Origin of the sequence: Rhodoligotrophos appendicifer, assembly GCF_007474605.1 — a bacterium.
In the GTDB taxonomy this organism is placed as follows: domain Bacteria; phylum Pseudomonadota; class Alphaproteobacteria; order Rhizobiales; family Im1; genus Rhodoligotrophos; species Rhodoligotrophos appendicifer.
Genome location: NZ_VHKL01000004.1, coordinates 112,402 through 343,087, shown reverse-complemented (window position 1 = coordinate 343,087; position 230,686 = coordinate 112,402). Strand labels below are relative to the sequence as shown.

Annotated in this window: 201 protein-coding genes and 3 pseudogenes (2 of these 204 running past the window's edge); 102 read left to right on the top strand and 102 right to left on the bottom strand. The window is 59.2% G+C overall.

Annotation, left to right across the window (positions count from 1 at the left end):
• The 5 genes from FKM97_RS11060 to FKM97_RS11040 form a co-directional block, all read left to right on the top strand.
• Positions 1 to 998, top strand: the 3' portion of a protein-coding gene (locus FKM97_RS11060) for a hypothetical protein (protein ID WP_144292473.1). It extends 202 nt beyond the left edge of the window; the window shows 998 of its 1,200 coding nt (coding positions 203-1,200); its start codon lies beyond the left edge, outside the window; its stop codon occupies positions 996 to 998.
• A complete protein-coding gene (locus tag FKM97_RS11055) occupies positions 995 to 1,630 on the top strand; it encodes a hypothetical protein (protein WP_144292472.1) in 636 nt (211 codons plus the stop codon). The genes FKM97_RS11060 and FKM97_RS11055 overlap by 4 nt, the downstream gene beginning before the upstream one ends.
• Positions 1,631 to 1,675: 45 nt before the next feature.
• Positions 1,676 to 2,071: a phage holin family protein gene (locus FKM97_RS11050; protein WP_144292471.1), complete on the top strand. Its 396-nt coding sequence runs from the start codon at positions 1,676 to 1,678 to the stop codon at positions 2,069 to 2,071.
• Positions 2,068 to 3,000: a hypothetical protein gene (locus FKM97_RS11045; protein ID WP_144292470.1), complete on the top strand. Its 933-nt coding sequence runs from the start codon at positions 2,068 to 2,070 to the stop codon at positions 2,998 to 3,000. The genes FKM97_RS11050 and FKM97_RS11045 overlap by 4 nt, the downstream gene beginning before the upstream one ends.
• 190 nt (positions 3,001 to 3,190) lie before the next feature.
• Positions 3,191 to 4,120, top strand: a complete 930-nt coding sequence (locus FKM97_RS11040) for an adenylate/guanylate cyclase domain-containing protein (RefSeq protein ID WP_144292469.1) — start codon at positions 3,191 to 3,193, stop codon at positions 4,118 to 4,120.
• Positions 4,121 to 4,133: 13 nt separating this feature from the next.
• Here the strand turns inward: FKM97_RS11040 and FKM97_RS11035 are convergent, their stop codons facing one another.
• Together FKM97_RS11035 and xth are read right to left on the bottom strand one after the other, a co-directional pair.
• Entirely contained in the window at positions 4,134 to 5,210 is a 1,077-nt protein-coding gene (locus FKM97_RS11035) for a fatty acid desaturase (protein ID WP_144292468.1), read from the bottom strand.
• Positions 5,211 to 5,407: 197 nt separating this feature from the next.
• On the bottom strand, positions 5,408 to 6,187 hold the full coding sequence (gene xth, locus FKM97_RS11030; RefSeq protein ID WP_144292617.1) for an exodeoxyribonuclease III: 780 nt from the start codon (positions 6,185 to 6,187) through the stop codon (positions 5,408 to 5,410).
• A 233-nt stretch (positions 6,188 to 6,420) separates the two neighbouring features.
• On the opposite strand from xth, the gene FKM97_RS11025 reads away from it, so the two are divergent.
• Positions 6,421 to 7,596 (top strand): GGDEF domain-containing protein, encoded by a 1,176-nt coding sequence (locus FKM97_RS11025; protein ID WP_144292467.1) that lies wholly within the window; start codon positions 6,421 to 6,423, stop codon positions 7,594 to 7,596.
• Positions 7,597 to 7,611: 15 nt separating this feature from the next.
• Here FKM97_RS11025 and FKM97_RS11020 read toward each other — a convergent pair whose 3' ends face one another.
• Positions 7,612 to 7,896 (bottom strand): DUF2934 domain-containing protein, encoded by a 285-nt coding sequence (locus tag FKM97_RS11020; protein ID WP_144292466.1) that lies wholly within the window; start codon positions 7,894 to 7,896, stop codon positions 7,612 to 7,614.
• Positions 7,897 to 8,256: 360 nt separating this feature from the next.
• Here FKM97_RS11020 and FKM97_RS11015 point away from each other — a divergent pair, with 360 nt between their 5' ends.
• A complete protein-coding gene (locus FKM97_RS11015) occupies positions 8,257 to 8,469 on the top strand; it encodes a hypothetical protein (protein WP_144292465.1) in 213 nt (70 codons plus the stop codon).
• Positions 8,470 to 8,566: 97 nt separating this feature from the next.
• On the opposite strand, the gene FKM97_RS11010 is transcribed toward FKM97_RS11015, so the two are convergent.
• The 4 genes from FKM97_RS11010 to cysQ all read right to left on the bottom strand — a co-directional run bounded on the left by FKM97_RS11010 (position 8,567) and on the right by cysQ (position 12,723).
• Positions 8,567 to 9,643, bottom strand: coding sequence for an ROK family protein (locus FKM97_RS11010; RefSeq protein WP_205014903.1), 1,077 nt, complete (start codon positions 9,641 to 9,643; stop codon positions 8,567 to 8,569).
• Between the two features lie 78 nt (positions 9,644 to 9,721).
• Positions 9,722 to 10,822 carry a coiled-coil domain-containing protein gene (locus FKM97_RS11005; protein ID WP_144292464.1) on the bottom strand — a complete coding sequence of 367 codons (1,101 nt, stop codon included), beginning with the start codon at positions 10,820 to 10,822 and terminating at the stop codon, positions 9,722 to 9,724.
• A gap of 172 nt (positions 10,823 to 10,994) precedes the next feature.
• Positions 10,995 to 11,621, bottom strand: a complete 627-nt coding sequence (locus FKM97_RS11000) for a DUF1134 domain-containing protein (protein ID WP_246105035.1) — start codon at positions 11,619 to 11,621, stop codon at positions 10,995 to 10,997.
• Positions 11,622 to 11,907: 286 nt separating this feature from the next.
• A complete protein-coding gene (cysQ, locus tag FKM97_RS10995) occupies positions 11,908 to 12,723 on the bottom strand; it encodes a 3'(2'),5'-bisphosphate nucleotidase CysQ (RefSeq protein WP_144292463.1) in 816 nt (271 codons plus the stop codon).
• 162 nt (positions 12,724 to 12,885) lie between these two features.
• Between cysQ and chpT the strand changes: the two genes are divergently transcribed.
• Positions 12,886 to 13,557, top strand: a complete 672-nt coding sequence (gene chpT, locus FKM97_RS10990) for a histidine phosphotransferase ChpT (RefSeq protein ID WP_144292462.1) — start codon at positions 12,886 to 12,888, stop codon at positions 13,555 to 13,557.
• 61 nt (positions 13,558 to 13,618) lie between these two features.
• Here the strand turns inward: chpT and ctrA are convergent, their stop codons facing one another.
• Positions 13,619 to 14,326 (bottom strand): response regulator transcription factor CtrA, encoded by a 708-nt coding sequence (gene ctrA / locus FKM97_RS10985; RefSeq protein WP_144292461.1) that lies wholly within the window; start codon positions 14,324 to 14,326, stop codon positions 13,619 to 13,621.
• A 516-nt stretch (positions 14,327 to 14,842) separates the two neighbouring features.
• Between ctrA and FKM97_RS10980 the strand changes: the two genes are divergently transcribed.
• Positions 14,843 to 15,151 carry a flagellar export protein FliJ gene (locus FKM97_RS10980; RefSeq protein WP_246105034.1) on the top strand — a complete coding sequence of 103 codons (309 nt, stop codon included), beginning with the start codon at positions 14,843 to 14,845 and terminating at the stop codon, positions 15,149 to 15,151.
• Between the two features lie 231 nt (positions 15,152 to 15,382).
• On the opposite strand, the gene FKM97_RS10975 is transcribed toward FKM97_RS10980, so the two are convergent.
• A complete protein-coding gene (locus FKM97_RS10975) occupies positions 15,383 to 17,122 on the bottom strand; it encodes a tetratricopeptide repeat-containing sulfotransferase family protein (protein ID WP_144292459.1) in 1,740 nt (579 codons plus the stop codon).
• Positions 17,123 to 17,241: 119 nt separating this feature from the next.
• Entirely contained in the window at positions 17,242 to 17,517 is a 276-nt protein-coding gene (sciP, locus tag FKM97_RS10970; protein ID WP_144292458.1) for a CtrA inhibitor SciP, read from the bottom strand.
• Positions 17,518 to 17,872: 355 nt separating this feature from the next.
• Between sciP and mnmA the strand changes: the two genes are divergently transcribed.
• Together mnmA and FKM97_RS10960 are read left to right on the top strand one after the other, a co-directional pair.
• Positions 17,873 to 19,099 (top strand): tRNA 2-thiouridine(34) synthase MnmA, encoded by a 1,227-nt coding sequence (gene mnmA, locus FKM97_RS10965; protein ID WP_144292457.1) that lies wholly within the window; start codon positions 17,873 to 17,875, stop codon positions 19,097 to 19,099.
• Positions 19,100 to 19,113: 14 nt separating this feature from the next.
• Complete coding sequence (locus FKM97_RS10960; RefSeq protein ID WP_205014902.1) at positions 19,114 to 19,863, top strand: class I SAM-dependent methyltransferase; 750 nt, start codon at positions 19,114 to 19,116, stop codon at positions 19,861 to 19,863.
• A gap of 47 nt (positions 19,864 to 19,910) precedes the next feature.
• Here FKM97_RS10960 and arsK read toward each other — a convergent pair whose 3' ends face one another.
• The 3 genes from arsK to FKM97_RS10945 are packed head-to-tail and all read right to left on the bottom strand — an operon-like array spanning position 19,911 to position 22,973.
• Positions 19,911 to 21,149: an arsenite efflux MFS transporter ArsK gene (arsK, locus tag FKM97_RS10955; protein ID WP_144292456.1), complete on the bottom strand. Its 1,239-nt coding sequence runs from the start codon at positions 21,147 to 21,149 to the stop codon at positions 19,911 to 19,913.
• Positions 21,146 to 22,609, bottom strand: a complete 1,464-nt coding sequence (locus FKM97_RS10950; protein WP_144292455.1) for an FAD-dependent oxidoreductase — start codon at positions 22,607 to 22,609, stop codon at positions 21,146 to 21,148. Before FKM97_RS10950 ends, arsK begins: the two co-directional genes overlap by 4 nt.
• 43 nt (positions 22,610 to 22,652) lie before the next feature.
• On the bottom strand, positions 22,653 to 22,973 hold the full coding sequence (locus tag FKM97_RS10945) for an ArsR/SmtB family transcription factor (RefSeq protein WP_144292454.1): 321 nt from the start codon (positions 22,971 to 22,973) through the stop codon (positions 22,653 to 22,655).
• 222 nt (positions 22,974 to 23,195) lie between these two features.
• On the opposite strand from FKM97_RS10945, the gene FKM97_RS10940 reads away from it, so the two are divergent.
• A complete protein-coding gene (locus tag FKM97_RS10940; protein WP_205014900.1) occupies positions 23,196 to 24,473 on the top strand; it encodes an NAD(P)/FAD-dependent oxidoreductase in 1,278 nt (425 codons plus the stop codon).
• 34 nt (positions 24,474 to 24,507) lie between these two features.
• Here FKM97_RS10940 and FKM97_RS10935 read toward each other — a convergent pair whose 3' ends face one another.
• Positions 24,508 to 25,587: an Ldh family oxidoreductase gene (locus FKM97_RS10935; RefSeq protein ID WP_144292452.1), complete on the bottom strand. Its 1,080-nt coding sequence runs from the start codon at positions 25,585 to 25,587 to the stop codon at positions 24,508 to 24,510.
• A 153-nt stretch (positions 25,588 to 25,740) separates the two neighbouring features.
• On the opposite strand from FKM97_RS10935, the gene FKM97_RS10930 reads away from it, so the two are divergent.
• The 5 genes from FKM97_RS10930 (at position 25,741) to FKM97_RS10910 (ending at position 31,182) form a co-directional block, all read left to right on the top strand.
• Positions 25,741 to 27,036 (top strand): NAD(P)/FAD-dependent oxidoreductase, encoded by a 1,296-nt coding sequence (locus tag FKM97_RS10930; protein ID WP_205014893.1) that lies wholly within the window; start codon positions 25,741 to 25,743, stop codon positions 27,034 to 27,036.
• 94 nt (positions 27,037 to 27,130) lie between these two features.
• A complete protein-coding gene (locus FKM97_RS10925) occupies positions 27,131 to 28,111 on the top strand; it encodes a thiamine pyrophosphate-dependent dehydrogenase E1 component subunit alpha (RefSeq protein WP_144292450.1) in 981 nt (326 codons plus the stop codon).
• A complete protein-coding gene (locus FKM97_RS10920; RefSeq protein ID WP_144292449.1) occupies positions 28,102 to 29,076 on the top strand; it encodes an alpha-ketoacid dehydrogenase subunit beta in 975 nt (324 codons plus the stop codon). Before FKM97_RS10925 ends, FKM97_RS10920 begins: the two co-directional genes overlap by 10 nt.
• Positions 29,073 to 30,308: an alpha/beta fold hydrolase gene (locus tag FKM97_RS10915; protein ID WP_144292448.1), complete on the top strand. Its 1,236-nt coding sequence runs from the start codon at positions 29,073 to 29,075 to the stop codon at positions 30,306 to 30,308. The genes FKM97_RS10920 and FKM97_RS10915 overlap by 4 nt, the downstream gene beginning before the upstream one ends.
• A 25-nt stretch (positions 30,309 to 30,333) precedes the next feature.
• Positions 30,334 to 31,182 carry a hypothetical protein gene (locus tag FKM97_RS10910; protein ID WP_144292447.1) on the top strand — a complete coding sequence of 283 codons (849 nt, stop codon included), beginning with the start codon at positions 30,334 to 30,336 and terminating at the stop codon, positions 31,180 to 31,182.
• Here the strand turns inward: FKM97_RS10910 and FKM97_RS10905 are convergent.
• Entirely contained in the window at positions 31,166 to 32,158 is a 993-nt protein-coding gene (locus FKM97_RS10905; RefSeq protein ID WP_144292446.1) for a ribonuclease Z, read from the bottom strand. The two genes, FKM97_RS10910 and FKM97_RS10905, sit on opposite strands and share 17 nt — an antisense overlap.
• Positions 32,159 to 32,179: 21 nt before the next feature.
• Complete coding sequence (locus tag FKM97_RS10900; RefSeq protein ID WP_144292445.1) at positions 32,180 to 33,139, bottom strand: TIGR03885 family FMN-dependent LLM class oxidoreductase; 960 nt, start codon at positions 33,137 to 33,139, stop codon at positions 32,180 to 32,182.
• A gap of 127 nt (positions 33,140 to 33,266) precedes the next feature.
• Between FKM97_RS10900 and FKM97_RS10895 the strand changes: the two genes are divergently transcribed.
• The 4 genes from FKM97_RS10895 (at position 33,267) to FKM97_RS10880 (ending at position 38,851) form a co-directional block, all read left to right on the top strand.
• The gene (locus FKM97_RS10895) at positions 33,267 to 34,931 is read left to right on the top strand and encodes an alpha-amylase family protein (protein ID WP_144292444.1); all 1,665 of its coding nucleotides are present in this window, start codon (positions 33,267 to 33,269) and stop codon (positions 34,929 to 34,931) included.
• 1 nt (position 34,932) lies between these two features.
• A complete protein-coding gene (locus FKM97_RS10890) occupies positions 34,933 to 36,567 on the top strand; it encodes an alpha-amylase family glycosyl hydrolase (protein WP_246105033.1) in 1,635 nt (544 codons plus the stop codon).
• Between the two features lie 276 nt (positions 36,568 to 36,843).
• Positions 36,844 to 38,109, top strand: a complete 1,266-nt coding sequence (gene tviB, locus FKM97_RS10885) for a Vi polysaccharide biosynthesis UDP-N-acetylglucosamine C-6 dehydrogenase TviB (RefSeq protein ID WP_144292612.1) — start codon at positions 36,844 to 36,846, stop codon at positions 38,107 to 38,109.
• Positions 38,110 to 38,254: 145 nt separating this feature from the next.
• Positions 38,255 to 38,851: a HupE/UreJ family protein gene (locus FKM97_RS10880; protein WP_428977902.1), complete on the top strand. Its 597-nt coding sequence runs from the start codon at positions 38,255 to 38,257 to the stop codon at positions 38,849 to 38,851.
• 14 nt (positions 38,852 to 38,865) lie between these two features.
• On the opposite strand, the gene FKM97_RS10875 is transcribed toward FKM97_RS10880, so the two are convergent.
• The gene (locus tag FKM97_RS10875) at positions 38,866 to 39,414 is read right to left on the bottom strand and encodes a hypothetical protein (protein WP_144292442.1); all 549 of its coding nucleotides are present in this window, start codon (positions 39,412 to 39,414) and stop codon (positions 38,866 to 38,868) included.
• A 129-nt stretch (positions 39,415 to 39,543) separates the two neighbouring features.
• Between FKM97_RS10875 and FKM97_RS10870 the strand changes: the two genes are divergently transcribed.
• Both FKM97_RS10870 and FKM97_RS10865 read left to right on the top strand, forming a co-directional pair.
• Positions 39,544 to 40,626, top strand: a complete 1,083-nt coding sequence (locus FKM97_RS10870; RefSeq protein ID WP_144292441.1) for a molybdopterin-dependent oxidoreductase — start codon at positions 39,544 to 39,546, stop codon at positions 40,624 to 40,626.
• Positions 40,627 to 40,670: 44 nt separating this feature from the next.
• Positions 40,671 to 40,928: a hypothetical protein gene (locus FKM97_RS10865; RefSeq protein ID WP_144292440.1), complete on the top strand. Its 258-nt coding sequence runs from the start codon at positions 40,671 to 40,673 to the stop codon at positions 40,926 to 40,928.
• A gap of 8 nt (positions 40,929 to 40,936) precedes the next feature.
• Here the strand turns inward: FKM97_RS10865 and greA are convergent.
• Positions 40,937 to 41,417: pseudogene (gene greA, locus FKM97_RS10860) on the bottom strand (transcription elongation factor GreA).
• 81 nt (positions 41,418 to 41,498) lie between these two features.
• Between greA and FKM97_RS10855 the strand changes: the two are divergent.
• The 4 genes from FKM97_RS10855 to FKM97_RS10840 all read left to right on the top strand — a co-directional run bounded on the left by FKM97_RS10855 (position 41,499) and on the right by FKM97_RS10840 (position 44,862).
• On the top strand, positions 41,499 to 41,669 hold the full coding sequence (locus tag FKM97_RS10855; protein WP_144292439.1) for a CsbD family protein: 171 nt from the start codon (positions 41,499 to 41,501) through the stop codon (positions 41,667 to 41,669).
• A gap of 119 nt (positions 41,670 to 41,788) precedes the next feature.
• Positions 41,789 to 43,105, top strand: coding sequence for an aspartate aminotransferase family protein (locus FKM97_RS10850; protein WP_144292438.1), 1,317 nt, complete (start codon positions 41,789 to 41,791; stop codon positions 43,103 to 43,105).
• 31 nt (positions 43,106 to 43,136) lie between these two features.
• On the top strand, positions 43,137 to 44,330 hold the full coding sequence (locus tag FKM97_RS10845; protein WP_144292437.1) for a serine hydrolase domain-containing protein: 1,194 nt from the start codon (positions 43,137 to 43,139) through the stop codon (positions 44,328 to 44,330).
• Position 44,331: 1 nt separating this feature from the next.
• Positions 44,332 to 44,862: an isochorismatase family protein gene (locus tag FKM97_RS10840; RefSeq protein ID WP_144292436.1), complete on the top strand. Its 531-nt coding sequence runs from the start codon at positions 44,332 to 44,334 to the stop codon at positions 44,860 to 44,862.
• A 32-nt stretch (positions 44,863 to 44,894) separates the two neighbouring features.
• Here the strand turns inward: FKM97_RS10840 and FKM97_RS10835 are convergent, their stop codons facing one another.
• From FKM97_RS10835 to FKM97_RS10815, 5 genes and pseudogenes are all read right to left on the bottom strand, one after another.
• Positions 44,895 to 46,340, bottom strand: coding sequence for a homospermidine synthase (locus FKM97_RS10835; RefSeq protein WP_144292435.1), 1,446 nt, complete (start codon positions 46,338 to 46,340; stop codon positions 44,895 to 44,897).
• A gap of 89 nt (positions 46,341 to 46,429) precedes the next feature.
• Positions 46,430 to 47,563: a type III PLP-dependent enzyme gene (locus tag FKM97_RS10830; protein ID WP_144292434.1), complete on the bottom strand. Its 1,134-nt coding sequence runs from the start codon at positions 47,561 to 47,563 to the stop codon at positions 46,430 to 46,432.
• A 434-nt stretch (positions 47,564 to 47,997) separates the two neighbouring features.
• Positions 47,998 to 49,320, bottom strand: coding sequence for a TRAP transporter large permease (locus FKM97_RS10825; protein ID WP_144292433.1), 1,323 nt, complete (start codon positions 49,318 to 49,320; stop codon positions 47,998 to 48,000).
• Positions 49,317 to 49,910 carry a TRAP transporter small permease subunit gene (locus FKM97_RS10820; RefSeq protein WP_144292432.1) on the bottom strand — a complete coding sequence of 198 codons (594 nt, stop codon included), beginning with the start codon at positions 49,908 to 49,910 and terminating at the stop codon, positions 49,317 to 49,319. The genes FKM97_RS10825 and FKM97_RS10820 overlap by 4 nt, the downstream gene beginning before the upstream one ends.
• 78 nt (positions 49,911 to 49,988) lie before the next feature.
• Positions 49,989 to 51,140 (bottom strand): annotated as a pseudogene (locus FKM97_RS10815) (TRAP transporter substrate-binding protein).
• Between the two features lie 281 nt (positions 51,141 to 51,421).
• Between FKM97_RS10815 and FKM97_RS10810 the strand changes: the two are divergent.
• Positions 51,422 to 53,005: an FAD-dependent monooxygenase gene (locus FKM97_RS10810; protein WP_246105032.1), complete on the top strand. Its 1,584-nt coding sequence runs from the start codon at positions 51,422 to 51,424 to the stop codon at positions 53,003 to 53,005.
• Here FKM97_RS10810 and FKM97_RS10805 read toward each other — a convergent pair.
• The 3 genes from FKM97_RS10805 to FKM97_RS10795 all read right to left on the bottom strand — a co-directional run bounded on the left by FKM97_RS10805 (position 53,002) and on the right by FKM97_RS10795 (position 56,479).
• Entirely contained in the window at positions 53,002 to 55,065 is a 2,064-nt protein-coding gene (locus FKM97_RS10805; RefSeq protein ID WP_144292431.1) for a hybrid sensor histidine kinase/response regulator, read from the bottom strand. The two genes, FKM97_RS10810 and FKM97_RS10805, sit on opposite strands and share 4 nt — an antisense overlap.
• Positions 55,062 to 55,820: a response regulator gene (locus FKM97_RS10800; protein ID WP_246105031.1), complete on the bottom strand. Its 759-nt coding sequence runs from the start codon at positions 55,818 to 55,820 to the stop codon at positions 55,062 to 55,064. Before FKM97_RS10800 ends, FKM97_RS10805 begins: the two co-directional genes overlap by 4 nt.
• A 383-nt stretch (positions 55,821 to 56,203) precedes the next feature.
• On the bottom strand, positions 56,204 to 56,479 hold the full coding sequence (locus FKM97_RS10795; RefSeq protein ID WP_144292430.1) for a hypothetical protein: 276 nt from the start codon (positions 56,477 to 56,479) through the stop codon (positions 56,204 to 56,206).
• Between the two features lie 250 nt (positions 56,480 to 56,729).
• On the opposite strand from FKM97_RS10795, the gene FKM97_RS10790 reads away from it, so the two are divergent.
• From FKM97_RS10790 to FKM97_RS10775, 4 genes are all read left to right on the top strand, one after another.
• Positions 56,730 to 57,704: a tripartite tricarboxylate transporter substrate binding protein BugD gene (locus FKM97_RS10790; RefSeq protein WP_144292429.1), complete on the top strand. Its 975-nt coding sequence runs from the start codon at positions 56,730 to 56,732 to the stop codon at positions 57,702 to 57,704.
• Between the two features lie 49 nt (positions 57,705 to 57,753).
• Positions 57,754 to 58,209 carry a tripartite tricarboxylate transporter TctB family protein gene (locus FKM97_RS10785; protein ID WP_144292428.1) on the top strand — a complete coding sequence of 152 codons (456 nt, stop codon included), beginning with the start codon at positions 57,754 to 57,756 and terminating at the stop codon, positions 58,207 to 58,209.
• Positions 58,210 to 58,220: 11 nt separating this feature from the next.
• Positions 58,221 to 59,726 (top strand): tripartite tricarboxylate transporter permease, encoded by a 1,506-nt coding sequence (locus FKM97_RS10780; RefSeq protein ID WP_144292427.1) that lies wholly within the window; start codon positions 58,221 to 58,223, stop codon positions 59,724 to 59,726.
• 200 nt (positions 59,727 to 59,926) lie between these two features.
• Positions 59,927 to 61,183, top strand: coding sequence for an MFS transporter (locus tag FKM97_RS10775; protein ID WP_205014891.1), 1,257 nt, complete (start codon positions 59,927 to 59,929; stop codon positions 61,181 to 61,183).
• An 89-nt stretch (positions 61,184 to 61,272) separates the two neighbouring features.
• On the opposite strand, the gene FKM97_RS10770 is transcribed toward FKM97_RS10775, so the two are convergent.
• From FKM97_RS10770 to FKM97_RS26265, 3 genes are read right to left on the bottom strand one after another with little or no spacing between them, the layout of a single operon-like run.
• Complete coding sequence (locus FKM97_RS10770; protein WP_144292425.1) at positions 61,273 to 64,581, bottom strand: error-prone DNA polymerase; 3,309 nt, start codon at positions 64,579 to 64,581, stop codon at positions 61,273 to 61,275.
• A 9-nt stretch (positions 64,582 to 64,590) separates the two neighbouring features.
• The gene (locus FKM97_RS10765) at positions 64,591 to 66,102 is read right to left on the bottom strand and encodes a DUF6504 family protein (RefSeq protein WP_170240862.1); all 1,512 of its coding nucleotides are present in this window, start codon (positions 66,100 to 66,102) and stop codon (positions 64,591 to 64,593) included.
• A complete protein-coding gene (locus FKM97_RS26265) occupies positions 66,083 to 66,874 on the bottom strand; it encodes an ImuA family protein (RefSeq protein ID WP_170240861.1) in 792 nt (263 codons plus the stop codon). The genes FKM97_RS10765 and FKM97_RS26265 overlap by 20 nt, the downstream gene beginning before the upstream one ends.
• 286 nt (positions 66,875 to 67,160) lie before the next feature.
• Between FKM97_RS26265 and exbB the strand changes: the two genes are divergently transcribed.
• From exbB to FKM97_RS10720, 8 genes are all read left to right on the top strand, one after another.
• Positions 67,161 to 68,147: a tonB-system energizer ExbB gene (gene exbB / locus FKM97_RS10755; RefSeq protein ID WP_144292422.1), complete on the top strand. Its 987-nt coding sequence runs from the start codon at positions 67,161 to 67,163 to the stop codon at positions 68,145 to 68,147.
• Positions 68,148 to 68,152: 5 nt separating this feature from the next.
• Complete coding sequence (gene exbD, locus FKM97_RS10750; protein ID WP_144292421.1) at positions 68,153 to 68,602, top strand: TonB system transport protein ExbD; 450 nt, start codon at positions 68,153 to 68,155, stop codon at positions 68,600 to 68,602.
• A 325-nt stretch (positions 68,603 to 68,927) separates the two neighbouring features.
• On the top strand, positions 68,928 to 69,527 hold the full coding sequence (locus FKM97_RS10745; protein WP_144292420.1) for a polysaccharide biosynthesis/export family protein: 600 nt from the start codon (positions 68,928 to 68,930) through the stop codon (positions 69,525 to 69,527).
• 471 nt (positions 69,528 to 69,998) lie between these two features.
• On the top strand, positions 69,999 to 70,331 hold the full coding sequence (locus FKM97_RS10740) for a hypothetical protein (protein WP_144292419.1): 333 nt from the start codon (positions 69,999 to 70,001) through the stop codon (positions 70,329 to 70,331).
• 46 nt (positions 70,332 to 70,377) lie between these two features.
• Positions 70,378 to 71,715 (top strand): outer membrane beta-barrel protein, encoded by a 1,338-nt coding sequence (locus FKM97_RS10735; protein WP_144292418.1) that lies wholly within the window; start codon positions 70,378 to 70,380, stop codon positions 71,713 to 71,715.
• A 57-nt stretch (positions 71,716 to 71,772) separates the two neighbouring features.
• On the top strand, positions 71,773 to 73,992 hold the full coding sequence (locus FKM97_RS10730) for a GumC family protein (RefSeq protein ID WP_170240860.1): 2,220 nt from the start codon (positions 71,773 to 71,775) through the stop codon (positions 73,990 to 73,992).
• A 151-nt stretch (positions 73,993 to 74,143) separates the two neighbouring features.
• Complete coding sequence (locus FKM97_RS10725; RefSeq protein WP_144292416.1) at positions 74,144 to 74,722, top strand: hypothetical protein; 579 nt, start codon at positions 74,144 to 74,146, stop codon at positions 74,720 to 74,722.
• A 47-nt stretch (positions 74,723 to 74,769) separates the two neighbouring features.
• Positions 74,770 to 76,233 carry an undecaprenyl-phosphate glucose phosphotransferase gene (locus FKM97_RS10720; RefSeq protein WP_144292415.1) on the top strand — a complete coding sequence of 488 codons (1,464 nt, stop codon included), beginning with the start codon at positions 74,770 to 74,772 and terminating at the stop codon, positions 76,231 to 76,233.
• A 61-nt stretch (positions 76,234 to 76,294) separates the two neighbouring features.
• On the opposite strand, the gene FKM97_RS10715 is transcribed toward FKM97_RS10720, so the two are convergent.
• A complete protein-coding gene (locus tag FKM97_RS10715) occupies positions 76,295 to 77,653 on the bottom strand; it encodes a UDP-glucose dehydrogenase family protein (RefSeq protein WP_144292414.1) in 1,359 nt (452 codons plus the stop codon).
• Positions 77,654 to 77,835: 182 nt separating this feature from the next.
• Here FKM97_RS10715 and FKM97_RS10710 point away from each other — a divergent pair, with 182 nt between their 5' ends.
• The 4 genes from FKM97_RS10710 (at position 77,836) to FKM97_RS10695 (ending at position 81,510) form a co-directional block, all read left to right on the top strand.
• A complete protein-coding gene (locus FKM97_RS10710; RefSeq protein ID WP_144292413.1) occupies positions 77,836 to 78,873 on the top strand; it encodes an NAD-dependent epimerase/dehydratase family protein in 1,038 nt (345 codons plus the stop codon).
• A gap of 48 nt (positions 78,874 to 78,921) precedes the next feature.
• The gene (locus FKM97_RS10705; RefSeq protein WP_342783548.1) at positions 78,922 to 79,332 is read left to right on the top strand and encodes an ectoine synthase; all 411 of its coding nucleotides are present in this window, start codon (positions 78,922 to 78,924) and stop codon (positions 79,330 to 79,332) included.
• Positions 79,333 to 79,844: 512 nt separating this feature from the next.
• Positions 79,845 to 80,513: a MarR family winged helix-turn-helix transcriptional regulator gene (locus tag FKM97_RS10700; protein ID WP_144292411.1), complete on the top strand. Its 669-nt coding sequence runs from the start codon at positions 79,845 to 79,847 to the stop codon at positions 80,511 to 80,513.
• Between the two features lie 208 nt (positions 80,514 to 80,721).
• Entirely contained in the window at positions 80,722 to 81,510 is a 789-nt protein-coding gene (locus tag FKM97_RS10695) for a SapC family protein (RefSeq protein WP_170240859.1), read from the top strand.
• 30 nt (positions 81,511 to 81,540) lie between these two features.
• Here FKM97_RS10695 and FKM97_RS10690 read toward each other — a convergent pair whose 3' ends face one another.
• The 5 genes from FKM97_RS10690 to FKM97_RS10670 all read right to left on the bottom strand — a co-directional run bounded on the left by FKM97_RS10690 (position 81,541) and on the right by FKM97_RS10670 (position 88,880).
• Positions 81,541 to 83,097 carry a glycerol-3-phosphate dehydrogenase gene (locus FKM97_RS10690; protein ID WP_246105029.1) on the bottom strand — a complete coding sequence of 519 codons (1,557 nt, stop codon included), beginning with the start codon at positions 83,095 to 83,097 and terminating at the stop codon, positions 81,541 to 81,543.
• Between the two features lie 103 nt (positions 83,098 to 83,200).
• Entirely contained in the window at positions 83,201 to 84,676 is a 1,476-nt protein-coding gene (gene zwf, locus FKM97_RS10685) for a glucose-6-phosphate dehydrogenase (RefSeq protein ID WP_144292609.1), read from the bottom strand.
• Complete coding sequence (locus FKM97_RS10680; RefSeq protein WP_144292408.1) at positions 84,676 to 86,103, bottom strand: amidase; 1,428 nt, start codon at positions 86,101 to 86,103, stop codon at positions 84,676 to 84,678. Before FKM97_RS10680 ends, zwf begins: the two co-directional genes overlap by 1 nt.
• Before the next feature lie 176 nt (positions 86,104 to 86,279).
• Positions 86,280 to 87,638 (bottom strand): aspartate aminotransferase family protein, encoded by a 1,359-nt coding sequence (locus FKM97_RS10675; RefSeq protein ID WP_170240858.1) that lies wholly within the window; start codon positions 87,636 to 87,638, stop codon positions 86,280 to 86,282.
• Positions 87,639 to 87,680: 42 nt separating this feature from the next.
• The gene (locus FKM97_RS10670; protein ID WP_144292406.1) at positions 87,681 to 88,880 is read right to left on the bottom strand and encodes a pyridoxal phosphate-dependent aminotransferase; all 1,200 of its coding nucleotides are present in this window, start codon (positions 88,878 to 88,880) and stop codon (positions 87,681 to 87,683) included.
• Positions 88,881 to 88,985: 105 nt separating this feature from the next.
• Here FKM97_RS10670 and FKM97_RS10665 point away from each other — a divergent pair, with 105 nt between their 5' ends.
• The 4 genes from FKM97_RS10665 (at position 88,986) to FKM97_RS10650 (ending at position 92,808) form a co-directional block, all read left to right on the top strand.
• Positions 88,986 to 89,600 (top strand): TetR family transcriptional regulator C-terminal domain-containing protein, encoded by a 615-nt coding sequence (locus FKM97_RS10665; protein ID WP_144292405.1) that lies wholly within the window; start codon positions 88,986 to 88,988, stop codon positions 89,598 to 89,600.
• A gap of 67 nt (positions 89,601 to 89,667) precedes the next feature.
• A complete protein-coding gene (locus tag FKM97_RS10660; protein WP_144292404.1) occupies positions 89,668 to 90,066 on the top strand; it encodes a PRC-barrel domain-containing protein in 399 nt (132 codons plus the stop codon).
• A 179-nt stretch (positions 90,067 to 90,245) separates the two neighbouring features.
• Positions 90,246 to 91,409, top strand: a complete 1,164-nt coding sequence (locus tag FKM97_RS10655; RefSeq protein WP_144292403.1) for a M20 aminoacylase family protein — start codon at positions 90,246 to 90,248, stop codon at positions 91,407 to 91,409.
• Positions 91,410 to 91,554: 145 nt separating this feature from the next.
• Positions 91,555 to 92,808: an MFS transporter gene (locus FKM97_RS10650; RefSeq protein ID WP_144292402.1), complete on the top strand. Its 1,254-nt coding sequence runs from the start codon at positions 91,555 to 91,557 to the stop codon at positions 92,806 to 92,808.
• Here the strand turns inward: FKM97_RS10650 and FKM97_RS10645 are convergent.
• The 4 genes from FKM97_RS10645 to FKM97_RS10630 form a co-directional block, all read right to left on the bottom strand.
• Entirely contained in the window at positions 92,795 to 93,658 is an 864-nt protein-coding gene (locus FKM97_RS10645) for a lytic transglycosylase domain-containing protein (protein ID WP_205014889.1), read from the bottom strand. The two genes, FKM97_RS10650 and FKM97_RS10645, sit on opposite strands and share 14 nt — an antisense overlap.
• Positions 93,659 to 93,890: 232 nt before the next feature.
• Positions 93,891 to 95,738, bottom strand: coding sequence for a glycoside hydrolase family 15 protein (locus FKM97_RS10640; protein ID WP_144292400.1), 1,848 nt, complete (start codon positions 95,736 to 95,738; stop codon positions 93,891 to 93,893).
• A gap of 39 nt (positions 95,739 to 95,777) precedes the next feature.
• Positions 95,778 to 97,343 (bottom strand): TerC family protein, encoded by a 1,566-nt coding sequence (locus tag FKM97_RS10635; RefSeq protein WP_144292399.1) that lies wholly within the window; start codon positions 97,341 to 97,343, stop codon positions 95,778 to 95,780.
• A gap of 22 nt (positions 97,344 to 97,365) precedes the next feature.
• Positions 97,366 to 98,031 (bottom strand): exopolysaccharide biosynthesis protein, encoded by a 666-nt coding sequence (locus FKM97_RS10630; protein WP_144292608.1) that lies wholly within the window; start codon positions 98,029 to 98,031, stop codon positions 97,366 to 97,368.
• Between the two features lie 530 nt (positions 98,032 to 98,561).
• Here FKM97_RS10630 and FKM97_RS10625 point away from each other — a divergent pair.
• Genes FKM97_RS10625 through FKM97_RS10615 form a run of 3 tightly spaced genes read left to right on the top strand, consistent with a single transcriptional unit; the run spans position 98,562 to position 100,797 of the window.
• Entirely contained in the window at positions 98,562 to 99,062 is a 501-nt protein-coding gene (locus tag FKM97_RS10625; RefSeq protein ID WP_170240857.1) for a cupin domain-containing protein, read from the top strand.
• Positions 99,063 to 99,064: 2 nt separating this feature from the next.
• Positions 99,065 to 99,874, top strand: coding sequence for an alpha/beta fold hydrolase (locus FKM97_RS10620; protein ID WP_144292397.1), 810 nt, complete (start codon positions 99,065 to 99,067; stop codon positions 99,872 to 99,874).
• Positions 99,871 to 100,797, top strand: a complete 927-nt coding sequence (locus FKM97_RS10615; protein WP_144292396.1) for a 3-hydroxyacyl-CoA dehydrogenase NAD-binding domain-containing protein — start codon at positions 99,871 to 99,873, stop codon at positions 100,795 to 100,797. The genes FKM97_RS10620 and FKM97_RS10615 overlap by 4 nt, the downstream gene beginning before the upstream one ends.
• A 3-nt stretch (positions 100,798 to 100,800) precedes the next feature.
• On the opposite strand, the gene FKM97_RS10610 is transcribed toward FKM97_RS10615, so the two are convergent.
• Entirely contained in the window at positions 100,801 to 101,259 is a 459-nt protein-coding gene (locus tag FKM97_RS10610; RefSeq protein ID WP_144292395.1) for a DUF3237 domain-containing protein, read from the bottom strand.
• A 185-nt stretch (positions 101,260 to 101,444) separates the two neighbouring features.
• Between FKM97_RS10610 and FKM97_RS10605 the strand changes: the two genes are divergently transcribed.
• Positions 101,445 to 102,185, top strand: coding sequence for a GntR family transcriptional regulator (locus tag FKM97_RS10605; RefSeq protein WP_144292394.1), 741 nt, complete (start codon positions 101,445 to 101,447; stop codon positions 102,183 to 102,185).
• A gap of 54 nt (positions 102,186 to 102,239) precedes the next feature.
• Here FKM97_RS10605 and FKM97_RS10600 read toward each other — a convergent pair whose 3' ends face one another.
• On the bottom strand, positions 102,240 to 103,346 hold the full coding sequence (locus FKM97_RS10600; RefSeq protein WP_144292393.1) for a cis-3-hydroxy-L-proline dehydratase: 1,107 nt from the start codon (positions 103,344 to 103,346) through the stop codon (positions 102,240 to 102,242).
• 91 nt (positions 103,347 to 103,437) lie between these two features.
• A pseudogene (locus tag FKM97_RS10595) lies at positions 103,438 to 104,496 on the bottom strand (DNA topoisomerase IB); the annotation flags it as partial.
• A gap of 136 nt (positions 104,497 to 104,632) precedes the next feature.
• On the opposite strand from FKM97_RS10595, the gene FKM97_RS26895 reads away from it, so the two are divergent.
• Complete coding sequence (locus tag FKM97_RS26895; protein WP_144292392.1) at positions 104,633 to 105,808, top strand: glycosyltransferase; 1,176 nt, start codon at positions 104,633 to 104,635, stop codon at positions 105,806 to 105,808.
• A gap of 20 nt (positions 105,809 to 105,828) precedes the next feature.
• On the opposite strand, the gene FKM97_RS10585 is transcribed toward FKM97_RS26895, so the two are convergent.
• The 5 genes from FKM97_RS10585 to FKM97_RS10565 form a co-directional block, all read right to left on the bottom strand.
• On the bottom strand, positions 105,829 to 107,154 hold the full coding sequence (locus FKM97_RS10585; protein WP_205014926.1) for a DEAD/DEAH box helicase: 1,326 nt from the start codon (positions 107,152 to 107,154) through the stop codon (positions 105,829 to 105,831).
• 222 nt (positions 107,155 to 107,376) lie between these two features.
• Positions 107,377 to 108,570: a YbfB/YjiJ family MFS transporter gene (locus tag FKM97_RS10580; protein ID WP_170240855.1), complete on the bottom strand. Its 1,194-nt coding sequence runs from the start codon at positions 108,568 to 108,570 to the stop codon at positions 107,377 to 107,379.
• On the bottom strand, positions 108,567 to 109,124 hold the full coding sequence (locus tag FKM97_RS10575; protein ID WP_144292389.1) for a biotin transporter BioY: 558 nt from the start codon (positions 109,122 to 109,124) through the stop codon (positions 108,567 to 108,569). Before FKM97_RS10575 ends, FKM97_RS10580 begins: the two co-directional genes overlap by 4 nt.
• On the bottom strand, positions 109,121 to 109,738 hold the full coding sequence (locus FKM97_RS10570) for an energy-coupling factor transporter transmembrane component T family protein (RefSeq protein ID WP_170240854.1): 618 nt from the start codon (positions 109,736 to 109,738) through the stop codon (positions 109,121 to 109,123). Before FKM97_RS10570 ends, FKM97_RS10575 begins: the two co-directional genes overlap by 4 nt.
• A complete protein-coding gene (locus tag FKM97_RS10565) occupies positions 109,735 to 110,415 on the bottom strand; it encodes an energy-coupling factor ABC transporter ATP-binding protein (RefSeq protein WP_144292387.1) in 681 nt (226 codons plus the stop codon). The genes FKM97_RS10570 and FKM97_RS10565 overlap by 4 nt, the downstream gene beginning before the upstream one ends.
• 194 nt (positions 110,416 to 110,609) lie before the next feature.
• Here FKM97_RS10565 and FKM97_RS10560 point away from each other — a divergent pair, with 194 nt between their 5' ends.
• Positions 110,610 to 111,584, top strand: a complete 975-nt coding sequence (locus tag FKM97_RS10560; protein ID WP_246105025.1) for an AI-2E family transporter — start codon at positions 110,610 to 110,612, stop codon at positions 111,582 to 111,584.
• A gap of 363 nt (positions 111,585 to 111,947) precedes the next feature.
• On the opposite strand, the gene pbpC is transcribed toward FKM97_RS10560, so the two are convergent.
• The 8 genes from pbpC to FKM97_RS10520 form a co-directional block, all read right to left on the bottom strand.
• A complete protein-coding gene (gene pbpC / locus FKM97_RS10555; RefSeq protein WP_246105024.1) occupies positions 111,948 to 114,104 on the bottom strand; it encodes a penicillin-binding protein 1C in 2,157 nt (718 codons plus the stop codon).
• Complete coding sequence (locus tag FKM97_RS10550) at positions 114,064 to 119,559, bottom strand: alpha-2-macroglobulin family protein (protein ID WP_170240853.1); 5,496 nt, start codon at positions 119,557 to 119,559, stop codon at positions 114,064 to 114,066. The genes pbpC and FKM97_RS10550 overlap by 41 nt, the downstream gene beginning before the upstream one ends.
• Before the next feature lie 116 nt (positions 119,560 to 119,675).
• A complete protein-coding gene (locus tag FKM97_RS10545; RefSeq protein WP_144292384.1) occupies positions 119,676 to 120,605 on the bottom strand; it encodes a DMT family transporter in 930 nt (309 codons plus the stop codon).
• A gap of 69 nt (positions 120,606 to 120,674) precedes the next feature.
• Entirely contained in the window at positions 120,675 to 121,598 is a 924-nt protein-coding gene (locus tag FKM97_RS10540) for a branched-chain amino acid ABC transporter permease (RefSeq protein ID WP_246105049.1), read from the bottom strand.
• A gap of 59 nt (positions 121,599 to 121,657) precedes the next feature.
• Entirely contained in the window at positions 121,658 to 122,545 is an 888-nt protein-coding gene (locus FKM97_RS10535) for a branched-chain amino acid ABC transporter permease (RefSeq protein ID WP_144292382.1), read from the bottom strand.
• Between the two features lie 66 nt (positions 122,546 to 122,611).
• Positions 122,612 to 123,805 carry an ABC transporter substrate-binding protein gene (locus FKM97_RS10530; RefSeq protein ID WP_144292605.1) on the bottom strand — a complete coding sequence of 398 codons (1,194 nt, stop codon included), beginning with the start codon at positions 123,803 to 123,805 and terminating at the stop codon, positions 122,612 to 122,614.
• A 78-nt stretch (positions 123,806 to 123,883) separates the two neighbouring features.
• Positions 123,884 to 124,621 (bottom strand): ABC transporter ATP-binding protein, encoded by a 738-nt coding sequence (locus tag FKM97_RS10525; protein WP_144292381.1) that lies wholly within the window; start codon positions 124,619 to 124,621, stop codon positions 123,884 to 123,886.
• Positions 124,614 to 125,366, bottom strand: a complete 753-nt coding sequence (locus FKM97_RS10520; RefSeq protein WP_144292380.1) for an ABC transporter ATP-binding protein — start codon at positions 125,364 to 125,366, stop codon at positions 124,614 to 124,616. Before FKM97_RS10520 ends, FKM97_RS10525 begins: the two co-directional genes overlap by 8 nt.
• 259 nt (positions 125,367 to 125,625) lie before the next feature.
• Between FKM97_RS10520 and FKM97_RS10515 the strand changes: the two genes are divergently transcribed.
• Positions 125,626 to 126,852 (top strand): HlyD family secretion protein, encoded by a 1,227-nt coding sequence (locus FKM97_RS10515; protein ID WP_144292379.1) that lies wholly within the window; start codon positions 125,626 to 125,628, stop codon positions 126,850 to 126,852.
• On the top strand, positions 126,849 to 128,396 hold the full coding sequence (locus tag FKM97_RS10510) for a DHA2 family efflux MFS transporter permease subunit (protein WP_144292378.1): 1,548 nt from the start codon (positions 126,849 to 126,851) through the stop codon (positions 128,394 to 128,396). Before FKM97_RS10515 ends, FKM97_RS10510 begins: the two co-directional genes overlap by 4 nt.
• 1 nt (position 128,397) lies before the next feature.
• On the opposite strand, the gene FKM97_RS10505 is transcribed toward FKM97_RS10510, so the two are convergent.
• Positions 128,398 to 130,095 carry an adenylate/guanylate cyclase domain-containing protein gene (locus FKM97_RS10505; protein WP_144292377.1) on the bottom strand — a complete coding sequence of 566 codons (1,698 nt, stop codon included), beginning with the start codon at positions 130,093 to 130,095 and terminating at the stop codon, positions 128,398 to 128,400.
• A 371-nt stretch (positions 130,096 to 130,466) separates the two neighbouring features.
• Here FKM97_RS10505 and FKM97_RS10500 point away from each other — a divergent pair, with 371 nt between their 5' ends.
• The 15 genes from FKM97_RS10500 (at position 130,467) to cysN (ending at position 154,662) form a co-directional block, all read left to right on the top strand.
• On the top strand, positions 130,467 to 132,668 hold the full coding sequence (locus FKM97_RS10500; RefSeq protein WP_144292376.1) for a tetratricopeptide repeat-containing sulfotransferase family protein: 2,202 nt from the start codon (positions 130,467 to 130,469) through the stop codon (positions 132,666 to 132,668).
• A gap of 61 nt (positions 132,669 to 132,729) precedes the next feature.
• Positions 132,730 to 133,311 carry an invasion associated locus B family protein gene (locus FKM97_RS10495; protein ID WP_144292375.1) on the top strand — a complete coding sequence of 194 codons (582 nt, stop codon included), beginning with the start codon at positions 132,730 to 132,732 and terminating at the stop codon, positions 133,309 to 133,311.
• 82 nt (positions 133,312 to 133,393) lie between these two features.
• Positions 133,394 to 134,164, top strand: coding sequence for a hypothetical protein (locus tag FKM97_RS10490; protein ID WP_144292374.1), 771 nt, complete (start codon positions 133,394 to 133,396; stop codon positions 134,162 to 134,164).
• A gap of 510 nt (positions 134,165 to 134,674) precedes the next feature.
• Entirely contained in the window at positions 134,675 to 140,794 is a 6,120-nt protein-coding gene (locus tag FKM97_RS10485; protein WP_144292373.1) for an autotransporter outer membrane beta-barrel domain-containing protein, read from the top strand.
• A 103-nt stretch (positions 140,795 to 140,897) separates the two neighbouring features.
• The gene (locus tag FKM97_RS10480; protein ID WP_144292372.1) at positions 140,898 to 142,436 is read left to right on the top strand and encodes an acyl--CoA ligase; all 1,539 of its coding nucleotides are present in this window, start codon (positions 140,898 to 140,900) and stop codon (positions 142,434 to 142,436) included.
• Positions 142,436 to 143,410 (top strand): 2-dehydropantoate 2-reductase, encoded by a 975-nt coding sequence (locus FKM97_RS10475; RefSeq protein ID WP_144292371.1) that lies wholly within the window; start codon positions 142,436 to 142,438, stop codon positions 143,408 to 143,410. The genes FKM97_RS10480 and FKM97_RS10475 overlap by 1 nt, the downstream gene beginning before the upstream one ends.
• A gap of 531 nt (positions 143,411 to 143,941) precedes the next feature.
• Positions 143,942 to 144,520, top strand: coding sequence for a transcription termination/antitermination protein NusG (nusG, locus tag FKM97_RS10470; protein ID WP_170240852.1), 579 nt, complete (start codon positions 143,942 to 143,944; stop codon positions 144,518 to 144,520).
• A 281-nt stretch (positions 144,521 to 144,801) separates the two neighbouring features.
• A complete protein-coding gene (locus FKM97_RS10465; protein ID WP_144292369.1) occupies positions 144,802 to 146,250 on the top strand; it encodes a mannose-1-phosphate guanylyltransferase/mannose-6-phosphate isomerase in 1,449 nt (482 codons plus the stop codon).
• Positions 146,251 to 146,412: 162 nt separating this feature from the next.
• Complete coding sequence (locus FKM97_RS10460; protein ID WP_144292368.1) at positions 146,413 to 147,681, top strand: lipopolysaccharide biosynthesis protein; 1,269 nt, start codon at positions 146,413 to 146,415, stop codon at positions 147,679 to 147,681.
• Positions 147,682 to 147,709: 28 nt separating this feature from the next.
• A complete protein-coding gene (locus tag FKM97_RS10455; RefSeq protein ID WP_144292367.1) occupies positions 147,710 to 148,657 on the top strand; it encodes a sulfotransferase family protein in 948 nt (315 codons plus the stop codon).
• Positions 148,658 to 148,687: 30 nt separating this feature from the next.
• Positions 148,688 to 150,058, top strand: a complete 1,371-nt coding sequence (locus tag FKM97_RS10450; protein WP_144292366.1) for an O-antigen ligase family protein — start codon at positions 148,688 to 148,690, stop codon at positions 150,056 to 150,058.
• The gene (locus tag FKM97_RS10445) at positions 150,009 to 150,896 is read left to right on the top strand and encodes a glycosyltransferase family 2 protein (protein ID WP_246105022.1); all 888 of its coding nucleotides are present in this window, start codon (positions 150,009 to 150,011) and stop codon (positions 150,894 to 150,896) included. Before FKM97_RS10450 ends, FKM97_RS10445 begins: the two co-directional genes overlap by 50 nt.
• A 15-nt stretch (positions 150,897 to 150,911) precedes the next feature.
• On the top strand, positions 150,912 to 151,739 hold the full coding sequence (locus FKM97_RS10440; protein WP_144292364.1) for a WecB/TagA/CpsF family glycosyltransferase: 828 nt from the start codon (positions 150,912 to 150,914) through the stop codon (positions 151,737 to 151,739).
• Positions 151,740 to 151,825: 86 nt separating this feature from the next.
• Positions 151,826 to 152,731 carry a sulfate adenylyltransferase subunit CysD gene (gene cysD, locus FKM97_RS10435; RefSeq protein WP_144292363.1) on the top strand — a complete coding sequence of 302 codons (906 nt, stop codon included), beginning with the start codon at positions 151,826 to 151,828 and terminating at the stop codon, positions 152,729 to 152,731.
• Positions 152,731 to 154,662, top strand: coding sequence for a sulfate adenylyltransferase subunit CysN (gene cysN, locus FKM97_RS10430; RefSeq protein WP_144292362.1), 1,932 nt, complete (start codon positions 152,731 to 152,733; stop codon positions 154,660 to 154,662). Before cysD ends, cysN begins: the two co-directional genes overlap by 1 nt.
• Before the next feature lie 38 nt (positions 154,663 to 154,700).
• On the opposite strand, the gene FKM97_RS10425 is transcribed toward cysN, so the two are convergent.
• The gene (locus tag FKM97_RS10425) at positions 154,701 to 155,471 is read right to left on the bottom strand and encodes a metallophosphoesterase family protein (protein ID WP_144292361.1); all 771 of its coding nucleotides are present in this window, start codon (positions 155,469 to 155,471) and stop codon (positions 154,701 to 154,703) included.
• 259 nt (positions 155,472 to 155,730) lie between these two features.
• On the opposite strand from FKM97_RS10425, the gene FKM97_RS10420 reads away from it, so the two are divergent.
• Positions 155,731 to 157,173 carry a DcaP family trimeric outer membrane transporter gene (locus FKM97_RS10420; protein ID WP_144292360.1) on the top strand — a complete coding sequence of 481 codons (1,443 nt, stop codon included), beginning with the start codon at positions 155,731 to 155,733 and terminating at the stop codon, positions 157,171 to 157,173.
• A gap of 213 nt (positions 157,174 to 157,386) precedes the next feature.
• On the opposite strand, the gene FKM97_RS26650 is transcribed toward FKM97_RS10420, so the two are convergent.
• Complete coding sequence (locus FKM97_RS26650) at positions 157,387 to 157,752, bottom strand: septal ring lytic transglycosylase RlpA family protein (RefSeq protein WP_428977901.1); 366 nt, start codon at positions 157,750 to 157,752, stop codon at positions 157,387 to 157,389.
• Between the two features lie 357 nt (positions 157,753 to 158,109).
• Between FKM97_RS26650 and FKM97_RS10410 the strand changes: the two genes are divergently transcribed.
• On the top strand, positions 158,110 to 160,509 hold the full coding sequence (locus FKM97_RS10410) for a glycogen/starch/alpha-glucan phosphorylase (protein ID WP_246105021.1): 2,400 nt from the start codon (positions 158,110 to 158,112) through the stop codon (positions 160,507 to 160,509).
• A gap of 9 nt (positions 160,510 to 160,518) precedes the next feature.
• Positions 160,519 to 161,598 (top strand): AbrB family transcriptional regulator, encoded by a 1,080-nt coding sequence (locus FKM97_RS10405; protein ID WP_144292357.1) that lies wholly within the window; start codon positions 160,519 to 160,521, stop codon positions 161,596 to 161,598.
• Between the two features lie 8 nt (positions 161,599 to 161,606).
• Here FKM97_RS10405 and rnd read toward each other — a convergent pair whose 3' ends face one another.
• Entirely contained in the window at positions 161,607 to 162,800 is a 1,194-nt protein-coding gene (gene rnd / locus FKM97_RS10400; protein ID WP_144292356.1) for a ribonuclease D, read from the bottom strand.
• Positions 162,801 to 162,988: 188 nt separating this feature from the next.
• On the opposite strand from rnd, the gene aspS reads away from it, so the two are divergent.
• The gene (aspS, locus tag FKM97_RS10395; RefSeq protein WP_144292355.1) at positions 162,989 to 164,776 is read left to right on the top strand and encodes an aspartate--tRNA ligase; all 1,788 of its coding nucleotides are present in this window, start codon (positions 162,989 to 162,991) and stop codon (positions 164,774 to 164,776) included.
• A gap of 102 nt (positions 164,777 to 164,878) precedes the next feature.
• Entirely contained in the window at positions 164,879 to 165,958 is a 1,080-nt protein-coding gene (locus tag FKM97_RS10390) for a glycosyltransferase family 2 protein (RefSeq protein WP_205014888.1), read from the top strand.
• 11 nt (positions 165,959 to 165,969) lie between these two features.
• Here FKM97_RS10390 and bcsS read toward each other — a convergent pair whose 3' ends face one another.
• Positions 165,970 to 166,782, bottom strand: a complete 813-nt coding sequence (bcsS, locus tag FKM97_RS10385) for a cellulose biosynthesis protein BcsS (protein WP_144292353.1) — start codon at positions 166,780 to 166,782, stop codon at positions 165,970 to 165,972.
• A 373-nt stretch (positions 166,783 to 167,155) separates the two neighbouring features.
• Here bcsS and FKM97_RS10380 point away from each other — a divergent pair, with 373 nt between their 5' ends.
• From FKM97_RS10380 to spt, 5 genes are all read left to right on the top strand, one after another.
• Positions 167,156 to 167,683 carry a hypothetical protein gene (locus FKM97_RS10380; RefSeq protein ID WP_144292352.1) on the top strand — a complete coding sequence of 176 codons (528 nt, stop codon included), beginning with the start codon at positions 167,156 to 167,158 and terminating at the stop codon, positions 167,681 to 167,683.
• 277 nt (positions 167,684 to 167,960) lie between these two features.
• Positions 167,961 to 169,835, top strand: coding sequence for a fatty acyl-AMP ligase (locus FKM97_RS10375; protein ID WP_205014886.1), 1,875 nt, complete (start codon positions 167,961 to 167,963; stop codon positions 169,833 to 169,835).
• A 36-nt stretch (positions 169,836 to 169,871) separates the two neighbouring features.
• Positions 169,872 to 170,801 carry an NAD-dependent epimerase/dehydratase family protein gene (locus tag FKM97_RS10370; RefSeq protein ID WP_144292351.1) on the top strand — a complete coding sequence of 310 codons (930 nt, stop codon included), beginning with the start codon at positions 169,872 to 169,874 and terminating at the stop codon, positions 170,799 to 170,801.
• A gap of 57 nt (positions 170,802 to 170,858) precedes the next feature.
• Positions 170,859 to 171,113, top strand: a complete 255-nt coding sequence (locus tag FKM97_RS10365) for an acyl carrier protein (protein WP_205014884.1) — start codon at positions 170,859 to 170,861, stop codon at positions 171,111 to 171,113.
• A gap of 1 nt (position 171,114) precedes the next feature.
• Complete coding sequence (gene spt / locus FKM97_RS10360) at positions 171,115 to 172,338, top strand: serine palmitoyltransferase (protein WP_144292349.1); 1,224 nt, start codon at positions 171,115 to 171,117, stop codon at positions 172,336 to 172,338.
• A gap of 2 nt (positions 172,339 to 172,340) precedes the next feature.
• Here the strand turns inward: spt and FKM97_RS10355 are convergent, their stop codons facing one another.
• From FKM97_RS10355 to FKM97_RS10325, 7 genes are all read right to left on the bottom strand, one after another.
• Positions 172,341 to 173,237 (bottom strand): hypothetical protein, encoded by an 897-nt coding sequence (locus FKM97_RS10355; protein ID WP_144292348.1) that lies wholly within the window; start codon positions 173,235 to 173,237, stop codon positions 172,341 to 172,343.
• Positions 173,238 to 173,277: 40 nt separating this feature from the next.
• Positions 173,278 to 174,243: a diacylglycerol kinase family protein gene (locus FKM97_RS10350; RefSeq protein WP_144292347.1), complete on the bottom strand. Its 966-nt coding sequence runs from the start codon at positions 174,241 to 174,243 to the stop codon at positions 173,278 to 173,280.
• The gene (locus FKM97_RS10345; RefSeq protein WP_144292346.1) at positions 174,240 to 175,424 is read right to left on the bottom strand and encodes a CDP-alcohol phosphatidyltransferase family protein; all 1,185 of its coding nucleotides are present in this window, start codon (positions 175,422 to 175,424) and stop codon (positions 174,240 to 174,242) included. Before FKM97_RS10345 ends, FKM97_RS10350 begins: the two co-directional genes overlap by 4 nt.
• A gap of 123 nt (positions 175,425 to 175,547) precedes the next feature.
• Entirely contained in the window at positions 175,548 to 176,624 is a 1,077-nt protein-coding gene (locus tag FKM97_RS10340) for an LptF/LptG family permease (RefSeq protein WP_144292345.1), read from the bottom strand.
• A complete protein-coding gene (locus FKM97_RS10335) occupies positions 176,621 to 177,826 on the bottom strand; it encodes an LptF/LptG family permease (protein WP_144292344.1) in 1,206 nt (401 codons plus the stop codon). Before FKM97_RS10335 ends, FKM97_RS10340 begins: the two co-directional genes overlap by 4 nt.
• A gap of 27 nt (positions 177,827 to 177,853) precedes the next feature.
• Positions 177,854 to 178,303, bottom strand: coding sequence for an HIT family protein (locus FKM97_RS10330; protein ID WP_144292343.1), 450 nt, complete (start codon positions 178,301 to 178,303; stop codon positions 177,854 to 177,856).
• 88 nt (positions 178,304 to 178,391) lie between these two features.
• Positions 178,392 to 179,348, bottom strand: a complete 957-nt coding sequence (locus FKM97_RS10325) for a metallophosphoesterase family protein (RefSeq protein ID WP_144292342.1) — start codon at positions 179,346 to 179,348, stop codon at positions 178,392 to 178,394.
• Between the two features lie 93 nt (positions 179,349 to 179,441).
• Between FKM97_RS10325 and FKM97_RS10320 the strand changes: the two genes are divergently transcribed.
• Positions 179,442 to 180,170 (top strand): phosphocholine cytidylyltransferase family protein, encoded by a 729-nt coding sequence (locus tag FKM97_RS10320; RefSeq protein ID WP_144292341.1) that lies wholly within the window; start codon positions 179,442 to 179,444, stop codon positions 180,168 to 180,170.
• Here FKM97_RS10320 and FKM97_RS10315 read toward each other — a convergent pair.
• From FKM97_RS10315 to FKM97_RS10300, 4 genes are all read right to left on the bottom strand, one after another.
• Entirely contained in the window at positions 180,136 to 180,954 is an 819-nt protein-coding gene (locus tag FKM97_RS10315; protein WP_144292340.1) for a nucleotidyltransferase family protein, read from the bottom strand. The two genes, FKM97_RS10320 and FKM97_RS10315, sit on opposite strands and share 35 nt — an antisense overlap.
• Positions 180,951 to 182,084 (bottom strand): hypothetical protein, encoded by a 1,134-nt coding sequence (locus tag FKM97_RS10310; protein WP_144292339.1) that lies wholly within the window; start codon positions 182,082 to 182,084, stop codon positions 180,951 to 180,953. The genes FKM97_RS10315 and FKM97_RS10310 overlap by 4 nt, the downstream gene beginning before the upstream one ends.
• Positions 182,085 to 182,138: 54 nt before the next feature.
• A complete protein-coding gene (locus FKM97_RS10305) occupies positions 182,139 to 183,857 on the bottom strand; it encodes an ABC transporter ATP-binding protein (protein WP_144292338.1) in 1,719 nt (572 codons plus the stop codon).
• A gap of 64 nt (positions 183,858 to 183,921) precedes the next feature.
• Entirely contained in the window at positions 183,922 to 184,716 is a 795-nt protein-coding gene (locus FKM97_RS10300; protein WP_170240850.1) for an aspartyl/asparaginyl beta-hydroxylase domain-containing protein, read from the bottom strand.
• A gap of 127 nt (positions 184,717 to 184,843) precedes the next feature.
• Between FKM97_RS10300 and FKM97_RS10295 the strand changes: the two genes are divergently transcribed.
• The gene (locus FKM97_RS10295; RefSeq protein WP_144292336.1) at positions 184,844 to 186,082 is read left to right on the top strand and encodes an aminotransferase class V-fold PLP-dependent enzyme; all 1,239 of its coding nucleotides are present in this window, start codon (positions 184,844 to 184,846) and stop codon (positions 186,080 to 186,082) included.
• Here FKM97_RS10295 and FKM97_RS10290 read toward each other — a convergent pair whose 3' ends face one another.
• Entirely contained in the window at positions 186,083 to 187,018 is a 936-nt protein-coding gene (locus tag FKM97_RS10290) for a DMT family transporter (RefSeq protein ID WP_144292335.1), read from the bottom strand.
• 217 nt (positions 187,019 to 187,235) lie between these two features.
• Between FKM97_RS10290 and FKM97_RS10285 the strand changes: the two genes are divergently transcribed.
• Positions 187,236 to 187,616: an NUDIX domain-containing protein gene (locus FKM97_RS10285; protein WP_246105020.1), complete on the top strand. Its 381-nt coding sequence runs from the start codon at positions 187,236 to 187,238 to the stop codon at positions 187,614 to 187,616.
• A 9-nt stretch (positions 187,617 to 187,625) separates the two neighbouring features.
• Here FKM97_RS10285 and FKM97_RS10280 read toward each other — a convergent pair whose 3' ends face one another.
• Positions 187,626 to 188,576 (bottom strand): glutathione S-transferase family protein, encoded by a 951-nt coding sequence (locus tag FKM97_RS10280; protein ID WP_144292333.1) that lies wholly within the window; start codon positions 188,574 to 188,576, stop codon positions 187,626 to 187,628.
• Between the two features lie 254 nt (positions 188,577 to 188,830).
• On the opposite strand from FKM97_RS10280, the gene FKM97_RS10275 reads away from it, so the two are divergent.
• Positions 188,831 to 189,424: a GNAT family N-acetyltransferase gene (locus FKM97_RS10275; RefSeq protein WP_144292332.1), complete on the top strand. Its 594-nt coding sequence runs from the start codon at positions 188,831 to 188,833 to the stop codon at positions 189,422 to 189,424.
• On the opposite strand, the gene FKM97_RS10270 is transcribed toward FKM97_RS10275, so the two are convergent.
• From FKM97_RS10270 to FKM97_RS10255, 4 genes are read right to left on the bottom strand one after another with little or no spacing between them, the layout of a single operon-like run.
• Entirely contained in the window at positions 189,356 to 191,461 is a 2,106-nt protein-coding gene (locus FKM97_RS10270; RefSeq protein ID WP_144292331.1) for a hypothetical protein, read from the bottom strand. The genes FKM97_RS10275 and FKM97_RS10270 overlap by 69 nt on opposite strands.
• Positions 191,458 to 194,286: a DUF4159 domain-containing protein gene (locus FKM97_RS10265; protein WP_144292330.1), complete on the bottom strand. Its 2,829-nt coding sequence runs from the start codon at positions 194,284 to 194,286 to the stop codon at positions 191,458 to 191,460. Before FKM97_RS10265 ends, FKM97_RS10270 begins: the two co-directional genes overlap by 4 nt.
• Before the next feature lie 2 nt (positions 194,287 to 194,288).
• Positions 194,289 to 195,212: a DUF58 domain-containing protein gene (locus tag FKM97_RS10260; protein WP_144292329.1), complete on the bottom strand. Its 924-nt coding sequence runs from the start codon at positions 195,210 to 195,212 to the stop codon at positions 194,289 to 194,291.
• Positions 195,213 to 195,218: 6 nt separating this feature from the next.
• Positions 195,219 to 196,217 carry an AAA family ATPase gene (locus FKM97_RS10255; RefSeq protein WP_144292328.1) on the bottom strand — a complete coding sequence of 333 codons (999 nt, stop codon included), beginning with the start codon at positions 196,215 to 196,217 and terminating at the stop codon, positions 195,219 to 195,221.
• 218 nt (positions 196,218 to 196,435) lie between these two features.
• Here FKM97_RS10255 and FKM97_RS10250 point away from each other — a divergent pair, with 218 nt between their 5' ends.
• From FKM97_RS10250 to FKM97_RS10230, 5 genes are all read left to right on the top strand, one after another.
• Positions 196,436 to 197,002 (top strand): DUF1285 domain-containing protein, encoded by a 567-nt coding sequence (locus tag FKM97_RS10250; protein ID WP_246105047.1) that lies wholly within the window; start codon positions 196,436 to 196,438, stop codon positions 197,000 to 197,002.
• A gap of 1 nt (position 197,003) precedes the next feature.
• On the top strand, positions 197,004 to 197,651 hold the full coding sequence (locus FKM97_RS10245) for a CoA pyrophosphatase (protein ID WP_246105019.1): 648 nt from the start codon (positions 197,004 to 197,006) through the stop codon (positions 197,649 to 197,651).
• A complete protein-coding gene (locus FKM97_RS10240) occupies positions 197,641 to 198,909 on the top strand; it encodes a CCA tRNA nucleotidyltransferase (RefSeq protein WP_144292326.1) in 1,269 nt (422 codons plus the stop codon). The genes FKM97_RS10245 and FKM97_RS10240 overlap by 11 nt, the downstream gene beginning before the upstream one ends.
• Before the next feature lie 84 nt (positions 198,910 to 198,993).
• Positions 198,994 to 201,312: a xanthine dehydrogenase family protein molybdopterin-binding subunit gene (locus FKM97_RS10235; protein ID WP_144292325.1), complete on the top strand. Its 2,319-nt coding sequence runs from the start codon at positions 198,994 to 198,996 to the stop codon at positions 201,310 to 201,312.
• A gap of 11 nt (positions 201,313 to 201,323) precedes the next feature.
• The gene (locus FKM97_RS10230; RefSeq protein ID WP_144292324.1) at positions 201,324 to 201,677 is read left to right on the top strand and encodes a cupin domain-containing protein; all 354 of its coding nucleotides are present in this window, start codon (positions 201,324 to 201,326) and stop codon (positions 201,675 to 201,677) included.
• A 31-nt stretch (positions 201,678 to 201,708) separates the two neighbouring features.
• Here FKM97_RS10230 and FKM97_RS26535 read toward each other — a convergent pair whose 3' ends face one another.
• The 9 genes from FKM97_RS26535 to FKM97_RS10185 all read right to left on the bottom strand — a co-directional run bounded on the left by FKM97_RS26535 (position 201,709) and on the right by FKM97_RS10185 (position 211,138).
• The gene (locus FKM97_RS26535) at positions 201,709 to 202,623 is read right to left on the bottom strand and encodes a lytic transglycosylase domain-containing protein (RefSeq protein WP_246105046.1); all 915 of its coding nucleotides are present in this window, start codon (positions 202,621 to 202,623) and stop codon (positions 201,709 to 201,711) included.
• Positions 202,624 to 202,902: 279 nt separating this feature from the next.
• The gene (locus FKM97_RS10220) at positions 202,903 to 203,835 is read right to left on the bottom strand and encodes a ribose-phosphate diphosphokinase (protein ID WP_144292322.1); all 933 of its coding nucleotides are present in this window, start codon (positions 203,833 to 203,835) and stop codon (positions 202,903 to 202,905) included.
• A gap of 127 nt (positions 203,836 to 203,962) precedes the next feature.
• Complete coding sequence (locus tag FKM97_RS10215) at positions 203,963 to 205,057, bottom strand: hypothetical protein (RefSeq protein ID WP_144292321.1); 1,095 nt, start codon at positions 205,055 to 205,057, stop codon at positions 203,963 to 203,965.
• A 207-nt stretch (positions 205,058 to 205,264) separates the two neighbouring features.
• Positions 205,265 to 206,056 (bottom strand): peptidoglycan editing factor PgeF, encoded by a 792-nt coding sequence (gene pgeF, locus FKM97_RS10210; protein ID WP_144292320.1) that lies wholly within the window; start codon positions 206,054 to 206,056, stop codon positions 205,265 to 205,267.
• Positions 206,053 to 207,156 carry a class I SAM-dependent methyltransferase gene (locus FKM97_RS10205; RefSeq protein WP_144292319.1) on the bottom strand — a complete coding sequence of 368 codons (1,104 nt, stop codon included), beginning with the start codon at positions 207,154 to 207,156 and terminating at the stop codon, positions 206,053 to 206,055. The genes pgeF and FKM97_RS10205 overlap by 4 nt, the downstream gene beginning before the upstream one ends.
• Entirely contained in the window at positions 207,153 to 207,986 is an 834-nt protein-coding gene (lgt, locus tag FKM97_RS10200) for a prolipoprotein diacylglyceryl transferase (RefSeq protein WP_144292318.1), read from the bottom strand. Before lgt ends, FKM97_RS10205 begins: the two co-directional genes overlap by 4 nt.
• A gap of 45 nt (positions 207,987 to 208,031) precedes the next feature.
• Complete coding sequence (locus tag FKM97_RS10195) at positions 208,032 to 208,445, bottom strand: DUF1489 family protein (RefSeq protein WP_144292317.1); 414 nt, start codon at positions 208,443 to 208,445, stop codon at positions 208,032 to 208,034.
• Positions 208,446 to 208,451: 6 nt separating this feature from the next.
• Positions 208,452 to 210,095 (bottom strand): L,D-transpeptidase family protein, encoded by a 1,644-nt coding sequence (locus tag FKM97_RS10190; protein ID WP_144292316.1) that lies wholly within the window; start codon positions 210,093 to 210,095, stop codon positions 208,452 to 208,454.
• A 140-nt stretch (positions 210,096 to 210,235) separates the two neighbouring features.
• Positions 210,236 to 211,138, bottom strand: a complete 903-nt coding sequence (locus FKM97_RS10185) for a branched-chain amino acid aminotransferase (protein WP_144292315.1) — start codon at positions 211,136 to 211,138, stop codon at positions 210,236 to 210,238.
• A gap of 355 nt (positions 211,139 to 211,493) precedes the next feature.
• Here FKM97_RS10185 and FKM97_RS10180 point away from each other — a divergent pair, with 355 nt between their 5' ends.
• The 3 genes from FKM97_RS10180 to FKM97_RS10170 are packed head-to-tail and all read left to right on the top strand — an operon-like array spanning position 211,494 to position 214,058.
• On the top strand, positions 211,494 to 211,937 hold the full coding sequence (locus tag FKM97_RS10180) for a MarR family winged helix-turn-helix transcriptional regulator (protein WP_342783550.1): 444 nt from the start codon (positions 211,494 to 211,496) through the stop codon (positions 211,935 to 211,937).
• A gap of 21 nt (positions 211,938 to 211,958) precedes the next feature.
• The gene (locus FKM97_RS10175) at positions 211,959 to 212,645 is read left to right on the top strand and encodes a response regulator (protein WP_144292314.1); all 687 of its coding nucleotides are present in this window, start codon (positions 211,959 to 211,961) and stop codon (positions 212,643 to 212,645) included.
• A gap of 27 nt (positions 212,646 to 212,672) precedes the next feature.
• Positions 212,673 to 214,058, top strand: a complete 1,386-nt coding sequence (locus FKM97_RS10170; protein ID WP_144292313.1) for an ATP-binding protein — start codon at positions 212,673 to 212,675, stop codon at positions 214,056 to 214,058.
• A 1-nt stretch (position 214,059) separates the two neighbouring features.
• On the opposite strand, the gene FKM97_RS10165 is transcribed toward FKM97_RS10170, so the two are convergent.
• The 7 genes from FKM97_RS10165 to FKM97_RS10135 form a co-directional block, all read right to left on the bottom strand.
• On the bottom strand, positions 214,060 to 214,413 hold the full coding sequence (locus FKM97_RS10165) for a tRNA-binding protein (RefSeq protein ID WP_144292312.1): 354 nt from the start codon (positions 214,411 to 214,413) through the stop codon (positions 214,060 to 214,062).
• A gap of 10 nt (positions 214,414 to 214,423) precedes the next feature.
• Complete coding sequence (locus FKM97_RS10160; protein WP_170240847.1) at positions 214,424 to 215,149, bottom strand: TetR/AcrR family transcriptional regulator; 726 nt, start codon at positions 215,147 to 215,149, stop codon at positions 214,424 to 214,426.
• A gap of 147 nt (positions 215,150 to 215,296) precedes the next feature.
• Positions 215,297 to 216,112, bottom strand: coding sequence for a pyrroline-5-carboxylate reductase (gene proC / locus FKM97_RS10155; protein ID WP_144292310.1), 816 nt, complete (start codon positions 216,110 to 216,112; stop codon positions 215,297 to 215,299).
• A 15-nt stretch (positions 216,113 to 216,127) separates the two neighbouring features.
• On the bottom strand, positions 216,128 to 216,628 hold the full coding sequence (locus FKM97_RS10150) for a type III secretion system chaperone family protein (protein ID WP_144292309.1): 501 nt from the start codon (positions 216,626 to 216,628) through the stop codon (positions 216,128 to 216,130).
• Between the two features lie 217 nt (positions 216,629 to 216,845).
• The gene (locus FKM97_RS10145) at positions 216,846 to 217,205 is read right to left on the bottom strand and encodes an accessory factor UbiK family protein (protein WP_144292308.1); all 360 of its coding nucleotides are present in this window, start codon (positions 217,203 to 217,205) and stop codon (positions 216,846 to 216,848) included.
• 94 nt (positions 217,206 to 217,299) lie between these two features.
• Complete coding sequence (locus FKM97_RS10140) at positions 217,300 to 217,869, bottom strand: GNAT family N-acetyltransferase (RefSeq protein WP_170240846.1); 570 nt, start codon at positions 217,867 to 217,869, stop codon at positions 217,300 to 217,302.
• Complete coding sequence (locus FKM97_RS10135; RefSeq protein ID WP_144292306.1) at positions 217,856 to 218,104, bottom strand: zinc-finger domain-containing protein; 249 nt, start codon at positions 218,102 to 218,104, stop codon at positions 217,856 to 217,858. Before FKM97_RS10135 ends, FKM97_RS10140 begins: the two co-directional genes overlap by 14 nt.
• Before the next feature lie 95 nt (positions 218,105 to 218,199).
• Here FKM97_RS10135 and FKM97_RS10130 point away from each other — a divergent pair, with 95 nt between their 5' ends.
• Positions 218,200 to 219,000 carry an alpha/beta fold hydrolase gene (locus FKM97_RS10130; RefSeq protein WP_246105018.1) on the top strand — a complete coding sequence of 267 codons (801 nt, stop codon included), beginning with the start codon at positions 218,200 to 218,202 and terminating at the stop codon, positions 218,998 to 219,000.
• 25 nt (positions 219,001 to 219,025) lie between these two features.
• Here FKM97_RS10130 and FKM97_RS10125 read toward each other — a convergent pair whose 3' ends face one another.
• Entirely contained in the window at positions 219,026 to 219,838 is an 813-nt protein-coding gene (locus FKM97_RS10125) for a PRC-barrel domain-containing protein (RefSeq protein ID WP_144292304.1), read from the bottom strand.
• A gap of 15 nt (positions 219,839 to 219,853) precedes the next feature.
• On the bottom strand, positions 219,854 to 220,675 hold the full coding sequence (locus FKM97_RS10120) for an enoyl-CoA hydratase (RefSeq protein WP_144292303.1): 822 nt from the start codon (positions 220,673 to 220,675) through the stop codon (positions 219,854 to 219,856).
• Positions 220,676 to 220,832: 157 nt separating this feature from the next.
• On the opposite strand from FKM97_RS10120, the gene cysE reads away from it, so the two are divergent.
• Positions 220,833 to 221,666, top strand: coding sequence for a serine O-acetyltransferase (gene cysE / locus FKM97_RS10115; protein WP_144292302.1), 834 nt, complete (start codon positions 220,833 to 220,835; stop codon positions 221,664 to 221,666).
• A gap of 77 nt (positions 221,667 to 221,743) precedes the next feature.
• The gene (locus FKM97_RS10110; protein WP_144292301.1) at positions 221,744 to 221,956 is read left to right on the top strand and encodes a DUF3126 family protein; all 213 of its coding nucleotides are present in this window, start codon (positions 221,744 to 221,746) and stop codon (positions 221,954 to 221,956) included.
• Between the two features lie 6 nt (positions 221,957 to 221,962).
• On the opposite strand, the gene FKM97_RS10105 is transcribed toward FKM97_RS10110, so the two are convergent.
• Positions 221,963 to 222,616: a hypothetical protein gene (locus tag FKM97_RS10105; RefSeq protein WP_144292300.1), complete on the bottom strand. Its 654-nt coding sequence runs from the start codon at positions 222,614 to 222,616 to the stop codon at positions 221,963 to 221,965.
• A 178-nt stretch (positions 222,617 to 222,794) separates the two neighbouring features.
• Here FKM97_RS10105 and FKM97_RS10100 point away from each other — a divergent pair, with 178 nt between their 5' ends.
• Positions 222,795 to 223,367 carry a gamma carbonic anhydrase family protein gene (locus FKM97_RS10100; protein WP_144292299.1) on the top strand — a complete coding sequence of 191 codons (573 nt, stop codon included), beginning with the start codon at positions 222,795 to 222,797 and terminating at the stop codon, positions 223,365 to 223,367.
• A gap of 3 nt (positions 223,368 to 223,370) precedes the next feature.
• Here the strand turns inward: FKM97_RS10100 and FKM97_RS10095 are convergent, their stop codons facing one another.
• Together FKM97_RS10095 and FKM97_RS10090 are read right to left on the bottom strand one after the other, a co-directional pair.
• A complete protein-coding gene (locus FKM97_RS10095; RefSeq protein ID WP_144292298.1) occupies positions 223,371 to 224,003 on the bottom strand; it encodes a transglutaminase-like cysteine peptidase in 633 nt (210 codons plus the stop codon).
• A 179-nt stretch (positions 224,004 to 224,182) separates the two neighbouring features.
• The gene (locus tag FKM97_RS10090; protein WP_144292297.1) at positions 224,183 to 224,749 is read right to left on the bottom strand and encodes a PAS domain-containing protein; all 567 of its coding nucleotides are present in this window, start codon (positions 224,747 to 224,749) and stop codon (positions 224,183 to 224,185) included.
• 240 nt (positions 224,750 to 224,989) lie between these two features.
• Here FKM97_RS10090 and FKM97_RS10085 point away from each other — a divergent pair, with 240 nt between their 5' ends.
• Together FKM97_RS10085 and FKM97_RS10080 are read left to right on the top strand one after the other, a co-directional pair.
• Complete coding sequence (locus FKM97_RS10085; protein ID WP_144292296.1) at positions 224,990 to 225,715, top strand: rhomboid family intramembrane serine protease; 726 nt, start codon at positions 224,990 to 224,992, stop codon at positions 225,713 to 225,715.
• A gap of 89 nt (positions 225,716 to 225,804) precedes the next feature.
• Positions 225,805 to 226,233: a CBS domain-containing protein gene (locus FKM97_RS10080; RefSeq protein ID WP_144292295.1), complete on the top strand. Its 429-nt coding sequence runs from the start codon at positions 225,805 to 225,807 to the stop codon at positions 226,231 to 226,233.
• A gap of 7 nt (positions 226,234 to 226,240) precedes the next feature.
• Here FKM97_RS10080 and FKM97_RS10075 read toward each other — a convergent pair whose 3' ends face one another.
• The 3 genes from FKM97_RS10075 to folE all read right to left on the bottom strand — a co-directional run bounded on the left by FKM97_RS10075 (position 226,241) and on the right by folE (position 228,445).
• Positions 226,241 to 227,197: a patatin-like phospholipase family protein gene (locus FKM97_RS10075; protein ID WP_144292294.1), complete on the bottom strand. Its 957-nt coding sequence runs from the start codon at positions 227,195 to 227,197 to the stop codon at positions 226,241 to 226,243.
• Between the two features lie 103 nt (positions 227,198 to 227,300).
• Positions 227,301 to 227,780 carry a phosphoribosyl-AMP cyclohydrolase gene (gene hisI, locus FKM97_RS10070; protein ID WP_144292293.1) on the bottom strand — a complete coding sequence of 160 codons (480 nt, stop codon included), beginning with the start codon at positions 227,778 to 227,780 and terminating at the stop codon, positions 227,301 to 227,303.
• A gap of 32 nt (positions 227,781 to 227,812) precedes the next feature.
• On the bottom strand, positions 227,813 to 228,445 hold the full coding sequence (folE, locus tag FKM97_RS10065) for a GTP cyclohydrolase I FolE (RefSeq protein ID WP_144292292.1): 633 nt from the start codon (positions 228,443 to 228,445) through the stop codon (positions 227,813 to 227,815).
• Between the two features lie 225 nt (positions 228,446 to 228,670).
• On the opposite strand from folE, the gene FKM97_RS10060 reads away from it, so the two are divergent.
• Together FKM97_RS10060 and yidD are read left to right on the top strand one after the other, a co-directional pair.
• Complete coding sequence (locus FKM97_RS10060) at positions 228,671 to 229,135, top strand: iron-sulfur cluster assembly scaffold protein (RefSeq protein ID WP_144292291.1); 465 nt, start codon at positions 228,671 to 228,673, stop codon at positions 229,133 to 229,135.
• Complete coding sequence (yidD, locus tag FKM97_RS10055; protein WP_144292290.1) at positions 229,132 to 229,440, top strand: membrane protein insertion efficiency factor YidD; 309 nt, start codon at positions 229,132 to 229,134, stop codon at positions 229,438 to 229,440. The genes FKM97_RS10060 and yidD overlap by 4 nt, the downstream gene beginning before the upstream one ends.
• A 114-nt stretch (positions 229,441 to 229,554) precedes the next feature.
• Here the strand turns inward: yidD and FKM97_RS10050 are convergent, their stop codons facing one another.
• Positions 229,555 to 230,250: an outer membrane protein gene (locus FKM97_RS10050; RefSeq protein ID WP_144292289.1), complete on the bottom strand. Its 696-nt coding sequence runs from the start codon at positions 230,248 to 230,250 to the stop codon at positions 229,555 to 229,557.
• Positions 230,251 to 230,601: 351 nt separating this feature from the next.
• Here FKM97_RS10050 and thrS point away from each other — a divergent pair, with 351 nt between their 5' ends.
• A protein-coding gene (thrS, locus tag FKM97_RS10045; protein WP_144292288.1) for a threonine--tRNA ligase crosses the window boundary here: on the top strand, positions 230,602 to 230,686 show its 5' portion. The gene runs 1,871 nt beyond the window's last position; the window shows 85 of its 1,956 coding nt (coding positions 1-85); its start codon is at positions 230,602 to 230,604; the stop codon falls past the right edge of the window.

The window sequence follows — 230,686 nt, the reverse complement described above, 5'->3', positions numbered from 1 at the left end:
TGACGGACATTGAGCGCGCGGCGCGGGAGAACCCGCTTCAGGCCCTGGCTGTCGGCGCCGGATTGGCCTACCCGGCGTTCCGCCTGCTGCAGAGCATACCCATTCCAATTCTGCTGATGGGGGCCGGCATTGCCTTGGCCGGCGCGGGCAGCGGCTCGCGGCAACCCGGAGCGACGGGGTCGTGGACGGGCCTTGATCAGGCCAAAAAGCGGATAACATCCGGCCTGTCGGACGCCTCAGAGGCGGCGCAAGATAAGATTTCCGGTGCGGCCGACATGGCCGGTCAACGGATCGCGGGCGCGGCCGAAACGGTCCGTTCCGAGGTCGCTGCACGGGTAGAGACAGGAACTTCGGCCGTTTGGCACGCCTATGACGACGCAACCGATCTGGCTCAGAGCTCGATCGACGCTGCGAAAGGTGTGGCTTCATCCGCGGCGGATAGAGCGTCCTCAGCCGTGGCTGCGGCGTCCGACATGGCGTCTTCGCTCGCTCATCAAACTTCCGACATGGCCTCCTCGCTGGCTCATCAGACCGCTGAACAGCTGGCTTATGGCCGTGAACGCGTCGCGATGGCGGGGCGACGTGCAAGTGCAAATCTTGGCGACGCGTTTGAAAGACATCCGCTGCTGGTTGGCACACTTGGTTTAGCGGTCGGCGCGATCCTCGCGGCCTCTCTGCCGGTCACCAGGGCCGAGTCCCGGGCATTGGGGGACGCGAGCCGTAAGGTGAAGCGGACCGTAACCAATATGGCCTCCGACACGTACCAGGACGCAGTGGATGCCGGCGGCCGGATCCTGGATGCGACGCTCGACGTTGCAGAGGAGGAAGGGCTCACCCTCGATGATGCGCGTGCTGAAGCCCGGAAGGTGGGCGACAAGGTTAAAGCCGTGGCCGCGAAGGTGGGCGAGCGGATGGAGCCAAACGATGAAGAGGATCGTCCTCGCACGACCTCGAAGGGCCAAGGCCAGGTGAACCGGAAAAGTGGAGAGCTTTCATGAATAGTTTGCCAAACCAGTCGGGAGGCAAGATTGCCTCGACGGGGGCCAATGAGGCCTCCATGAAGGATGAGACCCTCAAGGCTGCGTCGGACGTGAAGAATGAGACCCGCAAGGCGGCCTCGGATGTGAAGAATGATCTCGCGGGAATGGGAGAAGATTTAAAAGCCCAGGCCGGCAGCCTCGGTGCCGGGGCGAAACAGATGATGTCAAACGTCCAGGAGCAGCTAACCAACACGGTTGAAGAAGGAAAGAATCTTGGGGCCGAGCGGGTAAGAGGCGTGGCCGAAGCTGTTCGCCGGGCTGCCAAAGAGCTGGAAAGCGAGATCCCGCAGGCAGCGCATTATGTGAGATACGCGGCTGACCACATCGAGAGTGTCTCGGATGCTGTTGCCGATCGCAACATCGGCGATTTGTTTGAGACGGTGCAGGATTTCGCACGGCGCCAGCCCACGGCATTCCTGGGCATCGCGGCGCTGTCCGGGTTCGCCCTCGTCCGCTTCTTGAAGACGTCGGCACCCTCGCCGCGGCATCGGGAAGACACCGCTCGTCCCTATGATGGTCAAGAGACGCGGATGAGCTCGATGCCCGGTTCGCAACCAGCGTCGCCAAGTCGTACCAACATGCCCTCGTAAGTTTTTGCGTGGCCACGACAGGAATTGGATTCAAGGAAATGCGCAATGGCTATGCCTGTTGAAAATCGGTCTTTTACAGACCTTCTTTCCGATACTTTTAGCCAGCTGGGCGACCTTGTTCGCAGTGAAATCCAGCTCGCTCGAACCGAAATGCTTCTGCAGGTCAGCAAGGCAGCCAATGCCGTTGGCTTCCTGGCTGCCGCCGCCGTTCTTGCGATCCCTGCCTTGGTCATGCTGCTTCTTACGATCAGCGCGGCCCTAGTGGAGGCTGGCCTTGACGAGTGGTTGGGAAATCTGATCGCGACGGTCATAGGCATGGCTGCAAGCGCGATATTGGCGTGGATCGGACTCAATCGGATTAAGGCGGCGAGCTTCGTACCGAAGCGGACCTTGGAACAACTTCACCTTGATGCGGTTGCAGCAAAGGAACAGGTGAGATGACAGAGTTACATAGCCACAAAGATCGTTACCTCCCGGCGCCCCGGACGCCCACCTCATCTGCCAGTTTCCAGGACACTCTGGTCGCAGCAGTTCGGGACAATCCCGTATCTGCCGCATTGATTGCCATGGGCGCCGTTTGGCTATTTGCAGGAGGGTCCAAGGTTTCCCTTCTGGGAGGCTCAAAGTCGCGCAAGCACCGTGGCGAGAAACACAAGAGGGAGCGCGGATTCCATATCGAGGAGGAACGAGTTCACCACTATTCGCCCTCAGGATCCTCCAGAGGAGCGATGAGCGGGGTGGGATCGGCGGTATCATCGGGCGCGGCGAGTGTTCGAGATGGGTTGAGCGCTGTCGGGTCGAACATTGGGGAAGGCGCAGGCTACCTCGGGGACAAGGTGAGTGAAGCTGCTGAGAGCGGCTATTCATCCGTCTCGGGCACGCTCTCCGCTGCCGCTGAGGGACTGGCGTCCATGTCCCACCGCACCTCGTCCATGGCTTCGAGCGCAGCAAATTCGATCGGTGAACGATCCCAGAATGCGGCGACGAGCGTTCTTCACATGCTCTCCGAGGGCCAGGACGACTTGAAGGATGCATTAGAGCGTTACCCACTGCTCGTCGGCGCGGCCGGATTGGCGATCGGGGCGGGAATTGCTGCTGCCTTGCCCACGACGGAAACGGAGAACCGCCTGTTGGGTGAGGAAAGCGACGCCATGAAGGCGCAAGCGCAGAGTGTGGTCTCCGAACAGCTGCGAAGCGCCAGGGACCTTGCCCATGACACGTTTGAGGATCTAAAGCGGGAAGCGCAGGCTCAAGGTCTAAGCGAGGAAGCAGCGCTGGCGGCAATTAAGCGATTTAGGGAAAAGCTGGCCCATGTTTCCGCCACGGCGCGTGAAGAATTCGCCGAGTTGGGCGCGAAGCACTCCACATAAAAAGATTCCTGTAAGACAGGAAAGGCCCCGCGCACTGCGTCGGGGCCTTTTCCTTTGATGAGAAGCCAGGAACATATGGTATTTAGCGCACGGTTAGAGCGTTTCCACCTGCAGGGGCGGGACTCCGGCAACCAAATGCGGCCAGGGCGCTTATCGCCTGAGAAGCCCTAATTTCACTCGGAGAACATCGTTGGAAGCCCCACGCCTAGAGCGAAAGCTTGTTGCCATCCTCGCGGCGGATATCGAGGGCTATAGTCGCTATATGTCCCAAGACGAGGTTTCAACCCTTGAAGTCCTGTCCAGTCACCAGGCCATCGTCGACGAACTGGTGGTGAGCCACAATGGCCGGATCACTGGAACAGCGGGCGACAGCTTTTTGGCGGAGTTCACCAGCATCATCGATGCTCTTGATTGCGCCATCAAGATTCAAGGCACGATTGAGGATCGTCTTGCCACCGAACCGTCCCACCGTCAGCTGAGATATCGCATCGGTCTGAATGTCGGTGATGTCATGGTCAAGAACGGCGATATTTTCGGTGACGGCGTCAATGTCGCCGCCCGGCTTGAAACGCTGGCCCAGCCGGGAGGCATCTGTGTCTCGCGAGGCGTTCGCGATCACGTTCGCCACAATGCGCAATTCAGTTTCGATGATCTGGGCGAGCAGAAGGTCAAGAACATAGAGCAGCCGATCCGGGCCTTCAGGGTCCTTCTGGACGATGCGGATCGGGATGCGCCGGTCACGGGGGCGACAACTGAGATCAGGCTCGCTCAGGATGCCGCCGAGGGACACGGTCGGACGGCCAATGATGCAGCCTTTGAGATTTCGTTCTGGGACTCGATAAAGGAAAGTACCGATCCCTCTGAATTCGAGGCCTATCTCGAAAAATACCCTGAAGGCGAATTTTCGGCACTGGCGAAGTCAAGGCTCGCGATCGCGGAAGAACCGCACGATGAGGCCATTAGCTCTACGGATGCCGTCGCCGTCGAGCTGGCTTTCTGGGACACTGTGAAGGAAAGCGGTAGTCCCGCGATGTTCGGCGCCTACCTGGCGCAATATCCCGATGGAGCCTTCGCCGTTTTGGCGAAGGTGATGTTGGCGGAAACATCCGGATCCACCTAGGGTCGAGGCATATTCAGGCCGCGGCCTCGTTTTGCACGAGTAAGCGGTCCCTCTGGATCTCCGTTTCCCGTTGTTTCGCCTCTCGGAAGGAGATGAGCTTACGGTGATTCTCATCCCAGAGAACCAAGCGGACACATCTCAGACTTTCAAGAAGCGACAGCCGACCGATTTCACCCAGCTCCGGATGCTCTCTAAGCACGCTGGGCAATCGGTAGAACGGGATGCGACTGCTCAGGTGGTGAACGTGGTGTACGCCGATGTTGGCTGTAAACCAACGCAGCACCGGCGGCAGGTCGTAGTGGGAAGAGCCATGAAGGGCGGCCTCATGGAAAGTCCAACCATTGCTCTCGCTCCAAAACGTGTCTTCGAACTGATGCTGGACGAAGAACAGCCAGACCCCCGCCGATGACGCCAGCAGCATGATGGGGAGATGGACGAGGAGGAAAGCCTCGATCCCGATAAACCAGATGAGCGCGGCGGCAATGATGCCCATTGCAGCATTCGTCGCCTGAGTACTGACCCAGGGCTGGAGACCCTTGCGCATGAACCCGAAGGGCAGACGGTGGTGAAGGATGAACAGATAGGCTGGCCCGAAGCCGAAAAGGATCAACGGATGTCGATAGAGGCGGTATTTCAGCCGGCCCCAGCGCGATCGTTCGAGATACTCCACGAGCGTCAGCGTATCGACGTCGCCGATTCCGCGTTGGTCCAAATTTCCGCAGGTGGAATGATGAACGGCGTGTGAGTGGCGCCAGAAATCATAGGGGGTCATCGTCAGCACCCCGATGATCCGTCCCGTCCAGTCATTGGCCCGCCGATGGCGAAAGAACGCGCCATGTCCGCAATCATGTTGAATCATGAACAGCCGCACGAGAAATCCTGCGGCTGGCACCGTGAGCAGAAGACTGGTCCACCAGTAACCCTGTGCGAACGTATACCAGGCCAAAACCCAGAGAGCCACGAGGGGAATGGCGGTCACGGCCAGTTCGACGAGGCTGCGGCGATGATCAGGTTCACGATATTTTGCCAAGATCTTTACGAATGAACGAGCCTGAGCAGCCTGCTCACCTGTAGAAATTTCGATTGTCAAAATGGCTAATCCACATTGCTCGAGCGCTTTTACGTCGAGAGTTGAGGCATGGTGGCAAAATCACACTATCAGATAGTCTGTTCTGTCGATCTCCGCCACATCGCCTATTAAACAAATTTCTTGAGGACTATTTTGTGTCTCAACAGCAGAAAGTCCATGCCGTGGCACTATTGAAAGCGACGGTGCGGCATCCTAACTCAATCGGCTTCGCTGAGCTGGATCCAGACGGGTGCGTGATCACTCGCCTTTTCCCATCCTCGAACCTGTCGGTCCACGCCCGCGGCGAGAATGTTGCCGGCGAGGTGGGGACTGACCAGGAGGTGGTCGATGCGCAAGCCCGCGTCACGGCTCCAAGCATTTCTGAAATAGTCCCAGAATGTATAGATGCGCTCACCGGGATGGAGGTCCCGCAGGGCATCGATCCAGCCTTGGTCCAGCAGCGAGTGAAACGCCTTCCGTACCTCCATCCGAAAGAGAGCGTCATCCCGCCACCGTTCGGGTTTGTAGACATCGATGTCGGAAGGGATGATGTTGTAGTCCCCAGCCAGGATCACCGGCACGTCCAGGCTCAGCAGTTCGTTGGCGTGATGGGTCAAGCGATGCAGCCAGCGCAGTTTGTAATCGAATTTGGGGCCGGGGGCGGGATTGCCATTGGGGACATAGAGACAGCCGATGAGGATTCCGTTGACGATGCCCTCGATATATCGGCTCTGAAGGTCATCATCGGCTCCTCCAAGCCCTCTGCCGGTCTCCAATGGCGTAACGCCACGCGCCAGGATAGCAACCCCGTTCCAACTCTTTTGACCGAGCCAGATCGCACCGTATCCGGCTCTTTCAAGTTCGCGTCGCGGAAATTTTTCATGGGCGCTCTTCAACTCCTGAAGGCACACCACATCGGCCTTCGTCTCCTCCAGCCAGCGGATCAGGACAGGCAACCGACCATTGATCCCATTGACGTTGAAGCTGGCGATTTTCATGCGCGAGGAGACCTGAGGAGGGGGCAAGCTTCAAGCCTCCTCAACATCATAGTGTTGATGGCTCTCGCCAAGATGAACACACCTCAGATTGTGTTTGTTCCCTCCACACCTGAAGTCTTGATTCCCCTTGCAATTTTACTCTGCAGCATTCATTCACGATCGACCGCATAAAATTCAGTTTCTGGCGCATGCACCAAAACTGTTAACGATTGCAGAAGGCAACAGAAAAACGCGTGTCCATCGACGTCTCGACCCTAATCGGCTACAGCGCCTCGATCTTCGGGATGATTGCTGTCCTGCTTCTGATCTTTTGGGTTCGTGAGGGATATCCAGCGAAGTTTCTTTGGTTCACGCTTCCGTTCTTGCTGGGCTGCGCTGGGGGCTTTCTTCTCCTCAAACCATCGATTTTTCCTGGCCTGTGGGGTTACCGCATGGCGGCGGGTTTAATCCTTCTGGCATACGGTTTTGCATGGCAGGCGGTGCGTGCCGTGTATGGGCGCAGTCCACGCGTTGTCTACATCATACTGCCGGTCACCTTATGGGTGGGATTGTCCGCTCTCGTCTTTTCTCCCTATGAACTCTACAATCTCGGTGCGGGGACCCGAGCGAGCCTGGTCTGCCTGTTTAACGGGCTAGCGGCATGGGAGTTCTGGCGCAGCCGGGAAGAGGATCTCCCGTCTCGGTCCATGTTGTTCTGGATCTTTGCCGTATTTGCCTGCTTCGCCTTCATCCGGATTCCCCTGGCCGATCTGATTCCGGCTCCCTACGGTGCAGCGCCGGCTGAGCCCTGGACGGTGGTGGGATTCAACATTCTGGCGGTCGGTCAAGCCCTCCTCGTCTGCGCTTTCATGATCGCATTAACGCGCGAGCGAACCTCACTCCAGAATTACCATATGGCGCTCATGGATCCCCTCACGGGTGTGCAGAACCGACGGGGTTTCACCAGTTACGTTGCAGCCTTGAAGACCTCACCCGAAGACGAGCGGGCGTCCTGGGCGCTGTTGCTCGTAGACCTGGATCATTTCAAGCAGATCAATGATCTCTTCGGTCACGGGGTCGGTGATCGAGTGATCACGATGGCTGCTCAAACCGCTGAGGAAGTTCTCCGCCGGGACGACCTTGTCTTCAGATTCGGGGGCGAGGAATTCGTCTGTCTGCTCCGATCAGCGACGGCGAAAGACGCCATGATCGTCGCCGAGAGGCTGCGGATGGCCTTCCAGCTGAAGGCGAGGCGGGTCGGTGATCACGTCGTCAATGCAACCGTAAGCATAGGCGTCGCGGCGGCCCGTGAGGGGAGTTTGGACGTCGAGGCCATGCTCCTGGAGGCTGATCGCGCACTTTACGATGCGAAGCGCTCGGGCCGGAATCAGACCCTTCTGGCAGCCCTGCCCAAGAGCGCGGCACCTTAGCGCCGACCTCCCTGGCTATTTTGAAGCTGCGCCTCTGGTTTTCGCCTTAGGACGACCGGTCGCTTTTCCGGAGCTCGTCTTTGTCGGTTCTGCCTTGGATTTCCCCTTTGCGGCGGGAGCGTCCTGAGGAACCGGCTTATCAGCCTTCTTCGCCGAGCCTTTTCCGGCCTTCTCGACGGGCCCCTTTTCCAGCTCCTGCGTCGCCTGTTCCCAATGATGATGATGTCGATTGTCGGGTCGACCCTCCGCCTCCCACAGCTCGTAAGCCCGCTTTCGGATCTTCGATTCTTTGTCGACCATGAAGCGTCCTTTCCTCTCCTGGCCAAGAAACTCGTCAGATGCTCCGAATGTTCCGACGGAATCCGCTCTCTGTCATGTGGAAAAGTGATGCACGCGCGCTACGGCTGGAAACGATGTGAATGCGACTTGTGCACCGCATCAGAGCGGAGTGCCTTAAACCTGAGCGGTCTCCCGTCAACTTCGCTGAAAAACTATGCAAAACGATGAAATTTAACGACTTTTCTACAGTGACATGTTCTTGGTGCATGGCACCATTGCGCTCTAAGGTCTATTGCATCGCAACATTATTATTATATTGGAACCAACGATAAATGGAACGCCTGTGGCGGCTTAATGCCAACCCACATGAGGACGAGAACAGTGAAGACCGCAACTTACACAGATCTGCCCCTCCAAGCCGACAAACCCCGCTCCAGCGGCGCGGGCTTCTTCCGTCGCCTGATCGACGGGATCATCGTTGCGCGGCAGCGGCAAGCTGATGCCGAAATCGCACGCATGCTGCAGCTCAACGGCGGGACGATGACCGACAATGCCGAGCGGGAAATCGGCCGCCGCCTGGGCGCTGGGCTCTGATCCCTGCCTCAGCAGTAGGAAATTTGGCGAGCCGCGGATCCTAACCGACTGGCGCGGCTCGCGTTCCACTGCGAGCAAAAGAACGGCTGGATCGAAACTACTTTGTCTTCTCGACATCCTTGTTCGTGAAGACGGCATTGCCGAGGCCGGTTCCCATGGTGAGCACGGCCCAATGCCGATGGTCTCGCATGAACGGGACTTGACTGAGGCCCTGCACCACCGCGTCATTGTGCATGACCACAAAGGTCTCATGCTCGCCGATGGTCGGAATCTTCTCTTCTATGATGTCGGGAAGATTGAACCGGGAGCTCTCCCAGTTGCCAGGGAGGTTTTGCCCTCCTTTTTGGATCTGACCGTCTGGAGTGATGGCTCCGGGACATCCGACCCCGATCATCGGGGCGAGCTTGCGCTTGGCCCGCTTCGATTTCCGGATCAGGTTTTTCAGCATATCAACGAGTCGATCGATCGCTTCCTGTCTGTTTGGATCGTCCTCTGCGTGTCGCCAGTGCTCGAACTCGGTGACCTCCGCTGCAGAAAAATCAGGGGCCTTTTTCCCATTCAGCGCGATGATCCCGGCGCGGATGTTTGATCCGCCCACGTCTACCGCAAGGATTTCGTCAAACCCCGACAGCATCCAGGGTGGGGTGAGCTGGACCGCACCAATCAGGCCAGCCTGGTCGGGATGATGCTGGATGGGGAACATATCGATATCAACCCCGTCGCTCTGCAGGATCGTGGCTGCGCGGCCGATGATCAGTTCGCCGATGCGGCTCTGACGAAGGCCGCCTCCCACCGTGATGGACGACACGTCGTTCCAGTCTTTGGTCTTGCGGAAACGTCGAATGACGTCGGCCAATGTTTCTCCAAAATCTGCAACAACCCCGATGATGACGCTTGCCGCCTTGGGATCACCGTCGAGGAGGATCTTATCGAGTTTCTTTTTGCTGACCTCGGCACTGGACTGCTCCCCGAGAGGATCTGGACCGTGCTTGGCGAGAGCCTTTCTTCTTTCATCCAGAAGCCTGCGGAACGCCCGTCCGCTGACACGGTCCCCAATGAACTCGCCGTCATCCTTGGTTTCGATGTTGTATTTGTCGACGAAAACAGCCGGAAGCTCCACGGCGGCGTGGATTCCTGTCGCCAGGCTGTTCTTGGAAGGCGCTGATTTTGCCACTGATGATCACTCCCGCGGTGACGGGTAACGTGCGGCCATTCGAAAAGTTGCTTGGCAACTGGACGCCGGCAAGGCGGTCTATTGCGCCGGCTCGGCTGAATCAGGCGATGCGTCTTCGTCGTCCCGCTTGGGGGTGCGTCGCTTACGAGACTTGGCCTTCAATCGGGTCAGCGTAGACCTTTGGCCCGGCTGAACGGCGGCATCGACTTCATCCCCCGGATCCGCGGTGTCCCGACTGTCGCTGGCCGGATCGGCTGCTTCCTCTGGAGGAGACTTGGCCCAGCCCGCGACGACGTCTTCCGCATTTGGCTCGGCCTCGGTTTCACTCCGTTGCTCTTCAGGGCTTACGGGCGGGGTATTTTCAGGAGGGGGAGCCTGCTCGACTTGGGACCGGAGTTCCCCGTAACCTCGGATCAGATGCCGCGACATGCGCTCGGCTTCATCGAGGGTGCCGGCGAGACGGCGCCTTTCGGCCTCGGTGTGAGCCTGTCCCGCGTCCGGGTTTTGGATCGGTAGTGCCTGCGCATCCGCGCGTCGAGTGGACAGGTCTCGGGTCAAGGCGTCGATCGTCGCAATTTTCTCGCGGAGGTGCTCCTCTGTCGCGAGCAGCGCGTTGGGGATTTCCGGGGCATGTCCCCGGGCAGCGGGGGCATCGTTCCGACGCGGCGATCCACGCTTCAGGTCGGAGATCAACCTTTCGCGGTCTTTGATCGTGGCGTGGGCCGCCTCGACCTCCCGCGTCAGGCGTTGGATCTGATCGAGATAATCCCGGGCCGTCCTTTGCAGGCTTTGCAGGGCAGAGCTGCGCTCGGCCAGTTCCTCTTCGAGCGGCAGCCGTCCTCCGCGCAGCTTCCCGAGCTGATCGTCGCGTTGTGACAGCTCCTGCCCGATCTCCTCCATCCTGGCCCGCGTGAGGGCGATCTCGCGGTCGCGTTCGATCAGCTGGAGTTTGAAATCTTCGATCCTGAGCTCGGTTTTGCGAACCAGCATCGCCAGTTCTGCCCGCAGCCGAGCCCTGTCCGCGCGCAATTCCTCGCTGGTCGTGGGGAATTGGGACTGCACGCGACGGCGCCCCGTCCGCTCGCCGTGATGCCAGACGATTCGCAGTAGAAAGAGAGCGAACAGGCTTGCCAGGACAAAGCCTAGAGCGATCAACATGATCGTCTCGAGATAGACCATTCGACCCTACGCTCTCTTTCTCGAAGGTAGAGCAATCCGCGCAACGGTCGATTGAATAAACCTATAATTGCGTAGCTTGCCGCAAGTCATGATACCAGCAATTAAACCTGTCAACATTGCTAGGCAAGTCTCAGCCTGAAGCCTGTAGGACGGAACGTGCGGGTAGCGAAACTTAAAAGGGATTCCAAGTCGCCTCAGGGGTGTATTTCAGATAGCCGACATTGGCCCCCAGCCGGGCCCCGACTCCGGTCCGGATAGGGGCAAGTTTCAGCTGGTTGTTCTGTTGGTAGTTTACCCCGAACCCACCGACGATATAGGCCGAGCCTTCAACACCGATGAAGCGCTCGAAGATCTGGTTCGGGGAACTGAGATTATACACGAGGGTCATGACCCGCGATCCATTGCCACCGAAGTCGAAGCCGATCGAGGGGCCCTGCCAGTAGACTTTGTAGCTGCCGCCATTCTTCAGATACATGGTGCCTTCACCGTAGCGGAGGCCGCCGAAGAAAGCGCCGGCACCTTCCTGGCCGACGATGTAAGCGTTTGGCTGACCGGCGTCGGAAAAGGTCCGCTCGATGGCTTCCGCAAATCCCGCGGTTGTCGTTCCGAAGAAGCCATGCCCCGCGGCGACGATTTCTTGGGAGGTATAGTTCTCGCCCGCCGGGTTCTGATGAATGGCACCCGTTGTCTGGGATATGGCAGGGGCTGGGCTGAGAGCGGCAGCGCCAATACCGACAGCGATCCCACCAATGATGGCTAGGCTATTGGCTCGGACAGACTTCATTAGCGACTTCGTCATAGCATTCTTCCACTCGGGCGTTGCGCCGCCGCATTGGCGGCATCCCCGGAGGCAACGAGCCTCCTCACCACGCTCCTGTCATGCTCTTTCGAGCTCTTCCGTTGACGCCCTTTAACGGTCGGTGCCCCGCCTGCTTCCGCCGAGTGCTTGTCATCCCCATGGCTAAACCTGAATCCGACGCTGGAATCGTCACGAATCGGCGTCGGAACAGCAGCCGGGGACGCGCACTGACAATAATTTACAGCCGGGGGCCTTCCAAACCGTTAACGCCTTGGAAAGGCTGTTCTCACTCTCTCCACCCGCGGGCGATGAAGCCGGGATTATCAAAGTTTCGCTCTCGTTTGCCGTAAAGAAAGGGCGAGCCGTCGATGGCGACCATGCTGCCGCCGGCTGCGTTGAGAATCGCGTGACCCGCTGCCACGTCCCATTCCATGGTGCGGCCGAACCGCGGATAGATATCCGCTTCACCTGCGGCGATGAGGCAGAATTTGAGGGATGAGCCGGCGGACACCACGGTGTCGACCGCTATGGTTTCGAGATACGCATCCGTGGGCGCATCACGATGGCTGCGGCTGGCGACGACAACAAGGCCTCCATCCGGCTGGGGCCGTGTGTGCATCGGTAAGAGTTCAACGACGTCCGTACTGTCGGCGTCAGTTTTGCAATGCCACGCCCCAAGGCCTCGTTCGCCATAGCAGAACCGGTTGATGGCCGGAGCAAAGATGACCCCTGCGATAGGAACCTGGTCCTCGATGAGCGCGATATTCACCGTGAACTCACCGTTGCGGCTGATGAATTCTTTGGTACCGTCCAGCGGATCGACGAGGATGAACCGCTCCCCCGTGGGCGGAAAATATCCAGACGAGCACGCCTCTTCGGCAACCACGGCGATATTGGGCAGGCAGCGGCCGAGCCCCTCGAGAATCAGGGCCTCGGCAAGCCCGTCCGCTTCAGTGACGGGAGACGCGTCGGCCTTCAACGTGACCGAAGGGCCCCGGTCATAGACCCCCATGATCGCCCGACCGGCCTCGAAGGCCAGCGGCGTGAAACTCTGGAAGATTTCCGACTGAGCGAGGTATGGAGGGGCCTTCAGAGGCGGCATGGTCTGATCCTTGGCGTCTGAGTATCGCATTTCTTGCCGCTGAGGTGAGGGGGTCAAGGAGAATCTCGGTTGGGGTGGCACGCTTGGCATCCGAAGACCCCGAGTGTACAGAGGAAAAGGCTGCTATGCCGTCGATTCCCGATGTCAGGAGATGGGATTTTCATGAGCCGGACGACATTGCTGAGTGATCTGGATCTAGCCGCTCTCCTGTGCAGCAGAGTGTGTCATGATGTTATTTCGCCCGTAGGGGCGATTACAAACGGCCTGGAGGTTCTCGACGACGAGGACGACGAGGCGATGAAGGAGATTGCCCTGGACTTGATCCGCCGCTCGGCGCGGACGGCCAGCGCGAAGCTGCAGTTCTGTCGAATGGCTTTCGGCGCCTCCGGGTCGGCGGGTGCCTATCTTGACCTGACGGAGGCCGAGCAGATTGCACGAGGGTTCATCGGTGATGAGAAGGTCAAGCTGAGCTGGGATGCCCCAATCGAGACGAGGCCCAAGGCCGAGGTCAAGCTTCTCCTGAATCTGTTACTGATCGCTGTCTCCACGATTCCCCGAGGGGGCCAGGTCGCTGTTCTTCTGAAGAATGGCGAATTCAGCGTGACCGCGACGGGGGAGGGGGCGAAGATCCCTGAGAAGACGGCTCGGATCATTGATGGTGAATTGCTCGCCGAGGATCTGGATCCGCGGCACGTGCAAACCTATTACACCGTCCGCATCGCCGAAGACCTTGGCTATGTCGTCAAGCTTGCCATGGACGGAAACACAGCGGTCGCCAGCGCGATGGCAGCTCCTCCCGCTGCCGCTGAAGACCTCAGTGAGAGCGAGGACTGAGAAAGCTACGGCCCGGACTGTGCCGGGCCGTTTTTTATCAGGGGTAGACCGCGAGATGCGATCAGGCTGAGGCCCGCATCTCGTGATCTTCATGAATGGGATCACGTAAAACATACCCGCGACCCCACACCGTCTCGATGTGATGCCGTCCGCCTGTGGCCGTCGCCAGTTTCTTGCGCAGCTTGCAGACGAAGACGTCGATGATTTTGAGCTCGGGCTCGTCCATGCCGCCATAGAGATGATTCAGGAACATCTCCTTGGTGAGCGTCGTGCCCTTCCTGAGGCTCAGGAGCTCCAGCATCTGGTACTCCTTGCCGGTCAGATGGACACGCTGTCCATTCACCTCCACCGTCTTCGTGTCGAGATTGACCCGAAGATCGCCAGTTTGGATGACCGACTGGGCGTGACCTTTAGACCGCCGCACGACCGCATGGATGCGTGCGACCAGCTCGTCCTTGTGGAACGGTTTGGTCATATAGTCGTCAGCACCGACGCCGAGTCCCTTCACCTTATCCTCGATGCCGGCAAGGCCAGACAGGATGAGGATGGGCGTATTGACCCGGCTGACCCGCAGTGACTTAAGCACTTCGTAGCCGCTCATATCCGGCAGATTTAAATCCAGCAGGATAATGTCGTAATCGTATAATTTGCCGAGATCGACACCTTCTTCGCCGAGATCGGTCGTATAGACGTTGAAGCCTTCCGACTTCAACATAAGCTCGATGCTCTGCGCCGTTGCAGTATCGTCCTCGATCAGAAGGACTCTCATCCGATTCCCCTCTCAACCTGGCCCGAGACGGGTCGCCACCCCGGGACGGGTTCATCCCGAAGCGTTTCTGACCTTCCGGTTAACGCCGATGGTTAAGTTACGCGGTAAGTGGTTAACAAAATCTATCGAAGGCGGAATTGAACGGGCGGGACCAAAAAAATTCCGCAAATACATCACGCTCTCCGAGAAACTGGCCATTTCGCATGAAGTCGAATTACGAGGTTGCCGATGCGCCGATCACCTCATCTGTCATCGATTTACCGAGCTTTAAGCGCTGCTGGATCAAGATCGAAATCGACCTGACTCTTTTGCATACGCGATTCGTGAATCCTGTTGAAGAGTCGAGGTGGGGAGACGTGAAGTTTCAACAGTGATGTGGAGCCGTCGGGGGCTGGCGGCATCGTCCACACCAACAGGTATGTGGCGGGGTATGAGATGCGTTCACGGGAAAGTATTGTACGACTGCAAAGGTTCAGGGTCGAAGAAAAGCGGATGCAGGCGGCAGACCTGGAGTCGATGATCGCCGACTTCAATCGCAAGCAGGGCGAGCTGTCGGTGCAGATCCGGGCCGAAGAAGAACGCACCGGTGTCACCGACCCAAATCATTTCAGCTATCCAAGCGCCGCTCGCGCCGCTGTAGCGCGTCGGGAGAACCTGACCAAGTCCATTGAGGAACTCAAGGGACAGCTGGAGGAGGCCCGGGCGCATTTCGACACCGAGCTCGGAGAACTCCGCAAACTCGAACTGATGGTCGAGAAGGACACTGACATGCGACGTCAGGTCATGGAGCGCGAAGATGGCCGCCGAATGGAGCTGCGCCGCTGAGATCGAGGCCGCCATTCCGAGGCGTCGTTGGCCGCTCGCAATGGAGGCGGGGCCCCTGTCCGCGGCAGTGTGGACGTTGTCAGGGTGATCGGTTGAGCCTCCCGGTGGGATAGGTCCGCGGATCGGTTCGGGAGTGCCGGGGCCCGCGGATCGATCGCCTGTTCGCAGGTGCTGGTTCCCCGCGTCTGAGCTTCTGGTCAAGGCTTGCCAAACTTCACCTTGGAAGGGTTTCTAAGTCTGTGGAGGCTCTGAAACCAGCGGGCCGAGCCCTTTGAGAAGCGGCGAGAGATACCGCTCATAGCGCTTCCACTTGGCGACGGACGATGTGTAGATGGGTTGTCGCACCTGTCGAAGGCTTGCCGTCGCCACCGTCCGCTTGGTCTCGTGGAACGCGAGGCAGGCATCGTCCCACGGGAGATCAACGAAGGTGAGAAGCTCCCGTGTCCAGCGTTCCGGTTCGGCGATCAGCCGCTCATAGTGAAGCTCGAACAGCGGCACTGGCAGCACGTCATTCCAATGATCCATATAGCCGCGATAGATGCGATATTCGTGGGCCAGATCTTCGAGATCGAAGCTGAAGGTGACATTGTTCAGCGCAAAATTCTGTTGGAAGCAGGAAAGGCAGGTGTCGACCGGATCTCGTCGGCAATGGATGAAGCGTGCCTGTGGGAACAGCAGGGCGAGAAGTCCCAGATACTTGAAATAGATCGGTGTCTTTTCCGTCGTCCGCGAGCGGCTGCGAGCCTCTGCCGGAAGAAAATCGATAAAGGTGCGGGCGAGTTGACGCGTCTCCTCGGCGCCCATGAGAGATAAAACTTCCGGCATTGTCTCTGGTGTGACGGCGATCCGTGCGGGGCCAACGCGGAGATGGTTGAAAGCCCCCGACTCGCCTGCAGCGGCCACGGAGGGATGGCTCGCCAGGATCTGTTCGGTCAAAGTGGTGCCCGATCGCGGCATTCCGACGATGAAGATCATCCGCCTGTCCGGGTCGCCGAACGCCTGTCGCTCGACGAACAGGTCGCGAGTGAATGTCTTCCGCACAAGGTCGAGCCTCTCGGCGGAGATGGCCCGATCATAGGTTTCATACGGCCGCCTGAGACGATTGGCTTCCAGCAGATGGGTGAACATGCGCTCGTCCTCGGAGGTCTGCGCAAGCAGGCCCGCGGCCGCAAAATGCAGGCTCGACTTCTGTAGGTCTGCAATCGAGGCTGTCTTCACGGCATCCTCGATCAGCGTCACGGATTTGCCGACATCGTCGCTGCCATTCACCAGATCCTGGTTGATGGCGAGGTCGCGATCGTTTGGATGGTGGCGTCGACCCTCGGCCAGCACGGCTCGGGCAGCATCGAAGTCCCCCGTGATCTGGAGTAGACTGCTCAACTGCAGAAAGAGGTTGGCATCCCGGTAGCCGAGCGTCTGTGCCTTCCGGTAGTCTTCGATGGCCTCGTGAAACTGGGAGGTCTCGGTCAAGGCGCGGCCGCGGATGAAGAACAGTTCGGCTGCTCGGGGATTGATCTCGATGGCGCGGGTGAGGGCGCGTGCAGCCTTCGCGTGCTGCTGCTTCAGCATATGGGCGCGGGCAAGCGCGTAATGCGTATTCCACAGGCCGGGAGCCAATTGGCTCGCCGCCAACCCCGACTTGACTGCCGCGTCGGCGCGCTCCTTGCCGCACTCAGTGAGTGCGAGGGTGAGATTGAGCCAGGCAGGGGCAAGATTGGGATTAAGACGAACGGCGGTCTGATAGGCGACGATTGCCTCTTCGCCGCGCTTGAGTTCATCCAGGGCGGACCCATGGACGAACTGGATGTCGGCAATTTTCGGAGCCGTCCTCACGAGACGTGTGGTCACGGCCAGCGCTTTGTCGGCTTGTCCGACCCTCAGAAACGATATCGCGTGCTGAAGCTCGGCCTGCAGCCGCTTGGGATCACCAGCGCCGAACACGGAAGGGATTGAGGAACGCCCAGCTCTCATGAGCTCCGATTAACACCGAAAACGAAACGGGACCAGAGGCACCGAAGGCGAACGGGACCCGAAGCAACGGAATCGAATTGGTGTAGGCGCCATCGGAGGCTGGCTGGGAGACGGGTTGATCAGGCGCGGTAGTGCTGGACGCGTGTCGCGCGAAGCCCTGGTAGGCCATGACGATCGATGGATCGCTGCCAGCTCAGGAACTCCTCGACGGTAAGCCGATATCGGCTGCAGGCATCCTCGATGCTGAGCAGACCGCCGCGAACGGCGGCGACGACTTCCGCTTTTCGGCGGATCACCCAACGCCGAGTATTCGGCGGCGGGAGGTCGGCAACCGTGAGCGGACTACCGTCGGGTCCGATGACATATGAGACCCGTGAACGCATATGACTTACCATTATTAGTATCCGTACTCGCACTACCGCATCACAGGCAAAAATCCGCTAAACATCAGCTGACTGCCTGCTTGCTATAGACAGACCCTAGATTGTCCCATTTAAGAAATGGCTAAAGACAAGCAAACAAATCCATAACAGGGTCCATTGGACTGTCGTGGTGGGGGGAGATGACTTTGTTTGTTAACAAATCCCCAACTTATGCTTGCTTCGTCATGGCGGTGCGAGTCCCCGTCGCCCATTCCGCGGGACATGATAAAGGTTGCCCTGCGGTTAACACACGCCATATAACGCGGTGGCTGAGCGCCGTTTTTTGGGTATGTTTCGAAGGTTTAAGGACGGGATGGCGTCCACTCTCATGGATATTGATCGCGTCCTGGCACTAGGCACCGCGGCCTTCGACCTTGCTGATCCGCCCTCTAAGCGGGTGGTGGTGGCGATGTCCGGCGGCGTGGACAGCTCGGTTGTGGCTGCGCTTGCCAAGCGCGCTGGCTTCGATGTGATCGGGATCACTCTTCAGCTTTATGATCACGGGGCAGCCCTCGGCCGGAGCAAGACCTGCTGCGCCGGCCGCGATATCCATGATGCTCGGACTGTTGCCAGTCGTTTGGACATTCCGCATTACGTGCTCGACTACGAGGCGCGCTTCCGTGGCAGCGTCATGGAGGAGTTCGCCGACAGCTATCTGGCGGGTGAGACGCCGGTTCCCTGTATTCGGTGTAACCAGCAGGTCAAGTTCGGTGATCTTCTGCAGTTCGCCAAGGATCTTGGTGCCTCGGCCCTGGCCACGGGCCATTACATCTCCAGTGCTGCTCGCGCCGATGCTTCAGGGCATCGCGATCTGCTCACGGCGGCTGATCCGGACCGCGACCAGAGTTATTTCCTGTTTACGACCCTTCAGGAGCAGCTGGATTTCCTTCGGTTTCCGTTAGGGGGCCTCACGAAACCTCGTGTCCGTGCGTTGGCTGATTATTTCGGCCTCGTCGTCGCCGAAAAGCCCGACAGCCAGGATATCTGCTTCGTGCCGGACGGTCGTTATGTCTCGTTGATCGAACGTCTGCGGCCACAGGCACTGGCGTCCGGCGACATTGTTCACACGGACGGCCGCGTGCTTGGCCGCCATGATGGCATCGTAAACTATACGATCGGACAAAGACGGGGTCTGAACATCTCTAGCCCTGAGCCCCTCTATGTTCTAAGCATGGAGCCCACGACGAGGACAGTTGTGGTGGGGCCGAGAGAAGCGCTGGCCTGCAATCGATTGGTGTTGCGAGACGTGAACTGGTTAGGCGACGAATCGTTCGAAGACGCGGTGGCGGAGGCTCGGCCTTTGCACGTACGAGTGCGTTCGACGCGCCCTCCCGTGTCCGCGAGATTGGCCGGAAGCTGCGATCGACCGGAGATTTTGTTGGCCGAGGATGAATTCGGAGTTTCCCCGGGTCAGGCTTGTGTATTCTACGAAGCCGCATCTTCGGGTAAGAGAATTCTCGGTGGTGGGTGGATCGACGCGACCTCTGGGGCGTTTTCGATGCATCGGTCTTCCGAGGAGACGGCGGGCGTGCGCAGCAATGCGGCGTCAATGTGAGGTGGAACGTCCGCATGGGTGGGACAAAGAAGGAGCAACCTTTGGTCACGAACAAGCTCGTTGACATGAAGGAGGATGCCGTTCGTCGCGCCTATGCGCGCTGGGCGCCCGTCTACGACTTAACGTTCGGAGTCATTGCCGATTACGGCCGGACCCGGACTGTCGACGCCATCAACCGTAGAGGAGGTCGCGTTCTTGAGGTCGGAGTCGGCACGGGAATTTCATTGCCTCGCTACAAGCGTGATCTCAAGGTCACGGGCATTGACTTGTCGCCGGAGATGCTCGCCAAGGCGCATTCCCGTGTCCAGGATCTAGGGCTCGGCAATGTTGAGGGGCTCCATGAGATGGACGCCTCCAACCTGGAATTTGAGAGTGGCACCTTCGACGTGGTCGTCGCCATGTATGTCATGACGGTGGTGCCCAATCCGGAGAAGGTGATGCGGGAGCTGTCCCGCGTTTGTCGACCCGGCGGCGAGGTGATCATCGTCAATCATTTCAGCCAGGACCATGGCATAAGGGGCAATGTCGAGCGCGGCATGGCACGTTTCGCCGAAGCCCTGGGTTGGCGTCCCGAGTTTCCGGTCGATACCATCCTTGTTTGTGATGATTTGCGTCTGGTGGCCGAGCGCCCGCTGCAGCCCTTCGGCCTGTTCACGATGCTGCGCTTTGCCAAGACGGAGCCTGGCGCTGGCACGCTTGTCAAGAAGCCCGGCATGGCGGTTCCGGCCGGTGGACGCGTGCAGGTCCAAGACGTCCTGGCCTGAGGCCACGTGTCTGGCATAAACGATCGTCAAGTGGACTGATCGTCGGCTTATAGAGCCGGCGAGCTGAGCGCGACGGCGATCGTTCTCCTGCGAAGTCGAGCGACTTCGATGAATGCGGCCAAGCCCAGTGCAGCGAAGATCATGAGGAAGATGAGGGCCGAACCCGTCCCCATTTCCTCGCTGACGAGAGCGAACGAAAAGGGTGCGATGGCAGCAAGGAACTGCCGGACAAGTGCCATTGTGCCGAGCCGGGCGCCATAGGATGCGCTTCCGAAGAGCGCGAGCGGCAGGGTTCCTTGCACGATACTTTTGAGGCCTGAGCCGAATCCCAGGAGAACGGCAAAAATCACGGCTCCCCCGATCAGGGGCGAGGTCCCCAAGAGAATGGCGACTGCCAGCGGCAGGACCGCAACCGCCAAGATCGTGATGGACAGCGGGTGGCGTCGAACACCGAAGACCATGCTGACGAAGCGAACCAGCACCTGTGACGGGCCGAACAGGGTTGAGACCAGCAAAGCCGAGGTGCCGAGCCCCAAGGCTTGCAGCATGGGGACCATCTGCGCGAGGATTGCCGACAGGAGAAAGCCGGCAAGCGCAAAGCCCAAAGTGATCAAAATGAGAGCCTGCCGATGGGAGGCTTCGGGCAGGAGCGGGCCGTCCGGGAGCTCAGCAGAAGAAGTCTCCTCAGTCTCCGATCGATCCGTCCGTGCGACCGTAAGCAGCATATGGAGAGGGAGGCAGATCAGGAAGTTTGCAGCCGCGAACAACAGAAGCGTGCTGCGCCAATCCACGACTCCATGGAGCCAGCTCGTGAAGGGCCAGAACAAGGTCGAGGCAAAGCCGGCGATGAGGGTGAGATGCGTTATGCGCCGACGAGCACCGGTGCCCGCCATTTGCACGATTGAGGCGAATGCCGCGTCATAAAGCACCAAGCTGGCGGACGCCTGGAGGGCGATGAGACACAATACGAAGCTCACCGGCCCCATGGCCAATGCAGTACCGGCCAGCGCAACCGCGGAAGTGACGGAGCCGACCGCCATCACAAGCGGAGCGCCGTGGCTGTCGACATATTTTCCGACGATGGGCGCGATCAGGCCGCCGCACAGCAGCGCGATGGAAAAGGCTCCATAAACCCATGAGATCGGCCAATGAAAGTCGGCTGCGATATCGCCGGCCAGAATTGCGAAGCTGTAATAGATCGTGCCGTAGCCGATGATCTGCGTGACGCCGAGCATCCAGACGACGATGGATTGCGACAGGTAGATGGATCTGACGCGATGGATCATTCCGCCGGCTCGACGGGAAGCTCGATGGCGGCAGCACAGCAAGCGCTTTCCTGCCGTCCCCGTGTCGCAACGGAGGACCGGTGCAGATCGAAGCCGGTTTTTCCGGAGGCTATGGCCTTGTCCTCAGCCGCACAGCACGACTCTTCCTTGACCTCCGGACTACCGCAGCAGGCGGCAGTCCCCCGATCATCTGCGGGGATGATCGTGGTGCAGACGCCCGTCTCGGGAAGCGTGAGCTGAACATCGTCAGCCGCCGCCATGTCACCGGCGAGCGCCGCTGCTACTGAGCGAACCTGTTCATATCCGGTCAACAGGAGGAATGTCGGTGCACGACCATAGCTCTTGATCCCCACCGTGTAGTAACCCGGCTCGGGATGCGCGAGCTCGCGGTGTCCGTGCGGGGGCACCGAGCCACATGAATGTTCGTTCGGATCGATGAGCGGGCCCAAGGCTTTTGTGCATTCGAGCGCAGGGTCGAGGTCGAGGCGCAATTCACGCGTCATGGAGAGATCAGGGCGCTGACCTGTCGCCACGATGATCCGGTCAACCGGTCCCACCGTCCGCGCACCTTGGCTCGTTTCGCCGTCGACGATGATCCTGCCGTCTTGCTCGCGCAGAGCAAGGATCGCGAAGCCGGACACGAGCGGGACGCGCCCGCTTTCGACCAGGTCCCTCGTGTCGCTCCCCAGTTCACCGCGGGCGGGAAGTTGATCTGCGTCGCCGCCTCCATAGATGCGGATGAGATTTGTACTGCGGGTTGCCCACATCGCAGCGGTGCCGGGGGCCGTCAATGCCAAATGCGCGAGATCGAGCAGGGAGTTGGCTGCCGAGTGGCCGGCACCGACCACCAGGGTCGTACGGCCGGCATAGAGGCTCCGCTGCTGCCCCAGGATATCGGGAATGCCATAGGCGATGTGCCCCGCAAACTCAGCCTCGCCGTCAGCGGGCAAACCGCTGGCCCCCAGCGGGTTCGGATTGCTCCAGGTGCCGGAGGCGTCGATGACGGCGCGGGCGAGGTCGCGGCGGGGTCCTGCCGGTGTCTTGATCGACAGGACGAAGGGCCTTGCATCGCGTCCGCGGCTGACGACCTTGTCGAGGCCGAGACGGGAAATGGCGAGGACCTGAGCGCGGGTCTCAATCGCCTCAGAAAGCTCCGGCGTCGCGGCGAGCGGATTGAGGTAGTGCGAGACGATCTCGGCTCCCGTTGGAAAGGCGTCGCCATCCGGCAGGCGCCACCCCTGACGTTCCAGAAGCTCGGCCGCGACCGGATCGACGCAATAGCGCCAGGGGGTGAACAGCCGGACATGGCCCCAGTCCCGCAGATTGGCGCCGATGCCAGGATCGGCTTCGTACACTTTGACGGGCAGCCCTCGGGTGATGAGATGGGCCGCAGCAGCCAGGCCGACGGGTCCCGCTCCGATGACTGCAACGGGGTGGCTGCCGAAGGCTCGACCTGACATATTCAATCCTCCCAAAACTATAGAAATAATGGTCAAAGAAAGTCTAAGCTGCTGCCTCACCCTCGCCGAGGGCGCAGGAGGCATCGACGCAGCATTCGTCCACAAGATAGCCGACGAGTTCCGTCATGGCCGGATAGTTGGCGCGGCAGATCAGCGTCGTCGACTGCCGTTCCTGCGTCACCAGACCCGTGAGGATCAGACGGTGCAGATGGTGCGAGAGCGTTGAGGCTGCGATCCCGAGTTTCTCCTGCAGGCTGCCGACAGGCAGTCCGCTGTCGCCAGCCCTTACCAGCGTTCGATAGACTTGCAGTCGTGTAGGGCTGCCGAGAGCTTCGAGCTGCTTCGCCGCTTTTGTGATGTCCATGATCTCATGATGCCGGACTGGAAAGCGGCGGTCAACCCGTATTTCCGAAATAATGGAAATATCAGGTTTGAACGTGCTCCTCCACGGGTTGTATGCTCATGACAAGCCTGATCTCTTCAAGCGAAATTCAGGGAACGTTGGCAAGCCGAACATGTTGGTTCATTCGGCAGGTCGATCACTGCCCCAGGTGGAAAAAAAACTTTGCAGCGGTGCGAGGCGGGCTTGAGGCGACCTAAGGTTTTGATCATCGGTGCGGGTTTTGGGGGGCTGGAGGTGGCGAGGGGCCTCAGCCGCAGCGAGGCGGAGCTCACGATCCTGGATCGTGAGAATCATCATTGCTTTCAGCCGCTTCTTTACCAGGTTGCGACAGCGGCGCTTTCGCCGGCCGATATCGCTTGGCCCATCAGGGGGCTCCTGGGAAAGGCCGCGAACACCACGGTCCTCATGACCGAAGCGACGCGGATCGATGCCGAGAATGGGCGCGTTTTTGCAGGGAAGAGAGAGTTCCCGTACGATTTTCTTGTTCTGGCGACGGGTGTTACGCACTCATATTTTGGCAATGACCATTGGGCGAACTGGGCCCCTGGGCTGAAGCATATCGAGGATGCCACGGAGATCCGCCGCCGTTTGCTCACCTCCTTTGAGCTGGCAGAAATCACCTCCTGCGATGATGAGAGGCGTCGTCTGACGACCTTCGTGGTCATCGGCGGGGGTCCTACCGGAGTGGAGATGGCAGGAGCGATTTCCGAGCTGGCACGTCACGCCCTGCCCAGGGATTTTCGTCACGTCGATCCGGAGAAATCCCGCATCATCCTCATTGAGGCGGGGCCTCGCATTTTGTCGGGATACCCCGAGGATCTGTCGAGATATGCGCAGAACTCCCTGGAAAAGATGGGCGTCGAAATCATAACGGGAGCTCCCGTCTCCGACTGCAACGAAGCAGGCGTCAGCATCGGATCCCGTCATATAGGAGCGGGTGCTGTGGTCTGGGCGGCCGGTGTCAGGGCGTCATCCCTGGCTGGGACAATGGGAGCCAAATGTGACAAATCGGGTCGCGTAAAAGTCGAATCCGACCTCTCCGTCCCAGGATATCCCAATGTTTTCGCCATAGGCGATGTCGCCGCTGTCCAGCAGGACGGCAAGCCGGTTCCTGGCATCGCTCCGGCAGCGAAGCAGATGGGGCAGCACGTGACCGCTGTCATCAAGCGCAGGCTTGCTGGCGACGATCGACGGCAGTCATTTCATTATCGACATCAAGGTGATCTGGCCACCATCGGCCGCAAGGCTGCCGTGGTGAAGCTGAAGAACATCGAGCTTCGCGGCTTCATCGGCTGGATCTTCTGGGGCGTCGTGCATGTCTACTTTCTCATGGGCGGACGAAACCGTGCCGTAGTGGGCCTGAACTGGCTGTGGAACTACATGACCTTCCAACGAAGTGCCCGGCTGATTACGATGGAACCGACCCCTCGGGAAACGAAGACGGATCAGGAGGTTGCTTAGAACGGCATCAAGGTTGTCCTCACTCAGCTGCAGTTCAGGAATTAGCGCTGTCTCTGAGGTCGAGTCCATGCCGCTGCACTAGGGCTCTGATCATCTCCCATTCCTCGTCGCGGAGCAGGATGCCCTTGTCGCGATACTCGCTCTCTTTGGCCCGGGCGCCGGCGCCGTGCAGGCGAACCGCGGAGAAGCCTTCGGCGGGAGTCATGCTGCTCAAGGTTCGGATCATGCGGTCGGCCGTTGCGGCGAAGGTTTCGGTATCCTGGAAACAGGCGACATCGATGGCAATGCAGGTCTGTGAGTAGAAGGCGGCTCGTCCACGGGTACTGTCGCTGACGGTTGCGTCACCCCAGTCGCGCTCACCGCTGAGCAGGGCGGACAGGATCTCGACGAACAGCACCATGCCGAACATCTTTGGGCCGGCGGGAAGCAACGCACCCGACATGCGCGATTCCCGGTCCATGACATTGAGAATCACGCGCAGCGGATCATTGGTGTACCGGCCGTCCGCATCGACCACATCGAGGCCCGGCAACATTCTGCCATCCCGCGCGGCGAGCACGACGGCGCCCATGGAGCCGGCGCTTGTGGCCATGTCGATGACGATCGGCTCCTCTGTACCGGCGGGCACGGCAAGGGCCAGCGGATTGGTGCAGAACTGAGCCTCGCGGCCGCCCCAGGGCGCGACGAGGATGGGCCCGGTGCTCATCGCGATGCCGATCATGCCGTGGTCGAGCGCCTGTAGGGCGTAGTTTGCCGCCATGCCGCAATCGCTCGACCGCTTGGCCGTCACGAAGCCGATGCCGCTGTCTCGTGCCTTGGAGATGGCGATATCCATGGCGCGAGCGGCCACGACATGCCCGGCACCGCCATGGCCGTCGAGCAATGCTGTTGCCGAGGTTTCTCGTACGATTGCAGTCGGTCGGCCAAAATGCATGATCCCTTCATCGAACAGCCCATCAAGATACGGAAGCAGACCGGCGCCCTGCGTATGATGTCCCCTGAGATCCGCGCGCAGCAGGCCGTCGGCAAACAGCGCGGTCTCAGCCTCGTCTGCGCCGCGCGAACGCGCAAAGGCTTTGTAGATCTGGTGGAGGTCTTCGACGGGAACACGCATGGCGACTCCTTCTACGGTCGTTTTCGTTGGCCCAGCTCAGCCGAAAAATTGACAGGAAGACCTGGCAGGTGACGGGATGGGCTTGCCATGCTGCTTCTAATGAAAAGAATGGCGCAGGACCATCGGTTGCCGCCGATGTCCATGGAGCCTGCCATGTTTCCCATCGATACGCGTACACCCCATCTCTGGCGGAAGACCTCCCAGGAGCCCGACCCATCATGCCTGGCCTTGCAGGACCACCGGGACGTGGACATAGCCGTGATCGGGGGAGGCTTCACGGGACTGTCTACGGGGTATCACGCAGCAGTGAAGGGCTTGGACGTAGCGATACTGGAAGCTGCGCACATTGGCGGAGCCGCGTCGGGTCGCAATAACGGTCTGATCGTGCCTCATCATTCGAAAGCCGCGGCGGAAGACGTTGTCCAGGCCTATGGCCCAGCCTGCGGCGAAAATTACAATAGGCTGGTGGCGAGTGTCGGAGAAGTGTCCTTCGAACTGATCCGGCGCCATGCGATCGCCTGCCACCCGGTGCAGACGGGCTGGATCCAACCGGCCCATTCCGAGGCCACCCTTCAGCGAGCGCGCCAATTCTACGAGGGTTGGCGCAACCGTGGCATTGACGTCGCGTGGATAGACCGCACGGAGATGAACGATCGACTCGGGACCCGAAGCTACACGGGCGGATGGATCGCTCGGGGCGGCGGCCATATCAATCCCCTGGCCTTCGCGAGGGGCTTGGCCCGGATCGCCAAGTCTGCGGGTGCGACTGTTTTCGAGAACTCCGCTGTCATCGCCATTGAGCCCAAGGGTGAACGATGGCAGCTGCGCACATCCGGTGGCAGCCTCACGGCGCGCCAAGTGATTGTCGCGACCAACGCCTTGACAGGAGCCTTCTGGCCCGGCTTGGCGCAGTCCTTGATCCCCGTGCAGGTCTACCAGGTTGCGACCGATCCCGTCCCGGCATCGCTCCGTTCCCAAATCCTGAAGGACAATCCCGCAGTGTCCGACATGCGCCGCGACATCCGCGCCTTCCATTACGACGTGGATTTCCGCATCGTGACCGGTGGCACCCACACGGTCTGGTCGCGAGCCCGCGAGCGTGCGCTGCCAAAGGCAAGGCGCATGCTGCAGGACACCTTTCCGGAGCTTGGGGCCGGGACCACGGTGACGGAGTATTGGGAAGGCGTTCTCGCAGTCGTCCCCGATCGCTTGCCGCGTCTCATGCGGCTGGCACCGAATATCCACTTTGCAGGAGTATATTCCGGCCGCGGTGTCGGCTTGGCTGTCGCCCTCGGTGAACGCCTGAGCGGCTGGCTCGCCGGCGAGATCGGCGAGGCGGATCTGCCCATTCCGGTCACTCAGATGCGCCCTGTTCCAAGCCACGCCGTTGCGGTTCAACTCGCCAGGCGCATTCATCCCTGGCATCGACTGCAGGATCGCTTTGCGTGAGTTCGACGGACAAACGAAAGTGAAGACACTTGCGTATGCAGTTTCGCTCACTTAGGATTTTTAGGTCATTTGGTCGACCTGTAGAGGGGTGTCAATGCGCAATGACGTGCCGATCGATCGTCTGATCGAGATGTACCGCAAGATGGTGGCGACACGCCGTCTTGAGGAGCGGCTGGGTGAGTTGCACAAGGCGGGTCGGACGCGAGGGCCGATTCACCGCTGTGACGGGCAGGAGGCAGTCGGTATAGGCGCAACGGCGATGCTGCGCGACACGGATTACGTGACCAGCACGCATCGGGGCCATGCCCATTATATCGGCAAGGGGCTGGATATGCGTCGGGTAACCGCGGAGATCTTTGGCCGCGAAACCGGTTATTGCCAAGGGCGGGCAGGGCACATGCTGGTAGCGGACGAGACCCATGGTGTGCTTGGAGGCAATGCGATCGTCGGCGCCAGCATTCCCGCAGCGACCGGCATGGCGGCGTCGCTGAAGCTCACGGGCCGGGACGATGTCGCCCTATGTTTCTTCGGCGATGGAGCCTCGCAGACCGGCATCTGGCACGAGTCCATGAACATCGCGGTGTTGTGGAAGCTCCCCGTGGTCTACGTTCTCGAGCACAATTTTTATGGCTTAACCGTGCACAGCAGCGCGCAGTCCTCTACGGCGGATCTCTGCAACCGTGCAGCAGGCTATGGCATGCCGGCGGAGATTGTCGACGGAAACGACGTCGTGGCAGTCTATCGGGCCACCTCGGCGGCAGTGGATCGAGCTCGACTGGGGGGCGGTCCGAGCTTCATCGAGGCCAAGACCTACCGGATGTCAGGATTTTCGACCAGCGACATGGGCGGCTATCAGGTCCCGGAGGAGCTCGAGAGCTGGAGATCCCGGGATCCGATCACGCGCACGGGTGAGGAACTCGCAGCGGAGCTCGGGGCGGAAAAGCTGGAGGCGCTCACCCGCGAAATCATCGCTGAGACCGAAGCCGCGATCGAGCAGGCCCTTGCCGATCCGCTTCCATCCTTTGTTTATCCCGAAAGCGGTGCGCCTTATTCCGGAGCCCGGCCATGGCAATGATGCGCTATGCCGAGGCGCTGAACGCGGCGCTGCGGGAAGAGATGCAGCGGGACCCGACCGTCTGGCTCCTGGGCGAGGACATCGCCACCTATGGCGGCGTCTTCAAGGTCACCCGTGATCTCTTGGGCGAATTCGGTCCTGAGCGGGTTCGGGATACGCCGATTGCCGAACAGACCCTGACCGCCATGGCGATTGCTGCGGCCATGTCGGGCACGCGGCCGGTCCTCGAGATCATGTATGCCGACTTCCTGCCGCTGTCCCTAGATGCCCTCGTCAATCAGGCGGGCATCTACGAGTATATCTGGGCAGGCCAGGTGAAGATCCCCTTCGTGTTGCGAACCCAAGGGGGTGGAGGCGCGGGCGCGGGAGCACAGCATTCGAAGAGCCTGGATGCGCTCATCGCCCATCTCCCCGGCATCAAGCTCCTCGCCCCGGCGACGCCGGCGGACGCCAAGGGACTCTTGAAGGCAGCCATCCGCGACGATCACCCCGTCGTCTTCTTGGAGCACAAGCTGCTCTACAACATGCGTGACGAGGTTCCCGATGGGGACCATCTCGTCGAGATCGGCAAAGCACGTATTGCGCGCGCCGGTCGGCATGTGTCGCTCATCGCCTCGTCCCGTATGGTGCACGAGGCCCTGAAGGCGGCCGACCGCCTTGCCGGCGAGGGCATCGATGCCGAGGTGGTCGACTTGCGGACGCTGCGTCCGCTGGACCGCGACACCGTTCTGAATTCTGTCCGCAAGACGGGTCATGCGGTCGTCATCAACGAGGGATGGCGGTTTTGCGGTTATGCCGCCGAACTCAGCGCCACGATCATGGAAGGTGCCTTCGATGATCTTGATGCGCCGGTCGAGCGCATCGGCACGATCGACATGCCCATTCCCTATAGTGAACCGCTGGAGATGGCCGTCCTGCCAAATGCCGGCACCATCTATGACGCAGCTAAACGGGCCTTGGCATGAGCGCGGCCGACATCATCCTGACCGGTGCCGGCGGTGAATATATGGAGACGGCAACGCTGGTCGAGTGGTCCGTGGCCCGCGGCGATAGCGTCAAGGCCGGGGACGTCGTGGCCATTGTCGAGACCGCTAAAGCGGCGACGGAGATTTTCGCACCCATTGACGGTGTCGTCTCCGAGATATTTGTCGAAAAAGGCACTGAGATTGCCGTGGGATCCGTACTGGGCCGGATCGGTGACGCTGCGGCAAAGGCCCCCTCCAAGCCGGAGGCAGTGGATGATCCCGCCACACCAGCGCCGGCACGTGAGCTAACACCTGATCGGAGGGAGGGACGGGTGGCGGCCAGCCCCCTTGCCCGCCGCCTGGCTGCGGCACGCGGGCTCGACCTGCGAACGGTAAAGGGCAGCGGTCCGGCGGGCCGTATCAAGCGCCGGGATGTGGAAGCCGCAGCACAAGCCGCGCCGACACAGATACAATCGCCCTCCTCGCATCGTCATGGCGAGACGGAGCGCGACGTGCCTCTCGTTCTCCTGCATGGCTTCGCCTCCGACAGGCGAAGCTGGAATCCGCTCCGCTCCGGATGGTCCGGACCGGAGCTGATCGCCTTGGACCTGGCGGGCCACGGCCGCTGTGCGGCTGTGGAAGCAGACTCTCTCGACGATCTGGTCGCGCATGTGGCGGCAGGACTGGCTGAGAGGAGCCTTGATGAGGTGCACTTGGCCGGCCACTCGCTGGGCGGGGCGGTTGCGCTCGCACTCGCGACATCAGGCATAGTGGCCGTGCGGTCTCTTGCACTGATCGCTCCCGCGGGCTTCGGCCCCTCAATCGATCGGGCGTTTCTCGATGGCATCCTTTCAGCCGCGACCGCTGAGACGCTGGCGCCTTGGCTGCGCCATATGGTGGGCGATCCGGCGTTGATCAGCGACGGCTATGTGCGTGCAGCCATTGAGCAGCGGCAGGATGGCCGTCTCATCGCGACCCAACGACGGATGGGCGACAGTCTCTTTCCAGGCGGCACCCAGACGTTCGATGTGCTGCCCCTTCTCGCAAGGCTGAATATGCCGATGAAGCTCATCTGGGGACTTGCCGACAGGGTGCTGCCGCCAGCTCCCATCGACGGATTGCCGGGCTTCGTGGCTCACCACCGGTTGGCCGGCATTGGCCACGTGCCACAACTTGAGGACATCACTCTGGTTCGCCGCCTCCTGGGCGAGCTTGTCCAATCGGCTGGCTGATGCGCCCTTGTTCAGGAAAGCACTCATGAAGCTCGAATTGATCATCGGCGATACTCGCCTTCCGATTGCTTGCGAGGGGGCTCGCGCGCCGAAAACGCTCGCTCTGCTCGAGCGGGAGCTGCCCATGCCCGTACAGTTGCACACGCCAAAAATAGCGGGCAGCCATATTTATTGGCATGCGCCGATCGTGGCTGATCTGGAAGCCGCCTCCAGCGTCATGGATGCGCCGCCGGGCGCCTTTCTCTATTGGCCCGAGCGGCAGTTTCTTGAGCTGATTTTTGCGCCGCTTCAGGCGGAGACAGCTTCCGTCACCCAATTGGGCCACATGGAAAGTGGCCTCGACGAACTGAAGGTTCTTGGCGCGATACTGCGCGAGAAGCATGGGCAGCAGCTCTTTGAAGGCGAGCTGCGCCTCGTCGAAGGCAATGCCACGCCCTCTGTCAGGAGAGAAGGCAGGTTGGCGGGCCTGCGCCGCAAGGTTTGGGAGGCCGCCCCTACGGACATCGATCGGCTCATGGCCTCTCGCTCTCTGATGCATCCGGCGGGGCCGCTCTTTGTCGCGGAGGCGGAAGCCCGCTGTCTGCACGAGCTGCTTTGGAGCTGCCGCCAGGAGGCGCGCGATCCCAGACATTCCGAGCAGTCACGCTTCGCTGCAGCCCTTGCCTGCGGCAGGGCGGCGACGCGTCTGCGGGGTTTCTGCCATCTCGATGAATGCGCCGATGTCGTGGAGACATTTGCGGTCGCCTTCCGGGACTCCGATCCAACCCCTGATCTCTTCGACGAGGCGATCATGTCGGTAGGCCGGATCGCTGCTTGGCTCGATCTTCGGATTCCGTGGAATCAAGTCAACGAGGCCATCAGATCTCGCCCTTGAACGCGCTCTCGGCTTCGAGGCGCAAGGCGTCCGGTCGCTCCGAATAGCGCGGGGAGTGGTGAAACACGGTCAGACGCCGGACCCCGGCCTGCCGCGCAAGGCTGCCCGCCTGACGCGCGGTCAGGTGCTTGCGCTCCGCGGCGAGCTGGGCGTCCTCCTCGAGGAAATGTGCTTCGATGTAGAGATGGTTGGCCTCTGCGGCGAGGCACAGGATGCGCTCCACATTGGCAGGAGTGTAGGAGGCGTCCGTGACATAGGCGATGCGCTGGCCGCGCCCGATGCGGAAGGCTTCAGCCTTCAAGAAGCCGAGCGGCAGAGTGCGGCCGTCGGAAACTGGGATTCGCAGATCATCCGGGCTTCCTTGGCGGACGGCGGTCTTGGCGTCGTTGAGCCAGGCTCCCGGTGCCAAGTTCAAGGCGCTCAAACCATCACTTCGGACATTCACGCGCAGCCTTTCCTGCAGGACGAAACCGAGGCAGGGAAGACCGTGATCCAGGGTGGCCGCATCAATGTGAAAATCGGCCTCCGTCAGGACCCGGTTTGGGGGAAGGGAAGGAGGCCCCTGCTCGACAGGCCGGAAGGCACGTCGAGCTGAGAACACTGTGGATGTCGTAAGGCGACAATCTTCGAATTCTTGCACGGTGATGGCGAAGTCCGTGGCCTCCTCATCCAGCAGGTTCCAGCTGTAGGACTGCAGCTTGTGATGGACGCCTGCGGCAAGTCCTGACGGGCCGATCAGCGTCAGCATTCCCGCACGCGAGAGTTTGATGCGGAGCAGCCGGTCGAATCCGGAAAAATGATCAAGATGCCGATGCGAGACGAACACATGGCTCACGCGCAGCAGCTCCCGTGCCGCCAGTGCAACGATATCGCCGAGATCGAAGAGCATGGCCTGACGACCGAAGCGGAAATCGATGAATAGGCCGGGATCGAGAAAGGGATCGTTGATCAGTCGGCTGTGCACCAGTTCGCTCACGGACGCCCGCCTTCGCGCGCGTTATCGGAGCTCTGGGAGCAATTGGCCTCCAAAAAGATCGATGAAGGCTTTCTGGTTGCGCCCCACCTGATGCAACAGGATTTCCTCGAAACCGAGCTCCACAAACGCGGCCAGCCACGCCTGATGACGTTGCGGATCGGACGAGACCAGGACGCCCCGCCGGATATCCTCTCCCCGGACGAAGCGGGTCGCGACATCGAAATCGGAGGGCCTTCGCAGGTCCCAATTGACTTCGCCACCTGCAGCAAGCGGTCCCCACTGGTCGAGAGCCGATGCCTCTGCTTCTGTATCCGTCTGGCCCCAGGAGAGCGCGACCTGCAGCAACAAGGGTTTCCCGTCCCCGCCATTGCTTCGAAAGGCATCGATGATGCGGCGCAGCTTGTCCGTTTCGGCCTGTATCGTGATGAGCCCATCAGCCCAATGCCCCAACCATGCAGCTGTTTCTTCCGTGACGGCGCCGCCGAAAAGCAGCGGTGGACGCTTTGGCAATGAATAGAGCTTCGCCTCGACGACGTCGATCCGGCCGCGATGGGTAACGGTCTCGCCGGCAAACAGCGCGCGGATCACCTCCACACATTCGCCGAGCCGGGCATTCCGCTCCTGCTTGTCGGGCCAGGCCATGCCGGTAATGGCTTCGTTGATGGCCTGCCCGCTTCCCAGCGCCCACCACAGCCGATCCTCATACATCTGGCACAGCGTTGCTGCGGCCTGCGCAACGATCGCCGGATGATAGCGATATCCCGGCGCCGTGATGAGTCCGAAGGGCAGCGTGGTGGCTTGCATTGCAGCGCCCATCCACGACCAGGCAAAACCGGACTGGCCCTGGCGCTCGCTCCAAGGGTGGAAGTGGTCAGACGACATGATGCAGTCGAAGCCTGCCGCCTCCGCCAGCACCGCATAATCGAGCAGGGCCCGAGGACTGAATTGCTCATGGGAGGCATGATAGCCGAAGCGCGCCACGTTCCGCTCCTTTCCATAGTGCTGCCTCAACGCTCCAGAACGCCGAGGGTTGCGGCAGGAAGGATCGATTGCGGCCGCCGATCGTTATCGAAAGGCTGCCTGGACTTCTCCCTTTCTTGGACGCCTGATGATAAATGACCTCTGGTACAAGAATGCCCTGATCTATTGTCTGTCCGTTGAGACCTTCATGGACGCCAACGGCGATGGCGTCGGTGATTTCCAGGGATTGGCAAGGCGTGTGGAATATCTCCATGGCCTCGGAGTGACCGCCATCTGGCTGATGCCCTTCCAGCCCTCTCCAGGCAAGGATGATGGCTATGACGTGATCGATTATTACAATGTCGATCCGCGCTTCGGCACCCTGGGCGATTTCGTCGAATTCACCCATCGATGCAAGCAATATGGCGTGCGCGTCATCATCGACCTCGTGGTCAATCACACCTCGGACCAGCATCCATGGTTCCAGGACGCCCGAAGCGATCCACAGTCCAAATATCGGGATTGGTACGTCTGGTCGAAGAAGAAGCCGGACAATGCTCATAAGGGAATGGTCTTCCCGGGGGTTCAGGACGCGACCTGGACCTACGACAAGGCAGCGCGCTCCTGGTACTTTCATCGCTTCTATAAATTTCAGCCGGACCTGAACACGGCCAACCCCGCCGTCCAGGCCGAGATCTTCAAGATCATGGGTTTCTGGATTCAGCTCGGTGTATCCGGGTTCCGGATGGATGCGGTTCCCTTCGTCATTGCCGAGAAGGGCCCCAATCTCGAAAAGCCGAAAGAGCAGTTCGATATGCTCAGGGCGTTTCGTCAGTTCCTGCAATGGCGACAGGGAGACGCCATCATCCTCGCCGAGGCGAACGTGCCGCCGGAGGCCACTTTGCCCTATGTCGGCGAAGACGGTGACCGGTTGCAGATGATGTTCAACTTCCATGTCAATCAGCATCTCTTCTACGCCCTTGCGGCGGCCGACACACGTCCGTTGGCTAAGGCCCTGGAGGAAACCCGCGTTCTTCCACCAACCGCTCAATGGGCTCATTTTTTGCGCAATCATGACGAGCTGGATCTGGGTCGGCTGACCGAAGAGCAACGCCAATCCGTGTTCGCAGCCTTCGGTCCCGAACCGGACATGCAGCTCTATGATCGCGGCATTCGCAGGCGACTGGCCCCGATGCTCGATGGCGATATCCGGCGTCTGCGACTTGCCTACAGTCTGATGTTGACCCTTCCCGGCACCCCGGTGCTGCGCTACGGCGATGAGCTGGGCATGGGGGACGACCTGACGCTCCCCGAGCGGTATTGCGCTCGCACCCCGATGCAATGGTCCTCGGAACCGCAGGGAGGGTTCTCGAAATCGGCGACCACCGTGTCACCGGTGATCTCGGGAGGCCCCTACGGTTATGAGCATCTGAATGCGGCCGAGCAGCGACGCGAGCCCGAATCGCTGCAGAATTGGCTGGAGCGCGCCGTTCGAATGCGGGCCGAGATCCCCGAGATCGGATGGGGGGAGTTCCACGTCATCGACGTGGGGGATCCAGCGATCCTCGCATTGCGCTATGACTGGCGTAACAACTCGGCGCTGTTTCTCCACAATTTTGATGGCCGAGCCCACGAGGTTGTTTTCGAAACGGGTCTCGAGGGAGAAGAGGGAAGCCACTTGATCAATCTGTTGAGTGACGATCACAGCCAGGCCGATGACGGTCGTCGGCATTGTGTCTTGCTCGACGCTTATGAGTATCGCTGGTACCGCGTTGGCGGCCTCGATTATCTGCTCGTCCGGAGCGAATTCTAGGATGAAGCTGCAAATGGACTCCAGCGCGACAATCACCGAACTGAATCAGGCCACCTGGTGGCAGCGCGGAATCATTTATCAGATCTATCCGCGGTCGTTCCAGGACAGCGATGGCGATGGCGTCGGTGATCTCGAGGGCATTCGCCGCCGACTGGATTATCTGTCCTGGCTCGGCATCGACGCGGTGTGGGTGTCGCCGATTTTTCCCTCGCCCATGGCCGATTTCGGCTACGACGTCTCGGATTATTGCGACATCCACCCGTTATTCGGTTCTCTCGCGGATTTCGATCGGCTCGTCGACGAAGTCCACCGGCGCGGGATGAAACTCATCCTCGATTTTGTCCCCAACCACACCTCCATCGAACATCCTTGGTTCGCCGAAAGTCGTTCGAGCCGCATCAACCCCAAGCGGGACTGGTACATCTGGCGTCCGCCGAAGCCTGATGGCTCGCCACCGAACAACTGGACCGCCAATTTCGGTGGTGCCGCCTGGACCCTGGATGAGATGACCGGCGAATACTACCTGCACATGTTCCTGCCTGAGCAGCCCGATCTGAACTGGCGCAATCCTGAGGTGCGGCAGGCGATGTTCGATGTCTTGCGCTTTTGGTTGAGGCGCGGGGTCGATGGTTTCCGTGTCGACGTGATCTGGCTGATGATCAAGGACCAGCATCTGAGAGACAACCCGCCAAACCCTGCCTATCAGGCGGGTCAACCCGAGATCACTCGTTTCCTCCAGTTGTATAATGGCGATCAGCCCGGGGTGCATGAAATCGTCGCGAAGATGCGGTCCGTGCTGGATGAATTCAATGATCGGGTGCTGATCGGTGAGATCTATTTGCCCCTTGAAAGACTGGTTGCCTATTACGGCAAGCAGCTGGAGGGGGCCCACCTGCCATTCAACTTCCAGCTCATCCACGCCCGGTGGCGGGCGGAGGATATTGCGTCCCTGATCGTGGAATATGAGCGCGCACTGCCAGCGGGTGGTTGGCCCAACTGGGTACTGGGCAACCACGACCAACGGCGGATCGCCGATCGCGTGGGAGAAGCCCAGGCGCGGGTTGCCGCAGTCCTGTTGCTGACTTTGCGGGGCACGCCGACGCTCTATTACGGCGACGAGCTTGGGATTGGCCATATCGAGATTCCACTCGAGGCGGTGCGTGATCCCTGGTCTCTGAAGGAGCCGGGATTGGGTGTCGGGCGCGATCCCGCTCGCACGCCGATGCAGTGGGACGGGTCTCCTGCGGCCGGCTTCAGCTCGGGCAGGCCATGGCTTCCCTTGTCTCCCGATGCGCATCGCCAGAATGTCGAGGGGGAAGCCGAGGATCCTCGCTCATTTCTCAGCCTCTACAGGACACTGATCGCGCTGCGCCGGAAGCACCAGGCGCTGAGCATCGGATATCTCGGAACGGTCGAAGTTTCAGGCAGCGTTCTCATGTACCGCCGTTCGGCCGGCGCTGAGCACATCCTGGTTGCACTGAATTTCGGCGATGCGGAGGCAAGTGTGGCCGTCTCCGGTGGTGTAGAGATCCTGGCGTCCACTCACATGGATCGCGAAGGCGAGAGCGACGATCTTCGCCTGCGCCCCAATGAAGGGCTTGTGGTGAAGGAGCGATCCTCAACGCAGGACATCTAGGGCATCTCCCAAGTAAAGAAAGCCATCACAATTTGTCGTGTATCGAGATTTGCATATGTTCTGAGAGAGTTTAATAGAACTGAGTTGTATTTGTGCTCATTGGAACAAGTGTAGGAATTCCATCGATTGCGCCCCGCTGATCCTTATGTATTGATGCTTTCCGAAATGCCATCTCAGAATCATAATGGAGGGCTGTAATCGGTGACAGGCGCGGACATCATCCTGAACTCACAGACGGGTGTCGTGGAGGGATCGGATTGGCATCCCGATTGGCAGCTGGACACCGTGCATGTCGGAATTATCGGTCTCGGCTATGTGGGCTTGCCGCTGGCAGTCGCGTTCGGCGCGCGCCTTCGAACCACCGGCTTTGATATCAGCGCCAACCGGATCAGCGAATTGAAGCGTGGCTATGACCGAACGCTTGAGGTCGATGCCGTTGATCTTTCGCCAAAGGAGAGCCTGACCTTCACCGATGATCTGGCAGACCTCGAGCAATGCTCCGTCTATATTGTTACCGTCCCAACGCCGATCGACGAGCACAAGCGTCCAGATCTCACATTCCTCATTCAGGCGAGCGAAACGGTTGGCAAAGTCATCAGGCGCGGGGACATTGTCATCTATGAGTCCACGGTCTACCCCGGGGCGACGGAGGAAGAGTGCATTCCAATTGTGGAGCGCGTCTCCGGGCTTGCCTGTAACAGGGACTTCTTTGCCGGCTACAGCCCCGAACGGATCAATCCTGGTGACAAACAGCATCGCCTGACCTCCATTCGTAAGGTCACTTCGGGTTCAACGCCGCAGACGGCAGATTTTATCGATCAGCTCTATGGCTCCATCATCGAGGCCGGCACCTTCAAGGCAGCCTCGATCAAGGTGGCTGAGGCCGCGAAAGTCATCGAGAACACACAACGCGATTTGAACATCGCTCTGGTGAACGAATTGGCTGTCATCTTCAATCGGCTGGGCATCGATACCCGCGACGTTCTTGAAGCCGCTGGCACCAAATGGAACTTTCTCCCGTTCAGGCCGGGATTGGTGGGGGGCCACTGCATCGGGGTCGATCCTTACTATCTCACCCATAAGGCCCAAAGCGTCGGCTATCATCCCGAGATCATCCTCGCAGGGCGGAGGATCAACGACGGCATGGGTCGATATGTCGTCCAGCAGCTGATCAAGGCGATGATCCGAAGCAAGATGGCCGTGGACAAGTCACGGGTGCTGATCCTGGGACTGGCCTTCAAGGAGAATTGCCCAGATCTTCGCAACACGCGCATCGTCGACATGATCGCCGAGTTGGTGGAGTACCAAGTGACGGTCGACGTCCACGACCCCTGGGTGGATGCCGCCGAGGCGGCTGAGGTTTACGACTTGGGCTTGATCGCTGAACCCGAGCGGGGGCTCTATGACGCCGTCATTGTCGCGGTGGCGCATGATCAGTTCAAGGCCATGGGGGCAGGGATAGCCGAATTCGGCAAGCCCGATGCCTTGATCTATGACTTGAAGGCCATCCTCCCGGATGAGGTGGGGGCGCTCCGGCTGTGACCTCGCACGCCCTTGAATGACTGGCGACCAACTGTGCGGGCAGTGGAACAGTGACGACCGATTGATCGCGCTTTGCTGCACATGCTAAAAATGCCAGCATGGTGCTGCGGCCTCGGGGGAGGCTGCAGGCGGGATGAGGGGTTCGATGCGAAAATTTTGGCTTGGCGCGACGTCAGCTGCGCTTCTTGTGCTGCCCACGGCGGCATCGGCGCACACGGGCGCCGGTATGGTTGGTGGATTCGGGGCTGGTATCCTGCATCCGCTCACCGGCTTCGATCATTTACTGGCCATGGTCCTGGTCGGTGTCCTCGCCTACCAGCTTGGTGGTCGGGCCCTTTGGCTCGTGCCCTTGGCTTTCGTGGCGACTATGGCTTTGGGTGGCGGCGTGGCCTTCTCCGGTATGGCGCTGACCTCGGTTGAGCTTGGCATCGCGCTCTCAATCATCTGCCTCGGCATGATGGTGTGCGCGGCCGTTCAGATCCCGCTGGCAATGGTCATTGGCTTGGTTGCGATGTTTGCGGTTTTCCACGGCCATGCCCATGGTGCGGAAATGCCTTCGAACATGTCGGCGGCTGCTTATGCATCCGGCTTCATGGTGGCGACCGCCATGTTGCATGCGGTGGGAATAGCCCTTGGCTATGGCATCGGTGCAGTGGCCGAAAGGCAGGGTGTGACCGTCCTTCGTGTGGCCGGCGGTGCGGCCTCTGTGACAGGCTTGGCGCTTTTGATCGGGTACATCTAAGCAGGACATCCGAATCAGGCCGGAACGTCGAGCTCCTGAAGCGTTGTCGTGGCGGTTCCAAGTTGCCACCCCTCCGGCGGTTGCCAATCGGGGACGAGGATTCTTGGGACGAACAACGCGTTCGTCATCTCGACGGCAATGGCCTGTCCCCGGAGGATTGCCCGCCACAGGGACTTGCCGGTGCCCAGCAGGTGATCGGCGTCGCGGACGCAGGCGAGCGAATGCGTGAGGACGACCATTCCCGCGCCCACTAGGAGGATGCGGGACACTTCCTCGCCCTTCAGCTGCTTGCGCACGAGATCGAGTTGGCGGATGTATTCGGAGAGAATGGTCCTGTCCTCTGCGGAGCGGGCGAGGGCTTCACCAGAGAGATAGGTTTCGGGAAAAGGCAGATCGATCGCCTCTGACGATTGGAGCCATTGCGCTGCAGCGGCGGTGGCAACGAGCGCCTGTGCACATTCCTCGTCCGAGGCATTCTGCATCAGCACGACAAAGCTGCTCAAATCGCGTGAGGCATGACCGATGGCCCAACCATATAAGACTTGCCTGACCAGACTGGCCATGATCACTCCCGTCGACGCTGTCACCTCGTGTCGTCATAAACCAACTGAATTGCCAATCGCTAAACGAGACGCTGACCCGGTCAAATCTATGACGGGCCGAAAAGCGGGCTCGCCCAACGGAGAATCGGAATGGATCGGGAGAGTGGCTTGGAGCATCCAGTGATCGTGCAACGGAGCGATCCATTGAACGTGGAGACGAAGCCGGCTGCGCTCGTCGAGAATTTTCTGACGCCTCAGAGCCGGTTCTACATCCGCAATCATGGCACCACCCCGCAGCGCGACGATGACCATCGGATCCGCTTCCATGGTTTGCTCTCAATGCCCATCGAGCTTTCGGTCGCGGAGCTGAAACGGAGATTTCCCCCCCATAATGTTGTCGCCGTGATGCAATGCGCCGGAAATCGCCGCGCCGACCTGCAGAAGTTCAAGCCCACTTCAGGCGATCCCTGGGGCGTCGGTGCGATCGGCAATGCAGAGTGGACGGGGGTCCTGTTGTCGGATGTGCTTGACGTGCTCAAGCCCTCGGCAATGGCGCAGCACGTCGCCTTTACGGCCCTCGACGATGCAGAGCACCCGGGCGGACGGCTGCCTTACGGGGCCTCCATTCCACTGTCCAAGGCAGTGAAGGATCCTGTCCTGCTGGCTTATGCCATGAATGGTGAGGCCCTGACGCCGGATCACGGCGCCCCGCTTCGGGTCGTCGTCCCAGGATATGCCGGCGCGAGGAGCGTCAAATGGGTTGCTGACGTCGAAGTGAGGGAGACGCCGAGCGACCTCCCCATCCAGTCGAAGGACTACAAATTTTTCCCCGGCTCCGTATCCCGGGAAGAGGCAGATTGGAGCAAGGGCGTGACGATCAACGCACTGCCGATCAATTCTGCAATCTGTGAACCCGCCGACGGCAGCGAGCTGACCGCGGGAGTGACCACCTTGCGCGGCTATGCGGTGGCGTATGGTCGCGCGGTGGCCCGCGTTGATGTCTCGGTTGATGGCGGCCGGAGCTGGCTCCAGGCGGAGCTTGAGCGAGACGAAAGCCCCTGGAGCTGGGTTCTTTGGAAATGCCAGGCGACCCTCGCAAGCGGCACAGCGGAAGTAATCGTCAGGGCCTGGGACGAAGCCGGACAGACCCAGCCGGAGACCGTCGAAACCATGTGGAACTTTGCAGGCTATCTTGGAACCATGTGGCACCGGGTCTATATAACTGTGAAGTAGAGCTGCTCGCGAACGCGCCACAAGCAGCATCGCTGGAGCGTCCCATGAAAAACGCGATCATCATTGCCGCGGCTGTACTGACAGTTCTCGCGACCGGCTGGCTCTCCAGCCAAGCCATGACGTTGTCCGTCGGAACCTCTATGAGCCTAGATGGCTATGCGGCGATGATTGGCGGGACGGTGCTGACGCTCGCCGTCGGAGTGGTACTCATGGTCCTGGTCTTCTACTCCTCGCGCCGAGGCTATGATGAGCCCGCGGTGCTGGATCAAGCCGAGCGGAAACAAGACAATCGCAAGCCCTGACGTGACCGTTAGGCTTCCTCCGAGGCATCGATGGCGAGGATTTCGGCTTGCCCCGGACCGAAAGTGACGACGTCTCCCACCCGCCGGCCGAGGAGTGCGACCGCGAGGGGAGACACGAAGGAGATCAACCCCTTGGCCGGATCGGCTTCATCCTGGCCAACGATGCGGAAGCTCTGTTGGCGTCCATCATCCCGTTCGATCGTGACCCGCATGCCGAAGCGGACGTCCCCAGTGTCAGCCTGCATCGGGACGAGCTGAGCGCTGCTGCGCCGCGCGGTCCAATAACGAAGATCCCGAGAGGTTTCGGCAATGGCCGACCTTTGGCCTGCTGCGTGAACTCGAGCGGCGTCCGCGCGCAATCGAGATCTCCGCCTCAATCAGGCCGAGACCTCGCGCGGTCACAAGATTGGGATGCGGGCTGACGGGGCGATCGGGCAGCTCCTGGAAGACGTCTTCGCCGTCAGGCTCTTTCACGAAGGCGCGGCTCATGAGGCACCCCTCAAGCCAGCAACGGAACGATACGACCCTGAGTGTTGTTCTTGTCTCATAACAGAGAAATAGGAGCTTTCCATGGACAAGCAACACCTGAAGGGCGCAGCGGACAAGGCAAAGGGCGCTGTGAAGGATGCAGCGGGCAAGCTGACTGGCGACAAATCTCTTCAGGCCGAAGGGAAGATGGACAAGGCAAAAGGAGAGGCCCGCGGGGCTGTTGGGGACGTCAAAGATAGTTTGAAGAAATAAATCCCCTTCGAGCAGGTTTTCTGAGCGGCGGTTCTTTGGACCGCCGCTTTTCTTTTGAGCACTGGCCATGGTAATGATCCGATCGATCTGCCGATCGCCTCATCGAAAGGTGCAGCCTTATGCTCAATCCCAAAGCAAACCTTGCTCTCGCCTCCGCCCTGGACGATGTGATCGCCCGCTTTAGCGCAGCCAATCCAAAGAGCATGGAGCGCCACGAGCGGGCTAAGGCGGTTCTGCCCGGAGGAAATACCCGGGCCGTTATGTATTATCCGCCCTTTCCCGTTTCGATTGTGCAGGGCGAGGGATGCCATGTGACCGACATGGATGGCCATGTCTATGTCGACTTTGTCACTGAATATACGGCGGGTCTCTATGGCCATTCGAACCCTTCGATCGCGGCCGCGCTGAAAGGCGCCATCGACGATGGCATCATGCTGGGGGGCCCCAATCGCCACGAGGCGCAGTTGGCGGCGGCCCTGGTGGAGCGTTTTCCAGCCTATGAACGGGTTCGGTTCTGCAATTCCGGGACAGAGGCCAATATCATGGCCCTTTCGACGGCGCGGGCGACGACCGGCCGCAAGACCATCATGATCTTTCGCGAGGGCTATCACGGCGGGGTTCTCAGCTTCTCCAAGAATGGCTCGCCGTTGAACGTCCCCTATCCCTATGTCACGGCGACCTATAACGACATGGAGGGCACCCGCGCCCTGATCCGCCAGCATGCCGCGGATCTGGCGGCCGTCATTTTGGAGCCGATGCTGGGCGGCGGTGGCTGCATTCTGGCAACCCCCGAATTTTTGACCATGTTGCGTGAGGAGACGAGCACCGCAGGGGCCTTGATGATCCTTGACGAAGTCATGACGTCGCGGCTGGCCTATGACGCTCTCCATGGAGCGCTGGGGCTTGATCCCGACCTCGTCACCATGGGCAAGTATCTCGGAGGCGGCGCGAGCTTCGGCGTGTTCGGCGGGCGAGCCTCCATCATGGACCGGTTCGATCCCTCGAGCCCGGACGCCTTTCCCCATGGCGGCACGTTCAACAACAACGTGCTCAGCATGGCCGCAGGCACAGCCGGATTGACCCAGGTGCTGACGGAACCGGTTGTCACCCGCATGAACGACCTGGGCGACCAGATGCGCGAGGCCTTGAATCGGTCCTTGCAGCGCGCGAGGGTCGGCGCCTGTGTGACGGGGCGCGGCTCGATGATGGCGCTGCATTTCGTACCGGGACCGGTCACAACGCCGGCCGATCGCCTGGCCGGAAATCCGCAATTCCATCAGCTGTGGCAGCTGGAAATGTTGTTGCGCGGATGCTACGTGACGCCACGCGGGATGCTTTCCTTGTCCATTGAGGTTGGGCAGGCGGAAGTGGATCGATTCATCGAGTGCTTCGAGGACTTCCTCCAGGTCAATGCCTCGGTCTTGCCGTCGGCGTGACGCGACTATCATTCGGGAAGGCTGAGAAGATATGTTGTCTCGCAATGTGATGACGCCCATTCCGCCCGCGGAAGAGGATCAGGTCACGCTCGCAAACTGGCGGTCGCCGCGCTTCAACCGGTGGGGCTTTCGCAATGTAAGACAAATTCTCCCGACAGCCGATGTTCCGCGCTCGGGTCCCGCCTCCGAATTGCGGCGCAATCCCATGGATCTCACTGCCCTGGCCTTCGAACGGCCCGAGGGCGGCGAGACCACCCTTGGAGAGTTTCTTCGCGAAACGCGAACCGATGGATTTCTGGTCCTTCATCAGGGCAGGGTGGTCGCCGAATGGTATGATGGAGGGCTCCAATCCCATCATCAGCACATCATTTTTTCAATGACCAAATCGGTGACGGGTGCGGCTGCTGGAATTCTCGTGGAGCGGGGCCAGCTGGATCCCGACTTTCCCGTTACGCATTATATCCCTGAGGCGGATAGCTCCGTTTACGGCAATGCCACCGTGCGCAATGTCTTGGACATGGCGATCTCGGTGAACTTCGAGGAGGTCTATGACGATCCGACCAGCGACTTCGCACGCTATCGCGTCGCCATGGGCTGGAATCCCCCCACACCTGGCATGACGATCAGCGACACGAGGAGCTTTCTGCTGACGCTCACTCAGGCCGATCATGCGCATGGCGAGCGGTTTCATTATGTCTCGCCGAATTCCGACATGCTGGGCTGGATCCTTGAACGCGCATCCGGCGTGCCATTCCCCGATCTTCTGGCAAGGGAAATCTGGGGTCCGATGGGAGCCGAGCATGATGCCTACATCGCTGTGGATCGGCTGGGATTTCCGAGGACTGCAGGAGGGCTCTGCGCGACACTGCGGGATTTAGGGCGCTTCGGCGAAATGATGCGACTGCGAGGGTTTGCCAATGGGCGCCAGATCGTGCCCGGATTCTGGATCGACGACATCACTGAGGCGGGCGACCCCGACCTTTGGGCCAGAGGCGAGTGGGCGGATATCAACCCGAGCGGCGATTATCGAGCCAAATGGTATAACACGGGGAACGGTCGAGGGGCCTTCTATGCTGTAGGGATCCACGGTCAATGGATTTATATTGATGCAGCCTCCGACGCAGTGATTGTGAAACTGTCGTCTCAGCCCATCGCCAGCGACCAGCCCATGGACCGTCTCTGCACGACCGCCTTCGATGCTTTAGCTCGAGCTTTGGAGGGTTAGGATGCCGCTTCTCGATCGCGACCGCTCCACCCTGGCCATCATCGATTTCCAGTCGAGCATCATGCCCGTGATCCATGAATGCGGTCCCATGCTGGAAAACGCCCGACGGCTTGTCGCGGCGGCGGAAATGCTGGAGGTGCCCATGGTAACGACGGAGCAGAATCCGGACCGCCTGGGCGCTACTGTTTCCGAGGTTGGCCGCCATGGCACCCTCGTCGCGAAGATGAGCTTCGGATCCTGTGACGCACCCGAGTTCATGATGGCGATCGGTGACGAGTCGAACATCCTCGTCATGGGGGTGGAGGCTCACGTCTGCGTCCAGCAGACGGTGCTGGGCCTGCTGGCCAAAGGCCGATCGGTCACAGTTGTGCGCGACGCCGTGGGATCGCGCCGGAGCGAGTCGAAGGAAACGGCGATCACCCGCATGGCCGGACATGGCGCGGAGATCGTGACGACCGAGATGGTGATCTTCGAGTGGCTGCGAACCGCAGACCACCCTCAGTTCAGGCCGGTCTCTAAGCTCATCCGTTAGCGCGCTCAGGCCCCGCAGGTGCAGGTTGCGCCTTACCGGCCCTCATGCACCAGGATGTTGCGGAACTGCCAAGGATCACTGGTGTCGAGATCCTCGGGGAACAGGCCGGGGCGGTTATCGAGCGGCGTCCAATCGGTGTAATAACCCGTTACCGTTCCAAGATAGGGCGACTGCACCTCGAGACAGCGCACATGGTCCATATCGTCGGTCTCGACGATCCCGGCGGCGGGGTTCTCGAGTGCCCAGACCATGCCGGCGAGGACGGCCGACGTCACTTGCAACGTCGTTGCCCCCTGCTGGGCCAGTTCGCGAGCCTCCTCGATGGTGAGCTGGGAGCCGAACCAGTAGGCGTTCTTGTCGTGTCCATAGAGCAGAACGCCGAGCTCGTCGCGCCCCGACAGGATCTCACTCTCCGTCAGCACATGCTGCTCGGGCTGAGGCTGGGCGGCGGCGCCGAACATCTCGTTCAGCGACAGGAGCGCATCGTTGCAGGGATGATAGGCATAGTGGCAGGTGGGCCGGAATTCCGCGCCGCCGCGCCCGTGGACAGTGAAGTAATCCGCAATTGAGATCGATTCATTGTGCGTGACGAGAAGGCCGAATTGCGGCCCCGGCGTGGGGCACCAGCTGCGGACACGGGTGAAGGCCCCCGGCTGCTCAAGAAAGATCGCACATCCGGAGCCGACCTCATGGGTGCGGGCATTGCTGGGCATCCATGTCTCATGGGTTCCCCAGCCGAGCTCGGCCGGCTGCAGGCCTTCCGACAGGAAACCCTCCACGGACCAGGTGTTCCAAAACACGTTGAGCGGCTTGGGACGAAGAGTGACCTGGGTGTCGCGCTCGGCAATGTGGACACCCTTTACGCCCAGCTCCCGCATGAGCAGTGCCCACCCCTCCCGCGATGTTGGCTCGGCGACTGCCCGACCAGTATCGCGCGCGATATCAAGGAGCGCTCTCTTGACGAACCAGGAGACCATGCCGGGATTGGCGCCGCAGCAGGAGACGGCGGTGGAGCCGCCCGGCGACCGTTGGCGCTCTTCCTTTACCGTCTCGCGTAAGGCGTAATTTGTCCTCTCCGCATTGTCTTTGGTCTTGTCGAAATAGAACCCGAGCCAGGGTTCGACCACGGTGTCGATGTAAAGGACGTCGAGTTCACGGCACAGACGCATGATGTCGAGCGAGGAGGTGTCGACCGAGAGGTTGACGCAGAAACCTTGCCCGTCGCCCTCCGTGAGCAGCGGGGCCAGGAGCGCCCTGTAATTGTCGCGAGTGACCGCCTCATTGACGAAACGATACCCGCGGGCCTCGATGTCGCGGCCATGGGCGCTGTCGGGATCGATGACGACGAGCCTCTTCGGGTCGAAGCGGAAGTGACGCTCGATCAGAGGCAGCGTCCCCTGGCCGATGGAGCCGAAGCCGACGATCACCACGGGCCCGGTGATTTCACCATGGATGGGCCAGGAGGAGGATGAAGTCATGAAACGGCCTTTCGCATGCAGAGGCTCAAAGAGATTGGCTCGGCGCAGCGAGCGCCGAGCCGCTTCAGCGGATCATGGGGAAGCGACGATCAGATCACATAGGACTGCAGCGGCGGAAAGCCGTTGAAGCCCACGCTGGAATAGGTGGTGGTGTAGGCACCGGTTTTATCGATCAGCACTTCGTCGCCGACCGTCAACGAAATCGGCAGCAGATAGGGTGTCTTCTCATACAAGACATCTGCCGAATCGCAGGTTGGGCCGGCGATCACGCAAGGTGCGACCGCATCCCCATCCCTGGGTGTCAGCAGCGGATAGCGGATCGCCTCTTCCATCGTCTCGGCGAGACCGCCGAATTTCCCGATATCGAGATAGACCCAGCGGACCTCATCGTCCTTGTGCTTGCGTGAGACGAGGACGACCTCGGCCTTGATCACGCCAGCATCGCCGACCATGCCGCGACCGGGCTCGATGATGGTCTCTGGGATGGCATTGCCGAAATGCTTTGCGATGGCGCGATTGATGCCCTGCCCATACTCGGTCATGGCCGGCACATCCTTGAGATAGCGGGTCGGGAAGCCACCTCCGAGATTCACCATACCAAGATGGATCCCTTGCTCCGCCAGGGTCCGGAAAATCTCCGCCGACTGCGACAGGGCTTCGTCCCAGCCGTCGACATTGCCCTGCTGCGAACCGACATGGAATGATACGCCATAGGCGCGAAGGCCGAGGGCATGAGCATGGAGTAGGACGTCGATCGCCATCTCGGGTGCACAGCCAAATTTGCGCGACAAAGGCCAGTCTGCACCGGCACCGTCGGTCAGGATACGGCAGAACACGCGCGCGCCTGGAGCGGCCCGGGAAACCTTTTCGACTTCTTCGACGCAGTCCACGGCAAACAAGCTGACGCCCAGCTGATGGGCTCGCGCGATGTCGCGCTCCTTCTTGATCGTATTGCCAAACGACAGGCGCTCGGGGCCGGCCCCGGCGGCCAGCGCCATTTCGATTTCGACGACGGAAGCGGTGTCGAAATTCGATCCGAGCTCGGCCAGCAGGGACAGGATCTGCGGATCCGGATTGGCCTTGACGGCATAATAGACGGCGGCATCGGGCAGGGCCCGACGGAAGGAGAGATAATTATCGCGCACAACGTCGAGATCGAGCACGAGGCAGGGTCCCTCGGGTCGTCGCGTGGCAAGGAAATCGAGAATGCGAGCAGTTGCCATCGGGGAGCTCCCAAATCCAGAATGGTTACAAGGGGCAGGATCCCGTTGCGTGGGCTGCAGCGATGGAAACCGCAGCACGCGCTAAAAGATCAAGCTTTTGGGACGCGCCACGCCTGTTACGGCGCGCATGTCGACCCTGTGAACTGCCTTGGATTGGTGGGGTGAACCGACCGCACTGCAGGCAAAGATGGTGTGCCTCTTCAGTAACGCTGACCTATGGACAGTCAGACCGAGACCAAAAAAGCCCGCACCGTCGTTGCTTCAAGGCGCCCCACGGACCCGAGGATCCATGTCCGGTTCCGAAGAACCGTGTACCTAACCGGTGACTCCCTGACGAATGTCGGAAGGCCGGCGGGCGCCCACAGGCACGTGCGACTCTGGGCAAAATCGATATGGAGAATTCGATCGTCACAATCAAGGGGAAATTTTCGTCCTCAATTATAGATGACGCTTGGCAGCCACAATCCGATCTGCGGGAAGGTGTAGAAAAGGACCATGGAGAAGATCACGATGAACAAGAAGGGCATCACGCCTTTGAAGATATCGTTGATGCTGACCCATTTGGGCGCGACGCCCTTCAGGTAGAACGGAGCCATGGCGACCGGAGGCGACAGGAACGACGTCTGGATGTTGAGGGCGACGAGGACCCCGAAGAAGATGGGATCGATTCCGAAATGGTCCAGCATGGGCAGGAAGATGGGGAGGAAGATGACGATGATCTCAGTCCACTCCAGCGGCCAGCCCAGCACGAAGATGATGGCCTGGGTCAGCAAAAGGAACTGGATGGGAGACAGATCAAGTCCGATGATGAAGTTCTCGACGACGGCCTGTCCGCCCAGATAGGCGAAGACCGATGAGAACACGAAGGACCCGACGAAAAGCCAGCACACCATCGCTGCTGCACGGGCCGTGAGATAGACGGATTCCTGAAGCTTCTGAAAGCTGAACTGCCGATAGAGGATGGAGAGAAGAACTGCTCCCAGCGCGCCGATCGCGGCCGCTTCGGACGGTGTGGCGAGTCCGAAAATGATGGCCCCAAGCACCCCGACGATCAAGGCGGCCAGCGGCACGAATGATGTCAGCAGCGCCCAGAGCACCACACCATAGGATTGCGCCTGTTCCTCCTTGGGGAGCTTTGGCGCCAGCGATGGGGTGATCATCACCCGGACGACCACATAGACGATGTAGAGGCCCGCCAGCATCAGACCCGGAAAGAATGCGGCCGCATAGAGCTGGACGACCGAGACGCCTGCCGTGGCACCGTAAAGGATCAGCATGACGCTGGGCGGAATGAGGATTCCGAGACAGCCGCCTGCGCAGATCACCCCCGAGGACAGCCTTACATCATATCCCGCTCGCAGCATGGCGGGAAAGGCCAGCAGCCCCATCAGCGTCACGACGGCCCCGACGATGCCTGTGGCGGTGGCGAAGAGCGCGCAGGTAATCAGCGTGGCGATTGCCAGGGCGCCCGGAACCCCCCCGGCCGCGAGCTGGATCGACTTGAACAGCCGGTCGAGGATATTGGCGCGCTCGACCATATATCCCATGAACAGGAACAACGGGACCGCAATGAGCACATCGCTGGACATGACGCTGAACGTGCGTTGGACGAACAGGCTGAAGATGTTGGATCCCATGGCGTAGTAGCCAAAGCCCACGCCGAGAGCCATCAAGGTGAAGGCGATGGGAAATCCGAGCATCAGCACGAAGATGAACAGCGCCAGCATGGTGACGCCCATGGCGGGATCGGAAATCATCGGGTGGCCTCGTCCACTTCGTCTTGCTGGCCGGACATCCCCTCGATGGCGAGGGCTTCAGTTTCCTGGACGTCATGCAGCCTGGGCGGCCATTCGCCGGTTTTGAGGCAGGTCATGCACCGAATGACCTCCGCGAGGCCCTGCAGGGCCATCATCACCCCGACAATGGGAATGACGGCTTTGAACGGCCACAAGATCAGTCCGAACGGCGAGAATGAGCTGGTTTCATTGAGCTGGAAGGACAGCCAGAAATACGAGCTCCCCGCATAGATGAGCGCGCATATGCCGGGAAAGAAAAACAGGAAATAAAGGACCAGATCCGTTGCGGCCTGCCGGCGAGGTCGCCAGGTCCGATACAGGAAGTCGCCTCTCACATGGCCATTTCGGGCAAGCGTATACGGGCCGGCCATCATGAAAAGGAGGCCATAGAGCATATAGCTCGCATCGAAGGCCCAACTGGTCGGGCGCCCGAGCAGATAACGCGAGAAGACCTCGTAGGAAATCACCAGCGTGAGAAAGACGATCGCCCAGCCGAAGAGCTTGCCGAGCGACGTGTTCAGCCTGTCGATGATCTGGACGAAACTGTTCATGGTTGGCTCCGCCGCGGAGAGGAAGGAAGGCAGAGGCGGGGGACGACCCCTCACCTCTGCTGGGACGCGGGGAAGAACTCAGGCTGTGCCGAAGAAATGGTCATAAGCCAGCTTGACCGGCGCTTCGTAATCAAGCGAGAAGGTGATGACGCGCTTTGCCCACTCCTTCTGGCTGTCGACGACCTTCTTGAAGAACGGATCTTTGGAACCGTTTTCGATCACGACGTCCCAGGCGGCGAGTTGTGCCTGCAGCACGGCTTCCGGCGCCCTTATAACCTTCACGCCTTTCGACCGCAGCGTCTGTAGGTCCTTTTCATACCGGTCCTGCGCCTTCCAGGACATGTCGGCGGAAGCGGCTTCTGCCGCATATTTGAGGATCGCCTTGGCTTCCTCGGGCAAGCCGTCGAACTTGGCCTTGTTGAACAGCACTTCGAAGCATTCGAGCGCCTGATGATAACTTCCGACCATATAGATCTTTGAGACGTCGGCGAAGCCGAGCACCAAGTCAGAGGAGGGGTTGTTGAACTCGGCGCCATCGATCAGGCCGCGATCGATCGCCGGAACGATTTCGCCGCCGGGGAGGATGGTGACGGCGGTGCCGAGCTGCGTGAACAGATCGGCGGCAAGTCCCACCGTACGGTATTTGATGTTCTTGAGATCATCCGCCGTGACGATTTCTTTTTTGAACCAACCCAAGGGTTGGGAGGGCATGGGGCCGGTGAGAAAGCCAACGACCTGAAGCTTGAGGATGTCGTTGACGAGTTCGTTATAGAGCTGTTGTCCGCCGCCGTAATTGATCCATCCCAGCATCTGATTGGCGTTCCAGCCGAAAGCCGGTGCCGTGCCGAAGAGCGAAAAGGCTTTGTTCTTGCCGTACCAATAGGCCGCCACGCCGTGGCCGCCATCCAGAATTCCGGAATTGACAGCATCCAGCATCTGAAAGGCCGGAACGACGGAGCCGGCCTCGAGCAGCTGGATCTCGACCCGGCCGCCCGACATGGCATTCACGCGCTTGACGTAATCGCCTGCAAATTCGTGAAAGATGTCGCGGTTCGGCTAGGTGGACTGAAAACGCAACCTGACCGGTGCCTGCGCGCGGACGACCGCGGGAGCGGCAAGGGTTGCAGCGGCGGCCGTGGCCGCGCCGGCACCAACGATGAAATTCCGACGGCTTGCAGTTTTGGTGTCGGCGGCTTCAGGGCAATCGTGTAGATCCTCGTGCTTCGTCATGACCCTTCCCTCGTATGATTACGAAAGGGTGGACGGCGCGTAGCGGGACCACGATTGTTATTTTCCGCAACATAACCGGCTCACCCATCCCGGATTTTCCTCTTGTCTTGTCTCTTAGGCTTTTGCTTGGTGAGATTGCCACCATCCCTGGACAAGTACAAAACTAGCTTAGACGAGAAGAAGACGCCGCATCAATTGGCCTTTCGAGGTATCGCAACTTTCGGTGTGCTGATCCTGGGTGAGGGTGGATTCATGCGCGGGCGCAGGTCTGGAGGCAGTACTTGACGGCGAAGATACTGGTGGTTGGGGCAGGACCCGTCGGGCTGACCATGGCAGCCGAGCTGGCGCGGCATGGCGTCGATGCCCGAATCATCGACAAGGCCCTGAGTCCGTTGCCCTATTGCCGCGCGATCGGCATCACCCCCAGGACCCTAGAGGTGTGGGACGACATGGGAATGGTGCTTGATGCCATCGATGCCGGCCTCTGGCTGACTGGTCTGCGGACGATCATCGACGGCAAGCGCATGCCCGACCAGCATCGGGACTTGGGCGACCAACCCTATGCCGAGCTGGGTCTGCCGCAATATGAAACCGAACGCGTGCTGACCCGGCATCTGAAGCTCTTTGGGATCGTGTCGGAACGGGGCGTAGGGCTGGACTCCATAACTGACAAGGGAATGGGAGCCGCAGTACGACTGAGGCATGCTGACGGCCTTGTCGAAGACGCGGAATTCGATTTCGTCATCGGCTGTGACGGGGCTCACAGTACCGTTCGTCATCTTGCTGGAATAGATTTCGACGGCGACGCCTTCGCCAGCGAATTCATGCTGGGGGATGTTTTCATTGATTGGGACGTGCCCCCTGGGACGGCCGTGTTCTCCATCAATCCCAAGCAGGACGCAGCACCCGATCTTTTCGTGGCCATTCCTTTGCCGGAGCGCGGTCGTTACCGCGTCTCCATGGTGGCACCGGACGACGGGCTTCATGATGCCAGCAGCGGTCTCGAGCACGGCATACAGTCGGAGCGCGAACCGCCATCGCTGCAGGCCCTGCAAGCGGTCGCAGATCGCCTGCTGCCTGGAGCGCCTGGACTGAGCGATCTGCGCTGGTCATCGATCTTCAGGATCAGCATGCGCCTGGCGAGAGAATATCGTCGCGGTTGCTTGTTCCTGGCGGGGGATGCTGCCCATATCCATCCGCCGACCGGCGGCCAGGGCATGAATACCGGTATCCAGGACGCCTACAATCTGGCCTGGAAACTGGCGCTCGTGGTTCGCGGTAAGGCGCCGCTTGACCTTCTTGACAGCTACGAAGCGGAGCGCCGGCCTATTGGTGCCGACGTCGTGGCGCGGACCAAGGCGGCAAGCCAGGGGCTGGGGCGGACGGAGCACAAGGACCGCTTGGCGGACACCCAGCTGCTGGTCACCTATCGGGACACGGCCTGGGTAAGGGACGATACCTCCGGATCGAGTGGACCCGCGGCGGGCGATCGGGCGCCGGATGTGGGCGGACTGACACGCTTTGGCGTGGCAGCGCCCCTTCGGCTGTTCGACATCCTGCGGGGGCCAAGCCACGTGCTGCTGATCCGCCTCCTTGATTGGGGCCAGCAGGCAGAAATTGAAGCCTTCGCCAACCGCCTCTCAGAGCAACGGGGCGATCTTTTGCGTGCAGCAGTCATTGCACCCAAGGGAGACGGCCCCGCGAACTTCTTCGGAATTCCCCTTCTCTGCGATGCCAACGGCGCCTTTGCCGCGACCTATGGAGCGTCCAGCTATCTCATTCGCCCTGATGGCTATGTCGGATGGAAGGGAGCTGTCTGGGCGGGGGAGGGACTCCAGACATATTTGAGGAAGATCTTCCTCTAATGCGCCTGTTGGCCGGGCGTCGCGTGCTTCACTGAAATGGACTGCACGAAAGCGGAGACGGCCTTGGTGTGGAAAGGCTTCTCGATCACCGGACAACCATCGATCGTCCCGGTGTTGCCGACACCAAGCAGATCGCCGGTGACGAACGCCATCCGATCAAGATAATGCGGCCGGTTCTCGGCGATCCAGCGGCGTAAGGCATGGCCATCCATATGCGGCATGCGAAGATCGCAGAACAACGCATCATAGGTTTTGTCGGCCAGCAGCGACATGGCCTCACGCCCATTCAGGGCATGATCCACCGAATGTCCTTCCCGCAGCAGGATATCCTCGAGGAGCGAGGCGACTTCGGGCTCGTCATCGACCACCAGGATCTTCAGGTGCGTCGAGGAAACAGGTGAGGTTGAAGCCGATTCGCTGAGGATCTCGCTCCTGGCTTGCGACGGCAGAGCAAGCTTGAACTGAGCACCACGCGCGCGCTCGGGAACGATGCTCAGCGTTCCTCCATGCGCCGTGACCATGCCAAAGCTGACGGCGAGCCCAAGTCCGGTGCCGAGCCCCACCGGTTTGGTAGTGAAGAATGGCTCGAAGATGCGCGGGGCCACATCAGCAGCAATTCCAGGTCCGGTGTCGCCAACCAGACAGACGGCAAGCCCGTTCTGAGGATCGGCCAGGGTCTCAATTGTGAGCCTGCGTTCACCATCAACCAACTGCATGGCCTGGTCGGCATTGACGAAGAGATTGACGAAGACTTGCACCATCTGATCGAAATCGGCCAGAACCGGGGGAAGACGGGGATCGAGAATCTGCTGAATTTCGACCCCGCTGGAACGCAGCGAATAGGACACGAGGTCGAGCGCTGATTGGATGGCGTCGTTCAGGGAAATCAGTTTGCGCGCCGCAGGAGTCTGCCGCGCCATGATCAGAAACGTTTTGGAGACCTTGGCGCACCGTTCTGCGGCTTCTCTCAACTTGCGCAGCCGCTCGCGTTGCACCGGATCCGTAGCATCCTCCTCCAGCATGATCGCACGGCCGACGACGACGGAAAGCGGATTGTTGAGTTCGTGGGCAACGCCCGCCAGCAGCGATCCCAGCGCGGTCATCTTCTCGCTCTGATGAAGGGCCTCGCGCTGCCGCGCAACTTCCGCTTCGGCCTGCTTCCGCTCGGTGAGATCGCGCAAATAGGCAGCGAAAAGACGACGGTTCTCGACTTTGATTTCGGTCACGGTCAATTCGATGGGGATCAGCCTGCCATCGGCTGATTTCGCCATGATCTCGACTCTGCGCCCCAAGATACCGCTGTCTTCGCCGATATACTCGCGCAAGCCTTGATCGGAACCGTCATCTGTTGGAGGCAGCAGGGTCTCCGTGAGCAGCTTCCCCTGCACCTCCGCCCGTTGAAAGCCGAAGATGGCCTCCGCGGCGGGACTGAAATCGAGGATGCAGCCGCCCTCGTCGACGATGACGATGCCATCGAGGGCCGCGCGCATCATGGCGACCCGTGTGGCTTCGCTCATGACGAGGCTGCTCGACGAGAGTTCGATCGCATCCCCAAGCAGGTAGGCGATGGTCTTCAGCACCGAAACGTCCGCAGCGCTCCAGTCTCGTTCCCGCTCGCAATCGTCGAAGCCGATATGGCCCCACCAATGACCGTTCGCCCAGATGGGAAACGACATGAACGATTTGATCTGCTGATGCTCGAAATCCTGCCGCAGATAACCTGTCAGATCGCGCGTATGGCCCGAAATGAGCTCGCCTCTCCTTCGACGTTCGGCCCAATCCAGCATGGTCTCGTCGTTTTCGGAGATCTGCTCATCGATGTTTCGGGAATCCTCCGTCAGGGGAAGCAGGCCCGGCGCTGCCCAATCGAAGAGGCAGGTCTGACCAAGGCCGCTCGCACCGATATCGTGAACCTGGAACAGATAGACCCTGCTGAGGGACAAGGTCTCGCCGAGACGGGCGAAGATCTGATCGATATGCCGGCTCCAGTCGCGATCCGACCGCAACAGTCGCGCGGCATCCGCGATGACGCTGGCATGATCGGCGATGGCCGGTGTCATGCCGACAGCCCCAGATCTCGGACGCGGTCTGCGGTCACGAACATATAACCCAGACCTCTGACCGTGCGCAGGACGCGCGGGCGACCAGGATCTTCTTCGATCTTCCGGCGGATCCGCATGATGCGGATGTCGATCGAACGGTCGAAAGCGTCCATGTCTCGGTGATGGGCACAGTCGAGCAGCTGATCGCGACTGAGCACCCGGTTCGGTCGCTCGACGAAGACTTTCAAGAGATCGAACTCCATGGCGGTGAGCGGCACTTCTCGCCCATCCACCGTGAACAGCTTGGCTGTCGCGACGTTGAACATGCACCGACCCATCCGGATCTCCTGGCCCATGACCCCGGCCGGTTGGGTCTCACCGCGTGTCGATGCATTCACCCGTCGCAGAACGCTCCTGACCCTGGCCAGAAGCTCGCGGGGATCGAAGGGTTTGGCGATGTAATCATCCGCACCAAGCTCGAGCCCGACGATCTGATCGACTTTCTCACTGCTCGCCGTCACCATGATGATACCGATGGGACCTTGATCGCGAAGGTGTTTGGCAAGCGCGAATCCGTCCTCGCCTGGCATCCGCAGATCGAGGGTGACGAGATGGGCGGGTCGATCCCGAAGGATGGCGCGCATCTCCTCGCCATTGCTGGCGACGGAAACCGCAAAACCGTGGCGGGCCAGATACTCGCTCAGCATGTCGCGCAGATCGGCCTCGTCGTCGACGACGATGATATGTTCCTGGCCCATGTCGCGATCGCCCATCCCCAGTCACCACTCCGACCCTAGGCAACGGATATGGTATGAGACGAGCGGGTCAATTGCACCAGGATTCGACGATAATCAAGCCTCAGACGCGACGAATCCGTGTTCCGAAAGCTGCCACCGGCAAGACTCTGCGCGGTCTTCGAGCCACTTGCTTCCCTTTTCATTTCGCCTTGCGAGATGCGAAGCCGCCGTCTCGAACATACTGGCGAGCCACAGAAGATTTTGCGGGTTAGGCGAAAGGGCTCGGACCAATGTTCGATATCGGCAGTCCGCCTGTTGGTATTCCTCCCAGGCGGCCAGAGCAATGATCCGAGCCGCATCGTTCTCTTGGCGCTCGGAGAAGCCGGGTTTGGCGTCCGTGGCTGCTTGGGTCTGCATGCTCAGCTCGAAACCGAAGAATTGTACCGGACTGCCTTGCGTGTGGTCAGCACATAGAGAACTGGCTGGCCATTCTGATCCGTGACCAGGGTTCCGGGTGCATGGGGGCCTGTGTATCGAACCACTTCCGGAAGGCCGCAGCTGCTTGTGCGGCATGTCTTGGTCTCGAGGACGGGCGAGAATACGGCCGATGTCGTCCCCGCGAGAACGTCTGTGCCAATATGGCCGGCGCAGAGAAGACCAAGGGCGGATGCAGCGACGATCGTTGCGGGTGACATGATGGGGTCCGTATGTTTGAGACGATGGGCTCGGCCTCGGCGAGCGCGCTTTCTCTAGCCCTCCAATGTTTCAACTCTCATGCAGGAGGCGGTGAAAAGTGTTTCAATTGTTTCCAGACGGCGGCCTTGGCCGCGGATCTTGCGCGCCCACGACCTTTGTCGACTTGCATTCGCCTCCGTTAGACCGCAGTCTTTTCCGAAATGATGCAATGCCCGCACTGGCAAACGGTGGGGAAACAGGGAGAGACTGATGAGCCTTGCAAAATGGTTGGCCGTATCGATTGTCGCGGCGAGTGTGGCGACAGCCTCAGCTCAAGAGACCTATCCCACCGGCCCTGTGACGGTCATCGTGCCCTTCTCGGCAGGCGGCCCGACGGATACGGTGACGCGACTGATTGCCGAGCCGATGGGCAAGGAACTGGGACAGCAGGTGGTGGTGCAGAACGTCGGTGGCGCCGGCGGAACCCTTGGCGCCGGACAGGCGGCGAAGGCTGCGCCCGATGGCCAGACGCTGTTGCTTCATCACATCGGCATGTCGACCGCCCCGACCCTCTATCGCAATTTGGCCTACAATCCGGTGACGGATTTTGAACCGATTGGCATGGTCACTGACGTCCCCATGGTGATCGTGGCGCGCAAGGATTTCCCGGCCAACAACCTGAAGGAACTCATCGAATACGTGAAGGCCAACAAGGACAAGGTGACCTACGCCAATGCTGGGATCGGGGCCGCGTCGCATCTTTGCGGCATGCTGTTCATGGAGGCTATTGGGACGGAACTGACCACCGTGCCATATCAGGGTACCGGACCTGCGCTGACGGATCTCGTAGGGGGCCAGGTCGATCTCATGTGCGATCAAACCACCAACACGACGGGTCAGATCAAGGGCGGCGAGATCAAGGCCTATGCGGTGACCACAAAGGAGCGACTGGCCTCCTTGCCGGATCTGCCGACCGCGGCTGAAGCCGGCCTTCCCGACTTTACGGTGGGCGTCTGGCACGGCCTTTACGCGCCTGCGGGCACTCCGAAGCCGGTCATCGACAAGCTGTCAGCGTCACTTCAGACGGCCTTGAAGGATCCCAACGTCGTCAAACGCTTTGGGGAGCTGGGCACGGTGCCCTCCACCAGCGAACAGGCGACGCCCCAGGCCTTGAAGGATCAGCTCAGCAGCCAGATCGCACTCTGGAAGCCGATCATCGACAAAGCCGGCGTCTACGCCCAGTGACATGAGGCCGTCGCCGGCGGGGGCTCGGGTGGCGGCAGTAGGACAGAGCATGCAGAAATCAGCCCGTGATGTTCTGGCCGGTGTGATCTTCATCGGCTTCGGGGCAGCCTTTGCCATCGCCTCCCTGGGCTATGATTTGGGAACGCCCGTCAGAATGGGGCCAGGATATTTCCCACTCGTCCTGGCGGGCGTCCTTGTGCTTCTCGGCTTGGCGATCGTTGGCAAATCCTTTCTGGATGCGGGCGCCGAGGCCATAGGAGCCGTGCCCTGGCGGGCCATGGCGTTGCTGATCTCGGCACCGATCGTCTTTGGCCTGATGGTCAAGGGAGCCGGACTCGCGCCGTCGCTTTTCGTCACCGTGCTGATGAGTGCCTTTGCAAGTCGCGCCATGACGGTGATGACGGCTCTCACGATCGCCGCTGTGCTGACTGTCTCTTGTGTCGCAATCTTCATCTATGGCCTTGGCATCACCGTGCCGGCCATTGGCCCCTGGCTGAAGTTCTGAGCAGCTGAGACATGGAAATACTCGCCAATCTTGAACTGGGGTTCAGCACCGCTTTAACTCCGGTAAATCTGCTCTACTGCTTCATCGGCGTGTTGCTCGGCACGCTTGTGGGGGTGCTCCCGGGAATTGGCCCCACGGCGACGGTCGCCATGCTCTTGCCGATCACCTTCAGCCTTTCTCCAGTCACCGCGCTGATCATGCTCGCTGGCATCTATTATGGCGCCCAATATGGTGGATCCACCACGGCCATTCTGATCAATCTGCCCGGGGAATCCTCATCCGCCGTCACGGCAATCGACGGCTACAAGATGGCCCGGCAGGGCAGGGCCGGGGCGGCACTTGCGGTAGCGGCTCTCGGATCTTTCTTTGCGGGCACAGTCGCCACCTTGGCGGTCGCCCTATTCGCCCCCCCTCTAGCGCGGATGGCCCTGCAATTCGGTCCCGCAGAATATTTCTCGCTGATCGTGCTCGGCCTCGTGGCCTCAATAGCGCTGGCGCATGGCTCGATGCTGAAGGCGCTGGCGATGATCGTGCTCGGGCTGCTGCTGGGTCTCGTCGGTCAGGATATCTACACCGGCACGCCGCGCTTCACCTTCGGGCTTTTCGAGCTCTATTCCGGCATCAATTTCGTCTCCGTTGCCGTGGGTGTCTTCGGCGTGGCGGAGATCCTGCGCAACCTTGAAAACGAGCATAATCGAGAGGTCGGTATTAAGAAGGTGACGGGCCTCTGGCTCTCGAAAGAGGATTTCAAGCGGGCGGCGGCACCCGTCCTGCGAGGAACCCTCTTGGGCTCGATCCTCGGCATCCTGCCTGGCGGAGGACACATCCTGTCATCCTTCGCCTCCTATGCCATCGAAAAGCGAATATCCAAGCACCCCGAGGAATTCGGCCAAGGCGCCATCGAAGGTGTGGCCGCTCCCGAATCCGCTAACAATGCTGCAGCCCAGACCTCGTTCATCCCCCTATTGACCTTGGGCTTACCGGCCCATCCGGTCATGGCGCTGATGATTGGCGCCTTTATCGTTCAAGGCATAACACCTGGCCCCAACGTCATCCGCGATGAACCGGCACTGTTCTGGGGAGTGATAACCTCCATGTGGATCGGCAACCTCATGCTGGTCCTGCTGAACTTGCCCTTGATCGGCATCTGGGTGCGGATGCTGACCATTCCCTACAATTACCTGTTTCCGGCGATCATCGCCTTCGCCTGCATTGGCGCCTATTCCTTGGACTTGAACGTCTTCGACATCTACATGATCGCCGTCTTCGGCATTGTCGGCTACGTCTTGGTCAAGCTCGGCTGCGAGCCGGCGCCTTTGCTGCTGGGATTTGTTCTCGGTCCGCTGCTCGAGGAGCACATGCGCCGGGCGATGATCATCTCGCGCGGCGATCCCATGGTCTTTCTTGAACGGCCGATCAGCGCCGGCTTGCTGGCAGCCGCCCTTGCTGCCTTGGCCCTGACCTTCCTGCCTTCGATCGGCAAGAAGCGAAAGGAAGTCTTCGTCGAAGAGGATTGACGCCGGACAGGCTGTTGCTGAGTGTCCACACCGCCGCCGTCTTCCGGCGTCAGACTGCGGCGACAAATGGTAATGCGCCCCGAGGATGGTTATTTTCGGGGGCTCCCGTCGGTTGCGAGACGGTACCGATCGATTCGTGGACAAGATCATCAATGGTCAATGCCGGGAAACGCCAAGCGAGCCGCTCAGCATTCCGTTGGGTGATTGTAGCGCTTCTGTTTCTGGTGGTGATCATCTCCAATATTGATCGTGCCGCCATGGCCTTTGCCATTGATGCCATCTCCTTCGAAATCGATCTGGCTCAAGACGAGGTCGGGATCATACTCGGTGCCTTCGGTCTGGGTTATGCGATCACGACCTTGCTCGGTGGAGTGGCCGTCGACGCTTTTGGGGCTCGATTCGTGATGTTCATCGCCATGCTGGTCATGGTCGCCGCGATGTCCATGGCTGCTCTCGCGACGTCGGCAACGACACTGATCCTTTCGCAAGGTCTTCTCGGTTTGGCCGCCGGACCTCTGTTTCCCGCCCTGACACGGGCGATCGCAGACTGGCTTTCGCCGCATGAGCGGGGAACTGCTTTGGCTTATTCCCTGGTTGCCTTGCCGATCGCCTTGGCAGTCAGCGGACCGCTTCTCACCGTCATCATGGCGCTTGCCGGCTGGCGGCCGATGTTTTGGGCATTGGCCATCGGCATAGGCCTGTGGATACCGGTGTGGATGTTGTTTTTTCGCGACGATCCGCAACGGTCGCCATTTGTAAGCCAATCCGAGCTCGAGCATATTGGCCGAGATCGGGCTTCCCATCGCTTCGTTGGCGTACTGGCTCCCGGTCGCCACGATTGGCTCTTCGTCCTCACCAACCGAACATTGCTCGCCAATGCCTGGGCTTTCTTCGTGTTCGGCTATTTCCTCTTCTTTTTCCTGACCTGGTTGCCGACCTACCTTCGCGCGGCGCATGGCCTAAGCCTTGATCAGGTAGGGTTGTTCTCCATCTTGCCGTGGCTCTGCGCGGCAGTGCTGCTTTGGGTGTTCGGGCTCTTGTCGGACTTTCTGCTGCGTCGGACGGGGCGGCTTCGCATTGCTCGATCCCTGTTGATCGGCTCAACCCAAGCCGTGGCGGCCCTTGCAGTATTGCCGATCGTCCTGGCCAGCGACATATACTGGACCATTGGCCTGATTTCGGTTGCTGTCGGCTTCAGCTTGGCCGCGAACACCGCTTTCTATGCGACTGTGATCGACATTGCCTCGAGGCGTGCCGGGGCGGCTCTCGGCGTGATGTACACGGCTTTCGCCCTGGCGGGCGCGATAGCGCCCTATCTCACGGGGCGGATCGTCGCCATGACCGGCCGTTTCGACGGCGCTTTCTGGTTGTTGGCAGCACTGTCCCTGTCTTCGGTCATCATCGTCATGGTGTTTCATCAACCCGACGACACCTTGCATCGGGCCCGGCACCGCTGACCTCACCAGACGAAGCTCTCGGCCATAGGCGCCAATGCAATTCCCCGCTGGACACAAGTGATTGATTACAAGTCTTTTAGGAGGCCACTTCAGTGGAAGTTGCGTCCCTTTGGCATCGCTTGCCTGGCTGTGATCTGCCGTGGAGCGGGGGGCGAGAGGTCCGGGGTATTGGAATGTCCTGGACGTTTCTCGCGGGAGTAGACCGGCCTCTTCGATTCATCGGGCGGCATGCGGGAATCGAGAGTGGCGGCGCCGGCGACGACGGTGTCGAGGAGAGGGCTCAGGTCCTCGAGCCGTTCGGCAATGAGGTGAATGACGCCGCTGGCGCTTTGGAGCCTCCCCGTGACGCCGACGAGGCGGCTGCCGAGAACCATGGGCCGGAATTCCTCGAATATTTTCGGCCAGACAATGACATTCGCCCAGGCCCCCTCGTCTTCGATCGTCATGAAGATGACCCCCTTGGAGGTGCCTGGACGCTGACGGACGAGGACCAGCCCCGCGATCGCCATTCGCCGGCCATTGGCGAGATGCGGTAACATCTCGCAGGGGGTGATCTTGCGCCGATGGAGCTCTGACCTCACGAAGCTTACGGGATGAGCCTTCAGAGAGAGCTTGAGATGCCGGTAATCCTCAATGACCTGCTCTCCGAGCCGCATGGGCGGAAGGTTGACGTCGGGTTCGATCTCACGGCCTTTGGCAGCCCGGAATAAGGGCAAGTCATCCTTATCGCCCGCCCGGTTGAGGCCTCGGATGGCCCAAAGGGCTGCGCGCCGGTCGAGGCCGAGGGAACGGAAGGCATCGGCATCGGCGAGCTTTTCGAGTGTTGCTGGGGAGAGACCCGTCCGGAGCCAGAGATCGCGAAGGGAATCATAGCCTTCCCCGCGAAGCTCCACGATCTTCTGACCCTCGTCCCAGGAGAGACCATGGACTTGGCGCAAACCCAGCCGGACGGCATGGGAGGAGAGGATGTCACCCTTCATGTCGCCATGTCGGGGGTGGAGCATGATGGGCGCCTCGGACACTTCGAGATCATGATCCCAGGATGAGGTGAGGATATCGACGGGACGGATTTCGATGCCGTGTTCTTGCGCATCCCGGATCAGTTGGGCGGGAGCGTAGAAGCCCATGGGCCAGGAATTCAGGAGGCCGACGGCAAAGACATCCGGATAGTGGCATTTAATCCATGCCGAGCAATAGACGATAAGGGCGAAACTCTCCGCATGGGAGCGAGGAAAACCGTAGGAGCCAAATCCCTCGATCTGCTTCCAGAGACTGTCGATGAAGACGGGGTCGTAATTCTTCTCCTTCATCCGGTTGACGAGCTTGTCGTGAAAGCGTCCGATCGTGCCGACATTGCGGAAGGTTGCCATGGCACGTCTCAACTGGTCGGCCTCTGTGGCTGTAAAATCGGCGGCGACCATGGCGATTTGCATGGCCTGCTCCTGGAACAGCGGCACGCCCAAGGTCGGCTTTAGGACCTCCTCCAGCTCTTTGGAGGGATAGACAGGCTGCTCCCCGCTCTGCTTCCGTTGGAGATAGGGATGCACCATGCCGCCCTGAATGGGACCAGGGCGGACAATGGCGACCTCGATCACCAGATCTTCGAATTTATCAGGCTTGAGCCGCGGCAGCATGGATTGCTGGGCGCGGCTCTCAACCTGGAAGACGCCGATCGAATCCGCGCGCTGCAGCATGGCATAGACGCGTTCATCATCCCCATCCGGCTCACTGATCTTGCTGAACGAGCGACCATAATGCTCATTCAGAAGGGTGAAGCATTTCTTGATGGCAGTGAGCATTCCCAGGGCAAGAATGTCGACCTTGAGCAGTTTCAGCGTATCCAGATCGTCCTTGTTCCATTCGACGATGGGCCTGTCTTCCATGGCTGAGCGGGTAACCGGCACCAGTTCATCAAGGCGGCTATGGGTGATGACCATCCCCCCGACATGTTGGGAGAGATGGCGGGGAAAACCGATCAATTCACGGGCCAATCGGAGAACCTGAGCCAGCCGCCAGTCGCTTGGATCCAGCCCGAGCTCCCTGACCCGTTCCTCCGCCACGCCCTCGGCAGACCAGCCCCACACGGTTCCTGCCAGCGCGGCGGTGGTGTCTTCGGAAAGGCCGAACACCTTGCCCACTTCCCGCAGGGCGCTGCGGGTCCGATAGGTGATGGTGGTCGCTGCCAAGCCGGCCCGCGCACGCCCATATTTACTGTAAACATATTCGAGAATTTCGGGCCGCCTTTCATGCTCGAAATCCACATCGATATCCGGGGGTTCGTTGCGGCTTTCCGAAATGAAGCGGGCAAACAGGAGCTTGCTGGTGGCCGGGTCGACTTCCGTGATTCCAAGACAGAAGCACACGGCGGAATTGGCGGCCGACCCTCGACCTTGGCAGAGGATCTCCCGTCTCTTGGCCTCGCGGACAATGTCGTAGACCGTCAGGAAATAGGGCGCGTAATTCAGATCGGCGATGATGCTGAGCTCATCTTCGATGGACTGGCGGACGCTCTCGGGAATTCCATCTCTATAGCGCCGGGCAGCACCTTCCCATGTGAAAGCGATGAGGGCGTCCTGTGGCGTGGCGAAACCTTCCCGGGTCTCGAGGGGATAGTCATATTTGAGTTGATCCATCGAGAAGTCGAGGCGCGAGAGAAAGCTGATCGTTTCAGCCACCGCCTCGGGGAAGGCGCGAAACAATCGCCCCATTTCTTGGGGATATTTGAGATGTCTTTCCGCATTGGCCTCAAGCCGCCGCCCGGCCTGTTCCAGGGTCACATGGTCCCGGATGCAGGTAACGATGTCCTGCAGGGGGCGCCGGTCGGGATGATGATAGATGACATCGCCAATGGCGATCAGCGGGATCTTGTGACGGTGTCCGATGTCTCTAAGCCGCGACAATCGCCGGGAATCGTCTCCCCGATACAGCATGGAGGCTCCGAGCCAGAGATGGCGGGGAGCGGCCTCCGTCAGCGTCTGGGCAAGAGTTTCGAAGGAGCTCCCAATCCGCCGAGGGGGGATGAGGATTAAGCAGAGGCCTTCGACCCAGTCCAGGAGATCGGGCAGAGTGAGCCAGCACTGCCCCTTGACCGCCTCCTCCCGAAGATTGCCATGGCTGAGCAGTCGGCATAGGCGTCCATAAGCAGCTCTGTCTCGGGGATAGGCGAGAATGTCGGGTGTCCCGTCGACGAAGACCAGCCGGCAACCCACGGCCACGTGCCCCCCATGCTCTTGGGCAGCGCCATAGGCGCGGACCGCACCGGCAAGGGTGTTGCGGTCCGCGATGCCAATGGCGGCAAGTCCAAGATGATTGGCCTGGACGACATATTCCTCTGGATGCGAGCCGCCGCGGAGGAAGGAGAAATTCGTGGTGACGGCAAATTCCGCATAGGCACTCATGGGCGCGGCTTAGGCGAAAAATCCATGCAGAAACCAGCGTGGTGTCGGTGTTCCTCGTTCATAAAGTCCTTCTCGGAACAACCAGAAGCGGCGGCCATCAATCGTCTCGATACGAAAGTAATCGCGGCTGGGTGGTGGAGGGCCGGAACTCGCCCACCATTCCAGCGAGATCCTCTCCGGCCCCTCGACCTGCGCGATTCGATGCGTGACGTGCCGCCATCGAAACTGCGCGGGCGGCCCGTCGGGCACCGTGGCGACAACATCGATTGCTTCAGGCTTTTCCAGGAGACGGATCGGTCTGAGAGGCGCGTTGCTGTCCTGCCAGAAACCATCACCCCCCACGTGAGATGCAGGCGACGCTTTGTTCTGCACCGGCACCATGGCGACGGCCCGTTCCGGGATATGGCTGTCCTGGGCGATGAATTCCGTGAGGTGATCGGATCCAAACCGGCTGTTGAGGCGATCGATCAAGCCTGCAAGGTCGGCCTCGGCCATGCTGGCCTCGTCGAGCCCTGGTTGCACGGGCCAGAGCGCCTCCGCAACGGGAGCCGCAAGGCGGATGCCATCGAAGCCATAACCGATGTCGAGATGCTGCAGCGTGTTGATTTTCTCAGCCAGCAACTGCTTCATCAGAGCCGGGTCGCGAAGCGGCCGACTGGTTCCGATACTGATGCGCTTGACGACGCCATCCACACGAAACAAGGACAATTCGAGTCTGCGGGCACCGCATTGGTCCTCCTCGAGGCTTCTCGACAACCGTTGCGCCAAGGCACCGGCGGTTGCGAGCGCTGCGGCCTCCTGCGTGATCGGCTCGGCAAAGACCTGCTCTTCCCAATAGCGGGGAGGCAGGCGGCGGAATGCGATCACTTCCTCGCGCTGGCCCAAGGCCTGATCGAGACGCTCCATGAGCAAAGAGCCGAAGCGGGCAGTCAGCGGTGGCCGCGGCAGATCGATGATGTCGCCGATCCTGAGGAATCCCATCCGCCGAAGAGCGTCGAGCATCGGCGAGGGCAACTGCAGTCCCGCAAGCGGCAGCGGGCTTAGAGCAGCCCTGATCTTGCCCTCTGTGACAATGCCGCCTTTGCTGAACTTGGCCACCGCCCTGGCACAGGCAGCACTCCCGGCGACGGCGGCGACCGCGGTGAGTCCTGTCCGTTTGAAGCGGCCCAGAATATTGCGCCCGAGGGCGGCCTCTCCACGAAAAAGATGCGCACAGCCGGTAATGTCGAGCAATAACTCGTCCGGCGGGTAAAGGGCGACCATGGGGGTAAAGCGATCGCAGGCATCCGCCAAGGCTTCCAGCAGGGCAAGATCCTCTTGGCGATGGGGTTGGGCAACCTGAATGTCTGGATACATCGCCCGCGCATCGGCGAGCGTCATGCCCGGCTTTAAGCCGGAGGCTTCTGCGGCTTCATTCACGGCTGTTACGCGCAACGCCTGTCTCGACAACTCGGCGACAACGGTTTTTGTCGCGGAGAGGACCTCGCCCGTCTCGCCTGGCTCAGGCGGCACCGCGAGCATAAGACGGTCCGTGCTCAGCCGTGGCAGCCAAATTGCGAGGTATCTTCTCGAAGAACTCATGGCTTTCTTTGTCCCAGACGAGCGCCCATTGGCCTGGTGGTCCGGAACGATTGCGGGCGAGGATGACGTTGAAAGCTGCAGCGCCAAGCCCGCCATAGCCATCGCGAACGTCGCCCGATTGCGTCGTGACGATCCATCGTGTCCAGGCTGCGGTTGATTGGGACCCGGGCTGATGCCGGATCACGACCCCGAGGCCATCCTGCTCGCGGGCGGCCAAGGCGAGACGCCGGGTAGTGGTGAGATCGAGACCTTTGTCCTGGAAGAATTCCCCAATAACCATGGCAATCCCGGGACATTTGAGGGCCTCTTCCATAGCCCAAAGGGCATCGCTTGGCCGATCTGGCTTCAACAGGAGCAGTCGGTCGGGATCCAGCCCGAAGGCCTCGATGCCCGGTCCGTAGAGAGACCCCATTTCAAGCTGAGACAGCCGATCCTGAATCCAGAGAACCCGCCGTCCTGTCTCTGCTAGACCCCTGGATACAAAACCGAGAACGAAGCCCACCGTCGTTCCTGCGCTGGCAGTGTTGCCACTACAGGCCTCATGCACGGCCCGCCGACAGAGGCCTCCACCCAGCAAAGCGTCCAGGGAAGGAATGCCCGAGGGCAGAAAATGCTCTCGCCGGATGGGCCCCCCTCGGGAGCCTGTCCGTTCCAGCTTTGCAATTCTTCGTTGGAGGCGTGCGAACTTCTCCGCAAGCAAAGGAACAGGCACTCGCAACCTCGATGTTCATTATTTGTTCCTATGGATTCCATAGCCGCCTGCAGGAGTCAATCACCCAACGGCCAGAGCGAAGGAAGGTCCGGTCATCTGTCGCAATTCAGGGTTGTTGCCTCTTCTCCCTTTCGTCGTCATATCTGGTCTTGCGGATACTGCGGGACTTGCGGCAGAAGTGCCGCAAGGCGATTGCGCAAGCCAGCCAGCCATCCATCGGCAGTCTCCCAACACAGCGGAGGCAAGCGAGCCAGCGCTCCTTCTCCCAAACAATGGTGTGTCCCTTATGTTGACGAGATTATTTCCAAGAGCGGCGCTATTGGCATGCGCCATGGGGCTGATCCTGAATGGGTTGTCTTCCGCGGTGGCACAGCAGGCTGGCTCGGATCCTTCCTCTCCGCCGCAATCACAGGCTTTGGATCCCGCCGCGCCGTCTCCTGTGCCAGAAGGAGCGACAACCGAGCCGACGCCGTCCCAGGAAACTATTCTTGATACTGAGGATGCGGGTTCCTTCATTGCCCCCGGCGTCAACAAGGCGGCACTACCTCACGATCTTTCCCCCTGGGGGATGTTCCTGGCTGCAGACATTGTTGTGAAGGCGGTTATGGTTTCCCTCGCTTTCGCATCGGTCCTCACCTGGACGGTCTGGTTGGCCAAATCGATCGAACTTCTCGGAGCCAAGCGGCGCACGTCTCAGACGCTCGGCGCCCTGAATGATGCACGCTCGCTCCACGATGCGGAAAAGATGCTCTATCATGCGAGAGGGGCCAGCACGGACCTTGTGCGCGCTGCGCGCGCAGAACTGACCTTGTCCGATGCCTTGGCATCCGAGGGGATTAAGGAACGCCTTGCCACCACCTTGAGCAGAATAGAGGCCCGCGCAGGACGCACCATGACCAAGGGCACGGGTCTTCTCGCCACGATGGGATCGACAGCCCCCTTTGTCGGACTTTTCGGCACGGTCTGGGGGATCATGAATGCCTTCATCGGGATCTCGAAATCCCAGACCACGAATCTCGCCGTGGTGGCCCCCGGCATTGCAGAGGCCTTGCTGGCCACGGCCTTGGGGCTGGTCGTCGCGATCCCCGCGGTGATGATTTACAACGTCTTCGCCCGCGCCATTGCCGGGTATCGGGCGAGTTTGAGCGATGTGTCCGCTGGCGTGATGAAACTGGTAAGTCGTGACTTGGATCGTCAGGCTCTGAATCACACAACGCCCTCTTCGCGACCGGCGGAGCGGGCTTCCTTTGGTCGAGTTGTCCCGGCGGAGTAATCACTATGGCAGCAAGGCTGGACGAGAGCGGCGGCGATGACCTGGTGGAGACCCACGAGATCAACGTCACGCCGTTCATTGACGTAATGCTGGTTCTCCTGATCGTCTTCATGGTGGCAGCACCTCTGGCGACTGTGGATGTGCCCGTGGATTTGCCGATGTCCAATGCGACCCCTCAGCCGCGCCCGGACAAACCGGTTTTTCTCTCTGTTCGATCAGACATGTCGTTGGTCCTGGGCAATGACCGCCTGTCCCGCGATGAGCTTGCGGCGCGGCTCAATGAGGCGACACAAGGGGACAAGGAACAACGGGTCTTCCTGCGGGCCGATCGGATGGTGTCCTATGGCGATGTCATGGGGGTCATGAACGACGTCAGGCAAGCCGGTTATACCAAGATCGGTCTGGTTCAGTTGGAGGTCGTCGATCCCGCCGCGGCCGCAGCGGGCAGACAGTAAATGTTTGTTTACCCTTTTGTGAGTGCTGCTTAGTCTCGAAATCTTAGCTTTCTCTTCAGCATGACAAAGATCAGCCGACGGATGTCTCTCCGCTTTAGTTGGCCCCCTGACAATTATGTGCCAATTCGATACATCTAAGATCGCTCGATAAGCTCATATCGCGTTGCACCATGAACTCTAATATGTTCCTATAGCGCTGAGGATTGCAGGATCGTCAGTATTGATCTCATGTATGCCACATTTGTGTCCATAATGCACATGCGGGCAGGAGATTGTCCCAAAATGGGACTGACATCCTCCGGTTGGGCCACGGCGAGGGCGAGTTTTGAGTAAGGCTATTCGGGCAGCAATTGTCATGCTTTCCATGGCGTTGGCGGGGTGCATGGGCGCGGGCGGAAACCCGGCGGCATACCAGCCTACGGCCACGGCAAGCCCCGCAGGATTGAACTCGGCGGCGCCGGTGAGCCAGTCTTACCGGCTGGGTTCGGGCGACAAGCTGAGAGTAATCGTGTTCGGTGAGCAGGATTTGTCCGGCGAATTTGAGCTCGACGCCAATGGCGATTTCTCTCTGCCGCTCGTGGGTCAGATTAATGCCGGCGGAAAAACCGCGCGAGACGTCGAGCAGGCGATCGGAGCCAGACTGTCGCAGGGATACCTGAAAAATCCAAGTGTCAGTGTGGAAATTTTGAACTACAGGCCGTTTTACATTCATGGAGAAGTAAAGTCGGCTGGGGAGTATCCTTACTCCAATGGTCTTACACTTCAGGCTGCGGTCGCAAAAGCTGGCGGATATACGTATCGGGCTGATATGAGCACTGTGTATATTCGCCGAGCAAACGAATCGGCGGAAATGGCCTACAACCTAGACCGGCCGGTGAACGTCCTCCCAGGAGATACGGTGAGGGTAGGCGAGCGGTTTTTCTAGAGCCGGCGACCTCCGCGATTGTGCGATGCAATATGGGACACCCTGGCCCATTTTTGGGACGCTGTTAAGAAATCAGAATTTATTTTCATTATGAAAAGCTCTCAAAGAAGATTCGTCACGATGCTGAATGTCTCGATGCCCGGCGATGCGGTTTTCCTCCGTTAGATAGCAACTTAGTGTTCGAATCTGGCGTGTGATGATTAAAACAGTTCGCTGTAATGATTTTGTTAACGAACTCAGTTCTCGTGTTGCTTTCAATAAGTCCTCTGATGAGGGCAGATTTTCTTAAAGCAGTGCAAAAGGACCCTGGAGAATTTATTCTGATTTCAGGTATTTTGTCTTGACGGTGAGATGTAGGCGCGTAGTATTAAGGTTGGTAAAGCGATGAGAGGGGCGGGCGGAGACGTTCGTCGTACGTGCGCAGGATCGCTTTAACTTTGTGCGGGAGTTAGACATATGTCCAAGAGCCGAATGAAAATGTTTTTAGGCAGTGCCGTGATGGCGGCGGCGCTCGCGGTGTCTTCAGTGGCGCCGGCGACAGCCCTGGAGGGATTCCGGGACCGCCTCGGCAAGATCACGGAGCGGCAGAGTCGGGCGCCGGTTCAGTCGGTTGCACTGCAGCGCGACACGAATGGCGGTATCTCTTCCCAGCGTGCTATGCGTCAGCGGCCTTTGGGCGAGCTGCGGAGCGCGTTTCGGGAACTGCGTCAGGCCATTCGCTCTGGCGACCAGGATGCCGTGCGGGATGCTCTTCGCAGGATCTCCGACATATTGACCGGCGGTGTGGTCAGCCCGAACGCCTGATGATTTAGTCTTGCGTGTGTATTGGCGCATGGCTTGAGAGTATTGCTTGGCCGGCGGGGCGGTGATGAGTTTGAAGAAACACGCGGCATGGCTCGGGGGGGCCGTCCTTGCGGTTGTTTGGGCTCAGCCCGGCCATGCGCAGGCGGTATCTAGTGGGGTGGCTGGTGCCACTCAGACGAGAAGTGCGTCGACCGTATTCAACAATACGGTCGTCTCCAAGAGCCCGGCTGAGTCTAATGCCGTGCGCAGCAGGCCCCAGGAGGATTATGATCCGATCGGCGGTCGGGTCGGGTCCTTCTTCCTCTATCCGTGGCTGGAAGATGCGATAATTTATGATGACAATGTTTATGCTGAGCCGCATGACAAGATCGGCGATGGGCTGAACAGAGTGAGTGGTGCCGTTTCGGCGGTTTCGGATTTTGCCCGACATGCGCTGAATGTCAGCGTAGCATTTGATAATTACACCTATTTCAACGAGTCCCGCCAGAACCGGACGGATGTCGGCGGCAAGGCGAACTGGCGGGTTGACGTAACCCAGGACTTCAACATCACGGGCTTTGCGAATGCGGTCTATGATCATGAGCCGCCCGGATCGTTAGAGGCGCCGCAGAATGCTCTGGAGCCGGTACCGTTCACCAATGTCGAGGGTGGTCTGTCTCTGAACAAGCGCTTCAACCGGCTTTCGGGCTCACTCGCCGGGTCGGCGGCGACGATATCCTACGATAATGTGGACGCGGTCGGAGGCGGAACTCTGAACCAGCATTATCGTGATGGTCAAACCTATGTCGCCGCGACCCGCTGGGCTTACGAGTTCTCGCCGGGCTACGCGGGTTTTGCCCTTGTCGAGGGCAATGTCCGGGATTTCGACAAGGATGGTTATAACCGAAGCTCTCAGGGCATCACCGGGCTGGGAGGGGTCGAGTTCGACATCACCGATCTGATCCATGGTGAGCTCGGCTTCGGCTATCTCGTGCAGGACTACAAGGATGGCGATCTAAAGGATATCAGCGATTGGACTATGCGCGCGGCGGTTCTCTACAATCCAACCGCACTGCTCACATTGAACCTGATTGCCGAGCGCCGCGTCGGCGAGACAATCCAGACAAATGCATCCGGGCGTCTGGATACTCTTGTCAGGCTCGTCGCTGACTATGAGATGTTGAGAAATTTGATCTTCTCGCCTTATTTAGGTTTCATTCATAGTAATTATGAAGGAAGCGGTCGTAAAGACGATCTTGTGACTACTGGAATCAAGGTTGATTATCTCGTCAACCGCAATTTCAGCGCGAATATTTTTTATGACTTTACTGATAGAAGCTCGAATTTTAGTCAGTATGATTATACGCGAAATTACACCGGAGTAGGTCTGCGGCTTCAGTTTTAGAATTGCGGCCGCCTAACTCCGATCGCCTCAGCTGTGGAGTGCTGAAATCGGATGTTGATGAAAAACGAAACTGTTGCAGCGGTTGAGGACGCGGAGATTGATCTCCGCGAAATAATGAGGGCGTTGCGCCGCCGGTGGCAGCTCATCGCTGGAACGATTGCTGTTGGGCTGGCGCTGGTTTCCTTGTACCTGATGGTCGCAACACCGCTTTATACCGCCTCCGCCAGCATCCTGATTGATACCCGCAGTAAAGCCGTCTTCGACGCCGAGGCGGTCCTCTCCGGCATGGGGGCCGATACTGCGGCGATTGACAGTCAGGTGGAGTTGATCAAGTCGACCGCGACGGCTCTTCGTGTTGCTGACAAGCTTAAATTGGCGAATGACGTGGAATTTCGACCGACGTCCGACGGTTTCTCGCCCGTTGGATGGCTCATGTCCATGTTTCAGTCCGAAGCCAAAAGTGACGCGACTCCGCTTCCTGTGGACGACACCCTTACACCGGAACAGGCCTCCCTGGCGCAGGCGGTCCTCACGGGTCTCGATGTGAGACGTGAGGGGCGCACTTATGTGCTTGTGATCAATTACACGGCGAAGAGCCCCGACAAGGCCGCCCGCATTGCGAACGCCTTTGCCGGAGAATATCTGGTTGATCAGCTGGAGGCGAAATTCGAGGCGACCAAGCTCGCGACCGATTGGCTGAATGAGCGTCTGTCGGCCTTGGCGCAGAATCTCAGAGTGTCTGAGAACGCTGTTGAGCAGTTCAAGCAAGAGAACAACATCATCAGCACCGGTGGCCAGGACATTTTCGAGCAGCAGCTTGGCCAGATCAACCAGCAACTCGTCCTCGCAAGTGCAGATGTGGCCGAGGCGAAGGCTCGCTATGATCGCGTTTTGGAAATTCAAAGCCAGCCGAATAGCCAGCGGTCTTTGGAAGCGGTGATCCGGTCCGACGTGGTGGCGCAGCTGCGAGGACAGCAATCAACCATCGCTGGCCGCGAGGCGGAGCTGGCCACCCGCTATGGCAGCAAGCATCCGCAGGTGATCAACATCCGCGCGCAGAGGGGGGATATCGAGCGCCAGATCACCCTGGAAGTGAGCCGTGTGGTCGCCAACATCAAGAACGATTATGAGGTTGCTCTTACCCGAGCCGAGTCCCTGCAGGAAAGTTTGGAAAAACTCCAAAGCGGGATCGAAGGCAATAAATCCGCGACCATCAGGGTCCGCGAGCTCGAACGGGAAGCCAGTGCCAACCGGGCCCTGTACGAGGCGTTCTTAGGACGATTCAAGGAGGTCTCCCAGCAAGAGACCCTACAAACTCCCGAGGCACGGATCATTGCCAAGGCCTTTGCACCCACCTCCGCATCCTATCCCAATAAGAAGCTCGCACTCGCCATTGCCTTTGTTGGCTTCTGCGGGATCGGGGTCGGCTTGGCCTTCCTGACGGAGCATCTTGACGACTCGTTCAAATCCAGCGCCCAGGTCGAAGAGGTCCTGAAGCTCCCCGTCCTTGCGACTGTGCCGCTCATGCTCGCCAGCCAGCTGAAGAGCGACAAGGGGGTGATCCCCGCGGAGAAGTTCGCCGTAAACAAACCGCTATCGACTTACGCGGAAGCTATACGGGCGCTCAAGATGGAGATCCTCCTCTCCAATATCGACCAGCCGCCGCGTGTCGTCATGGTCACCTCTGCGGTCCCGGCCGAAGGCAAGACAACCCTGTCTTCGAACCTTGCCTCCTTTGCTGCTCATACGGGCATGAAGGTACTGCTCATGGATGCGGACTTGCGCCACCCCGCGCTGACCAACCGTTGGCTGGGCGAGGGTGCAGACAGTGCACCCGGACTTGTCGAGTTCCTGGTGGGGCAGGTTTCGGCGGAATCTGTGTTGTTGAAGGATCCCGAGACGCATCTTCATTTTCTTCCGGCCTCCCAGCGCGTGCAGAACACGGCCGAGGTGTTGGAATCCGCAAAGATGAGAGACTGGCTGCGACGTGCACGTGATCTTTACGATCTGGTGATCGTCGACAGCTCTCCAATAACGCCGGTTGTGGACTCCCGCGTTTTGGCGAAGGAAGTGGATTCGATCCTCCTCGTGGTCGAGTGGGACAAGACCCCCCGAGAGGTCGTGATGTCGGCCATGCGAAATCTGGGACCCAACGCCCATCGCATCGCAGGCGTCGCCTTGAATAAAGTCAATGTCAAGAAGATGAGCGGGTATAGCCCCTATGGATACGGCTATGCCTATGGAAAATACCCCCATTATTACGGCAAGGACGATTGAGTTCTTTCGGGGACTTGAAGCGGTATGGCGGAATTCGCGAAGGTAACAGGCGGTGAATAGCCGAAAAGCATATGTTCAGCTCGTGCTTGCTCTTGTTCTGAGCGGCGGATTGTTTTGGCTTGCGGCTCCGAGAGCTCTCGCCGAATGGGCAATGCTTGATGCCAGTATCGCCGAGGCCGCCGATCCTTCGAATACTGCGCCTGCACTCGCGGCAGCAGCTCGGGCCGTGTATTGGCAACCGGCCAACCGCGATGCGCAACTGCGCTATGCCACTTTGCTTCTTTCCAAATATGATCAGGAGGAGGAGAGCGACAATCCGCAAGCCTCTTCGACGCTGGCGACGGCACTGGAAGCCTATGCTCGGGCCGTCCAATTGGCGCCAGGATCGCCCAATGCTTGGCTTCAGATGGCTCGCCTCTACCGCGCTGCCGAAGATAGCGACCGAACCGTCGCCGCATTGCGCGCGTCCTATCTGACAGGCCCCAGAGAAGGCTGGCTGAGCTCGGATCGCACCCCGCTGGCACTGGCGCTGTGGGCGGAACTGGATCCCGAGTCCAGGGCCATGGTGCAGAGGGAATTGAGGTTCCAGACGCCACGAATGCTTGCCAGTCTTTACTTGACGGCCCCCGAGGGCTCCAAGGAGGCAGTGGTCTCCGAGGCGGAGACGAGACCGGATAATGAGCAGGAGATCTTCTTACGAACGATGGAGAGGCTGGTTCCAGCGGACTGATAGTGGCGATCGATAGAGTGCAGAGTGCGTAGGAGAGCGGGGCCGATATGAGCATTGTTGAACAGGAATTGGCTGGGAAGGGCCAGGCGGGCTACGGCCTGCAGGGAATCCTCGAATTCCTGAATCGCCACGGCATCAACCGAAAGGTCCTTATGGACATCGGTATGGCTGTGGAGATGGCCATCATCGTCGTCTCGGCAATCGTCGCGAAGCTTCTCTACATCGATGTCTATCTGGCCCAGGAATCCGCGGATACGGCGAGCTATGCGGGGGTAGGGTTCATGGGGGCTCTCGTCTGCGCCGTGACGCTCCACAAGCAGAAGCTATACGACGCGGAGCTGTTCGGAACGCAGTCCGGACATGTCAGGCGCTTTTTCATCGGCCTTCTCATCGGGTTTCTGATCGTCGGAGCGGTCGGCTACGTCGTGAAAGTGTCGTCGGACTATTCCCGCGGTTGGGCGATTACGTGGTTTTTACTGTCCCTCACGCTTCTGGTCCTCGAGCGAAAACTGGCCGTGCGACTGATCGGCGGCCTGTTTGAGCGCGGTGCATTTGCAAAGCGCGTTGTACTCGTCGGCGCGGGCGCGCCCCTCGAAGCCATTCAGCGACAGTTGGCGGACACGCCGGCCGGGATGGTCGTCGCGGGGGTCTACAATTATGACACTCATGCAGTGGTGAATCAGTCGGCGTTGCTGGAGCAGATTACTTCTGGAGTGAGGTTGTCTGGCGCAGATGAAGTCATACTGGCCCTGCCTCTCTCTTCCGAAAAAGAGATCGCGTCCGCCGTCCTGAAGTTCTCTCAGATGCCGGTGGGCATATCTTTATATCCAGGGGAATTTTCGACGGCCGCATCTGTGAAGTCCATCCGCACGCTGGGTGCAACCAGGCTGCTCGCGTTGCAAACGCGGCCCATCGACGATTGGGGCCGCATTTTCAAAAGTCTGTTCGACCGCATCAGCAGTCTCGCTCTGTTGGTGATGCTGTCCCCTGTATTGAGCCTGATCTGTCTGGCCATCAAGCTCGACAGTAAGGGCCCCGTGTTTTTCCGGCAGAAGCGCCGAGGCCTTAATCACAAGGTCATTGATGTGTGGAAGTTCCGCACCATGAAGGTGATGGAAGATGGAGAGAATGTGGTCCAGGCGACCACGAATGATCCACGCATTACGCGGCTAGGGCGCCTTTTGCGCAAGACCAGCCTCGACGAGCTCCCCCAGCTCTGGAATGTGCTGAAAGGCGAGATGTCCCTGGTGGGCCCGCGTCCACACGCCATGGTTCACGACGAGTATTACGGTGAGCTGATCGAAGAATACGCAAACCGGCACAAGGTCAAACCGGGGATCACTGGCTTGGCTCAGATCAGTGGCTTCAGAGGAGAGACGCAGACACCAGACCTGATGCGCCGTCGTGTCGATTGTGATCTTTATTACATCGAGAACTGGTCATTGGCGACCGACATGGAAATTCTCGTCAAGACGACCGTGAAGGGCTTTGTCAGCGCCCAGGCTTATTGACGCTGCATAAGAAAGGAGCCGATATGGCTCCCGTCTTGCGATGGCCTTTGCAGATGGAACTCTAGTGCTGAACGAGCTCGGTTTCCGAGAAGGACGACTGCTCAGATCCACTGTCGATCCGCGGCCTGCCGATGCTGATATACACAAGGCCGCTGCCAGCGAGGTCATCTGCGCGATAGATATTGCGCAGATCCACCATCGTTCTTCCTCGCATGCGGGAGGCAAGCTTGCGGAGGTTTAAGCCGCGATATTCGTTCCATTCCGTGAGCACGACCACAACATCGACGCCCTCTGCGGCTTCATAGGCATCATCCGCCCAGCCAATTCCTTTCAGAAGCGGCTCTGCCTGCTGCCTGGCCTCGGGATCATGGGCGACGACCGAGACGCCGGCGCCGACGAGCCTCGGGATGATGTCCAAGCTAGGCGCCTCACGGACGTCGTCGGTATTGGGCTTGAAGGCGACGCCGAGAACGGCGACCTTGGCCTGACTGACGGACTCGAGTTCTTCCAGGATTCGGTCCGCAAGACGTCGTTTCCTGCTCTCATTGATGTCGATGACCGCCTCGATCAGACGCAGCCTTGAGCCGTGCTTGTGGCCCGTAGCGGCAAATGCTCTGGTGTCCTTCGGAAAGCAAGAGCCGCCAAAGCCCGGTCCGGCATGAAGGAATTTTGATCCGATACGGCCGTCCAGCCCAATGGCCCGTGCCACCTCCTGGACATTGCCATCAACAGCTTCGCACAAGTCGGCAACCTCGTTGATGAAGGTGACCTTCAAGGCAAGAAACGCGTTCGAGGCATATTTGATGATCTCGGCATTCTCCAAGGACGTCACGACCATCGGCGAATCGCGGAGATACAGAGGCCTGTAGGCGCGGCGCAATGCGACCTCGGCCCGCTTGTCATGGACGCCGATCACGACGCGGTCGGGCCTCATGAAATCTTCGATCGCAGAGCCTTCCCTCAGAAATTCCGGGTTGGAGGCGACTGAAAACTCCAGGTCGGGCCGCTCCGCTGCGATGATCTCTCTGACCTTTCGGCACGTGCCGACAACCACCGTCGATTTGATGACGACAACGGTGCCTGGTTTGATGGCGTGGGCAACCTCTTTTGCGGCAGCGAAGACATAGGTCAGATCCGCCTCACCATCGCCTCGGCGAGAGGGGGTGCCCACGGCGATAAACACCAGGTCTGCATCGGCAGCAGCAGTGGCGAGATCCGTCGAAAATGTGAGACGACCAGCCGAAACATTCTCAGCCATCAACTGGTCGAGTCCCGGCTCGTAAATGGGCAGTTCGCCGGTCTCTAGCCGAGCGATCTTGGCTTCATCCACGTCGACGCACACCACATCGAACCCGAAATCGGCGAAGCAGACGCCCGACACGAGTCCCACATATCCCGAACCCACCATAACCAGTTTCATAGTCTACCGCCCCGCCTTCAACGACTTGCAGATCTGCGCATGCTGCATCCGCGAAATCAACCTCGCAAACGGGTTTCATCGTCGCATGGAAATGAGGCAGCGCGAAGATCTCCGCCATTGACGAGCGAGGCTTTGAGAATAGTCTGCGGATCCCCTAGGCACGTTCAAGCAGGTTATTCCCTATGCGGTTTTTCATTACCGGGACGGCAGGTTTCATTGGGTTTCACTTGGCAAGGCGCCTGCTCGACGAAGGGCACTTCGTGGTCGGATTTGATGGGATGACCCCTTATTATGACGTTCGCCTCAAGGAAGCGAGGCACGCGATCCTGGCGCGATCGAACGGCTTCCAGGCGCGAATCGGAATGTTGGAAGACATGGCCGCCTTGGAACGTGCTGCGCGGGACGCGGAGCCCGAGATCATCATCCATTTGGCTGCTCAAGCGGGGGTGAGATACAGCCTGGAAAATCCCCGTGCCTATGCAGATTCAAATCTCATAGGCTCCTTCAACGTGCTCGAAGTGGCACGAATGTTGTCGCCGCGTCATCTTCTCTTGGCTTCGACCAGTTCCGCCTATGGTGCCAATGAGGAAATGCCCTTCATGGAGATCCACCGCACGGACCACCCTATCACGCTCTATGCCGCGACGAAGAAGGCGATGGAGGTCATGTCCCATTCTTATGCCCATCTATGGACTCTGCCGACCACGTGCTTTCGCTTTTTCACCGTGTATGGACCGTGGGGCCGCCCCGACATGGCTCTGTTCAAATTCGTTGACGCGATCATGAAGGACCTGCCCATTGATATCTATGGCCAGGGTGAGATGCGGCGTGACTTCACCTATGTCGATGATCTGGTGGAGGCGATCGTCCGTCTGGTCGCCTGCATTCCCGTTGCAGGCGCTCCGGTAAGTGGTGAGGGCGTGGAGGACAGCCTGTCTCCCGCCGCGCCCTGGCGCTTGGTGAACATAGCCGGCGGGCATACAACGGAATTGATGGAGTTCGTCGAGACGATAGAACGATGCCTGGGAAGGACGGCACGCCGCAACATGATGCCCATGCAGAAGGGGGATGTCCCCGCAACCTATGCCGACCACAGACTGTTGGAGCACCTGACTGGTTTCAGGCCGTCGACACCTGTCACCGAGGGCGTCGAGAAATTTGTCGCCTGGTATCGAAATGAGCGCCCCGGGGCGGGATCCAACCCTGAGGTTGAAAACTAAATTTACCGTTTCGGATTGATGCCGATTGCCTCATGATGGGGGAGGCAAATGTTGGAGCGGTCGCGAGCTATGATAATCAAACGGTTAGAGGATGTGATCGGAACGGATCGCCACGTGACGGGCAGCACTGGGACTGAGAGCCGTCGATTGCTTCTGGCGGCGGATGGCTTGGGATATTCGCTCCATCACACCATCGTTCCCGAAGGCACCGAACAGCATCTTCACTACAAGCATCATACGGAGTCGAATTACTGTATTGCGGGTGAAGGCGAAGTCTTAGATGTAGCCACGGGTGTCACGCATCCGATCAAGCCGGGGACTTTGTATACTCTGGATAAGCATGACGAGCATGTATTACGTGCAACAAATGGAAACATGCACCTGATTTGTATTTTCGTGCCGGCTCTGGTGGGCAACGAGAAGCATCAGTCTGACGGAAGCTATCCCCCTCCAGACTAAAGGGAGAGCAGAGGTCGAAGGCAGAAGTCAGAAACACTCAAGTTCTTTGACGTCTTAGCTTCGACTAATCAACGACGCGAACAGTGTTGTGCGATTGGGCTCCGCTTACGGTCTAAAATTCGGCCTGTAAATCTCGCGCAGGACCCGTTAACGGCATTCTCAGCTGGACGAAACCGGCCACGGGGCGGTCTCGTTGAACCTGTGTCTGTCGACAGCGGTCCGTGAAGCGGAACGCCTTTGATCCTGTGTCCAAGTTCTTGGATCATCAAAGCCGCTTTTCAGGTGAGGCGGCAATCCAACGCCATCAAAATTTTTTTCAGTCTGTCTATCCTGCTCTAGCGACAAGTTTGATCGCCGCTCTTCGCAATTTCTGAGGCGAGCTTGTTAAGCCGTGGCGCAGGACTTGCAATTCATTGAAGCAATAACTGTTGCAGTCCCAATTTGGGAAATGCAAAGGGCGGAAAATCTGAGCGGTTGCTGTTTGCGGCTTCTCCTACGAGGGAACGGTCAACATGAAACTGGAAACATTGGATCCGGTTCTATCTCCTGAAGTAGGCGGCGCGTTCTTAAGTTCGAGCTTGATCTCCGGCGCCACATTCCAGAAGATAAATACTCTCCAGGAAGAACTATCCGAGAAAAATTCTAAATTTATTCTCGTGGTCATTGATAGTTTGTCTGCAGGTCCTGAAAGCACTGGGAATAAAAAGGACCGGTACGAAAACGATTTCGAAATAGTAGTAATTTCGGGAAAAAATCAACTTGATGCTACTCTTCGACTGCTTGCGGAGGAGAAAAGCAACAACGATTCCAAATTTGAAGTGGTCTCACGCGAGGAGCTGCCCGCCAAGATCAAAACGCTTAGGGCCGCTCGGCTGGCTGATGAAAGGCTCCGCACCGTCAGATTGATCGACCGTGTCTGCCAGCAGGTGGCCAGGGATCGCGACTGGCTGATCTTGGCGAGTATTTATGGTCGTGATCCACAGGGTCTTTCACTGACGCGATTGTCGTCCGAAAGCGGGATCTCGCTGTCCACGTTGTGGCGCGGTCTTGAGAGACTTCGGGCCCGAAGGCTCGTTGTCATGAAGTCCACCCAAGACGATCGTCGCGTACGGGAAGTGGCGTTAACTGCATCCGGGCAAAAGGCTGTTGAGCGGGTCTTCTTCGCCGACCAACCCGCCTGACGATGACACTCACTCGGAGGCGGGCATTTCCCGTCGATGGGACCGCTGCTTGTTCAATCGATCGGTATGCCCATCGGAGGCACTGCGCACTGATCCTTGTCTCGGACATAAAGCGACAGAAATCACACAGAACGATCCAATTGCCAATGACGCCTCCCCATCATGACCTTTTTCCCTTATTCGATAGGTGATGCAGGGCGAAGGAGGAATGATGGCACAATCCAACGGCAAAATGGCGGCCAATGCGCCGGTCCCGGCCAGTCTGGACTTTTACAAGAAGGTCGCCATTCTCAGGCTCCCGCAGCACAGGGATCTTCAGCTCAGTGTTCGCAACAACTACCGCTTTGCCGCACGAACTGTGGCCGTTCCGATAACGGTATCGGAGATCTCCCACGCCGCCTCGACCTATCCGGTCGTCTTTGCCGACAGTGACAAGCCAGCACCTCTGGCAGTGCTCGGGGTCCGTGCGAATGAAAATCTCTTCGTCGAACCCGACGGTTCATGGCGTAAGGGCGCCTATGTTCCTGCTTTCATACGGCGCTACCCGTTTGGGCTCGTGCAGACCCCGGGAACCAGCACCCTGTCCTTGGCCATCGACGAGTCTTCGGACAGGTTGATGAAGGAGCCCAGTGGGGAAGGGGCGAGCGTTCCCCTGTTCACCGAGGAGGGGAAGCCGGCGCCCATGGCGCTTTCGGCACTCGAGCTGTGCAAGGCAATGAACCAAGACATCCGACGCACGGATCAGTTTATCTCTGACCTCTCCACACTGAATTTGCTTGTTGCCAAGCGCGCAGACGTGAAGCTTCCTGACAACAGCAAGTTGAAGCTGGATGGGTTTCGGATCATTGCCGAAAATCAGCTGAGGGATATGGCCGCTGAGAAGGTCGTGGAGTGGCATCGTAACGGCTGGCTCGGGGCTGCCAGTCTGCATTTGGCATCGCAACCCAACTGGAACCGCTTGGTTGAGATATACTTGAACCGGATTTCAAGCAGCTGAAGTGTGGGCTTTCGGCGAGCTGAAGGGATTTTACCAGTGCACCTTTCGCATCTGGCCAGAGGATCCTGACAGGAGCGGCGCAGGTGCGTGGAAATGCTCGCTCATCCAGGCATTGAGTGCTGAAATCTGAGCGCCTGTCATGTGGTACCCAAGTTTGGAGCGGCGCCAGACGATGTCTTCGGCGGTGCGCGCCCATTCTCTGGTCACGAGATACTGGACCTCCCGCTCTGAGAGATCAGCGCCAAACACCATACCCCAATCATCCTCCCTTTCCGTGCCCCGCGCGATGTCCAGCGCGAAGGTGCCGTAGGAGTGGACCAGCCTGGTCGCAAGTTGAAGACTGCAGGCGGGGGATAGGCGCAAAACATCGGCGACAAGAGCGTCGTGTCCGTCTACGGGAAACCGGCCTCCAGGCAAGGGGGCCAAGCGGGTCCACGCTTCGCCCATGCGAGGAAAATCGCGTTTTAGTTTTCTGAGAGCATCCTCTGCCAGTCGCCTGAACGTGATGATCGTTCCGCCATGAACAGTCAGAAGGGTTGCCGCATCCTGACGGGTGTCGAGGTCGAGAACATACTCCTGTTTGGCCGGTCGTCCGTCGGCCGGAGGATCATCATGAAGCGAATGAACGCTTGAGAAGGCTGACACGACACGCGATCGATCGATGGGGGTCTTGAGACACTCAGACGCTCGCGCGCAGAGGTAATCCACCTCAGACGGCTCGACTCGGACTTTCGAGGGGTCTCGTGTGACGTCGACCTTTGTGGCTCCTATGAGGGTGAAGTTCCGTTCATAAGGAAAGGCAAAAACGCCATGCTCGGCTCCCTGGTGGAACATGTAGGCATGATCGCCCGTCCATTGCCGGGGAACAATGATATGGCTGACTTTGACGAGACGGCGAGGTTTCTGATCAAGCTGCCCAAGGCAATGCTCAGAGACGTCTGACACCCAAGGGCCGGCGGCATTGACGAGAACCCTTGCCGCCAGCTCCTGCTCCCTCTGGCTGAGCTCATCGCGAAATTTGATAACCCAATGGTCGCGTTTTCGGTGAGTGGTAAGGACTTCGGTGCGCGTTCGAATGACCGCCCCTCTGGAAGCAGCGTCCAGGGCGGTGAGAATAACGAGCCGGGAATCGTCGACCTGATAGTCCCAATACTCGTATCCGCGAACGCATGTTGCATTCAGCGGCTGCCCTCCGGGCGCTCTTCGGAGATCTAGGCGTTTGGCAGAGGGCAGCGGAGATCGACCACCAAGATAATTGTGCAGGAGGAATCCCGATCGGACCCGCCAGGCGGCCCGAAACTCACTGGGGTAAGGGAGAATGAAGCGAAGGGGACGGATGATGTGGGGCGCTGCTCTTTGCAGCACCGCGCTCTCCGCCAGCGACGCTCGTGCCGAACGGAGATCGAGTGGTCTGAGATGATTTGACCCGCCCTGCAGCAGCTTCGTTGAGGCGGATGAGCTTCCTGACCCTAAGTCGCTCCTTTCAAAAAGGACGACCGATAACCCTCTGCCGATCGCATCTCGCGCTATCCCACACCCGTTGATGCCGCCGCCGATAATGGCAATGTCGGCAATGGCCTTCCGCACACGGTCCCTCCGCACACACTCGGCGCCCCACCTGTGAATAGATCGGGCGTCAAGGAGCAGCAAATGATTTCAGCGGCGGGATCATATCAGGCCGAGGTGAAGCTCAGCCATTGTCATCGTGCCAGCTTCGGTGGTCGCGCTCCATGAGCGCAATGGCGGCACTCGGTCCCCATGTTCCGCCGATATACCCTTGCAGGCTGTCGCTCGAGCGTTCCCAATGATCCCGAATGGGATCGACCCAGCGCCAGGCTGCGGCGACTTCATCTCTGCGCATGAACAGGCTTTGATTGCCGCGCACGACATCGAGCAAGAGCCGCTCATAGGCGTCGGGCTGACGCGTGCCGAATGTCTCTGCAAAGGACAGGTTGAGCGGGACCTGGCGCAGGCGCATTCCGCCGGGCCCGGGGTCTTTGATCATGAGGAACATTTTGACGGCTTCGTCCGGCTGCAGGCGCAAGACGAGGCGGTTGGACGCAATACGGCCGGCGGTGCTCTCGAACATCGAATGAGGGATGGAGCGGAATTGGATCACGATCTCGGACACGCGCTTTGCCATTCGCTTGCCCGTACGGAGGTAGAAGGGCACACCGGCCCAGCGCCAATTGGCGACCTCCGCCTTCAAGGCCACGAATGTCTCAGTCACCGAGGGGTGCCCCACCTCCTCGATATAGCCCGGGATGCTGAGAGTTCCGGCTTCGACGGCGCGATATTGTCCGCGCACGGTCCTCTCTCCTACGAGATCTTCCTGGATCGGCTTGAGCGCATGCAGCACCTTGAGTTTCTCGTCGCGTAAAGCATCCGCCGAAGAGGAGGAGGGGGGCTCTATGGCGACCAGGCACAGCAGCTGCAGCATGTGGTTTTGGATCATGTCGCGGAGTGCGCCGGATCCGTCATAATAAGGAGCTCTCTCCTCCACACCAATGGACTCGGCGACGGTGATCTGGACGTGGTCGACATGGGCGGAGTTCCACAGGGGCTCGAACAGTGCGTTGGCGAAGCGCAGTGCCATCAGATTTTGCACAGTCTCCTTGCCCAGGTAATGATCGATCCTGTAGATCTGGCCTTCGTTGAAAACAGTCCCGACGACGCCGTTAATGGCTTCTGCCGAAGCCAGATCATAGCCCAGCGGCTTCTCCAGGACCACGCGCGACTCAGGGGTCGCGAGGCCGGCCCGGCCCAGCCCCGTACAGATCGATCCATAAAGGTCTGGAGCAACCGCCAGGTAGAATACTCGCACCCGTTCTGACTTATGCGCGAGCTTTTTGCCGAGCTTCGTCCAATGATCAGTCTTGGTGACGTCATGGCTCAAATAGTCCAGACACGACAAGAAGCGGTTCACCGTTTCAGTGGGCCGCTCCTCGGCGCGCACGTGCTTCTTGATGGCGCGCTCCGCGATCTCTCGATACGCTTCGGAACTCATCTCGCGACGGCTGATGCCAACAATGCGAGAGGCCTCGTCGAATTGGCCATCGGCGAAGCGGTGGTAGAGGGCAGGCAGAAGCTTGCGCTGCGCGAGATCGCCGCTTCCGCCGAACACAACGAGATCGAAGGGAGAGACAGGGATGATCCTTATAGCCATCATGCGGAGGATTGTTCCCAGATCGGAGGTCTCGGAAAACCGGCGTGACCCCAAGAAGACTCAATTAAGCGACCCAATTTGAGCACACCGAGGTCATCGAACCGTCGGCCGACGATCTGCAGACCTGTAGGCAGTCCGTCAGAAGTGAATCCGCTCGGGACCGACAGAACAGGGCATTGACTGACTAAGTTGAAAGGCGATGTCATGGTTCCGCCGCGATACCTTCCGCGAGCATCGAAGCCACTTTCCGTGGAATCGTTATGACTGGCCAGCGACACGGGCCGGGAGAGGGTCGGGCAGAGCAAAGCATCATGATCTTGTAGAATTTTGGCCAGACGACGCCACATCTCCGTTCGGATCATCTCCGTCCGCTTGAGATCGACCGCATTGATCCTGAAGCCGTTCTCGATGAGCGTTGCGACTTCCGGGTCAAGATCATCACGATGGTCCCTCAGAAGATGACCGTAATGGGTGGCGAGATAGACCTCCCACAACATGTCCCAGGCCTGGACCGCATCGTGGGACCAGCCCAGTTCGACCTCTCTGACCGTCGCTCCCATGGCCTGTAGCCGCTCTGCCATCTGCCGGCTATTGCGCTCCACCTCAGGATCCACCGCATAGAACCCAAGATCGATGGAGATCGCCACCCGCAGCAGAGAAGGATCGCAGTCCAGTCCCCCATCGAAATCCAACGGTTGCGGATTGGACAGAATATCGCTGTCGCTGGGGCCTTGGGTGACCGACAGGAAAAGAGCGGCATCGTCGCAAGACCGGGCGAGGGGCCCGAAATGCGCAAGGCTTTCGAAGCTGCTGGGAAGAATGCTGAAGGGGATCCGACCAAGGCTGGGTTTGAGCCCGATGACGCCGCAGCAAGACGCAGGGATGCGCACAGAACCACCCATATCCGAACCCTCTGCCATCGCCACACATCCCGTGGCAACCGCGACCGCCGATCCACCGGAACTGCCTCCCGAGGTGCGCAGGGGGTTCCAGGGATTTCGCGTCGTGCCCCATAAGGGGCTGTAGGTGAATCCGGAATAGGCGAATTCTGGGGTTGTCGTCTTTCCGATAAGAATGGCGCCGGCCCGGAGCAGCGATGCGGCGATCTCGGCATCCTCCGAAGCCACGAAATCGCGGAACACCTTTGATCCCGATGTGGTTCTGTGTCCGGCCGTCGCTGTGAGGTCTTTGATGGCGATGGGAACCCCGTGCAAAGGGCCCAGGGCATCTCCTCGCATCACGGCAGCTTCTGCAGCCTTCGCCTTGCCTCGCGCCTCTTCATGAAGCACGAGGCAGAAGGCGTTGAGTTCAGGATTGATCCGATCGACCTGAGCCAGCGAGGCATCCACGACGTCGACGGGTGAAACCTTGCCCAAAGCCATGAGCTGCGCCAGTCTGGTGGCGGTTGCGCCGAGTAAATCATTCACGCAAGTGGTCCTGACATTGGGCGGTTACTGCTGCAGCTGCAAAACTGGGAGTTCAAGACAGTCCCCATGGATCGCGGCGCCGCTCGATCCTTCCTTCGATCCTTTCTGCGGCTGCCGCCAACGACTTTTGCGGAGGACGCTGGACACACTTCGCGCTTGATGATTCCAGTCTCAGATCACGCAGCGACACCGCGTCGAGCCCGTCCCACAGCCGCTTCGATCGATGCGGTCAAGGTGGTGATGATCTCCTCGAGCTCTCCCTCCGTGGCGTTATAGGCAGGCGAGACGATCACGGTATCGCCGGCAAAGCCATCGACGTTGCCGGTGCAGGGATACACGATCAGCCCCTTGTCAAACGCCGTATTGCCGATATCCGCGTGAATTTTAAGCTCCGCCGGGAAGGGGGTCTTCGTGGCTGGATCCGCCACGAGTTCGATGCCGATGAAGTAGCCTCGGCCTCGGACGTCGCCCACCTCGGGAATATGGCTCAATGCAGACCGGAGCTGGTCCTGGAAGGTGGCGCCACGGCTGCGCACATGATCGATCAAACCGTCCCGCTTGATCAGCCGTTGGACGGCTACGCCCGCAGCGCAGGCGGCTGTGTGGCCAGTGAAAGTATGGCCCGTCTGCGGCCCGCCATGGGCGGAGACGAGTACATCACGGATGGTCTGCGTATAGAGCGAGGCGCCCAGGGGGATGTAGCCCGCCGCTAGTCCCTTGGCCACGGACATGATGTCGGGCATGACTCCGTCATGCTCCAAGGCACGCCACGTGCCGACCCGTCCCGCACCGCACATGACTTCATCCGAGATCATGAGGACGTCATGTTTGCGGCACACCTCCTGAACCGCCTTGGCATAGCCTTTTGGCGCGGGGACGACGCCGCCGGCGGCGCCGACCACTGGCTCGAAGATGAAGGCGGCCACATTCTCCGCTCCAAGCTTCAGGATCTCATCTTCGAGCTCCTGTGCCAGATAGGCGGCGAGCGCCTCAGAGCTGACGCCTTCTGGTCGGCGGTAATCATTTGCCGGAGAGACGAAGTTCACATCCAGCAGGCTTCCTTCGAAGGCGGCGCGTCGCGCCCGAAAACCGGAGACGGAGAGCGCTCCCAGCGTGTTGCCATGCCAGGATCGGCGGCGCGCAATGAAGCGCCGCTTCGACATCTGGTCCTTGGCCGCCCAGTATTGCAGCGCGATCTTCAGGCAGGATTCAACGGCTTCCGACCCGCTGGACACGAAGACCATGTTGGCAAAGCCCGTGAGGTCCCTGACGATCTCCACGAGTTCATCCGAGGCATCGCTTGTAAACAGGTAGCGATAAGCATGCGCAACCTTGTCCAATTGCGATTTAATCGCTTCGTTCACTTCCTCATTGGAATGACCGATGCAATAGACGGCCGGTCCCCCAGATCCATCGAGATACCGTTTTCCATTCACGTCATAGAGATAGCTGCCGCGCGCATAGGCGATCCTGGGCAGATCTTCGATGCCGTAACTGCTGGCGGAGCGCGTAACGAGTTCTTCTCTCTTGGACATGGTCTTGCTCATCTCCTTGCAACGCTCATGTCATAGAGCATGTCAGGCACCTGCGACCAGTCCCGGTCGTCGTTTAAGGCTCTCCAGATAGGACTGAATCCGTTTGCAGCCTTCTTCGAGCTCTTTTTCGCCTACCGTGTAGGAAATTCTGAGATAGCCCTCGGCGCTCTTTCCGAAGGCTGTGGCATCCAGGACAGCGACGCCTGTCTCATTATAGAGGCCCCAGGCAAAGTCTCGGCTCGTCATGCCTGTGCCGCGCACGTCGACCATAAGGAACATTCCCGCTTGCGGTTTCAGACATTGCAACGGGGGCAGGGCGCTCAATCGCTCAAACAGGAAATCTCTGCGCCGCAGATAGATCTCGCGCATCCCGGCGACCTCTTGCAGCCCTTCGTTCAATGCTGTGGTCGCCGCACTTTGGATGAACCCGGGCAGTCCGTACAACATGCACAGAGCGAGCTTTTCCAAATGCTCGATCATCGGCTCCGGCGCAACGATCCAGCCGACGCGCCAGCCGGTCATGGCGTGCGACTTGGACAGGCTGCCGACGGTCACCGTGCGTTGAGCCATGTCGGGAAGGGAGCCGATGCCGATATGAGGGGCTTCGAATGTGAGGCTGGCATAGACCTCATCCGAGACGACCCACAGATCGTGCCGGCGGGCGATGTCCGCGATGGCCTCGAGCTCCTCTCGCGTCAGGACGACCCCTGTGGGATTGTTGGGATTGGCGAAAAAGATCACACGGGTGCGCTCGGAAACGGCGGCCTCGATGGCTGCGATATCCGGCCGAAAGCCACCGGATGCCGGTTGTGAAATCGGAACGAGAGTGGCTCCGGAGGCTCGGATGCTCGCCTCGTAAGTCACATACATGGGTTCCAGCGCGATGACCTCGTCACCAGGCTGAGTGAGGCACATGCTTGCGGAGAACAGGCCGTTTTGCGCGCCGGCCAATATGATGACGTTCTCAGCCTCCACGGGCTGCCCATTCGTCCGTCGATGATGGTGTGCAACCGCTTCCCGCAAGGAGTGACGGCCAAGGATCTCGGCATAATGGGTGTCGCCATCGTCCAGCGCTGTCTTGGCGGCAGTGTTGATGAGATCGGGCGTGGAGAAGTCCGGGTCGCCGATGCTGAGCATCACCACGTCCTCGCCCCGCCGGCGAGCGGCACTGGCTGCGCTATGAATGGCCCAGGCTTCTGACCCTTCACCCGAGATACGCTCAACAAATGAAGAAAACCGCATGCCGATGCAGCTCCGTTGTGTAACGGTGAACGGGAGAGATGAGTCATACCGAAAACTGAACACACGCTCAAGATGGCGAGGCTGGGCAAATTTGAGATCGCTGTGATGACAAGAGGTAAATTCGAGCGAAAACTTCCTGAGGATCGGCGGCGTTCACTGATCGCCGCGACGCTGAAATGCTTGGCTGAAGAGGGGCATGCCGGCCTTTCGGTTCGGAAAATCAGCTCCAGGGCCGGAATCTCCGTGGGATTGATCAACCACCATTATCCCAGCAAGGAAGCTTTGATCGCTCAGGCCTATGAGACGCTCGCAAGCGCGCTCCTTGAAGCGGTGCGTGAGGTGGTCGCCGAAGCTGGCCAAGACCCTCGAGGCCGCGTCACGGCTTTCTTCAGAGCGTCTTTTGCGAAGCCCGCTCTTGATCATGGGGTCTTGAGATGCTGGATCGTGTTTTGGGGCATGATCGACGAGTCCCCGCTATTGGCGCAGATTCACGATCGGACCTATGGCGACTACCGCGCGTTCATCGAACAGCTGCTGCAGGCTTTGGCAGTGGACTGGGCGGCGAGTGCATTTGATGTGAGATTGGCAGCCATCGGCCTTTCCGCATTGCTTGATGGACTGTGGCTCGAATGGTGTCTGAATCCCCGCACCTTCAGCACCGAGGAAGCCGTAATCCTGTGCGAGAATTGGGTCGACTCCCTGAGCCAACGACGAAGCTGAGGCGAAAAACCCAAGGAACAGGATTGACCGAGCGACGTTCTCCATACTCACAACGGGAGAATACTCGATGAAAATCACTGGTCTTACGGCAATCACCTTGGCAACATTTCTCGCTTCGACCCCCTTGGCCTGGGCTCAGACGGCGACAACGAGCACAGCCCCAGCAGGACAGGCCTTGGTCGAGATCGACAAGGACGATGTCATGGTGCAGCCTTACAACATGACGGTTGACGACGTCGAGGACATGGACATCGTGGACGCGAACGGGAAGGAAATCGCCGAAGTCGATGAGGTTCTCGGGACGGCCGATGGAACTCCGACAGCGGTCTCCGTGGACGTCGGCGGCTTCCTCGGAATCGGCTCCAAGGAAGTCATCATCGGCTTGGATCAGCTCACCCTTGCGGGCGATAAGTTGACGTTGGACATGACGAAGGAGCAGGTCGAAGCGCTCCCCGTACGCGACTGAGACGTAATCTGAGAGCTCAGAGGCCCCGTGAGAGCGGGGCCTTTTTTGTTGTCTCCGCCGACCAGTTTCACCTCTGCAGTTTCGTCACTGAAGTGGGTTCGCTCTTCACCGGGGCTTGCACAATCACGTCCTGGAAGATTAGCTCCGTATAATCCTCTTCACAAAGATAGGCACGTTCAATGCTTCGTCCCGAAATTGCAGCCTGTGAACGCGAGCTCGTTGCAATGCGCCGCCATTTGCATGAGCGCCCGGAACTGGCCTTCCAGGAATTTGAGACGGCGGAGTTCGTTGCCAATCGACTTCAAGAGTGGGGGTTCGAGGTTGCGCGCGGAATAGCGGAGACTGGGGTAGTCGGAACTCTTCGATGTGGAGAGGGCCCGCGCAAGATCGCACTTCGGGCGGATATGGATGCACTCCCCATGGTCGAGGAGACCGGCCTGTCCTATGCCAGTCACACGAAGGGAAGAATGCATGCCTGCGGCCATGATGGACACGTCACCATGCTCCTAGGCGCGGCGCGCGAACTTGCCCGCTCTCGCGACTTTTCCGGCACCGTGCACGTGATCTTTCAGCCGGCCGAAGAGGATATCTCTGGGGCCAAGCGTATGGTGGCGGAGGGCATTTTCGAGCGTTTTCCCTGTGATGCAGTTTTTGCCCTGCACAACATGCCGGGTGCGCCCTTGGGCAAATTCCTTGTCAGATCCGGACCGATCATGGCGGCCTCGGATGTGGCGACAATTACGTTGCGGGGCGCCGGGGGGCACGCTGCCATGCCTCACCTCACGAGAGATCCGGTGGTGGCGGGGGCGAGTTTGGTGATGGCGCTCCAATCCATCGTTTCGCGCAATCGGGATCCGCATGATCCGGCTGTGGTGACTGTAGGCACGTTTCAGGCTGGAACCGTGAGCAACGTCATTCCCGACACGGCGACGCTGACCGTAGATGTCCGCAGCTTCTCTGCCCCTCTGCGAGCCATGCTGGAGCAGCGCATTAGAGCAATAGCCGCTCACCAAGCCGACAGCTTCAATGTAACGGCAGAGATTAAATATGAGAACTTCTATCCCGTGACTGTAAACAGCGAGCGGGAGACCCGCTTCTTAAATGATGCAGCATTACGGTTTGCAGGACCGGAGAACGTGGAAGTATTGGCTCGCCCTTACCCGTATAGCGAGGATTTCTCCTATATGCTCCAGGTCAAGCCGGGCTCCTATTTCATTCTAGGGATGGGGGATGGACCGGGTCTGCACACAACCCAATACGACTTCAACGATGCGGCTTTGCCGATCGGTGCATCATTCTGGGTAAGCCTTGTGGAAGATTTCCTTCGCTTAGAGCACGCATAGCTGCGTTGAGCTAAACGCAAGCGGAAGCCATTGACCGCGCCCCCATTTCGGCGCTTTCTCGTCCTACTGACGACGCTCACAAGGCCATGAAAGGCCATTTTTTTGGCCGCCGAAGCTTGGCAAGGGCAACTGAGAGGACAGAGGCTTGAGCGTCGCGAGTTCCACCGGCGGCAGAGTTCAGCGTCATAACAGCGACGCCCGGGTCATTGGAACGGTTGCTTCGGCACACTTTGCGAGCCATCTCCTGCAACTGGCTTTGGCTCCCTTATTTCCGATGATGCGTGACGCCCTCAATGTGAGTTACGTCGAGCTTGGCCTGGTGTTGACCTGCTTCTACGCAGCCTCTGGTCTGGGCCAGATCGGTGCTGGTATTCTGGTCGATCGCTTCGGGGCTCATCGTCTGCTGATTGCCGGGATTACTCTGCAATCGGTTTCGGTCTTGTTGATGGGACTTGTGCCCAATTACTACATGCTGCTGCCCCTTGCGGTCTTCGCGGGTCTTGGTAACTGCGTTTACCATCCTGCAGACCTGTCGATCCTGAGCCATCGTGTTCGCCCGGAGCGACTGGGTCGAGCCTTCGCAGCGCACGTGATCGCTGGCAGCTTCGGATTTGGCATCTCGCCGCTCTTCGTCGGATTTGTGGGATATCAATGGGGATGGCGAGCCGGCTTGGTGGTTGTGGGCCTGGTCGGCGTGCTGATCAGTGCATGGGTTCTCCTTAATCGCCAAGCGATTGCGACCAAAGGTCGAACGGCGGGAAAGCCTGATGACGTCGGCAGCCATTCACGCGAACATGCCAACTTCCTCCAAATTATCATGATGCCAGTGGTGCTCTTGGCCTTCCTTTTCTTTTGCCTCAGTGCCTTCGCCGGTGCGGGAATTCAGAACTTCGCCATCAGCGCGCTCAACGAAGGCTATGCCATCACGCTTGCCATAGCGACCATTGCTGTCGCGGCTTATCAGGCGGGGACTGCTGCAGGTGTTTTGCTTGGTGGATATCTCGCCGATCGTACCAACCATCATCACCGCGTCGCGATGGTGGGCTTGATCTTCTCCGCCCTCTTCATTGGATTGGTGTTCGAAGAGGGGGTGGGGGAGGTGATGATTTTGGTGCTCATCACCGCATCGGGTTTTGCATCCGGTGTGACAATGCCGTCGCGTGACGTTTTGGTGCGGAGAGCTGCACCCGCCGGCGGGTACGGGAAAGTCTTTGGTATTGTCTATTCGGGCTTCGATATAGGCTCCCTGTTTGCGCCAATTCTTTTCGCGAGCCTCATAGACCATCATCTATCGCATTATGTTTTTCTGTTTTGCGGGATTGCCCTGTTCCTGGCGGTGCCGACGGTCATGGGGTTTCGAACCCCCAAATCCAGCTCTAGCCTGGCTAGTTCCGGGTGACGATACAGCTTCCCCCGATCGCCAGGAGCCTCCGACACAGGCGCTCTGCAGCGTCCCGGCTGTCTGCCGGAAGGCGAACGTGGAACATTGCACGCTTGCCTCGGCTGCGATTGAGCTCGCGCACGACCATGGGCTCTTGATCACTGAGGATGGCGGGAAAACGACGCTGCAGAGAAGTGAACTTCGTCAGGGCCACATTCTGGGAAAAATTGGCGGCGACCTGAACCCCCCAGGGAGCTTTCAGGGGAGAGAGCGCGACGACAGCACCGGGCGGTGGTGCAGGGGTTCTGCCGATGGTCGAGGCAATGTCCAGGCAACTCAGGGCGACCTTGGAATTTCTTTTCTGGAGCGCCATCGCCTTCACATCAAGGGAACCGTACTTGTCCGGAACGGCAAGTTCATTACGGTCTGCAATGGACCAGTCCTCCGCACTGAGCCCCGTAATGTTGATGACATAGTTTCGAGTTTCTGCCGGAAGATTGCCTGCGCCTTCTAGCCAATCGCCGACGCGACGAGGTCCGGCATTATACGCCGCTGCAGCCAGACCAAGATTCCCGAAGCGAGCTCTCAGGTCTCTCAAGAGGTGAGCTGAGGCAGGGATGGCCTGATGGACGTCATAGGGGTCAAGAAGACCGCGTTCTGCGGCCGTCCCGGGCATGAACTGCGCAATTCCCTGAGCACCCACTCGGCTGGTGACTTTGGGGCGAAAGCCACTCTCGTTCCAAATCAGCCGAGTAAAGAAATCCACGGGGAGGTCATGAACGTCAGCAGCACTTTCGATGAGCTCGCAAATGGTCTTCTGGGCAACCTTGCCGTCGTCTTTAGCTGCGCCTGGCATGTCGGTGCTCATGCCCTGCTCAGTCGCTAAAGCAGCTCCCCGCATGGGTTCGGCCACTGCGGAGATTGGCGCAGTGCTAGCAACGAAACAAAGACTCACGAAGGCGACAACGGTGCCTTTCAATGGGAGCATTCTTTCACCAGTGACGAGTTCTCGCACCATAGAATAACAATGCTTTGCGAGTCATTGAAGCACACGGTCAGGTGCCATGGTCCTGCTTCATCAAAATTGTATCTCCGTTACATCAGGCGATGACGGGTGACTTGCTTCTCTCGGTGGTGTGCTTGGTCGGAGCATCCCTCTTGGAGCGTTGCCTGGCGGGACCGTAAGCATTGGAAAGGTTGAAGGCGGTATTGACCAGCCCGACGTGAGAGAATGACTGCGGAAAATTGCCGACCAGCTGCTTTCTGATCGGGTCGTATTCCTCCGCCAACAGGCCCACATCGTTGCGCAGCGTCAGCGAACGTTCGAACAACTCCGTGGCCTCTTCCAGACGGCCTTGCATGACATAGGCATCGGCGAGCCAGAATGAGCAAGCCAGGAACGCCCCTTCACTGCCGCCCACTCCGTCATCAACGTGATCGGTCGAGTAGCGCTGTACAAATCCGTTTTGGAGCAGTTCCCTCTCAATGGCTGCGACGGTTCCGACGACTCGAGGGTCGTTCGGTTTTAGGAAGCCGACTTGCGGCACCAGGAGCAAGGAAGCATCCAGATGCTGACTGTCGAAACTTTGAACGAAACTGTTACGACGCGTATCAAAACCCCGCTCGAGGATTGTCTCCTTGATGAGTTCGCGCAGCACCCGCCACTTTTCGACGGGTCCTGAGAGCTTGAAGGTATCGGCGGTTTTGATGGCTCTGTCATAGGCAACCCAGCACATGAGTTGAGAGTGAGTAAAGCGCCGTGCTTCACCCCGGACCTCCCAGATTCCATAATCTGGCTCTTGCCACACCTTTTCCAGATGACTCAGCAGGAGCTTCTGCACCCTCCAAGAATCATCGATTGATGCAAGTTCAGCTTTGTGGGCTGCGTGAAGGACATCGATCAGTTCGCCGAAGACGTCCAACTGCACCTGATGGGATGCCGCATTGCCGATCCGCACCGGCCGGCTGTCTTGAAATCCTTTGAGCCAAGGCAGTTCGCTTTCGGGTAGCCAACGCCGCCCGTCGATCCCATACATGATGTGGAGCTGCTCGGGGTGACCAGCGGCGGCGCGGAGCAGCCATTGACGCCATGCCTCCGCCTCCTCGCGATATCCAGCATTGAGAAGGGCATAGAGCGTCAGGGTGGAATCTCGGATCCAGCAGTATCGATAGTCCCAGTTCCGGGCTCCCCCAATCAACTCTGGAAGGGATGTCGTAGGTGCGGCGACAATCCCTCCCGTTGGAGAATATGTGAGCAGCTTCAGAGTGATTAACGAGCGGAGAACCGCTTCTTTGAGCCTGTCCGGGACATGTTCCAGCTTGGCCCTGGCCGACCATTCTCGCCACCACTGAGTTGTGGCATCCAGACTCTCCTGCCGGTCGGGAACGAAGTGAGGAGTTTTGTGGGAGTGATGGTATGAAAGCGTGAAAGGAACCTTTTCCCCTTTCTTGACGGTGAAACGAGCCATGGTCCGCAGCTGTTGACCTTCCAGGGGGACTGGAGTGTGCAACGCGACGGCATCGGGTCCGGCGATGGCACTCATCCCGTAGTCACGCCGGCGGACCCAGGGCACCGCCTGGCCGTAATTGAACCGGAGGACGAGTTCCATCTCGACGTCGACAGTTCCGTGGAGGCCCTTCACCAGCCTGACCAGGTCCACGCGGTCTTCATCATCCGTCAACGGCATGAAATCGAAGATCGCAATCGTGCCGGTCGCGGTTTGGAAATGCGTCTCCAAGACCGCCGTGTCGGGGACATAATGGCGGGTCATGGTAAATTTCTCGGTTGGCCGGATGGACCAGTGCCCATTGTCCCGGGTGCCGAGGAGAGCGGCGAAGCAGGCGGGCGAGTCGAATCTCGGCAGACAGAGCCAATCTATAGACCCATTCTTGCTGACCAAAGCCGCGGAGATCATGTTTCCAATGATCGCGTAGTCTTCAATCAGCATTCTTGAATTCCCTTTGGATGGTGTTGAAAAAGATGCGGTTTAGGGGGTGCGAGGCTCGTCTGGCCGCTTAATCTTCACCAAGCCGATACGGCGTCCCCCGGCCATCTCGATGATCTCGAACTCATATCCCTTGGCGGCGATCTTCTCGCCTTGATGAGGAAGGTAGCCCACCTGCCACAGGAGAAATCCGGCCAGGGTAGAGTATCGGTCGGCATCGTCAGTCAGATCCAAATCCATCATCTGACTGAGCCGGTGGATATCAGTCTGTCCATCAACAAGCCATGATCCATCAGGATTCTGTTCGAACCTGAGACCTTCCTCGCCCTCTTCTGGAAAGCCGCCGGTGATCGCCTCGAAGACATCCGTCGGAGTGACAATCCCCTCCAATGAGCCATATTCGTCGTACACCACGGCAAGCTGAACCGACGAACCGCGAAGTTTCTCCATGACCTGTAGGACATTCATTCGGTCGTGGACAATCAGAGGTTCGTGCGTAGCGCGTTCCAGGTTTATCGTGCCATTCCCCACCAGATCGATCAGCAGGTCCTTGGTGAGTGCAATGCCGGTGATGTTGTCGATGTCGCCGCGAGCGATAGGAAAGCGGGATCGGCCGGACTCCAGGATCTTCTGCCGCAGATCGCTTTGCGAAGCGCTTGGGTCGAGCCACACAACTTCGGTCCGTGGTGTCATGATCGTCCGGACAGGTCGCTCGCCGAGGGTCATGACGCCCTGCACCATGGAACGTTCTTCAGGACCGAAGAGCTCTTCGACATTCTGGTTGGCGAGGGCTGCATCATCTCCCGCAACATCAGCAGACTGGCGCCCGCCACCCAGGAGACGAAGCACTGCCATCGCCGTTCGATCCCGGACATTTGAGGTCGTCATCAATTCCAATTTGTTGCGCCTGGCCAGCTGATTGAAAAATTCGATGAGGACCGAGAAGCCGATCGCCGCGTAGAGATAGCCTTTGGGAATATGGAAGCCCAACCCTTCCACGACGAGACTGAAACCGATCATCAGCAGGAAACCCAGGCAGAGGATGACGACGGTGGGGTGGGCGGAGACGAAATTCATCAGCGGGCGGCTCGCCAGCATCATGACTCCCATGGCGATCACCACGGCGATCATCATTACTGTGAGATGACTGACCATACCCACTGCGGTGATCACGGAATCCAGGGAGAACACCGCGTCGAGAACCACGATCTGCACAATCACCTGCCACATCACGGCATGAGTGGTAGATTTTCCTTCGCTCTCGTCTTCACCTTCCAGCCGTTCGTGAAGTTCCATGGTGGCCTTGAACAGGAGGAAAAGGCCGCCGATGATCAGGATGAGATCGCGCCCTGAAAGCCCATAGCCGAACACGGTGAAGAGGGGGGTCGTCAGGGTGACGAGCCAGGAGATGCTTGCCAGTAAGCCCAGCCGCATGAGCAAGGCGAGAGAGAGGCCGATCAACCTTGCCCGCTGCCGCTGCTCAGGCGGCAGCTTGTCCGCCAGAATCGCTATAAAAATGAGGTTGTCGATGCCAAGGACGATCTCAAGAATAATCAAGGTGCCGAGGCCTAGCCATGCGGTCGGATCACCTATCCAATCGAACTCCACGAGATAGCCCTTTCAGCAGCCTTCAGAAATATGAACGGAAGTAGTCTACAAACGCCGTAGCCGCGGCCAACAAGGCGGCTGATACCAGAGCCAATGCGGCGACACTCGCAAAAGCCGTAATCCACCCAAAGATGACGGCAACGCCGTCCCGCTCGACGAGGCCGAGAGCAAACAGAGAGACTGCCAGCCCAGGCAACATGTTGCCTAAAGGGATTGGGAGAAACAATACAACTGCCAGGACAAAACTTGCGGCCCCAATGGCGCGACCGGAAATATCTCCTACAAGCTGTGGGAGGCGGGGTTTGAGGATACGCTCAACCTTGTAAAGCCAGGGGAGCAGGCGAGATACGATGTTTCGGAACGCAACTTGCGTCAACGACCTCCGGGCGATCACGCCGGGCATCCAGAGGACTGAGCGCCCCATCATAAGCTGCGCGGTGATGAACAACAGCGGCAGGCCCAGGATTGCGGAACTTCCAGGAGGAAGGGGGATCATGTTTGGCGCAGCGAAAAACAGCATTAATGCGCCGAAGGCACGATCTCCAAACGCCTTCAGAATGTCATCCACATAGACACGATCCTGATCTCGTTCTCCGAGATCCTTTAGAATCTCCGAAAATCGCTTCCGACTGGGCGGAGCGTCGTCGCTCAAAAGAGGCGGCCGAGGGGGGGCAAAGGTTTTGTTCATTGCAAAATTGCAGATGGCCAGCACATGATCGAGGTCACGACCCAGATGCCGGAGGAAGTGCCAGTCCGCAAGGCGCTGGGTCCGAGCTATCATGAATGAGAATGGTCAAATTTAGTTTGCCTGCCATCTGGAAGTTGCAGGTAGACACCGAGGATGTTGCATCAAGGGGTGGGGAACGCAACACTTGCGACGATCGCGCAACGTCCGCCGACCTTTGTCGGCTGCGCCTCTTGTGTGCAAGAAACAGGGCTTGACGACCGCAGGTGCTTGAACGAAGCCATGGCTGAGTGGAGTTCCGGTCGTGCATCTCAATTTGATCCGGCATTATAACCTATCATAGTTCTCATTCTATATTTTTCTCGTAAGGTCATCCCCACGGCTTCCCTTGCGGCCTCTTCCGGCGCATTGAATGCCAATGCGCGGCGGGAAACTCCTTTACAGGGCCTGATCCAATGTGAGCGTCCCGCCCCGCCCGACGAATTGCCGCGGACCCGTGAATGGTGCTGGAGAGTGAACCAGAGGAGAGTGACATGAGTGCGAAAGCGGAAGAGAGAATGACGAAAGGTCTGGTTCTGCAGGAGGACGATGGTTCGTCCTTTTGGCAACCGGTTCCGGCGAATGGCTATGTGACCATCAAACTGACCCCGGAAAACTGGGACGGACCATTTTCCATGGGCTTTCAGATTGTTGCAGTCGGTTCGCATATTCGCAAACATGCCCACGACCGGAACCTCGAGGTTCTTTTTGTTTGGCAGGGAAAGGGAAGGGCGATCGTAGGCGAGAGCGAATACCCTATGCTTCCCGGCACGATCATCATGCTGCCTAAGAACGTCGAACACATGTTTATCAACGAAGGGGAAGAGGAGTTGAAGCTCGTCTGGACCATGTCTCCTCATGGCCTCGAAGACTTCTTCAGTCAGATCGGGCGGCCCCGCACCCCCCAGGATCCAGTTCCCGAGAACTTCCCTCGTCCAGCTGACGTGTTGGAGATCGAGCGCAGAACCGTGTTTAGTAAGCCTGTCGAGAGTTGATCATGAGCGGAACCTTACGCCTGCCTGAAGGCGGCAAGATCACTTACGACAGGAAGGGTGATGGCCCACCCTTGGTGCTGGTGAGCGGATTGGGGGGAAGGGCATCTTTTTGGGATCGCGTCATCCCTGAGCTCACGCGGCACTTCACCATAATTACCTATGATCATCTTGGCACCGGGAGGTCCAGCAGGTTTGATGGTCCGTACAGCATCCAGGGGATGGCCGATAACTTGGTCTTGCTGATGGCAGATATCGGAGTGAAGTCGGCAGTTCTTGTCGGTCATTCGACCGGGGGAGCAATCTGCCAGGAGATCGCGGTTAATCGACCAGAGCTGATCGACCGTTTGATCCTCTCGGCAACCTGGACCAAGGCCTGTCCGTATTTCACAAGGCTCTTCCAGTATAGATTGGAAAGTTTGGACCGTGGCGGTCTGAACCTGTATCGCAAACTTGGAGTGTTATTGCAGTATCCGCCGTTATGGATCTCCGAGAACGAAGTTCTCGTTGACGCGGAGTTGAATGCTCCCGATCCCACAGATGTTGATCGTGAAATCCGTATCACCAAAGCGAGAATCCAAGCCATCTTGGATCATGATCTCTCGGCAAAGATTGGGAGTATTGATATCCCGACTCTGATCGTGACGGCGGCGGATGACATGGTCGTGCCCGCCTATCACAGCGAGCAGCTCGAGCGTCTCATACCGGGCGCCCGACGCATCGTCCTTGCGAATGGCGGACATTTCGTACCGCGCACCCAAAAAGCGGCCTATGCGGCTGTCTTGCTAGATTTTTTGAGGAAGAAACTTCAATGACTTCACTGCAGAAGGTCGGTGTCGTTGGTTTGGGCCTGATCGGGGCGCGATGGGCGGCCACTTTTGCTCATGCAGGGATTGATGTCATAGCTCACGATCCGGACGAGCACAGATGGAACCAGTTTCAGTCTATTCTTCCGAATATAATGTCTGACCTGAACCAGATGGCTCCACCAAAAGACCACTTGGGAGAAATTAAATTTTCTGCCGTGATAGGAGATGAATTCAGGGATGTTGATTTTATTCAGGAGAACACTCCTGAAAACTTGGATTTGAAAAGAAAAATCATTCCCAAAATTGAGATGTGTATTCGAGATGATGTCGTCATAGCATCTTCATCTTCGGCGCTGTTGGTGTCCGATATGCAGGAAGCCTGCGCCAATCCTGAACGAATTGTCCTGGGGCATCCCTTTAATCCCTCGCATTTGATGCCTTTGGTGGAGATCGTCGGCGGTGACAGGACCGCCGGATGGGCGGTTGAAAGAGCGAGGGAGGTATACGAGCAGATTGGCAAGAAGCCGGTGGTGATGCAGAGGGAAATGACGGGCCATATCGCACTGCGCCTGATGGCGGCGATGTGGCGGGAAGCCTTTTTCCTGATCTCGTCGGGTGCCGCAACCGCCCGAGATATCGATCGGGCTTTTTGCTACGGACCCGGACCAAAATGGACGTTGCAAGGCTCTTTCATAAGCAATCACCTCGGCGCGGAGGGGATCGAGGAATTCCTGAAGAAATATGGGGGGACCTATGAAGCGATCTGGGACACGCTCGGATCGGCCGAACTGGATACGAATATCAAAGACAAGGTGATTTCACAGACGAAAGACATCGTAGCGGGACGAAGCAATCAGGACTTGGCGGAAGCTCGGGATCTCGGCCTGATTGAAATTCTAAAACTCCAATCAAGTCGAGAGTTGCTTTAGTCGTCAAAGGATCTGAAAGACTCTATAGACCGGTCCCTGGGGTGGGCGGGCTCCCTTTGCCACAGCGATGATGCTGTTCATCCAGTCGTAACGGGGATCGCCCGTCTCGAATGTGAATGCGACCCGAAAATAATAGGATGAAGGATCCACGGGCTCTCCGGCGGCCAGCTTCGCCAAGACGTCAGGCGGTCCATGGCGCCTTCCAAAGTATTCGATATAGATATACGCACCGTCGTGGGTCCGAAGCACACCGCGGACATCGATGCGCGACAGACCGTTCGGTTCAACGAAGATCGCATCGGACCCTCCGGGCATGATTTCGCCCCGCAGCTTCGGGCCCTCGAAGGTGCCGCCTGCGATGACCACCATGCGGCGCTCTCCGGCCTCGGTCTGTCCCATGGACACCGGCGCGTGCACGTCGATCTTTAACTCAAAGAGAAATTCTGACGAAAGCTCATCCATTCGGATCCTCGGCGGCTTGCGTTATTGGGGCGTCCATATGGTTCATAAAGCGACAGGAGAAGAAGGTCACGCTCTATAGATTGAACGCTATTCGAAAAATGTTTCACTTATGCCGACTACTAACTTGACGCTTTTGTGCGGCGCCCACATCGTACGATTTGAAGTTGCAACATCGAAACAGCTCCATGATCTCTTCCCGAACGAAACGGAGCACTCCGCGTCCGGCTGACAGTGCGGAACGTGCCTATAAATCCATCCGAGATCTGGCGATCGAGTTCCGTCTTAGGCCAGATGAGAGAATCAACGAGGTTCAGCTATCGAAGCAACTTCACGTCAGTCGAACCCCTATTCGAGAAGCACTTAATAGACTTGCCAGTGAGGGCTTCCTCGTATTCCAACCGAATAGGGGGTTCTTCTTCAGTGCTCCTGACATGAACGATTTGCTCAAACTGTTTGAGCTTCGTTCTGTTATCGAGACCGGGAGTTTCAACTTGTCTTGTGAACGGGCGACCGAGGCGGAGATTGCTGACTTGGAGATTTTTTGGCAGGGAGCGCTCGCTCGATATGATGATTACGACCCCGATGAAATCCTAAAGCTCGACGAAGAGTTTCACGTCCGCCTTGCGCGCCTTGCTGGCAATCATGAGATCAGCAGGGCCCTGGATGCCCTCAATGCGCGTATTCGGTTCGCTCGCCGGATTCAGATCGGACGACGCCGGCACATCACCCGGATGACGATGGAACACGGTCAGATGATCGAGGCTCTGAAGGACCGTAACTCGACTGGGGGAAATGAAGCGCTCCGTTCTCATATCTCGCTGACCATCGAGGATGCATCCGATGTCATAAAGGAGGCGGTGTTCAGGCTATACATGCGGCAGAACACGTTCCCTGGCTCTCATGATGAAGAGACCTCGGTCACTTGAGCCAGAGGTCGACTTTGCTGCTCAAGAACGTATGTGGCTATGGGGCGAAGCCTATCAGCCAATGACCAGGACCGGATCACCCAGTGCCTCCATAATAGGCTCAATGCCGAGGCCTGGACGGTCCGAAGCCTTCATCTTGCCGTCGATGCGACGGGGTGAACCTGTGGCGATATCCGTTGTCACATAGCTGTTGAAGTCAGTGGCAGAAAACAGGAACTCCTTGGGCGTCGACTGGGCAAGATGAGCGATGGCGGAGGTGACGATGTCGCCGCCCCAGCTGTCCTCAATGGTCATGGCAATCCCCTGCGTCACACACAGATCACGAATTTGCCGAGCCTTGGTGAGTCCTCCGACCTTGGAGATCTTCAAGTTGATGATGTCCATGGCATGGTCATTAAGTCCCCTGAGCAACATCGGAATTCCATCGATGACCTCGTCGAGCACGAAGGGGAGGGGCGTGCGACGCCTGATGCTCAGGCACTCCTCGTAAGAGGCGCAGGGTTGCTCGATATAGACATCGATGTCTGCGACGCCGATCACGACGCGCGCCGCTTCATGCATTGTCCATCCCGTATTGGCGTCGGCCACCAGGATGTCGCCGGCGATCAACTCGGCGGCGCATGAGCGAATTCGGGCGATATCCTCGTCAGCATCGTCTCCACCGACTTTGAGCTGAAATTTCGTATAGCCCTCCGAGCGATAGGTTTTCACCTTCTCGGCCATGTCAGTCGGCGATTGCTGGGAGATGGCCCTGTAAAGTGCGACATCCTCCTGTGCACCGCCGCCGAGCAGCACCTGCAGCGGCATGCCTGCGGACTTGCCGAGGATATCCCAACAAGCCATGTCGATGGGAGACTTCACATAGGGATGTCCTCTGAGGACAGAATCCATGTGGCGGTTCAGCTGTCCGAGACATGTGGGGTCCTGGCCCAAGAGGTGAGGGCCAATCTGAGCTAAACCTGCGCGAACCCCTGCCGCATAGGCTGGAAGATAGGAAGGTCCCAAGGGGCAAATTTCGCCGTATCCTGTGATGCCGGCATCGGTCTCGATCGCGACGACCGTCGAGTCAAAGACGTCGATGAAATTTCCATTCGACCACGAGTACCGGCCTTCCTTCAGCGGTAAATCCACTTGGAATGCGAGTATCTTGCTGATTTTCATTAGGCGATCCCCCTCATTCTCGGGAGCCTCGCCGATCTGTGAGTTTTGGGCAAGGGCGCAATAATGCAGCCTAACGATCTGTGGCTAAGTCCCGCCTAATCTTGGCTTCGAGAAAGGCGAGCACGACCGCCTCCTCGGGTTTCAGCTGTTCCAACTCGTCTTTCAGTTCGCTCTGAACCGCCTGCTGAAGTTGCTCAAGAAGTGAGCCATCCAAATATGATGTCATCACCTCGGGGTGGATATAGCATTTTCGGCATATTGTGACGGTGTTTCCCAGTCGCGAGGCAACACGCTCTATGGCTGCTCGGAGATTTTTCTTGGCAGCGGCCTGGCTATCGAAGGACTCGAGTTCACGAAGGGCGGTCATGGCAAGCAACGTCCCTGCCCATGTTCGGAAATCCTTCGCGGTAAAATCCTTCCCCGTAATATCACGCAAGTAATCATTGACGTCAGAGGAGAGCACCTGACGTTGGTTTCCATCCTCATCATAATACTGGAAAAGGCGTTGGCCGGGGATATCCTGGCAGGACTTAACGATCTTCGCGATGCGCCGGTCATTGACATTCAGCTGCCAACTTTTCCCGCTTTTTCCCTTGAACTTGAAGCGAAGAGTCGTGCTCCCAATTTTTACATGACCGTCCTTGAGAGTCGTCAAACCATAGCTTCTGTTCTGCTTCGCATAGGTATCGTTGCCGACCCGCATGAAGGTGGTTTCGAGGAGATGGACGACAGTCGCAAGCACGCGTTCCCGAGGCAGCCCTCGACGTCCCAGGTCGAGATTGACCCGGTCTCTGATCTGCGGCAGGGCACGGGCGAACTCGAGCATCCGGTCATATTTCGCGCTGTCGCGAACCTCTGTCCATCTCGCATGGTATCGGTACTGTTTACGCCCTCGCGCATCTCTTCCTGTGGCCTGGATATGCCCCCGTTCATCGGGACATATCCAGACATCGGTGTAAGCGGGCGGAATGGCGAGTTTCTTGATTCTTTGGATGGTGCTGGGATCCTTGACGACCTCCCCCGAGGGAAGGCGAAAGCTGAACCCCTTGCCGGAACGTCTTCGGGTAATTCCCGGGGTCTCGTCAGTCACATAGACAAGATCGGCCTGCGCAGCAGCTTCGTGCGGAAGGATGACGGCCACTTCGTCAATCTCTGTTTCCTGCTCTCGCGGTTTGCTGATGGATTTTGACACGACGACCTCGCTACACACGTGGTGACTGTAACAGTGCAAGGCATCGTCCAGTTCCTCTCCGATCCTCCCGACAGTCTTTGCCCATCTGGAACCGATGGCGTTCGATGGTCGTTCTTGCGCTGCGTTCGCCCCTTCACCTGGAGTTCATATGGCCGCAATCCTGCGCGAACATGATCCGCGGAGTATTCTGGTCACGTCTGAGGCCACTCCTGAGCTTTGGGAGTATACGTCGGATCTGGTGACAGGGTTCGCGTCGAGGGGAATCGACGTGACCCTGGCTTTACTGGGCGCTCCCCCGTCTCCGAGCCAGTTGAGGATCTTGGAAATACTTCCAAATGTTCGCATCGAGGTCACACGGCTGCCGTCCGTAGTCTCAGCAGAGAGCGCAACTGACCTCAGTCAAGCGACAAGCACATTGCTTGCAGCGGCGAATGAATTCGCTGTCGACCTCGTCCATCTGCATTCGCCCATGCTTGCGGGAACAAAGCGGTGGACGATGCCTGTGGTCGCTTCCAACTTCTCTTGTTCAGGAACTTGGTGGTCCACAAAGTCCACGGGTCAAATGCCGGCAGACTTGATGTGGCGGACGCGTGCGACGGCAATAGGAATGTCGATCCTGGATTGCGTGATCGCGCCGACTTGGGCTCATGCCTGTGCCGTGACCGATTTCTACGGCGCCGGCCTCTCACTGGTCTCTGTTCCCATCGGCCGTAGACCGTCCCTAAAGATCAACCCAAGCGCAGAAAAGTTCGTGTTTTCTGCTGGCGACATCTGGCATGAGGGCTGGAACGCCAGCACCATGGATAAGATCGCAGGATCTTTGACTGTTCCGATGTATTGCAGCGGAGAGCCGCGCTCACTGAGCGGATCGACGGTTCAGCTGAAGAATCTGCGCTGCTTGGGGCAGATCGATTCCCAGAATAAGGACGTTGTTCTGGGACAAGCGTCCGTTTTTATTTCTGCCGCCACCTATGATCCGGTTGGGATCCACGTGTTGGACGCGGCACGGGCTGGAGCAGCACTGGTGCTGTCTGACCTGCCTGGATATCGGGAGTTTTGGGAGGGAGCTGCAGTTTTTGTAAATCCAAGAAATGCAGATGACTTCGTCGGCGCAGCTGAAAGCCTGCTAGGCAACTCTCAGTGGCGAGCGGAGATGGCGCTCAATGCCTTGGACCGCTCGAGGGAATATGGCACCGAGCGAATGCTGCAAGGACTGCTGCATGTCTATGCAGCAGTCCTTGCCAAGCGGGCGATAGCGCTCACAGCATGAAATGTGAGCAACCGGACGGATTAGGATCCGTAAGTTCGTGCCGGGGACATAGGCCGTCCACCCTGGCCGGATTGAGCTCGCACGGATCTATTCTGAGGCCGCGGGGCTCCCCCAGAGTGATTGTTTCCGGGCTTATGCGACCCGAATGCCTGAGGTCGAGTGCGCTGCACCTTCCCCCTTGTTGCGGGCCGGCTTGCAGGAATGGAGCTTTGCTCTTGGTCCGCCGATGGATCCCGGCGGGCCGGGATCGTCAAACGGGTCACCTTCTCAATTGCCCGGAGGAGCGGCTGCTCGTCCGAAGCACAAAAGGCAACCGCTTGCCCACTGGCGCCAGCCCGACCGGTTCGTCCAATACGATGGACATAGGTTTCTGGGACCTCTGGAAGATCATACTGAACGACCAAGTCGATCCCGTCGACATCGATGCCTCTTGCGGCAATATCCGTAGCCACCAAAATTGAGGTCTCGCCGGATTTGAATCCTGCAAGGGCCCGCTGCCTCTGGGGTTGACTCTTGTTTCCGTGAATAGCGGCGGAGTTGAGCCCGGCTTTGTCGAGACTGAGCACCACACGATCGGCACCGCGTTTGGTTCTCGTGAACACCAGGACACGGTCCTGGAGTCGGCTCTGGAGGATATCGGTGAGGATCTTGGTCTTTTGCGCTGTCGCGACGTGGATGATCTCTTGATCGATCCGTTCAGCCGGCGTGGACTCAGGAGTAACCGAGACACGTTCGGGCTGGTCGAGCAATTCCGCCGCCAGACCTGCAATCTCCTTCGGCATCGTCGCTGAGAAGAACAGGCTCTGACGCTGCTTCGGAAGGTTGCGGATGATCTTCCTGACTGCAGGCAGGAAGCCGAGATCGAGCATGTGGTCGGCTTCGTCGAGAACAAAAAACCGACAAGCATCAAGGCGGAGTGTGCCTTGCTCGGCATGATCAAGAAGGCGGCCGGGAGTGGCGACGAGAACATCGACCCCTCGCTGCAGCAAAGTCGCCTGCTGGCGGAAAGATGCGCCACCCACAACCACGGCAACCTTAACGCGCAGGCTTTCTCCGTAGACCTTGAAGCTATCGGCGATCTGTTGAGCCAATTCTCGGGTGGGGCTCAAGACGAGCACCTGAGCTGAGCGGTTCGCAAGCGGTCGCTTCTCGGCGTTGAGCTTTGCAAGAATGGGGAGAGCGAAGGCCGCGGTCTTACCCGTGCCTGTCGCGGCTATGCCGAGAAGATCACGTCCGGCCATCAAAAAGGGAATGGCTTGCGCCTGGATGGGGGTGGGATTGGTGTAGCCCTGCTGCTCCAGAGTCTTAAGGATGGAGTCGGGGAGGCCAAGTTCTGAAAACGTCATCAAGTCAAAAATCTTTCGAATTCCCGGCCACAGAGGTCATCTGGGAAGACCGCGGTGTCGGTACCTTAGGAGCGCCCCGCGTGATCCGGGCGGTCAGGAGAATTTATGAAAGGTACCGAGGCAGGACGATTGGCCGCCTAATGCGGAGAGTCGTTCACGCGGCCAAAGCACCGAGATCGCATTATCGCGATGACGTGATAAGTGGACATTGCACTGCACAAGTCAAGTCCTGTTGCCAGGAGCAGGCTGCAGTGAACTGATCAACGCGCCGAGCACAAGGACAGCCGCGGAAATCCAAAGACCCATGGTGAGACCGCCAGAAGCATCGGACATGTACCCGATCGCCACGGGTCCAATGACTTGGCCGAGGCTGAAGCAGACGGTCATGCTCGCAATCCCCGATGCCCAAGCATCGGCTGGATAATATTTGCGAATGAAGATGGTGGTGGCCGAGACGACGGAGAAAAAGGATGTGCCGAATAAGAGAGCGGAGACCAACAGACCGACATAGCCGGGTATAACAAGGGGCAGTGCGGCACCTATGGAGGTCAAACCAATCATGGCGCCCACGCCCCTCCCGCCGGTCATTTGCGCGACGAGGGATGACCAAAACGAAGTCGATATGATTGCCGAGATCGCGATCGCAGACCAAAACGCTGTCTGCTCCGCCGCGCCCCCGCCGGATTGCTGAACCCACGCGATCATGAAGGTCATGTAGGCGATGTAGCCGGTGCCGAAGAAGAGATATCCCACCAGAATGGGAATCATCGGGATCAGCGGGGCATGACGCTGTTTGATGACGCCGACCCGCTGCTGATCTTGAGGTCCGGCGAGGATAAGGATGGCGATCAGCAAGCCGCTCGCGGCAGCCATCACCAGCCATGCCACCCGCCAGGAACCGGCACCCAGGGTTTCCAATATGGAAGGTATGGCCAATCCAGACAGCAGAATGCCGACGCTGGGGCCGATGTAGAACAGCCCCAGCATCCGGGCCGGATTGCTGGCGTGGCCCGAGAACTGAGAGGCGAGTGTTCCTCCAGCGACGAAGGAGAGTGCCCCTCCGAGCCCGGCGACCAGGCGAGCGGTACTGAGAAGGGTGAAGTCACCGCTCAAACCGGAGACTGCGAGAGCTGCTGTGACCATCACGGCACCGAGGATCGTGGTTCTGCGCATGCCCAGAAATCGCGAAACCAAGGACGAGATCAATGCCCCCGCCAAATACCCGAGCGCATTGACTGTGTTCATCCACCCCGCCTGAGCATAGGTCCAGTCGAGATTTTCTCTCATGTTTGGAAGAACCAACGCGTAACCGAAACGCGCGAGTCCGAGGCCAATGGCCGGAGCAGTGGCAAGCGCAAGGATCCCGAGGACAACGTGGCTTAAGGGGAGCGGTGACCTTGGCGGGACGGGTGTCACTTGAGGTCCAATGGATAGGCTCGTCTGACATTGTGCACGATCAGCGAGCTGAGTACGGCCTTGATGAGATCGCCGGGCACGAAGGCAACCATCCCGATGAGGGCCTTTTGGAGCCCTATTCCCGTCATGAGAACAAGCCAGGCGACGCCGCAAAGATAGACGATGACGATGCCGCCGAGCACGCAGGCAAGGAAGATGACTGCGATCTCGCCCCATGGCTTGGGGACTCGTTGTCCCCATGCCTTGAACGCCCAACCTGCTACGAAGGCACCGATGGGCCAGCCATAGATGAATCCCGCAGTTGGCCCCGCAAAGCTCCCGAGCCCGCCCTGGCCTCCCGCAAGAACCGGGAGACCCATGGCGATCAGCAACAGGAAGAGGAGCATGGCAAGCGCCCCGCGTATGGGACCGATCATCGTACCCGCCAGCATCACGCCGAGTGTTTGCAAGGTGATCGGCACGGGCAAGAATGTTAAGGGAATTCGGGGAGATAATCCTAGAACCACCATGATTGCGGCGAACAGTGCAACTAGAACCACGTCACGTGTCGTCATGATGGGCCATCTCCTGGCGGGTAGCATCGAGCGTCTACGGCGGCTGCGATATCGTCGGCGGATTTCAGGGCATGAACTATCAGGGGCACGACAAGCGCGATAGTGCTTCGTTCCAGCCCTCGAGCGGCCTGCGCCTCTCTGATTTCCCTGGCTTGTGCAAGTAAAACGGGGATGAAGCGAATGACCAGTGAAACGGCCAGTGCCACGTGAGCGGCTTTCGCGAGATGCAGCCGCTCGAGAGGCATCATGAGCACCTCCACGAGATCGAGAATTTCTGCCGTTGAGGTCGTGGCGGTCACCACATAGGCGGCGAGGATCAGGGTGCCAAGTCTCAGGGCCATCGGGATGGCGACAGAAACGCTGTCCAATGCGGCCGTGGCGACAAACAGAAAGGCCAGGATCATCGCTGGCCCGAACATCTGTCGCTTGATCCTGTCCCAACGAAGCTGAGCCACCCCGAGAAGGACGATGGACAATCCAAGGCTAGCGAGAAGCCAGAGCGGGGACTTGAGTGTGAACAGCAAAATTCCACTGACGCATAATGCACCCATCTTCCAGCCGGCTGGGAGCCGGTGGAGCACCGTGTTGCCAGGAACGTGCAGCGAGGTGATCATCCACAATGGGCCGTATAGAACTGAATTGCTTCTTTGGCAGGGGCATCCATGATGATGCATCCGTCCGCCATGACAAGTACGCGGTCAGCTTGGTCCAGCAGCATTAAATCGTGGCTGACAATGACGGCTTGTTCCGCCAGCGCTCCCAAGGTTCTGCAAACGTGATTCCGATTACGGAGATCCAGTCCCGCTGTTGGCTCGTCGAACAGGATAGTGTGAGGCTCCATCACCATCACGGCGGCGAGTGCGACGAGTTGCTTCTCTCCCCCACTGAGGAGGTGGCTTTGTCTCTCGCTCAGGTGCGAAATCTGCAATCTCGTGAGGGCAGCTGCAATGCGCCCGGGGATTTCGCTCTTGGGAATTCCGATGTTTTTCAGGCCGAACCCCAGATCCTCCGAGACGATGGGGTAGACGATCTGATTGTCGGGGTTCTGGAAGATGAAGCCGACTGTCTTGCGGATCCGTCTTCCGTCGACTTTGGTGTTCAGGCCGTCGACACAGACGTCGCCGCTGGTCGGGGCGACGAGGCCGTTCATAAGGCGCAGGAGGGTGCTCTTGCCTGACCCGTTCAGCCCGACGATACCAACCCGTTGTTCAGCGATGACCAGTCGGGGAACATCGAGGACAAGGCGCCCCTCACGCTCGACCCGCACCTGTTCGAAGACGAATTGGCTCATGTGACGGCTTATACATCGTCCGGCACGGAACGCTAGCTGATGCCTACTGGATAGACCGGCGAGGGGACTTGCTCCGTCAGGCTGCTTTACGAACTCTTCGGCATGCTATACGGCAGGGCCTCACGCCGACTGGCTGGCAACAGAGGTTCAGGGCTTTGCCCGTCGAAACACCCTCGCGATACGAAATCGCTTCCTTGATCCTGAGCGGACTTGCGCTATTCGCCACCTTGGGTCTTCACCTTTTGACGGCGTTGCTTGCTGGTCTCCTCGTCTACACGATCGTCCATGCTGTGGCCCCTCACTTGAAGGCCATAGGGTTGAGCCACGAGCCAGGGAAGGTCGTGGTTCTTATTCTGGTCTTCGTGATCACCATAATCATGGTGGGACTAGCCATTTTCGGGCTTACGCACCTTCTTGTCGGCGGGTCCGACAGCCTGCCGGCATTGATGCAGAAGATGGCGGACATCTTAAGCACCGCGCGCATCCGTCTTCCGAGTTGGGCAAGCCAGTATTTGCCGGAGAACGGCCAACAGATAGAGAGCACGGCTGCGAACTGGTTGCGGGAGAATGCCGGCCTAGTTCAGAAGTGGGGTGAAGATTTCGGTCGTGTCCTGCTCAGGATTCTGTTCGGAATGATCATTGGTGGGTTTGTTGCCGTGAGTGAGGTGACATTCCGGCCCGATCCTCGACCCTTGACCGAGGCGGTGACCGCAAGGATCGCTTTGTTTGCGCGTGCTTTCAGGCGGGTTGTCTTCGCCCAGGTTCGCATATCAGCCATCAATACGGTTTTGACGGCGATTTATCTCGGAGTTGTGCTGCCGTCGTTCGGGGTGCACTTGCCCCTGCTCAAGACAGTCATCATCGTGACCTTCTTGGTCGGTTTGCTTCCGGTCTTGGGCAACCTGATATCCAACACGGTCATCGTCATCGTTTCACTGAGTGTTTCGCCGTATGTCGCCGTCGCCTCGCTGGCCTATTTGGTCATCATCCACAAGCTTGAATATTTTTTGAACGCCAAGATTATTGGTGGTCATATTCAAGCGAGAATTTGGGAAGTGCTCCTGGCGATGCTGGTGATGGAAGCGGCCTTTGGTGTCGCAGGGCTCGTCGCTGCACCCATATATTACGCGTATGTCAAAGACGAACTGGCGTTGCGTGGTTTGATTTAAACGGGCTGGTCTGAGAAACTGGTCCTACGCGTCGCGACAAAAGCGCAGGCCGCATGAGCTCTTGCCTCTGAGCTGATGAAGATCTGGGTGCGAGTTATTCTTTGAACTTCTTGTCACGTTCGGCTCGTTGATGGTCTGAGGCAATGCCAGATGCGCCGTCGGCATGATGAGAAGGACCAGAATTGAGATGGTGAGGATCACTGCGATCGTTGCCGCATCCTGTCGCCGGTTCATAGGATTCTCTTCCCCCTTTTTTGTGAGAAGAGAACAGCATTCTGCCAGTTAATAAAACGAGACTAGAGCGTTAGCGAGTTCTCGGAATGGTAAAGCTTTTCTGTATAAGTAACGACTGGTTTATCTAAGTCATTCTTGCAGAAATACTCGGACATTGTCGGTCCGCCCCTGAGAATCAATCACGGTGATGGTCGAGAAGCCGACCCCGTCAATATCCAAGTTTGTCTGCCTTCGTCGGTCTCCCAGAGTCGCCGGGCGCCCGTTCATCAACCATCGGAAAGGTGGCGTGCCGTTTTGGATTTTGACGGCCAAGAGCTTGCCGTCCGAACGCGCGCTCGGTGCAATATCGATCTTTGCGTCCCGGGGCGGAAAGATGATGACGGGCGGGGTCTCGACGCTCGCTCCTGCAGTGCTCGAGAACATGCCTTCAGTGAAATGTTGCAAGGGCTTCGCCAGATCTTCGTTGGAAGCGATATAAGCACCGTCGGGCTGTGCTTTGAAGGGCCTCTCACTGCCGCCGACGCGTGAGAACGCCTCGAACAAGAGAGGCGCAGCGCTTGTTCTCCCTGAGAGGCCAGGAATCGGTGTTCCGTCGGCGCGCCCGACCCAGAGTCCAATGACGAATTCTCCATTATAGCCAACCGACCACGCGTCGCGATAACCGTAGGACGTGCCTGTTTTGAAAGCGATTGAGCCGCGCAAAACACCTTCGGGTGGCGGGGTGCCTCGCAAGATGTCTGTAACATACCAAGCTGCGGCCTCACTCAAAACCTGCGGAGCTGCGTCCTGAGCGGCTTCATGGTTTGTGGTTTCGAACAGCTGAACGGGGCGACCACCCCGGGCCAGACTTGCATATAGGCTCACCAAGTCTTCGAGAGTGAGACCGACACCACCTAATCCGATTGCGAGCCCCGGAGAAGACAAGTCCGGCATGACCGGAGTGGTCCCAGCCCGCTTCATGCGGGTCATGAGACGCAAAGGTCCCGCATTCGCAAGAACGGACACCGCGGGGATGTTCAGTGACATCTGCAAGGCTTGCCGAATGGTGACTGTACCCTGATAGGAGCTATCAAAATTCACTGGCCGGTAGGAACCGAAGATGGAGGGACGATCCTCGATCAAGGTGCTGGGATGAATGAGCCCGTCCTCGAAGCCCAGCCCGTAGATAAAGGGCTTGAGGGTGGATCCTGGCGACCTGATCGCCCGGCTCATGTCCACATAACCTCGCCGCGCCTGGGACGCGAATTCAGGGGAGCCGACCCTCGCAAGAATTGCTCCCGACTGATGGTCCGCCAAAATGATGGCGACCGATATCTGCGAGCCAAGTTTTTCAGCGGCATGGCGCGCGAGCGCCTCCAAGGCCATCTGCTTGTTTCGGTCGATGGAGAGCCTGTAGAGGCCGGCCTTCGGATCGCGAGCGCGCATCAAGGCCGCGGAATGGGCGGCGAGGTTGGGCATGGAGTGACGCGCCGATGGCAATTTCTCCTGTTTGGCCGAAGCAACCTCGTCGGCAGCGAGACCGACGGCTCCGCCGATACGCTCTAGAACCCGATTTCGGGCTTTTACAGCGTTCGCGCGATGAACATCCGGCCTGCGGGTTTCGGGAAGCTGGGGCAGGGCAATGAGCATCCCTGCCTCACCGGGCGTGAGGCGCTTGGGTTCCTTTGCGAAATAGGCGAGGCTGGCAGCGCGGATACCCTCTAAATTCCCGCCATAGGGTGCGAGAGTAAGATAGGCTTCCAAGATCTCTCGTTTGTCTAAGCGTCTTTCGATCTGGACGGCTCGCAGGGCCTGCCTGACCTTCGCCGCCAAGGATCGTTGCCGTCGCGGCTCCAGCAGGCGGGCGAGCTGCATGGTGATTGTCGAACCACCTGAGATAATTCTCCCATGCCAAACGAGTTGGAGTCCCGCTCGCAGGAGTGCGCGAAGATCAATGCCGCTATGGCGATAAAAGCGCTTGTCCTCATAGGCCAGGAGCATCTCTGTAAATCGAGGATCGACATCCGCGAGAGAGACGGGAAAACGCCAGAGACCGTCATTGACGGTGAAGGCTCCTAACAAGTCACCATTGCGATCAAGTACGGATGCCGAAACAGGCAAATCCGCCGGTAGGGGAGGGGGAAATACTCTATCCGCCCAGATGGCCGTAAAATAGCCCAGCGCCGCGAGCAGCACTGTGCTCGCTGCAACAACCTGCAGGCGGATTTTTTTTGATCGAGGCCGGTCATGCATGGCGAAGCGGCCGTCAGTTCGGCTTCGGTGCGGTGACCTCGACGGTGCCTTCATCTGTCCAAGCCGACAGGTCAGGCCGATACATATCCTCTACAGTCGCCGCGGGGTGAACATATTGCCCCGGCGTTACGGCCCGAACGACATAGGCGATGACGATGCTCCGCTCGCTATTTTCAGTTCGATCGAAGGCCGCGACGAACCGATCGTCCCGGAACTCAGTCCGTGCCGCATTGATGTTGTCGGGCAACCATTGGAAGGCAGCGAGATCCGCGCTCTTGACGATATGCGGATTGTCGATCTCGAACCCCGCTGGCAAGCGATCGACGACCAGGACTCGAGAGGGCAGTTCGTTCTCCTCGCTGACCGTCAAAACGACGACGAAGCGTTCATTCTGGGCGACGCTGCTGGGCGAAACCTCCTTCCCATCAAGGTCGAAATATTGCCGAGTGATCTTGAAACCATCGCCTCCCGCAGCGGGCGCCTGCAGGGGGAAGCCTTTGATGGTGATCACGGCATCAACGGGTTGATCTGAAAGATTGGCGATCTGAATCGGCTGAGCGGCCAGAACGTCCTGGTCAAAGGTCCTGAACAGGGCATCTTTCACGGGAACGCCCGCCAGCTCCAGTTCGACCGTTTTGAAGCGTTCCATCAGTCCGTGGGCCGCAAGGAGCAGCCAGGCCTCTTCTTGCGTGCTCGTGTTTCGGGCCTGCGCTCTCAGATCACTGACTCGCCGAATGAGTGTTTCGCTCATGGGCAGAGGCGGTTCCACCTCAGAGAGCAATGCGAGCGTTGCTGCTGCATCCCTGAGCTGGGATCCGTAATCCGTTCTCGTTGAGATCTCGTCCGGCTGAAGCGCATGGTCTGGACCCAGGGCATCGAAAGCCTTCGCGAAAGCAACCTCCGACCGGTTCCGCTCGCCATAAAGAGCAAGCGCTGCCCCAAGCTGTGCTTTGGCCAAACCCGACCCGAGCTTGTCGAGCTTTGCATCCGCATAGTAGCGAAGATCTCCGATGGCGGCTCTTTTGTTCCGGGCCAGCACATAGAGCGCATATGCGATTGGCTCGTTCCCGCTGTCGCTATCGGAGGCATAGGCAAGTTGATTTTGGAGATTGTCGAGAGCCTGCATGAAGGCCACGTCAGGAACCTGGTAACCGGCTTCGCGGGCTCGCGTGAGGAAATCCGTCACGTAGGAATCCAACCAAAGATCGCCAGATGCTGGACTCCATAAGCCGAAACTTCCCGTGGAAGATTGCTTGGCCAGAACGTCCGTGATCGTGGTTTGAATTCGCTTTGTCGCTCCGCTGTCCCGAGCAATCCCGATCACCGACGCCAGGTCATTGAAGTAAAGAAGGGGAAGGGCTCTACTGGTAAGCTGTTCTGCGCAACCATAGGGATAGCGATCGAGGGAAAGCAGGAGCGAGGGCACATCGATAGCTCCTCTGCTCATGATGCTGACATCGAGCGTCGCGCCTTTGGAGCTATGGCCCGCGAACAGCTCCGACCCGAGGGAAAGCGTCCCGGTCTTTGGCGGGATGGATTTGACGAGCCTTTGGCTCGCGAGCGCTTCAGAAGGCCTCACCGGAACGATCAGTTCCTGCGCCAGCTCAAGACCGCCACCTGAGAGTGCAACGGTGACGATGCCCAGGCCGTTTTCTTTTGCGACCAGGTTCGTCGTGAGGACCTTGCGCTCGCCGGCGGCGAGAGTGACGATCTGCTCATCTCCGTCTTGATCCACCTCAATTTCACCCGAGGAGGTGACCTGGACTGTGTAGTCGCCCGGAGAACCATCCGAGTTCGTCATCTCCAAGGTGACGCGTGCTTCATCCCCCGGCGCCATAAACCGGGGGACGCTGGCGGAAACAACGATCGGATCACGCACGATGACATCGCGACTGGCCTGGCCGACGGAGTCGGCGCTCCAGGCAACAGCCATGAGGCGTACGCTGCCGTTAAACTGCGGTATGGAAAAGGAAACCGCCACTTTGCCTTCAGGGTCGACCTTAACAATGCCTGAAAAGGCGGCCACCAATGGCTGTGTCGGAGGGTTTCCTGATATTTGCAAGCTGGCTTCACCACCTCCTGAACGGATGACGCCGGGAGCTGCAGACATGCCGTCGATCAACCGCCCGTAAAGATCTCGCAAATCCATCCCCAGACGCCGCTGGCCAAAATACCAGTTTCCAGGTGATGGGGACTGATAGCGAGTGACATTGAGAATTCCGACATCTACGGCGGCCAAGGTCAGATAGACATCCTCGCCGGGGCTGCCGCCCGATACGGCAGCCGTGACATCCAATGTGGTGTTCGGACGGATGATCTCCGGTGCATCAAGTGCGACGTCAAGCGTGCGTGTGGAAACATCGGTCCCCAGCCAGGCCAGGCCCAGCGCCCGGGCAGGCATGCGCGACGTTGCTGCATCTGCAGCGCGATACAGGCTGGCAGTCACATAGGCACCGGGCAGCCAAGACTGCTCCACCGTGAATTCGACTTCGGTTCCTTCGAGGGGCACTTCCACGGTTTTCATAGCAATCAGTCGATCGCTCATTACCGTGAGCATCGCGATGCCCTGGAAGCGCGGCGTGATTTTTACTCTTGCCGTCTCCCCAGGCTGGTACTTTTCCTTGTCCAAGGAGATTTCGAGGACATCTGGAGTGTCCGCCGTCGCCGCCTCCACATACCAACCCGCATCAAACTCCACGCTGGAGGCCGCGAATTCGCCCTCAGAGGCGCTAACCTCCAGACGATACCGTCCCCATTCTACCGGCGACTGGACCACAGCAGGTGCATCGGCGCCGAGATCCACGGATCCATCTGCAATCTTCCGCGTAAAGCTGACGGGCTCGTAATTCCACTGGCCGTTAGTCATGTACCACTGATAGTTCTTTTCGATCTTGTAGAGGGACCAGCGGGCGCCTGAAATATTCGTGCGCTGTTGAGACCGATCGAGGGCGATGACGTCGAACTGTGCAACTTCACCTTGCCCGATGCTGCCTTCGAATCGCGGCTTGATGCCGATCATCGGGCCATTGGGGTTGATCGGTCTCGTGAGGGTCTGCTCCACCGCGCGGCCGCCAGTCTCTCGGAGACGGACCGTGATTTTGGCTTCTAGGGGCCTGGTGGAAACAAGGGTGTCCCCAACCACAACATCGATGTGGGCTTTTCCTTCGGCATCCAGTGACGGGACATCAAGAATCGGCTTGCGTTGCGGTTGGATCTCTTCGTCCGAAAGACCGAACGTGTACCCGGTGAAACCGTCCAGGCTTGCGGCAGGTGCAATGAGGATTTCGCCCTCGAGGGCCAAATTGGCCGCCGGTGTTCCGTATAGATACCTTCCACTAACGTCGACAGGAAATGACTTGTCGCGATCAATGCTCCTGACGGTGCTCTCGAGCTCGAGCTCGAGCCGATCTGGTATGAAGTCTTCAACGAGAATGGAGGTCTGTGCCAGGGCGGGGGCCTTTGGATCGATAAAGGCTTTGACCTGCCAACCACCCCGCATCGCGTCATTGGGCAGGAGCAGCTCTAACTCATGTCCGCCGAGCCCCTTGTCTTCGACGGTGCTTCGGGAGAACTCGACGCCATCGGGACGTTCGGTGACGATAGTGAGGGGAAGTCCCGTCGAGGCGAACCCTTTGGCGTCGCGGAGGAGCGCAGATATGTAGACGGTCTCCCCAGGGCGATAGATGCCCCGTTCGGTATAGAGGAAACTATCGATGGCGCCCGGGGCTTGGCGGCCGGCGACGCCGCGGTCTGACAAATCAAAGGCTGGCTTCGTTAGGTCAATGAACCCGGAATCGCTCTCCGCGGTTGCAATCACAAGGGCTGGCGCCGCACCACCAATGCCCCGGACCATTCCCGGTGCGAAATGGGCATAACCGTCAGGATCTGATCGTGTGACGGCGAGCACGTCGTTGTTCCTGGCGACCAGCCGCAACTCGACTCCCGCCAACGGCTTCGCGCTGGAGAGGGACCGCGTGAAGACATGGAGCCCGTCTGTTCCGGAGACGCTCGCCAGACCGATGTCCGAGATGACGAACCACTGTGTCGCCTGTGCCTGCCAGCTTTGATTTGCTGCGCTGATCGGGCGGCCGCGCAGGATGTAGACACCCGGCCTGCGGTCTTTGAGGACGTCCGTGACGGGAAATCCTGTCGTGACTTCCCTGTTCAGCTCTGTCTTTACCTCAAGCGTCCCCTTCCAAAGCTCTTCACCCTGTTGGTCTGCTATCTGCTCAGCTTGATAATCATCAAGCTGGGATAAAAATGTTTGATTGTTGATGACGCCAGTCAGTGCGCGATCACCCAACCTGAACAGGCTGAGCTCCACTTGGGACGTGTTGATGGAGACGAGGGGGATCGTTTGCGCTCCCAGGGGTGGCAGAACGAAGTTGCGCCCTGAGAAACGCACGGATGACGTTCTGTCCCTTACATAGATGTCGAGAGCAGCCGGCCGCTCTAGATTCTCATCAACGGCGGAGGGTAGCCCCGCCCGGATCCCGATGCGGTAACGCTCGCCGTGCTGGGCGCCGTCGATGCAGAGTTGTCGATCTTCAACCTCGACGTCGCCGGGGGTCTTCTCATTGACCAGGACAAATTTTGCCAACCCATCGGGCAGGCGTTGCAGCGGTTCCGAGAAACTGATGCATATCCTCGGCGACGCAGCATCCGAGTCGACATTGTAGTCGATAATGCGAAAGCCTCGTTCCCGGCGGAGCGTATCATATGCCTCCTGTACGGCAGGCGTCGATGTGATTGCCAGGCTCGCCTTATAGGCCTCAATCGCGGCCCGGTAGAACTCCCGCCTTTCGAGAGCCCTGGCGAGTATGCTCAAGGCTTCTGCGCGTTCCTGAGCGGAAAGGGCGCTGTTGAAACCATTCAATGCGGCCGAACTTGCCTCCTGCGGCAAGCGGTAGCGTTCGTCATAATTGTCCGTTTCGATCTCCAGAAGTGCCCGGGATAGGGCGAGCCAGACGGAAGAGCGACTGTCATCAAGCTTGAGCGCTTCCTGGAAATGTTGAGCGGCTCCGCGGAAATTCCTTTGGAGATATGCGCTGTTGCCATCTTGAAAAGCGGATTCGGCGCTCCCTTGGGTGGCAGGTGTTGCACTGGCGATCGACCTTTGAAAACGCTTCGCCTCGTCGGGCAGGCCATTCGGTAGAAATTGCAGCAGTGCGGCCTTCTGCTCGGCGGTCAGCGCCGGGGCAGCCGCTGTATGAGCTGCAATCTCGGGCGCCACCAGACGTCCAGCCGTGGCGCCTTTCGCAGGCTTCAGATCACCGGCCATGGTCTTGAGAAAGCAGCGCTGTGCCTGTTTGTTGTAGGTCAACGCCTTGCACTGAGTGTCCGCAAGACAAGAGGTCTTGCAGAGGTCGAACGTGACGTCGAGGAGTTGCCTCAGATCATGACCGAAGTAATCTGCATCTTCGGTCGTTTCGATGCGGGGCTCCTGCGCCCGCACGGAATCACCGTTGCCCAGAATGCCGAGAAAGGAAAAGGCTAGAAATATAGCCATTGTGCTGCGAGTAAAAATGCGGCCCCGAAACATAATGCAACTCTTGGTGTGTTGTCAGGATGCCGCAGTGTCCTCTGTTCGTGCCAGGGAGTCCAGTGAATCGCAGCTCTCGGCAATTATGCAGCAGCGGATTTAGGCCGGTCGCTGCGGCTCACAATATAGATGCCGCTGCAGATCAGCGTCACGGTTCCCAACAACAACGGGCTGATCTCTTCGTTCAGGAGGACTGCTCCACCCAGAAAGCCGAGCACCGGCACAAGGAAGCTGAAGGATGCGAGGTGCGAGGCGGGATAGCGGACGACGAGCCAGAGCCAGCCGATATAGCTAGCAAAGACGATGACAATGATCTGATAGGCGACGCAGGCCCAGACGAGCATCGACGGCGAGAAAATTCCCCGCTCCGAGACGAAGAGCAGAGCCAGGGGCATGAGAAGTGCCGAGACGCCAAGTTCGTAGAGAAGTGTCTTTTCCGGAGCGATTGCTGAGAGTCGCCCGGCCTTGAACAGGACGGTCTGAATTCCCCACAGCACGGCGGCAAAGAAGATCATGCCATCGCCGATCAGCTCCCGATAGGTGGGGAACGTCAGACCCTCGTAGACGGCAAGGCCGAGCCCGGTGAAGGCAAGGCATAGCCCGACCAATTTCCGTTGGGTCAGGCGCTCGCCGCGAATGAAAAAATGCGCGCCGATCGCGACCGCGAAAGGAGACATGTAGAAGAACAAGACGCCCCGTGAGACGGTTGTGAAGGTCATGCCCCAGTAGAAAAGGATGAACTCGACAGCGAAGATGAAGCCCATCAACAGGCCAACGCCCAGGCTTCCATCGCGACTGAAAATGGGAATGTTCCTCCACAGCATCCATGTCACCATGAGCACTGTGCCGCCGGCTGAGCGGAGGGTCGCAAGCCAAATCGGCGAGATCCCATCTCCGGCAATCTTCACCGCAACCTGATTGAGGCCCCAGCTTGCGCAGATCAGGATCATGAGACCGAGTGCCAAGCCATCGAGGTGATCGTGACGGGCAGGAAGCGTCGACGATTGTGACATGAAAACTCGAGGCAAGGACTGAGGGCCAGCTATCCTAGCAGGCTCGGGGTAGCTCGGCCACGCTCCAATTCACAGGGGTCGTTTAGTCCAGCTCGCCAAGACGCCGACAATACCCTTGCGAAACAGCAGGACGCAGATCACGAAGATCACGCCTTGGATCACGGTGACCCAGGCGCCCATTGAGGCCAGATAGTTCTGCATGGTCACGAGGACGGTTGCCCCGACCATCGGCCCGAAGACTGTGCCCATGCCACCGAGCAAGGACATCAGAACGACCTCACCCGACATGGCCCAATGAACGTCCGTAAGGGAAGCAAGGCGAAAGACGATGGCTTTGGTCGCGCCCGCAAGTCCTGAAAATGCCGCCGAGAGCACGAAGACGGTCAACTTGTACTGATTGACGCGATAGCCGAGCGATATGGCTCGGGGTTCGTTATCGCGGATCGCCTTCAGCACCTGTCCGAACGGCGAGTGAATGATGCGGTAAATGGCAAGAATGCCAGCAAGAAAGATGACGGCGACAACGAAATACAGAACCATGTCGTCGCCGAGATCGAAAACCCCGAACAACCAGCCGCGAGGGACCGCTTGAATGCCGTCCTCTCCCCCTGTGAACTGAGCTTGCAGGCAAAAGAAGTAGACCATTTGCGCAAACGCAAGGGTCACCATGGCGAAATAGATTCCCGATCGCCGGATCGCCAGCGCACCGATGACGAGGCCAAGGCAGGCGGCCACGATGGTTCCAGATAATATCGCAAGCTCGGGCGTCAGGCCCCAGACCTTGGCCGCATGGGCGCTGACATAGCTCGCCATTCCGAAGAAGGCGGCATGCCCGAAGGACAAGAGCCCTCCATAGCCGAGGAGCAGGTTGAAGGCCGAGGCAAAGAGCGCAAAGCACAAGACCTTCATGGCGAAGACGGGATACACGACGAGCGGCAGGACGCAGAGCAATGCGATGAGAGCGACAAAGATCCATCGGTGATGAACGGGCATCCCGCTCGCGCCTGTGGTGATGACGGTGCGACCCTCAGTATGACTGGAGACGGCCATGGCTATGCGGTCCTCCCAAATAAACCTGCCGGCTTAATCAGGAGCACGATTGCCATGATGATGAAGATGACGGTGGCGGATGCCTCCGGATAGAAGACCCGTGTCAGGCCTTGAACAACCCCGAGGCCGAAGCCGGTGAGGATCGATCCCATGATCGACCCCATGCCGCCGATGACGACGACAGCAAAGACCACGATGATGATCTCCGCACCCATATTGGGGTTGACCGAATAAATCGGGGCTGCGAGCACGCCGGCAAATCCTGCCAGCGCAACGCCGAAGCCGTAGGTCAGCGTCACCATGAGAGGCACGTTTATGCCGAAGGCTTGCACGAGAGTCGGGTTTTCGGTGGCCGCCCGCAAATAGGCGCCAAGGCGTGTTTTTTCGATGATGAACCATGTGGCCAAACAGACCACCAGCGATGCGATGACGACCCAGCCTCGGTAAGCCGGAAGAAACATGAAACCGAGATTGTAGCCGCCTGCCAGTTGCGGCGGAATGGCATAGGGGAGACCCGAAATGCCATACTGATTGCGGAACAGACCTTCAATGATCAGAGCGATCCCGAAGGTCAGCAGCAAGCCATAAAGATGATCGAGATCCTGCAGCTGCTTGATCAGCGTCCGCTCAAGAATAATGCCGAAGAGCCCGACGGTGATCGGTGCTAGAACCAGCGCCCACCAATAGCCGAGTCCGAGATAACTCAGCAGCATCCAGGCCACAAAGGCTCCCATCATATATTGGGCGCCATGGCTGAAGTTGATGATGTTCAGGAGGCCAAAGATGACGGCCAGGCCCAAGCTCAAAATAGCGTAAAATGCGCCGTTAATGATTCCGAGCAGCAATTGGCCAAACAGGGCCGCCGTCGGAATCCCGAAAATCTCGGGCATGAAACTTCCCCATGACGCGAAGGCTGCGCGTCCCCGGGCGCAGCCTTCGGTTACTCCATTACGAAATTACATCTTGCAGCCGCCGTCTTCGATCGGCCGGAATGCCTTGTCCGCAGGGATCGTGGAAACGAGATTGTAAAAGTCCCAGGGCCCCTTGGATTCTGAAGGCTTTTTGACTTGGAACAGGTACATGTCGTGGATGGCCCGCCCATCCGGACGCACAGTGACGGTGCCGAAGAGGCTGTCCTGGATCGGCGCTTCCTTAAGCTTGGCAACGACCGCTTTTGCATCCTTGCTGCCTACAGCCTTAATGGCCTCCAAGTAATGCAAGACCGAGGAATAGACGCCTGCCTGAACCATGCCAGGCTTCTTGCCCCCGATTTTTTCGTACCGGTCCGAAAAGGCTCGAGAATTGTCGTTCAGGTCCCAGTAGAAGGCTTCGGTCAGGTTCAGCCCCTGCGCCGCCTCAAGCCCCAGCGCGTTGATGTCGGTGATGAACACCAGCAAGCCGGCCATGTTCTGCCCGCCGGCTACGATGCCGAATTCAGACGCCTGCTTCATTGAATTGATGAAGTCGCCACCGGCATTGGCAAGGGCCACGACTTGCGCGCCGGAGGATTGAGCCTGCAGCAGGTAGGAGGAGAAATCCTGCCCGGGGAACGGGTATTTCACCGATCCGAGGACTTCACCGCCAGCGGCTTTGACCAGCTGTGAGGTGTCCCTTTCAAGTGCATGTCCGAAGGCGTAATCCGCCGTGATGAAGAACCACTTTTTGAGGTCCTTTTGCACGAGAGCGCTGGCGGTCCCATTGCCTAGGGACCAAGTATCGTATGTCCAGTGAATCGTATTGGGCGAACAATTTTTACCCGTTAGATCCGAGGTGCCACCTCCGGACACGATGATGACCTTGTTTTTTTCACGCGTAACCTCGGAGACGGCCAAAGCGGTCGAAGAGGTCGGCAGGTCGAAAATCGCGTCGACGCCGTCTTGATCATACCATTGGCGAGCAATGTTTGAAGCGATGTCAGGTTTGTTTTGATGATCGGCGGACACGACCTCCACTTTGATGTCGGGATTCTTCGCATTGAAATCCTCGACGGCCATGCGTGCCGCGACGACGGAACCTTCCCCTGTAATATCGGCGTAAATTCCAGACCTGTCGTTGAGCACGCCGATCTTAACGCTGAGATCCTGTGCAAAGCTGCTGCCTGCAAACAATGCAAGTCCAGCAACGGCACCAAGCATGGTTTTAATCATCATTTCCCTCATCCTTCCCTACAACCTCCGGCGGATCTTGTTATCTCCGGTCTTGCTTCGACGTCGACTATTGCACCAATATCAGACGCCCAGATATCGATGGAGTTTCTCTTCACTCTTCTTGATGTCACTGTTCAGAATCATGTCGACCACACGGCCCTGTTCAACGACATAATGTCTGTCGGCCACGGTGGAGGCGAAATGAAAGTTCTGTTCCACCAAGACGATCGTGAAGCCCCTTTGCTTCAGCTTGTTGATGGTCACCCCGATCTGCTGGACGATGACGGGCGCGAGGCCTTCCGTCGGTTCGTCCAGCAAAAGGAGCTTCGCGCCGGTCCGGAGGATGCGGCCGATGGCGAGCATCTGCTGCTCGCCTCCGGAGAGCTTGGTCCCCTGGCTGTTCAGGCGCTCCTTCAGATTGGGAAAGAGCTGGAAGATTTCGTCTCGTGAAAGCCCACCGTCGCTGATGATCGGGGGCAGCATCAAATTCTCTTCGACACTCAGACTGGCAAAGATCCCGCGTTCTTCAGGGCAGAAACCGATGCCGGACCGCGCGATGACCCTCGACGGCTGGTTGATCAGTTCCTTGTCGTCGAATTTGACCGATCCGCGCCGCTTTTTCACGATTCCCATAATCGACTTGAGGGTCGTTGTTTTACCAGCCCCGTTGCGGCCGAGCAGGGTTACGACTTCTCCCGCACTCACGTCGAAATCGACCCCGTGAAGCACGTGTGATTCATCATACCATGCCTCCAGCTGACGAACCGTCAGCAGCAAGTCCGTCTTGGCCTCCCCGGGCCGTTCAGCAACTTCAAGCATGTCCCGCTCCGATATAGGCTTCGATCACATCCGGGTTCTTAGACACCGTGGCATAGTCTCCCTGGGCGATGATTTTACCCCTCGCCAGGACGGTGATCGCATCCGACAGGGTGGAGACCACTGAAAGATTGTGCTCGACCATCAAGATCGTCCGATTGGTCGACACCCTCTTGATGAGGGCGGAGATGCGTTCGATATCTTCCTGGCTCATGCCGGCCATCGGCTCGTCCAACAGCATCATCTCGGGGTCAAGCGCGAGCGTCGTAGCGATTTCGAGCGCCCGCTTACGGCCATAGGAGAGCTCTGCAGCCGTTGCTCCAGCCCAGGATTCGAGACCGACGGCGCGAACCAACTCCAAGGCATCCGCGTCGAGCGAGGCCAGAATTTTTTGCGAACGCCAGAAATCGAACGATGAACCGCGCTTGCGCTGAAGTGCGACGCGCACATTCTCCACTACCGTGAGGTGAGGGAACACGGCTGAGATCTGGAACGACCTAACCATTCCCAGATGCGGGATTTCCGCTGGCGCAAGTCCAGTGATATCTCGACCATTATATGTAATCGTGCCGCTGGAAGGCTTGATGAACTTGGTCAGCAGGTTGAAGCAAGTAGTCTTGCCTGCACCGTTCGGCCCGATCAACGCATGAATGCTGCCGCGGCGGACGTTCAGGTCCACCTCATTGACGGCGACGAAACCAGCGAACTCCTTTGTGAGTCCACGTGTACTCAGAATGATGTCTGACATTAAGCCCGCTGACCCTTGGATTGGAGGGTTCGGTGTTCTTATGAATCTTGCTCCCTTTGAACCAATACTGCGTTGGTCGCAAAAGCCATGTCAACCTAGCCTTTGGCACAGTATCCATCCTTGAGCCCGTGTCCGGACCTGGGTTCAGGTTCATCGAAATTGGGAATGGCCCGAGGCTGCCGCGTTGAAACTCGATGAGACGCACTTTATATGGTTGCCTTATTAAGGAGGGTTCGACCTCCGGAAGGCGAGTTCTTTCATGCTCAAGGAACGTATTGACACTGATCAGGGCCCTCCCGGCGGCTTGGCTCCGGTCGAAGGGCGAGGTGCAGAAGCTGCTAAGGAGGAAGCAGAACCGACACCGTCGTCGCCTGCTGTTCCCGCGAAAGAGGAGGTCGCCCCTCCCAAGCGCCGGCTGCGCGCTTTTTTGTTGATCCTAGGGCCGTTGGTAGTGGTGATCGGTGGGCTGTATTTCTTTCTCACCGGCGGTCGGTATGTCAGCACCGATAACGCCTATCTGAAAGCGGACAAGGTGATGATCGCCCCGGAAGTGTCAGGCCGGGTCGCCGCGGTTTATGTTCACGAGAACGAAGACGTGACGACGGGGAAGGTATTGTTTCACGTCGATGATCTTCCCTATCGCATCGCCTTGAACAAGGCGGAGGCACAGCTGCGGATCACCCGAACCGAAATTGAGGCATTGAAGGCGAGCTACGGTCAGAAGCAGCAGCAGCTGAAGGCTGCGCAGGAAGAGGTGATCTTTGCCCAGCATGATTATGACCGCCAGAGCGAGCTGACGAAGTCGCGTGTGGTCTCACAAGCCACGCTCGAACAATCCGAGCGCAACCTGCGCGTCGCCCAGGACAATGTCTTGGCGATCAAGAAGGACCTCGACCAAGTCGAGGCCCAGCTCGGTGGGGACGTGAATTTGCCGGTAGAGAAGCAGCCTCGCTATTTGTTGGCGGTGGCGGAGCGCGATGCGGCGGCCCTCGATCTCAAGCGCACCGATGTCGTCGCGCCCTTCAACGGCATTATCGGCCAGAAGCCTGAAATCGGCGACTTTGCCTCTGCTGGTGAGGCCGTCACGAGCATCGTGGCTGATGAGGAGCTGTGGATCGAGGCAAACTTCAAGGAGACCGATCTCACCAATGTGAGGCCGGGACAGAAGGTGGAGATCGACGTCGACACATACCCCGACACGGCCTGGACGGGTACTGTGCTGAGCATCGCCCAAGCCAGCGGGGCGGAGTTCTCGGTCATTCCACCACAGAACGCCACCGGGAACTGGGTCAAGGTGGTGCAGCGGATCCCTGTGCGGATCAAAGTCGAGGCGGCTGCGAACGATCCGCAGCTGCGCGCTGGAATGAGCGCCAGTGTCGAGATTGATACAAAGGTCAGCCGCTCCTTGTCTGATCTGATGAAGCCGGTCCTCGCCTGGTTCGGCGACCCCACATCGACGACGGCGCATGCGGAGCCCTCAAAGTGACCGCTGTCGCCAGCAATAGACCCGCTGAGGCCAGTCGGCTCTGGATCACGGGGTCGATAATGCTTGCGACGGTCATGCAGGCGCTGGACACGACCATCGCCAACGTGGCGCTGCCCCATATGCAAGGATCGATGGCGGCCACTCAGGATCAGATCTCATGGGTTCTGACCTCCTACATTGTGGCGGCTGCGATCATGACGCCGCCCACCGGTTATCTGGCGCAGCGTTTCGGCCGTAAACGCGTCTTCGCCATCTGCGTGACTGGCTTCACAATTGCCTCCATGCTCTGCGGCGCGGCCACGTCCTTGCCGGAGATCGTGCTGTTTCGCCTCCTGCAGGGCGCTTTTGGCGCTGGCCTCGTGCCATTGTCGCAATCGGTGCTCCTGGACACCTACCCCAAGGAGCAGCACGGCCAGGCCATGGCGATATGGGGAGTGGGTGTGATGGTCGGCCCCATCCTTGGGCCCACGCTCGGGGGCTGGCTCACGGAATATTACAACTGGCGCTGGGTTTTTTACATCAACCTGCCGTTTGGCATTTTGGCGCTGACCGGTATCCTGACCTTTGTGCACGAGACCTCGAAGAACACGGCGCGGCCGTTCGACTTCTTCGGCTTCGCCATGCTCAGCCTGGCCATCGGCTCCCTGCAGATGATGCTCGATCGCGGCCAGTCACAGGAATGGTTCTCCTCGACGGAGATCATCATCGAGACCGTGTTGTCGGCGCTCTGCCTTTACATGTTCCTCGTGCACATGTTCACGGCGCGTCATCCGTTCCTGGAACCGCAATTGTTCAGGGACAGGAATCTCCTCATCGGGCTCTTCTTCATCTTCATCGTCGGCATCATCCTGCTCGCTACCCTTGCGCTGTTGCCACCCTTTTTGCAGGGTCTGATGGATTATCCGGTGATCACCACGGGATTGGTCCTGGCACCGCGCGGGCTTGGGACCATGACGGCAATGATCATCACCGGGAGGTTGATCGGCAGGGTGGACACGCGCCTCATTCTGCTGACCGGATTTTGCCTGCTCGCCTTCACTTTGTGGGAGATGGCAGGCTTCACCACCGACGTCGATAACTGGACGCTCGTCCGCACTGGCATCCTGCAGGGAATGGGATTGGGCTTTGTCTTTGTTCCCCTCTCGACCATCACATTTGCGACCCTTGACGCCAAATTTCGGACCGAAGGTGCTTCCATGTACAGCCTGATGCGGAACATCGGCTCCAGCATCGGCATCTCGATTGTCACCACCTTGCTCGCCCAGAATACTCAAGTCGTGCATGAATCTCTGGCCAGCACCATGAGCCCGCTCAACCCCGTCTTGCAGTCTCCGATCCTGCCGGAGATCTGGAATTTGGGCACGACCGCCGGCATTGTTGCATTGAACCAGGAGATTACCCGCCAGGCAGCGACCATCGCCTATCTTGACGACTTCCGGTTGATGATGTGGGTGGTCCTGCTGTCGATCCCCTGTCTCCTATTGCTGCGGGCTCCGCCCAAGCGGGAAAGGGATCCCGAGGAGATGGCTGCAGCCATGGAATAGCTCACCGGATGACGACGAGGTCGGTGGGATCGCTGACACCGTCGACACGGCATTCGGAAATGATTTCTCCCGCCGGCAGGTGGGGATCCTGGGTGCGAGCCAAGGCCATCAGCTCGGCAGTGAACGACACCCGCGCCTTGACCGCTTTGTTGTTTTTCTCGAGCTTGGCGGCGAGGTTTACCGCGTCTCCGATTACCGTGTATTCAAGCCTTTCATCATTGCCGACGGCGCCATGCAGCACCGGGCCCATGGCAACTCCGATGCCAACGGAGAGAGGCTGTTGTCCGGCCGCCGTCCGTTCCTGGTTCCAGTCATCGAAGGATTGCAGGATGGCGAGACTCGCCCTTACGGCATCCGCGGCATAGATCTTGTCTTCGGCACTGAGGCCGAATGTGGCGAGGATCCCGTCGCCCAGAAACTTGTCGACGCTGCCTTTGTGTCGATGCAGGAGGCGCACCACTCGTGCCTGATAGTCCGTGAGCAGCTTCAGCGTATCGGCTGGATCGGCAGATCGGGCGAAGGTGGTGAAGCCGCGCAGATCGATGAACATGATCGCAGCCTCCTTGACGCTGCCTTCTCCAGGTCTCAGCGCATGATCGGCCTGCGTGATCGCATCGGCCGCCGACGGTGCCAGGAATCGGGTGAGTCGCTGCACCGGCCGGATCACGCCGCGCGCCAGCGCAAGTGAACTCAAGCCGCCGCCCGCCAAGGTAATGAGAATGAGGATACCGGTCAGCGCCAGGTAACGATAGGTGACGGCTTCGGCTTCTTCTGCCGACTGCACCAGGATCACGGCGCCGCGGCCCGTGGTGTGCGGGCCCGACCGGTGCTTCGTGATATGAGTGCCGTCAGCGTTGACATTGGCAAGCACCGGCAGAATCGGTGCGATCACCTTGATCACGGGGCCGTCGATCTGGCTGAAGATCTTTCGGGTGGCAACGACCCTCCGGACCAGATCGGGATTGGTCTGCGCAAGAACCGATTCAGGATCGATCCCCTCGATCGAGGACAGTGCAATCGTCGACAGGTCTTGATTGACCACCTGCACTGCATGCAGCTTGCCGCCCTCCACCAGTTCGCCGATATATCGCTTAAGGCTGAAGGCCTCCGTCAGAGCGGAGATTGTGTGCGCATTGATGCCGACCTGCACGATGCGGGGCTTATCGATGCCGGCCACTCCCGCATATTTGAACATCTCGCCATCAAGGCTTCGCCTCTCGATCTCCTGCATGATTTTCGTCTTCGTGCCATCGATCAGCGGCCAGAAGGCAGACGCCTGGGGCTGATTGGGGTCGTCCTTGTGGAACTGGAAAGTGACATCCGGTTCCGAATGCAGATAGGCCAAGCCCAGGGGATCGGTGATCCAGATCTCGTCGATCCTGGAATGATCGGTGATGTTCTTGAGCCGCTGATTGATGTCGTCGGGAGCCATCCCGGCCTGTTCGGCGACGGCAACGAAATGCGCCAGAGTGAGCCCCTGCGCCAGCATCGTCTTGCCAATTTCCAGTTCCACGTGATCGGGCAACTCCTCGGCGAAATGCGCGCTGCGTGCGAGCACCGCTGCAAGGAGTTCGGCATCGCCGAGAGCCTGACTCACGATTGCTTGCCGCGCGAGCAACAGGAGCGGCAGGGTGGTGATCAGAATGACGCCGGTGATGACCAGGACGATGGTGAGCCGGATCTTGGCTTCGACGCGCATGATGGGCGATCCCCTGACGGCCGGAGCGATGATGCTTCCGTCTTGTCATGCTTCTTACCCGATCAGCAAGCCTCTGCGCACTCTGCCGTTGCGATTGGTGCAGGTTTTCAATGGCCAGGAAAGCGTCGCTACGACCCCATGGGTCTTCATAGAGAAGGAAAGAGACCGACCGGCGCGTCCTGCGCGGCGGGGCGCAGCGTAACCGATGTCGACACTTGAACGTCCGAGCGCGGATCAATGATCGTGCGGACGACTCGACCCCGAGACGCATAAGCACGTGCAATCCAAGTGAAAAACATAAATCTGGTCAGCAAATGGTGAATGCGATATGACGGCTGCCTCGACTTTACGACCTTGGCGTGGAGAGACGTGTGACCGTACGGAACCCTGAAGCGGCGGCAACCGGAACCGTGGCGGCGAATGGCAAGGCCAGACAGCCTGCCCGCGCTGCGGCTGAGCCTGGCAAGCAGTGGGTATCGGTTCAGGCGGCTCTGAAGAACGCGGTCAGTCTGTATTCGGCCGGCAAGCTTTCCGAGGCAGAGAATCTGATCCGACAGATCGTCACGGCGCGTCCGAAACTGGCTGATGCGCATAATGTCCTGGGTGTGGTCCTGCACCGCCAGGGCAAGACCGAGGAGGGCATAAAGGCGCTGAAGCAGGCGATCGCCCTCAATGGGAGCGCGGCGAATTATTTCTCCAACTTGGGTGAGATGGAGCGGCAGAAGGGCTATCTGGATGCGGCCCAGATCACTCTGCAGCGGGCGATCACGCTCGACGCCGGCGCTTATCAGGCCTGGAACAATCTGGGGATCGTTTATTTCGATAAGCGTGATTTCGCCAAGGCCGAGGAAAGCTACCGCAAGGCCATCGCGGCCAAACCCGATTATGCCGAGGCCTACAACAACCTGGGCAATGCGTTACGGGCCCGTGGCAAGGCTGATCAGGCGATTGAACAATACGAGCGTGCCATCGAGTTGAAGGGAAACTACCCTGAAGCTTACAACAACATGGGCACAGTTCTTCGAGACACGATGAAGTTCGAGGAGGCGGAGTTCTCCTATCGGAGGGCCGTGTCCTTGAGGCCCGAATATCTCGATGCCCACAACAATCTGGCGACCCTTCTGGTGGCGCTGGACCGTAGTGAGGAGGCGTTGCGCGCCCTTGGGGATATCCTCAAGAAGAGCCCGGGGCATGTACCGGCATTGGTGAGCACTGCTCGTGCTCAGCTGCGCCGTGGGAATGTGACCTTGGCGGAAGCGGCGGTGAAGCGCGCGCTGAAGCTGGAGCCGAAGAATTCCGACGCCCTTTGTGTCTATGGCCAAGTTTGCCATGACGCAGACCGCTATGAGGAAGCGGTGAAGGTTCTGGAAGCCTCGATCGCCAGCCGGCCCGATAATGTCGAGGCGTTGAACCTTCTGGGGATCGCTCTGAAATCTGTGGGTCAGATGGAGAAGGCCAAGGAGGCCTTCGTGAAGGCTCTGGAGCTTCAGCCCCTGGCGATTGGAGCCTATTCGAACCTGGTGGATCTGGAGAAGTTCACGCCCGACCATCCGATGTTCGTGGCGATGACCGGGCTGATGGCCAAGGTGAAGAACCCCGAGGATGAGCGCTTCATGGCGTTGCACTTCTCTCTCGGCAAGGCCTATGACGATGTGGGCGATCCCGAGAAGTCTTTTTATCATTATGAACTCGGCACGAGGCTTCGGCGCCAGAAGCTGGACTACAAAGAAGCCGAGGTGATGAAGTTCTTCGATCAGATCCGCGAAGTTTTCAGCGAGGAATTCTTCGCCAACCGCCCTTATGCGGGCGATGCATCCCCGATGCCGGTATTCATCATCGGCATGCCGCGATCCGGCAGCACTCTGACCGAGCAGATCCTTGCGAGCCATCCCAAGGTGCATGGCGCGGGCGAGATCAAAACCCTGACTCAGAGTTTAGGTTTGCTGCGCCAGAAGTTCCCCAACCTGCCTCGCTACCCCGAGATGGGGAAGCGCATGAAATCCACCCAATATGGTCTGGTGGCCGATCATTATCTGGGGACGCTGAAGCGCATTGCTGGCGATGCCGAGCGGGTGACCGACAAGCTCCTGACCAATTACTATTTTGCGGGTCTTGCCCACACGCTGTTTCCGAACGCGAAGATCATCCACACGATGCGCGACCCGGTGGATACGTGCTTGTCGACATTCACCAAGCTCTTCAAGGACGACATGCCCCATTCCTATAATCTAGGCGAGCTTGGCCGCTATTACCGCAAATATGAAGAACTCATGGAGCATTGGCGCAAGGTCTTGCCGGCCGGCACCATGATGGATGTGAAATATGAAGACGTGGTCGACGATGTCGAAAATCACGCCCGTCGCATCGTCGACTTCGTGGGTCTCGAATGGGACGATCAATGTCTGGCGTTCCATGAATCGAATCGGCCTGTGAAGACGGCAAGTGTGTCTCAGGTGCGCAAGCCGATCTATTCCACTTCGGTGGAACGCTGGCGCCGGTACGAGGGCCATCTGGACCCGTTATTCGAGGCGCTGGGGTATGACGCAGAAGGTGTAAGGAGGCCGCCCGCATAAGGATGCGGGTTCGGGGGGGCTGACCGCCGCCAATACGTCCTCAACAAATAGGAGTCTTTCAGTGGTTTCCATCAGCGGTTTTCGTTCGCGACTCGCGCGCACCGGCATGAATGGTCTGGGCATCGTGACCGCCGCGGCTGCAGTGGTCCTGTATGCGGCGCAGCCCGCGCCCGTCCTGGCCCAGGCGGCCCAGCAGCCCGCTCAGGGTGGGGCCACCAAGGTGGAGAAGGCCTTCGATGGCTGGCTCGTCACGTGTGTGGAAAATGCCAAGGCCAAGCGCTGCTCCATGCGTCAGACCCGAGTGGTGCCGAAGTCCAAGCAAGTCCTGTTCGCTTGGAGCATCGTCTCCGGTGCCGACAAGAAGCTAGTGAACGTCCTGACCACGCCCACCGGCGTCTCGCTGGCCGACGGCATAAGGCTGTCTCTTGGCCAGTCTCAGCCGGTGCAGATCGCCTACAGCGTCTGTGGCCCGCGCTCCTGTCAGGCCACCATGCCCCTGGACAGCGCTTTGCTGGACCGTATGAACGGCAGTCCCAAGATCGCTGTGAACTTTGTCCTGGCGAACAAGCGGCTGGTGCAGACCGAACTCGATCTGAAGGGCTTCAGCAACGCCTACAATTATCTGAGCGAGCAGATCAACTAATCCATGATCTTCGGGGGGCACGAAGCATGGAGCTTGGTCACTTGACCCGGATCCTCTTCATCGATCTGTTGGATTTGAACGGATGAACAAGATTGGGCGGGGCGAAGACCCACGCTGGGATTGGGACGATTCTGTGGACGAACCGCGTAAACTCGATCCGCTTCGGGACCCGTTTCAGACGGGCCCCAAGCCACCACGCCCAGCGGCACCGCCGCACAAGCGGCCGGCCAATCAGGCACCGGCTGCCAAGGGCATTAATCCGAGACTTCTGATCCTGGCGGGAGCAGCCCTCCTGGTGGTGATTCTGTTGGGTCTCGGAGCCTATTTCCTCTTCGGCGGCCGCGGCACCCTCAACACTGGAGGCGGCGACGCGCCGCGCTCGATCGTGTTGGCCCCGACGGAGAAGGTGATCTTCGGCGGCGAGCTCCAGGCCATAAAGGCGGCTGCCGAATCGACTGTGCAGCAGGGCTCGTCATCCTCTGACAATCCGACCGTGGTCATCCGCTCCACCAACCCCAATGCCCGTCCGGTGAACACCACCGAGGGCGCTTACGTGACGCTGCCGCTCACCACCATGACCGAGCTAGCCGGCAAGCGTGTGCGGATCACGGCCTGGGCGCGCGCGGCAGATCAGCGCCCGAGCGGGCGATTCGCCATCGCCTTCGCCTCCGGCCCGTCAATATCGAGCGGCTGGCTGGTCTTCACCCCGACCACCAGCTTTCAGCCCTTCAGCTTCGACGTGATGTTCCCGAAGGATCCGAAGCAGGATGGCTATGTGGGGTTGTGGTCGGACATCTCCGGGCAGGGGGGAGGGATCGAGCTGCGTCTCCTGACTGAGCGGATAGTGCAGTAGATCTCAGCACACGGATCATTTCATCGACTGAAACAAGGGCGCCTCGGCGCCCTTTGCTTTTTGGCGGATCGCAAAGGCCTGGAGAGAATCGCTTTTCGCTCCGTCCGCGAGAATCACTCCAGATCCTGCGTCTTTATGAATCACGTGATACACGAGTCGATAACTACAACCAAAAGTAGATTATTAGTATTAATGCACGCTTAACGTCTTTACAAAGGTTTAGCGAATTTAAATCAATGTAGTTTTGACAGTGGCGTCGAAGCGAACGGAATCAAAGCGTTCGGTCGAGAAGTCAATTGTGGCGCCCTATGCTGGCATTGTGGCGCCTCTTGGTTTTTAGGCAGCAGGCAGATGGTTGAATTTGTTGTAATCAGGCAACGCTTCCACCGCATCTGCCTCATTTCCGGCTTCGTTACGCCATTTCAGTTGATGGGTCTTGGCCGTTTGGTTAGCTTCACGGTCGAGTAGTTAGGACGTCACCAGGCTCAGTAGGCCGTGGGGGGAGAACAAATGAATTCGAAGCTTGTACGGGGATTGCTCGCAGGAGCCTCACTGGCCGGAATGGTGGTCGGGGCCGCCGCGGTCGCGCAGGCAGCCGGCGTCACAGTCAATGGGCCGCAGGGTGGTGTCTTCAATCCAGCCGCGGGAACTCTGGACTTTATCGAGGTGACGCCAACCGGGGTAATCACCGAGCCAGGCGCTGGCATTGAGAATGCGGGGCTCGTCCTCGGCGACATCAGCAACGCGGGTGACATCAATGCCAACTATACTGCCCTGGGTGGCAGCACGGTCGGCGCCGCGGGGATCCTGAGCTATGGCACGGTCGATGGCGACATCGTCAACACCAACGACATCATCGTCGGTGGCCTGGCGGGTGGCCCTGGTGAGACCAATGTCCTGGCGGCTGGCATCATCTCCTTCGAGACTGGCGACACCGGACAGGCGGTCATCAATGACGGCCTGATTGACGTCAATGCCATCGGCACCGCCGACAACAACTTCGCTGGAGCCCTGGGCGTCGCCGTGATCGGCACTTCAGCCGCTGGCTATGACGCTCTTCTCGACAACAACGGCGACCTCTTTGTCGACGCCGTGGCTGTCGACGATACGAACTCAAATGCAGTTGCCGCGATCGCCGTTGGTGGTGTGGCTGGCGCCTTCGCAGATGGCCCGGCAAGCGCCGTGGTCGACAATTCCGGCACGATGGACGTCAACGCGCTGGCGACCAACGAGCCCCTGAGCGACAATGTTGCGACGCCTTTCGCTCTGGCTCTCGGACAGGCCTCCTTCGCAGTCAGCACAAGCGACGACGCAAATGCCGACTTCCTGAACTCGGGTGACCTGTTTGTTAATGCAACCGCGACCGGCAATGAGTTCGCGATCGCAGGTGCGATCGGCATGGTCAATGTTGCCGACGCTGGTGGTAACGGCAGCTCGCTCGTCGATAATGACGGCACCGTCGACGTCGCAGCCAATGCTTTCGCATCTGAAGTGGGTGGCGGTGCAAACGCTACGGCTCTCGCCTTCGCATTGGGTGGTCTTCAGTCGGCGAGTGGTTCAGAGAACGCCACTTCACAGTTCGACAATGATGGCAGCCTTCTTGTAAGCGCCAATGCCGAGGCTTTCGGTGTGGACGAGCCTCTCGCCATTGCGGCAGGCATCGGCTACATCCAGTCGGCTCAGGCAAGCGACACCGCCTTGGCCGTCATCAACAACACTTCGCTGACCAGCTTTGACGTTGATGTAAACGCGATCGCAGGTGGTAGCACGGCCCTCGGTGCCCCGACGGCAGTCAGCGCCACGGCAATCGGCCTCGGCCTTGGCTCGCTGCAGATCGCGGGTGGTAACAACGCCACTGCGCTCTTCAACAACCCAGGCGCGGCCAATGTCGACGTCCTCGCCGACGCGCAGGGCACGGAAAATGCCTTCGCCCTCGGTGCGGGCCTCGGTGCCATCCAGATTGTCAACGCCACGCACATCGCCAATGCGTCGATCGTCAATGGCGGCACCTTCAACGTGGATGTCACCGCGGATGCCTTCGCCTCCGGCGGAGCCTTCCCGGATGCGACCGCGATCGGTGTCGGCATCGGTGGGATCCAGAGCGCCAATGGCGAGACGGCCAACTCGCTGCTCGACAATGACGGCTCCTTCACCGTCGACACCATCGCCGTGGCGGAAGCTGTCGGTCCTGATAGTGACGCACAGGCCTTTGCTCTGAGCGCCGGCCTGGCACAGATCGCCAGCGGCGAAGAAGCCGGTGCGGTCATCGACAACGGCACAGCCGGCATCTACGCCGTCGGCGCCTTTGCCGACGCAACGGCCGAAGAATCAGCAAACGCTGCAGCGGTCGGTCTGGGCTATCTCCAGGTCGCCACGGCAGAGAACCTGGCGACGGCAGACTTCGTCAACAATGGCGACTTCGACGTCATCGGTGATGCCTTCGCCTCCTCCACGGGTGTTGGCGGCGAGGCTTTCGCCCTGAGCGGTGCCATTGGTGGCGCCCAGGTCGCGATCTCGACCGACGAGACGGCTGAAGCCCTCTTCTCCAACTTCAGCACCTACGATGTAACCTCCATCGCAGTGGCCAATGCCACGAACACCTTCGGTGACGCCTCGGCGATCGCCTTCGGTGCCGGCAACATCCAGGCCGCCATCGGCGACAGCGCGCTCGCTTCCATGGTCAATGGCCAAGGCGGCGTCTACAATGTCGACGTCGACGCAGCGGCAGTCGCCGATGATGACGCCTTCGCTCTCGGCATCGGCGTGGGCTTCGCCCAGGTCGCCGCGGCCACGGGAACTGGCGACAACGCTACTGTCGATCTCTTCAACGACGGCACCATGAACACCGACGTCAATGCGACGGCGGCCGGTGGTGACGACGTGACGGCGATCGGGGCCGCGATCGGTGGCCTGCAGGTTGGCATCTCTCCTGACGATGTAGCCGATGTCGGCTTCTCCAACAGCGCCGAATACACGGTGTCTGGTGGTGCAGCGGCCAGTGCCACGGGTACAGGTAACGCGATTGCAGTCGGCGCAGGGATCGGTCTGGCTCAGATCGGTGCCGGTGAGACGGCCATCATGAACTTCGCCAATGGTGCGACGGACAACACGGCAGCGAACTTCGTCGTGAACGCCAGCGCCGCGGCCGTCGCTGCCAGCGGAACAGCCGGCGCCATTGCCTTCGGCATGGGTGTCGCGCAGATCGGCATTGGTGGCGATGATGCCTTCGCCGACCTGGCCAATGACGGTACCTACGACGTCAACGCCATCGCTTCGGCTTCGGCGTCGAGTGCAGCTGGTGCGGGCGCCGTAGCAATCGGTGCTCTGCAGGTCGCAGCTGGGGTTGATGGCATCGGTGATGCTGCCTTCGTCAACAACGGCGACTACTCGGCCAACGCCACGGCCTTCGCCACCTCATCCGGTACGGCCGTTGCCGGCGCGGTGGTGGTCGGTCTCGGCCAGGTGGCAGCGGGCGGTGATGTCGCAATCGCCGACTTCGACAACACCGGCACCTTCACCTTCGGCGCGGATGCCGAAGCCAACGGTGCAGGGGCTGCGGCGATTGCCGGCGGCATCGGCATCGGTCAGGCAGCGATCTCGGAAGACGACGCCGACGCGATCATGACCAACTCGAACGCGATCATCGGTGACTTCGTCGCAACCGCCTCCGCGTCAAGCGGCTCGGCAGTGGCGGTGGGCGCTGGTGCGCTCCAGCTGGCCATCTCTGAGGACAACAGCTTCGTCAGCTTCGCCAATGACGGCCTGGTGGATGTGGGCGCCGCAGCCTTCGCCACGGGTGCGACGGTTGGTGCCTCGGCCTTTCTTCTGGGTCATGCCCAGATCGGTGTGGCCGATCTCACCAGCGGGACCGCCGCGGTCGAACTGATCAACGGCGTCGACAGCACGATGCTCTACACGGCCGAAGCCGATGCGATCGCAGTCACTGGTGCCAGCGCCACGGCGGCCGTGATCGGTGTGGCCCAGCTGGCTCTGGCTCAAAACGCTTCCGCCTCTCTGACGAATTCGGGCCTGATCGAAGTGGCGGCGGATGCTTTCGCCTCCGGCACCTCGGCGGGAGCCGGAGCTCTGGCGATCGGTGGAATTCAGGCAGCTCTCTCTCCGGTGGCTGTCGACGGCAACGCCGATGTCAGCTTCTTGAACTCAGGCATCTACGACGTCTCGGCAAACGCCGAGTCGCAGGGTACGGGTCTGGGCTTCTCCACGGCGTCGGCGACGGCGGTTGGTCTGGTTCAGATCGCAGTCGGCTCCACGGCGACCTTCGAGAACACCGCCGACTACATTGTCGAGGCAAACGCCACGGCCGGTGGATCGGGTGTCAACAACTTCGCCGGAGCGGGCGCAGTGGGCACGGTGATGATCGGCGCCGATGGGGCAGGGGATGATGGCTTCAATGTCGACTTCCTGAACACCGACGACTACACGGTCACCGCCACGGCGGTTGCCGGCGAGCGGTCGAGCGAAATCGGCTCGGCAGTCGCAACGGCGGTAGGCTTGCTGGTTGCCGGCACGGAAGTGCACGGGATCGTCGAGAACACCGGCATCTTCACTGTACAGGCCGAGGCTGTCGGAACGACCTCCTCAGCCGGCGCCCTGGGCATCGGCATCATCGCCGGATCCTTCGACGGCACGGTGCTGAACTCCGGTGTCCTGGAAGTGACGGCGATCGCCGAGAACGCAGCGGCAACCGGGATCGCGGTCGCCACGGCGACGGGCACGGCAGGCGGCTTCGTGGTCAACGACGGTGGCACGATCATCGCTCGCACGGTCTCCAGTGTGAAAGCCTTCGAATCGAGCGAAGACTTCTTCCACCGCGGCACGGCGATCAACGTCGTGAACACCAACGCGGCCTTCTCGGTGGATCTGCTCGGTGGCGACAACTTCGGTGCGATCTTCGGCAATATCCTCATCGGGGATAATGACGAGGTGAACGTGGCCGAGGGCACGACCTTCCTGAATGGTGTGGTGGCCGGACCTGGCGACTTGAACATCCTGACGGGCGGCGAGCTCATCCTGGTGGACGATCTCTACAACGGTCCCTCTGGCGCCGTGGTCGAGAACTTCACCCAGGAAGACGGCAGCCTCTTGGGCTTGAACATCCGGCCCGACTCGGCACCCTTCATCGTGGCGGACAATGTCAGCCTCGACGGAACGGTTCTGATCCTGCCGGAAGCCGGGCTCTACGCCGACGTGACCGTCTACGAGGACGTGATCGACAGCGCGAACCCGATCGTCGGCGAGTGGGACAATGTGGCATCGATCTCGCCGCTTCTGGACCCGGTCTTCGTTGATGATGGCGCCAACAACCTGGATCTGGTGGTTGAGCGGGTGGCCTTCGGCAATGTCGCTGGCCTGAGCAAGAACCAGGAAAATGTCGGCGACGGCATCGAGAATGTCTACGACGACCTGTTCCTGCCTGGTGCAAGCCCGGCCTTCGTGAACCTGGTGAGCAATCTCTTCACCCTGACCCCCGGTCAGTACAACGACGCCCTGAACCAGCTTGGCGGTGCGGAATACGCCCAGCAGCTTCAGTCCGCCCTCTGGTCCTTCCGTCTGCTGAACAACGCAGTGGGCGAGCGGCTCCGGATGGTCGGCCCGAACGACAACTGCGCCGTGACCGACGTGCCCCAGCAGTACTCTTCTGCTGATGTGCCCGGCGGCACCATCACCCCGACCGCGGACCTCTACGTCCCGGCTCCGGCTCCGGCCATCGTCTGCGCCCCCAACAAGGCACAGGTCTGGGTGAAGGCGACGGGTCAGTGGTCGAGCGATGACGGCGACTCGAATGGTCCGAAGTACAACCAGGACACCTACGCCATCTACGGTGGTGTGGATTGGGGGATCGACCCGGTCTGGAAGGTTGGTCTGACCGGCGGCTACCTGAACTCCAAGATGGATTTCAAGAACGCCAACGGCAACAAGATCGACTATGACGGTCTGCAGATCGCCGGTTACGGCGCCTGGGACAACGGTGTGAACTACGCACACGGTATCCTCGGCTACGGTCACTACTGGAACGAATCACACCGCAACATCGGCTTCGGCGGTGGCTCGGTGAACCCGTTCCCGCAGAAAGACGACATCGTGGTCGGCGTGAACGACGACCTGAAGGGCAAGTGGCAGACCGACGTTCTGTCGATCTACGGCGAGACGGGTTACCGCTACTGGATGACCCCGACGGCCAGCCTGACGCCCTTCCTGTCACTCAACTACGTGAAGGCCTGGAACGACAGCTTCAAGGAGAGCTCGAACGGTTCGGGTGCGGCTTTGAAGGTGAAGTCCAACGACGGCGACTCGTTCAACACTCAGCTGGGTGCTCGTGTGGCGACCCAGATGGATATGGGCGGTGCGACGGTCGCTCCGGAACTTCGTGTGGCTTGGCAGCATGAGTGGCTTGATCGCTACCAGACGGTCGATGCGAGCTTCGCGGCGGCACCTGGATCGGGCTTCTCGGTCATCGGCACCAAAGAATCGCGGGACTTCGCAGTGGTCGGCGCCGGCGCCACGTTCGGGCTCACCGAATTCCTCGACTTCATGGTCGATTACGACGGACGCTTCAGCTCCGACCACGAGGATCACTCGGTTGTCGGTCGCGTGACCTACAAGTTCTGATCTCCGGATCAGTAAAGAACGCAAGAGGGGTGGGGAGCGGCATTGCCGCTCCCCTTTTTCGTGTTTAAACAACCCCGAGGATTAAGGATCAGGGAGATGCGTCGTGGCGACAGCAGGTAAACAGTCGGTGGCGGAGTTGCTCAGCCTGGGTGCTGAGGCGGATATAGCCATCGGCGCGCCTGACCGGCAGCGTTTGACCTATGGCGGGCTGCGCGGCCTGGTATCCAGTGTCGGAGCCGATCTGGCGGGCCTCGGCCTCAAGGCCGGCGACCGGGTTGCCATGGTCATTCCCAACGGCCCCATGGCGGCCACAAGCTTTGTCGCTGTCGCGGCCTATGCTTGCGCGGCACCTCTCAACCCCGCCTATCGCGAAGAAGAGTTCGAATTCTACATCAACGATCTCCGGGCGAAGATTCTCTTGGTCCCAGAGGGCTTTTCTACCCCCGCCCGCGCGGTGGCGGATCGGTTGGGCGTCCCTATCGTGGAGCTCCTGGAAGACCGCGACGGTCCCGCAGGTGCCTTTGCCATTAGGCATGATGGAGCCAAAGGCAAGGCAACAGCGGCCTCAGCGGGCGACGAGGCCCTTGTCCTGCATACGTCAGGCACAACGTCGCGGCCCAAGATCGTGCCCTTGACGGGTGCCAATCTGACCGCCTCCGCCGCCCACATCGCGGAGACGCTGACACTGACCCCCGCCGATCGTTGCCTCAACATCATGCCGCTGTTCCACATCCATGGGCTGATCGCGGCGGTGCTCAGTTCCTTGCGGGCCGGTGCGTCGGTCTACTGCACGCCTGGCTTCGATGCCCTGAAGATCTTCCGCTGGTTCGCCGACATCGAGCCCACCTGGTATACTGCGGTGCCGACCATGCATCAGGCGATCCTGTCGCGCGCGCCCCGCAACCGCGACGTCATCGAAGGCTTGCAGCTGCGCTTCATCCGATCCTCGTCCTCCTCCCTTCCGCCGACGGTCATGACGGAACTGGAGGACGTCTTCGGGTGTCCGGTCATCGAGGCCTATGGCATGACCGAGGCCGCCCATCAAATGGCGTCGAATCCCTTGCCGCCCCGTCTGCGTCATCCGGGTTGCGTCGGGATCGCAGCGGGCCCCGAACTGGCGATCCTCGGCGCTGGGGGCGCTTTGCTTGGAGCGGGCCAGGAAGGGGAGATCGTAATTCGCGGGCCAAACGTCACCGCCGGCTACGAAAACAATCCGAAAGCCAATGCTGAGGGCTTCGCCGATGTCGGCGACGGCGGCGACCGCTGGTTTCGAACTGGCGATCAGGGCATCCTGGATGACGCCGGCTATCTGCGCATAACCGGCCGCATCAAGGAAATCATCAACCGCGGAGGTGAGAAGATTGCTCCCCGAGAAGTGGACGAGGTGATTATGGACCATCCGGCAGTCGCTCAGGCGGTCACCTTCGCCGTGCCGCACGCCAAGCTGGGCGAGGAGGTGGGAGCGGCCGTTGTGCTGCGCGAAGGCTTGACCGCGACGCCGCAGGAGATACGAGACTTCGTGTCCAAGCGCTTGGCTGACTTCAAGGTTCCACGTCAGGTGCTGGTGGTACCCGAGATCCCAAAGGGTGCGACCGGCAAACTGCAGCGGATCGGCCTGGCCGAGAAACTCGGACTCTGCTGATGCGGATCTGCATCTACGGGGCCGGCGCCATTGGGGGCTATCTTGCTTTCGCACTGGCCGAAGCTGGGGCCGATGTTTCCATCGTCGCGCGTGGAGAGCATCTGGCGGCGGTCCGGCGCCACGGCCTGTGCCTGCGGACAGCCGAGTGGGAGCGCCGGGTCGAGGTCGAGGCTTCTGATCAGCCGGAGGATCTTGGGCCGCAGGACTATGTGATCATTGCCCTCAAGGCCCATTCGGTGCCGCCCTTGGCAAGCCGCATCACGACCCTTTTCCATGACCAGACAGCTGTGGTCACCGCGGTCAATGGCTTGCCCTGGTGGTATTTCTATAGGCATGGCGGACCCTTGGAGAACCGCACGGTCGAAAGCGTCGACCCGGGGGGACTGCAGTGGCGGCTCTTTGGCCCTGAGCGGGCTATCGGCTGCGTCGTCTATCCCGCCTGCGAGGTGGAAGCTCCCGGTGTCGTTCGCCTGATCGACGGCGATCGCTTCGTTTTGGGAGAGCCCTCGGGCGAGACCTCGGAGCGTGTTTTGAAGCTCGCTGAGATGTTGAAGGCAGGTGGCTTGAAGGCGCCGATCAGGCCTCGGATCCGAGACGACATCTGGATCAAGCTTTGGGGCAATTTGAGCTTCAATCCGGTGAGTGCGCTGACCGGTGGGACCTTGGAGCAGATTTGCCGTTTCCCGGAGACCCGTGCGGTCATCCGCCAGATGATGATCGAGGCACAGGCGGTTGGCGAGGCTCTTGGCGTCCGCTTTGCCATAGGGGTCGACAAACGCATCGCCGGGGGCGAGGCGGTGGGCGCGCATAAGACCTCCATGTTGCAGGATCTCGAGCGTGGACGGCCGCTCGAGATCGACGCGCTGGTCTCTTCGGTCCAGGAAATTGCCCGCCACCTGCAGCTGCCGACGCCGACCATCGACGTCGTTCTTGGCTTGGTGAAGCTGCGGGCAGTCACGGCCACGAGTCAGTGATCGGCGACTGATTCTAAGCGTTCCTTGAACAGACGAGTGGCGGCGCAGGTCGGAGCCCAATTCGTGGGAGCGTGTGCTCACGAATGCACCCTTCCGACAGCCGCAGTGACGCGGCTACAGCAATACTCCGGGTCCGTCATATAGATGAAAAAATCGGTGTGCTGAACAACTATCCAGAATCATCAATATGATTCGGTTGTCTGATTGAAAAACCTCAGGAAAAAGTCAACAAATTAAATATTGACAGTAAAAATTAGTTAGATAACCTTTTAAATACGCTGCAAATGCGGCGTTAACACAGCAAAAGCTCTTGCCAAAAAAGCTTTTGAGGGACCATTCGCGTCGCCGGTCGCGGGGGCGAGGCATTTCGATGCCAAGCCGGCGACGCGAGTGGATAAGAATTCTCAAGCCTCAAACGAGGGCGGATTAGAAATTCCGTTGGGGAGAATCATGCCGACCACACCGCGTTACCGGCCATTCTTGCACCGAAAACGTGCCGGAAGCAGCAAGGGCGAAGGAAATGGCTTGGATATGACGCCCCGCACCGCATTGCCGGCAGTCATCGGTCCGCGTTGGTATGTGGCCAGCGTGGCTGTCGGCCGCGAAGCCTTTGCGGGGAACAACCTCACCCGTCAGGGGATGCTCAGCTTCTGTCCCTGGCGCCTGCGCAGCATTCGTCATGCGCGCCAGTTGCGGACGGAAAGGGCCGCCCTGTTTCCGGGCTATGTCTTCGTCCATCTGAACTTGGCGCAAGACCCCTGGCGCATGGTGAATGCCACACCCGGGATCAGGCAGTTGATAGCGGTGGGGGATGTGCCTACCCCGATAAGATCCGGCGTCGTGGAAACGCTCATTGCTTCCTGCGATAGTGACGGAATAGTGCACTTCATCTCTGATTTCGCTCTGGGCGGCAGAGTGCGGATGCTCGCCGGCCCCTTCGCCGATCAGCTCGGAGTTCTCGAGCGCTCGGACAAGAATGCCAGTATCCGGCTCTTGCTGAGCATGATGAACCGCCAGGTATCCCTCGAGATTGGACTTCCCGCTGCCGCGAAAATACCCGCTCCGCTGCCAAGGTTGCAGTTTGGAAGCGATCGCCGCCAGCTCGACTGATGGGTCGCCGGCATTTGCGGAAGCCGGCCAGAGTCTATGTGTTCGCGTGCTGCGCTGCTGAGACCCGAAGCCGACTATTGCGGGTCGCGGCGGAAGGATTGCTCCGGGTGACGCACGTCACCCGGATGGCGGCAGCATTTTCTTGAAAACTTCATCGGAAAGGTGTTCAGCATGGGGATAATCGGTTAGGCATGCGATACGATGGCGCGATCGGGGCGACTCTTTTTGGCTACGGCACCGTGCTGGGCCCGCCGCCGGTCGAAGGTGCCAAAAGAGGCAAGATGAACGAAGGTATAGTGTCTCCGATTTTACTCGCCGGTGGCTCAGGCACGCGGCTGTGGCCTTTGTCACGCCGGGACTATCCGAAGCAGTTTGTCACTTTGGTGGGGGAGACCAGCCTATTTCAGCAGACCTGTGATCGGATACAGGGGGAGCCCTTTCGGCCGGCCTTCATTCTTGGCCAAGCCGACCACCGCTTTCTGATCGCCGAGCAAGCTCTGGAATCTGGGTTGAAGCAAGCCACGGTGGTGTTGGAGCCCATGGGCCGTGACACCGCTCCTGCGGCGTGTATGGCAGCTCTGCTTGCTGCGCGAGAGGACCCCGATCGCTTGGTACTTCTGATGCCCTGTGATCACCTGATTGCCGACAATGCCCAGTTTCGAGCCTCGATCAGCAATGGCATTGCAGCAGCTCAAGCTGGTCAGATTGTTGTCTTCGGGGTGGTTCCGAACCGGCCGGAGACCGGATATGGCTATATCGAGCTCGATCCGGACAGCCCGGCCACTGGCGGTCTGCCGCGTGCGGTGAAGCGCTTCGTGGAGAAGCCGAGCCTCGAAGTGGCGCAGGATTATCTGGCAAGCGGCAGCTTTCTCTGGAATGCCGGCCTTTTCCTGTTTCGCGCCGAAACGCTTCTGCAGCATTTCGAATCGCTGCAGCCAGAGATTCTCGAATGGTGCACGGATGCCCTGGCCAATGCCTCCGTCGATCTCGACTTCGTGCGCCTTGAACCATCCGCCTATGAGAAGGCTCCGCGTATCTCGCTCGACTATGCCATCATGGAGAAGGTCACTAATATCGCTTGCGTGGCGCTCGAGACCGGCTGGAGTGACTGTGGTTCCTGGACATCGATACAAGAAATCGCTGTGAAGGACGCCGACGGCAACGCTACGCGCGGTGATGTTATCCTGGAGGATACGAAGAACTGCCTCGTCTATGCCGAAGATGCCTGTGTGGCGATGATCGGTTTGGAGGACGTCGTGACGATCGCCACTCAGGACGCGGTACTTGTGACCTCCCGCGCGCGGGCCGGCGATTTGAAAGGATTGGTGGAGAAGCTGCATGCCCAAGGCCGACCCGAGGCTGTGCATCATCCGCGGGTTCACCGTCCATGGGGATGGTACCAGGGATTGAGCCTGGACAGTCGGTACCAGGTCAAATCCATCATGGTGAAGCCCGGTGCCAAGCTGTCTCTGCAGAGCCATATGCACCGCGCCGAGCACTGGATCGTGGTCTCCGGCACCGTCGAGGTGGTTCGCGGCGATGAGGCGTTCCTGCTGACCGAAAACGAGTCGACCTATATCCCGACGGGTGCACGCCACCGGCTTTCCAATCCTGGCCGAATTCCGGCCCTGTTGATCGAAGTCCAGTCGGGGCCCTATCTCGGTGAGGACGATATCATTCGATACGACGACGTTTACGGACGCTCGCCTGAGACGACATCTGCCGCCTGAGTGGCTGCAATCGCTGGATTGCCTGCCGGCAACAATGCCGGCAGCTCCCAAGCGACCATTTGAACCCCCGCGCCCATTCTTCCTGGGGCACTCGGTCTCCCGAAACTGCGCTCCTGCGCCGTGGTCCGACCGATGCTGCCGTTTTCTCGGAGAACGCGCTTCATGTCTGCAAATCTGCGTGCTCTGCTATCCACAGAGCTGAACCGACCCGTGGCCTGGGCTGTGCTGTTGCGCGGAATTGGCATGGTGATGGGCTATGGATTGATTCTTCTACTTGGCCTGTCCATGTCGCCCACCGAGATCGGTTGGATTGGTCTTGGATTGGCTCTGATTGGTCTCTTCACGTCCATCGCCGGATGTGGTCAGCCTCTGGCAGTGTTGCGGTTCATGGGTGACGCCCCGGGCCTTACTCTGATGGGCGGTTCGCATGCGGCGGAGCGGTCGCGTCTCCTAGTGGTTCGAGGTGCGGTCGTTGCCGCGCTGGTGACCGCAGCAGGGGGCGAGATTGCGACCCTTCTGGGGCTCGGAACGGCTCCCGCCGGCTTCTATGCTTTCGTGGCTGCAGCCGGTGCAGCCTCCACCATCCTGGAATGGCGGTCGGCGGTGCTCCGGGCGAGCCGACGCCTCGTCGCGGCGCTCGTCTCGCGCGACATTCTTTGGCGCTTGATCATGCTCGCAATCCTTTTCGTCGCCCTGGGATCCGGGTTCGGTCTCAGCGTCTCCTTGGTGCTGGTGACCATGGCGACGGCCTTAGGACTTTCCGCCTGGACGATGCGGCTTCCTGTTGGCTTCGCCCCCGACGGAGCACGAAACGCCGCAGGGGAAGCCGATTTCTGGCCCCTTTCCCGCAGCGTGTGGATCTCGACTGTCGCTGCCGCCTTCGGCGCCCAGGCTGGCATCCTGGTCATTGGCATGGTGCTGACAGTTGAGAAAGCTGGGCTGTTCCTGCTCATCGATCGGACGGCGATGCTTTTGACCCTGATCCTCGCTGCGATCACTGCTGCGGCAACCCCCCGTATGGCCACGTTGTGGGCGCGGCGCGATCATGCCCGTCTGCGGGCGGCCTTCGCGACCAGCTGCCTCTATGGCGGCGCGGCGGCAGGTGCGGGTTTTATTCTGTTGGCGGCCTTTGGCGAACATCTCCTGGCCGCCATTTCCCAAGACTTCGCACAGGGCTATGCACCGCTGCTGGTGCTCGCCTTCGCCCAGCTCGTCAATGCAGCGACAGGCCCCGCCGGTGCCCTGTTGATGGTAACGGGTCACGAACATCTGGCCATGCGGCTCTCGCTTCTGTTCAATGTTTCAGCATTGATCCTCGCCGCCGCCGCCGGCTTCACCTTCGGCATCATGGGGCTCGCCCTCGCCCAGGCTTGCATCATCACCTTGCGGTGTCTCGTGACCTTTGCCTGTTGTCTGCACTGCTGGAACTGACGCGACCACTGTTCCCGAGTCCGGTCTCATGAGCAACCGCATCCCAAATTTCTTTCTGATTGGGGCCATGAAGGCGGGCACGACCAGCCTTTATGAGGGGCTGAGGCGTCATCCGGACATTTTCTTTTCCTCAGAAAAGGAGCCGTTCTACTTCGTCTGGTCCGATGGCGAGGCAGCATCGCACTTCCGCGTGCCGCGCGGGAGCAAGATGACGGGTGCCGACCACTGGATGGTGATCCGCAGCGAAGCGCAGTATCGCGCTCTTTTTGCGGGGGCGAGAGGCCAATGCATTCTCGGTGATGCGAGCACGTTCTATCTGCCCCATCCCCGGGCGGCAGAGAGGATCCGGCAGGCATCAGCCGATGCCCGGATTGTTGCCGTGTTGCGGGACCCTGCCGAGCGGGCCTATTCCGCTTTTACTTTCCAGCGATCCCTGGGTCTCGAGCCGAGGGAGAGTTTCCGTCAAGCTCTGCAAGACGAGAGAGCAGGGCTTCGCGACGACTGGCTCTATGGCTGGCGCTATCTCTATTGCGGACGCTTCGGCGAGCAGCTCGAACACTATGTGAAGGAATTCGGAGAGGACCGGGTCATGGTTCTGGAGTTCGGAGAGCTGAAGCGGGACTTGGCGGGAGCGCTGCGCCGCATCTTCATCTTTCTCGGCCTCGATCCCCACGAAGCTCCGCCCTGGACCACGACGTCAAACCGAACGCTGCTGCCCCAGTCTCCGGTCTTGCGTCAGGCCAAGTTTCTGCTTTCACGGCCAAATCTGCTGAAGGACGGAGTGAAGACATTGCTGCCGCTCCGGGCTCGGCGCCGGCTCAAGCAGCAGCTCTTTGCGGCTATTGACCGGCATTCACAGCCGCCAAGGCCCATGGATCCGGAGGACCGCGCCTTTCTGATCGACCACTTTCGTGCCGACAGAGAGCTTCTCGCTTCACGCCTCGGCTGGGACCTTTCCGGATGGGCGCAGGTCTGATTCCGATCGCCGCGGGGAGCTGCCAATAGCGTGGCCGACGCAAGCCAGGGACGCTCGCGGCCTCGTGGCCTCCGTTTGTCCCGGCAGGGTCTGACCGGACTGCCGCCGCGCGCCGCCTTGGCACTGCTGGCTGTGACGTTAAGCGGTACGTTTGCTGCCGAACTCGTGCCTTTCGGCGAGCCGCGCCTGTTGAACTACATGACCCTGGCGGGGGCGAGCACACTTTCTTGCCTTGCCCGTCTGTGGCGCAGACCGAGTCGGGAGACCAGCCTCACTCCGATTGCGACCGGATGGCTAGTGGCGTTCAACGCCTATCTTCTCATCTCGAACTGCGGTGCGGATGGGGAGGTTCTGGCCAAGCTGGCCATGTTCGAGCTGACGGTGCTGAATGCTTGGCTCCTCGCGCGCCTGCTCGCGATCACGGAAATTATCGACACGTTGTTCTGGGTCTGCCTTTCGCTGGTCCTCGTGTCGTCGGTCGTTGCCCTGGCGGCACCTGACATCGGCACCATGCGCTTTCAGAGGGGTGAGGCTTGGTCGGGACTCTACGAGCAGAAGAATGCGTTCGGCCGTCTCGCCGCTCTGACCGGCCTGCTGAGTGTCTTGAGGCGGCGGAACGGGGCAGGGCGGCCCGCTTGCTGGCTGGGTCTTGGGCTGGCGATCGCAGCGTTGGTCATGTCCATGTCTCGAACCGCCATGATGCTCTTTCTCCTGGGGACACCCCTGGTCCTCCTGGCGACCACCACCATGCACCGCCGCTGGGCATTCCTGACCTTGGGATTGATCGCCGCTGTGGGCCTCGCTCAGTCTTTGGTGATTGTCGGCTACGACCGCCTCGAGCTCTCCGCGAGCGGCATCATGTTGGGCGACGAGTTCGTTGATTTGACCGGCCGTCTGCCGATTTGGGAGTTCTGCTGGTGGCTTTATCTCAAAGAGCCGGTCTGGGGAGCGGGTTTCGACGCCATCTGGTCTTATCACGGCGGCAGCGCCCTGTATGAGAGCCTGGGCTGGCAAATCACCGATAGCCACAATGGCTATCTCGACACTTTGGTGCAGACCGGCGCCGCCGGGGTCGGCCTCTATGGCGCTCTCATGATTCTGATGGCGACGCGCGCCCTGAAGGCGGTCCTGGCGGACGAAGAGCGCGGTCCAGGTTCGGCCTTCGGAGCCACGATCGTGCTTCTGTATCTGATCATCAACATCACCTCCTGCCATACTCTCGAGGGTCTCAGTGTCTGGAACTTCCTCTTTCTTCTCGTCTGCTTCAGGTCCGACAGGCATGCCGGAGGACGGCGATCGCCACGCGCCGCGCTTCAGTGTCATTATTCCCTGCCGCAACCGTCACGCTCTCTTGTGTCGCGCCATAGCATCCGTGCAGTGCCAATCCTGGACAGAGTATGAACTGATCATCGTCGATGATCATTCCGAACCCCCTTTGGCGGAAACTGCGGATCGCGTCCTGGCGGGCGCCGGTCGGATCATCCGCGCCACTGGGTATGGCGCTGCGGCCGCGCGCAATGACGGGATCAGGGCGGCCAGCGGTGACTATATCGCCTTCCTTGATTCCGATGATGTCTTTTTACCGTGCAAGCTCGAACGAGCAGCCGAGCATCTGGAGGAGACGCCGGGAGCGGTGATCTATTCCAGGGTCTGGATGGATTTCGGCGATGGCGTCGGAGAGGTGCGGCCGGCGCGCGCCATGACGGCTGGGGAAGCCCTTCCCGATTATCTCTTCGCCTCGGGGGCTCTGATCGCCACGCCCTCCTTGGTCGTCCCCAGACGATTGGCGGTGGCCGTGGGTTGGAATGAGACTCTGGGTTACGGCGATGACAGCGATTTTGTGATCCGCCTTTGGCTGCAGGGTGCGACCTTCCGCTTTGTGCCGGAAGTCCTGGTGCACTGCGACGCCCATCATCGGGGGCCTCGCTTGTCCACCTGCGGAAGCGTCCAGGAACTGGAGCGGTGGCTCACTGCCATGACGCCGCATATGGGCCGCCGAGCGGTTCTCAACTATCGGGCCACCCATTTGGTGGCTCTACGCGGTCTTCCCGGTCTCGGCCGCAGCATTGCTGACATCATCCTGGCCGGATTGGTCGGAGGTCTCAAGCCAAGCGCTGCCGCAAGGAGCCTGGCCAGGGGCATCATTCCGGGCAAGATCTTTCGCCACCTGCGCCGTTGGGCATGCCGTCTGCGCCATGCAGGAGGGCGGCAAAAGCCGAAGCTAATTCAAACACCCTGATGAAGGAGCAAGAACATGGTGCTTCCGCAAGTCACCGTCGGCATGCTGCCGCTCGTCCCGTTCGACCGTCGGCAATGGGTGGATCATCTCGTCCATCAGGCTCACCGTCCGCGCCTGGCCGGAAGCTTTCCTCAGCTTTTCAGTTCGGCCAATGGCAACGTCTTGTCGAGGGCCGCCGTCGATCCTGTCTTTCGGTCCGCGATGCTGTCGATGGACGGGATTGATGCCGATGGCATGCCCTTGGTTCTAGCCTCCCAGGCGCTGTCGGCCAGGGCTCTCCCGGAACGCTGCGCGACAACCGACCTGTTTCACGACATCGCCGCCCGCGCCGAGCGTGAGGCTCTCTCGTTCTATTGTCTTGGCGCGGACGAGCAAACCAGTCTTCGGGCCGCCCAAGCAATTACCAAGGCCTATCCGGAGCTGCGTCTTGCCGGACGTCATCACGGTTACTTCGCCGCTGACGCGGAACCCGCGATCGTCGACGCCATCAATGCGGCAGCCCCTGACATTCTCTGGGTCGGCCTGGGCGTGCCGCGCGAGCAAGATTTCGTCCTGCGCCATCGACGGGCTTTCGACCGAGTCGGCGTGATCAAGACCTGCGGTGGCCTCTTTGATTTCCTGAGTGGCAGCAGAAGCCGGGCACCCGAGCTGATGCAGAGGATGGGCTGCGAGTGGCTTTATCGGCTGGGATTGGAGCCCCGTCGACTGTTCCGACGCTACGCCGTCACCAATCTCCACGCCAGTTGGCTGCTTCTCACCGGAACATTGAGCCCGTTGGAGACAGGCTCTCCGATGAGCGAAGGACAATTCTCCTGGCTTGACGGGGCGCCTCTATCCCTTTAGGTGCTGCGCCCATGGGGCATTCGATCGCGTGCGAGATCTGACGCCGGCGGCTGCCAGAGTGATGCCAGCCCTGGCCATGGGAAAAAATGACAGCGCTTCCCCAACATTTGAAGCTTCTCGAAGCAGAGTCGATCCAGATCATCCGTGAAGTCGCCGCGGCCTTTGAGCGCCCCGTGATGCTCTATTCGATCGGCAAGGATTCCTCCGTGCTGCTGCAACTGGCAAGGAAGGCATTCTTTCCGGCGAAGATCCCGTTCCCGCTGCTCCACGTGGACACGACGTGGAAGTTCCGGGACATGATCACGTTTCGCGATGCGGCGGCCGAACGGTACGGCTTCAACCTCATCGTCCATACGAATGTGGAAGCGGTGGAGGCAGGGGTCACGCCCTTCACCCACTCGTCGGTAATCTATAACGACTTAATGAAGACCAAGGCCTTGCGTGATGCGCTCGCGGCGGGCCGCTTCGATGCAGCCATCGGCGGCGCGCGCCGCGACGAGGAGAAGAGCCGCGCCAAGGAACGCATCTTCTCCCTTCGCTCCTCCGCCCAGCGCTGGGACCCGAAGAACCAGCGGCCGGAGCTTTGGCGCCAATACAATACCCGCGTATCGCCAGGCGAGAGCATGCGCGTCTTCCCCTTGTCGAACTGGACTGAGCGCGACGTCTGGCAATATGTCTACCGCGAAGAGATCCCGATCGTGCCGCTCTACTTGGCGAAGCCAAGGCCGGTGGTGCGCCGCCAGGGGGCTTGGATCATGGTCGACGATCATCGCCTGCCCATGGAACGTGACGAAAAGCCGGAAATGCGCTGGATTCGCTTCCGCTCGCTCGGTTGCTATCCATTGTCCGGCGCCGTGGAATCGAAGGCCACCACCTTGCCCGAGATCCTCGTCGAGATGCATACGAGCCGTGTGTCAGAGCGCCAGGGTCGGCTGATCGATACCGATCAGGTCGGCTCAATGGAAAAGAAGAAGCAAGAGGGCTATTTCTGATGGCCGATACGGCATCGCTGGACGCCCACGAGCTGCTGGATCGCATCCTGGCTGCGGAGGACCGCAAGGGCCTGCTGCGCTTCATCACCTGTGGCAGCGTGGACGATGGCAAGTCGACGCTGATAGGACGCCTCCTCTATGATGCGGAGCTGGTCCTTGAAGATCATCTGGCTGCACTGGCGAACGAAAGCGTAAACCGTGCCGTGACACAGGACGGCTTCGACTTCTCTCTGCTGGTTGACGGCCTACAGGCCGAGCGCGAGCAGGGGATTACCATCGACGTCGCCTACCGCTTCTTTGCAACCGCCAAGCGCAAGTTCATCGTCGCCGATACGCCGGGCCATGAGCAATATACGCGCAACATGGTGACCGGCGCGTCTAATGCCGATCTCGCGGTGATCTTGATCGATGCCCGCAAAGGCGTGCTCACCCAAACCCGTCGCCATTCCTATATCTGTGCCCTCCTCGGGATCCGCGATGTGGTGGTGGCCGTCAACAAGATGGATCTTGTCGACTATTCCGAGGCTGCCTTCCGCGACATCGAGGAGGAATTCGAGGCCTTCGCCGCCGAGATCGGCCTCCCCAATGTGCAATTGATTCCCGTCTCCGCCCTGATGGGCGACAACATCGCCAGTTCCTCCAGCCGGATGGCTTGGTATGACGGACCTGCGCTTCTGGATTTTCTCGAAACCGTAATCGTCGATGATGAGCGCGAACGCGCCGCCGTCCAGCCCTTGCGCTTTCCGGTGCAGTGGGTGAACAGGCCTGATCTCGATTTCCGGGGCTTTTCGGGGACCATCGCCGCCGGGACCGTGACTGTCGGCGACACGCTGATGGTCACCCGGTCGCGAACCGCGAGCCGCGTCCGCCGGATTGCGACCTTTGATGGCGATCTCCATCGCGCGCAGGCGGGCGATGCGGTGACCATCGAGCTCGCTGATGAGATCGATGTTTCCCGTGGCGACATGCTCGCTCATGAGACGGCGCTTCCGGCCCTGGCCGACCAGCTGCAGGCTCATCTCGTTTGGATGGCCGAGGATGAAATGATCCCTGGTCGCTCATATATCTTAGAGATCGGCCACGATCGGGTGCCGGCATCCGTGACGGAGCTCAAGCATCGTGTTGACGTGAACACGCTGGAGCGTGCCGCCGCCAAAACTTTGGCCCTGAACGGCGTCGGCGTCGTGAACATCGCTACCGACCGGCCAATCGCATTCGACCCTTACGCCGAGAACCGGACCACCGGTTCTTTCATCCTTGTCGACCGAATCAGCAATGCGACGGTCGGCGCGGGCATGATCGACTTCGCCCTTCGGCGGGCGACGAACATCGCATGGCAGTCCTTCGATATCGACCGCGCTGCTCGAGCTGGGCAAAAACGACAGTCACCGGCGATATTGTGGTTTACCGGCCTGTCCGGCTCTGGGAAGTCTACCATCGCCAATTTGGTGGAAAAGCGGCTCTATGCCGAGGGCAAGCACCTCTATGTGCTCGACGGCGACAATGTCCGCCACGGGCTGAACCGCGACCTCGGATTCACCGATGCCGACCGCGTGGAGAATATCCGCCGGGTGGCGGAGGTGGCGCGTCTCATGGCCGAAGCCGGTCTGATCGTGCTTGTATCCTTCATCTCTCCGTTCCGGCGCGAGCGCCGTATGGCCCGCGAGATCGCTGGCGACGTGCCCTTTCTCGAGGTCTATGTCGACACACCCATCGAAATCTGCGAGCAGCGCGATCCCAAGGGCCTTTACGCCAAGGCCCGGGCTGGCGCGATCGCCAATTTCACCGGAATTGATTCGCCCTACGAGGCGCCTGAGAAGGCCGAGATTATCATCCATGGCGGCATCGGGGATCCAGAGGATCATGCAGCGGCCGTCATTGAGGCCATAGACCGGTCCTTCCGCGCCGGCACCGGCACGAATCGCTACTGAGGGCAGGGGAGAGGGCGCACAAGCCCTGAACTCTGCGGCTACAGGAAGCGAACCGAATCACCTTCGAGCACGACGCAGGTCAAGCGGCCCGTGAGATAGGCTCCGGTATCGACATTGATTCGGTTCTTTCGATATTCCGGCTGCTCCACAGGCGTATGGCCATGGACGATGATCTTGCCGAAATCGGCCTCGCTTTGAAGAAACGCGTCGCGGATCCACAGCATTTCCTGCTGCCGCTGGCGATCTAAAGGCACTCCCGGCTTAACGCCTGCATGTACGAAGAAATACTGCCCAATACTGACGTAAACTGGGAGGTCACGGAGAAACTCTAAGTGATGGGGCGGGAGTTTGCTGGAGAAGTCCGCTGCGATTGCCTCTGCCTGAGCGGGATCGCGGGAGCGGGTGACGTCGACGGCATAGGATGCCAGCGTCTCCAAGGCCCCTGCGCTCCGCCAAAGTTCGAGGCTGGCAGGATTTTCAATGAAGCCGAGCATGAGCTCTTCGTGATTGCCGCGCAGGCACACCCGCTCCCAACCTTCCGGCGCGGGTTTACAGAGTGATTCGATGACGCCGTTGGACGATGGGCCGCGATCGACATAGTCCCCGAGATAGATCTCAACCAGCTCGGGCGCAGGCCGGGCTTCCGCATCCGCGCGCATCCGTAGCCACAGATCTTCGAGTAAGTGATAACATCCATGGATGTCCCCAACCGCGTAGATCCGCAGTCCTTCAGGTAAAATCTCGACGGACTTCTTCTTTGATCGGCCAAGAAGGCCGTTCCAGAAACCTGTATCCAGCGTCGAAATCATAACCAGCCCTTCACTGCCTGTTCCCTAGCGCAAATGTGGCTCCAGAGAAAGGAATTCAACGGTTCTGAAGCCACGGATTGAGCACGGAAATGCCATGCATTCACAAACGCGGCAGGCCATCCCAGGCAATGTGGTAATCCCGCCACACCAGTCGAAAACCGAGCTTGGATCTCCCATTGGCGTGTTTGTTCTCTTGTGTAGGAGGCGATGCTTCGCAATAGTGCAGCAAGTTACTTACGAGAGAGATAGGGGAACGCTTATGAACTTTCACTGGCTCAGCCGTGCGCTTCTCGGGGGAGTAGCGCTCACAGTAATGAGCGCTGGTGCACAGGCCGACGAATTGAGTGCTCTGAAGGCCCAGCTTGAGGCGCTTCAGTCGCAGGTCAATCAACTGGAAGCACGTCCGGCGGCTCCGGCCATGCCGGAAGGCGCAAGCTGGATCACATTCCAGCGCGGAACCGAGGCTACGGCCGACTGGAATACCAACCGTGCGGGCGACGAGATGCCGACGGCGGGGGGATTCACCGTCGCGATCACTCCGACGGCCGATATGCCAGCTCCTGTTCATGAAGTCACCATCGCCGGTTACGTTAAGGGCGACGTGATCTATGATTTCGACCAGGATCTGGGCGACTTCTTCAGCTACACGGCGATCGATGGCCAGAAGGACCAGGATCACGTTCGCCTGCATGCCCGTCAGTCGCGCTTCAACATCAAGTCGAAGTCTGACACGGCGGTTGGCCAGGTTCGTACCTTGATCGAAGGTGACTTCTTCTCGGGTGGCTCCTTCGGTGGTACCGATTTCCGTCTCCGTCATGCTTGGGGCGAGTGGGATGTCACCCCGAACTGGACGTTCGGCGCCGGTCAAACCTGGCGTAACTACATGTCGGTCTTCACCGGCATCACGACGGTGGACTTCAACGGTGACGTCGGTCTGATTGGTACATCTCGTGCGGCACAGGTTCGCCTGCAGTGGCATGACGGTCCGATGCAGTTCGGCGTCGCAGCCGAAGCTCCTCAGGAAGGCCAGCTGCTGAACGCCTTTGGTCAGAGCTCGGCCAATATCCCGGACTTCACGGCGCGCTTCCAGTATGACGCTCCCGGCGGCCACAAGTTCTTGGTCTCTGGTGGTCTGCGTACGTATCACCTGGATGGCGATGTGGGAGCGGGAAGCCCCGTCGTCGGGCCGTTCAACTCCGATACGAAGCTCGGCTGGGCGATCCAGGGTGCAGCCAACATCAACCTGGCTGATATCGCGACCCTTACCACCTCGGTCCAGTATGGCGATGGTATCGGTAACTATGCCTTCGGTGCCAACGGTGGTGCCTATGTCGACGCGACCGGCGACATCCATACCATCCAGGCGCTGGGTATCTTCGCCGGCCTGATCTTCAACGTCACGGACACCACCTCCCTGAACTTCGGTTGGGGCTGGACGGATCAGAAGCGCTCGGACTTCATCAATGCAGCTGAGGACGCCGAGTTCCTGGGCGGCAACGGAGCGAACCGCAACGGCGACGTGATGTCGGCTCACGCCAACATCATCTGGCAGCCGGTCCAGCAGCTTCGCCTGGGTTGGGAAGTGATGTGGGGCCAGCGTCAGCGGACGGTTGACCAGTCATCACTGGCGGCTCCCTTCAAGGTTGGCACCAAGACGGACGACGCTGTGCGCGCTCAGTTCGGTGCCTGGTTCTTCTTCTAAGAAGATCGACGCAGAAAAGCTTAAAGGGCCGGTCATCGTGACCGGCCCTTTTTCTTTGATTGAGCCGCGCCAAGCCACGGGCGCCACGGACTTGTGCAAGAGAAATCAGGACCCCTCAGGTCTGGATGGGACAAAGACTCTCGAAGAGGCTAAAGAAAAAGCCCCGCGGCGGGCCTGCGGGGCTTGAAACTTTGCGTTCGGTCGGCGTGCTCGCTAGTCGACCACTTCCACATAGACCCGGCCAACCCCGGCGCGGATAAGGCCGAGCGCTTCAGCGGCGCCGCGCGAGACGTCGATCACGCGCCGCTTAGAGAAGGGCCCCCGATCGTTGATGCGGACGATGACAGAACGGCCGGTCTTTTTGTGAGTGACGCGCACCTTAGTGCCGAACGGCAGGGAACGGTGGGCGGCCGTAAGGCCCCTTGGATTGAACCGCTCGCCATTTGCCGTGTACTTGCCATGGGCATAGTAGGAAGCGACCCCTTCGAGCCGGGTCGAGGCTTGGGCAAAATCTTTTGGTGCCAGGAGAAACGTGCAACAGACGGCACCCGTCAAGACGGTGAGGGCTGCTTTCCTCAAACCATGATCCTTTGATTGTTGGGCTTTCGCCCCGTGTGAATCCCCGAAAATCCGCAGTCCGAGACGAGCTCCCCGCCCGACGGCGCTTTCGTCTTCCTGTGAACAGGGGGGATGCGGCGACAATGAGGCGGCGGGCAAATCGGGGGGGCGGCACCCCGATCTGTTGCCGATTGGCCATAGATGGCCCTTGGTCATTGAACCGGCTATCATCCAGGGCTATTTTGGGCCGGCAGGGAAATTGACGCTCCTGTGCGCGGGTCGCTCTCGATCAATCAGCATTTGAATTAGATGCCGGTGTTCGGCAGCCTATTTGAGGCAATGATGAATTTCCACGAGACACGACCATCAGAGGCAAAGTTGAAGGAGGCGCTCCTCGCCCGTTTGGTGTTGGGCCTCGGCGTCGCTCCTGAGACGGCAACCCAGCGGGACTGGTTTCAGGCGACCGCCGTTACCCTCCGCGAGATCCTTGTGGAGCGCTGGCACGAGACCAACAGGCGCGTGCATGAAGAGGGGTTGAAGCAGGTCTCCTATCTGTCAATGGAGTTCCTGCTGGCGCGCGATCTTGAGAACGCACTGATGTCGACGGGTCTTCTCGGGGAATGCCGGCAGGCCCTGGCCGAATGCGGTGTGGATCTCAATGATCTTTTGGGTCTTGAGGCGACGCCGGCTCTGGGCAATGGCGGCCTGGGCCGACTAGCCGCCTGCTTCATGGACTCCATGGCGTGTCTCGGGCTTCCGGCCATCGGCTACGGCATCCGTTATGAATTTGGGATGTTTCGTCAGGAGATCGCGGATGGTTGGCAGGTTGAGCGGCCGGATGACTGGCTCTCGGACTCGAATCCGTGGGAAATGTTGCGCCCGGAACGGCAGTATCTGATCCGTTTGGGAGGTCGTGTCGAGCATCACGGTGAACGGGCCAGTTGGATCGATACCGAGAACCTGTTCGCAATCGCCTATGACACTCTGGTCCCGGGCCATGGTCACAGCGCCGTTGACACCCTTCGCCTATGGAGCGCCAAGCCGGTCCAAGCAATGGACTTGGCAGCCTTCAATCGGGGCGACTATGCACAGGCCTTGGCGCCCCGCGTTCGTGCCAAGACGGTCGTCCGCGTCCTGTATCCCGACGACAGCACCCTGGAGGGCCGTGAGCTGCGTCTCCGCCAGGAGCATTTCTTTGTCTCAGCCTCCATACAGGATATTATCCGTCGCTTTCGCGAGGATTATGATGACTGGGCGCTGCTGCCGCAAAAAGCAGCCATCCATCTTAACGACACGCACCCCGCCTTGGCACCGGCAGAATTCATGCGGCAGCTGGTGGACGAGCACGAGGTCGAATGGAACGCCGCCTGGGATCTGGCGACGGCGATCTTCTCCTATACCAATCACACTTTGATGCCCGAGGCCCTAGAGGTCTGGCCGAGCGAAATGATGGCCCGACTCCTGCCGCGCCATCTGCAGATCATCGAAGAGATCAATCAGCGCTTTCTGAGCGGGTTGCGTGAGCTCCACGGCGAGAATCAGGACCGCGACGGCGAGGTCTCCCTGATCACCGGGGGAGATCACCCGCAGATCAATATGGGCCGCATGTCGGTGCTGGCGAGCCGGAAGGTGAACGGGGTGTCCAAGCTCCACAGCCGCCTCGTCCGTGAGCAGCTGTTTCCCCAATTCGCGTCGATCTATCCGGACCGCTTCGATAACGTGACCAACGGGATCACTCCAAGGCGATGGCTCGCCCAGGCTAATCATGCGCTGTCGGCCTTGATCGACGAGAAGATCGGTTCCACCTGGCGAAGCGATCTGGCGAGGCTCTCACAGCTGGAAGCCTTTTCGACTGATGTGGATTTTTGTGCGCGCCTACGGGATATCAAGCAGGCCAACAAACTTGCCCTGGCAAATTTGATCCACGATCGCCTGGGCGTGCACGTTGATCCTGCCTCCATGTTCGATGTGCAGGTCAAGCGGATCCACGAATACAAGCGCCAGCTGCTCAACTTGATTGGTGTGGTGGCGCGATGGAATGCAATTCGGGCGGAACCGGAGAAGGACTGGGTGCCGCGCACCGTCGTCATGGCAGGGAAGGCAGCCTCCGCCTATCACATGGCCAAGTTGATCATCAAGCTCGCCCATGACATCGGCAGGCGCATCAACGCCGATCCGCTGACGTCCGACCGATTGAAGCTGGTCTTCCTGCCCGACTACAATGTCTCTCTTGCCGAGCGCATCATTCCGGCCGCGGATCTGTCGGAGCAGATCTCTTTGGCAGGCACCGAGGCGTCGGGCACCGGCAACATGAAGCTTGCGCTGAACGGAGCCGTGACCATTGGGACCGCCGACGGCGCCAATGTCGAAATCGCTGAAGCGGTCGGCCCAGACGACATCTTCATCTTCGGCATGACGGTAGAGGAGGTTGCGGCCCTCAGGGCGAGCGGTACCTATTCCTCGCGCGAGATCTATAGGACGAACCACCGCCTGCAGGAAGCAATCGATCAGATTGGAGCAGGTGAATTCAACTCCGATCCGGCCTGCTTTTGGCCCATCGTCGACAGTCTCCTCGATGGCAATGACCATTTTCTCCTACTGGCCGATTTCGACTCCTATTGGACGGCGCAGGCCCGCGTCGATCATGCCTGGCGCGACCCATCAGCCTGGTCAACCAAAGCCGCGAGAAATATCTCCGGATCCGGCATTTTCTCGAGCGATCGGTCGATCCGGGACTATGTCGAACGAATTTGGCAGGCGGAGCTGCTAAGCCCTTGATCAAGTCCTGTGGGTAACGCCCGATCGAAGCCCTGGTTCAAGACAAGAGCTGCCCTGATCGTCTTGACATTCGCCGCTGCAACAATGGGCGGCGCTGGCTTCTACATTATCGGACTTCCATCCCCCTGGCTGGGGGGCTCTATGCTGGCAACGATGGTGCTGTGCCTAGCAGGCATCCGCGCCTATGTACCCAAGGCTGCCGGCACTGCAGTGTTTATCATACTGGGCCTTTCGATCGGATCCAGCGTGGACTGGCATACCCTGTCCCTGATGAAGACCTGGCCGGCGAGTCTCGCAATCCTTACCGTGACCATGTGTGCTGTGACCCTGGTGCTGCAATTCTATTATCGCTGGGCCTATGGCTGGGATCGTCGGACCTGTTTCTTCGCATCGGTGCCCGGCGCCCTCAGCACGGTCGTTATCTTTGCCGTCGAATACAAGGCTGATGTTCTCAAGGTCACCATCGTTCAATGCGTACGTCTCGCCTTTCTGGTTGCACTTCTCCCTGTTGCAGTGACTGCATTGGGCCTGCAATCCTCCGGCGGTGCGAAAATGCCCGCACCGGTCCACTCTGTGCGCGACCTCGTCATAGTCTTTGCTGTGGGCGCCGCTGGAGGTTTTCTTTTTCAGAAGTTGCGAGTTCCCGCGGGCATGCTCCTTGGCGCAGCGGCGAGTAATATTGCGTTGCACCTCGGAGGGGTGGTCGAAGGGAGCCTGCCATCTTGGATCATGATCCCGACTTACGTCCTCCTCGGTGCCTATATTGGCGCCCGTTTCTCCGGGATCCATCCGAAGATGCTGGTCGAGTCCGCAGGTGCCGGCATCAAAGGATGTCTTCTGGCCTCGGGGATAGCCGTGGCAGGAGCGGTGACGGTATCTTGGATGGCGGATTTACCCTATCCCGATACGCTTCTCGCCTTCGCACCCGGCGGGCTGGACGCCATGACGATCATGGCCTTTGCATTGGGCGCTGACCCTGCCTATGTGGGCGTCCACCAGATATTCCGATTCCTGATGATGAGCCTCGCTATGCCGCTGGTGTCCATATGGCTCAAGAAACCCGCTCCTCACGCAAAGCTAACGGACTGACGGGCCCCCTAGGGAGTCGTGGTGGCGGTTTCCAGCGCGCGGCGTGCGGTAGCGCGATTGCGACCGATGATTCGAACCTCTCCCGCCTCATAGACGATGCTCAACTGTCCGCGCTTGATGCCGAGGGCGACATTTCCGAACAGGTCTCGACGCCAGCCGTGCAGGGCGGGGACATCGGCGTCGTCATTGGCTGCGATGGCATCAAGGTCGCTGCTGGACGCGATCAGCTTTGGAGCGACGCCCTCCGATTGCGAGATGACCTTTAGCGCCAAGCGCAGGATATCGCCCAGAGCACCGCCATTCTCGCGGAAAGGCACATCCTCGAGTCGGGGCATAAGCGAGAGGTCGGCCTTCAGCCCTCGGGCGACGGCTGACACCACCTCGGCGCCCATCTTGCTATCCGAGAAACCGCGCGGCACGGCGCGCAGCATCTTAAGGTCCTCGCTGCTTTTCGGAGCATGGACGGCGATCTCCGCCAAGACGTCGTCTTTGAGGATACGGCTGCGGGGCACGTTTCGCTCCTGTGCCTCGCGTTCGCGCCACGCTGCAACCTCGATAAAGACCGCCAGGGATTTCTTGTCACGTGCGCGGAATTTCAGGCGGCGCCAGGCTTCCTTCGGATCTGTTCTATAAGTATCCGGCGAAGTGAGAGTCGCCATTTCCTCTTCAAGCCAGGATTCGCGGCCCGATTTGTCGAGCTCGGTCTTAAGCCGACTGTAAACCTGCCTCAGGTGGGTGACGTCCGCCAGCGCGTAACGGAGCTGCTTGTCGGTCAGCGGGCGGCGGCTCCAATCGGTGAACCGAGAGCTCTTATCGATGGTTGCGCCCGCAAGTTTGCGAACGATGCTTTCGTAGCCTACCTGTTCGCCGAAGCCGCAGACCATGGCAGCAACCTGTGTGTCAAAGACAGGATGCGGCACGATCCCGGCGCGGTGGACGACGATCTCGATGTCCTGCCGAGCAGCATGAAATACCTTCAATATCTTAGCATCGTTCATCAGGTTGAAGAACGGCGCCAGGTCGAGACCAGGGGCCAGCGGATCGATAATGACCGCTCTCTCAGCGCCGGCGATCTGGATGAGACAGAGCTGAGGCCAGAACGTGGTCTCGCGCATGAACTCGGTGTCAACCGTGACGAACGCGTCGGTCGCCAAGTCAGCGCAGACGGCGTTCAGTTGTTCTGTTGTTGAGATGATTTCCATGAGTTTGTGTAAGATGCGGCGAGTCTGTCGTCTGTTCAAGCTTTTACACGGAATGGCCAGCCAGAAGCACGAGGTTCATCCGCCTTGACAAAGCCAGGGGGGCATGCCCTTTTCCGCGCCGAACATGGCCTTTTGCCCGGGAAGTGGGCCTCATCCGCCTGCCGAGGTTTTGCTAGACGGACCCAATTATGCACCTTTACCGAAGCCACACTTGCGGCGCTCTTCGTCAGACCGATATCGGCGCCGAGGCCCGTCTCTCCGGCTGGGTTCATCGCATTCGCGACCACGGCGGCCTCCTGTTTATCGACCTTCGCGACCATTACGGCATCACCCAGATCGTGGCCGATCCGGATTCCCCGGCCTTTGCCCAGGCCGAGACGTTGCGTGCCGAATGGGTCATTCGCGTTGACGGCGTCGTCCGCGAGCGCCCGGGCGAGACAAAGAATGCCGCGATTGCCACCGGAGCGGTTGAGGTCTTTGCCAATGCCATAGAAGTCTTGTCGAAGGCGGACGACTTGCCCTTGCCGGTCTTTGGCGATGCAGAATATCCTGAGGAGACGCGCCTCCGATACCGCTTCCTTGATTTGCGGCGCGAGCGGCTGCACCGCAACATCGTGCGTCGCGGGCAGATCATATCCTGGATCCGCAAACGCATGAACGACGGCGGCTTCGCCGAATTCCAAACGCCGATCCTGACGGCGTCGAGCCCAGAGGGAGCGCGCGATTTCCTGGTCCCGTCGAGGCTTCATCCGGGGAAGTTTTATGCACTGCCCCAGGCCCCTCAGCAGTTCAAGCAGTTGTTGATGATTGCGGGTTTCGACCGCTATTTTCAGATCGCACCATGCTTCCGTGATGAGGATGCCCGGGCCGACCGTAGCCCGGGAGAGTTCTATCAGCTCGATATCGAGATGAGCTTCGTCACCCAGGAGGATGTGTTTCAGGCAGTCGAGCCGGTTCTGCGGGAGCTCTTCGTGGAATTTGGGGACGGCAGGCCAGTGACGGAGGTCTTCCCGCGCATCCCCTATGCTGAGGCGATCCGGAAATACGGATCTGACAAGCCGGACTTGCGGAACCCCATTGAGATGCAATCGGTGACGGAGCAATTCGCGGGCTCAGGCTTCAAGGTCTTCGCCAACATGATTGCCGCCGACAAGGAGACGGAGATCTGGGCGATTCCGGCTAAGAGTGGTGGTAGCCGCGCGTTTTGCGACCGTATGAACGCCTGGGCCCAAGGAGAGGGACAGCCCGGCCTCGGATACATCTTCTGGCGTGATGAGGAGGAGGGTGGAGCAGGACCGGTAGCGAAGAATATCGGACCCGAGCGCACCGCCGCCATAGCCTCGCAGCTCGGCCTCGCTGCAGGCGATGCGGCCTTCTTCGTCGCCGGTAAGCCGAAGACCTTTGCCGCCTTTGCGGGCCTTGCGCGCAACAAGGTGGCCCGTGACCTTGGGCTCGTTGACGAGGACCGTTTTGCCTTCTGTTGGATCGTCGATTTTCCGATGTTCGAATGGAATGACGAGGAGAAGCGGGTGGATTTCTCCCACAATCCTTTCTCAATGCCGCAGGGCGAGCTTGAGGCGCTGGAGACGAAGGATCCCCTCACCATCAACGCCTACCAATATGACGTGGTCTGCAATGGAATCGAACTTTCTTCCGGGGCTATCCGGAATCACAAGCCGGAGATCATGCGCAGGGCCTTCGAAATCGCCGGCTATGATCAGTCAGTGTTGGAATCGAAGTTCGGCGGAATGCTGCGAGCGCTCCAATATGGTGCCCCGCCCCACGGTGGCATCGCTCCCGGCATCGACCGCATGGTGATGCTGCTCTGTGGTGAAGAGAATTTGCGTGAGGTTGTGGTCTTCCCCATGAACCAGAAGGCAGAGGACCTGCTTATGGGCGCTCCCTCCGAGGCGACGCCGAAGCAATTGCGCGAGCTGCATATCCGGCTCAACCTGTCACCCCAGCAGGCATCTTGAACCCAAAGAATGCGGCTTTAGCGTGCTTTTCGACAAAATGCTCTCTTTGCGGGAAAAATGACTTGGTGTACCTCTGTGCTGTTTGCATGGAGGGAGTGTTGCATGGTCGACGCGGAGTTAGGACCGGCCCCCTTGGTCCGGCGGCCGAGGTCGATGGTCAAGCGTATCAAGCTCGCTGCTCGTTACACCTGGCCGGTTGCGCATTGGCATAGAAGGGCGAAGCGGCTTGCCATCCGGCGCGCTGGATCGGAGCTCGTTGCGGTCCGGCGTCTGCCTCCCGCCTCGGCCCACGCCATTATTGTTGTGGCCTGCATGCGCGACGAGTCGATCCGTCTGCCAGACTTCTTGCGCCACTACCGTGAGCTCGGCGTCGACCGATTTATCCTGATCGATAATCTCTCTCGCGATGGCAGCCGCGAGCTGGCATTGGCTGAACCGGACGTGGAATTGTACACGGCACATGGCAGCTATGCTGGCTCGGCCTTCGGCACCGACTGGGTGATGTGGTGTATCCAGTCGACCGGGCTCGGGCGCTGGTATCTGGTTGCCGACATCGATGAACTGCTTGTGTATGACCGCTGCGGAGAGTTCGATCTGATGCGGCTTGCCGAGCGGTTGGAGAAGAAGGGGTCAACCGCACTGCCGGCTTTGATGTTGGATATGTACGGCGACCAGCCCTTGGCGACGACCCACCTGGCGGCAGGCGGCCGCTTGATCGATACGTGCCCGCTTTTCGATGGCTTCTATCGCCGCGACGAAACTGCCCTTCGCGATCCCTGTGCCCGACGGAAATGCGTGGACTATCTCGGCGGTCCACGGGCGAGGGTCTTTTCCCTCCCGGGCCGGCCGTTCTATGGCCTTTTGGCCAAGACACCGCTCATGCGGTGGGGATCTGAAACGTTGTATCCCAACGCTCACCTTGCCTATCCCTATGAGCAGAATTTCTTGGCCGACCGTGGTTGCCTACTGCATTTCAAGTTTCTCTCCGACTTTCATGATCGCGCCGTCGCGGCGGTGAGCCATGGCGAGCACTGGCTCGGCTCGAAGGAATATCGACATTATCTCGAAGTGCTCAAGTTGAGGCCCAACCTCTCACTGGCTTTCGAAGGGTCTCTCCGGTATCGCGGCCCTGAAAGCCTTGTGGCAGCAGGCCTGATGCCGGCAATGGACTGGAAGCAATGAGGTGAGGTTCTTCAAAACTTGACCCCGACATGGATTGCTCCGTAAGCCGAGAGAGTATTGAGGTCGAGATCGATCTGGCCGCCGCCTTCACCGCTTAAATAAGTGGCTTCAGCCCCCCATTGAGTGAGATCCAACCCGGCCATATACAGGCCGGCCCGAGCATAATTATAGTCGTCGCCGCCGAAGGCTGCCGTATCGACCCCGAATTCCGTATAGGATTGGGTCCGATAGTGCGGTCGCATCTGTACCCAGTATTCCTCGACCCCGGTCACATAGCTGCCATTGAACCCCACGCCCCACTGGCCGGGCAGTTCAAATTGCCCATCCACGGCGACCTTGATGTCGTAGTGATGGCCGGCGAGCTTTGAGCGGGGATCATCAGGAGAGAGATTATAATAACGGTAAGAGCCGCCGATGAACAGCGCGAGCCGCCAGTCTTCTCGGGCGAACTGGTAGCCTGCCTCCAACTCGATCCCATAGGCTTGTGCTGAGATGTCGACGCCCTTAACGGGGGGCAGCACCACCTCGGGATCGATGAGGTCGGTCTTGTATTCGAAGGCAAAGGTTTTTCCCCAGGCGCGGAACACGGGTCCACTCTCGCCATAGCTGCCCATGGGCAGCGCAATGATGCCTTGATAGGCAAAAAGACCGGTTCCGCTGCCGCCGAGGCCGCTTAAGGAATAGTATTCCCCGATTTTGTCCTCCTTCGCTGCTGCGGTAATTTCTTCCGCACGGGCCGGCACAGTTTGGTGCGTCAAGGCGCCAGTCAGCCCGAATAGGATCACGGCACCCGTGAAAGGGCCGTGTCTTCTGTCTTCCGCCATGAAACCAGCCCCCGCCGGTCACCCGGATCTCGCCTCACGGGCTGAGATCACTCGTGCAAGTGTTCAGGAGGATAGGAAAATTTTAGCAAAAGTCGAGGCGGGTATTTAACAATGTGGAAAACAAAAATCAGATCTCGGAGGAAATTTTCGTGAGGATACTGACTTTATCATCCGCTGTGCATAATTTCACCTGGAGCTTCATCGTATAAGGCTGTTGATCTGTTCTTGCCGATTTGAATTGCAAGGAGGATCTCTTAACAATTGTCCGATATGCGGCAGTCGTCATCGTCAGCCGTTCATCTGTCGCGGTTCGGCAAAATTGGTGCGATAGTGAAACAGGCTTCTGACAAGCATAGGTCATGGGATGGCGGGCATGCAGCCTTTATCTGAGGACAGGCGCCTGAATGCGGCGGTCCGTCAGGCGCGTCTTGCGCAGGCAGAGCATCTGGATGCGATCTTCGACATTCGGGATGCCAAGCAGTTGCGACTTGCCAACCTGCAGGGCGATTTGGTTGCGATTGCAGATCAGGATACGGAAGCACGCATTCTCTTTGACCTGACCGTGACGCAGGGTGAACCTCCGCGCCTGTGGGTTGACGGCACCGCCTATGTTGTCATGGAGCCGGACCCGCGCAGCTTCCGCTTCATCCAGGAAACTCAGGACAGCCGCGAGACAGTGCTGGAGACGCGCGACCGTGCTGCAATGGTTGAACGTGTGACCGAATACATGGCGCACCGAATCGTCGATCGCGAACGAAAACTGGTGGTGAAGCGCGACCGGCTCAGGAACGGTGGTCGTTATTCTGCTCTCATGCTGGCTGCTTCGTGGATTTGTGGGTTTGCTGCTGGTGCAATTTTACTGTTGATTTTCAGTGTGATCGGCGGATTTGCTCACTTGTGAGCGAATTCTCATTGCCCGGTCATCTAACCGAAACATTTTGAAACACCTTTTGATTTGGTGAAGATTCCCCTGCTTGGTACCTATGGGATACGGGGTTTTTAAAGGTACGGGCTTCGGGTTGTTTGCACTCCCTTAAGGTTAAGTCTGCAAGGCTCTCAGGCGCTACACAAGCGTGCGGGAACTTGGGAAATAGCGTGGTGATGCGAATAGCTTGTGGGTCTTGAGTTTGGGATGCCGCACGGGACCATGGCGGCGCACATTGGGCGGGAATCGGACAGTGCTGAAGATCGCAGACGATGTGACGATGAATGGGGGACTTGTGGGGGAATTGGCGAACGGCGCGAACGAGACGCGCGATCTGACGAAACCAACGCCTCGTTCGAACCATGATCTTCCGCAGAAGAAGGGAGAGTTCCCGACCCTCGCGGATGCGCTCGATTACGCGGCTCGTGGGGTGACAGGCTTTAACTTTTACTCGCCGCGCGGCCAGATCGAACATGCCCTTCCTTATTCCCGGCTCCGTCAGCGCGCCATCGCTGTCGCGCGCCGTCTCCTGTCTCTCGGACTGAAGCGGGGCGATAGGGTCGCGGTTGTAGCCGAGACGACGCCGGATTTCGTGAGCGTCTTTTACGGTTGCCAATATGCGGGCCTGATCCCCTGCCCAATGCCTTACACGATGTATATTGGCGGTCGGGATGCCTATGTGGACCGCGTCACGGGCATGCTGAACAGCGCAGCGGCAACGGCTGCGATCGCCCCGGAGCCCCTCCTGGCGTATCTGCGTGAGGCCGGCGAGCGCGCGGGCACCGAGATCGTCCTGAGCCACAACGAGTTAGCGGCCTTGGCGCCCTTCGAAGGGGAATTGCAACCCTTTGCGGCCCACGAGGATGCTTACATTCAATATTCCTCCGGCTCGACGTCGCATCCCAAAGGCGTGTTGATCAGCCAGGCTGCGATCATGAACAACATCCGCACCACTGTGGTGCATGGGATGCAGATCACCTCGGCGGATCGAGCCTTCTCCTGGCTACCGCTCTACCACGATATGGGCCTCGTCGGTTTCTGCCTGACGCCCATGGCGAGCCAGGTGACTGTCGATTATCTGGCGACACCCTCCTTCGCCCGCCGTCCGGCTTTGTGGCTGCAACTGATGTCGGAGAACCGCTCCACCATCTCGTTCAGTCCGAGCTTTGGCTATGATCTTGCGGCACGTCGGATCAATGGTCAGGCGGTCGAACTCGACCTGTCCTCATGGAGAATTGCCGGAATTGGCGGCGATATGGTCCGCTCCGATATTCTTGAATTCTTTGCCGAGAAGCTCGAAGTGGCGGGTTTCGATGCCCGCGCTTTCTCGCCGAGCTATGGGATGGCCGAGACCACTCTGGCGATCGCGATCTCCGACTGCACTGTGCCGATCCGTGTGGATGTGATCGACACCGCTCACTATAAGCAGTCGCGGCGCGCCGTCCCGGTCGATGCGCAGAATGTCAGCGCCACGGTTCAGACACGCGCCTTCGTCGTATGTGGTAAGCCCCTTCCCGGTTACGAAGTGGAGGTCTGCGACGACGAGGGGATCATCCTAGGCGAGCGCCAGATTGGCCATATCCGCGTGCGCGGCGGCAGCATGATGAGTGGTTATTTCCGTAACGAGGATGCAACCGCCGCTGTCATTGATCGCAATGGCTGGATGTCCACGGGCGATATGGGCTACTGGCTGGACGGCGAGATCGTCATCACGGGCCGAAGCAAGGATTTGATCCTGCATAATGGCCGGAATATCTGGCCCCAGGATATTGAATGGGCGGTCGAACAGCTTCCCTCTCTACGGTCCGACGATGTTGCGGCCTTCTCGGTGGAAGGCCCCGCAGGGGAAGATGAGATCATCGTCCTGGTCCAATGCCGCCACCAAGACGCTACGAGTCAGGAGGCTCTTCGTCGTGAAGTTGCCGGCATCGTGCGCACGACGGTCGGTGTTGATGGCGCCATCGTCCTCGTTCCGCCGCGCAGCCTGCCATTCACGTCCTCCGGCAAGCTGTCCCGCGCAGGAGCCAAGTTGAAATACTTGACCGGCGAGATCGCCGAGATCTCTCGCGGGACTGATTTCGTGACGGGCCGGGTGTCGGTTCCGGTTCGTGCGGTCGCTGCGGAATAAGCGAGATAAGCCAGTGCTGAGCGCGATAGGGAAGGGGTGACCGCGACAATCGCCGTTACGGGCGGGAGCGGTTTCGTCGGTTCCCACCTTGTCGCTCGCCTTAGCGAAGGGGGTCACGATCTTCGCCTCCTCATGCGCGGCGGGAAGCGCCCGCCCCCGGAAGATGTGCATGTGGTGTCGGGAGATCTCGCTGATCGCGATGCCTTGGACGAACTCTGTGCGGGCGCTGAAATTCTCGTTCACTGTGCCGGCCTGATCACGGCGCGGACTGCCGCAGAATATGATGCTGTGAACTCGACCGCGACGGTTTTGTTGGTTGAAAGGGCGCGTCGCGCGGGGGTTCGAAGGATTATCTTGTTGTCGTCCTTGGCCGCACGTGAGCCGAATTTGTCGAGTTACGGCGCAAGCAAACATAGGGGCGAGCAGGCACTCGTTGGTATCTCGGAGCCTCGCTGGGTGATCTTGCGGCCTCCTGCGGTCTATGGTCCTGGCGACCGCGGCACCCTGCCGCTGGTGGATCAGCTGCGGCGGCGACTGTCGCTTATTCCGGGACATCATGATGCGCGAGTGTCGCTGATCCATGTGGTCGATCTGGTATCCGCGATAGACCATCTGATTGCTGATGCCTCCATCGACGGGCGCATCGTCGAACTAGATGACGGAAGACGCGGTGGGTACAGCTGGGAAGATCTCAAGGTGGCGGCAACCGGGGAAAAGTCAGGGCGCTGTCTCTTCATTCCTCGCCCGTTGCTCTCGACGGCAACTGCTGGACTGGGCTTCTGGAGCGGCCTCACGGGAGCCGTTCCCATGCTGACGCCGGGCAAGGTCGCGGAGCTCTATCACCGTGACTGGGTCTGTCGGAACGATCTGCTGGACGAATTGACCGAGTGGTCGCCGAACGTCCCCTTTGCCAGGGGCTTCTCCGAGACGCTCGCCTGGTATCGAGCGGAGGGTTGGTTGTCCTGAGAGGTAACGCGAGGTAAGACGGTGCCAAAGAGGATGCCAACCACGGAGACGGCCACCATGAGCGAGACAAAGGAGCAGATCTTTGCGAAGCTCTGCCAGCTGATCGAGCCGTTCAATACGAAAGGCTTGGAGATCGAGCCGAGTACGGACATCGCTAATGATCTCGCGATCGACTCGGTGGCTGTGATGGATTTCGTGATGGAGATCGAAGACGAGTACGACATCGATATTCCGCTCAATCTTCTATCGGAGACACGAACCTTGGATGATCTGACGATGGTTGTGCAGCAGCGTTTGGAAGAGGGCGCCTGACATGGCGGATCTGTTCGACAAGCATCGCGATGTTGCGGCGCGCTACGGCCATATGATGACGCTCACAGCCGGCGACAACGCCGTGGGCATTACCATGGAACGGATGCTCTCGCCCACCCGCGCCTTGATCAACGGCCGCGAGACCATCCTTGCGGGCACGAACAACTATATGGGCGTCACCTTCGAGAAGGAGTGCATCGAGGCCGGCAAGGCCGCTCTCGACGAATTTGGGACGGGGACAACCGGATCGCGCATTGCCAATGGCTCGTATGGGATCCATCGGGAACTCGAGCAGGAGCTGGCGGAATTCCTGAATCGCAAGCATTGCATCGCCTTTACCACCGGCTACCAGGCCAATCTCGGAATGATCGCAGGGCTAGCGGGTCCCAACGACACCGTCTTCCTCGATGCCGATAGCCATTCATCAATTTATGATGGCTGCACCCTCTCTGGCGCCAAGCTGGTGCGCTTCCGTCATAATGACCCCGACGACCTGGACAAGCGTCTGGCGCGCGCCGACCGCGATGAGAACGGCAAGGGTGGACGGCTGGTCGTGCTGGAGGGAATCTACTCCATGCTCGGCGATCGAGCGCCGCTGAAGGAGTTCGTCGAAGTCAAGCATCGCCACGACTTCACGCTGATGGTCGACGAAGCCCATTCCTTCGGCGTTCTTGGCGAAAATGGCCGTGGGCTTCAGGAAGAAGCGGGCGTCGAATCGGATGTCGATGTGGTGGTGGGCACCTTCTCCAAGAGCGTCGGCGCGATCGGCGGGTTCGGTGCCGGCGATCATCCTATGTTCGATATGATCCGCTACGCTTCAAGACCTTATATGTTCACAGCCTCCTCCTCGCCTTCGAGCGTGGCGACGGCGACGGCTGCGGTACGCGTATTGAGGGCCGAGCCCCAGCGGCGCGAGCGCCTTCGACGTAACTCGGAGCGTCTGTACCAAGGCTTTCTCGATCTGGGTCTCGAGCTGGGTTGTGACCAAGTGAGCCCGGTGATCGCGGTGAAGGGGCCTGACGAACCCTCCACCATCGCCATGTGGCATGCCCTGCTGCAAGCGGGCGTCTATGTAAACATCGCGCTGCCGCCGGGCACGCCCAACCGCATCTGTCTGCTGCGCTGCTCCGTCTCGGCCGCCCATACCAGCGAGGAAATCGATCGCATAATTTCCTTGTTCGCCGAAGTGGTCGCACGGCCCCAACTGGCCGCGGTCGGCGCCTGACACTAGCGGAAGGCGCCGCGACGATAGAGCTTCGGAACAAGCCAAAGCGATGCGATGATCGGATGGCGCCGCTGCCACGGACTGAGGTCGACCTTCACTCTGGAATGGCGCTCGATTTTCCAGGCGAGATAATCGGCACCCCCTTGAAACGTGAAGGCTGCCTTGAGCAGGCGCAGCATCGCAAGAAGTTTGCCCCGCCGCCGCCGTCGGGCCCAGTTTGCGCCTCTCGCCGGCGCGCTTGCTCCGGCGGCGGAGAAGACCTGCTCATACCAGTCATTATCTGCAGCGATGATGCTGCGACCCCGGCTTCCGCCTTCCGATCGTAATTCTGTTGCATAGGTTTCCCGCAACACAGCTTCCCAAGCGGCGGGGGCATCACCGCTGGGGCTGAGACGCCGGGCTTCACCCACCATGGTCGTGATCGCGCAAGCGATGCCGGCGATGACGCGCTCCCTCGCGGGCTCGTCCCGTGTCCAGAGGAGCGCGCTGGGCTGGGAAAACCGGGCCCAGAAATAGGGGTTATCGGTCTTGGGCTGGACCCACTCTTCGAATTGGCTGAGCGGCAGGACCGCGTATTTGGCTCGAAATTCCAGCCCCTCGAACGGCAACTCGAGGTAATAGACATTCGGAGGCAGCAGGCGACAGCCAAGGCGGCTCAACGCACTGCGACTGACATCTGCGGAGCTCGACGTCAGGACATAAAGATCGGCTAGGGTCTCCCGCGGATCGATCCCTCGGAGGCAAGAACCATAGGCAAGGACTGCCTCAACCCCTTCGCCATGGCGCGCGCGTGCAGCCTCCCCCAGAGCCAGGATGGACAGAGACACGGGCCGCGAAACGGCGGCATTCACCAGCTCGCACAGCGCAGACGGTCGTTCGGTCGCCCTTGCGGAAGTCATCACCCTCGATCCTAAACCTCGGACAGTTGGAGCCCTTTCGCTACCGGCAGAGATACTCGAATTCGACGCCCGTCTCGATCCTCAGCGGTTCCTCGGATGGAGGGTCGAAGAATTCTCCATCAATGAGGAATGGAGCGCGCGTTTCGATCTCCACCACTGCGGAGCCGAAGCTGATGCATCCCTCTGGCCGGGCAGCCGCCTCGCTCCCATACATGATCGGCAGGATGTGGCGTAAAATATTTGGTGGCGGATAGGGGATGACTGTCGTGCGGATAGGGGCCGTCCTGCCGCCCCAGAAGGGCGTCGATCCAAGCACCAGCTTCCTAAGGGTTGTCGCCAGGAGCAACAACTGATCACCGGAGCATTTGAGCTCGCCATCCCCGAAGACGTCGAGGGAATGGGGGCGATCGATTCTGCTGATGTCATTCGGAGCGGGTTTGGAGAACAGGAGCTTCGACATGGAACGGATGAGCGTAACGGCGGGGGCGATGTGTCCGCCGACTCCCCTGTTATTGAGCTGTCGCTGGGTCTGCAACGCCGCGTGAGCGAGAGCACCGGTCCCGAAGAACATACCATGCTGCGGTGTCCGATGGCGTGGATTAACCACCCGCAGCGTATGCCTCTTTTGAATCGACGGCCAGCGTCTGAGCAGGTCCGGCGCCTGCATCAAGGCAGCGATCCGTTCGAGACTGAGCCCATTGAGCCCGACATCGGCGGCGTTCATGTTCGTCGTTCCATGCGGCAGCAATGCCAGTCTGGGCAGAGCGGAAAAGGGGGAGCTCTCTCCAAGCGCAGTCTGGATGGCCTGCACTGTGCCGTCCCCGGAGCTGACAAAAATCGTTTCGACCCGCCCGATGGAAAAATCCTGGAGGACCGCGTCGAGTTCTGAAAATGAATCGAGGACCCGCACATGGACATCGCGCTTGCCGGCGACCAAATGTGCCAAGGCCAGACCCTTGGCGCTGGCGCGGCGCGCCTTTGGATTGACGATGAGCCCGACGCTCATCGGGCGGGGACGGGAGTGCGCATCCAAGAGGTCAAGGGCCCACTGCGGCGCGCAATCAGGGCTTGGACAAGCTGGATACCATGCAGGACCAGACAGATCATGGTCCAGCCAGCCACCGCAATGAGACCGATGTCGGGGCGTCCGAAAAGCACGGAGACCGTCAGAAGGACGAGGTTGGGGTTACGTCGGGCGGTCACTTGCCTGAAGAGCGTATCTATGGGGCGCCAAATGTGGATCTCGAGCTTCAGCACCTTGATCGCGATCCCCTCCATGATCCGCTGCAAGACATAGCCGCCGAAGATGAGGACCAACGTCCATGTGAGTGCGGGTGCGCTCAAGGCATGCCCGCTCACACTCAACCCAAATCCCCACGCAATGTACCAGAAGGGCGGATGGATGAGGTCAATGCCGTGATCGAAGATGTCGCCCCATTTGGAGGATGTCATCGTGAGACGCGCAAGTTTGCCGTCCACAGTATCAAGAAAAGTCATGGCCCAGGCTGCAGCAAGGCCCCACGCGAACTGGCCGTCGAGGAACAGCATGAAGGCTGCCACCGTCATCATTGCGGCGATGGTCGTGACCATGTTTGGCGTGATGTCGAATGGAGCGATCGCTCTGGTCACCCAATAAGCCGGCCGTGGCCAGACAAATTTTGTGACGATGTCGGTCGCCCCCTTATACGTCCCCATGAACATGCGCCATTCGACGGCCCGCGCGCTATCCGGAGCGACCAGCATGGCATACGGAGTTTCCCGCTTCCGAAGCGCCGACCAGAAGGCGATGTGCAGGTTAGCCGGCGCATCCGCCTCCAGTGCCTCCGGCAACGCATGCAGATTGCCGCGACTGAGGACAAAAGCAGCTGATGCCACGTGCTCGGCGTTCACATGGGCTGCGAGGGGCACCGCGTCGTCCGTGCCATCGAGAAGAACGAAGTCACAACGTTGGACGAGGAGCTGTATGAGGGGCTGATCGATGACCGCATCCGCACGCACCATGATGACGGGCCGACGAATGGCGCCCAGAGCGTCGGCAACGACGATATCCGTAATGCCAGCACGCCCAAATTGGCGTGTGAGACGCTCGGTGAGCGTAAGGCCGAACAGGGGCGGCCCGGGATCACCGACGAAGCACAGGACCGGGGTCTGACGAAGAGGGCTGCTGCCCTGATCCTGCCGTGGCATATCTGGCCGCTTGCGATCTGCGGAGCTGTCTAAAGCAAGCGGAGAGGATACCATGCGCAGCTTGCGGCCTTCTAATTTCAGGATGTCCTTCCATACCCCGCTTCGGGACGTGAGGAAAGGGACCTAAACCGACTCCACCCGGCTGATCATGATGCCAGCCATGGAGCCGAAGATCAGCGCCGGCATCCACGCAGCCATCCAGGGCGGAACCATCCCGAGTTCACCAAGCGTGACGGACAAACCGTCCAGGATGAAGAATGTAAATCCAAGCCCTACACCTATAGCGAACATGACCCCCAATCCTCCGCCGCGCTTGAACCTGACAGCAAGCGGTATGGCGATGGCAATCATGAGCAGTGCTGTAATGATCCCAGTAAAGCGCTTCATCAGCCAGGTCTCGTAAACCTGAGTTGGGCGTATGCCGAACCCGCTATTGTCGATAAAATATTCGAGATCCCCGGACGACATCTCTTCTGGATCGCCCGATCGGGTCCCCATTGCCGCAGGGCGCATCAGGCCGCTATAGATCAGTCTACCGACGCGGTTGGGGGGGAGGTTCTCCTGATAATACATGGTGACGTTGTGCAGCTCCCAGCGGCTATCCACCAGTATGGCGCTGTCGGCCATGATTTGCTCCAGAAGAATGCCTTGAGGGTCGCGTCGGAAGATGATCACGTTCGACAGTTGTGTTGCCTGTCGATTGCTTGCGACCGCACGAAGAATATCGTGGCCCGATCGCATCCAGATTGGATCACCTTCGCCCACCTTAAGCTTCTTCTCTCCGTAATCACCAATGCCCCAGTCATGCAGGATGGGCGCGGCCTTCGGGATCGCGTAATTGTTGAGGGCGAAGGTGAAGGCACCGATCAGGAGAGCAATGGGCGTCAGCATGCCGATCAATCGCATTTGAGAGACCCCGGCTCCCCAGATCGCCACCAACTCGTTTGAATTGCTGATCTCCGTGAGCAGAAGGAGCGCAGCCAAAAGCACGCTTATGCCAATGAAGCTCGACATGATGGTCGGCAAACGGAGCATCGCATAATGCGGAACGGCCCAGATCGTGGCGCCTGGGATCTCCAGGATGTCATTAACATAGGTGATCACATCCAGAGTGAGAACGAACACTGAGATGCCGATCAAGATCATCATGAACCGGAGCGTGAACATCCGGGTCAGCATCCATGCCAAAGTCCGCATCATCGGCTCCTCGCCGGCCGGAGTCGTCGGAAGTTGGCTCGAATCCAGTCATTGAAGCGGTCGATCACCGGCTCGAGCCACTCGGACGGAACGGTGAAGCAGACCCGGTAATATCGGTAACCGGAGAACACCGTGAGCAAGACGAACGGCAGCCACAGCATCAGATAAGGCGATGCCTTGTCCACCTGAACGATCACGGCGCCCTGCTCGATGATTTCATGATAGGCGATGAGGATGACCAGCGCGACGCCGAACCGATAGCCCCGCATGCCACGTCGCCGGCCTAGGGCGAAGGGCACGGCTAGGAAGGTCAGGATGGGGATGGACAGGATATTGACGAGCCGCTTATGAAGTTCCGCCCGCATTTTTGCGTTGGATGACCCCGCCGGTATGACCGTCGCCGGATTGAACAGCTCCGCAAGGGTCAATTCGCGCTCGTCTTCACCGCGTGGTCTGAAGAACCGATCCGCGGCGCTTCCCAGCGGCGTCTCCCCAACCTGAAAGTCGCCAACCACCTGCTGCGGCGTGGGGTTGGCGGGATCCTTCCCGGGTTGGCCCTCGACGCGGAGTCGATGCCCATTCTGCAAGCGGAGCACAGGACGCGGTTCCCCGGGGACATCCACCAGCTGGCCGCTCCGGGCCGTGACGGTTTCACTGCCCTTTGCCCCCATATCCTCAAACAGGAAGATCCGCTCGAACTTGTTGGTGCCGCGCTCCAGCTTGTCCAGGATGAAGGTTCGCTTCCCCGCCTGCATGAACACGCCTTCTTCGGCAAGGTAGAAGATGTCAACATTCTTCACGGTGAACAAGACCGCACGATACGCATAGCGCGCATGCGGCTGCAGCCACCCGAATATCGCAAAGGAGGCGACCATGAGAATAGTCGCCAGGATCAGGACTGGTCGCACCAATTGATGCAGCCCGACGCCCGATGCCAGGAATGCGTCAAGTTCGCTGTTGCGCGACAGTTTGTTGAACCCGAACAGGAGACCGAGAAACAGGGCGGCCGGTACGGCCAATCCAAGATAATGCGGCACCAGATAGGCGAGCATCTCGAAGACGATGGCGAAAGAGTTCTTCTTTCCCAGAGTGAAGTCAAGGAGCCGCACCAGTCGCTCGGCAAGCAGCACCAGCAGGCCGATAGCCATCGCCCCTAGAAGCGGGGTTGCGATCTGTCGCAGGATATATCGTGAAGCGATGAACATCTATGTTGAGCCAAGCGAGCGCTGTAATCAACGGTCGCTCGCCACCTCCCTGACCCAATGGGCCCTCAACGCGTTGATCAACGCTTGACGCAGATCCGCATCGGGCGTGATCGCGGAACCGAGTTGCGGCACCCCAGGCCACCCGACATCGGGGAAGGAAACGCCTTCGAAAACTTGCGCCGTCGAATAACGGGGCAGGACGTGGAAATGGACGTGAGGATCCACCATCATGAGCATCAGATAGTTGATCCGCTCGAACGGCCGAAAGGTCTTGAGACTGGCCTCGATCTCTGCGGTTGCCGTCGCAAGTTCAGCAAAAGCATTTGCGGGGATGTCGCCAAATGCGGTCTCGGGACCTTTATGGACAAGCACCAAGGCACCGAGTGTCGGCTGCGCGGGCCGCATCAACACGCACCAATGCTCATAAGCCGTGATCAGGGTGTCGGGATATCCAAATTTTTCCAGGGTATCGTTCACCGCATTCCTCGTGCCATGCGCAGGGCTATGTCGCCACGACGCCGGCAAGATACCTATTGTCGGGCGACAATGCCAGCGGAGCCATGCCTCAGGTGGCGATGGGCATGAGAATACGGCCGGGTTTCACCTCGTCCCCATGGAGGTCGAGGTCGAAGCTATCCTCATCCTGAAATTGCTTCTTCTTCTCGTTATAGCCGCGGATTGTGACGCTGCAGCGCCAAGCACCGTTGGCGCGTCCAATAGTGTACTTGTACCAAGCGGCTGCGGGTTTGCCGTTGCGAGCCAGGGCCGAAGCCGAAGGAATGCCAATCACATGGACGAAGCCGGCCCGAGCGGGAATCCGGCGGAGCGAATGCTCGTGATTGTGCCCATGCAGCACGAGCTCCGCACCATGCTGCTCCAGGAGATCGCGAAACGGCGCCGCATCTGCCAGCGCCTTGCGCTGCGAGTTCATTCCCGGAAGTGGCGGATGATGGATGAGGACCACGCGGAAGAAGCCCTTCTCCTTGAGGATCGGCAGAATTTCGGCCATTCGATGCAACTGCTTGGCGCCCAACTGCCCAGAGGCGATCAGGGGAGGTGTGGGAACGGCAGTCGACAAGCCGATGATCGCCACATTCCGCCGCGTCCGTATATAGGGGAAAACCTCGCTGTCCAGCATCGCCTTGCCGGGGGACATATCCCCCGTCATGTAGTCCTGCCACAGGCCGAGGCTCTTTTCCCATTTCACGGGAACATAGGCGTCATGATTCCCTGGGATGACGCTGACAACCTCGGCACTGCCGACGCTGCGGAGCCATTCGGCGGCGGCCTTGAACTCTGTTCTCATAGAGATGTTGACGAGATCGCCGGTGACCGCGATGTGGTCGACTTTGAAGCGCTTAATGTCCTCCACCATGAGATCGACAACGTCGCGCCTGTGGATGAAGCGCCGACGGCGAACCCAAGACTGATAGCCATAGAAGCGCTTGGTGGCCAAGTCCTTCAGCCTGAGCGACTTGATGGGCGCCAGGTGTGGATCGGAGATTTGGGCGAGGGTGAACATCAATGACAGTTGGCTTACAACATTGACAGGTTAACGGTGTGGTGCGATCTGAAGTGCCGAGTTGGTCTCAGCTTCTAGCAGAAAGGCAGCCCAGTGAAAGTTCTCATCCTTGGCGCGGGCCAGGGCAGTCGGCTTTTGCCGCTCACGGAGGACATTCCGAAGGCCCTGCTCGATATTGGCGGGAAACGCCTGATTGCTCGGCAGATCGAAGCTTTCGCCGCCTGCGGTATCACGGAGTTCGTGGTCATCACGGGCTATGCCGCCAACCAAATGGACACAGCGCTCGCTGAGTTGGCCAATGACATGTCGGTGACCATCCGCACGGTCTACAATCCCTTCTATTCGGTAGCCGATAATTTGGCGAGCTGCTGGATGGCGCGTGCCGAGATGGAGGAGGACTTCATTCAGGTCAATGGAGACAACGTCTTCCGCTCCGATTTGGTGGAGCGGCTGCTTGCCGCACCAGAACATGCGGTGACCGCGGCAATCAATTACAAGCAACGCTATGACGCCGATGACATGAAGGTCATGCTGGACGGCGGGCGGTTGACGGAGATTGGCAAGACCCTTCCCCTGGAAGCCGTCGATGCCGAAGCAATCGGGATCTATATCTTTCGCAATGCCGGCGCGCGCGCCTATCGGCAGGTTTTGGAGCGCGCGATGCGCGATGCCGCCGCCTTGAAGCAATGGTTTCCCTCGGCGATTGGCACACTGGCAAAGCAGATGGAGGTCCATGTTGCCCCCGTCGGCGACGTGAAGTGGTGCGAGGTGGATTTCCCCGTGGATCTCACTCAGGCGCGGCAGCTTGTAGCGGAGTGGTAGCGGGTCGGCTCCGACCGGCAAAAATGTCTTCGACCAGCTCCTTATCGGCGGGTTTGTCCACATCGATCGCGGCTTCTGCGAATGGCATGAGCACCGGTCGGGCAATGAGCGATAGCCGGCGAGACGCCTCCTCGAAGGCGCGTGCCAGGCTGAGGCGGCCAAGGAGATAGAGCAGCAGCGGGCGCAATCCGAACGCACCGATGAGCTTCGCGGGCTGCTTCCTGACTTTGTCGAGGTGGTCCCAGAACGCTATTCCTGCAAGGGCCCGCGGCGTCATCAATGCAAAGAGGTTGCACCCGGACACTCGGTCCCCGGCAAAGTGCAGGAATGTGCGCTTCGAGCTCGGATAGGCTGTCATGATCGTTTCTGCAGAGGCAAGCCCGGCTGTGAGGTCGGCCCCTGAAGCTGATGAGCGAGTAATGAAATAGTCGATCATCTCGACAGTGAGCAGGGGATGATCAGCAGTCGTCACCAGTAGCGGATAGGTCATCTGCCCGGCGGCGTCGATGACCGAGGCCGGCGCGCTGCTGGAGGAACGCATGACGGTGACGTCAACCTGGGCCCGCTCCGCGAGGTCGATGCCAATCTCCGGGCTGTCGATCGAAATCACGATCTCGCCAATCTGCGGAGAGTTTCTGAGTACCTGCAGCACTCGGACCAGCATCGGTATGCCTGCGATCTCGATGCCGCATTTGTGCGAGACATCATAGGCTTTGGCCATGGGGTCATGTGGCCCTCGGCCGGCGGCAAGCACGAGAGCTTTCCATAGCGGTTCGGTGGTCAAACGAGGCTCCGCTCGTAGATGCGATAGGTCTTGTACGGCGTTGCGCCCAACAGCTCGATCATTCGGCGCATGGCAGCGTTGTCCTCCAGGATCCAGGATAACTCGGCGCGATAGGTGCCGCGTTGAGAATGATAGGAGCGCACTGCATCAATGACCGCGAGCGCCAGGGCCGATCCCACGGCCGTGCTCTGATATTTCTTTCTTACTCCCATCAATGGCATGCGGATGGCCTCTGGTGCCCTCATGGCACGAGTGAGGACACGCGCCCAATTGAAGGGGAACAGCTTACCGTCAATTCCCTGCAGCCAGCGATTGACGTCCGGCAGGCTGACCGACATGGCGGCGGGAACGCCCTTATATTCCGCAATGGCAATGTAGCCCTCGGCAACAAGGAGTTTCAGCTGATTGCCCATATGCTGGATTTCGGACGGCGTCATGGGTACGAAGCCCCAGTTGTCGCTCCACGCATCATTGAAAATATCGATGATGATATCGAGATCCTCGAACAATCGCTTCTTCGACAATGTTCGGACCACAAGATCTCCGGAGCGGCGAACCTTTTCGAGCATAGCCTCCATGGAACGCGGCATGGGCGTTCGCGCGTCGTAATCATAGGCAATGACGTCCTTGGCTTTGACATAGCCGAGGGCATCGAGATGGGTTGCGTAATAGGGGGGATTGTGTCCCATCATCACCCGCGGAGGCGAATCGAAGCCGTCGACCAGCAACCCGGTTTCCTCATTTACCGAAAAGCTGAAGGGGCCCCTGACGATCTCCATCCCTTCGGCCTTCAGGAAGCCCTCTGCGGCCGCGATCAGGGAAGAGAAAATCTCGCGATCGTCCAAGCCCTCAAGGAAACCGAACTGTCCTGCCTGTTCGGCATGATGGGTGATATGCAGCTGGTCCACCTGTGCGGAAATGCGCCCAACTGGGGTCCCATCCCTGACAGCGAGAAAGAGCTGGGCCTTGGCATGCTCGAAATAGGGATTTTTACCGGGAGAAAGAACCTCGCGCCTTTCAAACGCCAGGGGCTGAATCCAATTCGGATCGTCACGATTGGCGGTGCGTGCGACCTGGATGAACTGGTCAAGGTCCTGTTTTGAAGTGACCGGACGAATCTTGATTGTCATAGGCGCTTACTTTCCAAGGACGTCGCAGCCTATCTGAATTGCCATAGCCTTGGTTTAGGCCGGAACAGTGTCGACCCGAGCGGTCGGCAGCGAGATCACCCGTCCGGCGGAAACCTGGTATAAACGGGTGGCGATCGCCGTCCAGGCGGGGCGGTGCGTGATCGCCGCAATGGTATATTCGCCCCCAAGCATCTGGATGTTTCTGCAGATCTCCAGTTCCGTCTCCGGATCGAGGGCGCTGGTGACCTCGTCGAGGATCAGCAGCTTCGGATCGGTCACCAAGGCGCGGGCCAAAGCAATGCGCTGGCGCTGACCGCCTGATAGTTTCGTGCCTCTCTCACCAACAACCGTGTCGATATGGTGGGGCAACTCGTCGATGAAGTCTGCGGCGCCGGCTTTTTCCAAAGCGCGCATGATCTGGGCTCTGGTTATACTCTTGTCGCCCAGGGTGATGTTGTCCGAGATCGATCCGTGCAGCAGGCTGATCTCCTGGGGGACGTAGCCGATCATGCTGCGCCACGCACTGACCCTGACGTCTAGGATGGAAACTCCATCGATCATGACCCGGCCGCTGCTGGGATGATAGAGCCCAATAAGGAGGTCCATCAGCGTGGTCTTTCCAGCTCCCGAGGGGCCCTGCAGGACGGTGATCTCTCCAGCATTGATGCTCAGATCCACGTGCTCCACCACGGGGCGCTCACCATAGGAGAAGCTCACATCGTCGAAAACAACGGCCTGGCGCAAGGTCGGGATCACGGTGCCAGTGTCGGGTTCGCGCTGCTCGGCGGTCTCGTCGATGAGCTCGTAGATCCGCCAATAGGCGCTCTCCAGTTCGACCGCGTTCTGGTAGTACTGCTGGATTTTTCCGGTGACCGAAATGACTTGGTAAAACAGGATGCCCATCACCACCAGCTCGGCGAGCGGGATCTCCCAGACGTCCGCAGCGAGATAGACGCTGGCGCCCAGCATGATCGCTGTGAGCACCTCCTCGCCGTATGTTAAGCCGTTTTTCGCAAATACCTTCTTTATGAGTGCTCGCCGCAAACTTCGGATCTTGCTCGCGAACAGAGCCGAAAATGGAGCCTGCCGATTCATGCTCTTGAGAGGTTTGATATTCGCGAACGCGTCCGAGACATAGGTGACGAGCTCGGATGTTCGATCTGTCTGGCGAGATCCCGCCCGACGCGACACCTGTACGAGGACGTTGAGGGAGAGCATCAAGATGAGACCGACGACCAGGCCGGCGAGGGCGAGCTTCCAGGAAATGAGAAGCGAGACGATGATATAGACACTCGACTGAGCAATGGCCGAAACGAACTTCGCCGCGACGTAGTAGGCATCCCCCGCTCGCGTCGCGTCATTGCTGATCGCGTTAGCGATTCTGCCGATCCGCTGGTTCACGAAGTAGCTCCACCGCGCCTCCATGAGCTGGTTCAGCAACTGAGTTCGCAAATTCGCCGGCACGACGGCGATCGACATGCCTGCATAGCTGAGCGCGGCAAAGGAAAGAACCGCCTTCACGATGAGGGCACCGGATACGACGAGGATCAGATTGCCGAGGGTCGGCGTAATTCCCGCGCTGAGCAATGTCTCAAGGACGAATCGGTTTAGCGCGGATGTATGTTCGCTGGCGCCGCCGCCGATTTGGGAAATGGTCGGCAAAAGGGCACCAAGACTGACCGCTTCCGACATTCCAGCCAGAATCAGGCAGAACAGGATGATTCCCGGCCTTGTGCCCCGGGCGGTAAAAAAGATCTTGAGGACGTTTAACATATTCGCGGCGCATCCAGCCACGAGCGCCACGCCACAGTCAACGTCGATGTGAGGCCGGTGCCAATTAGCCGCCGGTTTCGTCGCCCAGACGCTCCAGATTGGCGTCTGCACGCCGGGTAACCGCCTCGAATCTGTCCTCCAGACTCTGCATCTTCTTCCGCGGTTCCTGATAATAGGCGGTGAGCTTCAACAACTTTACGAAGCTGGCATTGACCGCCCGGCCCCAGAAGTGCATCGGGCGATCGAAGTCGAACAACAGAATCACGCGCTCTTCTTCGGTATCGTTCCACACCTCGTGCTCGAAGGTGTCATCGAACACGAAGATCTCTCCCTCGCGCCAAATGCAAATCTGGTCATCGACGCGAAGCCGGCACCGGGCCGCATCTTTGGGGACGATCAGGCCGAGATGTGCCCGAAGGATTCCTTTAGAGACTCCACGGTGGGCTGGAATGTGGTAGCCGGGCGCCAGGATTGAAAACCACGCCGTCTGCAGGTTTGGGATCTGTTCCAGGAGGGCCGTGGTGACCGGCGCCTTTGAACAGTTTTTCTGAAGCTTCTCACCGAATCCAAAGAGAATGAAGGTGCGCCAATTCGTGCCTTTGGCGATTCGCTTCTGGTCAGGCGAGACTTCTTGAAAGGCGGGAACGGCCTCGCGATGCTTCAGGATCTCATCGATCTCTGCTCGGATGGTCGTCCAGTTCTCTGAGAAGGACGCCAGGAATGGGAAATGTTTGGTGTCGAGGACTGGCGTATCGCCAACAACAGATTGCCGCCCAAAAAAATCCGTGAGCAACCGCATGAATGTCTTGCCGGCGCGCTTTACATAACGTCGCCGCTGCTGCTTCAACCGTTCGGACAAACTGTCTCGGGCGGGGTTACTTACGCTTGACATTGTTATCTAACGCTAAGCTCCTACTTCACACGACGGCTGTTTCTCCGACTTGTGCCGGGGATTCGAGCGGACTTTTCGCCAGGATGTTAACCAGATGTGGGCACGCACTCAACTGAAGATTGCCTGGAGTGATCTGGCTGCGGGGGTTTTCTACAGCCTTTTTCCCGGCGACCGCACCCACCTTCGGCACGCTGCGGAAACCTATTGGTCAGCCGAAGATACGATTGCGACCTATTCAGTGCGGTCAGGTTTCGATCTGCTGCTGAGCGCAATGGGCCTGGCACCGGGTGACGAGATCATCTTCTCCGCTCTGAACGTCCGGGGCATGGTTCGGATTGTCTCTTGGCAGGGTCTGACGGCCGTTCCGGTTGATCTTGACATTGCCCACATGGCACCGTCTGTCGAGCGTTTGAGGCGCGCCATCACACCAAAATCCAAGGTTCTTGTAGTGGCGCATCTTTTCGGGACCCACCTGGACCTCGATCCGATCTTCGATCTCGCGCGTGAACATGGCCTCCTGATCGTTGAGGACTGCGCCCAGGCCTTTGCGGGCCAAGCCTATGGTGGCCACCCTAAGGCGGATGTCTCGATGTTCTCCTTTGGACCGTTGAAGACCGCTACAGCCCTCGGCGGTGCCCTGATCCGGGTCAAGGACACGACCCTGCGGGACCGTATGCGGAAGATTCACGCAACATGGACGGTCCAGTCCAACACGGCTCAGCTCAAACGAGTCGCTCAGTTTGCCGGTCTGAAGATCGTCACCTCTCGGCCCGTGATGGCGATGATCTACCGCTTCTTTCATGCTCGCGGACTCGATTACGAGGACGCCGTAAGCGACAAAGTAAGAAATGTCGCCAATCTCAAGAAGCGCAAGAATCTGCAGTTTCAGCCTTCGACAGCGATGTTGGCTTTGGTCGCTCGCCGGATCAGAACGTTTAAAGAGGAGAGTCTGCGCGAACGCGCAGACCGAGGCGAGCGGTTGAGTGCCTATCTCGGCGACAGCGTTGTGCAGCCGGGTCGAGCCAACCAGTATTGTGACTACTGGATGTTTCCCATTCTCGTGGATGACCCGCGGGCCTTTATCGATGGCCTGCGTGCGGAAGGATTCGATGGGGCCAACCTGCCGCGGTCCCAAGCCGTGGCGGCCCCCGAGGGGAGGGCGGATCTCGAGCCGGTGATTGCCGCGCGCGCACTATCCGATCTTATCGTCCTACCCTGCTACCCTGGAATGTCCGATGAGGAGCTGAAACGTCAGGCCGAGGTCGTGAAATCAATCGCCGGGCGAGTGGGCACACAGCGGACAACGGGATATCGCGATGCTGTGCCGCAATGACTATACAGCTTGCCCCTTCGCTGGAGATTTGTGCCGCGCCCTGGGGCTGCTGACCAGAGCGAGACCGGTCGCGGCGATCCCCATGCCGAACCATGCGATCAGCGGCATTGATTCGCCTAAGCCCAGCCAAGACAACGCCGCAGCCACCGGCGGCACAAGAAAGAACAGAGCCGAGACTTTCGCGGCTTCACCACGCCGGATGAGCACCATGAGCAGGGAAATCGCAACGATCGAGTTGCCGACCACGAGATAGAAAAGGACCCACGCGAGCGAGGGTGTGAGGTCGAACCGCATTTCCTCGAGCATATAAGCAAGCGGCAGGACGAAAACGAAACCGACGGCATATTGAACGAGATTGGCGGTCACGATGTGCTGCTGCACCCCGAAACGCTTCTCATAGAGTGTCGCTGCAGTAATGGAGATCAAGGCGCCAAAAGCGACGAAGAGGCTTGTATAGGAACTGGCATCCACCGCGGACCTTGACGTGATGACGAGTGCCGCGCCCGCGAGCCCAAGTGCCAAACCCAGCCAGTGAAGTGTGTTGACCCGCTCCTGAGATGTCCAGGGAACGAAAAAGCCCACCAGTATCGGTTGCATCGATAGAATGAGCGCCAACGCTCCCGGCGACATGCCCATATAAACGCTGATATAGGCACAGCAGAAATAGAGCACCTGCAGCAAAAGCCCGGTGACGACCAAATGCAACCATTGCCGCCCGCTCGCGGGAAGCGGAGGCCTCAAAACGGCGAAGATCGGCAGCAGCAACAGGACGATCAGACCGTACCGCCAGGCGAGGAGGGTTACGGGATCCGCGTCGGCCATCCCGATCTTCATGACGGGAAATCCGCCTGACCACAGGAGCAGGAATAAGAATGGCGCAGATTTCAGCCACAGCGGCTTCTGGCTCGTATCAGCGGTGCCAGAAGCGGGGGTCATTCAGGAATGCTGCAGTGGGACAGGCCTTGGATCATGACATATCTGTGTGCAGGGAACCGACCGACGCAAGTGCGTTTGTGGCATGGCAGGCATTCGGTAGGCTAGGGAATCGGGACATGGGCGTCTCATGGTAGGCATTCCTCGTTTTCTTTATCGGCTCCTGGCACGATACGTTCTTTATCCTATGCATCGGCTTCGACGGGGCACGACACTCGGCGTGCGTGTGCTTCTGGTAGACGACCATGAGCGGGTCTTGTTGGTGCGGCACACCTATACGCCCGGCTGGATGTTGCCAGGAGGAGGCGTCGAGCATGGCCAGACCTGCCTCGATGCCGTCCGCTGCGAGCTGGACGAGGAGGTCGGCGTGACCTTGACCGAACCGCCTGTTCTGATGGGAGTTCTGGCAAATTTTGTCCGTCACCCAGGTGACCACGTGGTGCTCTACCATGCCCGGAACTGGCGTCAGGAGCCGCGTTTCAGCCCAGAAATTGCGGAGGCCGCATTGTTTCCGCTCAGAAGTCTGCCCGAGGGAACGACTCCCGCAACGCGCCGCCGCATTGCGGAGTTCTGCGGCAAGCCCGTTGGAGATCAGTGGTGAGGTGCTGGCTCAGAATGTAAGCTGTGGGCCAGCAGGGACGATCCCGGTGGGATTGATCGTCCGATGGCTCCCGTAATAATGGAGCTTTATATGCGCGACGTTCACCGTCCCGGCGACGCCCGGATGATGGTACAGCCTCAGCATCAGATCCTGTAGATGGGGATAATCGACAATGCGCCGCTTATTGCATTTGAAATGACCGACATAAACGGCGTCGAAGCGAATGAGGGTGGTGAACAGCCGCCAATCGGCCTCCGTGAGTGTCCCTCCCACAAGATAAGGGGAGCTGCCAAGTCTCTGCTCCAACCAATCCAGTGACTCGAAGAGAGCCTCATATGCAGCTTCGTAGACCCTCTGCTCGGTCGCAAAGCCTGCCTTGTAGACGCCGTTGTTGACGGTGTCGTAGACTCGCGCGTTGACATGGTCGATCTCTTCGCGAAGAGGCGCAGGATAGAAATCGAGCTTGTTCCCAGTAAGTTTGTCGAACGCCGAATTGAACATGCGGATAATTTCAGCGGACTCATTGTTGACGATGGTGTGGGTCTGCTTATCCCAGAGGACCGGCACCGTAACGCGCCCGGAATAGCGCGTAGATGCGGTTTGATAGACTTCATAGAGGCGCTTGGCGCCGTTCACTGTGTCCGCAATGGTGCCGGGGCGATCTGAGAAGACCCAGCCTTCCTCGAGCATCAGGGGGTCGACGATGGAGACTGAAATATGCTCGCTTAGATCCTTGAGCGCGCGGAAGATCAACGTACGATGCGCCCAGGGACAGGCAAGGGCGACATAGAGATGATAACGGCCCTTCTCGGCCTTGAAGCCGCCTGAACCGGTCGGCCCAGGAGAGCCGTCCGCGGTGACCCAGTTGCGGAACGCGGATTCCTTCCGCACGAAAGCGCCGCCGGTCGATTTTGTATCGTACCACTGGTCCTGCCAAGTACCTTCGATCAGTACGCCCATCGCTTCCCTCCAATTGTGCTTTACGGGGGCTGACCCCCATGTTATGAGCGCCGCTCTTTTGACGAGAAACTCAGGTCAGTCCCCATGGGTGCCACGAGCCCGGTGACATTGCGACGACGATCAGAAGGCCGCGCGGGACAGCCGCGTAGCCGTCGATAATCCGCGTCCGGCCGAGCGTCCACCACGATTTCTGGATGTGTTTCGGAGGGTGCGGAACTCTCCTCTGAAACCATGTTGCCTTGGATCGTGCGGATATGACCACTACCCCTTTTACGCTGGAGCTCCAGCGGCCCTCCCACCACCATGCTGTGGAGGAGTTGCTCGACCGGGCCTTCGGACTCGATCGGCGGACCAAGACGTCCTATCGCCTGCGTGAAGGCGAGGACCTTCTCGATGAGCTCTGCATGACTGCCTGGGCGGGAGATCGGCTGGTAGGCTCGATCTGGTATTCTCCGCTCAGGATCGGTCCCGCTGGCACTCATGCTCTATTGCTGGGGCCGCTGGCGGTAAGTCCCGATCTTCAGAACTGCGGAATTGGGATGAAGCTGATGCGGGCAACTCTCGCTGATGCCGCCGATCTTGGCCACCAGCTCGTGATATTGGTGGGTGATGAGCCTTACTATCAGCGCGTGGGGTTCAGCCGGGTGCCCGATGGCCGCTTGATGTTGCCTGGCCCGGTCGACCCAAAGAGGCTCTTGTATCGGGAATTGACAGCGGGAGCCTTTAGAGACGTCGGAGGGTTGGTGTTGGGTCCTAGGCGCTGGGCGCAAGTCCAAGATCTATCGTCCCTCGCGATACCAGGTCAGCCCCATCAGGCCCAGAAGCAACGCGAGCGCTGCCAGAGTTGAGAACAACGGTACGTCGACCACGTCGCGGATCCGATAGGCGCCATTGTCCTTTAACCCCAGCCAGCCGGAACCGGCCATCACTCGACCCGCGGCGACTTTGCGCAGTCGCGGGATCTCTGCGGAAGTAGGGCTGCCGGTGCGATCTGCGAGCCAGTAGATTCCCCCTCCGGTCGCGTCGGTGATCGGCTGGAGCTTCGCATCGGTGGCAGCCACCTCTTCGGCTTCCTTGGGATCGGGGCTGCCGACGGCGGCGACAGATGAAATTTTGCCGTCAGTAAGGCGGTGAAGCCCGACCTCGTCGACGGTCACCTCGCCACGCCAGATCCCAGGTTCGGTCTCCGTGAGTTTGACGACATTTTCGTCTCCCGATGGCTTCGCGACCGTGACGTCCGCTGCCGTGTCGGCCATCGTCCGTCGTTCAATGACCAGCCGCGACCCGTCATGCCGTCCGATCAGGGCTTCCTCCTCGAGATCGGGTTCCTTCATCAGCCAATGGGCAAGCCGACGCAGCAACTCCGATTGCGGGCCGCCGCCGTCATATCCGCGGGCCCAAAGCCAAGCATGGTCGGACAGCAGCTGTGCCACGCGACCCTCATTGTGGCGCGACAGGATCATCAGCGGCTTGTTATCGGGACCTGACATGACGGCATCGCCAGCCATCTGATCGACGTCGATCAATCGGAACCAGCGTCCCCATGACGGCGGCGATTGCTCCGAGCCGGGTAAGTCGCGGGTCACCGGATGCCGCTTGCCCTGCTCGGTGATCTCGGGCTTGAACGGCTCGACGGTCATACCGCCAGTTGGCGCACTCGGCAGGACGGTCGACAGAGGCGATCGGTAGAGACTGAGCGGCGAGGCGAAATCCGGCCCTGCCGCCAACAGCACGGCACCTCCATTCTCGACGTAATTGACGACGTTGGAGATATAGATCGCAGGCAGTACGCCGCGCCGTTGATAGCGGTCGAAAATGATAAGATCGAATTGATCGAGCTTTTCGGAGAATAATTCCCGAGTGGGGAATGCGATCAGCGACAATTCTCGGATGGGGGTGCCGTCCTGCTTTTCCGGGGGGCGCAGAATTGTGAAGTGGACGAGGTCGACAGAGGCATCCGCCTTCAACAGGTTGCGCCAGGTGCGTTCCCCGGGATGAGGTTCACCTGAAACAAGGAGGACCCTGAGCCGGTCGCGAACGCCCTTGGTCTCCACGATGGCGCTGTTGTTCTGCAGCGACAACTCGTCCTCAAGCGGTGCGGCCGTGAGCTCGGTGAGCGTGGGGCCGCCCCGCTTGATGGTGATGGGCAGTTCGAAAGTCTGCCCGACGGGGATGGTCAGCCCTTCCATAGTTTCGCCGTTCACAGTGACGGCAATGTCCACGTCCCCTGTGGCAGGGATATCGCGGCCGGTCTGCTCAACCCGGAATTTGACGATCTGGCGCTCGCCGACGATGCCGAAACGAGGCGCCTGCTCGACGACGATACGGCGGTCCCGTTCGCCGCGTTCTCCCGTGATCAGCGCATGGACTGGTCCCTGGTAGCCCATTTCGGCGAGGCTTTTCGGCACGTCATGGACTTGCCCGTCGGTCACCATGATGGCCCCGGCGAAGCGGTCAGGCGGCACATCCGCCAGCGCGCCATTGAGTCCGTTGAACAGTTGCGTGCCGGTCTCAGCGGAACTGAGGCCGGAGCGCACCGTCACGGTTCGGACGTCCAAGGCGGGCACAGTCTTGAGATCCTGGGCCAGCATGTCGGCGGCGGCTTTGGTCCGTGCCTGGCGATCGCCAAGCCTTTGGCTCTGGCTGTCATCAATGACGACGACCGCGATATCCGCCAGTTGATCGCGCTCTTCTCGTCGCACGGATGGATTGAGAAGCGTGAGCACCAGGAGCGTCAGCATCGAAAGCCGCAACAGCGCGCCCCTGCTGCGAGCAAGGAGGCCGCCTAGCACCAAAAGCAGCCCGATCCCGCCGAGGACCGCGATCACGGCAAGAGGGGCCACGGGGGAGAGAGAAAAGCTCCAGTCGAAGATAAATCCGTTCATTGCCCGAGCCTCTCCAGCAAGGCAGGCACATGCACCTGATCAGCCTTGTAGTTTCCAGTGAGGACATACATGACGATGTTCACACCAGTGCGATAGGCGAATTCCCGCTGTCGGGGGTCATTGGGCACCGTCGGAAACATGGGCCCGCCGCCCGCGTCAACTGCCCAAGCGGAGGCGTAGTCGTTAGATCCGATGATCACCGAGGACACACCGTCGTAATTGGCCGAACCTTCCGGCGTGCCGGAGCCGGAGGCCTCGACCCATAGCGGGCCACCGGACCAGCGGCCCGGAAAGCTTTGCAGAAGATAGAAGGCCTTGGTCAGCACATGCTCCGGCGGCACGACCTCAAGCGGTGGCACGTTGACCGAGCTCAACACGCGCCGGAGAGCTTCCGTGGCGGGACTCGCACTCCCCGTGAGGTCTTGCAGGTCCGATTGATGGTCTCGGGTGTCGAAGAGGATCGTGCCGCCATTTTTAAGATACGCGTCGACCTTACCGGCGGCCTTAGGAGACAAAGACGGCGCATCCGCGGTGACGGGCCAATAGAGCATGGGATAGAAGACGATGTCGTCGCTTTCAACATCGACACCGACCGGCGCCGCAGGCTCGATTGCAGTCCGTTGCAGGAGCACCTCCGTAAGGCCCTTGAGGCCGGCCTCACTGATCGAATCGATCTCAGAGTCACCTGTTCTGACGTAAGCAAGGCGCGTATCGAGCGACGCCTCCATATCAGCGGCGTCGTTTGCCGCAGGCGCTGCAGAACTCGTCTGCGCGTGGCCGGGCACGGGCGAGATCAGCACAGTGAGCCCGATAATCAGCAGAGGTGCACTGCGAGCGAAACGTCCGCGCAGCTGTGCCATCGAACCTGATAGGATCAAGACGGCGAGGGCGTCCAGCAAGAACAGGATCATGGCCGCGAGCAGAAGGGGCCCTGTGAAGGCGATGCTCTCTGCGGGCCGATAGGGCAGGGTGGTCACCCCGGATGGAAGGCCGCCGATCAGTCTGAGCTCCGGCGCGTTCTCGAAAAGGTTCAGAGCTCGAGTGAGGCCGTTTCGGCCATAGAGTCCCGCCGGATGACGCGGGCTTGGTCGGGTCTGATCGAAGGCTGCCTGGGTGATGGGACGTGCATCGACCGGAGGATCGATGAACTCACCGAAACCTCCCAGGGCGCGCGTCGGCGCGAAGGCAGCATTGTCGAGGCCTGATGTCTGCCGTGCCTGATCTTGCCCGGTAGCGACCGTACCCTGAGCCATATCGAGGATGCGCCGAAGCATCTCCACAAAGACGCCCGACAGGGGCAGGTTCGACCAGTCGGTATTGGCAGTGACATGGAAGAGAACGATCATTCCGTCGCCACGCCGTTCCGACGTGACGAGGGGCGTTCCGTCTGCCAGGCGAGCCCAGACCTTGCTGCCGAGATCGGCAGTCGGCTGTGCTAGAACCTGCTTTGAGACGGTCACCTCCGGCGAAATGGTCAGACCCGCAAACGGGCTCTGCTCCTCGAAAGGCGCTATGGGCTGCGGCTCCTCCCAAGTCAGGGCTCCGCCCAAGGCGCGATCGCCCTCGCGGAGTTCTACGGGCACGAGGTCGTCATGCCCCGCTCCCAGCCTGGGTCCGGCGAACCGCACCAGAATTCCACCTCGATCAACCCACCCCTGAACCGTCTCGCGCTCGGCATCCGGAAGGCGGCCGATGTCGGCCAGAACGAGCATTGAGAGGCCAGCCTGAAGCGAGGTCGTGAGGTCTCGGCCGTCGCCGTCGACGGTCGTCAGCTCAGCGAACGGTTCCAGCGCGCGGCTGACATAGTAAAGAGGAGCCAGCAGGGGCTGGTTGCTCTCGATCGATCCGCTGGCGCTCAAACCAACGGTTTTCCGCCGCCAGCGGTCATCGAGCAGGTAGACGGCGCCGGCGCTGCGCTCTCCTTGGATTTCGACCCGCGTCACTTCATTTCGCAGTTGCAATGGGAGCTGGATCACGCCGGTGGCGCGCGTTTCCTCGTTTCGAAATGTCAAGGGCGCCTCGGCCAGGCTCCGGCCATTGGCTGCAAGGGCACGCACCACCACCGTCTGCGGTGCTCCCGAGCCGGCGCGGGTGGCTGTGACGGAAAGGCCGTTCACATCCAGCGCCGGCGAGCCGAGCGCCATACCGGTCTCCGTCGAACTCGGCAACAGCACGCGGACGGAAGAGCCACCACCCAGCTGAGTCAGCGCCTCTGCGAAAGCACTCGCCCGCCCGTCGTCGAGCCCGTCGGCGAGCCAAATGATGTCGAGCGGGTCCTGCGTTCCCAGACCCTCGCGAAGGCGCTCTGCGAGGGCCATGCGGTCCGCTGCCAGAGCTCGCGGCTGCAGACTGGACACTTTGTCCACAATCTCGGCCGCAGCCTTGGCTTCTAGCGCGGGAGGCACATCGCTTGGTGACGTCGTGACCAGAATCACCGGTTGATTGTTCTGTCGCGCTCGGTCCACCTCATTGGCAAGGACTCGCAGCTTGGTCTGCCAGGTTTTCGCAGCCGCCCACCCGTCATCGAGCACGATCAGCATGGTGCCGCGACCGGCTGCGCCGGCAGCGTTCCGGTCAATCACAGGCCGCGCGATCGCAAAGATGAGGCAAGCGACCAGCAGGATGCGCAAAAGCGTCAACCACCATGGTGTCTTGTGGGGAGTCTCCTCCTTGGCAATCAGCCCAAGCAGGAACCGCATTGGCGGGAAGCTGACGCGCTCCGGCCGCGGCGGAGTGAGCCGCAGCAGCCACCAGACGACCGGCAGCAGCAGCAGCGCCCATAACGCAGCGGCCGTTTGGAAGGTGATGATGCCCAGGGTCAGCATAGCTAATCCCTAACCGCGGCGGAACCGCTGGCGAACGAGGCGGACAGGAGTCCGTAGAGAGCGAGCATCGCCTGCTGCGGCGGTCGGTCTGTATGATGCAGCGTGAAGGTCCAGCCGAGGCGGCGCGCCAGATCCTTAAGACCCTGCCGGTGTTCTTCGATTCGCTGACGATAGTCCTGGCGCACGCTCTCGGCGCGTCCGACGATGAAGCGCGTCAGGCCGCTCACATCTTCGAACTCCTTGCGCCCTGTATAGGGCAAAGTCTCTTCGGCCGGATCGAACACCTGCACCAGATGGCCCTTGACGTCACGGGCTGCAATGGCGCCGATCCGGATTCGAAGTTCATCGATGGGCATCAGAAAGTCGCTGATCAGAACGACGCTCGAATAGCGCGGTGGATGCGTTCGAGGGGGGAGACCCGAAAGGTCGTCCACATCCGTGGCGGCATCGATCGCGGCGAGTTTTGACAGTGCATTCCGTGTGAAGACGGGGCTCCGTCCGCTGCCGAGAATACCCACACGTTCTCCGGCGGAAAGCATGAGCGCCGACAATGCAAGCAGAAGGACCTGGGCACGGTGACGCTTCGTGACGGGAGCAAGCCTCGATTGAAATTCCATGGCCGCTGATGAATTGGCCCACATCCAAATGGTATTCGCCGCTTCCCACTCGTTCTGCCGGACATAGAGCTGGTCTGATCGAGCCGATTTACGCCAGTCGATGCGGCTGGCTTCCTCCCCCTGCCGGTACTGCTGGAACTGCCAGAAACTTTCTCCGGTGCCGGGCCTGCGCCGACCATGAAACCCCTGCGCGACCGTATGGGCGATACGGTCCGCTTCCACCAGCAGCGCGGGATAGGCATTCGCCAGCCGTCCGGCAGCCTCGAAGGGATCAGTTGACCCGGCTCGAAATGCGCGCTGGACTGCCACGCTGAACTATCCCAATGCCGAACAGAGACGCGAGATCACTCCATCCAGGGTCTCGCCATCCGCGCGCGCAGCAAAGGTCAGCGCCATGCGGTGACGCAGCACGGGGTTTGCCAAGGAAATGACGTCGTCGACGGACGGAGATAATCTGCCCTCCATGAGACAACGCGTGCGTACCCCGAGCATCAGCGCCTGACTGGCACGCGGGCCTGGCCCCCAGGCAATGCCGTTGCGGATGAACTCGTCCGCGTCAGGGCCCGGCCGGGCCGACCGCACCAATTTGAGGATTGCATTGACGACGGCATCGCCGACAGGGACCAGCCGTGCCAACCTCTGGATCGACAGCAGTTCGTCCGCCGTCATGACCGCAGTGGCGAGAGCCTCGGCGGGACCGGTAGTGGCAAACAGCATGCGCCGCTCCGCTTCGAGATCTGGATAGGGCACATCGATTTCCAGAATGAAGCGGTCGAGCTGCGCTTCTGGCAGGGGATAGGTGCCCTCCTGCTCGATGGGATTTTGCGTCGCCAGCACATGGAAAGGTCGAGGCAACTCGTGACGCACCCCTGCCACGGTGACATGTTTCTCTTGCATCGCCTGGAGCAGCGCCGACTGCGTGCGAGGCGAGGCGCGGTTGATCTCGTCGGCCATCAGCAACTGGCTGAACACCGGACCCTTGATGAAGCGGAAATGGCGTGCGCCGGATTCGCTCTCCTCAAGCACCTCGGCGCCGAGGATGTCCGACGGCAGGAGGTCCGGCGTGAATTGTACCCGCTTTTCCTGAAGTCCCAGTACCCGTCCGACGGTTTCGACGAGTTTGGTCTTGGCCAGTCCGGGGAGGCCCACCAACAGCCCATGGCCGCCGCTGATGATCGCGGTCAGTGTCAGATCGATCACGGGCTGCTGGCCGAAGATGACTTGGCCGATGGCCTCTTTGGCGCGCACCAGCTTTTCGCCTGCGCGCTCGATGTCCTCGACGACGTGAGTGTCGGCTTCGTTGATGCTCTGCATGTCAACCACTATAGTTTGCCAATGGTACCAAGGAAGCCTGAACTTTCTGCATAGCAATAAGTTCTTGAAGAGAGGGCTTGCAACCGCGCACGAGAACAAGTTCAGGTGAACCGAGCATCTAGTGTGACGGGCGAGTTGGTTCTTAGAAAGGTGAACAGAATCACATGCACGTGAGAGGCGAGAAGGTCGCACCCCCGAGAGCCGATGTCAGTGAACCGATGCGGGGCCTGAAGGAAGCCACGGCGGAGACGGGTAAGGTGCGTGGGCTGCCGCCGGTCGATCAGTGGAATCCTCCCTTTTGCGGCGACATCGACATGCGCATCGCCGCCGACGGCCTTTGGTATTACATGAATTCGCCCATCGGGCGGAAGCCGCTGGTACGACTTTTCTCGACCCTGTTGCGCCGCGACGACGATGGACGCACCTATCTGGTGACGCCGGTAGAGAAGGTGGGAATTGCGATCGATGATGCGCCCTTCGTGGCCGTCGGCATGGAAGTCGAGGGTCGTGGTCGAAACCAGGTGCTCCATTTCACCACCAATGTAGACGATGAAGTGAGCGTCGATGAAGCCCATCCGCTACGGTTCGCGGAGGAAGCGGGAACGGGCGGTCTGAAACCCTATGTGCTGGTGCGGGGCCGGCTCGAGGCACTTGTCAATCGCGCATTGTTCTACGACCTCGTCGATCTTGGGGAGGTGCAGGAATTGGAAGGTGTCGACTGGTATGGGGTGTGGAGTGCAGGACGCTTCTATCCGATGGCCCGGGCGGCCGAAATAGGTCTCTGACTTGACGGACGTTCTTCCTCGATTCCATGTGGATCAATTGCGTCGCCTTGGCAGAACCAAGCTGCGGCCCCTGGATGATCATTCCAGTCTCGGGGTAACTCTGCGCGGCGATGGTGACCTGGAGCCGACCTTCGTACCGCCCGCCGACCAACCGCATCGCGCTGCAGCAGTCTTGGTGGGGTTGATCGACAGCCAGCACGAGGCAAATGTGCTGTTGACCTTGCGGACTGAGCATCTGTCCAGCCATGCCGGGCAGATCGCTTTTCCAGGCGGCAAGATGGAGCCTGGGGAAACCAGCCCGCTTGAGACGGCTTTGCGGGAAGCCCATGAGGAGACGGGCCTGGAACCCTCCTTTATTGAGCCCGTCGGATTGCTCGACCCCTATCTGACGGGCACCGGCTTCCGGATCGAGCCGGTCGTCGCGATCATCCGTTCTGGTTTCACGCTGGCCCCCGATCCGGGTGAGGTGGCCGAGGTGTTCGAGGTTCCGCTGAACTTCCTCATGGACCCGATCAATCATCAGCGTCACGAGCGCCTGTGGAAGGGTGAGATGCGACGCTATTATGCAATGCCGTACTTGGAACGTTATATCTGGGGCGCGACGGCCGGCATTCTCCGCAACCTGTATGATCGCCTCTATGGCGAATAAGGTCGATATCCCATTGCGTCTGGTCCTTGAAGACGAAGAGTGGCTAAGCGATGTCCGGCTGCAGTCGATTTTCGATGCTCTGACTGCGAGCGGTGCGACGGTCCGGGTGGCGGGCGGCGCCGTGCGCAATGCCCTGCTTGGCTTTCCGGTGACGGATGTCGACCTTGCGACGACCAGCCCTCCCGACGAAATCCTTCATCTTGGGGAGAAGGCCGGACTGAGGACGATCCCGACGGGAGTGAAGCACGGGACAGTGACTGTCCTCAGCGTGAGCACGACGCCGCTGCATGTGGAAGTCACGACGCTTCGCAGAGATGTGAGGACCTTTGGCCGCCATGCCGAGGTGGCATTCACCGATGATTGGTTGGCGGATGCAGCCCGGCGGGATTTCACAATGAACGCTCTCTATTGTGATAGGAGCGGAGAAATCATTGATCCTCTCGGTGGTTACCGTGATCTGATCGCAAAAAGAATCCGCTTTGTGGGTGACGCCCGGGCCCGGATCGCCGAGGACTTTTTGCGTATTCTTCGCTTCTTCCGCTTCATTGCCCAATATGGCGAGGGGCCGATCGACCCACAGGGATTGGCTGCCTGCCGGGAGCTCAGAGAGGGGCTGGACGGGCTTTCACGCGAGCGCATACGCCAGGAGTGGTGGAAGCTGGTTGCGGCGGATCGAGCGGAATTCGTCGTGGAGGCGATGGCGGATGCGGGAATACTGGCCCATGTGCTTAAGTCCGACACCGATCTCAACGCCTTCAAGCGCCACATCAAGATAGAGTCATTTCTGCAGCTTAAGCCGGATTCCTTGATGCGAAGCTTTAACCTTTTCCCTTGCCGCGGGGCGGATGTAAAACTGTTGCGTGAACGGCTTCGCCTGACCAATGAAGAGACGACGCGGCTGGAGCGCCTGATGGCAGCCGGTCGAGTGACGCCAAAACTCAGACCGGCAGAGCGCCGGGCCGTCCTGTATAGACTGACGCCTCCGACATTTCGCGATGCGGTCCTGAGCAGTTGGGCGCAGGGTGGGGAGCCGACCGAGGATCCAGACTGGGCGGCATTGTATCGGCTTGCAGATGACTGGCAGGCCCCTGCTGTGCCCTTGGGAGGGCGCGATCTTCTCGCTCAAGGCATCCCACCGGGAAAGGAGATCGGGGCCCTTCTGGCAAGTCTCGAGGACTGGTGGATCGCAACGGATTTTAAGGCCACGCGCGAGGAACTCCTGGCCAAAATCCCGGCCATGCGTCAATTTCAAGGGTGAACCGCGTCGACGGGGCTTGACCCAGCCTGTGACCAGCGCGCAGTTTGCTCGCTTCAATCCTGCCCCTCCCATACTAGGTGCTTCATGCAAAAATTCGCAGTCGGGCAAGCGGTGCGTCGCCGCGAGGACGATCGTTTCATTAAGGGCGCTGGGACCTATCTCGACGATATGGTGCTGCCCAACATGGCTCACGCCGCCGTGGTGAGGTCGCCGCACGCCCATGCGCGCATTCTCTCGATAGACACGGCGGAGGCGCTGGCAGCCTCGGGGGTCTTGGCCGTTCACACAGCGGCGGATATCCATGCTGCCGGCTTAGGGATATTACCGACGATCACCGGCTTCCCCGGCCTCGACAAGGACGGTCTTCGCCATCCGCCGCGTTACGCCTTGACGGGGGATGTGGCCCGCTTCGTTGGCGATCCCGTAGCCTTCGTGGTGGCTGAGACTCGGAGCCAGGCTCGTGATGCCGCCGAGCTCGTCATGGTGGACTATGAGGATCTGCCGTCCCAGACCGTGACGGCCACCGCCCTGGATCCGACCGCCTCCCTGGTCTGGCCGGAATTCGGCACCAACCGTTGCTATCGGTTCAACAAGGGCGATCGTGATGCTACGGACGCGGCCTTTGCCGGTGCTGCCCATGTCGTCCGGCTGGACCTTCGCAATAATCGATTGGCGCCGGCAGCCATCGAGACGCGCTGCGCCATTGGCGACTGGGATGCAGCACTCGAGCAATATGTTTTGCACGTCTCCGGTCAAGCCGTGCACAGCCAGCAGTCACAGATGGCCGGTCATGTCTTCAAGGTCGACCTGCACAAGATCCGCGTCTCGGCACCGGACGTTGGCGGCGGCTTCGGGGGCAAGAATTTCGTCTATCCTGAGAATGTCATGGTGATGTTTGCCGCCCACAAACTGGGGCGGCCGGTGAAGTGGGTTGCCGACCGAGCTGAGAATTTTTTGGCTGAGATCCATGCCCGCGATCATGAGAGCCACGTGGAGCTGGCCTTCGATGCCGATGCTCGAATCCTCGGTCTGCGCGTGCATACGATTGCCAATTTGGGAGCTTACTGTTCAAGCTACGGCACAATCATTCCGTCGCTGTCTACATTTCAACCGATGGGCGGTGTCTACTCGATTCCACAGATCGACTTGGAGGTCCACGCCGTCTTCACGAACACTGTGCCGGTGGATGCCTATCGCGGTGCGGGGCGTCCCGAAGCGGCCTATGTGATCGAGCGAACCATGGATATCGCGGCGGCAGAGCTTGGCCTTGCGCCTGATGAGCTTCGGCGGCGCAACTTCATCTCCCGGTATCCCTACACAACGGCCTTGGGCTCCGTAGTCGATTCGGGTGATTTCGGCGGCACTCTGGAGCGGGCCCAGAATGCGGTAGACTGGGAGGGCTACCAGGAGCGCCGACAGGCCTCGGCAGCACGAGGTCGTCTGCGCGGTCGGGGGCTGGGCTGCTATATCGAGGTCTCCCTTGGGGCGCCATCGGAGGAGCCTGAGATCCGCTTCGAGAAGGATGGCGACGTGACCCTCCTTGTCGGCACACACTCCACGGGGCAGGGTCACGAGACCGCCTATGTCCAGATCGTCTCGACCGAACTCGGCATCGATCCCGAGCGGATCCGCTTCGTACAGGGGGACACCAATCTGGTGCCGACGGGGGGTGGCCATGGCGGTTCTCGATCTCTTGTGATCGGCGGCAGTGCCATGTTTCTGGCGGCTGGCGAAGTGCGCGAGAAGGCGCGGGTGGCGGCCGGACATCTGCTGGAAGCCTCCGATCGTGATCTCGTCTTTGAGGATGGAACTTTCACCATCATCGGGACGGATCGCAAGATCAATATTCTTGAAATCGAGCAGCGGCTTCGCGAGGCATCGGAAGTGCCGGCGGCGGTGCCAAGGACCTTGACGACTCGCAGGCACTACGAGCGCTCCGGCATCAACTTTCCCAACGGCTGTCATATCTGCGAGGTCGAGATTGATCGCGAAACGGGTCACGTCGGGATCGATCGCTATGTGGTTGTCGATGATTTCGGTCGGATCGTGAATCCACTCATTGCCGGGGGGCAAGTCATCGGAGGCACTGTCCAGGGCATCGGTCAGGCTTTGCTCGAGGACGTTCTCTATGATCTCGACAGCGGCCAGCTGGTAACCGGCAGTTTCATGGATTATGGCATGCCCCATGCGGATGATGTCTCTGACATCGATGTGACCTTCAACGAGTCAGCTCCGACGCCGAGCAACCCCCTAGGCGTCAAAGGAGCGGGCGAGGCGGGGGCCACGGGAGCACCTCCCGCGGTTGTCAACGCCGTGATGGATGCACTGAGCCCTTTCTCTGTCCGTCATCTTGACATGCCCTTGACGCCGGAGAAGGTCTGGCGCGCGATGAACCAGAATTGAGAGGAAGACCCATGGGAATAATTACGCTCGACCGCCATGCACCGGACAGTCCGAAGCCCGAGGCGGACCGGCCGGGGAAGGTGATTTCCGGCAACCCAACCAACATCACCTGGAACTTCACCGAGCATGAGGATGGGCGGCTCGTCTCCGGCATGTGGGAATCGGAGGTTGGCAAATGGGAAGCAAGCTTTCCTGAGTGGGAATTCTGTCACATCATCTCGGGAGAGGTGATCATCACTGTGGGCAATAAGGCTACGACCTATCGCGCCGGTGATGCCTTCGTGATGGAGCCTGGGCTTGTCTGCACGTGGGAGGTCACTCAGAAGCTGCTGAAGCATTACGTCATACTGGCGCCGAAGGGCTGAGTCGATCCTTCGACGCCGGTTTCGGCCTGAGCTAGTTGGCAGCCATGTGAGCATTCACGAAGCTCACATAGTTGCGGGTATAGGTGATGGATTCCCAGGCCCACATGTTTCCGGGTCCAGCGTTGTAGCAGCCGATGGTTGCTGCAACGCTTTTTTTGGCCTTGTCATGGCACATGTTGAGATAGATCGTGCCGAGCTTGACGTTGTTCTCGGGAATCTCGAGCCAATCGACGAAGCCCGAGGCGGACAGGTCAGCGACGCTGGTGAAACCGTTCTCCCGGGCCAGCGCCCGGCCGGTCGACGGCAAGATCTGCATCAACCCGACTTCCCCGCGACTGCCGCGAGCTTTGGGATCGTAGCGGCTCTCTCTGGTGATAACGGCATCGATCAACGTGATCGGAAGGCCTGTCGGTCGCAGCGTATCCGCCACCGGCAAATATTTGGCGCGACGCGCTCCAATCCCATCGGTGTCGATGCTGGCTGTCTCATTGAGCGATGTCTTCTTTCCGCTATTGGCAACCGATGAACGCGCCGCGGAAGTGTGCTTGCGAACCTTGGTTCTCTTGGTGGCAGTTTTAGCCTTGGATCGAGCGGCGACGGCCACCTTTGACGCTCTTGCTTTCCGCGCCGTGGCTTGTTTAGCCACCCGCGACTGAGGTCTCACGGTTGCAGTCCGAACTTTCTTGGAATGCTTGGCTGTCGACTTCTTGCCCGCCTGCTTCGGCGCAACGGCTTTGACGGTCTTGGTCGTCTGCAGGGAAGTGCGGCTTGTACTCTTTTCTGCGAAATTCGTGATGGCGCTCTGCGGCTTCGCGGAAATGGCTTTTGTCTTTTCGGCCTGCGCGCCTGAGGTAAAAATTACCACGGTGATCATGGTGATCATCGTTCGTAAAATCATGCAGTTCCGTCTCCTTCGGACATGCGCGCAAGCAGAAGGCTCGGTCATGGACAAGAAAGATTGTCGCATGCTCGAAACCTGCCTCGGTTCTACTGACTGGAACCTTTTTGCCCCACACGCATTTATTTCAATTACGCTATAGGTTGGACTGATTGGTCAGCCGGTACGGCGATAGCGCGACGGGAATAGGGAGATTTTTGGACGGCTACAGGAAGAATTGCCTGTTTGGTGCTTTCCCAGGGCAATTGTCGTGCTGACTGCGTAAGTTAGGAAGTGCCCGAGCCGCCGCCTAATCGCCGCATTTGCACAACTCTTTCGGGAATTGCGTCAATCGAACAGGCTGGAAACCGATTCTTCTCGGGCAGTCCGGGCGATGGCTTCGCCAATGAGAGGCGCGATTGTGATGGCGCGAATGTTTCGAGAAACTCTTACCGCTTCCGTAGCTTGAATAGAATCCGTGATGACCAGTTGCTTCAGCGCAGAGGACGTGATGCGAGCGACGGCACCGCCGCTGAGCACGCCATGAGTGATATAGGCGGAAACCTCGATGGCCCCCTTGTCGATCAGCGCTTCAGCGGCATTGCAGAGAGTGCCGCCTGAATCCACAATATCATCGAAGAGAATGCATGAACGTCCCTCGACATCGCCGATGATGTTCATGACCTCAGATTCCCCTGGCCGCTCGCGCCGTTTATCGACAATCGCCAGCGGCGCTCCGATGCGTTTGGCTAGCCCTCTCGCGCGCACGACACCGCCCACATCCGGTGAGACGACTGTCACCAGGTCGCTCTCGAAGTTTTCCTTAATATCGCGCACCATCACGGGCGAAGCGAAAAGATTGTCGGTTGGGATGTCGAAGAAACCTTGGATCTGCCCGGCATGGAGATCGACCGTGAGAACCCGGTCGGCCCCCGCCCGTGTGATCATGTTGGCGACCAGCTTGGCGGAAATCGGCGTCCTGGGCCCTGGCTTACGATCCTGGCGGGCATAGCCGAAATACGGGATGACGGCGGTGATGCGATGGGCAGAGGCGCGCCGCAGCGCGTCGATGATGATCAGCAACTCCATCAGATTGTCATTGGCCGGAAACGAGGTCGACTGCACCACGAACACGTCCTGACCGCGGACATTCTCCTGGATTTCGACGAAGACCTCCATGTCGGCGAAGCGACGCACAACGCATTTTGTCAGCGGCAGCTTCAGATAGGCGGCAATGGCCTCGGCCAGAGGGCGATTGGCATTGCCCGCTACGAGCTTCATTGAGCGTATCCTCGACAGGGTGTCTAACGCCCAAGCGGCGCGCGCGCTCTATAACAACCACTCCGGCGGCTGTAAACAACGCAGGGCCAGGATCAAGTGGCAGTGCAGCAGATGCCGACTGATACTCTTAACGCAATTTGCCGATCAGGTCGAAAATCCCCTGTGCGGCGGCCTCTGCGGCATAATCCGCAGTGAGGCCCCAATGGCCATCCAGCGAGCCCGCTGGCACCTGGTTGGCCTGCTTGACACTGCCAAGCACGTCTCCGGACGGATCCTTTACGGTCCATTCCAACGCCACTTGCTGGGCGCCGCCTTGAGGCGCGGCGACGCCGACTTGACCCTCGATGATGAGCGTTTCATCCCCAGCGCTTTGTTTCACAGGCCATCCCGCCCGCTTGAGGATGTTGACCAAGGAGGCTGCAAGCGCCCGATTGCCGTCGCCCGGTGCACCTTTCACGGTACTGACGGCGACGCTGGTGATTTCCTTCTGGCCAGGAACCTTCGTTTTCTCTGGTGCGGGGGTGGGGTCAGCCTCGATTTCATCAGGCGGTTGGGGCGGAACGACCCCGGAATCTATCATATCCTCGGCTGTGACTTGGCCGCGGGCAATCCGCATAGACAATTCATTGGGTCCGAGCATCGACAAGTCGATGGCCTTCTCCGCACCCGGACCGGCGCGCACGAAGGTTTCAACGGGTGGAGGCAAACCCGCGGTCTGCGTGAGATAGCCGCGTTCGCCGAAGAAGCCGGAGAGACTTTCCGCCAGATGCATGGCGACCCGCCTCAGCATGAAATCATTGACCTTGTCCCAGGGGTCTCCGGTCTCGGGCTTGACGGCTTCCACAGCGGCACCCTTGGGAATTTGTATGACCTCTTGCCCGATAATTGCCGTGGCCTGGGGATCTTTGGCTCCCTTGACCTCCCAATTCCAGCCGACGGCAGTGCGGCCGTCCACAATCCGGGCCGAAACGGAGCCGGAGAGGCTGAAGACTTGTGCACTGGGAGGCGTCGTGAGCAGAGCGATCTGGCGGCGGTAGGTCTCGGCTGCAAGCGCTTGCAGGAACATCTCGTCCTTGCCGTCGGGCAATCCTGAGAAGGAGACGACCGTAATCCGCGGCCAAGCTTCCGTGTCTCTCGGTGACGCGAGAGTTCCGACCTCTTTGGCGAAGGGATGGTTACCAGCATTGCAGCCTGCCAGGATGAACAGAGAGAAAATAGCCATCAACCCAGCGCGCAGGCGGCTCATTCTAGATGGCGTGCAAAACCTGCCCCCCTGCCAATTCCCCAAGACGGCCCTCTCAAGACGATATTCTTGGTGCCTAGTCCAAGCGATGTTCGACCATCCGGTATGCACCTCTGATCTGCACCCTAAGATCCCTTTCCAGGGTGTCAAAGGCATGGCGACGCGTTCACGAACATGTTGGCGAGCTTACGAAGTTTGCCCCACGAAAACTTCGGGTCCAAGTGTAATCGCCGATAACTGACGGCCATAATCACTTTCCCCGCGATGTGTGGCGCGCCGATAACTGTAGAAATGGTCTTCGTCCCGATAGGTGCAGCGATCGATTCGATCGACAGAGCCGATGCCTTCGCCAATTAGCTGCGCCTCCACGTAGGCGGGGAGGTCCAGAAGAAAATGGTCGGGCCGAGAAGCCTCACTAAAGAACGGCTCATTAGCCCTGTCGCGGGCCAGGAAGGCGTCGCGAAGTTCCCGCCCCACCTCATAGACCGCACCGGAGATGGCTGGGCCCACAGCAGCGACAATATCTTCGCGCCTGGCACCCAGACGCTCCATCGCCAGGATTGTGTTGGAAGTGATGCCAGCCAAAGCGCCGCGCCAGCCCGCATGGGCTGCTCCAATCACCCTGCCGCGCCGATCGGCGAACAGGACTGGTACGCAGTCCGCCGTGGTGACGGCAATGGCGATATGCGGACGATCTGTCACCATAGCATCGCCCTTGGGTAGCCCTGACGTGCCCCAAGCCCGGGTGACGGTGATCACGTCGGCGCTGTGATGTTGGTAGGACGTAATGAGCTCATGGGGGAGAAGGCCGAGGGATGTGGCGACGATTTCTCGGTTGCGCAGGACCAATGACGGGTCGTCCTGAGAGCCGAGGCCACAATTCATCGTGGCGTAGATGCCGCTGGAAAAGCCACCAATTCGAGTGAAGAAGCCATGCCGGACTTCAGGGATCTTGATGAGGTTCTTTGCTTCGATCATAACGCCTCGCTGGTGAACGGAACCAGTGCCGGAAGCGAGGGATGCCACGCGGCCAGCACCTTGAACAGCTCTCCCATCCCGGTTGGCCCCGAAGCAGTCAGCCGGGCAGCTGCCGAATCGATCATGGCACGCTGCCTCTCATTGGCTGAACCCTTCAGCCGTTCAGCGCGGAGGGTCAAGCCCAACGCATTGAGGAACTGAGCTTGTGTCAGTGCACGGGAGACCTTGACGCCGGTCTGACGCAAGGCACGAGCCAGGGAAGCGAAGCTCACATGGGCGGTGAGATCGCAATCTCCAGGGTCCTCAAGAGGCGATACTGACCGATGCATCCGCAGCGCCTGTAGGCTGTCACCATAGGCAACTTCAACATATCCGTAATCGATGATCAGCAGCGCCCCGCCGTGAGCCTGTATGTGTGCCCCCACCTGTCCGGCCAAGGTCGTCTGGATTTCGCTGACTTCGAGGATCGTTCCGTCCTCGCGGGGGCCAGCCGGAAGAGCCCAGGAGGGAGGCGGAGCGGAATGGGGAATAAGCCCAAAGCCAAGAGTCCCGTCAGCTTTCACACCGACGCCGCGCTCCGACCATCCGTCGTGGCGCCATTCGAACTGCCGGATCGGCAACGCATCGAAGAACTCATTAGCAAGGATGATACAAGGGCCTTCTGGCACCGCATCTACGGCAGGATGCCATTGAGCGCCTTTGCCGGCCAAACGCTCTTGCTGTATCTGGATTAGAGTCGGGCTGGTCTCCACCAGGTGGAGGCGGACACTTTCGGCGAAGCCTGGAACCCGTTCGGCGATCCGTGCGATGTCCGCCATCAGCGTGCCCCGGCCCGGGCCAAGTTCGACGAGTCTGAGGAGCTCTGGAGAGCCCATCATCTGCCACACATTCGCACACCAGATGCCGATCAACTCGCCGAACATCTGGCTGATCTCGGGTGCCGTAATGAAATCACCACCGACACCGATGGGCTCGCCATGCATGTAATAGCCAAGCGTCGGGTGCGATAGACATAGCTCCATGTAACGGTCGAGAGGCAGGGGGCCATCGACTTCGATCCTATGACGGATCAGCTCTTCAAGGCGGGTCGGCGTGCTCATCTGGCGACGGGCACTGTGGGGAGCGCCTTCGCGCGCAGGATGAGCCATAGGCCGACGACCAGCATCGGTACCGATAGCAGCATCCCCATGGTGAGGCCGCCGGCAAGGAAGCCGATCTGCACGTCCGGCATGCGGAAAAACTCTACAAAGATGCGCACCAAGCCGTAACCAAATGTGAAGACGCCGGCGACCAGGCCCGGCCTTGCAAGGGCTTTCCGGCGATGGATGAGCCAAACAATCGCGGTGAAGAGGATAAGTCCCTCTAGCATGCCCTCATAGAGTTGACTGGGGTGCCGCGGCACTTGTTCGGGATCGGTGGGGAAGACCACGCCCCATGCGACGTCGGTGACACGGCCATAGAGTTCTCCATTGATGAAGTTCGCGATCCTTCCGAGAAGCAACCCGATCGGAGTGCCCGCGGCCGCGAGATCCAGCATAGTGAAGCCGCTGACCTTCCTGCGCCAGCCGAAGGCGACGACAGCGACGATGACCCCCAGAAACCCGCCATGGAAAGACATCCCCCCGTGCCAAACTTTGAAAATCTCGGTCGGGTTGGCCATGAAGGAGGGAAAATTATAGAACAGCACATAACCCGCACGACCACCGAGGATGACCCCCAGGGCCGCCCATAGGAAGAGGTCGTCGATGTCCGTCGGGGTCAACGGCGCCGCGCCGGTCCATAAAGACTGGCTCGAGACCAGACGGCGGACATACCACCATCCAAACAGGAGCCCGACGATATAGGCAAGGGCATACCAGCGAATGGCAAAGGGACCGACGGCAAAGATGACGGGATCAATGGCGGGGAAGGGGATCGCATAAAGCGGCATGAGAAGTCCTGTGCCGGAAAATGATGGCGAGTTGGCGACCGCTGCCTACAACAATCCAAGCTCCAGGAGTTCCTTGCGCATCTGCGGCGGAATATCCTCACCGATGGCAATGCCGAGATCATGTGGGATGTCCGCATGGTCGAAATAACGCCAGCCCTGAAAGGCTTTGCGGGGCGTGGGGCGCACGATCACCAGGGATGGGTCGAGCACGATTCGGCAGCGTGAGACGCCGTCATGTTCGACCAGACTGACCAGGTCAATGATCTCCTGGCGCACTTGGATCTGGCCGCGAATGACCCAATAAAGCGAGCCGCCGTCGAGCACGTCGTTTCGCCGCTTCGGAAACATGCGGGTTGTGTGGCCGATCTCTTCCCCGCGGGCACGCCGCTCAGCTTGCCACTGGACAAGATCATCGATCGAATCGCACCCGACGCACAGCTTGATGAGATGGAGGGTCATTTGACCTCAATTGACGACATCTCCGACCTTTCGCAACGCGACCAAAAGCTCCTGGTCGCGCCCATAGACATCCTTGCGGAAATTGACGGCGCGGTCTTTGTTCGCCCAAGCTGTGAGATAGGTGACATAGACCGGAATCGCCTTTTTGAGTCTAACCGCCTTGTTCCTGTTGACCTTCAGCTCCTGCTCGATGCGCTCCATCGTCCACGATGGATCATCGTGGCTGAGGATAACTTTTGCCAGTTCCTCTGGATTCTGTACGCGCATACAGCCATGGCTGAAGAATCGATTGTCCCGGTCGAACAAGCTCTTGGCGGGGGTGTCGTGGATGTAGATGTTGTATGGATTGGGAAACATGAATTTCAGTCGTCCCAGAGCATTCTTCGGTCCTGGTTTCTGGCGCAGGACGAATGGAAAGTTGCCGCGTCCGTAATTTGCCCAGGAGACGGAATAGGGACTGATCTCCGTTTCTCCCCGCACAACTTCGAAGTTCTGAGCAGCCAATGCGGCCGGGTTTGCCTTCAGCTTCGGAAGATATTCATTGACCGCGATCGATGTCGGGACGTTCCAGTAGGGATTGAAGACGATATAGCTCATCTTCTGCGTGAAAATAGGCGTCCGTGAGAACGGCTTACCCACGACAAGCTTGGCATCGTGAACTGTGCGGTCGTCATCGACGATCTTCAAATACTGGTCGGCGAGGTTGACGAAGACATAGTATTTGCCGGTGTCGTCCGGCATCCAGCGTCGCCGCTCCATGTTGAGAACAAGCTGGCGGATACGCTCCTCCACGGGCACGTTCAACGCTTCCAGCGTGCCGGGTCCGATGACGCCATCGGCAGTGAGGCCGTGACGCTCCTGGAAAAGCTTGACCCCCTCAACCACGGCGCCGTCGTAAAGTTCATTCATGTCCGGCGCTGAGGCGGACAGATCCGCTGTGGCGATCAGGAGCCTTCGGAGAAGCGGAGTCCGGGCATCGACAGTTCCCGGCTTCATGGTCGGGCCCTCTGGAAGCGACGGCCACCCGCCCCGGGCCTCGATGTCCCGATACAGCATCAGGGCCTCTTTGAGGCGCGCGTAATTGGCTGAAGCGGGCGCCAAGCTGTCGACATATGGCCCCATATCCTCAGCTTGCTCGACCCCGTCCAGCAGCGTCAAAGGCCCCGGGCCTTTGGGTTTGATGTGAATATCGGTCCCGACCTGATCGGGAATCACCCGCCCGACCGAGATGTCATTTCCGTAATCGATGAAGGATCGCGACAGCAGAAGGTCAAGCTCGGCAAGGCTTCTGGGATCCTGCGCGTCAATGCGCGCGGCGATCTCATTGGCTCGGTAATTGTTGGGATCGAGGCCGTCCTCCTCAGCAGCCCGGATGATATCCAGGAAGTCCTTAGCCTTGGCTTTCGTCCCGTTGTCGCGCACCCAGAGCGGCTTGAAGTCGCGTTCTTCATAATAGGTATAGACGCCGAAGAGCCTCTCATCCCCATCATCGGTCCCGATTGTCTTGGTGTCGGAGACGATGATCTGACGCAGCTCCGCGGCCACGGCGTCATTTGTGATTTCTGCCCGCAGACTTTGAGGCGCGCAGAAAAGGAGCGCGACTACAATGATCTGCGGCATCCAGCTGAGACGCCGCGTGGCGCTGCTCATATCCCACTCCCCAACCTTTAGCGTCGTGAGATTCTATAGTTCGCTTGAGCAACAGTCATCGCTAATCTGACGAGAAACGAGTAAAGGCGCCCCCTTTCAGGCGCGCCTTTGCTCAGATCACGAGAGTGTGAGGGCTTGGACTATTCCGCAGCCTGCACCTGACCGCTGGATTTGGGCCGGACAGCCGTCATGTAGTCTTCCATCAGGCTCTTGGTGATATCGCCGACCACGAACTTATAGGGACCGACCTCCGACACCGGGGTCACTTCTGCCGCCGTTCCGGTGATGAAGCACTGTTCGAAACCCTCCATCTCCTCGGGCATGATGACCCGCTCGATGATTTTGAGGCCCCGAGCTTTGGCAAGATCGATCACCGTGCGTCGAGTGATGCCGTCGAGGAAACAGTCCGGTGTCGGTGTATGCAGATCGCCGTCCTTCACGAAGAAGACGTTCGCACCTGTTGCCTCCGCAACCTGGCCGCGCCAGTCCAGCATCAACGCGTCTGCATATCCCTTTTTCTCGGCGGCGTGTTTCGACAACGTGCAGATCATGTAGAGACCAGCGGCCTTGCTCTTGCAGGGTGCCGTCCTGGGATCGGGGCGGTGCCAATCGGCAATGTCGAGACGGATGCCCTTGAGGCGCTCTGCAGGATCGAAGTAAGACGGCCACTGCCAAGTCGCGATTGCCACCTGGATTTTTGAAGACTGCGCTGAGACCCCCATCATTTCTGGCCCGCGCCACGCAAGTGGCCGGATATAGCCATCAACGATTTTCTGGGCTTTGATGAGCTGCCGGCAGGCGTCCTCGATCTCAGCCACAGTATAGGGGATCTCGAAGTCCAGGAGACGGGCCGAGTTGAACAAACGCTCGGTGTGGTCGATCGACTTGAAGATTTCGCCTCCATAGACCCTTACGCCCTCAAAGACGCAACTGGCATAATGGAGACCATGATTAAGGACGTGGAGCTTGGCGTCGGCCCAGGGAACCAGCTTCCCATTGAACCAGATGTGACCGTCGCGCTGATCGAAAGGCAGCACGCTCATCGTCCAAACTCCTCAAATTCCATAGGAGGTCCTTGGTCCGAGAACGACCAGGCCGCCGCGACATCCCTTCGACTGTGCCGATCGCTTCTTCGGCTTTCCAGCAAGCCTCGGCGACCACGCATCTCGCAGTCTTTAGTCCAAAGTAGCCCCTTAACGACACCACCAAACCGAAAAGGAGAGGAAGTTTCGCAGAGGGAGGCGTAGAAGTAACTATCGTTCCAAAATATGTCAATATGGCTTACATAATTTGGATGCGGGCCTTCCGCCTCGGATGGAGGTTATCATAGTTGGATTAGAAAGCGATACCGCGGCATCTGCCAAGCACGATGATGGTGACCGCGATCGATTGTTGAAGGTGATCGAGTTCCTGTTCTTCGCCTATCGGGACTTCGTTTCAGATCCCGATGCGATCCTCAGCGATTACGGCTTTGGGAGAGCGCACCATCGCATCCTCCACTTCGTCGGCCGCAATCCCGGCATACGCGTGGCAGAACTCCTTGATATATTGCGGATTACCAAGCAGAGCTTAGGACGCGTGCTTCGTGAGCTGATTGAGCAGGGATATGTTTATCAGGAGGAGGGCAGGGAGGATCGTCGCCAAAGGCTCCTCTACTTGACCCCACCGGGAGATGAACTGCGCTTGAGCCTGCTGGCCCCGCAGCTTCAGCGGGTGAAGGCAGCGATTGAAGCACTGCCGGACGGCGGCAAGAATTGCGAGCAGCTACTCTTCAACTTGATCAACGCTGAAGATCGTGAGCACGTGGCCCGTCTCGCAGTGCCGGATCGGCAGACTGGTTAGTTTCGCTCGGATAATAGCCTCATGAGCCTCAAGGACGAAGCATCCCATATTCTCATTGTCGATGATGACCGTCGCATTCGTGAACTGCTGAAGTCATATCTTACCAGTAATGGCTATCGTGTAACGGCCGCCGCTCAAGCTGACGAGGCACGTAAGGCGATGATGTCTTTCGCCTTCGATTTGCTTATCGTCGACGTCATGATGCCTGGCGAAAGCGGTTTGTCTCTGACCCGCTCTTTGCGGGAGACCAACGACGTTCCAATCTTGATTCTATCTGCTCTTGCGGAGAGCAGTGACAGGATCGAAGGACTGTCGTCCGGTGGGGACGACTATATCAGCAAGCCTTTCGAGCCCCAGGAACTGCTCCTGCGAATTGCCAATATCTTGCGCCGTAAAACAAAGGTTGCGGCTCCGATCCAGGATATTATGATGGGGTCTTGCAGCTTCAATCTGCAGCGAGGTGAGCTCAGGCGTGATGGCCAGACGGTAAAGCTCACCAGCCGAGAGCGTGATTTGCTGAGGCTGTTCGCAGAGCGCCGAGGTGAAGCGATAAGCCGAAATGAGCTTGCAGGTGAAAATTCCAGTGAGAGTGTTCGGGCCGTCGATGTGCAGATCAATCGGTTGCGGCGGAAGATAGAGGCCGATCCCGCGACACCGGTCTATCTGCAAACCGTAAGGGGTTCAGGCTATATTCTCTACACGGATTAGGATGCACGCGCTGAACAGGCGGCAAATATGAGTTCCATCACTGACGTCGGACCCGAGCGAGCAGTTCAGCCTGGGCTCTACTGGCGCTTCAACCGTTTTCTGGAGCGTCATCTGCCCGATGGTCTTTATCCCCGGTCGCTGATTATCATCATAACGCCCATCGTGCTCCTTCAGTCGATTATGGCCTTCATTTTCATGGAGCGTCATTGGGACCGCGTAACGAAACAGCTTTCGAAGTCGGTCGCGCGCGAAATCGCATTGATCGTGGAAGCCTATGACTATTATCCAAAAACCCCTGAGAATCGGGCGCATCTTCTCAGGATGGCAAATGACACCCTCGATCTGGGATTGAGTATTGTTGAAGGGCATGATTTGCCGCCGCCCGCTGAAAAGCCGCTCTTCTCACTGCTCGATATCAAACTCTCGAAATACATCGCCCGCTTTGTGGACAGACCATTCTGGTTGGATACCTTGGGACGGTCCGGCTATGTGGATGTCCGCGTTGAAGTTGCGCCGGGTATGATCTTCCGCGTGCTCACCAACCAAAGCCGGGCCTACGCCTCGAATACCCATATCTTCCTGCTCTGGATGGTCGGCTCCTCCCTGGTTCTTATGTTCGTTGCGGTCATATTCCTCCGCAATCAGATCAAGCCAATTCTCCAGCTGGCCGAGGCGGCACAGAGCTTCGGAATGGGGCGGGATGTGCCACCCTTCCAACCTCGCGGAGCTGCTGAAGTTCAAGTTGCTGCCCTGGCGTTTAACAATATGCGCGAGCGGATTGAGCGGCATGTGGAGCAGCGCACAGCCATGCTGGCCGGTGTCAGCCACGACCTCCGTACGATCCTCACGCGCTTCAAGCTCGAACTCGCCTGCCTTGGTGATACGCCACAGACCCAAGAACTGAAGCGTGATGCCGACGAAATGCAGGGCATGCTCGAGGACTACATGGCTTTTGTCCGTGGTGACGGAGGCGAACGGTCGGTTGACGCAGATATTTCCTCAATCGTAGCCTCTGTCGCCCGTATCGGGCAAAAGCGGGGCAGAGATGTACATTGTGCCGTCCCAGAAGAACTCTGGGCTCCCGTGAAGCCGAACGCCTATAAGCGATGCTTGGCAAATCTTGTGGGCAATGCCGCCCGGCATGCCGCCAACATCTCAATATCGGCATCGCTTGATGACAGGCATCTGACTTTGATTGTCGATGATGACGGTCCCGGTATTGCACCAAGCCAGCGGGAAGCCGTGTTCAGACCGTTCTTTCGATTGGATGATGCGCGTAATCAGGATGAGAGTGGCACGGGGCTCGGTTTGGCAATCGCTCGTGACATAGCAAGAAGTCACGGTGGAGACATTACCCTCGCCGACAGCCCCAAAGGTGGTCTGAGGGCGATTGTGCAGACGCCGGTCTGGTAGATCAGCAGAGACGGCTACCATTCGGAACGTCGTGGTCGATCCCGGCGAGCACGATGTGACCGTCAGCGTCGGTGAAACCCAGCGTAAGCACCTCTGACATAAAGGGCCCGATTTGCCGCGGCGGAAAGTTCACCACAGCGGCCACCTTTCGTCCGAGTAATTCCTCGATGGAATAATGGACGGTAATTTGAGCCGAGCTCTTTTTGACGCCGACGGGGTCTCCGAAGTCGATCAACAACCTGAAAGCGGGCTTTCGGGCCTGCGGAAAGGGCTCTGCCTGCACGATCGTGCCCACGCGAATGTCCACCTTCAGAAAATCATCGAAGGTGATTGCCGGCTCTACGACCCCCGCCATGCTTACAGCCTCAGATCGATGCAGTTTCGGCATCAGGCGAGCCGCGGGGTCGGCTTGTGCGACTCGCTCGCCTCTCACGCCGCAACTGCCGCGCTTGCCGGACGAAGTCGCAGGCCATTCGCTGCGCCATGCCACAGAGCGCCATCGGCCCCTCGAGTCGCTCCAAACTGCGTTCACCCCTGTGCAGCAGTCGATCGAGTTCCGCCATGGTTCGGGGCAAATCAGGACTGTCTTCCTTGAGCCACGTGCGCAAAACTCTGGCATAGATCAAGGCAAGTCCCGATGCCGTCAAAATGCCCTTCATTCCGCGGGGCTCGAGGTCTGCCGCCACCAGCATCCAGTGCTTCGACGCCGCTTGGGTCCAGAACAGCAGCGGCAGGTCGTCAACGATCGATCCGGCGTCCCGAAAAATGGCCTTCAGCGCCGTTTTGTAGGGAGCAAGCGCTTCGAGACGCATCATCACCACGTCGAACAAACGGTCATGAGCCTCCGTGGAGGAGACCTCCTTGGCGGCTCGCTCCAGAACGGCCTCGTCAGTTATCTTTATGAAATCCGTGAGTATTGCTGTTTTCGACGAGTAGTTGGACCGCACATTCGCCAGAGACACACCACTTTCGCGGGCGATATCACGCAAGGAAAGATCCCGCCAACCATTGAGTGCGGCGAGCTTCAGCATCGCGTCAACGACGGCTTGCCGCGGTGTGTCTGACTGTTCGGCCTTGATCTGTGTCGGCATGTCCGTCTTTCGGGGCCGGTTGGGCTTTGCGCCCGATTGTTTAGGTTGTTTTTGCGCCATCCTGTTTCCCTGTTTGTTCGAAGCTTAAGCGCTCAGACCATCATAGGAAAAGGTCTTTTACAGCTCTCAGGTTCCTTTGGTTAAATCTCAGACTGCTAACTCCCTAGATCGTCTGGTCGCTGCGGCGACTGCGCTTTGCATGATAGGACGCAAGCCGTCTGCGGACATCAGCACGGCGAGTGCCGCCGCAGTGGTCCCACCGGCCGAGGTCACATTCTCGCGCAAGACTGCTGCAGGCAGCCCAGACACGCGCATCAATTCTCCGGCACCAGCGACAGTCTCGCGCGCAAGCTTCGTGGCCAGACCCTCGGGCAATCCCGCCTTGATGCCGGCCGCTGAAAGACATTCGGCTAGGAAGAAGACATAAGCAGGGCCGGATCCTGATACGGCTGTGACCGCGTCCATGAGGGACTCTTCCGTGATGTGGTCGACTTCGCCGACGGCAGACAGCAGGTCTTCCCCCAGGGCGAGCTGTGCATGTGTTACGTTTTGATTGGGGCACAGCACAGTAATCCCGCGTCCGACGGCTGCGGGCGTATTCGGCATCGCCCGAATGATTGCCTTGTCGTCACCAAACGCCGCTTCGAATGTCGCGAGCGTCTTCCCCGCAGCGACGGAGATGAAAAGCGGCTTCTGCTTGGCCAAGGGAGCAAGGGTCGGCAAAACCTCTCCGATCGCCTGCGGTTTGACCGCTATGAGCACCACCGCGACATCGTCGATGGCATCAATAACAGGGTTCAGAGTGACGCCCTGGCGGTTGATGAGGTCGGTTATCTCCGGTGCAGGAGACGGATCGATCACAACGACCTGACCTGCTGTGAGGCCCCGCGAAAGCCAGCCTTCGAGCATTGCCCCGCCCATCTTGCCCGCACCCACGAGGACAAGCTTGCCGTCGAAATTCATCCGCTCACTCCGTGGTCAAGCCTCACCCTGCGTCTCCAGGAGGCTCGCCTCCATCGCGGCCTCAGCGCTCTGGCCCGCCCAGATAACGAACTGAAACGCCGGATAGAAGCGCTCGCAACTCTCCAGCGCCAGTTGAATGAGCGCCTCGCACTGCGATTCAGTGACTTCGACACCCCCACAAAGCAGCAGTCCGTTGCGAAAGATCAGGGTGCCTTCGCTCTTCCAAAGGTCGAAATGACCAAACATCAGCTGCTCGTTGATCAAGGCGATCAGCCGAGCGACCTCTTCGCGCCGGCCCTCCGGGACTTTGAGATCAAAGCCACAGGCCAGATGAAGGCCCTCGAGATCATCCCGCCAGTTGACGCAAAGATGCAGGTCGCTCCATGAACCGGTGACGAGGAGATTGATCTCATCATCGCCACTGCGGTCAATCGACCAATCATGTGCGGCCGCCACCAGCTCCATGGTGTCCAGAGGATTTATCTGCTCGTCAACGAATGCTTGAACAGCCGTCATTATGATCTCCCCTCCGGCAGTTGACATGGCCGGAGACACGGCTCTAGGGAGTGCCACACTAGATTTCGCGCTCCGAATCAACTCAACCGCTATAAGTGGACGGTGAAGGAGACGCGGGCGCCGCGCAAGTCATTAACTTTTCAGGCGAACCCGCAGTCCACAGGCAAACTGCTGCCGTATACAAAAACTTTTCACGCCAAGGGGTGATGGAGACTTATCAGCCTGGGGTATCTGGAGTCGTCTTGGCCTTGGCCGTTTTCGCCTTTGCTTCGCGAGGTATGCGCTTGGGCTCTCCGACCGCAGCGCGTGAAGCATTTGCTGTGACAGGTTCCGCGAGCCGCTTCTCAAGTGCCTCGATCCGGGCTCTCAGTTCCTGGTTTTCCTCCCGTGCGAGTCGAGCCATCTCCCGGACGCTGTCGAACTCCTCGCGCTGGACGACTTCAAGATCTCCCAGAATTCGCTCAGCCTGCGACCGAATAAGATTATCGACCTCGCCCCGCAAACCCTGAGCAGCCGACGCGGCAGTGCCGAACATCTTGGCCATTTCGTCGAAGATCCTGCTGGAGGGATTGTTCATTCGGGTGCCTGTCTGCTCGGTTTCGGGTGAAGCGATATTCCCTAATGATTTAGGCCGCTGCAGGCACGGCTTCAAGGCTGGCGCTGCAAGGATGTCAATCGATTTGAGATCGAGCCACCCCGATGCCATCCTGGGCGCTGACTTGGTGGAGAGGCTTCTCCAGGATCACCAGGTGATCCTGGAACCCAGCACCCTTGTACAAGGCCAGAGCTGCTTCGTTCCGAGCCAGAGAACCGATGCGGATCCAGCTTGCGCCTTGTTTGCGGGCTTGGGCTTCACCCGCCTCCAATAGCCGCCGTCCTATCCCGTTTCCGCGGAGCGCTCGCGTCACCACCAGATCATCCACCATGGCGTAATGAATCTGACTGTGATCGGGCATTTCATCGATCACTCGCGGTCGCAGGAAAATGTAACCTGCGATCCCACGATGCCATTCGGCGACAAGCAGAATGCCTTCGGCCGCAGCAGCCTCTGCCATCAGCTCTTCTACATAGGAGGTTGCGAGTTGCGATGCTGGCGCGATCCGTTGATAGAGCATAGCCTCGTGACGGCGGAGCTCCTGGGCCAGCGCCGAAAGAACAGCAATGTCGGGAACCTGTGCTGAGCGAATGAGTAGCCGTGAGCCGGCACCGGAGATCGACCGGCGCGGTTCAGCCCTCGACATATTCTTTGTAGAGCGCATCGGTCGGTCGAGACTGATCTGCCGCTAAGTCGCTTTTGTAGCGGTAAACGGTGGAGCAGTAGGGACAGATGATCTCATTGTCGCTGCCCATGTCCAAATAGATGTGCGGATGATCGAAGGGTGGCTTGGCGCCGATGCATTCGAACTCCTTTGCTCCGAGCTCGACGATGTCGACACCCATGTCATTTTGAAACTTAGGAATAACTGCGTGAGCCATATCGGTCGCCTGGGCCTGGGGTTGTGCTGAGCCGCCGATACCATATCCTATGGATGCCGGCAAAGTCGTCCGTCAGTCGAATTCTGGAGCAACCTGTGCCGCAGTTCTTATCAGACGGTGTGATGATCAACTATGAAACGGAAGGGGAGGGTGATCCAATCCTTTTGATCCACGGCTTTGCATCGAATGGCCGAGTGAATTGGGTCGACACTGGCTGGGTCAGGCTCCTTGCACGTGCCGGGCGTCAAGTAGTGATCATTGATAACCGGGGGCATGGTCGCAGCGGGAAACTTTATGAGACGCCTCCCTACGCCACCATCAAGATGGCGAAAGACGCCAAACGGTTATTGGATCATCTTGGTTTCGATCGGGCTGACGTGATGGGATATTCGATGGGCGCCCGCATCGCCGCAGTGTTGGCGATCAACTATCCAGAACATGTCCGCTCTCTGATTTTGGCGGGCCTCGCCGAAAACATGATAAATGGCGTGCCTGGTGACGAAGCCATAGCCAGGGCTCTGGAGGCGGACAGCCTCGAACAGATCACTGATCCGCAGGCCCGTGCATTCCGGATTTTCGCTGAGAATACCAAAAGCGATCTTCGCGCTCTCGCCGCATGTATAAGGGTGTCGCGTCAGCGACTGAGTGTTGAAGAGCTTGGCCAGATACGAGCCCGAACTTTAATCGCTGTTGGCTCCCGTGATGATATTGCCGGAGCCCCTGAGCCACTTCAGGATGCCATTCCGGGCTCTGAAATCCTTCCGGTGCCCGATCGGGACCACATGCGCACTGTCGGTGACCGAGTCTACAAGGAAGGCGTGATAAGCTTTCTCGATCAGAACCGACACAAAGAACGAGAGTTCACCGAAAAGGCTGCGCCGAGTGGCGCAGCCTAAACGTAACGCAGTCAATAAGTGAGGATTACTGCGATGTTGTGGTGGTCGCAGGAGCACCAGTCATGGCGCCGGACGCAGGAGTCGCCGCGTCGGTCTCTCGCTTGGCGTCGGCAACGGTCTTGAACGACGGAGCCTTTTCCAGCTCTTCCTTCGTCGAACTCACTGTGAGTTTCACAGTGTTATCACCCTGATCGACCATCTGAACCGTGTCGAGTTTCAGGGCAACGTTTTTCTCGCCAATGCCGAGGAAGCCGCCAACACCTACCACGACGCCATCGATCCGGCCGTCTGTCGTGATGATGACATCATTCACGTCACCGATGCTCTCATCGCCTGCAGTGTAGACCGTGGTGCCGATAAGGTCGGTACCAAGATAGGTGCCCTCGTTCTGCATGGTGATCTGACCGTCTACGGGCTGACCCTCATCGTCCGGAGTTGTGGCCGCCTGCGTCGTAGTGTCAGTGGTTGCTGGCGGAGTCGTGTCTGCGGTCGACGGAGGGGTGGTCGGAGCAGCCGTATCCGCAGTCGATCCGCTCGGCGCGGTTTGTCCCATCGTCGATGTTGATGACGAATCGGTGGACGGAGCGGGGGTTTCCGTCTGGGCCGAGGGAGCTGCTGAAGCTGGCGGCGTTGCCGTCGTGTCAGTCTGCGTCTGTGCATACGCGACAGGCGCGAAGCCTAGCGCCGCCGTGAGTGCAAGGATGCTCACAGATTTCTTAAGCATTAAAACCTCCTGGCGTCTGCCGTATGGGAAAATGAAGTGGAACTTGTACGGGATCAACGCCAGTTCAAAGTTTCGGTTCCCTGAAATCGTGTCTCTGGCTGGTTTTTTCCTCACGACTGGGCGTCATTGTCATCGCCCTTGAAATTTTGGCTTTCTTTTCTCCATGAAAGCCATGCGCCCCTCCCGATAATCCTCGCTGTCAAAGCAAGCTCTTATAGCATCCTGACCATCCCGGCCCGATGTCGGCCTCTCGTTCAGAGCATCGATCACCATGTTACCGGCAGCGATCGTCAGAGGAGCATTCTCGGAAATTGTGTGGGTAAGGGAGAAAAGCAGGGCGTCGAGATCATCCTTTTCGCAGAGACGGTCAATCAGTCCGATCCGAAGCGCCTCCTCACTATCCACCTGCTGAGCCGTGCTAATAAGGAGTTTGGCCTGCGAGGCGCTGATGGCTCGCAACAGCAGGCCGACCGCTTGAGGAGGATATCCCAGGCCAAGCCGCGCCGCCGGTATGGCGAAGGTAGACCCTCTGCTGGCTATGCGGATGTCGCATGCCAAGGCTATGGCAACACCACCTCCGATGCAGAAACCGTTGATGCGGGCGATGACTGGCTTGGGGCTGCTGGAAATAGCGCTGTAGGCGGCGTTGTTCCGGGCTTCGTACGCCTCGCCCTCAAGCGCATTCGCACGCGCTGAGTCAAACTCCGAAATATCGGCGCCCGCGATGAAGGCCCGGTCGCCAGCGCCGGTCAGAACGATCGATCGGATCCGCGAGTCCTCGTTGAAGGTCCTCATGAGTTCAGGGATGGCCTGCCAGATGTCCACGCTGATGGCGTTGCGGCGGTCCGGCCTGTTGAAAATCATCCACCCGACCGAGCCGTCTCGGCGTGCTACCAAATGTGGCGTGGGGGACGGAAGAGCTTCGCCAAGAGCCAGGAAACTGGAGGTCATTTCTCTCTCCATGTGAAAGATCATATCCGGGGCCGGCTAGCAGCTCCCCCTACCATCTGCAAGCAGCCTTCTTGTGCCTCGTCCCTGGAACGGTTATCTCGAATAAAAGATACGCCATCTCATCGATGGTCTCCGCCTCGGTGGAAGGAGAGACAAAATGGCACGCTTTGCCGCGTCGACTGCAGTGCTGCACGAAGTTGATCCTGTGTGGACCCAGATTCGCCAGGAGGCGGAGGCGATTGCGTCATCCGATCCGGCCTTGGGCGGCTTCGTATTCTCGACGATTCTCAGTCACGACCGGTTTGAAGAGGCTTTGTCTCAGAGGCTGGCTCAGAAACTTGGCCATGCAGATGTGGGGGCAGAGTTGCTTGTGAAGGCGTTCGAGGATGCCTTGGAGGCCTATCCGGAGATCGGCGACGCGGCACGGGCCGACATTCTCGCCGTCTTTGATCGTGATCCTGCTTGCAGTCGCTACGTCGAGCCCCTGCTGTACTTCAAAGGCTTTCATGCCATCGAAACCTACCGTATGGCCCATGCGCTGCATTTGATGGGTCGCAAAGATTTTGCGCTCTATCTGCAGAGCCGGGCCTCTCAGATTTTCTCGGTTGATATCCACCCTTCGGCCAGAATTGGTCGGGGGATCATGATTGACCATGCCCATGCGGTGGTGATTGGTGAAACCGCCGTGGTCGAGGACGATGTGTCGATGTTGCACGATGTGACCTTGGGCGGTACGGGCAAGGAATGTGGCGACCGTCATCCGAAAGTGAGACGCGGCGTGCTAATCGGCGCGGGAGCGAAGGTATTGGGGAACATCGAAATCGGTCATTGCTCGAGAGTCGCAGCAGGCAGCGTCGTGCTTCAAGATGTGCCAGCGAACCGCACAGTTGCCGGAGTGCCCGCTCGTGTTGTCGGGTATGCCGGTTGCTCCGAGCCTTCTCGCCGCATGGATCATGTTCTAACCGAGGGCGACGCGCCCGATAAGAACTGAGAGCCATAGGGGTTCATGACCAGGCTGCACCGAGCAGGTGCAGCCTGTCTTATTCGTCTCAACATCAGGAGAAAAATGTGAAGCCGGAAGAAATTCGTAAGCTCGAACAATTTTTTAAGGAAAAATTTCAAAGGCCGAATATGCAGGTGAAGCGTCGGCCTCAAAAGGATGATTCCGCCGAAGTTTATATGGGCGATGAGTTTATCGGCGTGCTGTTCCGTGACGATGAGGACGGTGACCTGTCCTACAACTTTCAAATGGCGATCCTGGATATCGATCTTCCGGAATAGGTTTTGTTATTTGGATCCATCCTGACGATAGCCTCTGATCAGGCCTGTGAGTGTTTTGTCCAGCGTTCGCCACTCTGCGAGGCGGCTCGAGTGAAAGCGGTAGGTCGCGGTCAGAGCGAGGTTCAGGTCTAGTCGTCTTTCGCAGATTGGCGGAACGGTAGGACCTGCCTCGATCGTGCAGGTGAATAGGACGGGGTCCTCATCGTCGGACACGTAGAGGATGCTGTCCTCGTAAGGTGTCCTGGCCTTGAACCGATGAACGGTCAGGCCATTGGCAAGTTTCGTTCCTGCCCCGTTGAAGTACACCGGATAAATCCTTTGCAATCGGTCCCGGAGGCTCGTGACGTCGGGCCGTCGTGCAATGTCGACCACCACCATTCTCGTAAGATCGGCAGCCTCCGGCTCGTCAAGGACCGCGCCCGGGGAGTAAGGCCATGGGATGCGGATGGTAAGGCGTCGGACCGATCCGAAAAGCGGCCGGTCCACATCCTCCAGATAGACTTCCGGCACCAGAAATGAACTCGCCTCGATCTCGACCGCTCGCATCCGGTTGGGGTCGGTGGGCTTGTTGGAGCCGAAGAGAAGATCCGGATGGGGCGCGAAATAGACAGCGAGGATGGCCCCGACGAACAGCGCGAGGATCCCTCCAACAATCAACATTGGGACGGTGAGGGACCTTGCGCGCGGCGATCCGACGCTTGGCATCGTGGATGAGCGCGGCTTTGAAGGCTGGCGATGGGAATGGTGCCGCGTCATGTTTCAAATGCAGGCTGGAAAGTGGCTTCCCATCCTTTTATCGTTAGAAAGCCCGCTGGACACAGTGAAAAGAGCCTGTCAGATGACGATCTATAGCCTTGATGATTTTCACCCACACCTTCCCGATCCCGGCACCTTCTGGGTCGCTGAATCGGCATCAGTGATTGGACATGTCCGCTTGGACCGCAATGTGAGTGTTTGGTTTGGTGCCGTGCTGCGGGGTGACAATGACCTCATGCATATCGGCGAAGGCTCGAACGTTCAGGATAACAGTGTTCTGCACTCCGATGCAGGATGTCCCCTGACCGTGGGCCGCCATTGTACGATCGGCCACAAAGCTATTCTGCATGGCTGCACCATTGGTGATAACTCGCTGATCGGAATGAATGCGACCGTCATGAATCGCGCAGTGATCGGCCGTAATTGTCTCATTGGCGCTCATGCCCTGATTCCGGAGGGAAAGGTCATTCCAGACAATTCAATGGTCTTGGGAATGCCGGGAAAGGTTGTGCGTGAGCTAACGCCGGCCGAGCAGGAGGATCTGGTGCGATCCGCAGAGCACTATGTGGCCAACTGGAAGCGCTTCAGGAACGGGTTGCAAGTCGTTGCCGGGCCGAGTGGAGTATCGGCCATACTCGCATCGACTTGGCTTTGAAAATCATTTTGCCGGGAGCCCTGAGGTCGCCGTATGGGCAGGAACATCAAGGGCTTCCCAGATTTTCGGATCGCGAGATGATTGCCGTTTGACATATTGGTAAGGCGTTTCAGTCCAGTCCAGCACGTCGGGGTTCTGGTTGTCCAGAATGAGGTCCCCACCTGTCGTCTTGACGGTCAGCACCGCATGTCCGTCGCCGCGCTCGTCAATGACCACGGTGATTAAAAGCGAGGAGCGTGGCCATCCCAGGTTTTGGAGATAATGTTGCTTCAGCAGAACATAGTCTTCACAGTCTCCCCGGTTCGAGCTCATGGTCCAATACTCTTCCACCCCATAGATTTCCTGATCTGTAGCAGGTGTGATTGAGCCATTAACCCGATCGTTGACGGCGATCAGTTCGCTCAAGCGTGCAGGGTTGAGTTCGACACGGGACCCGGAGGAACGTTGCACTGCGCAGGAGCCGGGATTGCGCCTGCAGAAGTCAATAAATCCCATGGGTGGCAAGGTTTTTTCATGTGCCTTGGCGAAAACCGTAGTGGTGCTGAGGCGAAAGCCATCATCTGCTGTTTGCGCCTTGGCTGATGCGGCGAGAAACACCGCCGCTATCAACACGATCCCCGTAAACAATCGCTTCATTTTTTGACGCCCGTCTCTCTTCTTTGTTGAGAGCATCCTGGCGCCGCAATCTTTTAAATAAAGGTAATACCAAGAAGAACAGACATTGATGTTTGACGGAATACTAATTCAAGATCTGTAGGTGGCAGATAAACTATTAAATAACCTAACGGCCATTCACCTGTTAAACCGCTTTACAATCAGGAAACCATTTCGCTGCTGTGCGGAGTCTGGCTCTGGCTGAGGCTTCTGGCCGAGATGAGACGAAAATGCGTAATCGGCTGCGAGCCCAGCCAGAAGGGCTCATTAAGAGGTAGAAGTGCACCGAGGATCTGGACGGTTTTTCGGCCGTCCACGAAAACCGGAAGGAACACGGCTTCAAAGGAGGTCTCCCGACCGGATTCTGTAGAGCCGTCAGCAATAATTTTTTGCGGTTGGAGCTTCGCGACGACGTTTCCGAGGCATGTCGCCACCTGTTTGGCATCCTGTTCGGACCAGAGAGTAGCCAAACTGGTGCCAGTCATCTCGCGCCCGGTAAACTTTCGCCAAGCAGTACCGGCAAGTCTGAAACTAAAGAGGTCCCTTACGGGGTGACGTTCGATGATCATCAGGAAGGGCAAGATGTCCTTCATCTCAGTCATGGAGAGGCTGCTGCGGGTGGGGGCCGCTCTTCTGTTTCGCCACTTGTCCCATAGCGCAATGAGCCGTCGCGATTTCGGATGAGCGGCTTGACCTGTGTCAAGCCTGGGAAAGTGTGTCTGGGACATGCCTATCCTACAACGCAATCACGATTGAACGTGGATTGGCTCCTGCCAATCAGGGTGTGACAGCCGCGATGCCTGCCGCCTTTGTACCACGATCGGGCAGGAGGCTACGACAGTCTTGCCCGTTCACATAAGCGGGGAGATGCACTACGTGTGGACATTCTCCACAACAAGGTTAAGGCAAGTCGGTATGACAATCAGCGATCAGGCGCGGGATAGCTGCTGGCAGGATGGCCTGCAGCCATGGTGAACCGTGGGAATTCCTCAGCACCCGTGATCAATGCTCCGGCCGTCGTCCTCTGGTTGATCGGGGCCTTTCTCCTCATCCATCTTGTCAGATCGTTCCTGCCTGAAGACGCTGATATCTGGACCATACTGACCTTCGCCTTCATCCCCGCACGCTATGCCTATGCAAGCTCCGAATTGCCTGGGGGAATCGGCGCCGATGTCTGGACCTTCGTCAGTCACATGTTCTTGCATGGCGGTTGGGCGCATGTGCTCGTCAACAGCTTTTGGATGTTGGCCTTTGGCACGCTCGTCGCACGCAGGCTGGGGACCACGGGATTTTTGCTTGTCAGCGCCTTTTCGGGGATTGCCGGAGCAACCCTGCATCTCTTTCTCTATTGGGGCCAACTCGCGCCGGTCATCGGCGCCTCAGCTGCGATTTCTGGCCAGATGGCGGCAGCGATACGCATTATGTTTGCCGACCCTGGCGGCATGTTTGCTGCCACACGCCGTAACCCCAGATACGTCCCGATCCTCTCTCTGAGAGACACGTTCAGGAATCGCGGCGCCCTCATGTTCATCGGTGTCTGGCTGGCAATCAACCTTATATTCGGGGTCTTGAGTTTTGGAGTTTCAGGCCCGGGCGAGACCGTCGCTTGGGAAGCTCACATCGGCGGCTTCTTTGCAGGACTGTTGATTTTTGGGCCGGTCGACCGCTGGGTGCGTGCGAAAAATCTGGTCTAGGGTCCGATCAGCCCTGCATCGGGCAAGAGCCTCCCGCACAAAACTGTGATAGCTTTGTCCAAAGTATCACCCGCGTTTGGGAGGACACCATGACTGTTGCGACGATCCTCAAGCAGAAGGGGCATGACGTCCTCAGCGTAAGCCCTGATGCGACGATTCATGCGGCTGCGCGCCTCCTGGCCGAGAAGCGGATAGGAGCCTTGGTGGTCGTCGATGAGCACCGCAAGGTTCTGGGCATAATATCAGAGCGCGATATTGTGCGAGCGCTGGCAGGTGCCGGTCCCATCGACCTCGATGCGCAAGTTTCCTCGCTCATGAGCAGCAGCGTATTGACCTGTCGCGCGGAAGATACGGTGGCTCATTTGATGAGCATGATGACCGAAAACCGAGTGAGACATTTGCCTGTAATTGGCCCCCACGGGTTGGACGGAATCGTGTCGATCGGCGACGTTGTGAAAATGCGGATTGCCGAGGCCGAACTCGAAGCCGAAGAGATGAAGCGCTACATTGTTTCGTGATCGGCGTTTAAAATGCCGAGGTTTGTCCCAATCGATTCAGGGCCCACCGGATCTCCGGCAAGGCGCGGTCTGCAGCCTCGCGGCCGGCCTCTATGGCCTCAGCTGCCTTCTCGAAGTCGAAGAGGCCGACATTGCCGGTGCGTGGGGTAATGAGGATGTCCGGTGGATCTCCCGCGAGCCTTGAACGGGCGAGGCGATCCTGAGCGATATTGAAGGAGGTAACTAGAACTGCGCTGATCCCCGGTGGGGTGTTCCCACTGAACACGGGCGGCAGAGGTTTTGACTTCTGTTTCTCGTCTTGGCCTGCTGTTTCGATAGCTGCCACGAGATCCGGCTGCTGGATGACCGTCCCACCGAAGGCGTCGGCATTGACATTGACGGCGATCACAACCCGCGCGCCCATGGCCCGGCACACTGAAACGGGGATTGGATTGACCACAGCTCCGTCTATGAGCCACTGATTTCTGAGATTGATAGGTTTGAACACGCCTGGCAGCGCATACGAGGCTCTGATCGATTCCGATAGTCTGCCACTTTTCAGCCAGATCTCGTGACCCGTCAGCAGTTCTGTGGCAATGCAGACAAAAGGTCTGTCGAGGTCCTCGATGCGGATGTCGCCGATTTGCTCGTTCAGCATATCGCGTAAGCGATCACCAGTGATGAGGCCGCCACCGCGCCATGAAAAATCCAGCAGAGAAAAGATTCGGCGCTTCGTGAGTCTCAGCGCAAACTCTTGCAATTCTTCCAATTTTCCGGCCACGAAGCAACCGCCGACAAGGGCGCCGATCGAAGTGCCGCCGACGACATCGATGTCGATTTGGGCTTCCGCCAATCGATGGATCACTCCGATATGGGCCCATCCGCGTGCGGCTCCGGCACCGAGGGCTAGTCCGACCCTCGGTGTGCTCCGCGATGGACCAACGAAATCTCGCTCATCCAAATCTTCAGTTTGTCGCCAAAACATTAACTCAAGGCCCAAGCTCGGCGTCCGGCCTCAGGCCGAAAGATCCGTTACTTTGCAGACAGTACCGCGAACATTGCAGCAAGGATCTTGCCAGAGAGCTAAATTAGAGCTGAGTAGGATTTGGGGCGTCCCCATAGACTTCGGAGGGATCGAAGATTTTGTTGTCTTCCTCAAACGTGAGCTTGAGGCCGGGAGCGACGGGTGCGCCAAGGGGCACAGAACGGTAGAAGCATGACCGGTAGCCAACGTGGCAACTTGCGCCCGATCCTGCCACCTCGACCCTTAGCCAAACAGCGTCCTGATCATCGTCGATCCGCAGATCCACCACCTTTTGGATGAGACCACTTGAGGCGCCTTTATGCCAAAGCAGTTTCCGAGACCGACTCCAGTAATGAGCCTCTCCCGTTTCGATGGTAAGGCGAAGGGCGTCAGCGTTCATATAGCCCAGCATAAGGACGTCGCCGGTCTCGGCATCCGTTGTAACCACGGCAAGGAGGCCATCGGCGTCGAACTTAGGCGCCAGTTCTTGGCCCTCTTCGACCTGTTCAATGCTGACACGGGGTGCAAATACGGGATTATTCATGGGGTGCTTTTTGAACCGCGGCTCCGATTTCGTCAACGGGGATGACGGATGAGTTCGAAGAACCGCGCCTGGAGGCTCTGCTCGGTTTTGAACACACCCGTGAACTGCGTGGTGATCGTGGAAACATTCGGTTTTTGCACGCCACGCAGCGACATGCATTGGTGAACAGCATCAAGCATCACGGCAACACCGCGTGGCTCAAGAGTAGCTTCGATGGCTTCAGCGATCTCGGCAGTCATGGTCTCCTGCGTCTGAAGACGCCGGGCAAAGACTTCAACGACCCGCGCGATTTTCGATAATCCAACAACGCGACCCGTTGGGAAGTAGGCGACATGTGCCTTCCCAACGAACGGAATCATGTGGTGCTCACAATGGGACGCCATATCGATATCGCGCACCAAAACCATATCGTCGTACCCCGCGGTTTCTTCAAAAGTTCTGGACAGGATCTGATGCGGATCCTCGTCATAACCTTTGAAAAACTCCCGGTAGGCTTTGGCGACCCGACGTGGCGTATCGATCAGCCCCTCCCGGTTGGGATCATCTCCTGCCCAGCGGATCAATACACGAACCGCTGCCTCGGCTTCCTCGCGCGTCGGCCGGCCAGCCGCGTTCGCTTGGACTTCATCACGATGCCTCGCAAGGAGATTGACGATCGCATCCATCTAGACTGCCTTTGACGCAAATGACTGGCGGAACGCCGGCAGCCATGGGCTTCGATGTGGGAAGAATCGACGGGGAGGCCACCTATTGACATCCCGGCGTCCTTTGCCAACTTCAATATACTATATAGAAAAGCTTCTTCATCTGGGCAAGTTGTGGGATCGGCATCATACTCGTTGCAGGGTCCAAGGCGTTGATGGAGGCGACATTGCGCGGTCAGGGGCGACATGCTCGACGATATCTATAATCGAAAAATATTGGGATTTGCCGCGGAAATCCCGCTGGCTCATAGGCTGGAAGCGCCGGATGCTACGGCGGTGGCTCATTCACGCCTCTGTGGTTCTAAGGTTGTGGTCGACATCGAAGTCCGTGATCATGTGGTCACCGCATTTGGCCATGATGTGAAGGCTTGCGCTTTGGGACAGGCGTCATCGTCAATCATGGCTCAGCATGTGGTGGGTTCGACGACGGAAGAGCTTTGTCTCCTCCGCAGGCAAATGTATGCCATGCTCAAGGAGAATGGCCCGGCTCCTACTGGAAAATGGTCTGATCTGGCCGTGCTCGAACCGGTCAGGGACTTCAAGGCCCGCCATGCCTCCACTCTATTAACGTTCGACGCAGTCTGCGATGCAATCGACCAGATCGCACTCAGTCGGGAAGATGGAGTGTCTGAATTGCGGAATAGCCGATGAGTCCCGACAGGTTCGCTGCACTGATCGGCATCGGCCTCGTTCAGGTCTATAGATACTCGCTGTCATCCGTGCTGGGACGGACCTGTCGGCACCTGCCCACCTGCTCCGAATACGCAACTGAGGCGTTCTCTCGCCATGGTGGATGGCGTGGCTTCTGGCTGACGTCCTCGCGATTGTGCAGATGCCATCCCTGGGGCAGCCATGGGCACGATCCTGTACCCCTGTGTTTGGAGCCACAGGGTATATTCTTCTGGCGCTATGGCCGCTGGCGTGGAGACCATATAAGCCATCGCTTTTCTGATTAGCAGGAAAGGGCCGCCGCAGCCCCAAAAGCATGCGGCGGCCCTCTGAGTGGCCTCTTATGAAAACACAATCACACAAATTGTATTTAAATTTGAGAAATAATGGCCCGGCGGTCTTTAAAAGACTGGCAGGTGATAGGTGATGGCGGCGCGGAAGGTGTGAAAGTCGTCCATGCTGCTGCGCGCCCAAGCGGGTCGACGGGACAGATCGTACACTTGGGAATCGAGGGTGGTGTAGAGATACTCGCCACGCACGGAGATATTTTCAGAAACTTTTGTCTCGAGGCCCCCGCCATAGGTGAAGCCTTTAGCCAATCCGCTTCCTTCCCCCCAATTTGGCGTCTTGACGGCCATATCTGCCACCGCAAGGCCGGCCGTGCCATAGATGAGGACGGGACCCACGGCATAGCCAAGACGGCCCCGGAACGTTGAGAACTGGTTCATTTCAACGGCGACTCTTGGCCCTCTGCCGGTTGCATTGCCAAAGCTGGTGTCAGCCTCGGCACCCAGCACGAAATCGCCGAGTTGAAGGTTCATCCCCGCCAAAGCCCCCCAGAACATTCCCTTGACGGCTGGATCGATGGGGTGGGGCGAATAAACAGCGACATCGGCATTGAGCATGTTGTAGCTCCCGAGAACGCCAATGTAGACGCCTTGCCACGGCTTTGCGGCATCGAAACCGAGAGAGGGATTGCTCGGGTAGGTTTCCATGGCTGGAAGATCGGCTGAAGATGCCGGTCCGGATGCCAATGTGCCAGCGCAGGCAATGGCGGCGCTGATAAACGCAAAGCTACGCAAAGAGAAGAAACTCATGGGGAACACTCCAATATCGGCCCCCCAGCCGAAATGCACGTCAACACAACCTTAACTAGTGTTTTGACGTTTTAGCACTTTCTTCATCATGCGCAAGGGCTCAAGTCCGGCTTGACGATGAGTGGGAAAAGCAAAAATTATATTGAAATATCATACAGTTATTGAATTCCAACAGGTGGATGGCGCCCTGCGGGGCGTATTCAATCTAAAGTTGTGTTTTGCCGGCAACAGTGAGGCCAAGCTGCTTTGCTTGACGATTGTCCTCCAGCAGGCCAAAACACGGCCTCGCCTTAATGGAAGAACCCGAAACGCTTACCTGCGTGGTATGCAGCGATTGAGCAGGAGAAGATCGTGATTGAATTGAGCTTTCCCGATGGAGGCCGTCGGAACTTCGAGAACGGTGTGACCGGCTCAGAGGTCGCCTCATCGATTTCGA

Excerpts from the sequence above, each read along its gene's own strand:
- FKM97_RS10565 (WP_144292387.1), bottom strand. The coding sequence starts at position 110,415 with ATGAGCCAATTCGTCTTCGAACAGGTGCGGGTCGAGCGTGAGGGGCGC.
- FKM97_RS10915 (WP_144292448.1), top strand. The coding sequence starts at position 29,073 with ATGAGCGCGGCCGACATCATCCTGACCGGTGCCGGCGGTGAATATATG.
- FKM97_RS10475 (WP_144292371.1), top strand. The coding sequence starts at position 142,436 with ATGCGGATCTGCATCTACGGGGCCGGCGCCATTGGGGGCTATCTTGCT.
- FKM97_RS10800 (WP_246105031.1), bottom strand. The coding sequence starts at position 55,820 with ATGGGCGATCGCGACATGGGCCAGGAACATATCATCGTCGTCGACGAC.
- FKM97_RS10230 (WP_144292324.1), top strand. The coding sequence starts at position 201,324 with ATGGGAATAATTACGCTCGACCGCCATGCACCGGACAGTCCGAAGCCC.
- FKM97_RS11055 (WP_144292472.1), top strand. The coding sequence starts at position 995 with ATGAATAGTTTGCCAAACCAGTCGGGAGGCAAGATTGCCTCGACGGGG.
- FKM97_RS10310 (WP_144292339.1), bottom strand. The coding sequence starts at position 182,084 with ATGACAATCAAGATTCGTCCGGTCACTTCAAAACAGGACCTTGACCAG.
- lgt (WP_144292318.1), bottom strand. The coding sequence starts at position 207,986 with ATGCCGCTTTATGCGATCCCCTTCCCCGCCATTGATCCCGTCATCTTT.
- FKM97_RS10345 (WP_144292346.1), bottom strand. The coding sequence starts at position 175,424 with ATGCCACGGCAGGATCAGGGCAGCAGCCCTCTTCGTCAGACCCCGGTC.
- FKM97_RS11000 (WP_246105035.1), bottom strand. The coding sequence starts at position 11,621 with ATGACGAAGTCGCTAATGAAGTCTGTCCGAGCCAATAGCCTAGCCATC.
- FKM97_RS10100 (WP_144292299.1), top strand. The coding sequence starts at position 222,795 with ATGACGATCTATAGCCTTGATGATTTTCACCCACACCTTCCCGATCCC.
- FKM97_RS10535 (WP_144292382.1), bottom strand. The coding sequence starts at position 122,545 with ATGCCCGAGATTTTCGGGATTCCGACGGCGGCCCTGTTTGGCCAATTG.
- FKM97_RS10515 (WP_144292379.1), top strand. The coding sequence starts at position 125,626 with ATGCTCAAGGAACGTATTGACACTGATCAGGGCCCTCCCGGCGGCTTG.
- FKM97_RS10620 (WP_144292397.1), top strand. The coding sequence starts at position 99,065 with ATGAGCGGAACCTTACGCCTGCCTGAAGGCGGCAAGATCACTTACGAC.
- FKM97_RS10855 (WP_144292439.1), top strand. The coding sequence starts at position 41,499 with ATGGACAAGCAACACCTGAAGGGCGCAGCGGACAAGGCAAAGGGCGCT.
- FKM97_RS10325 (WP_144292342.1), bottom strand. The coding sequence starts at position 179,348 with ATGTTCACCCTCGCCCAAATCTCCGATCCACACCTGGCGCCCATCAAG.
- FKM97_RS10355 (WP_144292348.1), bottom strand. The coding sequence starts at position 173,237 with ATGACTTCCGCAAGGGCGACCGAACGACCGTCTGCGCTGTGCGAGCTG.
- FKM97_RS10835 (WP_144292435.1), bottom strand. The coding sequence starts at position 46,340 with ATGACTTCATCCTCCTCCTGGCCCATCCATGGTGAAATCACCGGGCCC.
- FKM97_RS10175 (WP_144292314.1), top strand. The coding sequence starts at position 211,959 with ATGAGCCTCAAGGACGAAGCATCCCATATTCTCATTGTCGATGATGAC.
- FKM97_RS10720 (WP_144292415.1), top strand. The coding sequence starts at position 74,770 with ATGAGCATTGTTGAACAGGAATTGGCTGGGAAGGGCCAGGCGGGCTAC.
- FKM97_RS10185 (WP_144292315.1), bottom strand. The coding sequence starts at position 211,138 with ATGAGCGTGCTGCCTTTCGATCAGCGCGACGGTCACATCTGGTTCAAT.
- FKM97_RS10205 (WP_144292319.1), bottom strand. The coding sequence starts at position 207,156 with ATGAGCACGCCGACCCGCCTTGAAGAGCTGATCCGTCATAGGATCGAA.
- FKM97_RS10655 (WP_144292403.1), top strand. The coding sequence starts at position 90,246 with ATGCTTCGTCCCGAAATTGCAGCCTGTGAACGCGAGCTCGTTGCAATG.
- FKM97_RS10875 (WP_144292442.1), bottom strand. The coding sequence starts at position 39,414 with ATGGCCAGTCTGGTCAGGCAAGTCTTATATGGTTGGGCCATCGGTCAT.
- FKM97_RS10505 (WP_144292377.1), bottom strand. The coding sequence starts at position 130,095 with ATGCGCGTCGAAGCCAAGATCCGGCTCACCATCGTCCTGGTCATCACC.
- yidD (WP_144292290.1), top strand. The coding sequence starts at position 229,132 with ATGAGTCCCGACAGGTTCGCTGCACTGATCGGCATCGGCCTCGTTCAG.
- FKM97_RS10425 (WP_144292361.1), bottom strand. The coding sequence starts at position 155,471 with ATGATTTCGACGCTGGATACAGGTTTCTGGAACGGCCTTCTTGGCCGA.
- FKM97_RS11050 (WP_144292471.1), top strand. The coding sequence starts at position 1,676 with ATGGCTATGCCTGTTGAAAATCGGTCTTTTACAGACCTTCTTTCCGAT.
- proC (WP_144292310.1), bottom strand. The coding sequence starts at position 216,112 with ATGAATTTCGACGGCAAGCTTGTCCTCGTGGGTGCGGGCAAGATGGGC.
- FKM97_RS10765 (WP_170240862.1), bottom strand. The coding sequence starts at position 66,102 with ATGCTCGCGGTGCCGCCTGAGCCAGGCGAGACGGGCGAGGTCCTCTCC.
- FKM97_RS10350 (WP_144292347.1), bottom strand. The coding sequence starts at position 174,243 with ATGAGCGTCGGGCTCATCGTCAATCCAAAGGCGCGCCGCGCCAGCGCC.
- FKM97_RS11020 (WP_144292466.1), bottom strand. The coding sequence starts at position 7,896 with ATGGTCGACAAAGAATCGAAGATCCGAAAGCGGGCTTACGAGCTGTGG.
- FKM97_RS10640 (WP_144292400.1), bottom strand. The coding sequence starts at position 95,738 with ATGCTGATTGAAGACTACGCGATCATTGGAAACATGATCTCCGCGGCT.
- FKM97_RS10725 (WP_144292416.1), top strand. The coding sequence starts at position 74,144 with ATGCTTGATGCCAGTATCGCCGAGGCCGCCGATCCTTCGAATACTGCG.
- FKM97_RS10930 (WP_205014893.1), top strand. The coding sequence starts at position 25,741 with ATGTTTCCCATCGATACGCGTACACCCCATCTCTGGCGGAAGACCTCC.
- FKM97_RS10715 (WP_144292414.1), bottom strand. The coding sequence starts at position 77,653 with ATGAAACTGGTTATGGTGGGTTCGGGATATGTGGGACTCGTGTCGGGC.
- FKM97_RS10235 (WP_144292325.1), top strand. The coding sequence starts at position 198,994 with ATGCAAAAATTCGCAGTCGGGCAAGCGGTGCGTCGCCGCGAGGACGAT.
- FKM97_RS10295 (WP_144292336.1), top strand. The coding sequence starts at position 184,844 with ATGTGGGCACGCACTCAACTGAAGATTGCCTGGAGTGATCTGGCTGCG.
- FKM97_RS10950 (WP_144292455.1), bottom strand. The coding sequence starts at position 22,609 with ATGTCAGGTCGAGCCTTCGGCAGCCACCCCGTTGCAGTCATCGGAGCG.
- FKM97_RS10910 (WP_144292447.1), top strand. The coding sequence starts at position 30,334 with ATGAAGCTCGAATTGATCATCGGCGATACTCGCCTTCCGATTGCTTGC.
- FKM97_RS10465 (WP_144292369.1), top strand. The coding sequence starts at position 144,802 with ATGAACGAAGGTATAGTGTCTCCGATTTTACTCGCCGGTGGCTCAGGC.
- FKM97_RS10890 (WP_246105033.1), top strand. The coding sequence starts at position 34,933 with ATGAAGCTGCAAATGGACTCCAGCGCGACAATCACCGAACTGAATCAG.
- FKM97_RS10340 (WP_144292345.1), bottom strand. The coding sequence starts at position 176,624 with ATGATGCGGACTTTGGCATGGATGCTGACCCGGATGTTCACGCTCCGG.
- FKM97_RS10160 (WP_170240847.1), bottom strand. The coding sequence starts at position 215,149 with ATGCCGACACAGATCAAGGCCGAACAGTCAGACACACCGCGGCAAGCC.
- cysE (WP_144292302.1), top strand. The coding sequence starts at position 220,833 with ATGGCACGCTTTGCCGCGTCGACTGCAGTGCTGCACGAAGTTGATCCT.
- FKM97_RS11045 (WP_144292470.1), top strand. The coding sequence starts at position 2,068 with ATGACAGAGTTACATAGCCACAAAGATCGTTACCTCCCGGCGCCCCGG.
- FKM97_RS10820 (WP_144292432.1), bottom strand. The coding sequence starts at position 49,910 with ATGAACAGTTTCGTCCAGATCATCGACAGGCTGAACACGTCGCTCGGC.
- FKM97_RS10455 (WP_144292367.1), top strand. The coding sequence starts at position 147,710 with ATGAGCAACCGCATCCCAAATTTCTTTCTGATTGGGGCCATGAAGGCG.
- FKM97_RS10195 (WP_144292317.1), bottom strand. The coding sequence starts at position 208,445 with ATGACCCTCCATCTCATCAAGCTGTGCGTCGGGTGCGATTCGATCGAT.
- FKM97_RS10850 (WP_144292438.1), top strand. The coding sequence starts at position 41,789 with ATGCTCAATCCCAAAGCAAACCTTGCTCTCGCCTCCGCCCTGGACGAT.
- exbB (WP_144292422.1), top strand. The coding sequence starts at position 67,161 with ATGTTGACGAGATTATTTCCAAGAGCGGCGCTATTGGCATGCGCCATG.
- FKM97_RS10740 (WP_144292419.1), top strand. The coding sequence starts at position 69,999 with ATGAAAATGTTTTTAGGCAGTGCCGTGATGGCGGCGGCGCTCGCGGTG.
- pbpC (WP_246105024.1), bottom strand. The coding sequence starts at position 114,104 with ATGAAGGCACCGTCGAGGTCACCGCACCGAAGCCGAACTGACGGCCGC.
- FKM97_RS10675 (WP_170240858.1), bottom strand. The coding sequence starts at position 87,638 with ATGTCCAAGAGAGAAGAACTCGTTACGCGCTCCGCCAGCAGTTACGGC.
- FKM97_RS10240 (WP_144292326.1), top strand. The coding sequence starts at position 197,641 with ATGGCGAATAAGGTCGATATCCCATTGCGTCTGGTCCTTGAAGACGAA.
- spt (WP_144292349.1), top strand. The coding sequence starts at position 171,115 with ATGGCGGATCTGTTCGACAAGCATCGCGATGTTGCGGCGCGCTACGGC.
- FKM97_RS10980 (WP_246105034.1), top strand. The coding sequence starts at position 14,843 with ATGATCGCCGACTTCAATCGCAAGCAGGGCGAGCTGTCGGTGCAGATC.
- FKM97_RS10780 (WP_144292427.1), top strand. The coding sequence starts at position 58,221 with ATGGAAATACTCGCCAATCTTGAACTGGGGTTCAGCACCGCTTTAACT.
- pgeF (WP_144292320.1), bottom strand. The coding sequence starts at position 206,056 with ATGATCGAAGCAAAGAACCTCATCAAGATCCCTGAAGTCCGGCATGGC.
- FKM97_RS10270 (WP_144292331.1), bottom strand. The coding sequence starts at position 191,461 with ATGAACGGATTTATCTTCGACTGGAGCTTTTCTCTCTCCCCCGTGGCC.
- FKM97_RS10075 (WP_144292294.1), bottom strand. The coding sequence starts at position 227,197 with ATGTTTTGGCGACAAACTGAAGATTTGGATGAGCGAGATTTCGTTGGT.
- nusG (WP_170240852.1), top strand. The coding sequence starts at position 143,942 with ATGACGCCCCGCACCGCATTGCCGGCAGTCATCGGTCCGCGTTGGTAT.
- FKM97_RS10170 (WP_144292313.1), top strand. The coding sequence starts at position 212,673 with ATGAGTTCCATCACTGACGTCGGACCCGAGCGAGCAGTTCAGCCTGGG.
- FKM97_RS10670 (WP_144292406.1), bottom strand. The coding sequence starts at position 88,880 with ATGCGGTTTTCTTCATTTGTTGAGCGTATCTCGGGTGAAGGGTCAGAA.
- exbD (WP_144292421.1), top strand. The coding sequence starts at position 68,153 with ATGGCAGCAAGGCTGGACGAGAGCGGCGGCGATGACCTGGTGGAGACC.
- FKM97_RS10700 (WP_144292411.1), top strand. The coding sequence starts at position 79,845 with ATGAAACTGGAAACATTGGATCCGGTTCTATCTCCTGAAGTAGGCGGC.
- FKM97_RS10080 (WP_144292295.1), top strand. The coding sequence starts at position 225,805 with ATGACTGTTGCGACGATCCTCAAGCAGAAGGGGCATGACGTCCTCAGC.
- FKM97_RS10140 (WP_170240846.1), bottom strand. The coding sequence starts at position 217,869 with ATGTCGAGGGCTGAACCGCGCCGGTCGATCTCCGGTGCCGGCTCACGG.
- FKM97_RS10280 (WP_144292333.1), bottom strand. The coding sequence starts at position 188,576 with ATGGGCGTACTGATCGAAGGTACTTGGCAGGACCAGTGGTACGATACA.
- hisI (WP_144292293.1), bottom strand. The coding sequence starts at position 227,780 with ATGAATAATCCCGTATTTGCACCCCGTGTCAGCATTGAACAGGTCGAA.
- aspS (WP_144292355.1), top strand. The coding sequence starts at position 162,989 with ATGCACCTTTACCGAAGCCACACTTGCGGCGCTCTTCGTCAGACCGAT.
- FKM97_RS10880 (WP_428977902.1), top strand. The coding sequence starts at position 38,255 with ATGCGAAAATTTTGGCTTGGCGCGACGTCAGCTGCGCTTCTTGTGCTG.
- FKM97_RS10095 (WP_144292298.1), bottom strand. The coding sequence starts at position 224,003 with ATGAAGCGATTGTTTACGGGGATCGTGTTGATAGCGGCGGTGTTTCTC.
- FKM97_RS10625 (WP_170240857.1), top strand. The coding sequence starts at position 98,562 with ATGAGTGCGAAAGCGGAAGAGAGAATGACGAAAGGTCTGGTTCTGCAG.
- xth (WP_144292617.1), bottom strand. The coding sequence starts at position 6,187 with ATGAAAATCGCCAGCTTCAACGTCAATGGGATCAATGGTCGGTTGCCT.
- FKM97_RS10870 (WP_144292441.1), top strand. The coding sequence starts at position 39,544 with ATGGATCGGGAGAGTGGCTTGGAGCATCCAGTGATCGTGCAACGGAGC.
- FKM97_RS10695 (WP_170240859.1), top strand. The coding sequence starts at position 80,722 with ATGATGGCACAATCCAACGGCAAAATGGCGGCCAATGCGCCGGTCCCG.
- FKM97_RS10795 (WP_144292430.1), bottom strand. The coding sequence starts at position 56,479 with ATGTCACCCGCAACGATCGTCGCTGCATCCGCCCTTGGTCTTCTCTGC.
- bcsS (WP_144292353.1), bottom strand. The coding sequence starts at position 166,782 with ATGGCGGAAGACAGAAGACACGGCCCTTTCACGGGTGCCGTGATCCTA.
- mnmA (WP_144292457.1), top strand. The coding sequence starts at position 17,873 with ATGGATATTGATCGCGTCCTGGCACTAGGCACCGCGGCCTTCGACCTT.
- ctrA (WP_144292461.1), bottom strand. The coding sequence starts at position 14,326 with ATGAGAGTCCTTCTGATCGAGGACGATACTGCAACGGCGCAGAGCATC.
- folE (WP_144292292.1), bottom strand. The coding sequence starts at position 228,445 with ATGGATGCGATCGTCAATCTCCTTGCGAGGCATCGTGATGAAGTCCAA.
- cysN (WP_144292362.1), top strand. The coding sequence starts at position 152,731 with ATGGCCGATACGGCATCGCTGGACGCCCACGAGCTGCTGGATCGCATC.
- FKM97_RS10150 (WP_144292309.1), bottom strand. The coding sequence starts at position 216,628 with ATGACGGCTGTTCAAGCATTCGTTGACGAGCAGATAAATCCTCTGGAC.
- FKM97_RS10335 (WP_144292344.1), bottom strand. The coding sequence starts at position 177,826 with ATGTTCATCGCTTCACGATATATCCTGCGACAGATCGCAACCCCGCTT.
- FKM97_RS10705 (WP_342783548.1), top strand. The coding sequence starts at position 78,922 with ATGTTGGAGCGGTCGCGAGCTATGATAATCAAACGGTTAGAGGATGTG.
- FKM97_RS11005 (WP_144292464.1), bottom strand. The coding sequence starts at position 10,822 with ATGGTCTATCTCGAGACGATCATGTTGATCGCTCTAGGCTTTGTCCTG.
- FKM97_RS10730 (WP_170240860.1), top strand. The coding sequence starts at position 71,773 with ATGAAAAACGAAACTGTTGCAGCGGTTGAGGACGCGGAGATTGATCTC.
- FKM97_RS10550 (WP_170240853.1), bottom strand. The coding sequence starts at position 119,559 with ATGGCTATATTTCTAGCCTTTTCCTTTCTCGGCATTCTGGGCAACGGT.
- FKM97_RS10790 (WP_144292429.1), top strand. The coding sequence starts at position 56,730 with ATGAGCCTTGCAAAATGGTTGGCCGTATCGATTGTCGCGGCGAGTGTG.
- FKM97_RS10490 (WP_144292374.1), top strand. The coding sequence starts at position 133,394 with ATGAACAAGATTGGGCGGGGCGAAGACCCACGCTGGGATTGGGACGAT.
- FKM97_RS10600 (WP_144292393.1), bottom strand. The coding sequence starts at position 103,346 with ATGAAAATCAGCAAGATACTCGCATTCCAAGTGGATTTACCGCTGAAG.
- FKM97_RS10570 (WP_170240854.1), bottom strand. The coding sequence starts at position 109,738 with ATGATCACCTCGCTGCACGTTCCTGGCAACACGGTGCTCCACCGGCTC.
- FKM97_RS10845 (WP_144292437.1), top strand. The coding sequence starts at position 43,137 with ATGTTGTCTCGCAATGTGATGACGCCCATTCCGCCCGCGGAAGAGGAT.
- FKM97_RS10540 (WP_246105049.1), bottom strand. The coding sequence starts at position 121,598 with ATGCCCGTTCATCACCGATGGATCTTTGTCGCTCTCATCGCATTGCTC.
- FKM97_RS10805 (WP_144292431.1), bottom strand. The coding sequence starts at position 55,065 with ATGACACCGGCCATCGCCGATCATGCCAGCGTCATCGCGGATGCCGCG.
- FKM97_RS10865 (WP_144292440.1), top strand. The coding sequence starts at position 40,671 with ATGAAAAACGCGATCATCATTGCCGCGGCTGTACTGACAGTTCTCGCG.
- FKM97_RS10380 (WP_144292352.1), top strand. The coding sequence starts at position 167,156 with ATGCAGCCTTTATCTGAGGACAGGCGCCTGAATGCGGCGGTCCGTCAG.
- FKM97_RS10520 (WP_144292380.1), bottom strand. The coding sequence starts at position 125,366 with ATGTCAGACATCATTCTGAGTACACGTGGACTCACAAAGGAGTTCGCT.
- FKM97_RS10060 (WP_144292291.1), top strand. The coding sequence starts at position 228,671 with ATGCTCGACGATATCTATAATCGAAAAATATTGGGATTTGCCGCGGAA.
- FKM97_RS10250 (WP_246105047.1), top strand. The coding sequence starts at position 196,436 with ATGCGGGGCCTGAAGGAAGCCACGGCGGAGACGGGTAAGGTGCGTGGG.
- FKM97_RS10605 (WP_144292394.1), top strand. The coding sequence starts at position 101,445 with ATGATCTCTTCCCGAACGAAACGGAGCACTCCGCGTCCGGCTGACAGT.
- FKM97_RS10265 (WP_144292330.1), bottom strand. The coding sequence starts at position 194,286 with ATGCTGACCCTGGGCATCATCACCTTCCAAACGGCCGCTGCGTTATGG.
- FKM97_RS10525 (WP_144292381.1), bottom strand. The coding sequence starts at position 124,621 with ATGCTTGAAGTTGCTGAACGGCCCGGGGAGGCCAAGACGGACTTGCTG.
- FKM97_RS10085 (WP_144292296.1), top strand. The coding sequence starts at position 224,990 with ATGGTGAACCGTGGGAATTCCTCAGCACCCGTGATCAATGCTCCGGCC.
- chpT (WP_144292462.1), top strand. The coding sequence starts at position 12,886 with ATGAGCCGGACGACATTGCTGAGTGATCTGGATCTAGCCGCTCTCCTG.
- FKM97_RS10390 (WP_205014888.1), top strand. The coding sequence starts at position 164,879 with ATGGTCGACGCGGAGTTAGGACCGGCCCCCTTGGTCCGGCGGCCGAGG.
- FKM97_RS10615 (WP_144292396.1), top strand. The coding sequence starts at position 99,871 with ATGACTTCACTGCAGAAGGTCGGTGTCGTTGGTTTGGGCCTGATCGGG.
- FKM97_RS10215 (WP_144292321.1), bottom strand. The coding sequence starts at position 205,057 with ATGGCTATTTTCTCTCTGTTCATCCTGGCAGGCTGCAATGCTGGTAAC.
- FKM97_RS10530 (WP_144292605.1), bottom strand. The coding sequence starts at position 123,805 with ATGATGATTAAAACCATGCTTGGTGCCGTTGCTGGACTTGCATTGTTT.
- FKM97_RS10305 (WP_144292338.1), bottom strand. The coding sequence starts at position 183,857 with ATGTTAAACGTCCTCAAGATCTTTTTTACCGCCCGGGGCACAAGGCCG.
- FKM97_RS10165 (WP_144292312.1), bottom strand. The coding sequence starts at position 214,413 with ATGGCGGGGGTCGTAGAGCCGGCAATCACCTTCGATGATTTTCTGAAG.
- FKM97_RS26535 (WP_246105046.1), bottom strand. The coding sequence starts at position 202,623 with ATGACCGAGCCTTCTGCTTGCGCGCATGTCCGAAGGAGACGGAACTGC.
- FKM97_RS10105 (WP_144292300.1), bottom strand. The coding sequence starts at position 222,616 with ATGTTGATTGTTGGAGGGATCCTCGCGCTGTTCGTCGGGGCCATCCTC.
- FKM97_RS10420 (WP_144292360.1), top strand. The coding sequence starts at position 155,731 with ATGAACTTTCACTGGCTCAGCCGTGCGCTTCTCGGGGGAGTAGCGCTC.
- FKM97_RS10630 (WP_144292608.1), bottom strand. The coding sequence starts at position 98,031 with ATGAACAAAACCTTTGCCCCCCCTCGGCCGCCTCTTTTGAGCGACGAC.
- FKM97_RS10945 (WP_144292454.1), bottom strand. The coding sequence starts at position 22,973 with ATGGACATCACAAAAGCGGCGAAGCAGCTCGAAGCTCTCGGCAGCCCT.
- FKM97_RS10090 (WP_144292297.1), bottom strand. The coding sequence starts at position 224,749 with ATGTCCCAGACACACTTTCCCAGGCTTGACACAGGTCAAGCCGCTCAT.
- FKM97_RS10485 (WP_144292373.1), top strand. The coding sequence starts at position 134,675 with ATGAATTCGAAGCTTGTACGGGGATTGCTCGCAGGAGCCTCACTGGCC.
- cysD (WP_144292363.1), top strand. The coding sequence starts at position 151,826 with ATGACAGCGCTTCCCCAACATTTGAAGCTTCTCGAAGCAGAGTCGATC.
- FKM97_RS10145 (WP_144292308.1), bottom strand. The coding sequence starts at position 217,205 with ATGAACAATCCCTCCAGCAGGATCTTCGACGAAATGGCCAAGATGTTC.
- FKM97_RS10610 (WP_144292395.1), bottom strand. The coding sequence starts at position 101,259 with ATGGATGAGCTTTCGTCAGAATTTCTCTTTGAGTTAAAGATCGACGTG.
- sciP (WP_144292458.1), bottom strand. The coding sequence starts at position 17,517 with ATGGTAAGTCATATGCGTTCACGGGTCTCATATGTCATCGGACCCGAC.
- FKM97_RS10785 (WP_144292428.1), top strand. The coding sequence starts at position 57,754 with ATGCAGAAATCAGCCCGTGATGTTCTGGCCGGTGTGATCTTCATCGGC.
- FKM97_RS10710 (WP_144292413.1), top strand. The coding sequence starts at position 77,836 with ATGCGGTTTTTCATTACCGGGACGGCAGGTTTCATTGGGTTTCACTTG.
- FKM97_RS10825 (WP_144292433.1), bottom strand. The coding sequence starts at position 49,320 with ATGATTTCCGATCCCGCCATGGGCGTCACCATGCTGGCGCTGTTCATC.
- rnd (WP_144292356.1), bottom strand. The coding sequence starts at position 162,800 with ATGGAAATCATCTCAACAACAGAACAACTGAACGCCGTCTGCGCTGAC.
- FKM97_RS10935 (WP_144292452.1), bottom strand. The coding sequence starts at position 25,587 with ATGCGTGTTCCCGTCGAAGACCTCCACCAGATCTACAAAGCCTTTGCG.
- FKM97_RS10255 (WP_144292328.1), bottom strand. The coding sequence starts at position 196,217 with ATGCAGAGCATCAACGAAGCCGACACTCACGTCGTCGAGGACATCGAG.
- FKM97_RS10050 (WP_144292289.1), bottom strand. The coding sequence starts at position 230,250 with ATGAGTTTCTTCTCTTTGCGTAGCTTTGCGTTTATCAGCGCCGCCATT.
- FKM97_RS10290 (WP_144292335.1), bottom strand. The coding sequence starts at position 187,018 with ATGACCCCCGCTTCTGGCACCGCTGATACGAGCCAGAAGCCGCTGTGG.
- cysQ (WP_144292463.1), bottom strand. The coding sequence starts at position 12,723 with ATGCCGCCTCTGAAGGCCCCTCCATACCTCGCTCAGTCGGAAATCTTC.
- FKM97_RS10220 (WP_144292322.1), bottom strand. The coding sequence starts at position 203,835 with ATGAAGCTCGTAGCGGGCAATGCCAATCGCCCTCTGGCCGAGGCCATT.
- FKM97_RS10770 (WP_144292425.1), bottom strand. The coding sequence starts at position 64,581 with ATGAGTGCCTATGCGGAATTTGCCGTCACCACGAATTTCTCCTTCCTC.
- FKM97_RS10975 (WP_144292459.1), bottom strand. The coding sequence starts at position 17,122 with ATGAGAGCTGGGCGTTCCTCAATCCCTTCCGTGTTCGGCGCTGGTGAT.
- FKM97_RS10920 (WP_144292449.1), top strand. The coding sequence starts at position 28,102 with ATGGCAATGATGCGCTATGCCGAGGCGCTGAACGCGGCGCTGCGGGAA.
- FKM97_RS10840 (WP_144292436.1), top strand. The coding sequence starts at position 44,332 with ATGCCGCTTCTCGATCGCGACCGCTCCACCCTGGCCATCATCGATTTC.
- FKM97_RS10660 (WP_144292404.1), top strand. The coding sequence starts at position 89,668 with ATGAAAATCACTGGTCTTACGGCAATCACCTTGGCAACATTTCTCGCT.
- FKM97_RS26895 (WP_144292392.1), top strand. The coding sequence starts at position 104,633 with ATGGCGTTCGATGGTCGTTCTTGCGCTGCGTTCGCCCCTTCACCTGGA.
- FKM97_RS10135 (WP_144292306.1), bottom strand. The coding sequence starts at position 218,104 with ATGGCTCACGCAGTTATTCCTAAGTTTCAAAATGACATGGGTGTCGAC.
- FKM97_RS10585 (WP_205014926.1), bottom strand. The coding sequence starts at position 107,154 with ATGACGTTTTCAGAACTTGGCCTCCCCGACTCCATCCTTAAGACTCTG.
- arsK (WP_144292456.1), bottom strand. The coding sequence starts at position 21,149 with ATGATCCATCGCGTCAGATCCATCTACCTGTCGCAATCCATCGTCGTC.
- FKM97_RS10120 (WP_144292303.1), bottom strand. The coding sequence starts at position 220,675 with ATGACCTCCAGTTTCCTGGCTCTTGGCGAAGCTCTTCCGTCCCCCACG.
- FKM97_RS10665 (WP_144292405.1), top strand. The coding sequence starts at position 88,986 with ATGACAAGAGGTAAATTCGAGCGAAAACTTCCTGAGGATCGGCGGCGT.
- FKM97_RS10545 (WP_144292384.1), bottom strand. The coding sequence starts at position 120,605 with ATGTCACAATCGTCGACGCTTCCTGCCCGTCACGATCACCTCGATGGC.
- zwf (WP_144292609.1), bottom strand. The coding sequence starts at position 84,676 with ATGGCTATAAGGATCATCCCTGTCTCTCCCTTCGATCTCGTTGTGTTC.
- FKM97_RS10190 (WP_144292316.1), bottom strand. The coding sequence starts at position 210,095 with ATGAGCAGCGCCACGCGGCGTCTCAGCTGGATGCCGCAGATCATTGTA.
- FKM97_RS10960 (WP_205014902.1), top strand. The coding sequence starts at position 19,114 with ATGGGTGGGACAAAGAAGGAGCAACCTTTGGTCACGAACAAGCTCGTT.
- FKM97_RS10925 (WP_144292450.1), top strand. The coding sequence starts at position 27,131 with ATGCGCAATGACGTGCCGATCGATCGTCTGATCGAGATGTACCGCAAG.
- FKM97_RS10460 (WP_144292368.1), top strand. The coding sequence starts at position 146,413 with ATGTCTGCAAATCTGCGTGCTCTGCTATCCACAGAGCTGAACCGACCC.
- FKM97_RS10830 (WP_144292434.1), bottom strand. The coding sequence starts at position 47,563 with ATGGCAACTGCTCGCATTCTCGATTTCCTTGCCACGCGACGACCCGAG.
- FKM97_RS10440 (WP_144292364.1), top strand. The coding sequence starts at position 150,912 with ATGGTGCTTCCGCAAGTCACCGTCGGCATGCTGCCGCTCGTCCCGTTC.
- FKM97_RS10645 (WP_205014889.1), bottom strand. The coding sequence starts at position 93,658 with ATGAGCACCGACATGCCAGGCGCAGCTAAAGACGACGGCAAGGTTGCC.
- FKM97_RS10275 (WP_144292332.1), top strand. The coding sequence starts at position 188,831 with ATGACCACTACCCCTTTTACGCTGGAGCTCCAGCGGCCCTCCCACCAC.
- FKM97_RS10365 (WP_205014884.1), top strand. The coding sequence starts at position 170,859 with ATGAGCGAGACAAAGGAGCAGATCTTTGCGAAGCTCTGCCAGCTGATC.
- FKM97_RS10575 (WP_144292389.1), bottom strand. The coding sequence starts at position 109,124 with ATGACGACACGTGACGTGGTTCTAGTTGCACTGTTCGCCGCAATCATG.
- FKM97_RS10895 (WP_144292444.1), top strand. The coding sequence starts at position 33,267 with ATGATAAATGACCTCTGGTACAAGAATGCCCTGATCTATTGTCTGTCC.